Here is a 230,686-nt window from a genome sequence, read left to right as displayed (position 1 = left end):
AATTATTATTTTCTTTTTCAATTTCTCAACACCCTTCTTTTTAAAACTTTTAATATAATAAAAGGTAATTTAGTAATATTATAATAATTATTGAAATTAAAGTGAAGTTAATTTACAACTATAATCTATAAGTTTCAGTAACCTTCTTTGAGTATAAAAATAATATAAAATATATAACCCTTTTAAGGAGCTTTAAATGTGATATATTTTTGTTATAATCCTAGTGAGTGGCTTGGATATAAAAATGACGAAAATCTAAAATATAGAAATTATTTATCCGACTCAGATTTTCGTCAAATATCTGCAAATGAAACAATAATTGATATATGGAATAGTGTACCAACTCCATCAGTTCCAAAACTCCAATCAGTTACTGTTAATCCTAAAACAACTGCCTTACTTATACTAGATATGGAAAATTCAATTTGCAAAAGCCCTAGATGTATTGCAACACTCCCTAATATTAATAACTTACTTACCACTGCTCGTAAAAATAATATGTTAATTATCTATAGTCTTACACATATAGGCACTGAGAGCGATATATTTAATACTCTTGCTCCAACAAAAAATGAGCCTATAGTTAAATCTTACGTAGATAAATTTTATAGAACCGACTTGCAAGCATTATTAAGTTCCTATGGAATTAAAACAGTTATTATCACTGGTTATGCCGCAAATGGCGCCGTTCTTCATACAGCTACAGGAGCAGCTTTTCGTGGTTATTCCGTTATACTCCCTGTAGATTGCATTTCCGCTCAAGATCCTTATGCAGAACAATATACCGTATGGCATTTGCTTTATAGCCCTGGTGCTAAAAGTCATGTTACATTAACAAAAACAAATTTAATCAGCTTTTAAACTTATGAATTGTTGATATTCGTTACTGTAAATTGCTACTCCTTCTATATCACTTATGTTGCTAGCTATAATATTTTTATAAAGATTTATAAGATCTTCTTGAGTATCAATTTGCTTAAAATTATCAAACCCTATTGACTCTAATGTTTTTTGAGTTGGTTTTACTGCTAATGCGAGAAAATATTTACTTTTATTATATTGATTTTCAACCCACATTACGTTGCCCTTACCTAATTCAGCTATCTTAACAGGAATAAATAAAGGAAATTTTATCATGATGATTCCTCCGATTCTCAATATATAATTTAATCTTCAAAGCTTTTCCCTAAGAAGAACATTAAAATATATTTTAGATTCCTATTATTTATTCCATAGTTAAAATATAAAGAGTAGAAAATTCTGTTTTCTACTCTTTAGTAATGATGTATATACTCTTTAGACAACTGCTCCATTATCACATTTATTTCCCCAAGCATCTACTAGATGATCATTTTTATAAATACATATAATTTCACAATTATTTGCACACTTTGCACACTCTACACCTCTTGTTTCAAAATGCATTTCTGCTATATCAAAATCAAAATTTTGTTCTTTTCCGGAATTTTTAGCTAGCATAGCTACTCCTAAAGCACCCATTAAATGTGCGTATTTATCAACATAAATCTTTTCTCCTGTCTCATCCTCAAATGCTTTTATAACCCCAATATTTTTACTAACCCCGCCTTGAAATACTATAGGCGATTTTATTTTCTTTCCTTTACCAACATTGTTAAGATAATTAGTAACAACAGCTTTACATAATCCGGCAATAATATCTTCTTTCTTATGACCTATTTGTGCTTTATGAACTAAGTCTGACTCTGCAAATACAGTGCATCTTGCTGCTATTTTTGTTGGATTTTTTGATTGCAAAGCAAACTCTCCAAATTGTTCTACCTGTAATCCAAGTCTTTTTGCTTGAGATGATAAAAATGATCCAGTTCCAGCCGCACATAGTGTATTCATTGCATAATCTACTACTATCCCATCTTCAATTAATATTATTTTTGAATCTTGACCCCCAATTTCAAAAATTGTTCTTACATCTGGATAAATTGAAAGGGTTCCTATTGCATGTGCTGTAATTTCATTCTTAATAACTTGAGCATTTAAAATAGTCCCTATTAGTTTTCTTGCAGAGCCAGTTGTCCCAACTGCCCTAACTTTAATATTCTTATCTTTCACTTGTTCTTTTAACGAATTAACAACATTCTTAACTGCATTTATAGGATCTCCTTCAGTCCAAAGATACTTTTCTGCAATTATTTTGTTATTTTCATCAATTACTACTCCTTTGGTTGATATTGACCCAATATCAACTCCTAAATAACCTTTTTGCATTTCTCTTTCTCCCTCTTCATTAAAATCATATCGTTAAAGGCTTCAAGTCTAGTCTTTATTCCTGTTTCAGATGTTTGCGAATCAAAACTAAAGTACAATACTGGTATTTTATAATCATTGCTTATATTTTGTAGCATTGGCATTGCATTAACCTCTGGAGTACATCCAAATGGTTTTACATGAATAATTCCATCATATCCTGCTTCTGCAAGTTCTTTTGTCCTCGCTACGCTATCTGTGCCATCAGCTCCAATTGCATACTTCAAATACTTTCCAGCCATTTTTATTAAATCTTTAGTTTTTGGGTGACTTCTAAAAAGATAAGTAACTGTAATGAATCTAGTTACTTCCATTCCTTTTTTCGCTAATTCTTTTTCAATAAAGTAGTTGCTAAATGGTTCCATGATAGTATATAATTCACCAACAATACCTACTCTAATTGGATTTTCAGGTTTGTTGGTCTTAATTTCATTAAATAATATGTTGTACTTTTTATAAACTGCATTTAGCTCCCTAAAATTTTTAATCTTTTTTAAATCCTTTAAGAATTCTTTTTGCAGCTTTTCGAAGCTCCCCTCTTTAACTTCAAATCCTATATTTTCTCTGATATATTTTTCTATTTTATCTATCACTCCAACCATTTTTAAGGTTAGTTCGAAAAAATATACAAATTTTCTAAAACTAATGCTTGGATTTACACTTTTGAATACACCAAATACTGATAATGGATTTAAGTCATCTGTATTTAAAATACTTATAAAATCAAATTTATATCCTAAATCTCTTAAAATCTGTTCTTGTATTTCTCCATAATAACCAAATCTGCATCCTCCTCCAGCTTGAACTAAAAAATTAGCGCCCTTTTCTAAGGCTTCAATATAATTTCCTAAATTATATTTGAATGGAACACAAACAAAATCTGGAGAATATTTCGAACCTAATTCTAAGGTTTTTTTAGTTATTGGAGGCGGCGTTAATGACTTCATATTTAAGGTATTTCTTATTAAAAATTCTATAGCAACATAATAATTTCCGATATGAGGAAAACTAATGATTTTTTCACTATTATTCATTGGTAATTTCCCTCCTATTTCTTTTTTCTCTTATAATATCAATGAAACTTTCTATTCTAGTATGCATGCCAGCTTCCCCCTCTAACTCATCCAATATTATATTAGTCATTGGTATGCCTTTAATCTTTCTTATACATAACTCATTTACAAGTGAATCTGGTCCGCAGGGGAATGTTGAAATAAAAATAATTCCATCAATTTTATCCTTATAATATTCAATTGCACCTATTAGTTCCTTATTATATGTCCAATATAATGTATTAGAAATTTCCTTTGATTTTTTAGTAGTCTCTTCCTTGTTAGCAATATCTGCATAAATAGGAACAACATCAAATCCTTCAAGATACTTAATAATTGGATATCCTATTAACTTGTCATAAATATTGTATGGATGTGAAACTATAAGCATCTTAAGTTTATTAGTATCAAGAAGTAATTGTTCCTGCTTTATGGCTTCTTTGTGTTCAAAATATTCCTGCGACTTTTTAGCTTTTAAATAAGCTTTTAAGACTGATATAGAACTTTGCCCAATTACTCTTCCCATCTTTAGAAATGCTTTTAATTCTCCTTGATTTTCTTTTACATCAATGTTATATTCCAATAATTTTATATTTTTAAAAGTATTATTTACAATATCATACATAGCATTAAATTTTGTACATACAACTTCTTTTTGCCCAAAACTAACTATTCTAGGTACCAATATATAATCAACCTTGTTAATTAGATGATAAACATGCCCCATATAAATTTTTGAAGATAAACAACTTTCATCTATAGAATTATTAATTCCGTCTTTTAAAATTTGTTTATTAGTATCCGGACTTACTAAAATATCACAATTTAATTCTTTGAAAAATGTCTCCCACAAATTCTTATATTTAAAATATAAAAATGCTCTTGGTATTCCAATTCTTATTTTATTCTCCACGTAATTCATCCTTTCAGTAAATATAACACAATAGTAATCTTCACCAAAATGAATGTATTTTATTCAAGAATTCCTAATATTACTAAATTACATAAGCAAAAAAAGACACTATGTTTTACTTTAAACATAATGTCTTAATATATTAGGAGACCCTATTGATGTTTCTCTCAATAGCATTATTTATTCTATAATCTTCCTTAATTGATGGTTCTACATCTAATTTGTCTAAGAATTTATTCCAATTGCTTAAGTGTACTTGTATTGCCCCTTCTGCGAACCTACTTCTTTCAGCTGAACCAGCCATAGAAGGTCTTTGTGCTAGTAATGCATCATTAAGCTGATTTAATGCCATTAAGTAGTTATGGCAAAAAGTTTCTCTTGAAACGCCTGATAATGTAGCAAATGATGAATAATAATTCATAACCTCCTTCTGGAGTTGTATTGACGGAATATTAAATAAGGAACCATACTTTTTAGAGAAATTCATTATTTTATTTGATATATTTTCAAAAATTGCATCACTTAGCTTTGATTTTACTTCACTTGACAGACTATAATGGGTTAACATTATGTCTCCTTTTAATTTAAATTGTCCTAGATATGCTCCTAAATCCTTAGCTGAATGTGTATAAATTCCGTTTCCTATATTACTAATTATTCTTCCAATTCCTTTAATATCATTATAGGTCATTTTTTCTAATTTATTTGAATTCTTAGATTTCAGCGAAGTAATTACATCCAATTTATAGGTGAAATCATTAATATTTTTCCCATAAGTATGAATTATCTCCTGCCAATTGTCTTTATTATTATTTTTTATGTTATGAAAAATTTTTCTTTCCTTATTTATAATTTTAATAATGTAATCTTTAAATTCATTTAAATCGAAATCTAATTCATAATAATCTTTTGTCTGTGCTTTATATGAAGGGTCTTCATGTACCCAGCCCAAATCTCCGTTAAAAAAATTTCCGATTCCTTTTGAATACGACTCTACTAGCTTATCTAATACTTTTCTTGATATGTTATTTAATCTATTAAGTTTTTCATCTAATTCATACCCAGTATAAGTGACTTTTATTGTATCTCTATAGTAATCTTCTACTACTACAAAATTATTTATGAACTGAGGATCTGTTAGATTTTCTTCTACTTCCAAATTATATGTACAGGAGGTTCTTAATTTATCATCTCCATTTACTATTTTTGCTCCAGTAGCAGATTCAAATAACCCTTTTTCCATAGCTGAATCTGAGAGAATATTTTTCTTTATCTCATCATTAATTTCGTCTGTTTTGGAAATTAGGAACTTAGAGTTAATTGGTGACCTGTCCACATTTTTAAGAGCTTTTAACATGTTGTCAATACTACTCATATACTCATCAGCATCAAACTCATATGATGGCATCATAGCAATACACATTTTATCACCTCTTCATAAAGTAATATAAATATAATATCTTAAAATATATATTTTTATTTAATTATATATTAGAAAGTTTTTAAACTTATAAATATGTAATGAAAAGTGTTTTTTTTGTAATAACCGTATTATTAAACATATATTACAATTATAAAATTCTTAAAAATCAATAAAAAATATGTAAAATACTAAAACTAAATTATTGAAAATAAAATGTAATCTATAATTCTACGGAGGTAATGAGAATGAGTGATAACACTTCTAATACATTAGATTTAAAACAAACAGTTGGATTCTTTTTATTTGATTGTTTTAAAAAAGAAGGTATTACAGAAATCTTTGGAGTTCCAGGAGATTACAACCTTTCTCTTTTAAATATCTTAGAAAAATATCAAGATATAGATTTTATAAACTGTCGAAATGAATTAAACGCTGGCTATGCTACAGATTCATATGCAAGAATAGGGAATGGGCGCATTAATAACAACTTTTGGGGTTGGAGAACTAAGCGCTTGCAACGCTATTGCGGGTTCGTATTGTGAAAGTGTACCAGTTATTCATATAGTTGGGGCTCCAAAAACCATGGTACAACAAGAACATAAACAAATGCATCACACTTTACTAAATGGAGACTTTGATGTTTTTAGAAAGTTATCTGAAAACATTACGGAATATAATGCTGTAATAACACCTGAAAATGCTACGCTAGAGATACCCTTAGCTATTCAAAAAGCAAAGGAAAATAAAAAGCCTGTTTATTTATTATTCGCAACAGATATTGTAAGTAAGAATGTAGTTAAAAGACCTATAAATTTAGAAAATAAGCAAACTAATCAAAAAAATTTACAAGCTGCTATAAAGCATATAGATCAAATGCTTAGTGTTGCAAAAAATCCTCTGCTTATTTCAGGAACTTTTGTATCAAGATATAATCTTCAATCTCAAGTTGAACAAATTGTTCAAAAAATGAATTTACCTGTAACAACTATGATTATGGGAAAAGGTTCTTATGATGAAAGTAATAAGAATTACATAGGACTTTATGCAGGTGGTCTTGGAAGTAAGGATGTTAAAAATATTGTTGAAACCTCTGATTGTATTTTGTCAGTTGGTACAAAATGGTCTGACTATAATACAGGTGCTTTCACTGCAATGCTTAATCCTTTAAATATTATTGATATTCAACCCTATTATGTTACGGTTGGTGTGACAGTATATGAAAATATCCTAATTAAAGATTTGTTAGATGGTCTATTATCAAAAGTTGACATTAAGGTATCTTCAGTACCAACTGCAACTTTCCCATATACAGAAAATCATGCTTCTCTAGGTGATGATATTTCTTCAAAATATTATTACCCAAGATTTCAATCTATGTTTAAGGAAAATGATGTTATTGTTGCAGACGCAGGTACCTTCCAATTTGGAATTGCAGAATTAAGACTTCCCAAAGGTGCCACCTATATAACGCAAGGTGGATGGGGAAGTATAGGTTATGGAACACCTGCTGCCTTTGGTGCTTGTATTGCTGATAAAAATAGAAGAGTCATTTTATTTGTTGGCGATGGTTCAAATCAAATGACTGTTCAAGAATTTAGTTCAATTTTATATCATAATTGCAAACCAATAGTCTTTCTAGTAAACAACAAGGAATATACCATTGAAAAATATCTTAATATCAATGAAAAACAAACTCATTATAACGATATACCTATATGGGATTATTCAAAACTCATAGAGGCTTTTGGCGGGAATGCTTATACAGCTAAGGTATATACAAATAAAGAGTTAGATGAAGCTATAAAACAAGTAGAGTTACAATGTCAAGATCGATTCTGCTTTATTGAAATATACGCTCCTCAAATGGATGCCCCAGAGATAGTGCATAAAATGACTAATGTTCTTGAGCAAATGAAGTCTTAGTTATATATATTATATTTAAAAAGAACTCTAATATATTTTAGAGTTCTCTTTTTTGATTTTGAATTAAATATATTAAAATTTCTCAAATTCCTCTTTTATTTCACTTAATATTTGAGTGTAGCTGCGAATCCCTTCTACGTCATCTGGACTTATAGCTTCAGAAACTACAGGAAATTCATCAATGAAATTAAGAATCTTTTTCTCTTTTAACCCAGCTTTTCTCAATGCCTTAACTAAGGAGTCTTTATCAGTAGTCCAAACTTGTACATATTTAAAGGTTGTTATATATATCTCATTTAAAGTATTATCATCATAATAAGCTATTCCAAATTCACTAAAGCCATCATTAGATAATTCAAATTCATATTTGCTAAATAATTCGATTATATTCTTTTTATCTGAAATCTTACTTAATGTAGGTTTTTCCCCTTTAAATCCAATTAATCCATAAGCCTTATCTCCTATAATGCTATCAGATAAACTTATAAATAGACTCCATAATTTATCAATATCAATATTTATCTCTGTGAAATGCGTAAATTTTTTATCACTTACTTCCACTAACTTGTAACCTTGAACTATATTAGCTGAATCTCTTTTTTTATTTACTTCTTCAACAACATATCCCTTTGGATATTCATCGTCTCTTGGTATTCTTATTCCCAGTGGCAGTTTGTATATGCCCATATCTTAACCTCCATAATTTATACTTTTGCCTTACCCTTATGCTTTATCTTATACCATATTATGGATAATAGTTAAAATATTTTACTACCTAAGTGATAAATTATAAAAAGAACTCTGAAAAGCTCAGAGTTCTCATTAAATTGCTATTAAGTTTATTTTGGACAATTAATTTGCCACATAACTCCAAATTTATCTATTAGCCCACAATGACATGGACTGAAAAATGTTGCAATTGGCTCCATTATAATTTTTGAACCATCTTTCATTTTATTAAATGTTTCTTTAACTTCTTCTGGATTTGATAACTCTACTGTGAAAGATATCTGATTTCCATTTGTAACTTGTGCTGGATTATGGTCAGCAATATGAATCTTTGTACCTTTTATGTCAACTTGAGCATTCATTATTAAATCCTTTTGCTCAGGACTTCCTGCTCCTACGCTGCCATAAGTAATTAAATAATCAGTCGTAGCTCCAAAAGCTTCACTATAGAACTCAATTGCTTCTTTACTATTTCCCTTCATTACAATACGTGGTGTTATTTTCATAATCAACATCCCCTTTCAATAAATATTTCTATTCCTTATTTCCTGTTTCAACAAAACTTTTTAATGCATTAAGCTTCTTATCCCAGAATCTTTCATAGTATGAAAGCCAATATTTAAGTTCTTTTAATGGTTCTGGTTGAAGAGTATATCTAACTTCTCGCCCTACTTTTTTTGTAGATACAAGTCCTGCTTCTGCTAAAATATTTAAATGTTTAGAAACTGCTGTACGACTTATTGGAAATTGGTTACTTATTGCTGTTACTGGCAATTCCTTGTCAGCTAACAAACTAATTAATTCTCTTCTAGTGGGATCTGCAATTGCTTGAAATACATCATGCTTATGATAAGTATTTACCATTATTATCACCCATTTTTCGTTTTAAACCTTCTGATAAATAACCCCATCCATCATACATAATCTCACGAAGCTGCATATTTTCTTCAGACCAACCAGAGTGAACAAGAGTAAATTCAGTTTTATCATCAATCTCTTTTAGTTCAAATGAAACATATTGATCTAAATTATTACCACTCCATGTAAATCCAAGCTTATATGGAGGATTTAATTCCTTAACTATACAATGGCATATTCCATCCCAGTCCCCTTTAGGTTGTGACTTAAATGTAAACTCATATCCTAATATAGGCTTAAAATTATTGGGCATAAGCCATGCTTCAAGCCCCTCTTTTGTTGCTATCGCATCCCAAACTTTATTTATATCTGCTTCGATTACTACACTACGAACTATATCAGGTAATTTTTTACTTGATTTTTTCACCAAAAATAATACCTCCTTTTTGAAAATTGTACAACCATTTGGTTTCATAATTATAATATAACACCTTTTGGTTGCATGTCAATATTATTATTTTATTTTCACGTTAATAAAGCAAAAATGGAACAGACTATTAAGTTAAATTAGTATATATTATAATTACCACGTGGAATAAAGAGGTGAATTGTATGAAGTATAAAGATGTAATCTTTAATAGTTTTAAATATATCGAAAAAAATATTAAAGAAGTTTTAACAGTTGATATCATAGCAGGTGCCATGGGTTATTCTCCCTATCACTTTTCACGCATTTTTAAAGCTGAAGTGGGTGTCTCGCTAATGGAATATGTTAAGGAAAGACGTCTTATTAACGCTTCGAAAGACATATTTTCAGGAAGAAGGATTCTTGATGTATCAACAGAATATGGTTATGAAACACATAGTGGCTTTTCTAAATCATTTAAGAAAAAATTTGGATTTTCTCCTTCTATAATTCACGCTATTTATCTGTCAATTGAATTTTCAGAAACAGGAGGTAATAATTATATGGAAAATAGTGTCGAGTTTGAAAATAGAACTCTAGAGAAAGCTAATATATTTATAAAAACAACTGAAGATTTTATTGAACCAAATGTTTTATATGATAAATTAATAAATACTGTAATAAAAAACAAACTTTTTAAAGATATAAGTATGCTTGACAAAGCATATAATGTTGCTCTAAATGCACATGAAGGACAATTCAGAAAATCTGGTGAGCCCTATATTGTCCACCCTTTATCAGTTGCTATTATACTTTCAGAAATGGGAGCAGAAGAAACTACAATAATTGCTGGATTATTGCATGATATAATTGAAGCAGATTCTTCAATTACGTTAGAAGATATTGAGAAAAGTTTTTCCAAAGAAATAGCAGATATAATCATTGAAGTATCCAAGTTTATGAATCTTAATTTTGAAGAGTTTCTTAAAAATTCTAATAATAAAGATGAGGTTATATTAATAAAATTAGCTGATCGCCTCCACAATATGCGTACAATAAAATACATGGAACCTGAAAGATGGACTGAAAAGGCTAAGGAGACCTTAGAGATTTTTTCTCCTCTAGCTGCTAAACTTGGTATTTCAAAAATAAAAACTGAACTGGATGATTTATCATTAAAGTATATGTAACATAGAATAAAGGAGGGTTCTAATCTCCTTTATCTTACAAATTCATATAAATAATTATTATATTCCTCTGTGGCATTTATTATTTTAAAGTTGCATTTATTTAGTACCTTATTTGAACCTATATTAGTCTTTAATACCTTACATGCAGTAATTCCTGTGGTTTCTGAATAACTTGAAGCCCAATCTACTAGCATATTAAGTGCTTCTGTCATATATCCAAGCCTTCTATAATTTGATGAAATGTTATATCCTACTTCTGATAGTCCTTTTTCATCTGGTATTCCTTTGAACCCAATAAATCCAATTCCATTATTGTTTGCTTTATTTATAATTAACCAATAAGTATACCATTCATGAAGATTAACATTAATATTTTTCATTTTATCTATTTTTTTAGCTATTGCAATTCTTGTTTTATCTAAAAGTGCGTCTTCTTCTATATTAAATTGAAGCTTAGAATATTCTTTCGTTTCTATATACACTAATTCTTTAATTGTTAAAGATATTAATTTTAATCTTACTGACTCCACTCCTAATTTATTCAATGTTATCCTCCTAATATTTAATTAATAGCTAACTTATACCACTATGTTAAAATCACTCAATAACTAGGAAAGGGACTATAGCATTAACAGTAAAAAAATACTGGTGCCACAGCCCTATTTTCTTTAAAGCTTCATGTATGTGTTTTTTAGTAACAATGCATCCTTTTCTACCAAAGGACCTTCTAAAATTACGCAACCTTTCGCATTAAAATCTTTTAATGCTTTTAAACACTCAATGTAATTAAAATCGCTCTCTAATACTGGAAGATGATTTCTCTCTCCTTTAATATTATAATTAATTCCGCCCATGTGTATATGAATATCTTCAATCGCATCTTTTCCTAATTCACTTAATACATATTGGAGTATATTAGCGAAATCCCCATAAGTCTTTAAACTACCATTTTCTCGTGCATGTATATGAGCAAAGTCTATACATAATTTACAGTGTTCTATCTCTTTGCATAAAGAAACTAATTCCTCAAGACTTCCAAATTGACTAGGCTTTCCAGTTGTCTCTAACCGATAATCCACGCCTTTATAAGGGAGTTTTAATAGATTTTCTTTTATAGTTTTATATGCTTCTTCTCTTGATCTTTTTAAATAAAATCCTGGATGAAAAATCAAGCTTCTACCTTTGACTTTTAATAGGCCTTCCATTGCTTTAATTATCCTATCAATTGATTGTTCTTGCTTTTCTATTTCATCTGCATTTAAATTAATGTAATGTGATCCATGGGCAGATAGATAAATATCATCTTCCAACTTAGTTTTTAATATCTCATCTCTATTTTTATCTGTGACATTTACGTTTCTTACAAAAAGAAGTTCCATTGCATCTAGTCCAATTGACTTAATATACTTCATACCAGAAGAATAATTAAATTTCTTTTTCCCATCGCCAATTGGAAGTCCAGATATTCCAAATAAAAGCTTATCCATACTCTTCTTCCTTCGTTAATAAAAATTGTTCCTGTATTATTTTAGTTTTTCAATTCTCCACCATATTAATTCATCATCTTCTTTAGATATAAATGCGCCAAGATTTCTTAAAACTCTATGTGATGCAATATTACCTTTATCTGTATCTGCAATAACTGCATTAACTTTAGGATTTTCAAACATCCAATTTACGAGTCCATTTACTGCTTCAGTTGCGTATCTATTTCTTCTATACTCCTCTTCATCAATGCCGTAACCTATAATTACTTCTCCTATTTCATTAGGAACTCCTTTAACTATTACAAAACCGATAATCTTATTATCTTCTTTATGAATAATACCCCAACAGGTTAGCCACAAATAATTTTTGGGATCCTCTAATATCCTTTTAAGTCTAATCTCCATTGCATATTTAAGAATTTTAATTAACTCTTGCCTTGCAACATTTAACCCTAAATCAAGCTGCATTCTTTTATAATCCTTTATTGCAAGTTCTAAATACTTTGCCTGTAAAGGAAATAAATATAACCTTTCAGTCTCTAAACTGTTCTCATTAAGTTCTTTTAATTCATAATTCATTTATATAGCCTCCAATAATTAATTTTGGGTATAATAAAAATACCCTGAAATAGTTTCTTAACTACTCCAAGGCTATACATTACTTCACTTTAATTACCTATATGAATGTATAATTAATAGAACCTATTTGGAGTAGTTTTTATTAATGATTTAATTTCTAATACATTTGTTATTTTTAACATGGCAACCACTCCTTTCATTGTTTACAAAAAATAGTATATCATAAATTTATTAAAATACATAGCTAATATTTACATTTTTTCATTTAAAAGAACCATATGAATATGATCTTCCCACTTACCATTAATTCTTAAATATTTGTAAGCTAATCCCTCACTATAAAATCCTAATTTTTCAACTACTCTTAGGGAGCGTAAATTCTTAGGCATTATATTAGCTTCAATTCTATGTAGTCCACCTTCATTAAACGTAATACCGATTCCTTTTCTAATTGCTTCAGTCATATACCCTTGATTTATTTCATCTTTATCTAATTTATAGCCTAGGAAGCATGAAAGAAAACCACCTCTTACAATGTTATTAAATCCTATTGATCCAATTATTCTGTTTTCTTCACCTTTTTTAAAGATCCACAATCTAAAAGAGTTTCCATTTTTGATTTCCTCTAATTCCTTATCTATAGCTATCTCTTGATACTCTTTTTCATAAAACTCATTACTCTTAATTGGTTCCCATTCCTCTAGAAAATCTTTATTTCTCAGGTAATAATCTATTACATTTCCTGCATAGCTTTTATCAATTACTTTCAAAATAAGTCTTTCTGTTTCATAATGTCCTTTCATTTATATCCCCTTACTAATCTAATTAATTTTCTTTATCTATCCAAGACATATTTGCAAATTCTTTTAGAAATCTTATTAAGAATTCTAGTTCTTCTACTTCATAGCCTTTAAGAAATTTATTAATCTCTAATTCCATCTTTTTATGTAGCTCTTCATGTAATTCATATAGTTCTTTCCCTAATGGAGTTATATTAAAAATATATTCTTTCTTATTATTTGGTATTGGCTCCTTTTCAATAAGTCCAAACTCTAAAAGTTTTCTTGTAATCTTAGAAATTGTTCCTTTTGGAACATTCATATTTCTTGAAATATTAACAGTATTAATAGAACCATATCTTCCTATAGCAGCTAAAACATGTATCATTAGTACTGTAAAATCTTTAAAATATCTAAGTAAAATTGGATTTTTACAATTTTCAATTAACCATTTCTTCTCTTCATCATCCTCAGACGCATGTTTTTTTTGCACTTCGGAAAATACCACTTTTATTTCATCTATTTTAAATTCCTTTATCTTATCAACATCTTTTTTGTATTCCACTTTCAATGCAGTTCCTCCTTTTAAATGGATTAAAGTCTTATTTAAAAGTATATCATAAAAAGAAATCTCTTTAAAGTTTCCTAGAAACTATATTGACTTCTAAAAACTTCTTTGCTATTATCGTTTCCAGGAAACTATTTAAAAAATAATATTGGAGGTTAATTATGAATACAACTGTTTATTACTTTACTGGAACAGGTAACTCCTTAAAGGTTGCTAAGGATCTAGCTAATGAACTAGGTGATACTAAGTTAATTAAAATCTGCAACGAAAATATAAATTCTCCCATTAGTAATGTATCTGAGCGTATAGGATTCGTATTTCCAGTCTACTTTCATGCTATTCCAATAATGGTTAAAGAATTTATTACAAATCTTAATATTAATAAATTCTCTTACGTTTTTGCAATCTCAACTTATGCAGGCTCTCCTGGTGCTCCTATGCATATTCTTAATAAAATATTACATAAAAAAGGAATCAAGCTTTCAGCTTCCTATAATATTCTAATGCCTGGTAATCATCAAACTTCACATGATGTTCAACCAATAAGTGAACAAAATGCTAGGTTTAAAGCTCAAGAAGAAAAGATTATAAAAATAGCAGCTAGTATAAAAAATAATGATATTATTGAGCTAAAGGAAAGTGGTAAGATTCTTACTTCATTAATTACAAACTTTATTTTCAAACCTCAAAAAGTTTACAATTTAGATAGAGATTTCAGTACTGATAGCAATTGTATTAGTTGTGGTACATGCTCTAAGGTTTGTCCTGCTAACAATATAGTGATGAAGGATGGAAAACCTGAATGGCAGCATAAATGCGAAGCATGCTTAGCTTGCATGCAATGGTGCCCAAAGCAAAGTATTCAATATAAAGAAGTTACAGAAACTAGAGGCAGGTACCATCATCCAGAAATCTCTTTAAAAGAGTTACTATAAATAAAAAAGACTTTATGTTTGCATATGTTGCAAACATAAAGTCCCTATTTATATAATTTATTGAGATATGAAATCAAATGCTTCCCAACCACTAGCTGAATCTCTATTTGCTATTAATGGATTATTTCCATAATTATCTGCACAAACATATTTATTATTAATTACTGCTTTTAATGCTTTCTTGCCATCTGGTAAAGTTTCTACATGAAAAGTTTCCCATGTACCTATTGCATCTTTATTGGCAATTAATGGACTATTTCCGTAGTTATCTGCACATACATATTTATTATTAGCTAATGATCTTAATGCTATATTTCCATTTCCAAGATCTATTTGCTCAAATTGTTCCCATAAACTTGGTGCTGTTCTATTAGCGATAAGAGCGCTATCTCCTCCATTGTCTGCAGTTACATATTTACCATTTGCTGCTGCCTTTAATGAAACAATATTATATCCATTAGCCCTTTGATATACATGAACATAATCTATTAAATATTTTTGTGGAAATACAGTTGAAGCATCTGGATACCCTGGCCATCCTCCTCCTACAGCTAAATTCATTAAGATGAAGAATGGTTGATTAAATACCCATTCGTTGTTACCAACATCTTTTGGAGTTCTAGTTTCATATAGATTGCCATCTACATACCACTTAATTACACTTGGTTCAAATTCAACTGCATAAGTATGATAGTCATTACTAAACGCTGTAGAATTTGTATATGCTGCGCCAATTCCTTTGTCAGCTGAATATCCTGGTCCATGAATTGTACCATGTACTACATTAGGTTCTTTACCTATATTCTCCATGATATCAATTTCTCCGCAATTAGGCCAACCTTTATTGGGCTGATCTATATTGCTTCCTAGCATCCAAAACGCAGGCCAAATACCTTGTCCATATGGAATTTTTGCTCTCATTTCAACTCTACCATATTTAAAATTAAAGGTGTTCTTTGTCAACATTCTTGCTGATGTATATTGAGCTCCATTATAGTTTTCTTTATTAGCTTGTATTACTAAGTTTCCTCCTTGTATATATGCATTTTGAGGTCTATCAGTATAGTATTCTAACTCATTATTTCCCCAACCTCCTGCGCCAATATCAAAGCCCCATTTAGTTCTATCTATAGGGGTTCCATCAGGAACATTAAAATCATCTCCCCATACTTGAACCCATTTGTCAGTTATAGAAGCTTTTGCTGGAATTGTATTTACTGATGCTCCAATAACTAAAGCCGAAAGTACAGTAGCAATTATTAATTTCTTCTTAATCATAATACCCCTCCTTAATTCTACTTAACTGTAATTATGTCAAATTCTTCCCAGCCACTTACAGTTGTTCTATTTACCATTAATGGATCATTTCCATAGTTTTCAGCACACACATATTGATTATTTGCCATAGATTTTATTGCTATTTTTCCATCTGGCTGAGTTATAAGCTGGAATGCTTCCCAAGCCCCTCCCACTGATGCTCTATTAGCAATTAGTGTACTTCCTCCTCCGTTTTGTGCAGAAACATATTGATTATTTGCAAGGGATTTAAATGCAACTGTACCATTTCCTAAATCAACTTGTTCGAATTCTTCCCAAGCATCATAGCTATCTCTATTTGCTATTAGTGGATTATTTCCATAATTATCGGCACATACATATTTACTGTTTACAGATGCCTTTATCGCTACAATTTTTGAAGGAGTTGGATTTGGATTTGAACTTCCTAAGTCATTCCAAATCTGCGCTATTAGTTGTCCATTATCTTGGCTATACTCCCAGAACATAGCTCCACCTAAGCCTTTACTCTTAATAAAGGAATCTTTTACAGCAATAGATTGTGGATCTTCATAGGTTACTGCAAACTTTCCATTTTGAGTTAAATATGGAGCTTGCGCTGCTGAATCCCATTGTCTAACATATCCATTTTTATTTATATAATTATTTACTAGCTCTGTATAGGTTGGCCATCCACCTGATGTAGTTCTACCATAGAAAGGCATACCAAGATTTAACTTAGCTGCTGGAACTCCAGCATTTAAATAATTATTTACAACAGCTTCGCAGCTATACCCTGATGTTGCTAAACTTGAATTATAAGTATTGGAATTCAATGTGTTTCCATTTGTGAAGTCATAGGTCATTAAATTTATATAGTCTACTATATTTTTTACATTTCCTATTTCAATCCATGAATTTACATAATCATAAGAGGCACCCGCTGCAATAGATAAGATTTTGCCAGTACCAATAGAATTTCTAATTGCTTGAAGTAATAGAGTGAAATTCTGCTTATCTGAAGGACTTCTAGCTATTATTCCTCCACCACCATCTACTGGGTATTCCCAATCTATATCTATACCATCTAAGCCATATTGATTTACATAATTAAGACAGCTTTGGGCAAAAGCACTTCTGCCAGCAGCAGTAGATGCTGCTTGAGAAAATCCATCCATTCCCCATCCGCCTACTGATAATATAACTTTTAAATTTGGATTCTTTGATTTTAAACTTGTTAGAGTTCTTAAATCTGAAGTATTATCAACCTTTATTGTATGATCAGAATTAATTGAAGCAAAAGCATAGTTAATGTGCGTTAGTTTTGAAACATCCATACTACTACTTGGAGATCCATAAATATATCCAATGACTTTATAGTTAGTAGCAGCAGATGCCTTTACATTAGGATTAACTCCTAAGGCTAGTAAAAGTGTAAAAATACTTGCTATAAAACTTGAAGCTATTTTCTTTTTCATTTTCCCATCTCCTTTTTAATAATATTTAGCTTGTCCAAAAAAATTAGTATGAGAATTTAATCACCTCCCATAGATTTATTTCAATTGATATTTAATTGAATAGCAATTAATATGCCAAAACTAAATTATGTCTTGTACGTAGTTGTTTTTTTCCTCATCGTTAAAATTTCATCTATTACTAACTAGTGTTTTATTTATATAGTTGTGTTTCGTCTTTTAGGCAATAGTGTTTTGTTATTAATAATGAAAAAACCTCAAATATTAAACACAAAATTTAAAGTGTTTAATATTTGAGGTTTCTTATATTTTAAATATACAAATTAAGATCATAACAATAGATTAAAAATATTGAAAGAATCGAAATATCTTCTTCTGAAATTATCACTCCATATATGTCTTCAATTACTTTAACGTTTTCTGTTACTATCGTAAACTCCTCTTCGTGTTTTAAAATTATATCATTTATATAACTACTTATGAAACCCTCCTTAATATTGTTCTTGTTAATTATATTATCAAAATAAATGACGATAGCTCTATAGAAATCTTCATCTAAAGCCCTATTAAAGTTTTTCTCGCAAAGTTCTACAAATTTATAAGCCGCTTTAATACATATTGGATTACAAATATTCATAATATCCATTTCATTAAATTTCATTTCTATGCTTTCTATAAAACTCCTTATATAGCCATTTAGATTATACTCAACCAAAAACTTTATTTCATAAAAATCCTTTCCTTTGCTTATTAGTTCATTTATTTTTAATTCAATTAGTTTATTAAAATCAGGTTTTACAAATGTAGTTTTGGGTAATAAGTCATCATCTTTAGGATTAAACACACAATATCTTCCAAGAGTAATTTGTATACATTCCAATATAATTTCGTATTCTATATTTTTGTATAACCCATCTCTAATATTGTCTTGGAGATCAGTGCTGTTAATTTTAATTGCTTCTCTACTTTCTGATATAAACTGTAAGTATGCTTTTGCGCATATTAGTTTAATATCATTTCTTAGTTGTCCAATATTATGATTACACCTATATGCTAATAGTGCTCTTAAAGCATTGATTGATACTATTATTTCACTATTAAATTTAACTGCTTCTTCTCTAAAAAATTTGCTGATTAATCCAAACCGTTCCTCATATGTTCTATGTGCAAGATCTGGCAATGTCAGTATCATTGGAAATCTTCTTATAAATGTTCTCAGAAGAGTTGAATCTGGGTTTTCTGTTGTTGCAGCAACAATTATTACCTTTGCTTCTCTCTCTTCATCTGTTTCTCCAAGCCTTCTAAATAATCCTTTATCCATAAAAGCAAAAAACATCTCTTGCCCTTCTGGTGGGAGTCTATGTACTTCATCAAGAAATAAAATTCCTCCATTTGCTTTTTCAATAAGTCCAACTTTATCTAAATCAGCTCCTGTGAAAGACCCCCTACTTACACCAAATAATTGACTTATTAATAATTGAGGATTATTTGCATAATCAGCACAATTAAAGGTTATAATATTCGAATCCTTGTCCATCTTTCCCATTTCAATGGCATAGCCATGAAGTAAATCTGCAAACATTGATTTACCTACCCCTGTCTCTCCGAAAATAAGCATATGCATTCCGTTGGGAGGATATAATATGGCTGCTTTAGCTTGTTGTACTGCTGAATATAAACTTGGATTTTTTCTTGCAAATTGATCAAATACTGTAACGTGTTTTATATTATTCTTCTTATGAATTGGGCTATATAACACTGGCCTTCCTTTTGTTTTACTCACTCTTCCAAATTCAAATAGTCTATTAAGGTCATTGCTTACATTTGCACGACTTAGGTTTAAACCCTCTGCAATTTCAAAAGCACTTACTCCATTACCACTATAAAGTTCTTGTAATTTTTCATAGACTGCCTCCAGCCTTCTCATAAAATTCACCCCTGTAGCATTAATAATAGTTATTAAAATTTATATACTCAGATAAAGTGTAAAAACTCGAATACTTATGAAATTTATTATATTTTATACAATTTTATAATAATTTGTATATATTTACAATATATTTTTAATTTTTACAATTAGTGATTTAACTAAACTTTTTCTTTAATTAAAAAGTCACTTACTACTAATAATAAGTGACTTTTACAAAAATTTTTCTAAGAAATATATTTTTTATTTATTTCCACTACATGCTTTAAAAACTGAACCTATTCTATCATTTAAATTAAAATATCCTGAATCCATCATAATTATAGGGTCCACTTTTAATGCATTTGGCTTTCCATTATCTAAACATTCTTCCTTTGCATATACAGATACTATTTCCCCTATAAACATAATAAAATCAAACATTGGAATGGTCTGTATTACTTTGCATAAATAATTTACAGGACATTCTTCTATCATAGGTGCTTTTCCATTTTCATCATAAAAGGATTTAAATATATTAGATTTATCAGTTTTATTTCCAGTAATCGTGCCACATAAATCTGTCTTTTCTATTAAATCAGATGATGGTATATTTACACTAAAGTAACCACTTTCTACTACACCTTTGGTTGTGTAATGCGAATTCTTCAACGATATATATAGAACTGGCTTTTGACTTACTACTCCATAAGCTCCAATAGTTGCATAGTTAGGTTTCCCGTCAACTTCTGCTCCTGCCAAAACTGTGATATATGGTCCAAAAGGGATATTGGAAATCTTCTTTTTATTCATATCTTCTCTCCTAACATATAATTTATTTGTTGCAACATGAAAAATTATACGATAGAAAAATAATAATTTATAGACTTTTTCTTTTAAATTTATTATCATATAGATAGGGTACGCCCCTAAGTAAACTTAGTAAATCTACTCATATATATCTGAAAATTCAATTCTTACTTTTTTCATATAATTTCTTTCAAGTTGATTTAGACACTTATTTTTAGCATCATCATTAATTGAAATGTCTAGCAGAGAAACAGTGAATTCACTGCCTTCACCTAATACACTCTTTACTGAAATACTTCCACCTTGCATCTCAACTAAAGATTTCGCTATAGCTAGTCCTATTCCACTACCTTCACATGTTTTTGAAATAGATTTATCCACTTGAATAAACTTATCAAATATCAACTCTTGCATGCAGTCTGGAATTCCAATCCCTGTGTCCTTTACAGAAATGCATACTTTATTGTCTTCTAAATATAGTTTAACAAAAATACTTCCACCTTTTTCAGTAAACTTGACGGAATTAGATAACAAGTTTAATATTATTCTTTCAATTAAATTAGGATCACAAGCTATAATTTTCTCTTCAATTTCTGTATCAAAAATAATAGCTATTCCTCTATCTTTAATAAAGTCAGCTACAGACATAGTTATGTCTTCAATTATCCTTATAATATCATAATTTTCAAAACTCACATCAAAATTCAAAGCATCAATCTTAGTAATATCAATTAAATTTTCAATTATCCTTATTAATCTATAAGAATTTTGTTTAATCATATCCAAATACTTATTTAATGTATTATCGTAAAAATTACTCTTCTCTACATTTTCTTCCATAATCTGCTCAGCACAATATATTACATTTAATGGAGTTCTAAGTTCATGAGATATATTAGCAAAGAAATCCGTTCTTAGTTTCTCATACTCTTTTAGCTTCCTATTTGTTTCCTCAAGTTTTATCTTACTTTCTAAATTATTTTTGTTATTTATAAAATCTTGCGAAAAGTGCTTAAAATTGATATTAGATGCTATATAAGCAAAAAGTGCAACTATTACTACATTAACCATATTACTAAATAAAGATCTTATATCATGAACTATATAAAAAATTCCTAATGAAAAAATTAGCATTGAAATGAAATAAGTAACAAATGCTTCTAACGGTGAAATATATAAAAGTGCTGATATACATAGAATGCATATAAGATATGCAGAAATTTGTCCACCTATACTTAGATTGTTTAATGCCATAAACATACACCAATATAGTGATATATTTATAAGCAGTATATAATAAACCCTTAAACTTAGTACTTTTTTATATTTTTTATGCATCTTCAAGAGAATGAACCATAATAAAATCAAAATTATCACTGTAATATGTGAATAGAATAAATATATATATGATGAAGTCGCAGCTCTCATAGGCTTATAAACAATTAAATCCATAATTAACAAAATCGTGTTTAATATCAAAAGTATTGTACCAACTTTTTCGCATCTACTTATATTCGTATATATTCTATGATTTTCAAATTCATACTTATATTTCTTTATATTTGACTTAATATTTCTAATTTCACTATATTTGATCAAAATTGAATGCATGCTAACTCCTCTAGTATTAATTACCTTTTATGTATAATTATTCATTAAGGTATATATTTTACCACATTAATAAATTATTCTACAATTATACAAATAACCCTTTTTATAACGAGTTTTTTTCGCACGACAAAAAAATCCATATATTGACTTATAATTCTAGAACGTTATGGTTTAATCAAAACATGATGTGCTTTCATTCTTCTAAAAATAATATTTTCAACCTTCATTAATTCCAACCAGTGGTTGCATTTTAAAATCTTGTAAGATATACTCATTCTATATTTTAGAATTACTTTATTGTTTTATAAAGATAATGTTTTTCTCATTATCTTAAGGAGGTAAATTATGACTCAAGAAAAAATGTTGTCAATTATAATTCCAGTATATAACGCTGAAAAATTTCTAATTGATTGTTTAAATTCATTAGTAAATCAATCCTATAAAAATCTAGAAATAATATTGGTAGAGGATGGATCTAGTGATAATAGTAGAAAAATCATTCAAACTTTTATGGAAAAAGATTCAAGAATAGTAGGTTATTTTAGAGAAAATTCTGGAGTTAGTTCAGCTAGAAACTTTGGAATACAGCATTCTAAAGGCGACTATATAACTTTTGTTGATTCTGATGATTGGTTAGATCTAAACGCTTATGAAGAAACCATTAATCAATTTAATAAAACTGATTGTGATGTTGTTCTTTTTAGCTATATTAAGGAATTTAGTTCTACAAACAGAATACCCGAGATACTTCCTTTTAAATCAGAAGAGGTCTTAGATAAAAATAGAATTTATAATGACTTGATATTAAATTTAATATCTTTTGATGATGAAACAAAAGAGTCTATCATGGGAGCAATTTGGAGATGTGTATTCAAAGCTGATTCGCTAAAACTTAATGAAATACTTTTTGATACTGAGATGCATTATGCTGAAGACTTGATTTTTTGTTTAGATGCATTTAGTAAAAGTAATTCTATAAGAATAATAAACAAGCCTTTCTATCATTATAGATTTAATACTTCTTCAATAACTGCTCAATATAAAAGCGACCACTTTGAGAGGCAATTATTTATATATGACAAAATTAAGGGATTATTTAAAAACAATAATGATAATGTTTTTAATGATAGAATGAATATTATGATGCTTCGATATATAATAAATGGAATTGCACATATTTGCAATACTTCCATGACCTTTAATGAAAAATATAGTAGTGTAAAAAAAATACTTAATAATAAAAGAAGTGAAAGTCTAAGAAAAAACTATACTATTAAATCTGCTAAATATAAAATATTTAAATATAATCTTCCCTTAATTACTTTTCTATTAATTAGTTATATAAACAAGAAAAGCAAAAAGAAAATGAGTAATTAATATCTCATTCTACCATAAATTACTTGTATATCTGCTCCTTTTCTATACGAAATATTTACTATACGTGTAAAAAGGAGTGGTTAATCTGAAGTACTTAAGAAAATTTTCATCAATTCTAACTTTAGTAATGTTCTTTGCTTTTAATAGTCAATTTATTTCAGTTGCAGCACTTTCTGTTCCTAAGGCACCTACTTCACTAGCTTACTCTGGAATAACATCTGAGAGTGTTAAGTTAAATTGGCCATCAGTTTATGGTGTTAAAGGCTATAAAATCTATCGTTCAAGTAATAATTCAAGCTATTCATTAATAGCCTCAACTGTACTTACAAGTTTTAAAGATTCATCACTTACGCCTGGAGCATTATATAAATATTATGTAAGAACTTATACTTCTGCTGGTATATCTTCTTCTTCATCTACTCCGGTGATTAGTCTTAATACTAAAAAGAGTCAAGTATCAATACCTACAGCTCCTGCTTCATTAAGTTATTCTGATGTAACTTCAAGTAACGTTAATCTAAGTTGGGGTTCAGTTTCTAATGCTAAGGGTTATAAAATATATCGTTCTAATGTAAACAGCTCTACTTATTCGCTAATAGCATCTACTGCGCTTACAAGTTTCAAGGATTCGTCGCTATTACCTGATACAAAATATAGTTACTATATCACAGCTTATAATTCAGCAGGTTCATCATCAGGCTCAAAGGTAGTAACTTTTTATACAAATAAAATAAGTCTGGATCCTCCTAAAGAATTTACATACTCTATAGTCTCATCAAGTAGTATTAAATTAAGCTGGACCCCTGTTACAGGTGCTACAGGTTATCAAGTATATCGTTCAAGTTATAATAGCCTAAGTTATTCATTAATTGCTACAACCACTTCTACTAGCTATTTAGATTCAACATTATCTTCTAACACAAAATATTGGTATTATGTAAAGGCTTTTAGCTCTAATGGTATTTCTCCACTTTCTCCAATAGTATATATTAGCACTACTAAAAAGATTGTACTAGGGTATGCTACATATTATTATTCTGGTGATAGTTCTTCTTATAACTCAATGGTTTCCAATAATTCAACTATTGATGAGATTGCCACTGATACCTTCGCCACTGATGGCACTGGTAAAATTACTGGGCTAATTCCAACTAATCAAATTACTTATGCTAATAATAATGGAATAAATACATTTCTAATGATAACTAATAACTTTGATAAGGATATAGCAAAGAAATTGTTAGAAAGTTCAACAAATAGAAAAACACTAATAAATAATATTTTAGGTGCATTAAATACTTATGGATATAAAGGTGTAAATATTGATTTAGAAAATATCTACTATTATGATAGAACTTATCTATCAACATTTATGAGTGAGCTTTATAGTTCACTTAAACCTTTAGGTTATCACGTAACCATTGCAGTCCCTGCAAAAACTACTGGTAGTACCACTGATGATTGGGGAGGAGCCTTTGATTATTCTACAATTTCTAAATATTCAGATCAGATATTAATAATGACATATGATGAACATTATTTTGGAGGAACTCCAGGTCCAATAGCATCCATTGGTTGGGTTGAAAATGTAATTAAATATGCCCTAACTGTTATACCTAAGGAAAAAATATTATTAGGAACTGCTGCTTATGGGTATGACTGGTCTTCAAAAGGATCAAATTCATATGGATCATCAGAAATTTACGACATAGCGCTAAAATATAATACTACAATAAAATGGGATTCCGTATCACAATCTCCTTACTTTACTTATAAGGATTCTTCTGGAGTTATTCATACAGTATGGTTTGAAAATTCCTATAGTGTAAGCTTTAAACTAGATCTTGTAAATAAGTATGACTTAGCTGGAATAGGTATATGGAGACTTGGGCTTGAAGATCCTGCTTATTGGACAAGTATTAAAACAAAATTAATTAGATAAACTTATAATTTTCAGATTTAAAAACAGAGCAGAACCAGTGAGTATCATTGTTCTGCTCTGTTAATTTTTAAATAGTATTTATTTCTAGATTATATTGTTCCATATATTGGTGAGTTTCTTACCATCATCTTTATAATAAATATAAGCAGGCTGCCAGTAGGCTCCAATATACTCACGTTGTCTAGTATTAACTGATACATATATTTCACAAGGATTTTCAGTAGTCTCAATTCTTACAACATTATATCTTTCTGGAACTCCAGGCCATAAGGAACCTTGAGTCGCACTTAAAGCTCCTGCTCCAATCATAATCATATTTGGATTAATATTTTGAGGATTTAAATAATCTAGACTTATTGTTCTGTGCACATGTCCATGCATATAAATCTTAAAATTCTCATTTTGCATTGCATTTGCAAATGGAATATCCTTCCCATACCCATTAGTTAGTTCTACTGGGTGATGCCCAACAGCTATTTTTATCATATTCTCTTTTGGAAGCATTCTTGATGCTTTTATTAATCCATCTACATCAAAATAAGTTACTTGACGATTAAATTGATCAATGTTTGCTGCTGTATTAAGCATAAAAAATGCTATTTTCTTATTATCTATAAAATCCCCATATATTACTTTAAGCTGCTCCTTTGGGTTATCTGGAAAAGGTTTTCCATATAATTTTTCGTAAAGATATTTGCTATAATTAGTAAACTTCTTATTCCATTCTTCTTCATTTCTCTTTAAATAGAATATATCTGTCCCCACATTAGTTACTACTTTATCGTTTGGCCCTGGAATTCCCTGAGTCAAATGGTAACTACTCATAGTTACATCCCAGCTTAAATCATGATTTCCTGGTACAATAATTATTTTATTGTAAGGAAGCATTAATTTTTTACTTAGTATATCAATAAAATGAAATGCTTTTTCAAAGGAAATTTTTGAGTTTCCGAAATTTACAAAATCACCACTCACTACAACATAATCAATATCTTGTAATCTTAGTGTATTCTCAACATTATCAAAGTACACTTTCTTTAAATCTTTTATGAGAAGATAAGCTTCATTTTCTTCATTGATATTTTCATCAAAATGCAAGTCACTTATATCTACAATATAACCTTTTCTTTTATAAGATTTTTCATTTGTGGTAACCAACTCATCGCTTGTCCAACCTTTTGCTTCTCCTATCACTTAATCATACTCCCCTTTCTAAGATTTCTTTTTCACTAATATAATATTCTGGAAAGTAATTATAGTTTATTAAATTTAATAACACCTCGCTATGTTGTTTTAATTTAAAATAATAAAACAATCATACCAAGCTTAATATAGTAACATGTATTATCTATTAATAATATTATATTAGTAAGATATTTAGGTTTATTAATATATCTCTTCCTATATAAGGAGATTGATAATAAATGAGACTATACACTATACAAGGTGCAACTGATGCATTGCTATTTGTAGTAGAAGAAGGTAATCCTTTGGGGAAACCCATAGTTTTTGTACATGGTGTTTCCCAAAACAAACTTTGCTGGACTAGACAATTAGATTCAGACTTATTAAGAGATTATAGACTTATAGTTTTGGATTTACGTGGTCATGGGTTATCTGATAAGCCCTTAATTGGATATGATGATGAAAAGATTTGGGCTTATGATATTCATTCAATAATCACCTATTTAAAACTTGATAAACCTTTTCTTGTAGGTTGGGAATATGGAGGGAAAGTAATACTTGATTATATAACTATTTATGGTGAAGAAAATATTTCAGGAATAAATCTTATTGATGTTGGAACCTCTTCTGGTATTTATGGTGGACGTTACTACACTTCGACATCACAAGAAATACTATCTGGGCTAATGTCATCGGATGCTTTAATATGTAACAATTCACTACAGGAATTTGTTCGTATGCTTTTTTATCACTCCCCTTCTGAAAAAAATTTCTACTTCTTCTTAGGCTTTATCTCCATTGTTCCACCATATGTACGTGAAGCAATAATTAAAAGAAAGGTTTCCTATGATGATCTCCTAACTAAAATTAATGTACCAGTACTTCTTACCCATGGTATCGAAGATGAAATACTCTATCCTTCTCAATCAATAGATAACTCAAAAATTATTAAGAATTCTAAACTATGCCTTTATGAAAACACTGGTCATTCACCCTTTTGGGAAAAACCTATAAAATTTAATAAAGAATTAGTTTCATTTATTAACGAATGTTATAACAATAAATATCATTCTTAAATCATAAAAAATATAGACCACCATACTAATTACTGTATGGTGGTTTATTAAATAATTGTCACTAATTAAGGATAATTTTAGAATCATAGCAGAAAATATATATAATTTATAAATATAGAAATAGGAGTAACTCTCATGAATAAAAATTATATTTCAAAATTTACTATTATTATTACAAAATTGCTATTATCTTTATCTATATTACTATCACTTAATATTACTTATATAGCACTAAATAAAAGCTACAAAATTAAAGCTTCAGAACCTCAACTTTATATAAGGCCAGAAAAAGTTAGCATAAGTGAAGCTAAAAAGCTATTGGTAGAAGGTAACAAAAGATATGTAAATAATAAAACTTTTGCCAATGATATTAGTGATACTATGCGTAAAAAATTATCAAGTAATGGACAAAAGCCATTTGCTGTAATTTTAAGTTGTTCTGATTCTCGAGTTCCTCCTGAACTAGTTTTCAATCAAGGACTTGGGGATCTATTTGTGATTAGAAATGCTGGAAATGTTGTAGATCCAATTGTTTTAGGAAGTATCGAATACGGGGCTGAACACTTAGATGCACCTTTAATTGTGGTACTTGGACATGAAAAATGTGGTGCAGTTGAAGCAGCTATAAAAGGAGGAGAGACATCCGAAAACATAACATCTATTCTTAATAAAATTAAGCCATCCTATAATAAAGTTAAAAATCAAAATCAAAATATTGATGAAGTTATTAATTTAACTGTTAATGAAAATATAAATAATTCAGTAGCAACTATTAGCCAAAGCCCTGTAATAAAAAAACTTTTAGATGAAAAAAAAATTAGTATTATTGGTGCTAAATATAAAATGGATACTGGAGAAGTTATCTATGACTTTAGTAAATAACAACTTAACTACATACCCTTTTTAGATAATGGAGAGCACTAAATTAAGAAAAATGGAGGTTTTAATCTTTATTTCTTAAAAAATCAGTTAATACTCTATTAAAGTCTCTACATCTATCTCCATTTGCACAATGGCTAGCTTCATTAAAGTTAATTCTATAGTAATTTGCTTTATCTATACACCACTTGTTAGTTAAATTACCAATACTTTTCATAGAATCTTTTTTTCCATAAACTATTAAAGTCTTTTTATTTATCTTATATCCTTTTTCAAAATGAAAAGCTTCAGCAGTTTTTAAAAATATTTTAACAAAATCTTTCTTCCCAACCTCTTTTACTGTGCATTTTATATAATTTCTTACATCTTTTCTTAATGCACTTAATCTTATACCTATTGCTAGTAGTATGCTCCACGGACACATTGGCATCAAAATATGAGCTATTTTAATATATACTTTTTCCAAAACTGATAATTTCATTGTATTACATGGACAATCAATTAACACTAATTTATCTATTCTATCTGGATAGTAAAATGCCATTTCCTGAGCTAATATTCCTCCCATGGACTGCCCAACTAATACTGCTTTACCTATTCTTTCTTCATCCATAATATTTATTAAGTCTTCGACTAATAACTTAATACTGAATTGTTTACCTATGGGTCTTGATAATCCGTGCCCTCTTGCATCCCATGCTAATATTTTATTACTATATTTAATTGCCTCAACTTGTTCTTTGAACATATTATGATCTAGACCAGCACCGTGTAAAAACAATACCCAGGGTCCCGCTACATCTTTAGACATCCAATAATGAATGTTACATCCATCTTTCCTTATTGTTTTCGCTAGTAAGTTCCCCTTCATGTTACCACCACACCACTTTACTTAATATTGCTCTTCTTATTAGTTTCATTATTAATAATATTTACTATTCTATATTAATAAATTCAAAAAAAAAATCCCTCACTAAACTGTCCTTTCTATTTGACAATGAGCAGTTAACACCAGAGATTCTTCTTATTTATTATTAATAATTTTCTATAAACTGTTCTTTTTCATTATATAAGGTTTTATATCCTAAATTCAAAGATAAAAATACAGTCATACATACTGATGTACAGATTGCTATCATTATAGCTATTTGATACATAATGGCTGTAGTTGGAAGTGTTCCTGATAATATTTGTCCAGTCATCATACCTGGCAAAAAAATTATTCCCATTCCTAACATAGAATTCAGAGTTGGAATTAAAGCTATTTCTAAAGAATTATTTGCAAAAGGCCTTAATATCTCTTTAGGCTCTATACCTAAATTAATTAGTGCATTAATTTTTCTTCTTTCTTTATAGACTGAATCCATAAAGGTTTTAGCTCCAATATTAATTCCAGTCATTGCATTACCTATTATCATTCCTGCTAAAGGAATTGTATATTGAGGATTAAATATAGATTTGCCAATAACAACTGTGACAAAAAAAATTAAGACAAAGAGACCTGAAAAAGTCAAAGAAATTCCTATTGCAACTTTAAACTTTTTATTAAGATCATTTCTACCTTTAATTACTCTATTAATAGAAAAAACTATCATAAGTACTATAAATATTAAAGTATAAATAGGCTTGGGATTACTAAAGATATATTGCAAGATATATCCTACTAGTATTAATTGAACTGACATCCTCAAACTTGCAACTAACAAAAGTTTTGTTTGCTTAATCTTAGATTTTTTCATAAGGATTAATACTATAATTAGTAGTAAATATATAAGTGAAAATTGAATAATACTTAATGCAACTGCTCCCTTCACCTTACTCTCTCCTTTATGATTTCAATTTTATTTTCACAAAACTCATTAGTAATGTTTTTGTCATGACTTACAATTACTATTTCTATATTTTTTTCTTTACAGAAATTAATAATATTCTTAATCATTTTTGAACTATTTTTTTCATCTAAAGCCGAAGTGGGTTCATCTAATAGCACTACTTTAGGGCATAATGACAGAAATATTGAAATATAAACCCTTTGTCGCTCCCCTCCTGATAAAGTTGCTGCATTTTGCTCCAAAGGAACATTTACTAGACAAAGTTCAGTAATATATTTCACATAATCTTCATTTGGAATTGGAAGTCCTCTTAAAGAATAGATTTTTTTAAAGTTATCTAATATACTATCTTCAAATAAAAATGGTTCTTGAGAAACCAAACTTACATCTCGTCTCAGTAAAATTGGATTATATTCATTTATATCCTTCCCATCATACAATAATTTCCCAGCTTCAGCACTAATTGAATTATTTAATAGCTTTAAGAAAGTGCTTTTACCACTACCACTTTCGCCTACGATAAAATTAACCTTTCCTTTTTCAATAATAACGTCTTTATATATTAACTTATTTTTATAAGTTACATTCTTAGCTCTAAATAAAGGTTCAATCATTATATTCACTTCCTTAACTGAAGAATATATACTTGATAAATCAATCTGTATATAAAAATATGCTATTGATATTCTAATTTTAGGGTATCACAGAAGGAATTGTCGTACAAGCGAAATAAAAACGTATTAGAGCTTAGTGCTCCAATACGTTTTTACTTAATATGTACATTGTTCATTATATGTTTTGTGCAATTTTGTTTAATTCTTCTGACATAGCAGTTATCTCTTCTACACTTGCTGTTATCTCTTCTGTAGCTGCTGCTTGTTCTTGACTTGAAGATAAAGACCCTTGGCTTTTTATACTTGCTTCTTCAACTTTTGATTTTATTCTGTCAGTTAATTCTTTAATCTTTGGCACTGTGCTTTTGGATTGCTCTGATAATTTTCTTATTTCTTCTGCAACAACTCCAAATCCTCTTCCTGCTTCACCCGCTCTTGCTGCCTCTATTGCTGCATTTAGTCCAAGCATCTTAGTTTCATCTGCTATTTCTTTAATAAATGAAGATACCTCATTTATTTCTTCTGATAAACTAGTTATCTCTTGAATTTCTCTATTAAGTTCTTGTTCATTTGTATGTATACTTGTTGCAGATGCTGCTAATTCTTCTATTGCTGATGCTATGCCTTCAAGACCACCTTCAAGATTTTGTGACATGTTACGTAGATTAGCTGCAACCTCTTTAGGAGTAATTATCGCAAAGCTTCCAACTGCTTCTTCTGGATTCTCCTCATCAAAAAGTGGATAACAAGCTTCAAAGGTTGGTATTCCATATACTGATTCATCAAGTTCTACTATGGTCGGTTGCTTTGAGTTCATAGTTTTTCTTGCTATTGAATCACTTGTAAGTGTATCATTAAGTTTTAACTCTGGCACATCAAACTTTTTAGATGCTTGTTTACCTAATATCTTAGTAGTGTTAGTTGTAAATAAAGTAGATCCTTCAGGAAACATCTCTGATAACATTGGGGCAAAGTCTGGAAATGCCTTTACTACAGGATGTAATCTTGGTATTAATATAGAAAATGCTCCAACCACTTCATCCTCATCATTAATCAAAGGAATTGCAACTGTTCTTAATCTTGTCCCGTAAAGTGTACTTGGAATATTTTCAGTTAATGTTCTTCTTTCATTCATAGCTTTTTGGGCCATGCTATTACTTTTAATTACTTCTCCTACACTAAACAAATCCAATTTAAACGCTTCAGATTGCTTTCTCCAGGTAATTGTATTTCCTTCAATAACTAAAAATAAAATTCCTCCTGGTATTATGTTAACCTGAAGTTCTGCCATAGCCTTTAAATATTCTAATCCATTAATTGATATCATGATACTAACTCCTTTTCTAAGTCATACTTAAAAATTTCTTTTTTTAGGTTTGATGCATTGAGTATTATTATTATTCTTTGTTCTATAATATTGATGCCCTCAATACTATTTTTACTTATGCCCATAATTTCTGAATCTAGAACCTGAATATCTCCTCCATTAATTCTTATGACTTCAGAGACATCATCAACAATTATCCCTGCCTTCATACCCTCAATATCAAGTATTAATAATCTACTATCGGATGTTCTTTCTTTTACTTCGATTCCAAATCTTTTTTTCAAATCAAAAACTGGAATTGCTTGTCCTCTTAGATTGATAATACCTTCAATAAATGAAGGGACATTAGGCATTCTTGTAAATTTAGGTATGCGAATTATTTCTTGTGCGTACGAAATATTTATTGCATATTCCTCTTCTCCTAAATTAAATACTACTAACTGATAGGAATTCAAGTATAACAGCTCCTTCCACAAAAGTGCTTTAATTTTAAATTTAGTTACTTTTGTCTGTATTTGTAATTTTTGCATAAACAAATTTATTTTAATTATAACTTCCATTAACTTTAATTTATAACAAAATTTTATTGTATAAAATACAACAAAAAACTGTAGAAGGGGAAGCTATAAGTTTCTCCTTAAAAGCTTCCCCTTTATAATATTTATTTTTATTTCTAATATTTAAGATTGAACAATTTATTTTATAAAGTATTCTTATTTCCCTGTACTAGCTTATTTCATTATCCTTAAAATATCCTAATGTGTAATTAATAAATTTCTTCGTAATTATATTAATCTTTTTAAATTTATTTGTAATAAAACCTACCTCTATTTTGAAGGGTTTATCTTTAAACGAAATAACTGAAATTTTATCATTATTTTTAGCAGCGTTAATTGAATTTAATTCAGGAAGTATTGCTATACCCTTATTGTGTGCAACCAATCCAATAATTCTATCTAACTGTGAGGTTGTAAAAATAATATTGGGATTAAATCCTTCTCGAATACAACTTTCAATAATAAGATGTCTAGATTTATAATCAGTGGTCAGCATTATAAATTGTTCATCAGCAATTTCTTTAAGCTCTACTTCTTTCCTACTAGCTAAGTAATGATTTTTATTAACTAAAAGCATTACATCACTTGTCGCAACAGGTATAAAGCCAAGTTTACTAGCATTTATAGGTTTTACAGCAAAAGAAATATCAAGTAAATCCTTCTCCATATATCTTTCACATGCATATGAACCTAACTCCACAATTTCTAAATTTACATCAGGGTGCCTCTCATTAAACTCGCATATAATTAATGAAAAAAGGTCTGAGTATAATATATTAGGCAAGCCCAAGCTAATAGTCCTCTTTTGAAAATTAGCCTTATCATTTAAGAAGTCTAACATTAAATCAAATTCCTCAATAATCTTTTCTGATTTTTCTAATAATAGACTTCCAAACTCTGTTAGGATTACGCCTTTAGGGGTACGTTCAAATAATTCGACTTCAAATTCATCCTCTAAATTTTTAATTATCTTGCTCAATCCCTGCTGAGAAATATGAAGATTTTCAGCAGCTTTGGAAACACTTTTGTCCTTACATACCTGAATAAAATATTTTATTTGCTTTATCTCCATCTCGTACTCCTATAAGTTAAAGGACTAAATAGTTTTTACTTTAACCATCTCATATATTTTCTTTTTTTGTCGTAATAGTTTTATGTATAATACTTTAATTTAAAAAAACTAGTAAAATTTTAATATACTTAAATATTAAATTTACTAGACTCTTTTTGAAATCATCTCGCCAACTATGGAGTATTATTCTTTTATTATATAATCAATTATTTGCTTTTATCAAACAGTTTAATTTCATTTTTAGTTTTATTTTTACTTAGTAACCATCATCATATGATTTACATATTTTATATAAAAGGTGATATATTTTCGTAAAACTCAAAATATTTTTTATATTTGAAAGGAGTTATTAATTATGTCTGAAAACATTCTTCATGGTTATAATACTATCAATAACTCTAATGTGAAATTAGCACCATGCACTGGAATCCCTGCTGAATCAAGTAAAAGAACTCCTACCATAGGGTCCTGCATAGGTGTTTTATATGAGTGTGGGAATAAGAACCCAAATCCTAATTTTTGTAAAGATTGTGGTTCAACTGTTTATTGCGTCCATAATGGTAGACTTATTGCTGATACTAAAAACTATATCTTAGTTAATCACTATAAGCTTGATAGCACTGGTTCTCCTAAAGAGGAAACTAGAATCTTTTATAAATATCAAAGATATCCACACGTTGTAGATTATAAGGTTACTCCTGACTTACCCAAAACTGACCCTCGTTATTGTAAAGATTTCAGGTCCAAATCCATCCCTGGCATTATACCATCAAATGCTGTTGGAATTGAATTTTATAAAGATCCAGTAAAAAAGATAAAAGATATTAAAAATGGTAGATATGTCTTTTGGATAGAGTCAGATGAAACTAGACATTGTGTAATAAATAACTCGAATATGAGTAAAGTTTTTAGAGTATATTATTATCATTATAAAAAACCTTCCTGCAATCCTTTAGGAGGCATTCCAAGACTGGAAGCTGAGTTAACTTGCAAAGATAATGTTATTTGGGTATTTAAACTCACCAAAAAAGATCATAAATTCATTGAAAAGTGCTAATAAAAAAAAACTTGTAAAAAGAATTTAGAATGCATAACAATAAATGCATAGAAACTTTTTACAAGTTTTTATAATAGAATTTTTAAAATCTAATTATGCGTTGGCCCTGCAATAGCATTTATAGTTGATGATTGAATTACGGCATTTGTAATGTTAAAATAATTAGTATTTACTCTCATGGAATAGGTGTTACAACTTCCACATAATAATTCATCACAGTACTCAATACTAAATGATTCATTCTTTTCTAATGTTATAAAAATATATTGATCCTCTTCTGCCCCACCAGTAATTTGATCCATTAATATCTTATACGGCCAAGAAGCTAACTCTTTAATTTCCCCTTTAGTATTAGTTCTAACTAGTGTAAAAATAAGATCTAACTCTTCCAATACGGTTACTGAATAACTTAGTATACAACTAAAATCAATCTTTATAATTGCTCTAGTTAATAAAGTTGTATCAATGCTTATACTAGCAAGAGTTGATCCATTTGTTGGCATATTAGATAAATCAACATATCCACCTTGTCCACATGCCAAAATAACTCCTGTTGGACATGGCGGCTTAATTGAGCATGCTCTCTCTTCACTACAATTATATTCCCTCATTAGTTAACACTCCCAATACTTAAATTTATAAATCAACCCAACATCTTCAATGCAAAAGATTTTACATTTATAAATTATTGTTCTACTTAGTACATAATACACAATTTTTAAATAATAGTTACTCTATTCATAATTTCTTAGAGTTCTTTTTAAAAATTCCCTTGTACGTTCTTTCTTAGGATTTTTGAATATTTCCTCTGGATTTCCTTCTTCTGCAATTACACCTTTATCCATAAAGACGACTCTATCTGAAACCTCTTCTGCAAATCCCATTTCATGAGTTACAATTAGCATAGTAAGGCCTGATTCTGCAAGTTTTTTCATGACTTTTAATACTTCTCCCACCATCTCTGGATCTAGTGCTGAAGTAGGTTCATCAAAAAGCATAACATCTGGTTCCATAGAAAGAGCTCTAGCTATTGCTACCCTTTGTTTTTGCCCACCAGATAATTGCTTAGGTTTAGCGTTAATAAATTGCTCCATTCCTACAACTTTCAAATACTTCGCAGCAACTTTTTCTGCTTCCTCTCTTGTACGTTTTAATACTTTCATTTGACCAACCGTACAATTACGTAAAACATTATGATTGTTAAATAAATTAAATTGCTGAAACACCATTCCTAATTTGGTTCGATATCTATTTATGTTGTGCTTATCATCTAAAATATCCTCACCTTTATATATAATTTTTCCTCCACTAGGTCTTTCTAATAAATTTATACAACGTAAAAGAGTTGATTTTCCTGAACCTGAAGAACCTATAATACATATTACTTCCCCCTTTTTCACTGAAAAGTCTATATCTCTCAGCACTTCATGTGTTCCAAAGGATTTGCTTAGATGTCTGATATCTATTACTTTTTCCATCACTTTCACCTCCACGTCAAAATATATTATCGTAATTATTAGAACGCTTTACTATATCCTCTGGTGTTTCTACTTGCATCTGATTAGCATACATAATATAGTTTTCTGGTCCATCTAATTTTCTTTCTATAAAACGTAATATCCTTGTTACTGTAAAAGTCATAACAAAATAGATAACACAGGCAACAAAGAACGATTCAAAATATCTAAAATTATTTCCTGCAATTGATTTAGTTTGAAAGTATAGTTCCGTTACTGAGATAACATTAAGTACTGAGGTGTCCTTTATATTAATTACAAACTCATTTCCTGTAGCTGGTAAAATATTTCTAATTACTTGTGGCAGAATAACGTTTAACATTGTTTGTATATGATTCATTCCAATTGCATTAGCAGCCTCAAATTGCCCCTTATCTATTGAAACAATTCCACCTCGAACAATTTCAGACATATATGCACCTGTATTAATTGAAACTATAAAAATTGCTGCATAAAATCTGTTCATATCTATTCCAAAAGCTAGTGCAGAACCATAATATATAACCATTGCTTGCACAATCATTGGTGTCCCTCGAAAGAATTCAATATAAATTGAAAAGACGATATTAATCAATTTTAACAAATATCTTTCTATGCCTCTTTGAGGCATTGGAATCGTACGTACAACTCCTATAAATAACCCTATGATTGAACCTAATATAGTTCCAATTACGGATATTAATAGCGTAATGCCTGCACCACGAATAAACATTGGCCCATTTTGAGATATAATTCTTATTATCCACTCCGAACTCATATTTTCGCCTCTTTCTATTTTAATACTTTAAAATATTACAAAACCGACTACATTAACTGCACTCGGTTTATAATAATTATTACTTTGCTGCAGGCTGATTTTTTATTGCAGTATCCATAATTTTTGTCTGTTCATCTTCTGAAATACCTGATAAGATTTCATTTATCTTTGGAGTTAATTCACTTCCCTTAGCTACTCCTACTGCTATCGCTGTATCATCATCCGATGTTTTAAATCCAGTTTTAAACTCAACCATCTTAAAATTGTTATTTGCAGTTTCAGCACTAACGCCTTCAGGCTTTTCTGATACGTAACCATCAATCATGCCTGATTCAAGCGCAACTCTCATAGCTGGAAAATTATCCATGGCTGGTTGTTTACTAACTCCTTGAATTTGATCAATTACTGTGTAATGAAATGTATTTAATTGTGCTGTAATTTTAGCATCCTTAAAGTCTTGAATTGATGTTGCACCATCATACTTTCCGCCTTTCTTTACAACCATAACCAAATTTGATTTATAATAGTTATTTGAAAAATCAATTGTTTTCTTACGTTCTGCTGTAGGAGACATACCTGCAATAATTGCATCAATCTTACCTGAGGTTAATGCAGGTACAAGTCCATCCCATTCTGTCTTTACTATAACTAATTTTTTACCTAGCCCTTGCGCAATCTTTTTTGCTATCTCTATATCATAACCTCCTGCATATTCTGCACTACCATCGATTTTAACTCCACCATTTGAATCATCCATTTGAGTCCAGTTAAATGGTGCATAGCCAGCTTCAAGACCAACCTTAAAAGTTTCTTCTTTGGTACTTGCTTCATTTGTTTTGCTTGTCCCACAACTTGTCATACCTAATGCAGATATACACAGTACAGCTGCCAATAACACAGATAATTTTCTTCTCATATTTCCCTTCCCCTTTCACAACTTTTAATTTATCTTTATCTTTTAAATGGCTTCACTGCCACCTTTGTTTTCAATTTGAGTATAAAAAAAGATCTGAGGTGAACTCAGATCGCAACTAGCATATTTGCCCTTAATTCCTCTCCCTTCCCAAATGAGATAGCACAACTCAATAAACTGGGAAGTTTATTGAGACAGTCCTGTAGCTCTTAACTACAGACCCAGCAAATAATACTGAGAATATTATAAGCTTCGGCGACATTTCCTTCCTATTAGTATCATTGCTTCTCAAACTCCACTAAAAACTGTTAAATATCGCGCCTCTACCCCACCTACATAAGTGAGGTTATATTAAATTATAAAATAAGTTTACCTTACATATCTTCCTAAGTCAACCCATATTTGTATATTTTTTACAATATTGAATTCTCCTCAAATTTAAAAGGTGGAGTTATACTCCACCAATAATTTTATGATACAAATATAAACTACATTCTTTTTGAATAGTAATTTGAAAAGCCTATAAATAGTATCCCTTCTATTAGAAGCAATGACGAAACAAGAATTAAAACTAACCTATCTGCATTCATAAATCCTAAGGCTAAAACCAGTATACAAATTATAAAGTTCATTATTTTACTCACCATATAACCTGATTTTTCTTTTATTCTAATATTACGTTCATCATTTACTTCAATATCCTTTAGTTTTTTAATCTTTTCATCTTCTAATCTTGTGGTAAAGAAATTACCAACTAGGTTTCCTATACCTAAAACAAAAAATGCAGAACCAAATCCAAGACAAATACCTGAAATATTTTTTATATTCTCATCTGCCATTATGAATTTTCCCAAAAGTAACATAGCAACACCTAAAATTAATAAAACTAAATACATAAGAGTTTTTTTATTATTCATTTCTCTTCCTCCTCATATATAAAAATATCTTCGATGTTCATATTAAAATACCTTGCTATTTTAAAAGCTAATATTATAGAAGGATTATATCTGCCATTTTCTAATGATCCTATAGTTTGCCTAGAAACCTCTAATGCTTCAGCAAGTTCTTCTTGTTTAATTCCTCGTTCTTTTCTTATTTCTTCTAATCGATTTTTCAAAGATATACCTCCTCTCATGGAAAGTGTACTTTCCATATATATAATAGCATTATTTTCCCATAATGTAAAGCTTACTTTCCATTAGTTATCAAAAAAATAAGTAGATTATCTATAATCTACTTCTATACTCACTTGGAGTCATTCCTATTTGTTTTTTAAAAAATCCATAAAAATTTGAAGTGCTTTCAAATCCACATAAAAGTGCAATATTGATTACGGTATCATCTGTGTTCTCAAGTAAATCTAGTGCCTTCTCAATTCTAAGTGCATTAATATATTTTACTGGTGTAATACCAAATTTATCAGAAAAGACTTTTATCATATGGTTCTGACTTACTCCTAAAGCTTTTAATTTCTCTTCCATTTCTATATTACTTGAATAATATGAATCAAATAATTTTTTAATCCTAAATGCAAGTTCATCAGTTGGATTAAAATTCAAAAGATCTGGTCGACATCTTTTACATGGACGAAAGCCTTTATCAACTGCCTCTTCAAAATCATCAAAAAATATTACATTATCTCTTAATGGCTCTTTCGATTTACAAGAAGGCTTACAAACTATCCCTGTAGTTTTTACTCCGTAATAAAATATCCTATCATAATTTTCATCATTATTAATTACTGCATTCCATTTTTCCTCTTCTTTTAATATCATTTACTACTCCTTTTATTTTCTTTTCATGCTTCCTATAATAGCTTTTGCTTCCTTACTGACTTTTAAGGACTCAATTATTTTTTGTAATGCCTTATTATAGGTAAAATCATCAAGGGAATTATTATTTAAATATTTCATTGTTTTTTCTGGAAACTTAACATAACACATTGAAACGGCCCAAGCTACCCCCATTTTTGCATAATAGCCTTCATGTTTTATGCTGTTTAATAATATAATCACTTTATCAATATATTCTTCACTAATATAGTAGTCAATTAACATAACAATTCCAAATCTAACTTCAAACTCTTCTTTAGATTTTATGTAAGGTTCTATAAATGTTAAAACACGCTCAAGGTTTAACTTAGTAAATTTTAATCCTACACAAAAGCTATCACAAACCGACCAATTATCAATTTTATGTATAAAGTTTGCTATATAGTTTAATCGTTCATCAACATCTGCTTTTACATATCCTAAAACCATACCTTGTAGCATAACTTCCTCAAAATAGTCATCCTTAGCTGAATTAATATACGCCTTCCATTCACCCTTTGCTAACTGTTTTGCCATTTTTCTTAAATATGGCAGTCTAACTCCAATTATATTATTAACGTTTGTACACAAAGAACTCTGAAAATTTTTATATTCTTCATCTGCTAAACTAAGAAATGTTTCTCTAATTTCCTTGTACATATTAATCACCTATATGCAATATTATTTTAATCATTGCTATTGTTTTCTATTTCCAATAATTTTTCTTTTATCCCTATGCCACCAGCATAACCTACTAATTTTCCGTTAGTTCCTATAACACGATGACAAGGAATAATTATAGGAATAGGATTCTTATTATTTGCCATACCAACTGCACGAGATGCTTTTATATTTCCTATCTTCTCTGCAATATTTTTATAGCTACATGTCTCTCCATAAGGTATTTCTTTAAGTGCATTCCAAACTTTTTGTTGAAATTCTGTACCTTTGGGCTCAAGAGGAACATTAAAAATCTTTCTTTCTCCTTCAAAATATTCCTGCAACTCTTTTGCAGCTTGTTTAAGTAGTGGTGTTTCAATTAGGTTAATCTCTTTAGGAGTTATTCCTTGAAAATTAATATGAGTAATAGCGCTTCCATTTTCTATAATTAATATCTTACCGATTTTAGTTTCATAATAATAGGCGTTCATTTAAATACCTCCTTTATATACATGTATTAATATATTAAGTTTACTATATCTATAGCCTTCTGTCTTTCGAAATATCACTTTGTAATTTAATTAGTAAAAATACCGCAAAAGTAAAACTTTTGCGGTAAGAAAGTTTCTATGCAATTTTTTTCATTTTACCTCTCCAACTGCTAGCTGCTAATATTAATGTAATTATAAAAAATATTGAAAAGAATTTAAAGCTTAAGCCTATAGAGTGAATAAGATTACCAGCTTCTTGTGCTCTATTGAAATTATCTATTCCTACGAGTACTCTAGAAACCAATTCAGAAGGTATACTTAATTCTATAGTTAATATAACCAAAGTTTGACTTAATGCACGTCCTAAATTATAAATAGTATAAAACATCCCCCAAGTTTCTCCTTCTGAAAGAACGAGCATTATAAGAGTTAAACAAATGCCAAAACTTATAATTCCCCTAAGATCAACTTTAAATTTCCCATTAACATTAGTACCTTCAAGAACTATAAAAGCTCCGATTACTCCTATAATAGCAAAGGGAACTGTAATAAAGAAAATTGTTCTCCATCCATATTCACTTATTAATGCTCCTCCTATAACTGGACCTACAAGTGCTCCTATGACCCATGATGTAGAATTAATTCCTAACGCTAATCCAAGCTGCTTATCTGGAAATGTTTTAATAATTATTGGAGTTGCAGTTGCTAACGCTAATGCTGATCCCACTCCTTGAATAATTCTATAAAAAATTAAGCTTATTCCAGAATTAGCGATACCGCATAATACTGTGCCTATAGTAAATATTATAAATCCCCATATAAATATTTTTTTATTTCCAACGATATCTGCCAATTTTCCAGCTGGTAATAAAAGCACTGTACTTGCAATAATATATGAAGTTATTGTTAGCAAACCCATTGCTACATTCATATCAAGACCTTGCATTATTTTTGGTAGACCAATTATTGTAATTGTAGAATCAACATTAGTAATAAATGAAACTAATGTGACTACTAATAAAACACTCCATTTGTATCCTTTTTTATTTTTCATAATTTTTTCCCCTTTTAGTTTTAGAATTATATTTTAAGATAAAATCGTAAAGCCTAGTTCACCTCTTTTCTTTGTATTTTTCAATATAAAACTAGTTTACATGAAAGCATATATCAAGTAAAATGAATGTTAATGATAATACAATTCACTTTTTATGATGTACGAAAGGTGTGAAACTTATGGAAAGTAATGAACTTAGAATATTTAAAACAGTTGCGCTTGAAGGGAGTATTACAAAAGCTGCTCAGATTTTAGGATATGTACAATCAAATGTAACTGCAAGAATTCAACAATTAGAATCTGAACTCAAAACTCCTCTATTTTATAGACAACGTGGCATGGTTTTAACTCCAGCTGGTGAAAAACTCTTAGTTTATGCCGAACAAATCCTTCATTTACTTGAGGATGCTGAAAAGGCATTAGATGATTCCATTAATCCATCTGGCTCTTTAGCTATTGGTGCTAATCATACGTTGTCCTCACTACATCTTCCCGCAATTTTATCAGAATATCATAAATCTTACCCTAAGGTTGATTTATCTCTTATAACTGGTAATACTAATGAACTTATTTATAAGGTTCAACACTTTCAAATAGACGGGGCTTTTGTTAAGTCATCCGCAATATCTGATGAAAATATCATTAAAGAACTTGAATATGAAGAAAACTTAGTTCTTATCTCTAGCTCAAAATATAATGATATACAAGAGGTATGTTATAAGCCATTTATAATGAACACTGTTGGATGCCCAAATAGATTCCAACTAGAAGAATGGCTAAAAAGCATAGGAATTTTTAACATTCGGTATATGGAATTTAATAATCTAGATTCAATTATTGAAAGTGTAGTGGAAGATCTAGGTGCATCTTTTGTACCAGCGTCCTCCATTGAAGAATATGAGAAGCTTGGATTAATTAAATCATTTAAGATACCGCAAGAATATAGTCTAGCAAAAACATTTTTTATTAGACATAAGGATTCTCTTAAAACAAATGCACTTAAAAAATTTATAGAAATAATTGAATCCAAAACATCCTTTCATTCAATTATTAATTCAGACTATAATTCTTTAAAAACTTTAACATAGTAACTTTAATATAAATACACTATTTATATATTGAAATTTATTGAGGAAGTAATGCTATGCGTAACTTAAATACTAAAAAACTTTCAGTTGATTTTAGATTAGGAACTACACCAATTGGGCCTATTATCCCTAGACGTTATACTCTAACTCATTCTGATATAACTGCAGAACTTTTTTTAACTATAAGTAGAGATTATGCTTATGATAAGTTTACTAAAATGAGAGACGAAGTTTTGGGTGAATGGCTTAATGCTGATGAAATATATCTATTTCATATCTCATTAATGATAGATGGAGAATTTGGAACGAATACAAGAAATACTGTATTTAGGCGAGAATTACCCCTTGCGCTAGAAGCAATTAGATATGGTGACAGAAAATTATTTGCTCTAAATCCCATTTTAGACATTTGTCCAATTATAGTGAGTTTTAATTCAGTAGATCCTAATTATAATTCTGTAGAACATTGGGGGACTTTTTCAGATTATGATATCACAAAATCTTAATAAACTGAAAATGCCAGTATGTCTATTATAGACATACTGGCATTTTTTCAAAGTTCTCTATGCAATTTTCTTCTTACTCCTGATAATGTATAGTCTTTTATTAACTTTCCATCCTTAAACACGACTTCTAAAAGGTTATCTTGTAACTTTTCCTGCTCATCAATTGTTAATTTATCCCTGTATAAAATGTCTTCGCCTTGTTTATTAAGACTTCTTCAACTGCCTTAATTGGTATCGGCAAATACCCTAAATCGTGTAATGCTTCAATATGCTTTGTATCTGCAGCTTTATCGCCCATTGTTTTATAAAAATCTGTTAATAAAAGTGGATTAATCTCAGCTACGCACCCTATTATTAACCTTAACTTGTAATGATTCAATTACATCTAATGCTTTATCATGTAGTTCATCATCAAAGCTAGCACATAGACTTGCATCAACTGAAATATTGGCATTAGTATACTGTGATTGAAATATTACTACATTACTTATTACACACATATTTGTAACTACTCCAACCATCTCTATTTCATCTATATTCTCTCCAAGTTCTTTAGCAATTTTAAGCATAACTTTTGGTGATATTCCAAAACTTCCTTTATTATAATGAAGAGTGTTTTTTACCTTCACAAATTCCTTAAGCTTTCCAAAAAGTTCATGTCCTTTTGTACCTTCAATGCAATGAATTACAGGGAGATTTTTTCCTTCCCTAGTTTCTAAATAATTATCATGATGAGTGTCATAAGTAAATAAAACCTTATGCCTTTCATGTAAATATTTATTTACCTTATTATAGATTCCATCTTCTAAAGTTTCAGCTTTTTTAAATCCTAAGGCTCCATCCACAAAGTCTTTTTGATAATCAATTACTACTAATAATTTTTTCATAATACCCCTCCTAAATCTCAAAAATAGTATTTTCACAGTGAGTAACTGAAAGATAAATTTCTTTTGCTCCCGTCTCTTTAAGTTTCTCTGCTGTTAGCATAAATGTACCACCCTTTGAATATAAGACTAGCTGTTAATATTTTTTCATATGTTATTTGCTTACCATATCTCTTTGCTACACCTGCATCTGGGAAAACCAAATATACTTCTTTACTATTATTATTTTATTCATTTATTGTGAAAATTACTATATCATTGGAAACACTTGGTCTTTTGTAAATTTCAACATTTTACTTATTTAAATATTCATTATTAGGAAAATGCTTATAATCAATGAATTCTCAAAATATATTAAAACTGGAGGTGGGTATATTGAAAATCAAAATATTCAGTGGAGATAACTTTCGTAAACTTGAAGATGAGGTGAATGATTTTATAAAAGACAAATATGTTCTTAATATTCAGCACTCCTCTGTAGTGACAAAAAGAACTTTTTTAATAGTTACTATTTTATATGATGATACTTTTAACTGTAGCTATGTTAAACTGCCACTTTAATATAAATGATAAAATACGTATCAAATCATCTTATTTCGACATATATTGTACTATATGCTATTTGATTATTACTATGTTAATTTGTTTAATCTTAGTTAATAAATTTAGATTAAGTTGGAGGAATAAAGATGAAGGTTGTTATTCTATGTGGGGGCAAGAGCACCCGAATGCATGAATTGACAAGAGATATTCCTAAGCCACTTGTGGAAATAGGAGGAAAGCCTATACTTTGGCACATAATGAAATTATATAAACATTATGGCTTTGATGATTTCGTCCTATTATTAGGATATAAAGGAGAAAAAATAAAAGAATATTTTTTAAACTATAGATGGAAAAATCATAATTTTATACTTGATTCTGATCCAAATAATATTCAGATTCTTGAAGAGGCTGAAAAATGGAAGATAACTTTTGTAGATACAGGCCTTGATACAATGACTGGTGGCAGGATTAAACTTGCTCAAAGATATATTGGAAATGAAACTTTTATGTTGACTTATGGAGATGGTCTTTCAGATATAAATTTAAATAAGCTTTTAGAATTTCATAAAAATACAGGTGCCATTGCTACAGTTACTGGAATCTATAAAAAAAGCCAGTATGGAACATTAACAGTAAATGGAGGTATTGCAAAATCTTTTTACGAAAAAAATCAAACTGGTGACTTAATTAATGGTGGTTTTTTCGTGATGAATCCTGAAGTGTTTGATTATTTAAGCAATAGTCCAAGTTGTATATTAGAGCAAGAGCCATTAAGAAATTTAGTAAATGATCAAGAACTTGCTGTTTATATTCATCAAGGATTTTGGACTGCAATGGATACTGCTAAAGATATTTCAACAGTAAATGAAATGTGGAGCCAAGGAAACCACTTATGGAAGGTATGGTGAGAAACATGAAATCATTTTGGAAAGGAAGAAATGTTTTTATCACTGGTTGTACTGGTCTATTAGGAAGTTATATATCAAAAAACTTAGTTAATTTAGGCGCAAATGTAACTGGACTAGTAAGAGATATAGTTCCTAAATCAAATCTCTACAGTGGTAATTATATTCAGAAAATTAATATAGTTAATGGTTCTCTTGAAGACTATGCGCTAATAGAGAGAACATTAGGTGAATATGAAATAGATACAGTATTTCACTTAGCTGCTCAAGCTATTGTTGGTGTTGCTAATAAGAATCCCTTATCAACCTTTAATTCAAACATTTTAGGAACTTGCAATATATTAGAAAGTTCAAGACGAAGTCCTCTAGTAAAAAGGATTATAATTGCCTCCAGTGACAAAGCCTATGGAGATCAGTTAACTCTTCCCTATGATGAAAATATGCCACTTCAAGGTACTCATCCTTACGATGTTTCTAAAAGTTGTGCTGACTTAATAGCTCAGTCTTACTTTCACACTTATAATCTTCCAGTAGCTATTACAAGATGTGGTAACTTATATGGCGGAGGGGATTTAAACTTCAATAGAATCATTCCTCAAACTATTCAAAGTATACTAAACAATGAAGCTCCAGTAATACGTAGTGATGGAACTTTTATTAGAGACTATTTTTATGTAGAAGATGCAGCTGAAGCTTATTTGCTTTTAGCTGAAAATTTAGAGGAATTAAATTTAGCTGGTGAAGCTTTTAATTTTAGCAACGAAATACAACTTACGGTTTTAGAATTGGTAAATAAAATTCTAAAAACTATGAATAGCAATTTAAAACCAATTATTTTAAATGAAGGCACTAACGAAATAAAACACCAATATCTATCATCAAAAAAAGCTAGAGAAGTTTTAAACTGGCAACCACATTATAGCATTGATGATGGGTTAAATAAAACTATAGATTGGTATAAGGATTTTTTTAAAAATCAATAATATGCATATTTAACATTAGGATGGAGTTGATATAGTTGAACAACTCATTTTGTACTATTTTATCTAAAGAGCGATTATACCAATCTATCGCTCTATTTTTCTCGCTTTATGAAGTTATGGATGATTTTTGTGTATTTGTATTATGTGTTGATGACGAAACCTACAAGCTTTTAACTAAAATCAACTTAAAGAAGATTAAATTAATTCAAATTGCAGACTTAAATGATAAATCCTTATATTCATTAAGAAATGAGCGTAAGCTAAATGAATTCTGCTGGACATTAAAACCTATATTTATAGAAAGTTTACTATGTAAATTCTCATCTATAAAACGAATAACATTTATAGATTCAGATTTATTTTTCTTCAGTAGCCCTATAGAAATATTTAGAAATCAACCTAAACCTTCTATTTTACTCTCTAAATCTGAAGTTTACGTACCATCATTTTCACCTGAGTTCAATAATCAAATACAGAAATTAATAGGTAACTACAATTCTGGTTTTATAAGTTTTAAAAATAATAACATCTCCTTGCTCTGCTTGAAATGGTGGAAAATGAAATGTCTCGAAAAATGTAGTGATACTATTGAAAACAATAGTTTTGGGGATCAAAAATATTTAGATTTAATCCCTACTTACTTTCAGAGCGTTTCTGATATAAAAACTCCTGGAGTAAACATCGGACATTGGAATTATGCTAAATACAACTTTCAAATAATTGATGAGAAATGTTTTATTGACAATTCAAAACTGATCTGCTATCACTTTAGCGGCTTTAGGATTATGAGTAAGAATGATATTATCCAATTATATGAACTTAGAAGTATTAATTCTCCATTTATATATTCAATTTATAAAAATACTATAAAAAAAATTATTGCAGACATTCAAGAGATAGCCCCTTATTTTAATGGGTTCTCTAATGAAGAAGATATGACTACTAGTATCCTTAAAATAAACCCCTAGAGAGGAAGTGAATACCTGTGAAAGCTAGTATAATTATTACTTCATTTAATTCAAGTGAAAGATTGTACTATAACTTATTGGCACTTAACAATCAAATTTATCCCCACGATGACTTTGAGGTAATTGTAGTAAACAATGGTTCATATGATGATACAGAAAATATGCTCTCAAACTTCGTTTCTAATTTTCCTCTCAAAAAAATACGACTTGATGTAAATAGAGGTATTGCACGAGGTAGAAATAAAGGAATTGAACAGGCTTCAGGAGATATATTGATTTTTCACGACAGTGATATGATAGCTTCAAAAGACTTCGTAAAAAAACACGTAGAAGCACATGATAGAGAAAATGTTGTAGTTTGTGGTGTACCTTGGTTAAGAATTTATAGCTATTATTATAGAGATTTTCTACCTTATCAGCTTAAGGACTTTTTTAAGAGAGCTGATAAATATAATTTACCTATAGATTATTGGCAAAACGAAAAATACCAACTAATTACACAAGACCAAATCATTGATGAAACTTTTCTAAATTATGCTTTCGACTTAGAAATGGATTTTATAACTGATTTAAAAGAAACAATTACAATCTATGGTCAAGAGCTTAATGGATATAATATACCTTGGAGATTTTTTATAACAAATAATGCTTCAGTTGATAGAAAACAAGTTATTACTTTAGGATTGTTTGATGAGAATATTATTAAATATGGATTTGAAGATTATGATCTTGGTATTAGGCTTTATAAAGCAGGCAATAAATTTAAACTTGCTTATGATATTATAAGTGTGCATCAAGAACATTTAAAAAATGCTTCTAACGATTCTGCTATAGTAAATATTAGTTATTTATGTTCAAAATATAACAATATTTATTTTCTTGATATGATACTAATATGCTTAAGTTTAGTAATTCCCATGGATAATCATGAAATTAACAATGTTATCTCGGAAATTAATCAGCTGAATATTTTGGGAAAATACAAGGATTTATTAAATACTTTTCTAAAAATACTTCAAGTCGCTGTTGATATTTGTGTTAGGAACAATACAAGTACTAAACTTCTTATGTTCCCTGAATTGGAAAAGAATTTTGAAAAAACTAAAGCTCAATTAATAAAACTACAAAAATTACACGGAATGTCACATTTCCCATATATGTTTTTTGGACTAACTAAAAGCATTTTCAATTTAACAATATAACTAAACCTAGCAATAAGGAGTGATATTATGCCTAAGTTTCATTTTACTTCAGTAGTTTCTAAATATCATTTATTCAAATTAATAGCACTTTATAGCTCTTTAAAGACTCGATGTTCTGATTTTGAACTTTTTATATTATGCATGGATCATGAAACTTTCGAGGTGCTATCAAAAATAGGTTTTGAAAAAGTGACCTTATTTAAAATAGAACAATTGGAAGATGATAAATTGTTAAAAGCCAAAAGCAATCGAAGTTTTCATGAATATTGTTGGACTGGCAAACCTTTAATACTTCATCATGTGTTAACTAATTATACAGATGCTGATTATTATGCCCACTTGGATGCTGACCTATATTTTTATGAAGATCCTATGCTAATTTTTAACGAAAACCCTTCAGCATCAATATTTTTAACAGATCATAGAAATTCAAAAGACTTTGCGTTTACCTATCCACTTACTGGAAGGTTTAATACTGGCTTTGTTGGTTGTAGAAATGACCCTATTGGAGTAAGCGCTATAAAGTTTTGGAAAGAGCAATGTATTGAGAATTGTTCGTCTACTATAGACTTAGTTAACAAAACTTTCGGAGATCAAAGATATACTGAGTCATGGCCACAAATATTTCCCAATATTCACATTGTAAATTCTTATGGCGTTAATGCTGCCATTTGGAATATTCAAGATTATACAGTAACTTCACAAAACGGTCAGGCGTATTTAAATAATGATAAATTGGTATTCTTCCACTTTTCTGGATTAACTATAATTAGTCCAAAGGAAGTTAATTTATGCTGGTATTACCACATTTATAATCCTATTATATTAAACTTGATATATTTACCCTATGTTTATGTTTTAGACGAAGCTATAAAACAAGTAACTCAGAATTTTCCATGGTTTAACTTTGGCTTTATTGGTGAAGAAGGCGTTCCTGCTACACATCGTTTTATATTAAATTGAACATGAACTTTTTAATAATAATTGTATACACTTATAATATTTACGAATAAATTAGTATTGGGAATGTATTTTTTTACAAGCCGCCAAAATAAATAGCCATAAGTCTATATTATCTAGACTTATGGCTTAAATATTACACTAAATTAATGGACTATTAATTTGTGTTGTAAATAGATAATCATGAGTATGACCATCATTACAAGTTGTTCTCCCATAGATAACATGAATATGCTTATTAGTATTTGGGATAGGGATATCTGGACCTGTAGTTCCTCCTATCTCATGATGGTGATCAAAAAAATCTGTGTTAGTAGCGTATGGATGAACATGTCTTCCTCCTCCAATGGGTATAACTTCACCTGTAACACCTGCAACCCGATGATTGTGTCTCTCACTTCCTTGTTCAGCTAATTTAGTACTTTCTTCAAATTCGTGTACATGAGTTTGGACTGTGTCTGGACATTCATTTTGACATTCATGCCTCTCATTATCATATCCCATTATATTTCTCCTTTGTAAAAATATATTAGAAACGCTTAAACAAGTCTCTAATACATTATATTTATGTAAATACAAATAGTTCTCATTATTCTTTCAAAAATTTTATAATTCACTTTATTAATATAAAATCATATTAATATAATAAATTAATTTACTTGATGTGATTAAATGAAGAAAAGTAATGATCCCTATAATCCTAACCCATACTCAAATGGAACAATCCCTCCCTGTAGTGCTTTTTTAGGAAATGCAGAACCTATAATAAAAAATGGTCATGTTATTTTTCGTAACTTTAATAGATTATTTTGTTTCATAAGCACTTCAACTGATATTACCTCGGATAATATTAATGATATAGCAACAAATATTCAAATAAGTATCCCAACATATATTATTGGGTTATATATAAATAAAGTGCAATTAGGTATAATAGAATATGACAAAAATGCTAAAATTCATTCAGATGAGAAAACTGATAAATTTATACATAAGATGATAGAAAAATCTCCAGAAGTTAAAGTTGACTATAAGCCTTACTTAACAGCTACTGTTTCAAATCAAAATGCCATTTTACCACTCTTCACCAATGTAATTAATATACAGCCATTAAATTATTATATTCTATTTATCCTAAATAGAATGGAAGCTAATCCTGGCTTATATTTTGCAAATAATGATTTTGTTACAGATGATTCAATAAATTTCATGCTTGCGTCTCTTTATTTTGAAACTTTATAGAATTTATTTTAAAAAAACGCTCCTCAAAGATTTTTTCTTTGAGGAGCTTAACTTATACATTATATTCTATATGACCAATTTAATAGATTAAATGTTCGCTTTTTCTAACGCCTTCTATAAACTACGTTTGACAAATCACTATATACAATTGTTGTTCCTACTTTTCTATATGCTCTTAATTTGTAATAATAGGTTTTTCCTAGAGTTAATCCTGAATCAGTATAATTTAAGTATGCTGTGCTTGCTATTAATGAATAAGTAGGATGATCCGGAGTTGCCCTATATATCATATATCCATTTGCTCCACTTACTCCACTCCATGCTATTTTAAAACTTCTATAATTTATTGAAGTTAATGATAAATTTAATGGTGTTGAAAGAATGGGCTTTGCACTTACCACTGCTGAAAAATCACTGTAGACTTTTGCTGTTCCTACAAGTTTATAGGCTCTAACTTTATAGTAATATGTACTATTTGTTAAGAGACCAGTATTATTATAACTTAAAGCAGTTGTTGAGGTTAAATAAGAATATGTTCCTACACTTGATGAAGATCTATATATCTCATATCCACTTGCACCATTTACTGCTCCCCAGCTGATATTTATGGTGTCATAAGAAATGGACTTTGTACTTAACGATAATGGTACATTTAATATTGTTACAGTTATTGTACACGTTCCTTTATAATTACCATCAGCAGTTGTAGCTGTAATAATTGCCGTTCCATTGCCCACAGGATATACTTTTCCAAAAGAATCAACTTTAGCCACTAATGAATTACTGGAAGTCCATGATACATTTTTATTTGTGGCATCTATTGGGCTTATTATTGGTGTCAGCGTAAGTGTCTCCCCTGCTTTTAAACTTCCACTAGTTTTATCCAACGTTATTCCAGTAACCGGTCTTGATACTATTAAGGAATATTTTTGCGATGTGCTATATCCTGAATATGAGTATACATGGATATAATAAGTTCCTGTATTCGTTGCATTATAATTTATTACTTCATTTGCAGTTCCTGATCCAGTTGAATATCCTACTAATGATCCATTGGCATCATATAATTCTAAATCATAATCTTGTGGCAAGTTAGCCATACTTATGCGAATATTTCCAACTGTATCAACATTGAATTTATAATAATCTTCATCACTACTTGTTGAAATATATGAATTATATGTAGTTCCCATATTTATTGGATAAGCTGTAGCTATTGAGTCGTTTGGTTCATAAGGATCGTCTACAGTTACAGTTCCTATTCCTATTGCACTAAAAGCACTATTAATTGCACTTATCTCGCTGCTATTTCCTCCATACAAATCTGTTGCTGCTTGTATTAAAGAATTTTTCTCCTGGGCAAAATCTGTGTCTGCATTCATATAATTTGTTATAGCCCTATAATAAATCCTTGCAGTTTTCTCCATTCCTATACTTTGAGCTATAAGATATGCTGCCTTATTAGGGATACCTGAATTCGTATGAACTCCACCCCAATCTCCTGCTTCTGTATCTGAATAACTTTTATAATTGCTCATATTATCAGGTTGTCCATATTTAGTTGGATTTGATAAACTTCTTAACGCATCTCCTGGAATATTAGGCGTATAAATATCATCCCCAACAACCCAATCAGCTGAATTAAATGTCCATGTTCCACCTGCAGCAACATTATATTTATCATAGGTTGAGATTAATACTCCAAATGTATCGGCTAATGATTCATTTAGTGCTCCTGATTGATTATGATAAGATAAATTTGCAGTATTACTTATGACTCCATGAGTCATTTCATGTCCAACTACATCCAAATCTCCACTTAGGTATGTGAAGGTTGTTCCATCACCGTCTCCATACACCATTTCATAACCATCCCAGAAGGCATTGTTATATTGAGTTCCATAGTGAGTATACGACTCAATTGCCATTCCTTTATTATCTAAACTATTTCTGTTAAATAAATTTTTGTAAAAATCAATAACTTTACTTGCATTATATTCTGCACTCACTGATGCCTTGTAAGTTTCTGTCCCAAAATAATTAGTTGTATTGGAAACTAAAGTTCCAGTAGTTGTACCATTATTTAATGAATAAGTACTTATCTCACTAGTTGATGATTTTGTTATATCTTTCATTTGATATGAAGTACCTGATTGATATAAATTTAAACTTTTATTCTTTCCTTGAACATCAATTCCTGAGCCAGTTACAGGGCCATCATACCTAATATTATTATCTGATTGTATAACTTGTCCTGAATTTGCTTCTATATATACATCATAATTTCCTATAGTTGGTTCCTTATAAGAAATATTCACTCTATAAACTTCATAATTTTTATCATCCTTAGTAATTATTAATTTTTCAGCACTAGGCGTATTTCTCAAGCTCTTAAATTTATATTGCTTTTTAGCTACTTCTATAGCATCCCCTTCTGAAACTTTCTTACTTCCAAGAGTAGTTATTGTTTTGTTTTTTTGCAACTTTCCATTAATACTTGAAATGACACCATCTTTATCAAAGTGAACATTAATTATACTGTTATTCACTTTAACCCCATTAATTATTTGAGCAAATTTTACATATGTATCTCCATTTTTATCTTTGTTAATATCAGCAATTTTTAAGTCGTTTGAAGTACTATCAATTCCAAGTAAAGCCTTATTGTCCTCCAAAAACTTTAATGCCGATTTTTCTCCCGGAACTTGTTTATCAGAAAGCTTTCCAGAAAGAAATACTTGTCCATTCTTTCTATTCAACCTAATACTTCCTTCTTTTCCATTAGCTAATTTGAAACTTGTTTGTACTTCTCCTAAATTGGTTGTTGTAGTTACTTCCTTAGCTGATATAGAAATTGGAACTGAACAAATTACCGTTATACTTAATAAAAAAGAGAGTATTTTCTTTTTCATAATAAGCACCTCATCTTTTGTAAATTATATAATTCTATATAATTTATCGTATAAAATTTTTTCCTTCTTCATAAGATTTCAGAATTATTTACTCAGATTCTTCATGGAAATTCCTTCTATCCACCCTATATTTAAGGGGTAATTATTCTATTTGGTTCTTTAATTACATGTTGATAAACCCAATAAATATCCTGCCTCAAATTGCTTTTCAATTTTTGTAATTTTACACTTATATGATATATACTTTAATAAGTGGATTATCTTATTCTTTAAAATCCCTATTAGGAGGTACTTAGAATGAATGTAGAAAACATTGCTCCATGGGAGTTATTACAAAAGAAAATGACCTGGGAACAGTTAAAATACATACATAATAAAAAAATATTGGATTTTGGAAGTGGAAATGGCATGACTGCTAGCCACTTTGCAATAGACAATGAAGTTATCGCAATTGAACCAGATAAAGAGATACTAAAGAGTCGATTTAGGGAAAATGATTATACTCAAATAAACGGAGACATGAAGGAACTTAAACATTTTGAAGATGAATCATTTGATGTAATATTATGCCACAATGTTTTTGAATATTTAGTTGAAAGAAAAGAAATTATAAGAGAATTTTCGAGAATACTAAAGAAGAATGGCTATCTTTCTATCTTAAAACATAATAGAGCTGGAAGGATTATGCAGATGGTAGTGTTGTTGAATAATTTTGAACATGCTAATGAATTACTAGCTGGTGAAAATGGACATGCACAACAATTTGGTGAAATTAACTACTATAATTATTCAGAAATATTTAAATGGTCTGATAAATTCGAACTTGAAAAAATCTTTGGAATAAGAACCTTCTGGGACTTGCAACAAAACCAAGAAAATCACAAAGATAAGTCATGGCAGAAGCAGATGTTGAAAATAGAATTGAAGGTATGTGAGTTAAAAGAATATAGATCTATATCATCATTTCATCATGTTATATTACGGAAAAAATAATGAAGGTTATTATTAGTGTTTAGTACTCTCTCTTCATAAAATATTGATTATAGTAACTCAAAAAATCCTCTAAGATGATTACCAACTTAGGGGATTTTTTTAAAATTACTTTAATAGTCCTTCTTTTTTAAGATACTCCTTTGCAACTTCTTCTGCAGATATCCCTTTTACATTAACTTCATAATTCATTTCACGCATCTCTTCATCTGATATTTTTCCAGCTAATTTATTTAAAGGTTCTTTTAGTTCTGGATATTTTTCAAGTGTTTTATCTAGCATAAGGGGAGCTCCTTGATATGGTGGAAAAAATTGTTTATCATCCTCAAGTACCTTTAAATTATATTCTGCAAGTTCACTATCTGTAGAATAAGCATCTAACAAATTTATATCTCCTGACTTTATAGCAGTATATCTTAATTTTGGTTCCATAGTTTTTATGCTTTGAATACTTAAGTTATATAACTTTTTAATTCCTTTATATCCATCATCTCTATCTGTAAATTCTAGTGTGAAACCTGCATTAAGTTTATTTTCTATTCCATTTAAATCCGACACTTTATTTAGATTATATTGCTTCGCTAATTCTGGAGATACTGCAATCGCATAGGTATTGTTATACTTCATGGGTTTTAATAGTGACATCTTAAATTTATCTTCCATACCTATACGAGCCTGTTCATATACATCATCAGGATTATGACTTTTTGCATTTTCCTTTAAAAAAGTTTCAAGCGCAGTCCCTGTAAACTCTGGATAAATATCAATGTCACCTGATTCAAGAGCATTAAATAAAAAACTAGTTTTGCCCATTCCAGGTTTTAAATTTACATGTATACTAGTTTCATCTTCAATCATTAGCTTATACATATTGATTAATATCTCTGGTTCTGAGCCAAGCTTTCCTGCAATAGTAATTTCTTTATCTTTAGTACCTATGTGCGGGAACACAACCATTGAAACAGTAACTATAAAACCTAGAGATAACACAAATATTGACTTCTTTAGTGAAGATTTCTCTAAAAATCTAAGTAATACATCAAATATAATAGCAAGTAATGCTGCTGGAATTGCTCCAATTAATATTAAACTATTATTATTTCTATCAATCCCTAGAAGAATTAAGTCTCCAAGCCCCCCTGCCCCAATTAATGCAGCAAGAGTTGCTGTCCCGATAATAAGTACCATGGAAGTTCTAATTCCCGCCATTATTACTGGCATTGCAAGAGGAAGCTCCACCTTATATAATCGCTTTACTCTATTCATTCCCATTGCTTCAGATGCTTCAATCAGTATCGAATCAATTTCTTTAATTCCTGTATAGGTGTTTCTTAATATTGGTAGTATTGCATAAATTACTAACGCAATAACTGCGGGAACTTGTCCGATTCCTACCAGTGGGATTAATATTCCTAGTAGTGCGAGGGATGGAATTGTTTGAAAAACAGCTGTAATTTGTATAATAGGCTCTGCTATTCTTCTATGACTTGTTAATATTATACCTAATGGTACTGCAATTATAACCGCTATAAATATTGAGATAAGTGAAATCTGCATATGCTGTAGTAATGCATTTAATAATTCTTCATGTCTTTCACTTAAGGTAGCTATTAGTGTATTCATTAAACTTCACCACCTTTATCAAGCTTTGAAGATATAAATTCAATTAAGTGATCTCTTGTTACCATTCCTATATTTTCACCTAAGTGCTCTACCAAAACAGATTTTTCTTCACCAAATAACTTTAATAACTCTTCTATTGATATTGCAGAATCAACTCTAAACATATGGTCTTTTGGTATACTTGGGCTAAACAACTGTGCTTCAAATAGATCCTTTACTTTATAATTTGAATTTAATACAGATGTTTTATATACGTTCCCTGATTCAAAGAAGTTTCTCACAAAATCATTCTTTGGATGTTCAATTATCTCATTAGGTGTATCACATTGAATGATTTCTCCATTATTCATTACACAAATTCTATCACCTAAAGCTAAAGCCTCTTGCATATCATGTGTTACAAATACAATAGTCTTCTTGATTTTCTTTTGAAGTTTTGCTATATCTTGTTGTAACTTTTGACGACTTATAGGATCTAAGGCACTAAATGGTTCATCCATTAAAATTATACTTGGATCAGCTGCTAGTGCACGAACTACCCCTACTCTTTGCTGTTCTCCACCTGAAAGCTCAGAAGGTTTACGATATCGATATTTTTCTGGTTCTAGGGAAACACTCTCTAAAAGTTCAGTAACTCTATCATGTATCTTTTTCTTATCCCATTTTTTTAATTCTGGAACTGTTGCAATATTTTCTTCAATTGTCATATGAGGAAATAATCCAATCTGTTGAAGTACATAACCTATATTCCATCTAAGTTCATGAATATTGTATTCACTAATCTTTTTATTATTTATATAGATTGTCCCATCGCTTAATTCAACTAATCTATTAATCATCTTAAGTGTTGTTGTCTTTCCACATCCACTTGGTCCTATTAGCACAAAAAATTCACCTTCATTAATGGTTAAATTCAAGGAATTAACGGCTTTATTTCCATTTGGATAACGCTTTGAAACATTATCAAATCTAATCATGTAATTTTCTCCTTACATTTTAATATCCAATCCTAATTAATTAATATTAATATATAATAATTCTTATTAGTTAATATTTAATCATACTATTAATATTATTGCAAATCTTTTACATATTATATCTTGAGAAACTTGACTACTGTATGTCATATTTTATATAGATATTCTTCCCTAATAAAAAATAGTATCTTGTGCCACAAATCTTATGGACAAAATACTATTTAAAATAATCTAGTGTTTATTAATCTTAAAGTTCTATTTCTTCCCCAGGTTTTACAATTAATGCACCAGATGGTTTAAATTTTTCAGCGATATTGATATCGAATAACTCACCTGGTTTCATATGAATTGGTATGTTATGCTTTGATCCTATTATCTCAGCACACTTTTGAGCTTCATTAACATCCATGTTGTAATAACCATCCATAGGAAGTAATGTATAATCAATTGCTTCCTTCGATAAGTTTGTTGACATATATTCAGTTTCGGAGGTATCTCCTGCAGCATAAATTTTTAATTCATCGACCTTTATTACATAGCCAACACATTCATTTATATTATGATTTTTGTTATAAGCTGGTACTGCCTGAATATTTACATTATCAATCTGCTCACTTTTATATTGTCCATTTACTAACATATTTTCAGCTCTTCTTATTTCACAAGAATTTTTAAGGGTAACTAAATCAATCTTATTATGATCTCCATGTTCATGTGTAACTAATATGATATCTGCAGGAACGTCGTATCCTTCCCCTGCAAATGGATCTACATAAATAATCTTGCCATCATTACTTTCAATACGAAAACTCCCATGACCTTGATATAACAATTTTGTCATTACCATCACCATCCAATTAATTAAGTATAGTTACCTATCGATTTCTACTACTATTTTATACCAAGAAATCATTACTACATATATATTTTTTGTTAAATATATTTTTCTAAGCTTCCTTGCTCATAAAAATCACTGTAGTAATTGCTATAACTCCTATAGCTATTAGTATTAATAATGGGTTGATTATACTTAAAATATGCAATACAAAACTATCTTTTAAAATCATTTTAATAGCTGTATATATTAGTAATGCAGCACAAATATAAATAATTATTGGATATTTGCTCATTAATTTTGAAACTATTTCACTCCCTAAAAAAATAATCGGAACGCATATAAGTATGGCGAGTACTACTAATATCATCTGCTGACCAGTTATCTCTCCCACATCATTTATGATAACTGATGTTATAGCTAATACATTATCAAGACTCATACTTATATCAGATATTATTATTGATATAAGCGCTTTTGAAAACCCATCAGAACTTTCCTTTGTTATAACAGTCTTTTCGTCATTTGTTTTCATCATATTGACTGTAATATAAATTAGTATAATTCCACCTATCAGATGTACATGTAGCCATTTAAATTTAAAAATATATCCAATTACACTTATAAAAAATATTCTTAGTAATAGAGCCATGCATACGCCTATCATATTTGCTAACTTTGCTTTCTTTGGAGGAAGATTTTTTACTGATAGTGAAATCACTGCTACATTATCACCTGAGAGTACTAAATTGATCAAAACTATTTCTACTATTTGAGAAATAAGCTGTGATGATATGCTCATATTAACCTCTTTAATAAATTAATTACTTTACTAGTATATTTCAAATATTTGAACTTAATATAAATTACGTTCAAATCAAGTAAAATTTTTTCTTAAGAAAAAAAAAGAAAAGGCTTAACACCTTTTCTTTCTATTTTTATTATCTAACCTATATCATTTTTAATAGTCTGTTACTGTTTGTCTTGTACTTCCAGCTTTTGCTGCTGCCCCTGTATTATTTACTACATGAGTAATTTCTCCATTACCTGTTAAATATACAGAACAAGCATGATGCACTTTTACTCCAGAAGTAGTTGGAACTTCAATACCAGTATTTGCTGAAACTACTGCATCCCTAAAGTATGAGTATATTCCAGAGCCATAAAGCTGGTGTGTTGTAACATTATCAGCTACTTTGTATGAGGCATATCCATTTACTGTTCCATTATGACTCATCCAGGAAGCTTGGTTTGGAACATCATAAGGCATTTCACTTTGATAGAAGTATACTCTTCCACCATTACCATTCCATAAAGTTTGATATTCATGGAAATGCTCTACGAATAATCCATATATGGTAACATCATTACCATTAACTACAACACCATTTTTAGTTGTGTTTATTGTCCAACCTACTCCGTCTACACCATGGTCAGCACGCCATACCCAGAAATTATCTCCAATAACGTTATTGCTGTTTATTTTTAAGCTTACATCAGCTTTACCAACTGCTGCTCCACCAACTCTAAAGAATAAATCACTAAGAGATGTTGGATTAGTCGAATGGTTTTGTGTGCTTCCTGTAGGTCCAACTTCTAATAATGTTGCTGAATTATTCTTACCTGCATCAAAAAGTAAACCAGATATATTTACTCCATCAACATCTGCCACAGTCATAGCTGCTGTTCCATTGTCTGGAACTAAAGTTGCAAGACCTAATCCAAGTATTACTGTATTAGGATTATTAACTTTAATGGAATCACTTAAATGATATACCCCTGGTGTAAATATTAGGTTTTTCCCTTGATTAAGTGCTGCATTAATACTTGCAGCTGTATCTCTATCTGATCTTGCAATATAGAACTGATCTATTGACATAGATGTTCCTTGACCCATTCCATTAGCCCAGCTAATTCCCTGAGAATTACTCTTTAAAGCTGGTACAAATACTGAATACTTGCCATTGCTATCTATTGTTAAGAAAGGTTTTTCTCTAACAACAGGAGTTTGGTTAACAACTGTATTTGGTACTGATGGGAAAGAACTATCATTAGTTGGTGCACCATTGTTACCTACAAATACCATGTTCCAGTTTCCACCATTCCAAGAACCCATTTGGCTATTTCTAGTTAAGAATTGTTGTTGTGAGCCAGATGAGATTGTACCATCTACCTTTGAATCAGATATAAATCCACCACTTGACCAAGCACCATCATAGTTAGTTCCATATGGATCCCATAAAGATAAGCCACCTTTTATATGAACACGTCTCATTGGTGCTGCTTGTGATACTGCCCAAGTTAATGTTCCTGCTGTGGTTAAGTTATTTGATACATACGTTGGGCTAACTGATAGATTCTCAACTGATCTCCAGAAGTTACAAGTTGCATTACCATTCATCCAATCCGCTTCACAACGTACTGCCCCTGTAATGCTAACATCATCTGGCATTTGCCCTAGTCCGTAAACTGAGGTATAGAAGCCTACATTAACATTTGCATTATATGAACCTGGTTTAAATAATAGAGCGTATCTCTCTGAACCAAATTGGTTACTTTGCATTTGGTTAAATATTGTATCAACTGTACTTTGAATACTCGCACTTGACATAGATGGATCAAATATTTTTACATTAGGTCCAAAGTCTACATTACTACTGCTTCCAATTGTAATATAAGAAGTTGCTATATCAGAATCTGTCATACCAGATTTATATGCGATAGCTTTAACTGTTGTTGTTTGTGATACAGTAAAAGCACCTGAATAAATAGTACCATTAGTAGCTGATGGATTAGTTCCATCTGTAGTATATCTAATGGTTGAACCAGAAGTACTATCAGAAATTGTTACACTCTGTGCTGAAGTGTAGCTACCATTTGAAGGTGTTATTGCTGGAGTACTTACTTTATTTGCTACTGAAGCAGTTCCATATACTTCAAATCCCCATAAAGAATATCCATATTGGGTTGTTCTAGCTGTTCCATACATTCTCACATATCTTCCAGTTACAGAAGCTGAGAAAGTTAGTGTCTCTGTCCCCCCAGTTCCACCTGTTTTTGTATAAGCATCTACCCAATTAGAGTTGTCATTGGACACTTGAATTTTGTAATCCTTTGCTGCTGCTGTTTCCCAAATTAACTTGGCTCCAGTAATATTATAAGTTGAGCCTAAATCTACAGAAATCCATTGTGGATCACTAAAGGCAGACTCCCAACGAGTTCCAGCATTATTACTATCAAATGCTAATGATGCAGTATTACCTCCTATAATTGAAGATGCTGTAGCTATTTTATTTAATGCAATATTTGAACTTTGTGTAACTGCTGTCCCATAAACTTCAAAATCCCACAAAGAATATCCATATTGGGTTGTTCTAGCTGTTACATACATTCTCACATATCTTCCAGTTACAGAAGTTGAGAATGTTAGTGTCTCTGTCCCCCCAGTTCCACCTGTTTTTGTATAAGCATCTACCCAACTAGAATTGTCATTTGATACTTGTATTTTATAGTCTTTTGCCGCTGCAGTTTCCCAGTTAAGCTTAACTCCAGTAACATTATAGCTTGTCCCCAAATCCACAGAAATCCATTGAGGATCGCTCCAGTCAGATTCCCATCTAGTATTGGAGTTACCATCGAAAGCCAAAGAAGCTGTGCTTCCTGCAATATTTGAAGATGAGGTTGCAGTTTTATTTAACGCAATATTAACTGGTTCTGCTTTTGTAATTAATGTAGCACCCATAAATAAACTAGTAAAAACTGATAGAGATAGAATTGTTGATAAAAGTTTTTTACCCTTCTTGAACATTTTACTTACCTCCTAAAATCATTTTACCTTTAGAAATATTCCATATTACCCTACATATTTAGTCAATCCTCCCTTCACTAGAAAATCTTTATTTAGCAGAGTACTATAACTATGTATTGGTACTATTAAATTAAGCTATGACTATTAAAGGTAGAACAGCCTCTGTAAACGTTTAACAAAGACATGCATTAAATAACCTACACAAATAAAATTATATAATTTTTCTCTCAATCTGAAATAAAATAAGAATTGTAACACTGACTATAAAGTATAACTTTTGCAATTACTAAAATCATACCCATATTCAAAAGAAATGTTTAATAAGAAAATCTTAGAATTTATAGTTGTGGGGATTTAAGTAAAATCGACTTTAATACAAACATTATTAATTTCAATAATACGTATATATAAATCTATTTTACATATTTAGTATATGTTTATATTTTATGTCAATGAATTTACGATTTCAATAGAAATTTAATGATTATTCAAATATTTATTTTTTAAATCCACACTATTTATTAAGAATAATTTATTTATATTGTTAATCTTTATAATATAATTCATAAAAATGCGCCATACTATAATCGAGAAATTTATGTTATAAGGGAGGAACTTATATAATGAAAACTAAACTATTTTTATCATCACTACTTGTAGTATGTACTCTTTTTACTGCATGTGCTAAGAAAAACGATCAAACAACACAACCAGCTGATCCAGCAAAGCAAAACACAGGAAATACAGATGCTGGAACCTCTGCTTCAGTTGTAGATAATGCTGATGCTTTTGAAAAAGCAATAAGTTCAAAAGGTACATGGATTGTTGCTATAACAAAAGATCTTACTGTTAACAAAGATCTTGTAGTTGAAGGTGAATTTAAAAATGGTAAGAAGGATGATAAAGGAAATGATCAAATTCAACGTAAAATAGCACTTTATTCTCAAGATGAAAATCGTAATATAACTGCAAGATTTACATTAACTGCACCAAAAATGACTTTTAGAAGTCCACAAGGTAGTCTTCAACATGGAACCTTCAAAGGAGATTTATATGTTGATGTAAAGGGCTTCCAATTAATAGATGCTAAAGTTGATGGAAATGTATACTTTACTTCTGAGGAAAATAAATCAACATTTAAAATGGATGATAAGAGTTCTATAACTGGTAAACAAGAAGTTAAGAAATAAAGAAAAAAACTAACTAACAGAAGCCTTGCCTTCTGTTAGTTGGTTTTTTATGCTTATCCTAAGTAAATCTTCCATGCTCTGGCTTTGCTAGCTCTTCAAAGTTATCCTTAAGATACTTCAAATGGGATCTTAATTCTTCCCCTTCTAATGGATTTCCATGACTAAATACTGCTAGATTAGGTTTTAAATTTGTTATGGCTTCAATAGCATGTTTTGCATCTTCCCAGTTGGTTGTAAGGTATGCTGGTGGCCCGCTAATTTGTTCTCTTTGAGTTAAAACAGATAAAAGTGATTCTTGCTTTGTAGTACATAATGCATCTCCTACAATAATTGTTCCATCACTTTCTCTGTATAGTGAAATATGTCCTGGAGTATGACCTTTAGTTAAAATCCACTTCCATCCAGGCATATAGGGAATTGTTCCATCCTCAGGAAGCTTATGTATAAACCCGCCTAAATCTAATGCTTCATTTGGAAAGTATTTAGACATCTTCGCTACCATTCCATCATCAACTGTAGAATCTCCTCTTGGGTAATCCTTTTTACCTGTTAAATAAGGTATTTCAAGTGGATGAACGTAAACTGGAATATTATAAGTCTTAATAAGCTGAATAACTGAACCTACATGATCAAAATGTCCGTGAGTCAATATAATTGCTTTAGGATAACTTTTCTCTCCATAAAGCTTTTCTATTGTATCTATTATAAAATCTCCTGAAGTCTTAAGACCTGCATCCACTAATACAAATTCATTAGGTTTTTCACTTAAATTTGCAACAATACAGGAGTTCACTACTGTAAATCTTAAAAGTATAATGTCATCAGTCAGTTGCTCATAAGTCTGCATTATATCCGATATTTTTTCTAGCATTTGCTCAATCATAAAGTTTCCTCCAATTCATTTTATCTTATATATATTTTGCATAAATTTTCACTACATTATTCTCTATCAAAATAAGGCAAAACCCTGCTAAAATGTGCATTTTATGATATAATAATGCTATAGAATAAAGATAGGAGATTGAGATATATGAAGGCAAAATTAGGTGAACAAATTAGATTTAATAAACCACATACAATCCCCCTTGCTAAAGGTGGAACTGCAAAAATTGTACCTGGAGATATTGCAAGAGTTATGAAAAAAGTTGACGAAAATACTGCTGAAATTATGTATCTAACTGGTGAAGCAAAAGGATTAAGTCAAAAAATTCTCCTTCAGGTAGATACAAATATAGACGCAGATTCTATTGTTAAGAAAATAATGAGTGATTTAAATAAATAGAAGTTATCTTGGAGGTTTCAATGAATAATTATGATATTTATACAGTTGAAGATGTTTTCAATATGTTAGACGCAAAACTTCAAGACCAAAGAGAAAGATGGGAAAGTTTTTATTCTCAAAGGAATTTTAAAGCTCCATTTATTAATCATCCTGATTTACCAGACGAAAATCTTAAAGATTTCTTTTCAAAATTTGAAATGGTTCCAAATACAGTTCTTGAACTGGGCTGTGGTGAAGGCAGAAATGCTATCTTTATGGCAAAGCAAGGCTCCAATGTTACTGGTGTTGATTTATCAGAATCTGCTATAAAAAATGCTCAAATTCAAGCAACTAAAAATAATGTTACGGTTAATTTTCAGTGTAAATCAATCTTTGAATTTAAAAATATGAATTTTGATTTTATTTATGATAGTGGATGTTTCCACCATCTTCCACCTCATAGAAGAATTACATACTTAGAACTTTTAAGAAGTTCTCTAAAACCAGGAAGTTATTTTGGATTAGCTTGTTTTTCTACTGAGGTAGACTCTGAAGAATACACTGACTGGGACTATTATGAACGTCATATTACTGGAACTGGATTTTCAAAAGAAATGCTAGAAAAAATATTTAGCGATGACTTTGAAATAATTGATATTAGGAAATATAGGGATGGTGTTCCAGATACCTTACAAGGTCTAAGCTTCTTATGGACTGCCTTATTTAAGAGAAAGTAAGAAACGACTTAAAAGCCTTTAAAAAGCTGCTTTTAAGTCGTTTCTATTTATTTTATTCCTTTTGCTTTCACTTCATCCATTATTCTCATTATCTCAATTGAATCCCGCCAACTCATTATTTCACTTTGAAGCTTGCCCTTATTTATACAGTCTACAACTTCATTTATTTGATATTCAAAGCCATTTATATCAAAAGGCATATATATCTTTTCTTCTTTACCATTAACAGATAGAATTGCAGTATCTGAACTAGAAAATCTCTCAACACATATTCTTCCCTCTGCCCCTATAATATTAGCTTCTCTTTTTGAATTAACATTTATTGCACCATAAAGTTGTGCTTGCTTTCCTTCTTCATATGTTAAATTAATTGAGACACATTCATCTACTCCAGTGGATCCAATATAAAGATTACTTCCTATACTTATTGGTTTATTTCCGAAAATAAAGGAACTGTAGGATATAGTATAAATTCCTACATCGAGAAGTGCTCCTCCGCCAAGTTCCTTATTATATAATCTTCCTAATGGATCGAAGTCAGCTTTAAAACCAAAATCAGCTTGAAGTAAACGAACCTCTCCTATTCTGCCATCATCAATCCATTCTTTTACTTTTTTATTTATAGGTAAAAACCTTGTTTTCATGGCTTCCATAAAGAATACTTTATTTTCTTCTGCTGTTTTTATTACTTCCCTTACCTCATCTTCATTAATAGTCACAGGTTTTTCACAAAGTACAGCTTTTTTATTTTTTAAACACATTATTGATATGTCTTTATGAAATGGATGTGGAACTGCCACATATATTACATCTACATCATCATCCTTAACTATATCCTCGTAACTTCCGTAGCATCTATTAATAGCCACATTATATTTGTCACCAAAAGCAATAGATTTTTCCTTTGATCTTGAAGCAACAGAAACAAGTTCAACATTATCCATCTTAGTTACAGCTTGTGCAAATTTATTTGCGATTTCACCAAGGCCTATTATTCCCCATGTTATTTTCTTCATTGAGTTTCCTCCTAATTAAAAGGTTTTCGAATTTACAATAATTATATCACAGCTTATAAAAAATACATTACCACAATAAGTAAAATTATAATTGTTCCATAGAATATTCCTATTGTTAATGATACACAAGCTTTAGCCCATTCTATAATATTCCACTTTATTTTTTGGGACTTCATAGAAAAATCTATATCATCTTCATTTTTATTTCTTACCTCTTCATAATATTTTCTAAAATAAGTTTCTTGGCTTAAAAAATATGAATCTAATATCCAAAACATCAAGACTGGGAAATAAGTTAAAATAATGTATTTATTATTTGAATCCTTTGCAGCTAGAGCAAACATTGCCGCAACCAAAGTAATAGCCCACCCCTTTAAAAGGAATGAGTTATTTGCCATTCTTGATATTATCCCTTGAATTAACTCTAAATGTTTTATTTTATTCTCCATAAACCCACCTATAAATTAATCCTTTTTAAGTAATGATTTCATTTCATATAATGTATCTAATGAATTACCGCTAACATATTTTCCCTTCCATATATATAAATCATCTTCACTTAGTTCAATTAATTCATCCATTTCTAAATAATATTTAATGGGCAAATTAGAATTAAATACATATATATCAGGAGGTTTATTTCGATGAAAATTAGGATTTCTTTTTCTTATTAATTTAGTCATTGCTATTTCATAATATATCCAAGGTGACCCTGTACTACTGATTACTTCAGAAACATTTAATGAATTAGGAGTATTAAGAAAAATTAAGCATTCAGTATTATCTATCATCTTTGATAAAGCTATTGAAAGCATCATATGAACATGACTTGTAGATTTATTTCTTTTAAAATAGTTATAATGTTCTTTATCTTCTTCCAAACAGAAACCATCATCAATTATTTTTAAAAGTTCTTCTGAGTATCCCCATACACAGGAATCAACAAAGACCTTTAGTTTAAAATTTTCATTAAGCCACCCTGCTAGTGCTACAGCTTTTTTTTCGTCTTTATAAGCATAAGAAATAAACACATCGGCCTCAATTAAAGGAAACCAGTTAGATTGAATTTTTGTACCATTTATAAATCCATCCTTTATCATAAAACTTTCTAATCCTTTTCTAATTAAAGCTTTATTTTTATCTAACAATTTTGTACCTAAATCATAATAATAATCAAGTTTATTACTTAGTATCAAATTAAATGCTGCATACATATTTATCACCCATCAATTTGTTATATAACTTAAATATATTATGATTTTTCAGATAAATTACCTTTTAATATTTATAGACTTTAGATAAAAACATAGCAAAAAACCCCTTTAAATAGTTGCCTATTTAAAGGGGTAAAATTTACATCAATTAGATAGCTGTAATATTTTCTGCTTGAGGACCTTTTTGTCCTTCTACTACGTCATAAGAAACTTTTTGTCCTTCTTGAAGTGACTTATAACCTTCTGCAACTATTTGAGAAAAATGAGCAAATACATCTTTACCATCTTCTCCTGTAATAAAACCAAATCCTTTTTCTCCGTTAAACCATTTAACTGTTCCTGTCATTTTTGTTCCCTCCGAAATTTTATTATTTCTTAAATTCTTTGTAATAACTCACCAACAAAATTTCGATATTATCATACCCATTTGAAGTACTAATTGAAATATATCTGTGTTACATTATTTACTATTAATTTAAGCTTCTATATTATAATATAACAGTTTGTTTTATAAAGCAAGTTATTTCACTTTTCAAATATATCTTTTCCAATGTACTAGTAATTATACATAGATTTATTGATTAATTAATTTTTAAAGATTTCAACTACATTAAATCCGCTATTTTTAATTTCTTCTTCTAAAACATGACCATCAAGATGCATACAATAAACTTTATTTCTAAATTCCTTAGGTATTATTTCAATTAACTTATTAATATATAAATGTCCATTACCTTCATAGTTAAGTCCACTAGTATCTTGATATACTTTTTGAATTTCTCCTCTCTTGAGTTTATCAATAATTTTATTTTCGATATCATTTGAATCGCCACTGTAATAAAACGTTTCTCCATTTATACTCATAATAAATCCAAAAGAAGGAAGTTTGCTAGAATGTGTTGTTTTTATAAATTCAATTTCTACCTTACCAAACTCCTTAACATCTATTATGATTTTCTTAGAGTCATTTATATAATACATCTTTTCTTCAACACCTAAACCAGCTAAAATTCCACTAAGAAAAGCTTTATCTGGGAAATAAACTATTGGCTTATGTTTCAAAATGTAGTTTGAATAAAATATTGTATCCCCTAAGCTTCCAACATGATCTGGATGAGTATGAGTAATAATAAAATACAAGTTTTCAATTCCTTGAAGTAGGTTTAATTCTTGTAATCTATGAAATACTGTTCCTCCGCAATCTATAAGAATTAAGCTATTATCTTTTTTTATAAAAGCGCTATTATTACCTAACCTAGTATTAAAAGCACTTCCTACTCCTATAAAATTAAGCATTTTCCCCTCCTTTATCCATACATTCTATAATTTTAAAATCTACAATCCAATTATTTAAATTCTCATTTTCGATAATTTCTCTGTTCAAATTTATCCAACTTTTACATTTATCTAAAATAATTGCATCGCTAGTTATTACGTTAGGTAAAACTTCTAAGGTTTTATCAACATCATTTATATTTTGAACATTAACTTTAAAATTATAAACTTTTAATAACTCTAGTATTCTTTCCTTTAACCTACCAGAATTTGATACTGGAGCATCTAAATAAAAATTTGCTTCAGCTATTTTATTCTTACTTATAATATTTCCAACTAGATTAATAGCAACATCTGTTTTATCTATTAACCTATATGTTCCCCTAAGTCCAGCTAAATCTCTAATAGTGCCATCTAAACATCTTAGTACTAAAGATTCAGATAATAACACTTCCAGAGTAATAATTGTATTAAAACCATCAATATGTACTGTTGAACCTTCTAAGCTTCCTAATACTTCTTTGTCTTTTCTAATCTTAACTGATTTTTCAGATGATATTGCTCTTACTAAAGCCAATCTCTGTCTTTCAGATAGTAAATAGTGATTACCAATAAATGTAGATGCTCCCTTAATGTTATAACCATGATTTAAGAGATAATATAAATCCTTAGCTGCTTTATGTAGTTTTTCTATAGATTCATATCCAAATTCCTCGTTATCTTTAGGTGAAAAACCCCGTCTAACAATATTATTCATATTATACCTCTTATTAAATACTTCTAGTTATTTTTATCTTTTCTAAGAAATTATATCACTAAATATATTTTTCCAATTACAATATGAATATTACTTCTTATCGAATAAAATATAATAAAAAAGATCCAAACTATTAGGATTAATATATTTTAAAAACTAACTTCCTAACACTTAAGATCTATATAACTACTTTCTTAACTATTTATATATTCAGCTAATAATTTTTTCCCGTATTCATCATCCGGTATTATTTCAAGTTCTTCATATGACCATCTAATTTCACGTTCTAAAAGTCCAATTTCATTATTTATTTCATAACCAAATTTAACTTTGAATTTACCGTCACTGCTTAAGTTGTAGTTTAATGTACTCCAAGTGGTTTCGCCAGCATTTTTAAATTCATTCCATAGATTTCTATTAATCTCTCTAAGCTCTCTTAAAAGAAGTTTAAAGGTATCTTTGTTAATACCAAATTTATCAGGTATAGTTCCAGAATAATTAATTTTATTACAATCATCTGTATAAAAATAAAAACTGGCGGAACTAACAGTTTCTAACACTTCAGCATACATAACTACCTTATCCCATTCTACAGGTATAATTTCACCAAGCTTTTCAGCTATTTCACTGTAATATTTGTTTAAGTTATTTTCGTTAATCATAGTTTCTCCTTCGGAAAATTCAGCAAATTTATTATTTAGATTATACCATATTTCTATCTGATTATTTCTCACTTACTATATGATTTATGAATTCCTCTGGTAATTCCATATCATATTTATCTACATAGTAAATTACATCTGAACGCCATTCATAGTCACCATCAGTCATTAAGCTAAGCTCTAATGTTTTATTATTAGGATTTATTAAATCCATTCCTACTGCGGGTGCTTGTGCTATAACTTTAGATTTTCTCATATATTCTAGAATTTTTTCTTTATCCTTAATTGGTCTATTGATTAACTCTTTTATTGATGGATATTTATCATCCCCATAAACTTCTCTTATTTGCCCTATCATAATCATTTTAGATTACCTCCCAATTTACTTATATATATAATTCTAACTCATTCTTATCTATTATTTTTAACTTTATTTTAATTCATAAAAAATATTTTTTCAACACTATTGACCGAATCGGTTTATGGCGTTATAATCAAGTAAACCGATTCGGTTTATAAGAATTTGTGAGGTGGTGTTTTTGGATAAATTTAAAAATTTACCTAAGGAAAAACAAGATGTAATTATAAATGCAGCACTTAAAACTTTCGGAACTAATGGATATAAAAAAACCTCTGTTAGTGATATTGCTTCTGCTGCTGGAATTTCTAAGGCCATGGTATTTCACTACTTTGGAACAAAAAAAGCATTATATCTATACTTATTGGAACTATGTGGAACAATTATTACTAATGAAGTTATCAATAGATTTGATACTACAGTTACTGATTTTTTCGAGAGAATCAAAATGGCAACTGAAATTGAACTTTCTGCTATGAAACAATACCCTCCTATTTCTACATTCCTAACAAGTATGTATTTTGAAGAGGATGATGAAGTAAAAGATGTCATTAAAGCTGGTATTGCTCAAGGTGAAGGCTTTAGAGAAAAAATAGCCTTTGATGGAATGGATGTTTCAAAGTTTAAGGACACTATTGATCTTAAAATTGTTATGAAAATGCTCTATTGGATGACTGATGGATTTATGAATCAGTTTTCAGGTAAAACAGATGTAGATTTTGAAGTCATATGTAACGAGTTCTATGATTGTATGGAAATGCTTAAAAAGAACTTTTATAAAGAAGAATACCTGTAAAAGCTATCTATTAACTACATATTAGAAATTTATATAAAAAAGGATTTATACGATTAAATTTTAGGAGGTTTCAATTATGAATGTTATTGAAATTAAGAATCTTACAAAACAATATGGTAAGTCCAGAGGTATTATTGATGTTAATTTAAACGTAGAGGAAGGAGAAATTTTTGGTTTTATTGGTCCAAATGGAGCTGGAAAATCTACTACTATTAGAACGCTTTTAGGACTTATATATCCAACTAGCGGTAGCGCAACAATATTCGGAAAGAATTGTATTGAAAACCCTGAAGTAAGACAATCACTAGGTTATCTTCCATCAGAAGTATTCTATTACGATAATATGAGAGTTTTAGATTTATTAAAATATTCTGCAAGCTTTTATAAAAAGGATTGTACAAAAAGAATACAAGAGCTTGCAGAAATTATGGATTTAGATTTAAAAAAGAAAATAGATGATCTTTCCTTTGGTAACAAAAAGAAAGTTGGTATAGTACAAGGTCTTCTACATGAACCAAAGCTAATCATATTAGATGAACCTACTAGTGGACTTGACCCACTAATGCAACAAAGATTTTTTGAACTTATTAAAGAAGAAAATAAGAAAGGTGCAACTGTATTCTTCTCTTCTCATATTCTAGGTGAAGTTCAGAAGATGTGTAGCCGTGTTGCTTTCATAAAAGAAGGTAAAATCATTAAGCTTGAAAAGATTAGCACTCTTCAAGAAAATAACTATAAGAAAATCAGCATTGAAGGTAAATCTAATATCAAAAAAGAAGATTTTAATATTAAAGGTGTAAATAACCTTAAGATTGAAAAAGACTCTGCTAGTTTCATCTTTAGAGGAAATATCAACTCTATCACTAAAAAATTAGCTGAAATAGATCTTAACAATATATCTATTGAAGAGCCGGATTTAGAAGAAATATTTATGCACTATTATTCAAAGGAGGATTAGTAAGATGAATATGTTTCTACATGAACTAAAGACTCTGAGAAAAACAACAACTATATGGATTATTGTTTTAGTTGCTCTACTTGCTCTATATCTTTCAATATATCCTGGAATGGCAAATGATGCTGAAGATTTTAAAAAATTATTAGGAGGTTACCCAGCATCCGTTAGAGCTATGCTTGGAATTAATTTAGATACAATAACTTCCATCCTAGGATTTTACTCAATGATATTTTCCTTTATTGTAGTTTTTGGTGCTATTCAAGCTATGAATCTTGGACTTTCAATACTTTCTAGAGAATCTAGAGAGAGAACAGCTGATTTCTTATTAGTAAAGCCAGTATCTCGTACATCTATTGTAACTGCAAAACTTTCAGCTGCTTTTACCATTATTATTATTACTAATATTATCTTCTTAACTGTATCTTTCATCATGGCAAATACGGTTAAGACAGCAGATTTTGATGTAAAGACATTTTTCTTGATTAACCTTACCTTATTTTTTATTCAAGCTATATTCCTTGCAATAGGTATGGTTTCTTCAGTATTCTTTAATAAGCTTAAAAATATATTACCTCTTTCACTCGGTGTAGTTTTTGGCTTATACATGCTAGGAACACTTATTGCTACTGGAAAGGATGTTGATACTGCACGTTACTTCTCTCCTTTTAAGTATTTTGATATACCTTATATTATTAAAAATATAAGCTATGAATCTTCATATATGATTACTGGAGTTGCAATCGTAATTATTTCTATTATTGTAAGTTATATCGTTTATAACAAAAAAGATATCCATGCAGTATAAGCTTAATACCCTTGGATTTAATTAAAAGGAGGTCTAATTATGAATATTTTTATAAGAGAATTAAAGGCTAATAGAAAAGCCCTTATAATATGGAGCATTTGTATGATTTTATTAGTTGTAAGTGGTATGGCAAAGTATACAGCTTATTCTGAAGGTGGTTCTGCTAATGAAGTTTTTAATAAAATGCCCTTCACCTTGAAAGCATTACTTGGAATTGGTTCCTTTGATGTTACTAGTATTGGTGGTTTCTTTGCATTCTTATTTCTCTATATTGAGCTAACAGTTGCAATTCACGCAGTACTTTTAGGTAACGGTATTATAGCAAAGGAAGAAAGAGATAAAACCACAGAATTTTTAATTGTAAAACCTGTATCTAGATCTACTATAATTACTTCAAAGCTTCTAGCTGCATTAGTAAATCTAGTAATAGTAAATTTAATTACCTTAGTTTCTTCAATAGTAATGGTAGGTCAATACAATAAAGGCGACTCAATTAATGGTGAAATATTAACATTCTTCATTGCAATGTTTATTGTTCAATTGCTTTTCCTTTCACTTGGTGCCTTATTATCTGCATTTATGAAGAAGGCTAAGGTATCAGGGTCAATTGCAACTGGAATACTACTATTATCCTTTGTAATATCAAAGATTACTGATGTAACAGATCGCATGAATTTTTTAAACGTACTTTCCCCTTTTAAGTATTTTAGTTATGTAGATATAGTAAATGGTAACGGACTAAATTTCATAGTAGTTGCTGTAACACTATTAATGATTATTGTATTTTCTGTATTTACTTATTTCTTCTACAATAAAAGAGACTTGGCTATTTAATGAAAAGAGTCCTACATTCAAAAATGTAGGACTCTTTTTATACTATCTCAAAAATTAAATTATTTATTTTTCATCATATCCAAAACAATATCCTTAAAAATAGGAGCACCTGTATTTCCTCCTACTAAATTCTCTCCTTCTTCATTTTTACCATTAATATCAGGAACAAAGATTACCATAGTATAATACTTCTTTCCTATATTAAAATAACCACTAAACCATCCATGAGTCGTTCCTTGAGCACCTGTTGCTGAACCTGTTTTACCTCCTATATCTATATTCGGTATAAAGGCATTAGTCCCAGTACCTTTTTTAACTACCTCTCTCATATTTTCTTTTATTTCATCTGCTGAAGTTTTTGAAATAATTCTTGTTTTAGTACTCATATAGTTTTTCACAGGCTTATCATTAATATCTAATATAGACTTAACTATGCTAGGCTTAACATAAACTCCTCCATTTACAATAGTATTTATTGCACCTGCCATTTGTACTGGAGTAACTGTCATAGCCTGCCCTATACCTATGTTACTAAGTCCTGCTTCTTCTTTTGGCTTAGTTCCTGAAATTTCTTTTGTTAATCCCAAATTCTTACTATACAAACCTTCAGACTCAGCTAATTTCATTAAATTGTCATAGCCTACTTTTTGAGCCACCTGAAAGAAGGTGTCATTACAGGATACTAACAAAGCATCTCTAACAGATAAAGTTCCATGAGAATATGGCTTACCATTTTTTTGGCATATTTCACCTTTACACACGAACTTATCACTTAATGAAACATCCTTATCCTCTAATGCTGCCTGTTCCACAAGTAGTTTAAAAGTTGAAGCTGGTTCAAAACCTACTCCTTCTGCCCCAATTAATAGATTGGGCTGTGATTCATCTTTTTGGACTAGAGCTTTAATATCTCCGCTTTCACTGTCCATTAAAACTACACCAACATTCTTTAAGTTAGAATACTCACTTCTATTTAAGATATCTTTTATTCTACTATTTAAATCTAAATCTAAAGTTAACTGAATATTTTTATTATCCTTATTAACTTCATATCCTTCCTCTTTGTAGACTCCTGACTTATCTAAAGAAAATTTGACTTGTGGTGATTTATTATTTTTAATATAACTTTGCAATGTAGCTTCTAGTGAATCTTCTTCATACTTATCCTTAGTATTTACCTTACTTAATAAGTCTGTAATAGACCAGGAATTCTTGCTATCAGACTCATCATAAGTATAAGCATATATACCCTTTATATTAGTCATATTTTTTACTTTGTTATAAGTATCTTCATTAACTACAAAATAGCTCTTTCCAGCCTTTTTTAATATCTCATCATAGCTAAAATTATCTACTTGGGTTTTCATAATAAAGTTAAACGCTAATAGATTTTGCATATTATCATCACAGTTATTTAAACTAAATGGTTTAGAATCAATAACAACTACATACTTCTTTGTATAGGTCATTAAATCCTTTCCCTTAGAATCTAGCATCATATAGTTATTTTGAGAAATGTTCTCCACTTGATAATTAACCATAGAAACACTTGCTCTATCTGGATTATATTTATTTACTACAATATATGTTCTCACTGATAAAAGAATAAAAAGTATACAAAACCCTATCCCCATATACTTACTTCTTTTTGCATGTATGGAATTTACCATAAAAAAACACCTCCCCGGTTAAATTCTTGACTCTAGGGAGATGTTTTATACACTATTTTAATATTTGTTTTATTTTAGATACCATAATATCTATAGCTACTTTATTTTGTCCACCTTCTGGTATTATAATATCAGCATGTCTCTTTGTTGGTTCTGTAAATTGTAGATGCATTGGTCTAACTACAGATAAATATTGCTCTATAACGGATTCTAAGGTTCTTCCTCTTTCGTTAATATCTCTAACTATTCTTCTTATTATTCTAACATCAGCATCAGTATCCACATATATCTTTATGTCAAGAAGATCTCTTATTCTTTCATCTTCAAGAACTAATATACCTTCAACTATTATGATTTCCTTTGGTTCTAATACAATTGTTTCTTTTTTTCTATTATGTATTGAGAAATCATATATTGGCATCTCTATTCTATTGCCAGCTAATAAAGCCTTTAAATGTTCAACTAACAAATCATTATCAAAAGCCATTGGATGATCGTAATTAGTTTTAACTCTTTCTTCCATAGCTAAATGACTTTGATCCTTATAATATGAATCCTCTTGAATCATTCCTATACAGTCTTCATTAAAATTCTCATATATTGCTTTCGCAATTGAACTTTTTCCGGATCCTGTGCCCCCAGTTATTCCAATAAGAATTGGTTTCTTCATGTTTTTCCTCCTTATTTTCCCTTTATAAGCATATCTTTTTCTTTTAATGGAGCATCTACTGTAACTGTAAATACCATTCCAGCCTTATTAGCTACATCAATTTTTGCTCCTTTTTCATCTTTCATATCCATTAGCTCAATTGTGTAGTTTTCTCTATCAGGAGTTAAAACTTCAACCTTATCGCCTTCAAATACTCTATTCTTCTGTTCTATTACAGCTATCTTTGTAGCTTCATCATAGCTTTTAACTACTCCAACTATATCAAAATCTCTAATGTAAGAAGAATCGTCATATACTTGTTTATTGGGTTCATTAAAATAAAAACCTGTATGGTAGCTTCTATGAGAAACTTTTAATAAATTATCTACCCAAACTTGTTTTAATTGATAATTTTCTGGATCAGCCATATAAGCATCAATTGCAGCTCTATAGGATTTTACTATTGCAGCAACATAATATGCACTTTTCATTCTTCCTTCTATCTTAAATGAGTATATTCCACTCTCCATAAGTTCTGGAATATGTTCTATCATGCATAAATCTTTTGAATTCATTATATAAGTTCCCTTTTCGTCTTCAACTATAGGGAAGTATTCTCCAGGTCTTTTTTCCTCTACAAGATAATATTTATATCTGCAAGGTTGCGCACACGCTCCCCTGTTGGAATCTCTACCAGTCATATAGTTAGATAATAGGCATCTTCCTGAGTAACTCATACACATAGAACCATGAACAAATGCTTCAAGTTCACAATCTTCTGGAAGCTTTTCTCTTATATCTTTAATTTCAACCATAGAAAGTTCTCTTGCTAGAACAATTCTTTTTACTCCTTGTTCGTGCCAGAACTTAGCTGATCTCCAGTTAACGTTATTAGCTTGAGTACTTAAATGTATTTCTAAATTAGGAACTACATCTCTTGCTGTCACAATAATTGATGGATCTGATACAATGACTGCATCTACTCCTAATGAATAAATATCCTTTAAATAGTCTTCAAGTCCAACTAAATCTCCATTATGAGGGAAAACATTTAGTGTTACATATAACTTTCTTCCTCTAGAATGAGCATATTCTACTCCTTCTTTAATTTGTTCATTTGTAAAATTGTCCGCAAAAGCTCTTAAATTAAGCTTGCTTCCACCTATATATACAGCATCTGCGCCATAGTCTATAGCTATTTTAAGCTTTTCTAAACTACCTGCTGGTGCTAATAGTTCTGGTTTTTTCATTACTTTTTACCTCCTCTTTGTTAACGCAATTCCATCGCCCATTGGTATTACAGAGGTTATTAAGTCCTTATCTTTTGAAACTAATTCTAAGTAAGTTTTCATTCTCTTAACAATAGTGATTTTTCTTCTTTTAACTAGTTCATCTGAAGCAACCATTCCTCTAAATAATACATTATCTGCTATGATTATACCATCTGTTTTAAGCAATCTCAAACAGTGTGGTAAGAAATGATTATAGTGGCCTTTTCCTGCATCCATGAAAATCATATCATAAGGTTCTGTTAATTTTTCAAGAATTTCTAAACAATCCCCCTGTAATATTTCTATTGATGATTCTAAGGAAAACTTTTCTATATTCTTCTTAGCCATAGCTATCATTTCGTCACTTCTCTCAATAGTCGTAATATAAGCCTCCTTATTTGAAGCTTCATACATAAGTATTGATGAATATCCTATAGCTGTACCTAATTCTAATATTCTCTTTGGTTTTTGAAAACTCACCATAAATTCTAAAAACTTTGCAGTTTCTTTTTGAACAATCGGAACATGGTTTTCATGTGCAAAATCCTCAAGTTCTTTTAAGTATCCTTCCTTTTCCGGAATAAGATCTCTTATATATTTTTCCATATAATCATAAGTGACTCCACTCATTATACTTCCTCCAAATTATAAGGGAACTCATGGTTCAGAATTTCCTATTAGAAACCCTAAATATAGGGCTTCATAATAGAAGCCCTATTATCCATGAGTTATTTTTTACTTCTTGAAATTTGTTTCTTTCTTTCACCACTGTCTAGAACTCTTTTTCTCATTCTAATGCTTACAGGGGTAACTTCTACTAACTCATCACCATTAATAAATTCTAATGATTGTTCAAGTGACATAGCTCTTGGTGTAGAAAGTTTTAATGCATCATCAGAACCAGATGATCTTGTATTTGATAAATGTTTCTTCTTACATACATTTACGTCTAAATCGTCTGCTCTTGAAGATTCTCCAACTATCATACCTTCATATACTTCTGTACCAGCACCTATAAATAAAGTACCTCTTTCTTGTGCATTATATAATCCATAAGTTAAAGCATCTCCTGATTCAAATGCAACTATTGAACCTCTGCTTCTTCCTGGTATTTCACCCTTGTATGGTTCGTATCCATGGAATACGTGGTTCATTATTCCGTTACCCTTTGTATCAGTTAGGAATTCATTTCTAAATCCTATAAGTCCTCTTGCTGGAATATTAAATTCAAGTCTAGTATATCCATTTTGTGCAGAAGTCATATTAACCATTTCTGCTTTTCTAGGTCCTAACTTTTCCATTACAGGTCCCATAAATTCTTCTGGAACATCTATAGTTAAGTATTCTATTGGTTCAAGCTTCTTACCATGTTCTTCTTTAAATATAACATTTGGTTTAGAAACTTGTAATTCATAACCTTCTCTTCTCATAGTTTCTATTAATATAGCTAAGTGAAGTTCTCCTCTACCTGATACTTCAAAACAATCTGGAGAAATCTCAACTACTTTTAAACTTACGTTTGTTTCAAGTTCTTTATATAATCTATCTCTTAAGTGTCTTGAAGTTATAAACTCTCCTTCTCTTCCTGCAAATGGTGAATCATTAACCATGAAGTTCATGTTTAATGTAGGTTCGTCTATATCAACAAATGGTAGTGCTTCTGGATTAGCTGAATCTGCAATTGTTTCACCGATATTAGCATCACCAATACCTGAAACTGCTATAATATCACCAATTGAAGCAGTTTCTGCATCAACTCTTTTTAACCCTTCATATGTATATATGTTAGAAGCTTTAAAGTTTGTGATTTTTCCATCTTGTTTAACAATTGATAAGTTTTGATTCTTCTTGATAGTTCCACGTACAATCTTACCAATAGCTATTTTACCTACATATTCACTTGTATCTAATGTAGTTATAAGCATTTGTAATGGCTCGTCTGCATGTCCCTTAGGTGGCTCAACTCTCTCAACTATTGTTTTAAATAAAGGTTCCATATTATCTGATTCATCTTCAACTTCTAGCTTAGCTATTCCGTCTCTTGCAGATGCATAAACAATTGGGAAGTCTAATTGCTCGTCCTCAGCTCCAAGTTCTAAGAATAGATCAAATACTTCATCAATAACTTCTTCAGGTCTTGCATTAGGCTTGTCAATTTTGTTTATTACAACAATTGGTTTTAATCCTAATTCAAGAGCTTTTCTTAAAACGAACTTAGTTTGTGGCATTGGACCTTCATAAGAATCTACAACAAGTAGAACAGAGTCAACCATTTTAAGTACACGTTCAACTTCTCCACCAAAATCAGCATGTCCTGGGGTATCGATAATGTTTATTTTAATTCCATTATGTATAACAGCAGTATTTTTAGAAAGGATTGTTATTCCTCTTTCTTTTTCTAAGTCGTTAGAGTCCATTACTCTTTCTTCGACTTTTTCATTAGATCTAAATATATTGCTTTGCTTAAGTAGTGCGTCTACCAATGTTGTCTTACCGTGGTCAACATGGGCAATAATAGCAATATTTCTTATATCTTCTCTTACAGTTAAATTCATTTTTATTCCTCCAAGCAAAATTTGCAAAATAAAATTGGATACTTACGTATCCAATCTTCAGTCTATATTACATTCTAATATTAGAGAGTAAAAAAGTCAAATCTTATTCTTGAGATGGTGCAATAATATTTACTCCTATTGCGTCATTTAAGATTTTTAAAATATCATCCCACATCTGAGCGAATGAGGCTTCAGCAGAAATATAACTTGAAACTTGTGGGTTTAACATTATAGAAGTCCCAAGATTTTGCATTTTTTCCTCTGTTTCTTTTGATATTTTTCCTGTTTGGACTTGTTCACTATAAGCTTCAAATTGAATTCTTCTAAAATCTTCAACCATTTTCTTTGCTTCTGGATTTTCATTTATTTTATTTGTTGCTTCTCTATAAGCTACAACTTGAGGATCTTTTCTTAACTCATCAGCTAAAGCGTGAACTTTATCATAAATATTTTGCATTGTCTTTCCCCCTAATTAAATTTCCATAATTATTGGTAGTATCATAGGCTTTCTCTTAGTTCTTTCATAAAGGAAACTTCTTAATTGATCCTTCATGTTTGACTTTAAGGTTGCCCAATCTGTAATTTTTCTTTCCTCACAATCTTTTAACACATTTTTAACAATATCTCTTGCTTCATCCATCAATCCTTCAGATTCTCTTACATATACAAAACCTCTAGAAATAATGTCTGGACCAGCAATAACTGTACCTGATTCTTTCTCTATTGTTACAACAACGGTTAAAATACCATCTTGTGATAAATGCTTTCTATCTCTTAATACTATGTTTCCTACATCTCCAACTCCAAGTCCATCAACAAAGACTTGACCTGAAACAACAGTACCATTTTTTCTTATTCCATCTCTAGTTACTTCTATTACTTCCCCATTTTCAGGAATATAAGCATTTTTATCAGGTAATCCTAGCTTAATAGCTAAATCACAATGCTGTTTTAAATGTCTATATTCACCGTGCACTGGCATAAAGTATTTTGGTTTAACTAATGTATGCATTAATTTAAGTTCTTCCTGGAACGCATGACCAGATACATGGACATCAGCTAAAGCCTCATAAATTACATTTGCACCTTTTTTAAATAAAGAGTTTATAACTTTAGACACTAACTTTTCATTTCCTGGAATAGGTGATGCTGAAATAATTACAGTATCCCCTTCTAATATATTTATTTTCTTATGGTCAGAACTAGCCATTCTTGCTAAAGCTGACATTGGTTCCCCTTGGCTACCAGTTGTGATTATTACAATCTTATCTTGTGGATATTTATTAATAGAATCTACTCCTATTAATGTATCCTTTCCAGCATCTATATAGCCTAATTCCATTGCAACTTGAAGAACGTTCTCCATACTTCTTCCTGAAACAGCAACTTTTCTTCCATAAATCTGTGCCGCAGTAATTATCTGTTGCATTCTGTGAACATTAGATGCAAAGGTTGCAACTATAATTCTTCCTTTTGCTTTACCAAATAGATTTATAAAACTTTCCCCTACAGTTCTCTCTGACATAGAATATCCAGGTCTTTCAACATTTGTTGATTCTGCTAGCATAAGCAGAACACCTTTTCTTCCTAGTTCAGCTAGTCTTGTAAAGTCAGTTTGCTCTCCATCAATTGGAGTATAATCAATCTTAAAATCTCCTGTATGAAGCACCGCACCTATAGGCGTATGGATTGCAATTGCTGAAGCATCTGCAATAGAGTGAGTTTGCTTAATAAATTCTACTGAAACTGAGTTAAGCTTTATTACATCTCTAGATTTAACTCTTATAAGTTCAGTAGTACTAAGTAACCCATGCTCCTTTAATTTTGTTTCAACCAATCCAATTGTTAGTTTTGTGCCATATACAGGCACGTTTAATTGCTTTAGGACATATGGTAATGCCCCTATATGGTCCTCATGACCATGTGTTAAAAATATACCTCTAACTTTATCTTTGTTCTTTATAAGATATGACACATCAGGTATAACTATATCAATTCCGAACATATCTTCATCTGGAAATTTCAATCCACAATCTATTACAACAATATCATCTTTAAACTCTATTGCAGTAATATTCTTACCGATTTCATTAATTCCTCCCAGAGGAATTACTTTAACTTTTGCTTTTTCTCTTTTCATATTTCCCCTCCTTTTATATTTGAAATACTAAAGATGTCTTCTCCTTTGTTAAGAGGATACCTTTACTATTATTTTTTACAATCATTGCAAATTCCATAGAATTTTACTGAATGATCTAATATTTTAAAGTTGTATGTTTCTTCAATTTTATTTTCAATGACTTCTAAAAGGTCATCTTCTACTTCTAAGACCTTTCCACACACGTTACATACTAGATGATGATGTCTATGAGTTTCTCCCTCATGAGCAAGTTCATATCTAGCGCATCCATCATCTAAATCTAGTTTATATATTATGCCAAGTTCTTCCAAAAGTAAAATAGTTCTATACACCGTAGCTAAACCAATCTCAGGACATCCTCTTTTTACCTCATCATATATCTCTTCGGTAGTCAGATGTTTACCTTCATTTTCAATTATGGTATTTACAATAGCTCTTCTTTGTGGTGTTAGCTTATACCCTTTTTTCTTTAAATCTTCTTTTAACTCATTAATCTCTTTTTCACTTAAATATGGCATAAATTTACCCTCTCTTTTTACTTATTCCTGGAATACAGCTTCGTATGCCTCTGCAACCATTTGGAATTCTTCTTCATCTTCAATTGTTGCAAGAACATCATTTCCTTCTTCATCTTTAATAATTTTTAATGCTATAGCTTCTTCTTCACTATCCGCTGAATCTGAAGGTACAACTATAACATACTCATTATCTTCAATATCAAGCTTTGTTAACACATCAAATTCTGTCTCCACTCCCTCTTCGTCTAATAATGTAATTTTGTCAACATTGTTCTCCATAAATACACTCCTTCTCTTAATTTATTCACATATATAAAATTGGAAGCCACTATTTAGAATTTCTATCTAAATATCCTTGCAAAATTAAGGCTGCCGCTATTTTATCCACTATTTCTTTTCTTCTTCCTCTTGACAAATCTGCTTCTAACATAGCTCTATGAGCTGCCATAGTTGTCAGTCTCTCGTCCCAGTATTCAATCTTAGGATTAAAAGAGGCTTCAAGCTTCTCACAGAACTTATAAGTTCTTTCAGCTGCTTCTCCAAGCGTACCATTCATATTTTTAGGTAAACCAACTACTATAATTTCAGCAGAATACTCATCATATATCTTTTTAATTTCTGCTATATCATAATTATAGTTTTTTCTTTTAATAGTTGTTATACCTTGAGCAGTAAACCCTAATGGATCACTTACTGCTACACCTACAGTTTTCGTTCCAACATCTAAACCTAGTATGCGCATTTTTTCTCCTTATAATTAAAGAATAATTACGGTAATTTTGTTTTAAATGAATATTAATCTTAAAATTAATATTCATTTAAAATACCCAATATTAAGAATAAAGAGTACCCCACAGGCACTCTTTACTCTACTCCTAAATAGGATTTTATTACTTCCTCTAGAATTTCATCTCTTTCTAGTTTCCTAACAAGAGCTCTAGCTCCGTTGTAGTTAGTAATATATGTTGGATCACCAGAAATTAAATACCCTACTAATTGATTTACTGGATTATATCCTTTTTCAATAAGTGCATCATAGATTTCTGTTAAAATTGCCTTAGTTAAATCTTTTCTATCTTTACTTCTATCAAACATCATTGTATTTTGTAAATTGTCCTTCATATTTCGCTGCTACTTAAGCAACTTCACCATCCCTTCGCACAATATTACACTAACACATATATAAATATTCCCATCATTTAATTAAATTATAACTGAATTAATGATAAATGTATACTATTTTACTAAATTTTCAACTACTTGGTATACTTTATCAATTGCTTCTGTTAATTTAGCTGGGTCTTTTCCACCTGCTTGAGCCATGTCTGGTCTTCCACCACCACCGCCTCCAGCAACTGTTGCAACTTCCTTAATTATCTTTCCACAGTGAATTCCTTTTTCTATAGAATTCTTTGTAGCCATTGCTACAAAATTAACCTTATCACCATGAGTACTTCCTAGTACAACTACTCCTAAGGAAATCTTATTTCTTATTTTATCAGCTAAATCTCTTAAAGCATTACCATCTACTTCGGATAAACCATAAGCTATTACACTTACTCCATTTATATCTTTAACTGCCTTTAATATATCTTCTTCTGCTCCTGATGCTAACTTAGCTTTAAGTTCTTGAACTTCTTTTTCTTTTTCTTTAAGTTCGTGGGATAATGTGTTTATCTTAGTTGTAATATCTTTTTCATTACACTTTAATATACTTGCTGTTTCTCTTAATAAATTATTTTTATCTTCAACAAATTTTAATGCATTAAAACCAGTTAAAGCTTCTATTCTTCTAACACCTGCAGCAACTCCTGCTTCTGATAAAATCTTAAATAGACCTATCTCTCCAGAATTTCTCACGTGAGTTCCACCACATAATTCTTTTGAGAATTCACCTATTGATACAACTCTAACCTCATTCCCATATTTATCATCGAATAGAGCCATTGCTCCAGATTCTTTAGCTTCTTTTATAGTCATTAGGTTTGTATTAACTTCAAATACTTCCATTATCTTTTCGTTTACTATAGCTTCAACTTTTTCAATTTCTTCTTTAGTTAATCCTTGGAAGTGTGTAAAGTCAAATCTTAATCTTTCACTATCAACATAAGATCCTGATTGAGAAACATGTTCTCCTAAAGTTTCTCTTAGAGCTTCATGAAGCATATGAGTAGCTGTATGGTTCTTACAAATGTCATTTCTTCTTCTAGCATCTACTTTAAGAGTTAGCTTATCATTTAATGATAATTCCCCTTCATTTACTTTAATATAATGAATAGTTTTTCCACCAACATTCTTTTTAGTGTCATATACTATCCCAGTAAATTTATCATTAAAGATTGCTCCTTTATCTCCTACTTGACCACCCATCTCTGCATAGAAAGGAGTAATTTCAGTTACTAAATATCCTTTTTCTCCTGCTAATATAGAGTTTCTAAATTCACTATCGTCTGCTAAAACAACTGCCTTAGCTTCTAATTCAAGCGTACTATATCCATTAAATTCGGTTTCTATTGAAGCATCTATCTTGTTTATAGGCTTTTCATCTGACCCCATATAAGTGCTTTCTCCTCTTGCTTCCCTAGCAGAAACCCTTTGATGCTCCATAGCTTTATTAAAGCCTTCTAAATCAACTAAAAGATTTTTTTCTTCTAATATTTCTAAAGTCAATTCTAGTGGGAACCCAAAAGTGTCATATAATTTGAAAGCTTTCTCCCCTAATAAAGTCTTTTCATTTTTTGCTTCCATCTCATCTATATATGTTTTTAATATTTCCATTCCAGAGTCAATTGTTTCATTAAATCTTTCTTCTTCTAATAAAATTATTTTCTTAATATAATCCTTTTTCTCAACTAGTTGAGGATATGCTGGACCATAATTTTCAATTACAGTATCAACGATATCTATTAAGAATATATCCTTTGCTCCTAGAAGCCTTCCATGTCTAGCTGCTCTTCTAAGAAGTCTTCTAAGAACGTATCCTCTTCCTTCATTTGAAGGCAAAACTCCATCAGAAATTAGCATTGTAACGCTTTTAACGTGGTCTGTGATTATTCTTATTGAAGTATCTTTATTTTTATCTTCATCATACTTTGAATTAGTTACTTCACATACCTTGTTTAAAATGCTTCTTACAGTATCTATTTCAAATATATTATTTACACCTTGCATAATAGTTGCTATTCTTTCTAGACCCATTCCTGTATCTATATTAGGATTAGCAAGTTTATTATAGTTTCCTTCTTCATCCTTATCGAATTGAGTAAATACTAGATTCCAAAACTCAACTATCCTATCTTCATCTGCTGCAGCTAGGAATTCTTCCACTGTATTTACCTTTTCTCCATTTCCTCTATCAAAATGAATTTCAGTACAAGGACCGCATGGGCCTACCCCTATTTCCCAGAAGTTATCATCTTTTCCCAATCTAAAGATTCTTGATGGATCTACATCTGTTTTTGATGTCCAAATATCAAAAGCTTCATCATCTTCTAAATATATAGTAACGTATAATTTATCTTTAGGTATTTCTAATGTTTTAGTAATAAATTCCCATGCCCAAGGAATGATTTCTTCTTTAAAATAATCTCCAAAAGAGAAATTTCCAAGCATCTCAAAGAAAGTACCATGTCTTGATGTTTTTCCTACGTTCTCAATGTCACCAGTTCTTATACATTTCTGACATGTTGTTACTCTTTTTCTTGGTGGTTCTTGAAGTCCAGTAAAATATGGCTTTAATGGTGCCATACCAGCATTTATTAATAATAAACTTTTGTCATTCTTAGGAACTAGTGGAAAACTTTCTAATCTTAAATGATCTTTACTTTCAAAAAAGCTTAAATATGCTTCTCTTAACTCATTTGCACCCATTTTTTTCATATCTCTTACCTCCGTAAATACATTGTTCAATTTAAAAAAATAAAAAAAGGCTTCATCCCTAAAGAAAGGGACGAAAGCCTATACTTCCGCGGTACCACCCTAATTATGCTATTAATAAGCATCACTTAACAAAATAAGCTCCAAGACAGCTTCAAATTGATTTGTAAGAAGTTCACACCTACTCCACTTCCTCTCTGAATACAAGCTTCAACTCTACTAATTCTCTTCATCACTCAATATAAATTTCTACTAGAATTATAGGTTAAGAAGAATATTTTGTCAATATATAAGCAATTAAAATATATAGTAGTTAATATCCTCATATATCACTTTAATAATTACTCCTATTGGAATAGCTAAAACCATTCCAACTATTCCGCCTATTTTCTCACCAATTAGTAATAATATTATTATTCCTAAAGGATGCATATTAACTGAATCCCCAGTAATTTTGGGCGAAATTATATCCCCCTCAATCTGTTGTATAAACATATATAAAAAAGCTGTTTCTATAGCTTTTGTAGGAGATGAAATTAAAGCTATGAATAAAGCTGGTATCCATCCAAGTAAGGGCCCAAAGTATGGAATTATATTTGCTATTCCATTTATCAGAGAAAGCCATAATGGGAATTTAACTTTTAAAATCATCAAGCCAATGAAGGTAAATACAATTACAATCAATGATAATATTATCTGAGAAAAAATATATCTACCTAAAACATTATCTATATCTTTACTTATTATTTTTATAACAGTTCTTTTTTCTGTAGGTAATATAAGCAGTGACTTATTTAGCAACTTCTCACCGTCAGCTAAAAAATAGTAGCTTACAACAGGTATTACCGCCATTGAGATTGCATTTTCCCATAACCTTACTATCATGTCAAAAAAACTTGATGAAAGATTAATTAACCAAATATTTATTTTTTCTTGCATATGTATAATGATTATATCAAGTGTTTCATTGTTGATGCTTTTTATTTTTTTCATTATCGACAGAATAAAGCCTGATATACTACTAATGATACCTTCTACATCTATACTTTCCTTCATTAAGGATGGAATAAGAAGCGCAAAACTTCCTACTATTAGACCAATTGTAAATAGAATTAATAGTGCTGATAAAAATCTTGGATTTATATTTACTCTTTCAATGATTTTATTTTTTAATGGTTTTAATGAATATGCTATTATAAATGATATTAAAATTACGCTTAAGGTCTCTCGTATAATCTCAACCTTTCTATAAATAACTACAAATAAAGCTATTGCTATAAAGGTTATAAGCCATTTAAACCACTTACTTTTGATTAATTTATTCATGGCTATCTACCATCTTATGTGGTAATGATTTAAAATATATATTTTCTTTTTCTAAAGAAAGTACCTGTTTATCTCCTAATATTGCTCTATCCATTAACAGCACTCTCTTTCCTCTTAAGATTTTATCAAATATTCCTGAACTTATAATAACCCCTTTAATTGCAAAATCAAGTTCATCGACAACAATATCCTCAACAACCCCAATCATTAATCCTTCTTTATCTATTACATCCATATCCTTAAGTTCAGAAAATGGAATTCCTTTTTCTTCAGAGATTTTTGAGATTATTACTTTGTCTTTGACTGTTATAATATCTTTTATATCTACAAATGTCTTTTTTGAGAAAAAATTAGTTGAGTTCATTCTAAAGCCCGTAATTTTACTATTATAAAAATCGATTAATATATCAACAACTATTCCTATCTTTTTGCTATTTGCTTTGAAAACACTAAGTCCAATAAAATCTTTATTTCTTTTCAACAAATAATCCTCCTGTTTTTTTTATAGTGTTTCCTAATTTCTAATTAATATTAATTCTTAATATAGCAAAAAGAGATGGTTGAATAACCATCTCTAAATAAATCTATCTTTATATTATACTAACCCTTCTATTACTCCGCCACCTACTACAATGTCTCCACTATAGAATACTACAGACTGACCTTTAGTAATCGCTCTTTGCTTTTCCTCAAAGCTTACCTTAACTTTATCTTCTCCATATGGAGAAATGATAGCTTTAGCAGGTTTACCTGAGTATCTTACCTTTGCTTCTACTTCTAAAGGTCCATTTAGCTTATCAATAGATATAAAATTAACTTCTTTTGCAATTAAATCAGTCTTAAATATATCTTCTTCTGGTCCTAAAACTACTTCATTCGTCATTGGATTTATATCAGTAACAAATACAGGTCTTCCTAATGCTATCCCTAAGCCTTTCCTTTGACCTATTGTATAGTATACAATCCCCTTATGTCTTCCTAATATATTCCCTTCCTTATCAATGAAGTTTCCTTCTTTAACTTGCCCTGGCTTTGCAATTGTTATATATCTTCCATGATTATTATCTGGAATAAAGCAAATTTCTTCACTATCCTTTTTATTATGAACTGCAAGCCCTATTTCTTTAGCAATTTCTCTTATTCTATCTTTTGTATATTCACCACAGGGCATAAGTGTATGTGAAAGTTGTTCTTGAGTCAAATTATATAAAGCATAGGTTTGATCTTTTCTACTATCATCACTTCTTATAAGCTGGAATCTTCCATCTCTTTCTTCGATTTTAGCATAATGACCAGTTGCAACATAATCTGCTCCAATACCTTGAGCTTTTCTTAATAACTCATCAAACTTTAAATGCTTATTGCATGCTATACAAGGATTAGGAGTCTTCCCTTCAAGATACTCATCTACAAAGTAGTCTATAACTTTCTCCTTAAAAGAATCTCTAAAATTAAGCACATAAAAAGGAATGCCTATTTTATCAGCTACTCTTCTAGCATCATCAACTGCTGAAAGGGAACAGCATCCCCCTTCTCTTTCTTCATATTCCTTATCTTCCTGCCATATTTGCATAGTTACTCCTACAACGTCGTAACCAGCCTCTTTTAGAAGATATGCAGCGACAGAAGAATCTACTCCGCCACTCATACCAATAACAACTTTTTTATTCATTAAATTTCACCCGTTATATATTATTCCCCGTGAACTTGATCATGAATATCATCATGTTCTTCATAATCCCAAGGTTCTAAACCTGCATTTATTCTGTAGTCATTTATAGCCTTATGTATAGCTTCTTCAGCTAATACAGAACAGTGCATTTTTACTGGTGGAAGTCCATCTAAAGCTTCAGCAACTGCTTTATTTGTAAGTTCCCATGCTTCTTCTAAGTTTTTTCCAACAATTAATTCAGTTGCCATGGAAGAAGATGCAATTGCAGATCCGCATCCAAAAGTCTTAAACTTAGCATCCTTTATAACATTATCCTCTATCTTAAGATATATTTTCATTATATCTCCACATTTTGCATTTCCAACTTCACCAACTCCATTGGCGTCTTCAATTTCACCTACATTTCTTGGGTTTCTAAAATGGTCCATAACTTTATCACTATATATCATATTATTTTTCTCCCTTCTTTAAAAAGTCTTCCCATAATGGAGACATATTTCTTAATCTTTCTATTATTGGAGGTAAAACCTCTAAAACATAATCAACTTCTTCTTCTGTATTATTATCTCCAAGAGATAATCTTAATGATCCGTGTGCCTTTTCATGAGGAAGTCCAATTGATAAAAGTACATGTGATGGGTCTAATGATCCTGAAGTACATGCACTACCTGAAGAAGCACATACTCCTTCAAAGTCTAGTGAAAGTAATATTGATTCACCTTCAATAAATTCAAAGCCAACATTTACATTACCAGGAAGTCTCTTATCCCCTCTTGGTCCATTAAGCTTTGTATAAGGAATTTTTAATAATCCATCTATTAATTTATCTCTTAAAGCTACAAGCTTTTTATTGTGCTCTTCTAGGTTTTCATAAGCTAATTCTATTGCTTTTCCAAGACCAACTGCACCAGCAATATTTTCTGTACCAGCTCTTCTACCTCTTTCTTGACCACCACCGTGAATTAAGTTCTCGATTTTAACACCTTTTCTTATATAAAGTGCTCCAACACCCTTAGGACCGTAGAATTTATGACCTGCAAGAGATAATAAATCTATCTTCATGTCTTTTACATCAATTACTTGATTTCCTATTGCTTGAACTGCATCAGTGTGGAATAATACCTTTTTCTCACGGCATATTTCACCGATTTCTTTTATTGGTTGAATTGTTCCAATTTCATTATTTGCAAACATAACAGAAACTAATATTGTAGTATCTTTAATGGCATCCTTTAGTTCATCTATGTTTATGAATCCTTCTTCATTAACATCTAAATAAGTAATTTCATAACCTAACTTTTCAAGCCATTCGCATGTATGTAGTACAGCGTGATGCTCTATCTTTGTAGTTATAATATGATTTCCTTTGTTTCTATGAGCAAAAGCAACTCCTTTTATTGCCCAGTTATCTGCTTCAGATCCGCCTCCAGTAAAATAAACCTCTGCTGAATCAGCATTTAAAACTTTTGCAATTCTGTCTCTTGCTTTGTCTACTGCTCTTTTTGTGTCTCTTGAAATTGCATAGAATGATGATGGGTTACCGAAACTTTCAGTAAAAAATGGCATCATTTCTTCTAAAACTTCTGGTTTAACATAAGTTGTTGCGGAATAATCCATATAAACTGTTTTATTCATTGCTCTCTCTCCTATTCTTTTATCTTTATTTGAGAATTTTTAGTATTCATACTTTTATAATCATTTACTATATCTTGTAGTGTTACTGATTCCATTACTTCATCTAGTGATTCTTTTATTTTCTTCCATAACAATCTAGTGGCACAACAATCTAAATTGTCACAAGTTGCACCTTCGATACATTCAGCTATTTCTACAGGTCCTTCTAAGACATCCATAATATCTAATACCTTAATGTCTTTCGGATCTCTATTTAGTACATACCCACCTTGAGCCCCTCTAATACTTTTAATTAGTTTAGCCTTTCTTAGCGGTGAAAATAACTGTTCTAAATAATATTCTGAAATATTTTGTCTTTGAGATATAGCCTTAATTGACACTGGCTGAGAGCCATAATTAATTGCTAAATCCACCATTGCCTTAACTCCATATCTACCTTTAGTAGATAATTTCAAATTGATCACTCCTTAAAGCCGACTAAATCGATAAACTTTACTTTATTTATAATAGCAAAGCAGACCTTTATTGTCAACAATAAATAAGTGAGTTAAAATAATCCTCTAAAACCAAGAGGCGAGAGATATTTTCACAAACATCTTTCGCCTCTTTTAACCTAACTATTCAATTTTTCTTTAATTTTTTCTAGTAATAAATCTATTTCAATTGAATCTAAATCCTCTATTGAATCTAATAAATTTATTATTTTATATTTAACTAAACTTTCTTCCTTCTCTTGTCCAGGTTTAAATGTCTCTCCATGCTTCATAATAAATGAATTAAATCCTTTATCTCTTAATAATTTATTAAAGCTTTCTTGAGATTCTTTTTCTCCATGAACTAAAAGTATTGCTTTTGGTTTCTCCTTAAAGCTTTCTAACCAGTTCATAAGTCCATTTCTATCAGCATGTCCTGAAAGCCCTTCTAAGTTATAAATTTTAGCATTTACAGCTATCTCTTCCCCAAAAATTTTAACCTTTTCTGCACCATCTACTATGGCTCTTCCTAATGTCCCTTCTGCTTGATATCCCACAAATACCACTGAGGATTCATTTCTCCATAGGTTATGCTTCAAATGATGTTTAATTCTACCAGCTTCACACATACCACTAGCAGATATTATAACAGCACCTTTTTTAATTTTATTAACTTCTAAGGATTCTTCAGTTGACTTTGAAAAAATCAATCCCTCAAATTCAAAAGGATTATCTCCTTTTTCTAATAACACCTGTGTATCATCATCAAAATCTTTTGAATGATAATCAAATATTTCTGTAGCTTCAATGGCAAGCGGACTATCTACATATACTTTTACATTTCTAAGTTCTTTATTTTCTACATAACTATTTAATGCATATAATACTTCTTGCGTTCTTCCAACAGCAAAGGAAGGTATTATTACATTTCCTCCTCTTTTGAAGGTCTCATCAATAATATTTACTAATTGTTTTAAGTCATTCTTAAATACTCCATGAAGCTTATTCCCATATGTACTTTCAATAATCACATAATCAGCATTTTCAATAATAGTTGGATCCTTAAGAATTGGCATATCTTTATTTCCTAAATCCCCGGAATATACTAATTTAGTCTCTTTCCCATCTTCATCAATTAACATTTCTATAATTGCAGAACCCAATAAATGTCCAGCATCTCTAAATCTGAATTTAAACCCATCAAACAACTCAATCCATTTGTCATAAGGATATCCTTCAAATAAATACATAGAAAGCTTGGCCATTTTAGCTGTATATAAAGGTTCTAAGGATGCTTGTCCTTTTCTCATTCTTTTTCTATTTACCCATTCAGTCTCCATTTCCTGAATATGTCCACTGTCCTCAAGCATAACTTCACATAAATCTCTTGTAGCTTCAGTTGCTATTATTCTTCCTTTAAAGCCTTGCTTATATAATAGCGGTATCCTTCCGCTATGGTCTATATGAGCGTGAGATAGAATTAAATAATCTATATCTTTTGGAATGAAGTTAAAAGTATTATTATCCTTTTCCTTCTCATCCTTGCCTTGATACATTCCACAATCAAGTAAAATTCTTTTATCTTTAACCTTAAGTAAATGAGATGAACCTGTAACACAACCTGCTGCGCCATAAAAATCTAATTTCATAATGATTCCTCCCTTATGCAAGAATTTTGATATTGTATATAATTATTATATCAGAATTTTCTGATAAATTCCACTTAAGTCCTTACGCTACCATATGTTCTGCTTCATAGATTAAGAATCTAAAATAATGAAGTTTGAACATATTCATCTGGTTTATACACTTTCAAATCCCTCATATGCGAAACCATATCATATTCACCACATAATCTTTTAGTTAAGTTCCATAATTCCTTTGCACTTTTACTCATACACACATAATTCTCTCCATACGCTTTAATATATCTCTGTTTCAAATCTTTAAAATTACCATCTAATTTATTATAGAAATATACTCTTTGAGCATCTCTTAAGGTTACACCAAACATAGGTATAATAAACTTTGCTCCAGCTCTATTTGAGGCCTCTATTATATCTCTTACATTATCCTCTGAATCATTAATATATGGTAAAATAGGCATCATTAATACACCTGTATAAATTCCTTCCATGGATAATTTCTTTAAAGCATCTAACCGTTCTAATGGTGATGGTGCCTTAGGTTCAATAATTCTTGCAAGCTTTTCATCTACAGTTGTAATTGTAATTCCTACTGTAGCTTGAGTATTTTTATTTATTCCTTTCAAGGCATCTATATCCTTTAATATCAAAGGGCTCTTTGTAATAACTGTCACAGGAAATTTATAATATTCAATTATCTTTAAAGCTTCTCCAGTTAAGTTATATTTCTTTTCAAGAGGGATATAAGGATCACTCATTGCTCCAGTTCCTATAGTTCCAACTAACTTCTTTGATGAGAGTTCTTTCTTTAATAATTCTAGAACGTTAGATTTTATAATAACCTCATCATCAAAATTTTCAACATGATAACATTGACTTCTAGAATCACAATAGATACATCCATGTTGACACCCTCTATAAATATTCATATTATAAACATTCCCGAACCAATTTTCAGGACTTCCTACTTTAGTTAATAAACTTTTAGCCCTTATTTCTTTTATTTTCATAAATTCACCTTTTTATAATATTTTCTTGGAATATATATATTTTACTTATATAATAAATTGTAATTATAATTTTATATATTTATTAAAGGAGACACAATAATGAAAAATGAAATTTCATACAAAAGATCCATAATAACTTGCCTAATAGGAACTTTGATTTTTATAGGTTTTATGAAGTTTACCTTAAAAGCTACTTACTCTAATCTAGAGATAGCTTTAACAGGTATATTATTTTTTGTAGTAATGTTAGCTAGTCAAATAGTAACACTAAAATTACAAGCTAAAAAGAAAGCAAATGCTAATAAACAAGTAATAAAGCCAAAAGCTAAAAAAAGAAAATAATAGATTATATAGATAATCCCCTTATGACTACAATAAATCATAAGGGGATATACTTTATACTATTCTACTTCAATTTTCTCTTTTAACTCTACTATTTCATTGTTATTTCCATTTTCCTTGCTAGAACAGCAATCTTTCTTTTTATTTCCACCCATCATCATGAACATCATTGATATCATCATTATTGGACATATAAATGGAACTATCCTTGAAATTAGCAAAGAAGCATCCGGACTAATCCTTGATATTATTGGTAATAATCCTATAATGATTATAGGTAGTCCACAACATAGAACCATATGGAGCATGTGTTTTAATGGACTATGGTTATGATTATGTTTCATATTTTTATCCCTCCCAATTTATTCTCTACATTAAGCAATTACATTTTAACTTTTTTATATAAAGAACTTATGAAGAATTTATAAGTTACATTTTTTCTCCACATTTCCTTCATATTTAATTTTTATAATAAATTATAATAAAAATTTGAGGTGATACTTTTGGTTGATAATTTTAAAATATTAGTTGTAGATGATGAACAGAATATTCTAGACGTAGTAAAAGCTTATTTGCAAAAAGAAAATTTTGAAGTATTTACTGCAATTGATGGTGAAGAAGCTCTTAATTTATTTAATAGTGAAATCTTTCATCTTATTATTTTAGACTTAATGCTTCCCAAAATCACTGGTGAAGAAGTATGTAATAAAATAAGAGCAACTTCTAATGTTCCCATAATCATGCTTACTGCAAAGGTAGATGAGGACGAGAAAATTGAAGGAATATCTATTGGTGCAGACGATTATATTACCAAACCCTTTAGTGTACGTGAGTTAGTTGTTAGGGTAAGAGCTCTACTTAGAAGATCCTATAGAGACGACCTACCTATGGCTGATGTTTTAAACTTTGCCAATGGGGATTTAGAAGTTGATATAAAAAAATTGTTAGTTAGAAAGCAAGGGTTGCCTATAACATTAACTACTAATGAATTTAAAGTTTTACTAACTTTACTCTCCCATCCTAATCAAATATTTTCAAGAGAACAATTAGTTCAAAAAGCTTTTGGTGTAGATTATGAAGGGTATGATAGAACAATAGATACTTATATCAAAAACATTCGTCAAAAAATAGAATTAAATCAAAAAGATCCAAGATACATAATTACTGTTTACGGAATGGGATATAAATTCTCCCCAAATTCTAGTGAGGTGAAATAATGAAAATATCCTTAATGAAAAAGCTTTCTATTGCTATAGTAATAGCAATTTTAGGTTCAATTGTATTAACAAGCTTTATATCTAATTATTTTGTTAGTAGAAAATTTCAAGAGTATCTAATTGATGAGCATAAAACTAAAGAAAATGAAGCGATAAAAATGATAGAAGGCTTATATACAGATCAAAATACTATTAAAAACAAAGGTGAACTTCAACGATATGCTGAGCTTCAAACGATGTTTATTGAAGTAAAAGACTTGAATGATAATATTTTATACTCTTCAGGAAGTAACTACTTAAAAGGCAATGGCAGAATGAAGAATATGATGGGCTCTATGATGAATAATTTCTCTGGGATGAATTTAAATGATTATACAGAAAATAAATATCCCTTAACTGTAAATAGCAAAAATGTTGGAAGTATAACAATAGGTTACTTCGGAACTTCATTTATTACTTCTGGTTCTGTGGACTTTATAAGTGCTTTAAATCATTCATTTTTATTATCTGGCTTTATTGCATTAATCTTTGCCCTAATAATAAGTGTGATAATTTCTAAAGGAATTTCTAAACCTATAAAAAATATAACTGATATTGCTAATAACATGAGAGAAGGTAATTTGGATATACGTTCTCAAAACAACACTAATACTAAAGAAATAAATGACCTTTCCAATTCAATAAATTATTTAGCTGAAACCTTAAGTCATCAAGAGATGCTCAGAAAAAGACTTACATCTGATATTTCACACGAACTTAGAACTCCCCTTACCACTCTAAAGACTCATATTGAAGCATTTATTGATGGAATATGGGAACCAACTCCAGAAAGATTTAATGCTTTCTATAATGAAATAGAACGACTAACTAAATTAGTTGATAACCTCCGTAACTTATCAAAATATGAGCAAGAAAATCTTAAATTAAATATAAACAGAGTTAATTTATCAAAAGAACTTGAAAAAATAATTGATTCTTTTACTCCAATGTATAATAAAGAAAACTACGCATTAGTTAGTACCATGTCACCAGATATTTTTGCATATGTAGATAGTGATAAGTTTACACAAATCATGACCAACTTGCTTTCAAACTCCTTTAGATACCTAAAAAAGGACGGCCTAGTTAGGGTTACTCTTGATAAAGTTAATGATAATATTATTATTCAAATTATAGATAATGGTATAGGAATATCCGAAAAAGATCTGCCCCATATATTTGAACGGTTTTATAGAAGTGATATTTCAAGAGCTAAAAATACTGGTGGTTCTGGAATAGGACTTACAATCACAAAAGCATTAGTTGAAGCTCATGGAGGGAAAGTTTCTGTAGAAAGTAAGGCAGGAAACAGAACTACTTTTACGCTTGTTTTTCCTAGCGAGTAAATTTTAAATAATTGTGAACACGCACTTTCTTCACATATTCTTTATATCTTTTGAGTATTATAAATCTGTAAGACAATTAATCATTCCCCTTTAATGATTAGTTATTTTAGTTTTACCCTTATGAATATTTACGTTTAAAAAATAAGCTTGGGACTTCCACCCAAGCTTATTTTCTATTTATACAATTTATACTTTTAATTTTTTATTTCCTTTTGCCATGCCCATTTATTACATTTTGGGCATTTTAATAATCTATGAGGGCTTATTAAATCTTTAAATGTAGAAATGGAAAATTTATATCCACAGTGTTTGCAAATATACGAATGTGTATGAGCATGCCATATAACAAGTGGCAACACGATTATACACCCGCCTATAATATAACCAATAAACATTAATATATGAAATATTGATTGCATAACAAAAACTCCTTTAAAGAGATTTGATTTTTATAATTTCATAGTGTGAAATATTTTATCATCGTCTACTTAATCTATTATATAACATATGTCCATGCAACTTCAAATATTTGTAAAATGATATATAATCTTATTTTCTATTCATATTTTCTACACATTCCTATTGTATACTTAAAGGTACAGCTATTCTGATATTTATGGAGGTATTTAAAACTTGAATAACATTACTTTTATCTTAGCCTTTTCAGCTGGATTATTATCTTTTTTATCTCCTTGTGTTCTCCCACTTGTTCCAGCGTATATAAGCTACTTAACAAGCTCCACTATTAAAGAATCCAATTATATAAGCTCTAAAGTATCTTCGTTTTATAATGCTTTAGGATTCGTTTTAGGTTTTTCGCTTATATTTATTATTATGGGTGCTTCTGCCACTTCAATTGGCAATATTTTAATTCAAAATAGTAATATCTTTAGGAAAATAGGTGGTCTAATAATAATAACTTTTGGGCTTCATACTATAGGAATAATTAAAATTAAAATTCTTTATTCCGAAAAACGCTATTTAAATATAGACAATATAAGTAAAAAGTTTGGTTCTATTATTATGGGAATGTCCTTTGCTTTTGGATGGACACCATGTATTGGCCCAATTTTATCATCTATACTAATATATTCTGGCAGTGAAAGCACACTCTCTAAGGGTATTTTACTTTTAATATCTTATTCAAGTGGATTAGCTATTCCATTCTTACTTACATCTATGGCGTTAGATAAATTTATTAAATACAAAAATAAAATATTAAAATTAATGCCCATTATTACGTTTATAAGTGGCGTACTACTCATAGTAATTGGGGTTTTGATGTTTACAAATAAGTTTAATATACTTAACAAATATTCAAGCTTTATTAATCTCTAAATACTATATTTATTATAGGGTTTTTATAGGAAATTTAATTTATTCTTTATATATAAGTTATTAGTTAAACTTAAAACCCTGTAACTTGGTAATAATTTAATATATATTTTCAAATTAAGTCGTCCAAAGGAGTATGTCATGAAAAAAGTTTTTTTCTATTTAGCTATTATCTTAATTTTTAGTATTAGCATATATACTGTTACGAATTACAATAAAAATAAAAACACTAATATAGAGTCTCCTAATAACTCATCTTCTGTACAAAATAGTAATACTTCTAAAATACTTTCTAAAGATAAAGCCTTGGATTTTAAATTAAAAGATATGAGTGGCAAAGAAGTATCCTTAAGTGATTTTAAAGGAAAGAATGTACTTATTAACTTTTGGGCAACTTGGTGCCCTCCTTGTAAAGCTGAAATGCCTGATATTGAAAGACTTTATGAAGAAAATAAAAATTCAGATTTAGTTATTTTAGCTGTAAATTTAGGTGAAGATAAAGAAACTGTAAAATCTTTTATGGATAAAAATAATTATAAATTTCAAGTATTACTAGATTCTAATCAAGATGTAGCTGTTAAATATGACATTTCCTCCATTCCAACCTCCTTTTTTGTAAATAAAGATGGGGTTATAGTTCAAAAAAGGGTTGGAGAAATGAACCTTGAGGAAATGAGAAATTATGTAGCTTCAATTAAAGAATAATTATCTTCCTCTATAATCTAAAAATTTCACTTCATTCTTCACATCACAATGAGGAATTTTAAAGATTTCTCTATAATCTTAAAATTTCAAGCCATTCTTCTGGATAAAGCTTCCCAGGGTCAAACCTCTTAAGTAGTAAAGTTTTATCCTTCACAACGGGGAAATTTTAAGATTATAGATAGATATCTTCATATTTACTACACAACTTTTTTATATACTTATTACAGTATTATATAAGTTTTATAAAGATAGTTCTGTAGAGCTTAGTAATTAGGAGGATTTTATGAGTATTAGACGTGAGAAAATTGAGGTATATGAAATGACCTGTTCATCTTGTGAGAATAGAGTTGAGAAAGCTGTTATGAAATTAGATGGGGTTACCTATGTAAAAGCAAATTATAGTAAACAGTTTGCTGAGATTAACTATGATGATGAACTGTGCAATCTGAGTAAAATAAAAGCTGCAATTAAAAAGGCAGGGTATAGTACAGAAAGTTCAAATGATTATAAATTTATAGGGATACTTATTATAGTAGCAGCCATAATATTACTTGGCTTTAGAACTAGTGGTTTTGATATGGAAGCTAAGCTTGCTAATGCTTCATATGCAGTACTTTTCGTGGTTGGTATTCTTACTTCTATTCACTGCGTTGGTATGTGCGGAGGTATAATGCTATCACAAAGCTTACTCAAGGAAAATAAAAGTAAGCTTCAAGCCACTATTCCCGCACTTTTATATAATGGAGGAAGAGTTGTTTCCTATACTATCCTAGGAGGAATAATAGGAGCTCTTGGCTCAGTTTTTTCTCTTTCCATTACTACTAAAGCAATAATGCAAATAGTAGCTGGTGTCTTTATGATAATGATGGGTTTTAATATGGCTGGCTTCAGTATTTTTAGAAGATTTAATATCAAATTACCTAGTGTAGCTTGTAAAGTTAAAAATAAATCTGGTTCTCCATTTATAGTTGGACTTTTAAACGGACTTATGCCTTGTGGTCCACTTCAAACCATGCAGCTATTTGCACTAGGTACTGGAAGTGCCTTTAAAGGTGCCCTATCAATGTTTGTTTTTTCTTTAGGAACTGTACCTCTTATGCTCACTTTTGGAGCTTTGTCAGGACTTTTAAGCAAGGGATATACTAAAAAGATACTTAAGCTTAGTGGAGTCTTAATTATAGTACTTGGTCTTATTATGGGAAATAGAGGTTTCACTTTAGCAGGTATTAATCTTAATCCACTAACTGCACTTAACAAAGACTCAAATACTCTTTTAGCTAGTTCTGGTAGTACTAATTCAAACGTAGCTAAAGCTACTTTACAGGATGGAGTTCAAGTTATAAAAATGACTGCTGACAATAATGGTTATACTCCAAATGCCTTTTATGTTCAAAAAGATATCCCTGTTAAATGGGTCATTGATGGAAAGCAAATCAACTCATGTAATAACCAAGTTGTAGCTCAGGCTCTAAATGTTGAGAAGAAATTAAAAAGTGGAGAAAATGTAATAGAGTTTACCCCTGGAGATAAAGATATAAACTTTAGCTGTTGGATGGGGATGATACGAGGTGTTATAAAAGTTGTTGATAAATTAGATACAGTTGATACTTCAAAATCAGATCCTTCTATTCCTCCTGCAAGTACTGGTCCTAGCTGTTGCGCAGGTCCTGTAGCTGATGGTTCATCTGGCCCTAGAAAACAATTTGACTTTAATGGTACTGAAATTACAAATGTTCCAACTGAAAACATAGTAAAAAAAGCCACTGTAGTTGGAGATTATCAAACTGCTACATTTACTGGTAAAGAAAAGAGTCTTGAACCACTAATTATTGTGACAGGTAATACCTCAAAAACAAAAATCTCCTTTGACTTAAGTGCTTTTAATAATGCTGATGGTGAATATGAAATTTTAAATGCACAAACTGGAGATAAAGTTAGCTCCTTTACTGGCAAAAAAGGAAAAAATGAAATTGAGTTTATTTCTAAAGAAGTTGGACCTTTTGCAATTGTAAAAGATAATATTATCTTAGGTGTAATTGAAGTTACTGATGATTTAAAGGCAGCGGATACTGATCAAATAAGAAATAAATATTTCTAAAAATTAAGCAAGCAGAAACTAGTCTAGTTTCTGCTTGCTTTTATGTTCTATTTACACTCCATATACCTAAACATACTAAAAAAAGTGCAATTACATTCTTAACCTCAAATATATTTTCGCCTAAAAATATTGATGAAAATAATGCTCCAAAAACTGGAGTTAAAAAATTGTAGATAGATACCTTACCCACCTTGTTATATTTTAATAATAAGTTCCATAAAGAAAATGCTATTGAGGATAATAAAGCTAGATAAAGTAATAATGATGAAGATGGTAATGTAAAGTGATAAACTCTTCCTCCAAAAGTAGCTCCTAATAATATTAGCATAAGTCCTCCAATAAAAAGACTATAGCCAGTTACTATTATCACATCCATCTCTTTAGTGAGCTTTTTAGCATAAATAGCTGCTACCGAAGATACAAATGCTGATATAACAATAAATCCTTCTCCCATAAATTTAAAAGAAAAATCTATTAAATTCGAACTAAAGTTAACAATCATCACTCCTATAAAGCCCACTAGGCAACCTATTACCTTTCCTTTGCTTAATTTATCATCTTTATAAATATAGTGAGCTAATATGACACTAAAAAACGTACCAGTTGCATTAAGTATTGCACTTTTAACTCCAGTAGTATTTGCAACTCCCACATAGAAAAATATGTACTGTAACATAGTTTGAAGTATTGAAAGTATAATCAAACCCTTAATATGCTCTTTTGAGAGCTTGAACACTTTTTTCCCAAACATTCCTGAGAATATAAGTAAAATCACACCCGAAATGGTAAACCTATATCCTGCAAAAACATATTTTGAGGCAATGTCATTTGTAGCTATATTAAAAAGTATGTATCCATTTTTTACTCCTGGATAAGCACTTCCCCACAATATACAACATATAGCTGCTACGCATCCTACAAATTTCCAATCTGTATAATTTCTTTTATTTTTCAAATCTATTCAAGTCCTTTCATTATATAAGTCAATATACAAACTATATCATAAAATCAAGAATTATGGTGACACAATACTGTCACATTTTTCACTTAAAATTATATTGCTATATAAAATACTTTTGTAGTTTTTATTACGCAAATAATTAACAAAGGAGGTAACCAATGCAAGTAAATCAAGTGTCACAATTAAACCAATTACAAGGACTTATGGATTTAGGCAATTCTGATTCAAGCGTCAGTAATTCCAATTCATCATTTCAAAATTTACTTGAGGAAATGCTATTAGAGAATACATACAACAACCAAGCAAAACAAAATAATACTACTGGTACTTCGCTAGAAAACACTAGCACTAGTCAAGCAAACAGCTCAACTAGTGGTGTTAATAATTTAGCAATTGATCCTCAGAAACTTATGTTAATGATGTTATCAATGCAGAATTCTAACTCTAGTGATGATAGCTATGGGGATAGCAGTGATGATTCAGGAATGTCTGGCTCTAATGATAGTTCTATGCAATTGATGGAAAGCTTACTTCAAACTGCATTGCAAAATCAACAAACCAGTTCAAGTAGTGAAACAAATGATTCTCTAGCACTTAACGAATCAAAAGTTCTTTAGGAAAATCTATAATTTTTTTAGGAAATTTATAATGTTATCCTCAACCTTAATATATTATAAATTCCTAAAGAGTAAAAAAGGTGTTGTAAAAAGCATATTTTATTAGCTCTTTACAACACTTTTTTATAAATCTTTGTTAAATGATATGATAAATTTAGTTCCTTTACCCTCTTCACTTTGAGCTTCTATAGTCGCCATATGAAGATCAAGTATATTTTTTACAATGGTAAGTCCTAAGCCACTTCCCTCAATTTCGTGCCTACTTTTATCGCCTCTATATAATCTTTCAAATATAAATGGTAAATCCTCATTCTTAATTCCAACGCCATTATCCTGAATTTCTACTACAATATTTTTGCTATCTGAATACATATCAATAGCTATATGTCCATCTTCCTTAGTAAACTTAATTGCATTTGATATTATATTTATAAATACCTGTTTAAGTTTGTCCTTATCACCTGTTAATATATATTTTTGATCTCTATTTATGTAATAATTAAATGTAATATTTTTATTTACTGCAGCCATATAAAAATCTTCATAAACACTTTTTACTATGTCATCTAAATCTATCTTTTCAAAATTACACTTAATACTTTCTGACTCAAATTCCTTTAAAATATTTAAATTATTTAGTAGTCTTCCAAATCTCACTACTTCATCATTTAAATAATTAAGTCTTTCGGTAGATACAGGAAAGACCCCATCAATCATCGCTTCTAAATTATTTTGCAATACATTAAGGGGAGTTCTTATTTCATGTGATATATCCGATACTAATCTCCTTCTAAGCATGTCTTGATTCTTTAACTTTTCAGCTAGAATATTAACACTTTCTCTAAGATTCTCTAATTCCTCAATATTGCTCTTTACACCTGAAACTTTATCAAATTTACCCTTTGATAATCTAACAGACATATTTGCAACTTGTTTTATTGGGTTAGAAAATTGTTTTGAAAAATAAAGACTAATTACTATAATAATTACTAATGTTAGAATTCCACTAGAAATCATACTTTTGTTTATGGAATCTTTAAAATTTAAATCCTCTTCTGATAATAATATGGATGAGTATTGTCCTATATCTACATAACCAACAACTTTATTCTGAACTTTAATTTCAAATCTATTTGTTGTGTATACTCCGCTATTTTGCGTTGGCATTGAACTTAAATGTATATTGTTTTTTATATCATTTGCATTCATACCCCATATGGTCTTTTTATTATTATCAAGTAAGGTTAAGCAATAATTACCCATATAGGCTTCATGCATTAATTCAATCCCAGAGTTTTCATCCCACTTACCATCTCTTTTATATATCTCTTCAAAATAGGATACAATTCTCTCGTACCTCTTATTTTGAGTATCTACCATATAGTCATTAAATTTTTTATTTATAGTAATATTTACAAAAGTTATAATAAGTAAAATTGCTATTATTGAACAAATAACAAATAAAATACTTAATCTTTTTCTTATACTCTGCACTAATTTTCACCACCAAATTTATAACCTACTTTCATCACCGTGACGATATACCTAGGTTTTTTAGTATCTTCTTCTATCTTCTTACGTATATTTTTTATGTGAACGTCAATGGTTCTATCATAACCATCAAAATCTTCTCCACCTATTTTATCAATTAATTGTTCTCTTGTTAAAACTTTTCCTTTGTTTATTGCTAATGAATATAATATATCGAACTCATTAGGAGTGAAAGATACCTCTTCTCCTTTTATCTTTACAGATCTTTTTTCATAATCAATGCTTAAATTGCCATCATCAAAACATAAACTTGTGGATTCTTCGTTTGCTGAAGAAAGCCTTCTAAAAAGTGCATTTACTCTTGCTGTTAGTTCTCTAGGGCTAAAAGGCTTAACTAAATATTCATCTGCCCCTATATTTAACCCCTCAATTTTTTGATTCAATTCTCCCTTAGCTGTAAGCATAAATATATATACTTGAGATTCTTCTCTTATTTTCTTACATATTTCTTCTCCACTTATATCAGGAAGCATTAAATCTAATATTATAAGTTTAAAGTCTATGGTTTTAAATAACTCAAGTCCCTTAATCCCACTAGTCACGCAATAAACCCTATAGCCATCCTTCTCCAAATATGCTTTTAACACTTCTGATACTTTTTCTTCATCCTCTATAATTAAAATATTATTCATTTAATTTCCACCTCAAAATTTCTAGGAATAATATTTATTATACCAATAACATTTAAAGATATTGTGAAGATTTCAAATAATATTACATCTTATACTAAAATAAGTCACTAGGGTATTTATGTATACCTTAGTGACTTAAACTAATTATTCTTTCTTTATACCATCCCAATATCTTTTAATACTTCCTTCAAATTTGTTTTCACCAGCTTCATAATACTTTGCATCTTTCAAACTGTCAGGTAAGTATTGCTGCTCTATATAATGATTAGGGTAGCTATGAGGATACTTATACTCTATTCCTCTTCCTAAGGATGACGCTCCTGCATAATGAGCATCTTTTAAATGAATAGGTACATCCCCTACTTCTACATTATCTAAATCCTCTAGTGCTCTTCCAATGGCCATAACCGCTGAATTAGATTTTGGTGCAGTTGCAAGTAAAATTGTAGCTTCTGCTAAAGGAATTCTTGCTTCTGGAAAACCAAGCATTTGAGCACTATCTACACAAGCCTTAACTATAGAGATACCTTGTGGATAAGCTAACCCAATATCTTCTGCTGCAATAACCATTAATCTTCTACATATAGAGATTAAATCCCCAGCCTTAACTAATCTAGCTAGATAATGAATTGCTGCATCAGGATCACTTCCACGAATAGATTTTTGAAATGCACTTAAAATATCATAGTGAGAATCTCCATTAATATCATAATTTAATATTTTCTTTTGAACAGAGTCAGCTGCTACTTCCCTATCAATTAGTATTCTTCCTTCACTATCTGGATTGGTTGAATAAAGAGCTACTTCCAATCCATTAATAGCTTTTCTTACATCTCCATTTGAAGAATCTCCTAAAAATTCATAAGCTTCATCTGTAATTTCTATTTTAACTCCATGGTAATCTTCTTCGGCAAGTACTCTAGCTCTTTTTAATGCTTCAATAATATAACCTTTATCTAGAGGCTTGAATTCAAAAATTGTACTTCTGCTTAATATCGCCTTGAAGATATAATGAAATGGATTCTCTGTAGTAGATGCAATTAATGTTATTCTTCCATCCTCTATAAACTCTAATAAAGACTGTTGTTGTTTCTTATTAAAGTTTTGAATCTCATCTAGATATAATACTACCCCAGACGTACCCATTAAAGTATCTAAGTCTGCTACTATTTCTTGAATATCCTTTAATGAGGCATTTGTAGCATTTAACTTATAAAATCTTTTATTGGAAGTTTCAGCTATGATATTTGCTACAGTAGTTTTCCCTACTCCAGGTGGTCCATAAAATATCATATTAGAAATTCTATTACTTTTAATTATCCTACTTAAAACCTTACCTTCACCAAGTATGTGCTTTTGTCCAAAGACTTCATCAATTTTTCTAGGTCTAACCTTGTCAGCTAAAGGTTTATACATCAAAACTCCTCATTTCTTTATCTAGTTAAGTAAATTATAAAACAAATCTTTTATTTTCGGCAACTAAAGAAATGCTAAATAATAGTTCCACTATAATCATAATTGCTGCTAATATATATGGTGGAAAATTATTACCTATAATTAATGCAAGAATAGGGATTATTATAGAAAAAATCATATAACTTTTTGATTTATATAACCAGCTATAAGGAAGCAAATGTGCGCCAAATATCATTGCGATTACCATTAGCATTTTCTCAGGAACTGTTGGGTAAACCCACATTGCAATAAGTAAATATAATATTTGATTCAATGAAAATAAAACACCTAAATTGGTTAGTGGATTATCTTTATTTTGAAAGTCTACTTTAATAATCTTTGAAATAAAAAATGCTAAGGGTAAAAGTGGTGCTGTACAACAAAAGGTTAATAAATTTTTCGTTAAAATTGGTAAGCTAGATAAATGGACAAACAATACAGCACCCCAAATAACAACAGATGCAATGATAAAATGTAATCCCTTTTTCTGCTTAGTGCTACAATCTTTTCTTAACTCTTCTAAATTCATTATGTATCCCCCTTATATTATTTAAACCATTCTTTCTTTAACAATCTATATTCTACTCTATCTAAAAGCTGAGAATTTAATAAAACATGCTGTTTAGATTCTCCTTCCTTAATCATCCCTAATTTTTTCATCACTTTTTCAGAACCTACATTTTCTGTTACGCATCCAGTTTCAATTTTAATTATATCTTCTTGACTAAAGGCATAATTTATAACTTCTCTAGCTGCTTCTGTTACAAAACCTTTTCCCCAAAACTTTGGCAATATAAAATACCCTAAGTTTACTACCTTCCCCTCTGCAGAATCTATAATTACTGTATATCCTATCTCTCCAATATACTCATTAGTAGCTTTAATTATTATCCCAAAGAAAAACTTAGTTCTTTTTTCCATTTTTGATTCCTTAATTGCTTCATACAGATTTTCTTTGGATTTATCTAATGTGTTAGTTCTAATTTCAGGTAAATAATACATTGCTTCATCATTAGAAATTAGGCTATGAAGTGAATTAATATCCTCTTCTATATGGTCTCTTATTATTAACCTCTCTGTTTCTAGCTTTATCATAATATTTTTATTCCTTTACTCTTTAACATGATATCTCGCAAAAAATGGAGTTAAGTAAGTTATTAGAACTATCCATAAAATATATACAATTAGATATACTTGAAATGGAACTTTTAAAAAATTATTGTTTTTAAAAATAAAAGGAATACTAAATATTGGAGCTGATATACAAACGCTAAGTAATAATCTTGTTGCAATATTAACATAGTGAACGCTTTTGCAACCCTCACATACTATAGGTTTATAACCACTCCAGGACCAAACTGATTTTACAATATCTTTTCGTGGAAATTCCTTGGAACATTTTTCACATTTTTGTACTACCAAATAGACCTCTCCTTTATTATTAAATAGTTTTTGTTTAAATCTATTTTCTTGCTATAAAAAAGAACCTAGGAAATCTAAAAATGACATTTCCATTCCTTTGACTTGGATATTCCTCAACTACTCTATCATAAATATCCTTCTCAAAAGCTTCTTTCTTATCTCCTGAGAGTTCGTCTAAGTATGGTCTTAATCCAGTTGCCCTATACCACTTTATTATCTCCTTATGAGATTTCAAGTTGTGAAAGTATATAGTTTCCCAAAGTGAAAATTCAGAAGAGATTTCTGATAATAAATCAAAATATTCTCCTTGCATTAAATTGTAGAAAATTCTATGATTTTCAAATTCGTCTTTCCACTTTTTATTTGCTGATACCTCTTCAATTATGTTATGAATTGGCTCTTTATAATTCATTGGTGTTTGTACTGCTAATACACCGCCTTTTTTAAGCAACCCAAAAAGACTTCTTAAAAGTTCATTATGATTAGGAATCCATTGTATGCATGCATTAGAAAACACAATATCAAAATCATCGCCAAGGTTTGATAAACCTTTACTTGCATCACATATTTTAAAATCTATTTCTGGATAATCTTTTTTTGCTGCCTCTATCATATTTGTGGAACTATCAATTCCTAAAATATATGAATCAGGAAATCTTTCTTTTAAAACTTTAGTACTATTTCCTGGACCACAGCCTATATCAATAATTTTCTTTGGATTATCAATTATAATTCTATTAGCTAAATCAATTGCTGGTTGTGTTCTTTCATTTTTAAACATTAAATACTGATTTGAATTCCAATCCCCCATAATGTCGCCCCCAATTTTATCCTTCTTATTTACTACTTTCTTTTACCGTGCTCATTTCTTTATATCTACTTTCAGCTGCATTAATTGCTTCTATTCCTGCTTTGCATAAGACATTTATTCCCTTTACCATAGTAACAATCATAAATGCATCTACCAATTCTTCCATTGTTAATCCTGCCTCAATTGCTGCAACAGCATGAGCTTTAGCACCCGTTACTTCATCATCTAAACTATCTAATATTGTAAAAATTAATTCTCTAGTCTTTTTAGGTAGATGTCCCTCTTCCACTGATTCACGCATAATTAAATATCCTTCTAATCCCTTAGGAGAATATTTAGATAATACATCAGCAAATGGTGGGTTCCACTTTAATTCCTCTTTATAATAATTAAGCATGTTATCATGACTCTTCATATCATTTTTTTCAATAAATTCTATTACCATTTTATGTAGAAATGGTTGGATTAAAGGATACGTTAATTCTTCTGGTATATCACTAAATAATTTAATTTCCTCTATCTCAAATTCAGGGAGTTTATCAATTTCGTCAATTTTAGCATAAAATAATTCCCCAAAGGATTCAGTATAATCACTTGCTTCATCTCGCTCTACTGAATATATGCATACAGGTGTTATCTCAAACTTTTTCGCACCAGTTTCTTCATATAATTCTCTTGAAGCAGTATTAATAATATCTTCATTTTCTTCTCTATGTCCTCCTGGTATCTCCAAAGTGCATCTATCTTTATGTTTTACATAAATCCAATTTCCTTTAAATCTTGCCATTATTACAGCAAATTTCAACTTACTATCTTCAATGCTATTTAAATCATAAAAATTAACTTTTATCATTTTTTACCCCAATTCATTCCTAAAAATTTTCTTAGATTATTTTACTAATATCTAATTTCTTGGCATTATTAATAATCACTAACTTATCTTTATAGTTATTAAGCATATTTTCAAATTCATATCTTTTATCTTCAAAGTCTCTTGTCCACATATACATTTTACGTAACATATTCAAATCAGACTTGTAGTGACATTTTTCTATTTTTAATTGTTGCTTTATAAAACGTAATAAAATACGATATTTCCTTATCCAAAGTGGAGGATCTAAAAATATTATAGAATCTGCCATATCAAGTAGACAGTGACAGCTACTTCTATAAGTTCCCTCTATAATCCACTCTCCAGCTTTATCAATTTCTTTAATAAGTTCTACCTGTTTATCAGGTGTTCTTTTATACCTTTCTGTATCTGTTTCATGCCATACTATACAATCAACTTCATAATGAGGAATTTTCAATTCTCTTGATAGTTTTTTAGATAATGTTGTTTTGCCACTGGCTACAATTCCAATAACATAAATTTTACTCATACCCTCTCATCTTCCATTCTGAATTTGATATTGTCTTCACTTAATATTTCTATCATACGGTGCTGTCCCATCAAATGTATTCTTATATGTGCACATCCATGTCGGTGTAAATCCACTCCTATATGCAACGGATTGTGAAGCAATATTTGATGAAGCTGCTCCATAATAAGGTACTACCCCTCGTTCCATAATCATTATTGCAAGATTGCTTACTAAACTTGTTGCAAGTCCTTTATTTCTAAACCTTGGTAACACATCAATGCCTATTTGCCACATTAAGTTACTATCTGCTGATGCGCCAGCCATTGCTACAATTTCACTCCCACACATTGCATATAATGCAATTACATCTGGACGTGGATGATTTATGTCATATTGAAGTGCATTTTCGAAACCTAAAATGTTATATAATTCATGTATTTCCTTCCCTTCTTTTAAGCAAAACTCAAAACAATTAGGCAGCGGTAATTTTTTTAGCCTTTTGCAATCTGGAATATAATAAAGTGAATGCCCAAATATAAATGGAGCTACGAAGATATCCTCTCTTGTTTTATTTTCCAATAACGGTTTTATTTTTACTAATATATCTCTGTCTGCCGTGACAACAGTACTTTTACCCATTGTTGCAATTTCAAGAAAAGGAGATTGTCTATCAAACATTCTTCTCCCTTTATTTAATTTTGCTTCACTAAATACTATTCCACCTTTATCGAAATCTTCTGTATTGCAATTCATATCTATTGATAATTGTTTTCTTACTATTTCCAGTATCTTAGATTTATCTATACCTTCTTGCATCTAATTTTTCTCCCCACTCTTTCTTTGTTATTCCCATATCGTATGAATTCCAATATCCATTAGATGCTTTCCTAGACTTTTCTACTAGCTTTCCTTTTTTTAATCCTACTTTTTCATAACATTTTATTGCACCAATGTTAAAGTCAAATACACCCAGTGTTATTTTTTCATAACCGATTTCTTCAAAGCCAATTCTCAAAACTTCATTTAATACTTTTGCTCCAAATCCTTTTCCCCTAGCTTTTTCTTCTCCAATTAAAAACCTACATACTCTTCCTATCTTATTTACTTTATCTTTTTCTCTAAGCTCAACGGTTCCAATTACTACATCTTCGTCCCCAATTATTTTATATATAAATGTATTTGAGTGTTCCTTTTGCACTTCGTTAAAATAATGGTCTTCTATCTGTGCAATAGTTATTGGATAAACATAGGATGGACCTGCCCATTGTAGTAAAAAGTCAGCTGATTTATCTTTATTCCATTCCACTATTTTATAAAAATCTTCCTTATTCATTAATTCAAGCTTCATAATATTTCATCCCCGTCCCCAAATAATTCTAAAGCTTTTGAGGCTATTCTATTTCCAAATATCTTTGTTTTTTTAATCAAATCAGCATCTAAATCCTTTAAAGCCACAATCCCCATATGTATATAAGGTTGTCCTAAAGCCGAACCTCCTGAATATACTAGCATACCTTTAACCATCATATGATTAATTAGTGTAAGCAAGGCCGCATCTGACCCGCCTCCAAGGTAGTCTCCAGTTGCAAACACTGCTCCTATTTTCCCTTCTAAATTACAATTCCAAGATTCATCAAACCATTTTTTCATTTGCCAAGAAATATTAGCATAATAAGTAGGTGTTCCGAAAACAACTCCCTTACTTTCCTTAAGAAAGTCATAATCAATTTCATCTAAGTTCATTAACTTTACTTGAAAATCTTTATTTTCCTTTATTCCTTCACTTATTATTTCAGCTATTCTTTTTGTTCTTCCTGTTTTACTATGATAAACAATTGATATTTTCATATATAACCTCCTATTCACCTAATTTCTTTTTTAAATCGGATACATATATGCCCTGAATCTTATTTAAATTCATAAATATATATGACAATAATGCTATTATTGGATTTTTTATAAATATATTTTCCTTAAAAATTATCTTCGTTCCACCATTTTCAACTTCAAAGAAATAGCCTGTCCAAAAACCTGTAAACATTTTGTTTTCCATATTAAATTCATACTCTTTAAATTCCCTCTTCTTTGTTATTTTAAATTTAGTTGAGGTTCCTTTTTTATTGTATTCAATGAACTCCTTACCTTCATTAAATATTTCTATTCCTTCAATATCACTTCTCCACTTAAAATCTCTATTGTTAGTAACTACATCCCAAACTGATTTAACATCTGATTTCAAATATGCAATAATTTCACATTTACGTTCTCTCATAAATACGCCCCCATTATAAATAAATGTTATAATATTTCTAAATATTTTTTAGCACCTAAACAAAAGTTTTTATATCTCTGATTCCTTAAATCTTCTGGTTCCTCTCTCCATATATCTTTAATGTTTTCTCTTATTAAATATAATATTTCACAAAAATCATGAGTTAAATATTCACTTTCTTCTTGCAAGCCTGCATATTCAATAATCCTTTTGTCTAATATTTTATTCCATTCATCCTTTGAATTTATAACTTCAATATGGTTTATTTTATCTGTACATAATCCTTTTTCATTTATGCACTTGCAAGTTCTACAAATATCATCTTCGTTTACTGTTATTTGAACTATGGCCTGATGATTCTTAATTATTTCATTAGCTACAGAGTAAAAACTATGTTTATATATCTCATCCGGAACAAATTTTTCAATTCCTTTACCATACAACTTGATAATATCTAAGAAGTGATGTGGTTTTATTTTGATCATAATATACATCCCCTTATTTATAAAACACTTATTTAAATTATATATAAATTACTGCTTTAATTCAAATTTTTAACATAAACAACTAAATATTCCTTGTTAAATATTGAAATATGGTTTTCAATATTATATAATAAGTTAAATTATATGAATTGGGGTGTTCAATATGAAATTTATCAATTCTAAGCAATTATTAAAGTGTGCTTTAGCTGGTATAGTATGGTTTATTATTACCATTGGTATTGGCTTATTAATTATGAAATTTACAAAGTATAACTTTAAAGATATTCTTTTTATGGAGGGAATTCTATTAATTATAATAGGTGTATTATCCTCAATAGGTGGAAATTCAATGGGCTTATCTCTTCAATCTCTAGGACAAGTTAATTCTCAATATGCAAGTAATGTAAATCTTGAAGTAACAAGGAAAGAAAAAAACAATTATAATATTAAAACAACAATTAGCTTTGGAGTAAGCATGATCGCTTTGATTATTGGTGGAGCACTTTCAATTATCTTAAACTTCATTATTTAAATTTTAATTATAAAACAAACCCCAAAAGGCATTAACCTTTTGGGGTTTTATAATTAAATTAAACTAAATTAGATATAGAAATAGTAATACTATAGTAACTATTGCAAAGCCTGTTGTCTTCCAATACTTATAATATAATGCCTCCAAAACACCATATATTACAAAGACAATTAATGCAATAAATATTGGTGTATATAAAAAACTATGCAGTATATATGAACCTAAGGAAACTATGAAAAACATAATACCCACTAAAAGCATGCAGATAACTTTAACTCTCATTTTATCATTTGAAGTATTATTAGGTATTTCTCCGTGTTGTCTTCTTGATAATTCTATTCCATTTTTTTTAATTAAATATCCAGAATTTAAAATAATTTGCGCTGTTCCAAATGTTAAAAGTAATGCTCTAAATATTTCTTGCTTTAGACTCATAATTACCTTCCCCTTCGTATAAATTGCTAATTATATTATTTAGTCCCTCATATAGAGCTTTAATCTGGTTATCATCCATGCCTTTTAATGCCTTTTTAATTACTTCGTCAGCAATTAATTCAACTTCGTCTACTATCTTTACAGCCTTATCAGTTAAACATATCACATAGGTTCTTCTGTCTTTTTCTCCAATCACCTTATCTACATATTTCTTTTCATTTAAATTTAAAATTACATTGCCAGCTGTCGCTCTATCAGACTTTAATTCTTCTGCAATCTGTGCTTGTGTAAGTTCTTTTTTATTATAAAGAAGCTTGATTACAGCCCATTGTGATGTTGTAAGGTTGTACTTCTTTATATTTTCATCCATTTCTCTTTTAATAAATCTAGCACTTGCATTAAGTAAATAACCTAACATATTTTGTATCTCCATATAACCCTCCGTAAAATAGTAAGTATACTTATTATATTCACACTTACTATTTTACCTCTATTATCCATACTTGTAAATAAATTTTAATTATAAAGCAAACCCCAAAAGGCATTAACCTTTTGGGGTTTTATAATTGCAATTTAATTAACTAAATAAAGTTCTATCACTAAGGCCATCCTTAAGATGAACTTTTTCAAATAAACCAATTAACTTATCTGTATCTAAGGATGCTTTTTCTTCCCCTTCAACATCTATAACCACATTACCTTCGTGCATCATGATAAGTCTATTACCTGAAGAAATAGCATGACTTAAATTATGAGTAACCATTAATGTAGTAATTCCTTTTTCTTTAACTATATCTCTTGTTATCTCCATAATTTTTTCAGAGGTTTTAGGGTCTAATGCTGCAGTATGCTCATCTAATAATAATAGCTTTGGATTTGACATAACAGCCATTAATAGTGTTAACGCTTGTCTTTGGCCTCCTGACAAAAGCCCTACCTTGGTATGAAGTTTATCCTCAAGTCCTAAGTTTACTTTCTTAAGAAGTTCTTTGAAATATGCTTCTCTTTTTTTATCAATAGCAAAAGTTAATCCAAACTTTCTACCCTTATTATCTGCCATGGATAAATTTTCAAGAATTGTCATGTTAGGTGATACACCCATTGAAGGACTTTGATAAACCCTTCCAATAAGCTTTGACCTTTTATATTCAGGGAAATTAATCATTTCCTTATTATCAATTATAATAGAACCCGAATCTCCATCTAAACTTCCACCAACTAGGTTCAAAAGAGTACTCTTACCAGCGCCATTAGATCCTATTATAGCTACAAAATCTCCCTCATTTACTTCAAAGTTAAAGTTTTCGAATACACTGTGTTCATTTACTGTATTCTTATTAAAAATCTTACATAGATTCTTGACTGCTAACATTCAGAACGGCACCACCCTTCATTGATTTCTTCCTTTTAAAAATCAAGCCTTTATTGTTAATAGTTAATGCAATAATAACAATTAAAGCTGTAACTAACTTTAAATCATTTGGTGATAATCCTACCTGTAGTGCTATAGCAACCACAGATTTATAAACGATAGCTCCAAAGATAGCTAAGGTAGTTATCTTAATAAAACTCACCTTTTTAAGAACTGATACACCAATAATTACAGATGCTAACCCCATAACTACTGTACCCGTACCCATACCAACATCTGAGAACCCTTGATATTGAGCCGTTAATGCTCCTGCTAATGCTACCAAGGCATTAGAAATCATAAGGGCCAATATTTTTACATTGTCTGAATTTATTCCTAATGAAGTAACGACTTGCTCATTATCTCCAGTTGCAATTAATAAAAACCCTCTTTTAGTTTTTAAAAAAAGGTCAATTGCTAGTTTTGCTACAATTACAAAAATCAAGATGATTATAATTGGGGCAAAATTTAAATCTCCAATCATAAGCTCTTTTTCCTTAAAAATATTCTTGAAAGTAAAAAGTGGAATATTTGATTTTCCCATAATTCTTAAATTCATAGAATAGAGACTTATCATTATAAGTATACCTGAAAGTAAACTGTCTATTTTCAATTTAACGTGTAATATACCCGTGAAAAATCCTGCTACTGCTCCTGCTGCTAAGGCTATAAATACAGATAATATTGGATCCATTCCCCTTGATAAAAGTGCTGCACAAACTGCAGCACCTAAAGGGAATGACCCATCAACGGACATATCAGGGAAATCCAATATTTTGTATGTTATATAAACACCAATTGATACAAGGGAAAATAAAAATCCTTGTTCTAATACATTAAGTGCTAAAGACATTAATTAACGCCTCCAGTTACCTTTTCAGCATCCTTTAAAATATCATCTGGTATTGTTATTCCTAATTTCTTAGCAGCATCAGTATTTATTGTAACTTTTAAATCAGTCAAGTATCCAACCTCTATATCTTGTGGTTTTTTACCACCTAAAATATCCGCGGCTTTATAACCAGCTTGTTTACCTAATTCATAATAATCAATTCCAGCTGTAACTAGTCCACCTTTTTCTACTACTGCTGATTCTGCTCCAAATATAGGAACCTTCTTTTCTAGACATCTTTTTCCTACTAAATCATAAGATGAAGCAATAGTATTATCTGTTGGTGTATAAAGTACATCTATAGAACCTAAAATTGAGTTCAAACTTTGATCAATATCATTTACACTTGTTACCCCTGCTTCTTTAACAGTTAGTCCAACTTTTGCAGCTTCTTCCTTCAAGGTTTTTACTTGAACCATTGAATTAGCTTCTGAAGTGTTATATATAACTCCTACTGTTTTTGCATTTGGGAGTATCTTCTTTAAATATTTAATCTGGTCACCAATTGAAACATAATCTGATGTTCCTGTAACGTTTGTACCAGGTTTTTTAACATCTTTAACTAAACCAGCATCTACAGGGTCTGTAACTGCTGTAAAAACAACTGGAATATCCTTAGTCGAATTATACGCTGCTTGCGCTGTTGGTGTTGCAATAGCTAAGATTAAATCTTTTTTATCGCTTACAAATCCTTGTGCAATGGTATTGGCAGTTGAGATATCTCCTTGGGCATTCTGATAATCAACGGTTATATTTTTACCGTCTTCATACCCTTTTTCTTTAAGAGCATCTAAAAAACCCTTTCTAGCCGAATCCAATGCTGGATGTGCAACTATTTGTGTGATTCCAATTTTCTTTTTTGCTTGTTCTTTTTTGCCACAGGCAACTAGTGATGTAACTGCCAATAATGAGCATAAAATTAGAGCAATTTTCTTCTTTCCTACCATACTTCCATCTCCTTTTTAATTTTACAAATAAAATAAAGTTATAATTAATATTTATCAATAATTTACTACAATTTCTACTAAACAACACAACATAACTACCGATTTATTGATAATATATCATTTAAAATATATTATCATACTTCACACTTTTTGTAAATAAAATAATGCCCATAATTTCTTACATTATGGGCATTATTTCTTCCAAAACTTACATTCTATTATTCTTAATAAAATTTATATTACCTTGGTATTGCTCTATGTCCAAGTCCAATTACAACTTCATTTAAATGAAGCAATCCTATGCTCAAAAATATACAGACACTTAAATGTTCACCTGCAGTTGCTATACCAATTTTCCCACCAATATTTTGACTGCTAGCCTTTGCAGATACCTCCATTATAGCATCTCTACACGCTCCTATTACTGCCCCTTCATGCAAATGTTCATCTCGTATTAGTCCACATCTTTTTGAGGCAACTAAAGCTCTTTCTAATATTTTTTGTATTGAGCTGTTAATATTTCCTCCAATATCAACTGCGCAAACTTTTGCTCCTAACTTTTCAAATTCTTCTCTTAACTTACCTTCTTCATCTCTAGCTGAAATAGCCATTCTTGTAGCAAACTTTGCTACTTGTACACTATCCATATTAACCCTCTTTTCTTCTGATGTACTAATGTTAGTATAACAGAAATTATGATTTTAGATTAGTACTTTTGACTCTTTTTCTTTATTCTAATTCACAATTATTAAGTACACCTTTAGCAAATTGGATAATAATAAAAGAAACCAATATATTCCAAATTAAGAATGAACAATATATAGCATAGTGACCTAAAAAATTAAGAGTGCTTGATATTACTACTGCAGCAATTATTCCTGGTAAAATATATACAAAGATACTTACCATCATTAAAATTCCCTTTAGAGAGTTAGACGCTAAACTTCCAAATAATCTATAGTTCAATACACCTCCATAAATAAATACAAATCCAAATGATACGTAAACTGCTATACATAATACTATTTCAATAGGATTTGTAAGTAACAACACTCCTGCAAGTAGGAAACTCAATGTTCCATCAACTAGAAATTTAAAAGAAGATGCTAGTGTTGCCCAAAACACCTTGCTTTCTTGAGTATCCGGAATTAAAAATATATATGGTTTTGACATTTCAGTATGAATCTTTGTTCCAAAGGAGCTTATAGCTGAAAGATAAGCATAAAAATATAGTAATGGAGTTATTTCACCAACATGCATAAACTTCCCGAAAATAAACGCACATATAACCATAAACCCTGTATATAAATTTACAACCCCGAAACCAGTTTTTCTATATTCTAAAAGATGTCTATAGAAAATAGCCTTTCCATAGGAAGCGGTATATTCTGAACTTATTTTTCTTATCTTTCTTTTACCTTTTCTACCATATTGGAATTCCTTCGCATTTATTTGCTTAGTCTTTAACTTTAACGCATCTTCTTTAAGCTGAGCATCATCTAATACATCCTCATAATAATCAAGTTTTATATAATAAAGTATAGTTAATACAACTCCGATTAATAAGATATTTAGTGTCAGATATACGAAGAATATACTGTTAATACCTACTATGGATTCATATATCATACCTTTATACCATCCAACTAAAGGTATATAATTAATAATATCATTATTATATATTCCAACTACTATTTCTAATGCTTTAGATTTATCCGGTAGTATTTTTATTCCTGTGAATAAAACTATGGCAACTGCAATTCCCTTAAATAAATATGACAATATGTTTTTAAGGCTTGGATAAATAGAACAAAGACTATATAAGAAAATAGATATTACTGTTACTGTAATAAAAAATAATCCTATTGTAACTAATAGTCCTACTATTCCTGCACCAGTTATACCTAAATTAACTCTTAAATTAGGTATTTGATATAATAAGAACACCATGAAAAACAACGTAGAAGATATGCTTTTTACAAATTCATAAATCAACATATTTTGTGGTCTTATTGGAGCTGTAAATGCAAAATTTACATCACTCATGTAAAAATGTGATGACCTTTTATTTAGCCCGTTAATTAATGCTAGGAGTAAAATTCCAATTAGGCCTATTGTACCAAAAGCTACTATATATTTAGCTGATATATTACTTGGGATATTCCTACTCCCTCCTTTAGCTGAAACTACAAAAGTAAATATTAGAAATCCCACAATTATAATCATAGGTATTAGTTTTGAAGGTTTCTTCCTTAAATCTAAAATGAAGTTAATTAGAGATTTTCTTAATAAATATATTAATGCCTTCATTTAGTTTCCCTCCGTAAACTCAAAGAATATGTCTTCTAAACTTTCCTTCTCCAATTGGAATTCATTTTTAGATTTTGATAAAACAATCTCTCCATTCTTCATTAATATTATTCTATCCCATAACTCTTCAACACTATCTAGTAAGTGAGTGCTGACTATGATAGTCACACCTTGATTTTTTAATTCAAGCAAGTGTTTTTTTAGTTCTTTAATAGCTTTTGGATCTAATCCTATTAATGGCTCATCAAATAAAATTACTTTAGGATTTGTTAATAATGCACACATTATACTTACTTTTTGTTGCATCCCTTTAGATAACTCTTGTCCTAACTTTTTCCTCTTATCTGTCATATCAAATTTTTCTAATAACATCTCAGCATGTTCTTTATAATTTGATATACCATAAGCTTTAGCAATAAAATGCAAATGTTCATCTACAGTTAGTAATGGATACATTGAAGGAATTTCAGGTACGTAATTAAACAGTCTTTTTCCCTCTATAGTTTTATTATTTTTTCCGCATATGGTTATTTTTCCTTCGTATCTCAAAAGTCCTGCAATTGATTTAATTATTGTTGACTTTCCCGCTCCATTTGGTCCAACTAGAACTGCAATCTCACCTTCATCAACTTTAAAATCAATATTTTTAATTGCTATAAACTTACCGTATTTCTTTGTTATGTTGTTAATCTCAATCATCTTATACCTCCAAAAATACTATAACTTGTTATTAAAATACTCCTACTTATTTCCTATAATTTACATAGTGTCATTATATCACACTTGCTACTTTTTTAGTAAATATTTATAGTTTTTGCCATATTTAAATAGGGTATTTACAAATCCAAAGACAACTTGTATACTGATGTATATACACTTGAATTGTAGGAGGATTACTATGCAATCTAGAATAAAAAATATGATTTATGCAGCACTACTTATAGCAATATCTATTATAATTCCTTTATACTTTGGATTTTTAAAGGTTATAATTGGTCCATTCACGGCTACTATTGCTTCTCATGTTCCATTATTTATTGCAATGTTAATTAGTCCACCAGTTGCAATAGCAGTTGGATTCGGTTCTGCTATTGGTTTCTTTATAACTTCACCATTAGTCATAGCTGCAAGAGCCTTAATGCACACAGTTGTAGGTGGTGTCGGTGCATACTTAGTTAAGAAAAAGGTTCCATTCAAATATGTTATTTTAATTACCGCACCAATCCACGGCGCACTAGAAGCTATTGCTGTAATTCCATTTGGATTTACAGTATTTAAAGTACTAGTTGTTGTTGGTGTTGGTTCTGTTATTCATCACTGTGTTGATGGTGTAATTTCAATGGCTTTAGCTAAAGCACTTTCTAAAGGTTCAGTATTGAATTTAGATGGTAAAAAAGAAAATGTTGCATAATGTAAATTAATAAATTTACTAATACATATCAAAACAGAAGTATTAAAACTTCTGTTTTTTTATTTATTTATTCTCTTATGTTAATCCCGTATTTTTAGACATTTTGTTACTATTTTATTTTGTCCTATTGGTTAATTTACTTTATTTATGTTATAATCAACCTGTTATTACTTAGAAAAGGGGAACTAATGATGTTAGTATACGTAATTCTTGTAGCACTTCTATTATTTGATGCTTACAATGTTTATAAAGGAAAGAAAAGTAAAGACGATTTTTTAAAGCTTTCTTTAGCACCATTGCTTGAATTGTTAGCATTAATGGCGCTGTATGATCTAGGTTACATAAATCAAATTACTGCTGGTGTTTTAATTATTCCTATAGGAGCATATTATTTCTATCAATCAAGTAAAAAGAGAAGAGAAAAAAAATAAAATATTAAAGGTGCATGTTAATGATTTAAATATCATTAACATGCACCTACTTTTATATCTAATAAAAATTCCCCATTGCTCTAAACTTATTATAACGAGCTTCTAATAGTTCTTCTGTATTCATTGCTCTTAATATTTCAAGCTCAGGTAGTATTTTTCTTTTTAATCTCCAAGCCATTTTATCAGGATTAATATGTGCTCCTCCAATTGGCTCTCTTATAACTTTATCTATAATTCCAGAATCTAATAATTCTTGTGCTGTTATTCCCATTACTTCTGCAGCCTCTTTAGAACGGCTTGCATCTTTCCATAGAATTGATGCAAATCCTTCTGGTGTAAGTATAGAATAAATAGCATTTTCAAGCATGAATACTCTATCTCCAACACCTAATGCTAATGCTCCACCACTTCCACCTTCTCCTATAATTATAGAAATTATAGGTACTTTTATATCAAACATTTCTTGTAGATTTTGAGCAATCGCATATCCTTGGCCTCTTTCTTCTGCACCTATACCTGGATAAGCTCCAGGAGTATCTATTAAGCAGATGATAGGTCTCTTAAACTTTTCTGCCTGCTTCATTAATCTAAGAGCTTTTTTGTACCCCTCTGGATTAGGCATACCAAAGTTTCTTTCAATGTTTTCCTTGGCATTATTTCCTTTTACTATTCCAATAATGGTTACATTTATGCCTTCAATTTCACCGATTCCTCCAACTACTGATTTATCATCTGCAAAGGCTCTGTCTCCATGAAATTCTATAAAACTATCACATATGTTGTTTATATAATATAAGGCATTGGGTCTATCTTGCTTTCTTGCAATCTCAACTCTTTCCCAAGCCGTTAGTTTTTTAATAGACTTTCTCTCCATTTACTTCACCTCATGCAGTTTCAGTATTTTTGAAAGGATTTCTTTAAGTTCTTTTCTATTGATAATACTATCAATAAATCCCTTTTCTAATAGAAACTCTGCTCTTTGAAAATTCTTAGGAAGTTCTTGATTAATTGTATTTTCAATTACCCTTCTTCCTGCAAAACCTATAAGTGTACCTGGTTCACTAAGGATAATATCTCCCTCCATAGCGAAGGAAGCAGTAACCCCTCCAGTTGTAGGATCAGTTAAAAATGCTATATAAAGTAAGCCTTTTAATGAATGTCTTTTAAGTGCTCCACTGATTTTTGCCATTTGCATAAGTGAGAATATTCCCTCTTGCATTCTTGCACCACCTGAAGTTGTAAAAATGATTAAGGGTAGAGCTTCATCTGTAGCTAATTCTATTAATCTAGTTATTTTTTCCCCAACTACAGTTCCCATACTTCCCATCATAAAATTAGAGTCCATAACCCCAATTGCAACCTTCTTACCATCTATTTTACAAGTTCCAGTTATAACGGCTTCTTTAATAGACGCTTTTTCTTCGGCTTTTACCAACTTTTCCTTGTACCCCTCAAAGTTTAGTGGATCTACACTAGTAATATCCCCAAAAAACTCTTCAAAGGTTCCTTCATCTGCCACTAAGTTAAGTCTATACTTTCCGTCTATTCTAAAGTGATAGTTGCATTTATTACATACTCCAAGATTTTTTTCAACATCTTCATTATAAAGTATTGCCCCACAATCTGGACACTTACACCACATACCATCAGGTATAGTTGGTCTTACTTCACTTGCTTTAATCTTTCCTTTTTCCTCTTTTTTAATTGGTACTGATGATACAGTGATATAGGTTCTCTTTTTAAGTAGCCCCTCTAGCATTATTCAATCACCAACTTTTCTTTTAAGAATGAAGTATCAAAATTTCCTTTAACAAAATCTTCATTTTCTAATATATCGAATTGAAAATCAATATTGTTATTTACTCCACCTATAGCAAATTCACCAAGAGCTCTTTTCATTCTCATGATAGCTTCTTCTCTTGTTTTACCATGAACGATTAGTTTTCCTATCATTGAATCATAACAATGAGGAATCTTATATCCTCCATATATAGCAGAATCTACTCTTACACCAAATCCACCTGGGAATATAATTTGTTCAATAGTACCAGGACATGGTCTAAACCCTTGGCTTGGGTCCTCAGCATTTATTCTACATTCAATAGCATGGCCTTTTATTACAATATCTTCTTGACTAAAATCTAATGGTATACCATAAGCTATTTTAATTTGTTCTTTTACTAAATCTATCCCAGTAACCATTTCTGTAATTGGATGCTCAACTTGAATCCTAGTGTTCATCTCCATAAAATAGAAATTCTTATCCTTATCTACTAAAAACTCAATCGTCCCTGCATTTTTATAATTTACAGCTTCAGCTGCCTTTACTGAAATTTCTCCCATTTTAGCTCTTAATTCTTCATCTAAAATTAATGATGGAGCTTCCTCAATAACTTTTTGGTTTTTTCTTTGAATTGAACAGTCTCTTTCTCCAAGATGAACTACTTTTCCGTGCTCATCAGCAAGAATTTGAAATTCTATATGTTTAGGTCCTTGTATATATTTTTCAATATATAGTCTGTCATCACCAAAACAAGTTAAAGCTTCAGCCTTTGCAGTATTATATCCATTTAAGAATTCGTCTTTATTAAAGGCTATTCTTATTCCTCTTCCACCACCACCGGCAGCAGCTTTTATCATAACTGGATATCCTATTTCTTCTGCAATTTCTAAAGCATGATTTTCATTTTCTATTATTCCTTCAAATCCTGGTGTTATAGGAACTCCTGCTTTTCTCATAGTTTCCCTTGCAACCGCTTTGTTTCCCATAAGCTCAATTGCTTCATAGTCTGGTCCTATAAACTTTATATTACATTCAGCACACATTTTCGCAAACTTTGCATTCTCTGAAAGAAATCCAAATCCAGGATGAATTGCTTCTGCACCTGTTAAAACGCAAGCGCTTAGAATATTTTGTATATTTAAATAACTATCTTTCGCAGCTGCTTTACCTATACAAACAGCTTCATCAGCTAATTGAGTGTGTAGTGCATCCTTATCTATTTCAGAATATACTGCTACAGATTTAATTCCCAACTCTCTACAAGCTCTAATGATTCTTACTGCTATTTCTCCTCTATTTGCTATTAGTATTTTCTTAAACATACTCTCACCTATCCTATTGCAAAGAGAATTTCTCCTTGACATGCTATTTTCCCATCTACTTTAGCAGTTCCTTTTCCTATTCCAATTGGGCCTTTAACTTTTATTATTTCAATTTCTAATTCTAATTTATCTCCAGGAACAACTTTTCTCTTATATCTTACCTTATCTATACCTGCTAAGAAAGCAGTTTTTCCTTTAAATTCTTCTTTGCTTAATATTGAAACTGCTCCCATTTGTGCTAAAGCTTCTATCATTAATACTCCAGGCATAACAGGTTCTTCTGGAAAATGTCCTTGGAAAAATTCTTCATTAGCTGTTAAATTTTTATAACCTTTAGCTCTAATTCCTGGTTCTAATTCCTCAACCCTATCTATTAATAGAAATGGATATCTATGTGGTATAATTTCTCTTATTTCTTTTACACCTAGCATCTTAATCCCTCCTAATTCTAAATAACGGTTGACCAAACTCAACCATACTTTCATTTTCAACTAATATCTCAAGAACTTCTCCACTTACTTCACTTTCAATTTCATTCATAAGTTTCATAGCTTCTATTATGCATAAAGTATCACCTTGTTTAACTCTCTTACCAACTTCAACATAAGATGCCTTATCAGGTGATGGAGACATATAAAATGTACCTACTATTGGAGATTTTACAATGTATCCCTCTAGTACTGGTGCACTTATTGTAGTTTCTTCTTTATTAACTATTGTAGTTTCTGAACTAGTAATATTAGCTACTGGAACTGGACTTGCAGCTGTTACTACTTCCTTTATTTCACTACTTCTTGTGGTTGATTTATCCATTTTTAAATAACAGTCATCTGTTTTAAATTCAAATAAAGCTAAATCAGATTCATTTATTAAATTAATAAGTTCTTTAACTTCTTCAATTTTCATATTGAGTTACTCCTAATCCCATTTTTTAATTAACAAGGTTGCATTATGTCCACCAAATCCTAGAGAATTGGTCAATGCATATTTTACATCTGCAGTTTTTCCTTTATTAGGTACATAGTCAAGGTCACATTCCTCGTCCTTAACCTTATATCCAATAGTTGGAGGAACAAAATTTTCTTCCATTGCTTTTATACAAACTATTGCTTCTACTGCTCCTGCTGCTCCAAGCAAATGTCCTGTCATAGACTTAGTTGAAGAAACAGGTATTTCGTAAGCTTTTTCACCAAATAATTTTCTTATAGCTAAAGTTTCAAATTTATCATTATATGGTGTAGATGTTCCATGAGCATTAATATATCCTACTTCTTCTGGCTTTATCCCAGCTTCATCTATAGCTAATTTCATTGCCTTCATTGCACCTTCTCCGTCAGGTGATGGTGAAGTAATATGATATGCATCACAATTTGATCCATAACCAACTATTTCTCCATAGATTTTAGCTCCTCTTTTTTGTGCATGTTCAAGGCTTTCAAGTATTAAAATACCTGCTCCTTCTCCCATAACAAATCCGCTTCTCTCTTTATCGAAAGGTATAGAAGCTCTATCCTTGTCATTTGTAGTGTTTAATGCCTTCATGTTAGTAAAACCGGAAACCCCTGATTTTGTTATAGGTGCTTCTGTTCCACCTGCTATCATTATATCAGTATAACCATGCTTTATATTTCTATAAGCTTCTCCGATAGAATTAGTACCTGATGCACAAGCTGTTACAACTGATGTACATATTGCTTTTGCACCAAATTTTATAGCAACATTTCCTGCAGCTATATTACCAATAGCCATTGGGATATATAGTGGTGAAACTCTTTTGTTTCCTTTTTCAAAAAGCTTGAAGAATTCTGTTTCCATGGTATTGTAACCGCCAATACCTGACCCTATTATAACACCTAATCTATCTCTGTCAACTTTATCTAAATCAAGTTTAGCATCTTTAATAGCTTCATCAGCAGCTACAATTGCAAACTGAGAAAATCTGTCCATTCTTCTGCTTTCTTTCTTTTCCATTACTCCATCAGTAGTAAAATCATCTTTTACTTCTGCAGCAATCTTCACTTCAAAATCGCTTGTATCAAACGCCTTAATAAAATCTATTCCGTTAACTCCATTTTTACAATTGTTCCAAAAGTCTTGAGCATTATTTCCTATAGGAGTTACAGCACCCATCCCAGTTACAACTACTCTATTACTCATTATTTCCTCCTTACATCACCATTCCGCCATCTACATTTAACACTTGGCCTGTTATATATGAACTTTCATCTGATAATAAAAATGCTACAGCATTAGCTACATCTTCTGCCTGACCAAGTTTTTTTAATGGAAGTGTTTTAATCATTTCTTCCTTTATATTATCTTTTAAATCTTTTGTCATATCTGTTTCTATAAATCCTGGTGCTACAGCATTAACTGTTATTCCTCTTGCACCTATTTCTTTTGCTAAAGATTTTGTCATTCCAATTATTCCTGCTTTTGAAGCAGCATAATTTACTTGACCTGCATTTCCTGCAATACCTACAACTGAAGAAATATTAACTATTCTTCCAGCTCTTGCTTTTAATAGCACTGGTGTAATTGCTTTTGAACAGTTAAATGCTCCTTTTAGATTTGTTTCAATTACTGCATCAAAATCTTCTTCTTTCATTCTAAGAATCAATGTATCTCTTGTGATTCCAGCATTATTTACAAGTCCGTATACTTCTCCAAAAATATTCTTTGCTTCATTAATTAAAAATTCTGCATCAGCATATTTGGATACATCAGCCTTTACTTTTTCTGCTTTTCCACCAGCATTAACTATTTCTGAAACCACTTCTGCTGCTTCAACTTCATTACCTCTGTAGTTAACAATAACATTTGCTCCTAAAGCTCCAAGCTTTATAGCTATAGCCTTACCTATCCCTCTATTAGCACCGGTAACTATAATAGTTTTATCTTTAAGCATTTTAAATCTCCTTTAATCCCTCTAAAGTTTTTGATAAACTCTCTAAATTTTCTACGTTAAATGTAGTAACTTCTCTATTAATCTTTTTAACGAAACTAGTTAAGGCTTTTCCTGGACCTATTTCAACAAAAACATTAAATCCATCTTTCACCATATTATTTATCGTTTCTTCCCATCTTACAGAACTCATTAATTGTTTTCTTAGTACATCCCTAACATCTTCATTTTTTTCATAGGTAGTACCAGTTAAGTTCTTATAAACAGCTAAATCTGGTGTGTTTACTTCTATATTACTTAATTCACTTAACAGCTTATCTCCAGCACCTTTAAGCATAGAACTATGAAAAGGAGCTGACACTGGTAAAGGTAATGCTCTACCACCTTTTCCTTTTATTATTTCAGTAGCTAATTCTAATGCTTGCTTTTCACCTGATATAACTATTTGTCCGGGACAATTAAAGTTCGCTATCTCTACTACCCCAGCTTTTGATGCTTCTTTAACTACTTCATTTACAGTAGCCTCATCTAATTTTAGAACTGCAACCATTCCACCTACACCTACTGGGACTTCTTCTTGCATAAATCTTCCTCTTTTTTTAACCAAAGGAATAGCATCTTCTAACTTTATTGCGTTTCCATAAACTAAAGCAGAATATTCTCCAAGACTTAATCCTGCTGCACCTTCCGCTTTAATTCCCTCTTCTTCAATAGCTTTTAAAATAGCTAATGTTGTTGTTAAAATGGCTGGTTGAGTATTTTCAGTTTTGTTTAAATCCTCAATACTCCCATTAAAACAAAGTTCCTTAATATCAAATTCTACTAAATCATTTGCTTTGTTATAAACTTCCATTGCTGAAGGATATTTTTCTGCAATATCCTTACCCATTCCACTATACTGAGCTCCTTGCCCTGCGAATATAAATCCTATTTTTTTCATACTTATCCTCCTATTTAATAAGTCAGATATTAAATATTTTAAGTTCAACTATCGATTTATATATGCCAGAAAATCGCAATTTCCTGCGATCTTCTAACAAATACAAACTAAGTTTCAAAATTAAAATCTTATATCTGACTTTAAATAAGTTTTATTTTATTATTAAGCTATTTTCGCTGTTACATAATCTACAGCATCTTTAACACTTTTAATGTTTTCTGCATTTTCAAGTTGAATTCCAAACTCTTCTTCTAATTCTATTATTACTTGGAATAAGTCTAATGAATCAGCTCCTAAATCTTCAAATGTAGTTTCTAATTGAACCTTATCCTCTTCGATTGCTAGTTGCTCACTTATTATCGCTCTTATTTTTTCAAATACCATTTAAATATCCTCCTAATTTATGATCTTACCAATTTAATATTAAGGCTCCAGAGGTTAACCCAGCGCCGAAACCTACTAAAATAATTTTATCACCCTTCTGCAATAATCCCTTTTCATCCATTTCATTAAGTACTAATGGAATCGTTGCTGAAGATGTATTACCATATCTTTCTAAGTTCATATAGAACTTTTCTATTGGTTCATTTATTTTTCTTGCAACATAATCTATAATTCTCACATTTGCTTGATGAGGAACTATGTATTTAACCTCATCTAACGAAATATTAGTTTTTTCAAGTAATTTATTTATATTATCAACCATTGCTCCAGTTGCAAATTTAAATACTTCTCTTCCATTCATTATTAATTTCTTATGTTTTATATTATCTTCTTCAGTAAATGGAGACTTAACATCTAATGCACCACATGAAAGTGAACCTCCCTTACTTCCATTTGAGCTTGTTGCTCCAGCAATTATGCCTTCAGTCTCTGATTTTGTTATTATAGCTGCACCAGCACCATCACCAAATAGCACTGCTGTTGATCTATCCTCCCAATCTAGAAGTTTAGATAATACTTCTGACCCTATAACTAATGCATTCTTATACTCACCAGTTTTAATCATTGAACTTGCAACAATACATCCATAAACGAAACCAGAACAAGCTGCATTAAGATCAAAGCATGTAGCGTTTTCAGCTCCTAATTTGTCTTGAACTATACAACTTACTGATGGGAAAAACATATCTGGTGAAACAGTAGCTACTATTATTAAATCAATGTCTTCTGCCTTCAAACCACTTTTTTCCAATGCATTTTTTCCTGCTTTATATGCTAAATCTGAACAGTCCTCATTTTTTGAAATTCTTCTTTCTTTAATTCCTGTTCTTGTACTTATCCACTCATCTGATGTATCCATAATTTTGCTTAAATCTTCATTTGTTACGATATTTTCAGGTGCATAAGCTCCAACAGAAAGAAACTTACTATATATCATTTATTTCTCCTTTTTATAAGTCATTTTTTTCCTTGAAAAATTTTGATAACTTGCTTAAAGATGTTACTAGTATTTCCTCTTCTGAGGGTTCTAATCCCTCTACTATATCTTTAATCATATCTCCATGAAACTTTTCATGAAGTCTGTAGGCAAGCTTCCCTTTTTTAGTTAATTGAACCTGAACTACTCTTCTATCTGTTTCAATTCTATTTCTTTCTACATACCCTTTTTTAATAAGCTTATTAATCGCTGTAGTAAGAGTTCCCAATGTAATCTTTAAATCTGCTGCTACTTCTGACATATTTCTTGCTGTATACATACCAATTGCTTCAATCGTATGTATTTCAGTTACAGATAAGTCATTAAGCACGCCACTTTTTAAAGTTTTTTGTTCAATCACAAGAATATCATTAAATATTTTAACTAAGAGCTCATTTATTACCTGCTCTATACGATTCATCTAGTCTCTCTCCTTTACTAAGCTCAAGTAAGTTTATTAATTCTGGAGTTAAATACTTTGATTGTCAAATCATTTTATTTGATAATCAAAATATACTACAGAAATTTTCCATTGTCAATGTACTTTTTGTTAATTAAGAATAAAACTAACATATTATGTAATAGGATAGAACTTATTGCTTTCTTATCCTATTACACTCTTATTTATCTTAATAAGCTTTTACGATTTCACCAAAGTATAGCATATGATAATCATCATCTCCATAGAAGTTTTTAACTAAATCTTCTGTTAATGATTCTTTATCTAATAATTGCTTAAATAATATTTTGCATTCAAAATATTTCCCACAGCCTTCTACAACTGGTGCTGTAACCTCACTGCTTTCTTTATATTTAATCCAGCCTTCTGCCTCTTTATCGAATTCTCTACCAGACTTAGATCCACATAACCCTAAAGCTTCTTTTAAATTTCCATCATAAGGAATGCTTATTGTAAAGTTATCACTTTTTTCTAACAAACTATAAGTATATCTTGAAAGTCGAACTAGAGTCATAAATACTGGTCTTCTATGCATGTATCCAATTGAACCCCAGCTAATAGTCATAGTATTTGCTTTCCCATCTGCTTTTGCAGTTAAAAAAGCGCCCTTTTTATAAAGATTGTCTAAAGCCTTTTCTAGATCTTCTGTAAATTCATTTTGCATAACATTACCTCCTAAAAATTATAAAGACTATCTATATGATATCATAGTTAATAAATATTAAAAACGAGGAACCCCCTCGTTTTTAATATATCATTTATTTGTTAACCGTCCCCATAATTTTTCACAAATATGTTAACTGTCCCCGATATCTTTTCTAAAATACATATCTTTAAAGGAAACATTATCAATATTCTTATATGCCGCAGCTTTTGCCTCTTCTATTGTTTTTCCTAATCCAACTACAGAGAGTACTCTTCCTCCAGCTGTTACAAGCTTTCCATCTTTAATTTGTCCCCCAGCTATAAAGACGTTATTTTTAACTTTATCATCTATAGTTATTTCATAGCCTTTTTCAAAATTTCCTGGATATCCTTTTGAAGCTAATACCACATTGCAGCAGGCACCTTCATGCCATTTAATATTATAACTATCTAGTTTTTCATCTAGGGAAGCCTCTATTAATTCTAAGAAATCACTTTCCATTAAAGAAAGTAAACTTTGAGTTTCTGGGTCACCCAGTCTCACATTATACTCAAGAAGATATGCTCCTTTTTTAGTCATCATTACACCGAAGAATATAATACCCTTGTAATCATAGCCTTCTTCTTTTATTCCTTTTAATGTAGGTTTTAGTATATTTTCATTAAAATCCACTAAAACTTCGTCACTTACAAATGGATTAGGTGCTATAACACCCATTCCCCCAGTATTTGGTCCTTTTCCTCCATCAAGAATCTGTTTATGATCCTTTGCTGAAATAAACGGAATTATAACCTTTGAATCAGTTATGCTTATAATTGAAGCTTCTACTCCTTCAAGGAATTCTTCAATTATAATTTTCTTTCCTGCCCCTTTAAATACATCATCTACCATAAAACTATATATGGTATCTTCTGCTTCCTTTTTGCTAAAGCATATATTAACCCCTTTGCCCGCTGCTAATCCATCTGCTTTTATCACAAGTGGATATTCGCAATCTTTTAAGTATTCAATGGCTTTTATATGATCATAGAATTCCTCATACTTAGCAGTTCTGACCCCGTACTTTTCCATAAATACTTTTGAATAACTTTTGCTTCCCTCCAGCATAGCAGCTCTTTGCTCTGGCCCAAATACTTTAAGTCCTTCCTTTTTAAATTCATCAACAACACCTTTAATTAATGGATCTTCTGGCCCAACTACTGTTAAATTAATTTTTTCATTTTTTGCGAAATTAACTAATTCATTAATATCAGATATATTTATGTTTTCACATTTGTTTTCTAGTGCAGTTCCTCCGTTACCTGGAGCTACAAAAATCTTTTCAACTTTAGGATTCTGAGCTAATTTCCATGCCATTGCATGCTCTCTTCCACCTGAGCCAATTAATAATAACTTCATAACCGTCCCCCTAATGTTTAAAGTGTCTTACGCCTGTAAACACCATGCTTATGCCATTTTCGTTACATTTTTCTATAGATTCATTGTCTCTTATGGATCCACCTGGTTGTATTATGGCTTTTATTCCATGTTTAGCTGCTTCTTCCACCACGTCCCCAAATGGGAAGAAGGCATCTGATGCTAATATTGTAGCGCCTTTTCCTCTATCTAAAGCCTCAGTAGTTGCCCAAATTCTATTTACTTGTCCTCCGCCTATTCCTGTGGCTCTAAAATTATTTACAACAACTATTGCATTTGACTTAACATACTTTACAACTTTCATACCAAATGTTAGTTGATCTAATTCTTCCTTAGATGGTGCTTTTTCAGTAACCACTTTTAATTCATCAAGTAATTTCTTATCTTCTTCTTGAATTAACATACCACCATCTACTGTAACCATATATTTTTTATCTTTAGGAGAATTTTTTATTTTAAGTACTCTTAAGTTCTTCTTTGTTTTCAATACTTCTAAAGCATCTTCATCAAATTCTGGTGCCGCTACTATTTCTAAAAATATTTTAGCCATTTCTTCTGCAGTTTTCTTATCTACTTTTTTATTAACAGCTACTATTCCACCAAAAATTGATATTGGATCACAATCATATGCCTTTATATATGCATCATATACATCTGAGCCTATAGCTACTCCACATGGAGTATTATGTTTAAGCGCACAACAAGCTGTTTCTTCAAATTCACATGCAACTTTCCATGCTATATCCAAATCTTTTATATTATTGTAGGATAATTCTTTTCCATTTAATATTTCAAAGCCATTCATTGAACCATCAACCATGGTTGATCCATAATAAGCAGCACTCTGATGTGGATTTTCTCCATATCTTAAATCTTGAAGCTTTTTATATGAAACTGAAAGATATTCTGGATATTCTTCATCTAATAAGAAGTTTGAAATAGCAGCATCGTAAGCACTCATTAAGTTAAATACTTTTCCTGCAAGTAATTTTTTAGTTTTGTAACTTACTTCTAAGTTTTCATTTATTTCATTTTTAACCTTCTCATAATCTTTTACATCACTTATTACAACAACATCATTAAAGTTCTTAGCTGCAGCTCTAAGCATAGTTGGACCACCAATATCAATGAATTCAACTTTTTCTTCAAATTCCAAATCCTCTTTTACCTTTTCAAAGAAAGGATATAGATTAACCACAACTAAATCTATTGGATTTATTTCATGTTCTTTTATTGTTTCCATGTGTTCCTTGTTATCTCTTATAGCAAGAATTCCACCATGAATTTTAGGATGTAAGGTTTTAACTCTTCCGTCTAACATCTCTGGAAATTCTGTAACTTCATTTATTTCAACAACATTTATTCCATTTTCCTTTAGATATTTATAAGTTCCTCCTGTTGAGATAATTTCAACATTCTTCTCTTGTAAAAACTTAGCAAAGTCTAATATTCCATCCTTATTAAAAACACTTATTAATGCTCTTTTAATCATTTATTATCCTCCTAAACTATTTAGAGATATAGCATTTACCATTTTCTATTTTTACTTTTTTATCAGAAATAAGTTTAATAGCTTTTGGTAAAAGTTTATGTTCCTCTACAAGAATTCTCTTTTGAAGAGTTTCTGCTGTGTCTTCTGCAAATACAGGAACCACTTCTTGCAATAAAATTTCTCCACCATCAACTTCTTCATTAACAAAATGTACAGTACACCCTGAATACTTTACACCTTTTTTTACTGCAGCTTCATGAACTTTAATTCCATACATTCCAGCTCCGCTAAATGATGGTATTAAAGAAGGATGAATGTTAATAATTTTATTTCTAAATACCCTTAAAATTTCCCCATTTAAAATTGAAAGATAACCCGCTAATACAATTAAATCAACTTGCCCATCAATTATATTTAATATTTCATCTGAGATTTTACCTTTATATACTTTTCTATCTAAAGCTATTGCCTCAATGCCATGATTCTTAGCTCTTTCTAAACCATAAGCCTTTTCAGAGTCTGAAATAACATATTTAATTTCACAGTTTAGACTACCTTTTTCAACTTCATCTATAATTGTTTGAAGGTTACTTCCACTCCCTGAAACTAAAACTGCTATTCTAAGCAAACTCCTTCACCCCCAGCTCTTACATACCCAATCTCATAAGCTTCTTCTCCAAGTTTTATAAGTTCATTAATTACCTTTTGTGCATCATCTTTATTAACACAAAGCACATACCCAATTCCCATGTTGAAAGTGTTATACATATGATCCTTATTTACGCCTTTTTCAATAATTAAATTGAATATTTCAGGCATAGGATATGAATCTTTTTTAATTACTGCAGTTTGATTTTCTTTAGTAAACATTCTTGGAACATTCTCTATAAATCCACCGCCAGTTATATGTGCCATGCCTTTTATTTCATATTTATCTAAAAGTGCTAATATTGGTTTAACATATATCTTAGTTGGTGTAAGTAAGATTTTCCATATTTCTTCCCCATTAAATTTCTCATTAATGTCAGGAAAAAGCTTTCTAACTAATGAAAATCCATTTGAATGTAACCCTGATGAAGGAATACCAATTAGAACATCTCCTTCATTAATGTTACTTCCATTTATTATCTTATCTTTATCTACAATTCCTACAGCAAAACCAGCTATATCATATTCGCCCTCTTTATAGAAACCTGGCATTTCTGCTGTCTCTCCACCTATTAATGAAGCTTCTGACTGTAAGCAGCCATCACACACACCTTTAACTAAATCACTTGATACCTCTGCTTCTAACTTTCCACAAGCAATATAATCTAGGAAAAATAATGGCTTTGCTCCATGACATAAAATATCATTTACGCACATAGCAACACAGTCAATTCCAACTGTATCATATTTTTTGGTTTTAAAAGCTATTTCTAGTTTAGTTCCAACCCCATCAGTACCTGAAACTAAAACTGGCTTTTTATATCCCTCTGGTAACTCAACCATTCCAGCAAAACTTCCAAGACCATTTAAAACATAGCTGCTTAAAGTTTCTTTTGCATATCTTTTTATTAAATCAACACTTCTATAACCTTCTTCAATATTTACTCCAGCTTCTTTATAAGTTAGCATTATTAATCCTACCTTTCTAAATAGTCTTTTGATGTTTCAATAGGTGTACTTACTGGATATTTTCCATTAAGACATCCAATACAAAAACCATTAATACTATTTTTACCTAAAGAACTTATTAACCCATCTATGCTTAAGTATGCTAATGTATCGCATCCCACAATATCACTTATTTCTTCTACAGTTTTATTTGCCCCAATTAATTCTTTTCTATAAGGAGTGTCTATCCCAAAATAGCATGGGAATTTAACTGCAGGTGACGCAACTCTAAAATGCACTTCCGTTGCTCCTGCTTTTCTTAGTGCTTCTATTAAATGTCTAGATGTAGTTCCTCTTACTATTGAGTCATCTATTAAAACAACTCTTTTCCCCTCAACATTGCACTTAAGAGGATTTAATTTTACAGATACTGCTCTCTCCCTAAGTTCTTGGTTTGGAGTTATAAAGGTTCTCCCTACATATCTATTTTTAACAAATCCCATATCAAAAGGTATTCCTGATGCCTTAGAATATCCAACTGCTGCAGGTATTCCTGAATCAGGCACCCCAATTACTACATCAGCCTCAATTGGTGATTCTTTATATAATTGTTCTCCTGCTCTTACCCTTGATTGGTGAACATTAATTCCATCTATAACTGAATCTGGTCTTGCAAAATAAATATACTCAAAAGCACATGTATGTCCCCCAGTTTTTTCTGAGTATCTTATGCTTTTTACCCCATTTTCATCTATAATAACTATTTCCCCTGGTTCGATATCTCTTATGAATTCAGCTCCTGTTGAATCAAAAGCGCAGCTTTCAGATGTTAGTACATATCCTTCATCAATTTTTCCTAAAGCCAAAGGTCTTATACCATATGGATCTCTTACCCCAATAAGCTTATCCTTAGTTGAGATAACCATAGCAAAGGAACCTTTTATAGCACCTATAGCATTATAAACAGCACTTTCTATGCCTTTACTTGCTCCTCTTGCAATAAGGCTTATTACAACCTCTGTGTCTATTGTAGTATCAAATACATATCCTACATCTTCTAATAGACCTCTTAGCACATCAACATTTACTAAGTTTCCGTTATGAGCTACTGCAATTGAACCAAGCTTATACTTAGAAAGTAAGGGCTGAGCATTTTCAACATTTGTTGCTCCAGTTGTTGAATATCTAACATGTCCTATTGCCACATTTCCTTTAAGTTTGTTTAAGTCTTCTTCACTGAAAGCTTCAGTTAATAGACCTAAGTCCTTGTGCAACGATATTTTTTCTCCATCTCCTACTGCGATTCCAGCACTTTCTTGTCCCCTATGTTGAAGAGCATATAATCCGTAATATGTTAGCCTTGCTACATCTACTCCGCCTTTTGTATATACTCCAAATACACCACATTCTTCTTTGAACTTATCAACATTTGGATCTATTAACATTAATCAAACCTCACTTTTATTTCTCATTCTTTATTCTGTTTAATATTTCAACATAAGCATCTTTTACATTCCCTAAATCTCTTCTAAATCTATCTTTATCTAGCTTTTCGTTTGTTGTAGCATCCCAGAATCTGCATGTATCAGGTGATACTTCGTCAGCTAAAAGAATTTCTCCATTATATCTTCCAAATTCTAATTTAAAGTCAATTAGCTTAATGTTTAACTTTAAGAAGAATTCTTTTAATAATTCATTTACTTTTCTTGTTATCTCATAAATTTTATCTAATTCTTCAAAAGTCGTTGCTCCTATACCTACCGCATGAAAATCATTTATTAATGGATCTCCAAGTGAGTCATCCTTGTAGCTTAATTCATAAACTGTAGTTTTAAGTTCAAAGCCTTCATCTAGACCTAATCTTTTTGCCATGCTTCCAGCTGCAACGTTTCTAACTATTACTTCAAGTGGTACTATTTTAACCTTCTTGCATAATTGTTCTCTTTCATTTAATTGCTTTATAAAGTGAGTTTTTACTCCCTTTTCATTTAATAATTCAAATATAATAGAAGTAATTGCATTATTTAATGCTCCCTTATCTTCTATGCTACCTTTCTTTTCTCCATTGAATGCTGTTGCATCATCCTTGTAATAAACTATTACCTCATCTGCCTTATCTGTAGCGTAAATCTTTTTTGCTTTTCCTTCATACATCATTTCTAATTTTTCCATTATAGTTCCACTCCTTCTCCATTTTCTTCTATAAATTTTCTTTTCATTTCAGTTCTAAAATTATTTAATGCTTCTTTTATTTCTGGATACTTAATAGAAAGTATTTGCACTGCAAGCATTCCAGCATTATAGCTATTATTTATTCCAACAGTTGCAACTGGAATAGATTTTGGCATTTGCACTATTGAAAATAGTGCGTCCAGTCCCTCTACTGCTCCTTTTATAGGCACTCCTATTACTGGTAAAGTAGTTTGTGATGCTATTACACCTGGAAGATGTGCCGCAAGACCTGCCCCAGCAATTATTACTTCACATCCCTTTTCTTGAACCTCATTTAATACCTCTGTTAATTTTTCTGGTACTCTATGAGCTGAAAGTACATATGCTTTATATTCAATATTGAATTCCTTTAAAGCATTTGCTGCCCCTTTCATTACATCTACGTCTGATTTGCTTCCAAAAAAGATTGCTACCTTCATTGTTAACCCCCTAATTTAATTGCATTTGATTATTTAAAGTAATTTATTCCACCCTGGAATATTTTTTGATCAAAATCTCCAGGTACATTTTTATATACATTAGTTGATATTCTCTCTGAATGAGCCATTTTCCCTAAAATCCTTCCATCAGGAGAAGTAATTCCTTCTATTCCAAGAACAGAACCATTTGGATTGTATGGCATATTTAAGGATACCTGTCCATCTAAATCAACATATTGAGTTGCAATTTGTCCATTTTTAATCATTTCTTGAAGTACTTCCTCTGATGCTACAAATCTTCCTTCTCCATGTGATATTGGAACCGTATGAATGTCCCCAAGATTTACTTCTGAGAACCATGGTGAAAGTTTGGAAGAAATCTTTGTTCTAACAAGTGAATTCATATGTCTTCCTATATTATTGTAGGTTAAGGTTGGCATTTCAGAATTCATTTCTCTAATTTCTCCATAAGGAACTAAGCCAAGTTTAACTAATGCTTGGAATCCATTGCATATACCAATAATTAACCCATCTCTATTATTTAATAGATCCATTACTGCATCTTTTATTCTTTCATTTCTAAATACTGTTGCTATAAATTTTCCTGATCCATCTGGTTCGTCAGCTGCTGAGAAACCCCCGGGTATCATAATTATCTGTGATTTTCTAATTTCTTTTTCTAAAGTTTCTATAGATTCAACTAGCATTTCCTTTGTTAGGTTCTTAAATAGGAATTGGGATGCATCTCCACCTGCTTTATTAAAGGCTCTTTCACAATCATCTTCACAGTTATTCCCCGGAAATACTGGGATTATTACCTTTGGTTTTGCAACTTTTATTACAGGTGCACTAATTGAACTTTTTACCTCTGGAAGTTTAACATCTTCTTCAGAAACTTTAGTAGTTTCGCTTTTAAATACACCCTCTAACTTATTTCTCCATACTGATTGCAAATCATCTAAATTTAATACTTCATTTTCTATAACTATTTGATTTTCTCTTGTTGTTTCTCCAATAATCTTATAGTTACATCCTTTTAATATATCCTCATTAAAATCTTCTGCCTTAATTTCTACTAATACTGCGGCTGGATTTAATCCAAACAATTCCTGATTGTTTAAATTAGATAATTTTGCTCCAATCTTATTTCCAAAAGCCATCTTCGAAATAGCTTCTGAAACACCACCAAATTTCAAAGTGAATGCTGAAATAACTTTCTTTGACTTAATTAAATCTACTAGCTTGTTCATGTTTGAAATATATTGCTCTAAGTTTAAGGTCTCGTCTTCAAGTCTGTCTGTTTTTATAAGTACAAGTTTTGAGCTAACCTCCTTAAACTCTGGTGAAATTACATTTTCAGCTTTTTCTATTGCTACTGCAAAAGATGTTAAGGTTGGTGGTACATCTAAGTCACCAAAACTACCTGACATAGAATCTTTTCCACCAATTGCTGCGAGCGATAAGTCTTTTTGCACCTTAAATGCTCCAAGTAAAGCTGCAAAAGGTTTACCCCATCTTTCTTTTGCCACGCCTAATCTTTCAAAATATTCTTGGAAGGTTAAGTGAGATTTTCTATAATCTCCTCCCATTGAAACTAATTTAGTAAGAGATTCAATAACTGCATAATATCCCATGTGGAATGGGCTCCATAGTCCTATTTCAGGGTTAAAACCATAAGCCATTAAAGTCGCATCCTTTGATTCTCCGCCTTGAACTGGAATTTTTGCCGCCATACCTTCTGCTGGAGTAATTTGATTCACCCCTCCAAATGGCATTAAAACTGTTAATGATCCTATAGTTGAATCAAATCTATCAACTAAACCTTTTTGAGAAGCTACATTTAGACTGCCTAAAGTCTTAATCCAATTTTCCTTAATGCTGCCTTTTATTTCTTTATTAAACACATTATGTGCTTCCTTTGGTAAATCAACCTTGACTTCGGTGTATGATTTTGCCCCATTTGTATCTAAGAATTCTCTCTTAAGATCAACAATTAATTTATCTCTCCAGTACATTCTTAGTCTTTTTTCATCTGTAACTTCCGCAACAACTGTTGCCTCTATGTTTTCTTGATTTGAAAAATTAATAAACTTTTCAACATCATTTTTATCTACAACCACAGCCATTCTCTCTTGTGATTCTGAAATTGCAAGTTCTGTTCCATCAAGCCCATCATATTTCTTTGGAACTTTATCTAAATCTATATCTAACCCTTCACTTAATTCTCCAATTGCAACTGAAACTCCACCGGCTCCAAAATCATTACATCTTTTTATTAATGTAGATACTTCTATATTTCTAAACAACCTTTGGATTTTTCTTTCTGTAGGAGCATTACCCTTTTGAACTTCAGCACCACATATATTTATTGATTCTTCAGTGTGCTCTTTAGATGACCCAGTTGCTCCGCCTAAACCATCTCTACCAGTTCTTCCACCTAGAAGTATTATTATATCTCCCTTAACTGGTCTTTCTCTTTTTACATTCTCCATCGGTGCTGCCCCAATAACTGCACCAATCTCTAATCTCTTTGCTTTATAATTATTATGATAAAGTTCTGCTACCTGACCTGTAGCTAGTCCTATTTGATTTCCATATGAGCTATAACCATGTGCCGCTCCTAATGTAATAGTTCTTTGAGGAAGTTTACCTTTTAAAGTATCCTCAATATACTCTGTTGGATCTCCAGCTCCAGTTACTCTCATTGCTTGATATACGTAACTTCTTCCTGACAGAGGATCTCTTATAGCTCCTCCTAAACAAGTAGCTGCACCTCCAAATGGCTCTATTTCAGTTGGATGGTTATGAGTTTCATTTTTAAACATTATTAAATAATCAACAACACCTTTATCTGTTTCAACTTTTGCTTTTATTGAGCATGCGTTGATTTCCTCTGATTCATCTAAATCAGTTAATAATCCTTTTTTTCTTAACTCTTTAGCTGCAAGAACTGCGATATCCATTAAGTTAATGTCTCTAGGATTTTCTCCATATACAAAATTTCTAGATTTCTTATATTCTTCAAAGCTATTTATCAATGCTTGATTATATGTTCCCTCTTCTATTTCAACCTTTGTGATATTGGTTAAGAATGTTGTATGTCTGCAATGATCAGACCAATAGGTATCAATTACCTTTATTTCAGTTATAGTTGGATTTCTTTTTTCTTGTATAAAATATGATTGAACTAGTTTAAGATCCGCTAGGCTCATTGCCAGGGAAAGTTCCTTGTGAAGTGCTTTAATTTCATTTTCAGTAAGGTTTATAAAGTTATATAACACCTTAACATCCTCTGGAACTAAATATTCTGAAAAGATTTCTTTAGAATTTATTTCTACTTCTCTTGAATCTACTGGATTAATGTAATATCCTTTTATTTTATCTTTTTGCTCTTTAGATAAATTGCCATATATTATTACTACCTTAGCTGATTTAACTTTTATTTTTTCTCCTGCCGTTAGTATTTCATAACATTCCTCAGATGAAGCTGCTCTTTGATCATATTGTCCTGGAAGATACTCCACACAAAATGCCCATTCTTTTTCACCTAAGTTTAATTCTCCTACAAATACCTCATCTACCATTGGTTCAGAAAAAATTGAGCTAATAGCTTTAGCTTCATATTCATCAGAAAGATTACCTATGGTATATTTGTTCAAAACTCTAACTTTTTCTATAGTTTTTATTGATAAGTTAGTTTTAAAATCTTCAAATAAACCTATTGCCTCTACGTCAAACCCCTTCTTCTTTTCAACAAAAACAGTTTTTACATTAGACATTGTGGCTAACCTCCAAATTAAATTTATAACTTCTTTCTAAAAGTAAAAAAAAACACTTGGGAAAATCCCAAGTGACTATTTCTAAGTCAAAGGGATACATCTTTGCTCGAACGATTTTTATAAACTTTTAAAAATCATTCGCCCTTTACATCCTTAGATTACCATCTGTTTTTGCAATTGTCAACTATATTAAGTTTTTTTAACTTTTCTTTCGCCATATGCCGAACCATATAATTATATTTAGGATTTATTATTCGTACTTGTAAATTTTAGGTATACTACTTTCGGCCAATATTGGGGATATTTCTATTCTAAGTTTCTCATTTATATCGAGATTAGTTGCATCTACTAAAGTTATATTCATATTAGGCTTACTAACTATTCTAATCCCACCATTCTTAGAAAATATAATTGGTCTATATTTTACATGATTATATATTACTTTTACTAAATCATAAAAAATATTATGTTTAACATCTCTACTAAATCCTATGTGCTCAATATTCCCAATACCTAATACCCCGACCTTCATATTTCTTTTTGCTTTATATACGCAACTATATCCAACATGCTCTCCCGCTTTAACTTCACAAACATTAATAATCTCTGCATAATAATTATATGTCTTCTTAAAGCCCTTATCTAAGCCCTCATACCCATAAAGTATGTTTCCAGCTCTAACTGCATTAGTGAAATCACATGCATTTCTTATTTCATCATTTATAGTTCCAGATGAATTAAGAGCATGAATCATAGGAATCTTTCCAATATATTTTTCACACGCTTTCTTAAACACACTAATTTGCTTAAGTGTATACTTAACATTTTTAGTATTATGTAAATGCGTATAAATACCGTGAACTAAAACTTGGGGACGGTTAACATTTATTTTATTGATTACCTTGTCCAAATTTTCTGGTTTAATACCCATTCTATTCATGCCTGTATCAACATATATGTGAACTTTAAGTTCCTTATCTTCTGGGATTTTATCAATTATTTTTTCATTATCTATTGTGAAAATAATGTTGTCTTGATCAATTAGAAAATCCTCTTCTTTTATAAGGGGACTCAATATCAATACTTCCACATCTTGAGATATTCTTTTGGCTTCATCAAGCTCTGCCACCGCTAAATAATCTACCTTGTCCTTTAAAAAATCTGAGATTCCTTCAAGGCCAAGACCATAAGCGTTTGCCTTAATTACACCTATCACTTTTTTTTCATCATTTAATTTTTTTACAAGATTTAAATTATGTTCAACATTATTTAAAGATATTTCACATGTAAGACCTTTCATCATTCTGCTCCTTCAAAAACAATTTATTAGATTGATTATATCAAATTTCATTAATCTTATACATATTTATTACTTGAATACCTAATTAAGTGGGGAATTTTCATAAAAAAAACACCATTGGATATATTCCAATGGCAGGACCTACGTAGCCCTTAAGTAGTAATATTATATCCATTTGCATTCAAATTATTCCTTATATTATTTTTTTACAACCGTTATCTTATTTTAGGGTCTTGTACAATTTCCCCTTAACTTTCTATTAAGTTTAAGTTTAACTTTTTTAAATTAAGCTATTACTGGCTCATTTATTTTTATAAATTCTTCGATTAATCCTTCATATACTTTATTATTTGTTAATAGTTCAATTCCTAACATTCCTAAAGATGATGTTCTTGAATCAGTAATATCGCCAATTAATTTCGAAATTTGATTAATTTGTAGATTACATAAACATCTCACCATAGCAACTAAAATAGCTTTAAAGTGTTTATACTCTCTAATAAATTTTGCTATTATAAGTTTCTTACTAATCTTATATTTACTTTCTATGAAGTTTAATATGGTGCTAAAATCATACTTTCTTACAATTGGATTTCTTCCGCTCACATATAAATTTACATCTTTATTCAAATCCATGATTTCACCTAAAGTATCATTATTTGAAAATAACATTCTTCTATATCTATTTTTAGCATCAACTAGATTATTAGTTAACATAGATAATAAATATGCTTCATCTAATATATTGAACTCATCGTTTTTGATGCCCAAGAATACTGACAAACTAGAAAACCTGTACTTTTCTGGACTATGCATATATTTCTTCATATCTAATGGATTCTTATGTATGTATAAGGATAAATTCAAAATGTATCTATCATTTGTAATAAGCTTACTTTTAAATCTATCTTGAAATAAATGCCCATGTCTTTTATATTTTTTATTATAATATCTGGCATATTTTGAGTTTATAGAATGCATTATTTTAGATATATCTGCCCCATAAGAGTCTAAAATGAAATGGCCGTGAGTATTCATGAGGCAATAGCTATAAATTTTAAATTTAAATGTATTCTGAAGTTCTTTAACTATTTTTAAGTAAACTACCTTATCTTCATCTTTTCTAAATAGCTTTACTTCGCTAATACTTCTTATCATGACATGATATAATCCATTTGGTAACTTTATTCTTGCAGATCTAGGCATTTTATCAACTCCTTTATACGGAGTATTGACAAAATTGCTTGATTTTAATCAAATAAAAAGGGACGGTTAACATTTAATTTTATATAAAAAAATGTTAACCGTCCCCAATTCTATTTCTTCAAAGTTTCAGCTATCGCTGCTATACTTCCTAATGATGACAAAGTTTCATTTGGTAGAATAAGCTTATTAGCTGGGTTTTTAGCCATTTCTTGAAGTGCTTCAACTTGTTTTAAAGCAATAACTTGTTCATTAGTACCTGATTCAATTATAGCTCTATTAACTAGAGAAACTGCCTCTGCCTGAGCTCTGGCTACAACTTCAATTGCTTTAGCTTTACCTTCAGCCTCTAATAATTGAGATTCTTTTAACCCTTCAGCTCTTCTAATATTAGCTTGTTTCTCAGCTTCTGCTTGTAAAATCTTGGATTGCTTTTCACCTTCTGCTCTTTCAATAGAAGATTGTCTAGCACCTTCTGCTTCCAATATAACTGCTCTCTTATCTCTTTCAGCCTTCATTTGCTTTTCCATTGCTTGTTGAATTTCAGCAGGTGGAATAATATTCTTAATTTCAACTGAAAGTATCTTTATACCATATGCATCAGTTATGTCATCAACAACCTTAAGTAGCTCTTGGTTAATAATATCTCTTCCAGATAATACTTCATCTAATGTCATATTACCTACGATATTTCTCATATTTGTGATAGTTGAATAAATTATACCTGATTTAAAATCTTCTATGTTATAAACTGCATCTTTTGCGCTTAAAACTCTGTAGAAGATAACATTGTCTATTGATATTTTAACATTATCCTTAGTGATAACAGCTTGTGGCTGAATGTCTAGTATTTGTTGCTTTGTTGAAACTTTCTTTCTAACAAAATCTGCAAAAGGTATTGTAAAATGCCAACCTGGCTCTAAAACTCTATGAAATTGTCCAAACCTCTCTAAAACGAATAGGTAACCTGTATTTACTATTTTAATAGATGATACAACTATTAATAGTAAAATAAATGCCAATACTCCAACAATAATTAGTGCTAACATTATAAATCCTCCTCCACTTTTTCAATCATAATTTTATTTCCTTTAAACTGTAAAATCTTATATTTGTCCCCTTTTTTTATTTCATCCCCAGTATTTATAGCTTTCCACAAAACTCCGTCAAGCTTTATTTCTCCTTCGTTTATTATATCTTTTTCTGCTTTACCTATTGTTCCTATTTGCTCTTCGTCTCTTGTTTTAGTTTTCTTAACATTTACCTTAAATCTCTTTCTTGCCCATGGATACCCTAAAGATGTTGATACTAAACTTGCAACCAAAAATAGTATTATTTGAATTTCAAGTGGTATTCCAAATATTGCACCTATCATAGCAATTAATGCACCAAGTCCAAACCATACAAAAAGAAAAGCTGAAGTAAAAATATCAATGGCAAAAAATCCAATAGCGACTAGTAACCAAACAATCACATAAGTACTTTCCATGTTTCTCCTCTCCTTTACAACTATATATATAATATACTTTATTTAAAATCATTTTACAAATTATTTTCTAACCTATTAAGAGGTATTTGATATCTCTTTTACTTATTATATAAATCTTTTCTCTTTTTTTCATTGATTTTCTTCAGTTTTCTAATTATTATAAATTTATGAAATGATTTAAATTTTAATTAATTGTCTGATGATAAAATTTAAAATTTTAAAATTAACTTATATAAAAATTAAATGGAGATGATTCAATGGACTTTATAAAAGTTGCAGCAGCTTGCCCTAAAACAAGAGTAGCAGATGTTCAATATAACTTAGAAAATATAATTAAACAAGTGAATGAAGCAGAAGCAAACAATGCTAAGATTATAGTTTTTCCCGAGTTAGCCACAACATCATATACTTGTGGCGATTTATTCACTCAATGGAATCTTATAGAAAATTCATACTTATCAATAAAAAACATTTGCGAACATTCACTAAACAAAGACTTATTAATAATAGTTGGTTCACCGTTATTAGTTAATTATACATTATATAACTGTGCTTTTGTTATATTTGAAGGTAAAATTCTTGGAATTATTCCAAAATCTTATATCCCAAATTATACAGAATTCTATGAAAAGCGTTGGTTTACTGAGGGATTATCGGTTACTAGCAAAAAAGTGGACTTATCTTTTCAAAAAGAAATACCTTTTGGAACAAATATTATTTTTGGATGTGATGATGTTAAAGTTGGGGTTGAAATATGTGAAGACCTATGGGTAACAATACCACCTTCTTCATATCTTTCTTTAGCTGGCGCAAATATTATTTGCAATCCATCAGCTTCAAACGAATTAGTATCTAAAAGCACCTATAGAAAATCTTTAGTTGAGAATCAAAGCGCTCGTTGTATGAGTGGTTATATATACTCTTCATCAGGTGTATACGAATCTTCAACAGATTTACTTTTTTCAGGTCATTTATTAATAAGTGAATATGGTTCAACCTTAATTGAAAATGAACGTTTCCAAAGGGAAAATGAGATTATTTATAGTTTTATAGATTTATTTAAATTAAATTCACAAAGAACTAAAAATATTAGTTTTAGAGATTCCTATAAATCACTACCTTTTGAACCAGAATTAATAAGCTTCCAATATAAAAGCACTAAAATTTCTAATTTTAATCGTTATATTGCTAAACATCCATTTGTTCCCTCCTCAGATAGAGAGAGAGAAATTAGATGTAAAGAAATATTTAATATTCAAGCCTCTGCATTAGCTAAAAGACTAGAACATACATATTCAAAAAAAGCTGTTATTGGTATTTCAGGAGGATTGGATTCTACCCTAGCACTTTTGGTTATTGTAAAAACCTTTAAATTATTAGGTTTAGATTCAAAAAATATTATTACAATAACAATGCCTGGATTTGGAACCACAGACAGAACATACAATAATGCACTTACTTTATGTAAAGAGCTTAATTGTGACCTAAGAGAAATTAACATAGTAAATGCTTGCTTAAAACATTTCGAAGATATTGGGCATGATAAAAATAAACATGATGTAACTTATGAAAATGTTCAAGCAAGAGAAAGAACTCAAATACTTATGGATATCGCAAATAAAGAAGGCGGTATACTAATTGGAACTGGAGATTTGTCTGAATTGGCCTTAGGCTGGTGCACATATAATGGTGATCATATGAGCATGTATGCTGTTAACACATCAATACCGAAGACTTTAGTAAGATACTTGGTTAAATATGTAGCTGATTATGAATCAACTAAAGAAGTTAAGGATACTCTTTTAGACATATTAGATACACCTGTTTCTCCTGAGTTATTACCTAAAGATCACAAAGGTGAAATTGCTCAAAAAACTGAAGACATAGTTGGCCCTTATGAGCTACATGATTTTTTCCTATATCATTTCATAAGACATGGCTCCACTCCGGAGAGAATTTTATTCTTGGCTAAGGAAGCCTTTAGAGACGATTATGATGAAGAAACCATAAAGAAATGGCTTTTAAAATTTATAAATAGATTTTTCTCACAACAATTTAAAAGAAGCGCCTTACCAGATGGTCCAAAAGTTGGTACAATATCTTTATCCCCAAGGGGAGACTGGAGAATGCCATCAGATGCATCTTCAAGTGATTGGGTAAATAAATTGCAATAAGCAAAAGGTGAATGGTGTTGCACTTAATAAATGCCTACACTATTCACCCTTTAAATATGTAAAAACTTATCTATATATATCAACAATCAACCCTTGTATTTCATCCACCGTTGATGCTATGTTTATATTTTCTTTCTCATCGCTTAACAACATTTGAGTCAGTTCTTCTAATCTTGAGTCAATTATATCAACTGTAATAAAATACTGTGTCTGCCAAAAACTAATATCTTGCTTAATACTATACATATATTCTAAAACTGATTGTAAATATTCTTTAATCATCCTTTTATAGCTTGCAACATCTGCATAGGTTTTTGTAAGTACAAGACGATTCCCTTTCTTCTTGATATCTTCAATCATTTTCTTCAGTTCTTCACCACTTCTGCGATCTCTAGCTTGACTGAAGCTTTGGGAAAAATCCTTCCTTGAACTTTGTATTTTTCTTTCGCTTGTAACTCTAGTGTTTTTTCCTAAACCCTTAATCTCCAAATGAATTCCCCCTCAAATTTATTATACATTATTAATGTAAAACTTCAATTCCTTTGTAAGTGTATTTTTTAGTCTAGTTATAACATTTGTTTCAACCTTTTTACTTTCAAAGACCAAAGGGTTTAATGCTTTAATAATCTGCTATAATGACATTTGTAAATTCTTTTGCTGACTGTTTATAATTTCAATATCTCCACATCTATCTGTTCTTAATATAACGGTATCCAATCTTTTAAGTCTATCTATTACTTGAATTTCAGGACTTTCATTCCCGTCACAAGTTATTATAGTATATTTCGGATTGATTATTCTTAATAATTCCTCTGATGAAGATGTATCAAATCCATGATGACCTAACTTTAATACATCAATATTTTCTATATCTCTACTAAGTAAATCCTTCTCCTCGTCAAATTCGCAATCAGCCATAAATAAATAATTTTTCCCATTTAATATTCCTTTTATAACTAATGAATTATTATTTTCTAAGGAATCGTGCCCATTTGAAGGTGCCAAAACCTTTAAATCTACTAATCCATCTTTATACTTCCATTCTTTTTCTATGACTTTATATGAAATTTTATTTTTTAGCAAAGATGATAAGGCTTTATTTTTTTCCTCTTCAACTACACAATATCTAGGTACGTACACCATATTAGTTTTTATTTTGCTTGTTATATCAAAAAGCCCACCATAATGATCCTGATGATAATGCGTCAAGATTATAAAATCAAGTTTATTAATTCCATGTTTATTTAAATAGCTTAGAATTTTAGCACTATTTTTTTCTTCCCCACTATCTATTAAATATGATTTTTCTCCATTTTCTATAAGAATACAATCACTTTGTCCAGTATCAATAAAATGCACTTTAACATCTAAATCTGAAGCAAGCACATATTTATGGCTACATGTTATCGCTAAAAATACAGATAATAAAAATATATAGATTTTTCTCATACTCTCACTCCTTTAATTGATATTATTTGTTAACCGTCCCCAAAATATAACAAAAATAAGACAGGTAAAAAAATCCTCTACTAAAGCCTTTTAAACTTTAATAAGATTCTTACCTGCCTCATATTTATCAAGTTAAATTATTGTTTTAAGTGAGTGCCCGTTTCATCTTGGTATACTTTACCTTGCTTCATCAATGCTCCTAATGTCATTTTGAAGTAATTTTTGCTTGTGTTAAACTCTCTTCTAATATCTTCTGGATTTGATTTGTCGTTAAATGGAATTGATCCCCCATTTTCTGTTAAAGCCTTTAATATCTTCTCTATTAAAACTTCTCTTTCATCTAATTTTCTTTTTCTTGTAGTTAATCCTAAAGTTCCATCTTCATAGATCCTTCTAATTCTTAGCTTTAGTTCTTCTCCCATTGGAATATAGTCGTAATATTCATTTTTAAGCATTAATGCCTTATATTTATTATCCACAGCCAATTTCAATGTGTTATTTTCATTTATCTCATAAACCACAGCTGTAACTTCATCATCTATCTTATAATCTGGGGCAACTTCTAAATAATCTTCAACATCAGTAGTTGCAGCTATTCTTCCTGTCTTATCAATATATAAATATAAAAGATATTTTTGTCCAGTATGTAATTTATATAGTTGTTCTTTAAGCGGTATTAGTACGTCCCTTCCTATACCAATGTCAGCAAATGCTCCAATGCTAGTTATGTCAACTACCTTTAGATAGGATATTTCGAAGCATGTTCCTAATGGCTTTTTTAATGTTCCTATAATTCTATCTTCAGAATCCCTATATATAAATACCCTTATAGTTTCGTCTATACTAGGTTTTTCACCTGCAAGACTTCCCTTTGGAATCAAAATTTCTTGTTCCCCATCAGTAACAAAAATACCAAAGTCGCGTTCCTTTGAGACCTTTAATTCATTATATTCTCCTAATTTTATCATTCTATTTCTCCTCACTCCTGTATTTATTTGAAAGATCAAAATACATTCTTGCAGATGATTTTATGCTATTAATTTCATCTTCAGTTAGCTTTCTTACAACCTTAGCAGGTGATCCAAGGCATAAAACACCCTCTGGAATATCAGCATTCTGAGTTACTAGTGATCCTGCACCTACTATTGTATTTTTACCTATTCTAGCATTATTTAATATTATACTTCCCATACCAATCAAGCATTCATCTTCTATTACACAGCCATGTAAAATAGCACCATGACCTACAGTAACATTATTCCCAATCTTTACACTATAATCATCTACATGCACAACTGCATTATCTTGGATGTTAGAATTCTTTCCTACTTTGATTGAATTCTCATCACCTCTTAAAACTGCACCAAACCAAATAGATGCACCTTCTTCAATCTCAACGTTGCCAATGATAGTTGAGTTTTCTGCTAAATAAACTTCCTTATGAATTTTAGGTTTATACGGTGAAAATTCTTTTATCATATTTACCTCCTAAGGACATAAAATTCATTTATATCATATTATTATATAATATATAGAAATATTTTGAAAGAAGGACCTACTATGACTAGGAAAGAATCTACTTTTAAATATAAATCTGAAAAAATTGATGACAAAGATATAAACTTCTATTATGGAATTCCTCATTGTCACACATTCCTTTCTAATGGACGAGGTTCTCCTATTGAAGCACTGGAATATGGTTATAAAAATTCACTAGATTTTATGTTTATAACTGATCACAATTCATATCTAAAAGAAGATATAGATTATAAATCTTCTAAAGTATCCAAATGGACCTATTTGAAATCTTGCTTAAAAAAATATAATAAAAAACATAACCGTCCCCTTACTTTATTGGGATTTGAAAGCAGAAGCAATCCTTGGGGTGATTTGAATTTTATAAATATTTCTACCTATTTCACAGGAGTGGTTAAGGACTTAAGAGTGTTACTACTATGGATGCTAAATAACCAGGAAGGTCTTATATTTATAAACCATCCTCATAGCCCTATAGAAAGACTGCCATACAATGCTTATCTTAATTACTTTATAACATCTGTGGAAGTTGGTAATGGTTCCCCTCCTCATAAATACATTCGTCATCATAAGCATTATTTCAAGTTACTTGACAACGGTTGGAAGTTAGGTGCCATTAATGGGCAGGATAATCATAGGCTTAATTTTGGCGATACAGATAATCTTACTTGTGTAATCTGCAACGAGCTTAATCATTCATCCTTAGTAGATAGTATTAGATGCAGAAGAACATACTCAACTGAATCAAGAACATTAAAAGCTTACTTTAGTATGAATGGGTACTTTATGGGTGAGGTAATAAGTCAACCTAATCTTGATGAATTAAAATTCTATATTTTCCTGCAAGATCCAAAGTACAAAATAAAAAAAGTAGAAATAATATCAAATAACGGAACTGTAGTTAAAACCTTAAATGATTTAAACCTAAATACAGTTAAGTATTTCATAAACTTACCAGTAAACCCCGGTAACACTTGGTACTTACTTGAGGTTTATCAAGAAGAGGACAAAATAGCTATTACTTCTCCAATATTTTTTGAATATTAATCTACTATTCTACAATTGACATAAATAAAACTCGGCATTGCCGAGTTTTATTTATATTAAAAAGATAATTACTTATCCTTTTTGTCTTTATTTAAATTTTTAACTCTGTTTGGTTTTGCTTTTGGTCTTATCTCAATTTGTTTTTGTTTTTGCTTTTTCGAAGTTGCTGGTCCACCACCTTGATTTAAGTCTAAGAACCACATGAAAAATAATAAAGTTAATGCTGTTACAGCTACTCCTTGAATTCCATTTTGTATTTTAAATACAAACTGACCTGCAAGTAATAAAATTGCAATTCCTAACGGAATCCATTTTGATATTTTAAGCTTACCGAAAACGAATTTCCTTAATACATAAAATGCCGCAAGTACTACTGCAAATATAATAACTGTTTGTAATATAAGTAAAAACAGTCCCATTTACTACCCCTCCTAATATTTAATGCTACATATTATATTAATGTAAAATCTAAACATTTTCAATACTTTCTTCAAATAATAATTTGTCTGGTTTTACTTTTTTATTGAAACATAGTATAATTTAATAAAATAATAAATAACCAAAAAATTTTTTTATATTTTTATATTTTTTTATAGAAATTTTTAAACTTATTTGATAAAATAAAAATGATAATAGAACAGAGAGGTGATAAAATGTCTATGAATCAATTATCACATTTAGATGATTTAGATTTACAAATATTAGACATATTAATAAAAGATTGTAGAACTCCTTACCTTGAAATAGCAAGAATTTGTCATGTTTCAGGAGGAACAATCCACGTAAGAATGAAGAAAATGGAAGACATGGGAATAATAAAAGGCACTAGAATAGTTCTAAACTTACCTAAACTTGGGTATGATGTTTGTTGCTTTGTAGGAATTTATGTTGACAAAACTTCATCCTTTAACTATGTATTTGAAGAATTAGCAAAAATTAAAGAAGTAGTAGAATTACATTTAACTACAGGTGATTATTCTGTTTTCTCAAAAGTAATTTGTAAGAACATAACAGATCTTCAAGATTTACTTATGAATAAGATTAACACTATAACTGGAATTCAAAGAACAGATACTTTCATTTCACTTACTCAACCTGTAGACAGAAATATTCAACTTTAATCGTGATAGTAGCTAAAACATTTTAATTTACATAAGTGTTTTAAAAACTTGGATATTGTCCAAGTTTTTTTGTTTATAAAAGACACTCATTTTTAAGTATACTTTATTTATTTATGGTTATACTATTGGTTGTAAACAAACAAAAAGGAGTGTGTTTTTTATGAGAACACTAGATACTATTGCACTTATTCTAGTAATCATTGGGGCTTTAAACTGGGGATTAATTGGATTTTTCTCATTTGATCTAGTTGCAAGCCTTTTTGGTCAAATGTCCATAGTTTCAAGAGTTATTTATTCTCTTGTAGGTATATGTGGATTATATGCAATATCTTTTTTCGCAAAAGACAGATATTCTTCAATAGACTAATATAAAAATAACTCTCTATTCCTAGAGAGTTATTTTTATATTTAATATTTTTCCAAATTATTACTATTTATTTTAACTAAACAGCCAAATAATGTATAATATAAATTATTACTAATTTGAAAGGGGATGATTACTATTTACCATTCAATATTAGGTGTTAATCTATACGAAATAGTACTTTTATTTTTTATTTATTCATTTTTAGGTTGGGTAACAGAAGTTATCTACCAATTCTACAATAAAAGATATTTTGTAAATAGAGGTTTCTTGTATGGTCCATTATGTCCAATCTACGGAACTGGAATTGTTTCAGTTGTGTTACTTTTTAATAATTTTAAAAGTAATATACTTCTTTTATATGTGCTTTCTACTGTTATAATTTCTTTTATTGAATATATAACTGGCTTCATATTAGAAAAGTTTTTCAAATCAAAATGGTGGGACTATACCAATGAACCCTTTAATCTTCATGGTAGAATATGTCTATCATTCTCTCTTGTATGGGGAATTGCAGCGTTAATCATTATAAAATTTATCAATCCTTTAATATCAAATATTGTTTCATCTTTTCCAAGAGAATTTAATATTATGACATCATATATATTTTTACTTATTTTCACCTTTGATGTAGCATTCACACTTTCATCTCTAGTGAGATTTAGTAAAATGCTTACAAGGTTACAATTAATATCCTCAGAATTAAAAGAGCGTTATGAATATATAATTGTCACAACAAAAGATGCAGCCTTTGATGCAGTTCAAAATATTGAGAACAACATAAAAGAGCTTAGACATAAATATGATATTTCTTTTGACTCTTTAGATTTTAATCACAAGAGACTTTTGCGTGCCTTTCCTAACTTAAAGCCAAGCAAATTTGATAATATTTTAAAAGAAATAAAAGAAAAACTAAATTCCTTAAAAGAAATATAAAAAGCGATGGGTTATCCATCGCTTTCTTATTCTATAGGTTATTTATTATATTAAAAAGCTCAAGTGCTGCTTTTCTTGGCCCATTTTTCTCGCTTCCTTGTATTGCTAGAGAAGTTTTAATCTCTCCAACCTTAACACCAGATGCAAATAGCGCATCAAAGTATTTATCTAATAATACATCACATTCTTGTTGCTTTTGGGCTGGTCCAAAAGGATTTGCAAAATAAGATTTTACTAATCCCCTCTCTGTTGTTGTTCCCTTTGCAACTCTTGCTCCTGCTTTAAATACTTTAATTGCATCCTCTGAAGTTTCAAAATACTCTATTGCTTTTCCACCTTCAGGTACTTCATCGTAATTATTTGCATATAAGAAAAGATCTACTTTGTATCCTTTCATTATTTCTTTATAAGAAGCAACTGGCATTACAAGTCTTGCATTAATTTTATCTGGATTCATGAAAATACTTCTATCCATTTCTTTAAATGCATATCCTTGGTCTAAGTCATCCAATCTTACGAATGCTCCAATTTCCGTTCCATAGCCATAAATGCTACCATCTTTTTCTTTAATAGTTCCCATATCATCAAAAACAATAGTCATATCAGAAATATAATCTTCACTTAAGCCTCTAAAAGCTTCTAGACTTTCAGATTTTCCTGCTCCAGAATCTCCCATAATAATAACATTTGCTTCTTTTCCATTCTTAAGAACTATATTAACCATAGCTCCATGTATAGGAAGATACCCTCTCTTGATTTGAATTAAGTTATGAAGGGTCAAGCTCATTTTTTTCATATAGCCAAAATAATCTATTTCTTCTGAATGATTTATATATCCAAACATAATATCATTATCTTTATCATCATAGAAAACAGTCTTTAACTCATCACCCTTTTCTCTAGCTCCGTAAACGTAGATTATATCAGGTTTTTTACCCTTAAATTCTTTTTCCTTTGCTAATTCGAAAAGATTACAAAGTGTAATTCCATGCTCCATGAAGTCTCTATGGAAATATAAAAACGCCAATAAATCGCCTATCTTTGCAGGATAACAAAACCAATGATCTTTATCAATTATTGCCTTTTTCAACGGGTTATCCTTTACTTCTTTAAACATTCCATCTCTTGTATTCTTCTTAGGATAAGTAATAAATGGTGTTTGCAATAGAATCGAATCAATAAAAGGAATGTCTTCTAATACTCTGTATTCATCTGGTGCTGCCCACACTACATTTGATAACATCAAACTAGCGTTTCCCCCAACTGGTAACTGCCTAAATACATTAGGGTTAAATCCTAAAATATTTTTTTCAATTCTTCTATAAAGTCTACGTATTAATCTGCTAAATTGAGAATTTACTTCCGTAAAACTTACAGCTGCAAGACCTGTCTTTACTCTATTAGAATATATAATTGTATATCTTTCTAACTTTCTCCAAAATAAATATAGATCCTCAATAAATGCAATAAATTCATCTTTATTTAGAAGAAGACCGCTATAATTAGGATTTACATGAGATATTTCTTCAACACTTAATACTGTAAGTACTTTAAATAAATTTGATATCTCAATCTCTAAGTTAAGAATTTGATCCTTTCCAAAGCTTTTCTCTAAAAACCTATAGCTATGTGTGTTTTTCTTTTTAGCTTGCTTTAAAAATGCTTCTAAAACTCTTCTAAATCCATCACTTTCTAGTAACGTCTCATAATTATCACAATACTTAGCTGTAAAATTAATAGTTGCCTTGTCATTACTTAATGAAAATTCTTTACGCATATTCTAGCCCCCTTAGTATGCATATAAATTTTTATAAAATTTCATTTTAATAGATTTTTTATCAATCTTATACAATTATAACATAAAAAATGAAATTCAGAAATTATTTTTATTTCATTTTTCAATCAAAATATAAATTTCTGAAAATATTAATATTATGTATTCGTCTTAATCTTCCTGTAAGTACTTAACGCAAAACAAGGCGCATCCATTTTAAATGAACACGCCTTTTTAAATAAATTTATTAACCTTTAAGATTTCCTTTTACAACGTTCTGAACTCTTATATGCAAATCTTTCTCTTCTTCTTTTGTTAAATTATTGGTATATATTGGTTCCCCAAAGGTTATTTTTACTTCAGCACTTTGGAATTTGTTATTAAGTTCATAAGCTTTATAGCTACCATCTATCGTAACAGGAACAATAGGCGCTTTTGCTTTTGTTGCTAATTTCATACTACCCTTTTTAAAATCTTTCATTACTCCTTCTCTAGCTCTTGTTCCCTCTGGGAATATCGCCATATCATTACCATTTAACAAATTATCAGAACCTATGTTAATTACTTTTATAGCTTCTCTTACATTCTCCCTATCAATTGGGACACAGTGAATTAAACGCATCCAATATCCAATTACAGGAACCTTTAAAAGCTCTTTTTTAGCTATAAAGCCAACACTTCTTTGCGTTCCATATAATAAAATAGGTATATCTAATAAACTTTGATGATTTCCAATAAACACACAAGCTTCACTCGGAATATTTTCTCTTCCTACTACTTGTATTTTAAGATCTAGAGTTTTCACAGTAAATGCTGCCCAATTTTGAATGACCTTGTCCCTGTATTTAATAAGTTCTTCTTCTGTTGCTCTTGATTTTAGTAATTTATACTTAAATCCTCTAATTCTAAATGCAATCATATATAAACCATAAGAAACTAACATTTTAATTTTTTTCATACTTTACACCATCCTAATTTCATCTATTTCATTATACTATGTCTTGATTAAAGTGCAAGTATTTCAAATCTTCTCATAAGAATAATATAATGATAAACTATATTTATTGGCAATTATTAAGGAGGCAGTTATGAAAAAACTTAAATTTCTATCATTATTATTAGTATTAACATCTTTACTTTTTATATCATGCAGTAAAGGTAATACCATTAGCAGCGAAACTCAAACAACAAGTGGAGTTAAAATACATTATATTGATGTTGGACAAGGTGACGCTATATTAATCCAATATAAAGATAAGAACTTACTTATAGATTCATCTACAAGTAAAGAAGATAAAAAATTTAAAAACTATATAAACTCATTAAAAATAAAAAAGTTTGATGCAATTGTTGCTACTCATCCCGATGAAGATCATATTGGAAACATGGATTGGGTAATTAAAAACTTTGATGTAGGCAAGTTCTATGCACCAAAGAAGAAGACTACAACAGCTGCATTTAAAGATATGGTAGCAGAACTAAACAATAAAGATCTTAAAATCAATGTTTTAAAAGGAGGCTCTACTATTGATTTTTCTCCTGATTTAAAGCTTGATGTATTTGCTCCAAATAGCGATAACTATGGTGATGACAACAACAATTACTCTGCTATTATTAAATTAACCTATGGTAATAATACAGCACTATTTACCGGTGATGCAGAAAAAGAATCTGAGGCAGAAACTCTTCAAAAAGGTTATAATCTAAAGTCCGATATTTTAAAAGTAGGTCATCATGGAAGTTCTACTTCCACATCTAAAAACTTTTTACAGGCTGTAAATCCTAAATATGCTATTATTTCATGCGGAAAAGACAATAAATACGGGCATCCACATAAGGAAACTATAGATAAATTGAAAGCAGCCAAAGTAAAATATTATAGAACTGATTTAGATGGAACTATTATTGCAACCTTGGACGGTAAAACTATCACCTTTAATAAATAAAATTAGGAACTAAATCTTGGGGACGGTTAACATTTTTTTGAAACATTTCAGTCTAAAATTACAATAATAATATGTTAACCGTCCCCTAATAAAAAATAAAAGAGAGTTGTACTAAACTGTACAGCTCTCTTTTATTTCCTCTGAAGATTCTTGTTCTAATGTTATATGTTTTTTCCAATCCTTATATATGTGAAAAAGGTTAACGACATCCGCTTCATTATAAATAAGTATTTTTTCTATCTTTTCTTTTGGCATTCTAAAAATATAATCACTATCTTTCAAAACCTTATGGAAAGTTTTAGCTAAATTAGCTCCCGATATAAGATCACATTCTTCCCGTTCTATGAAAAATTGTTTTTCTAAATTTTTTAAACCTATACTCTTTTTATTTACTTTTTCATATTCTTTTTGCAAATCAATTGACGTAAAGTGCTCCTGAAATGAAAAGTCTACTTGAAATTTATTAAATAAGTAATTAATAACTGTAAAGTCATTGTTTCCCGAAAAAGTGACTATAGATTTTTTAAATTTATTTTTATAGATATCTTCCAGATAATTCTTTGCTAAAATAAGGATATCTTTTACTTCTTCCTTATTCTCAATCATATATTGAGTGACATGAATTTCTGAATCTTCAGCAGAGAAATAACAAGCGCCGAAAACGCCAACACATTTTGGTTTTTTATAGACATAATGTTCTAGGTCAAAATAGACAGCATCCTCAAAGGATAAATCTCCATCTCCAAATTTAAGCATATTTTCCTTTGAGAGATCCGTCACTTTAATAGTGTTTTGTCTTACTATCACTAACTCTCACTCTTTCTTTTAAACATATTGAATGTCGTCTATATTTAAATTATAAGTTACATCTTTTCTTTCAACAACTACTTTTATTTTTTTTCTTATCTCCTCATCATCTCTCACCTTGTCAAGAAGTTCTTTTGTTGGATTAATGCAGTATGGATAGCTAACAGATTTAAGCATTGTAAAATCTCCTGAGGTGTCACCATAAGCATAACTTTGAGACAAATCAATATCATATTTCTGCGTCATCTCATCAATCGCATTTTTCTTGCTTACTGAATCCCACATAGGCGATACCTCACCTGTATATTTGCCCTCTTTGTCCAAAAGATAAATTGCTCCTTTATAATCATCAAAACCATATTTCATAGCCATTTCTCTTACTAGTTCAATTGGAGAACCAGAGATTATTATCAGAACATGATTATTTTCTTTATGCCATTTAATTCTTTCCCTGGAAAATGTATAAACTCTATCTCCCTTTTGTTCTATAACTCGATTAGCTATAAATTCAATATGATGCTTATCTATTCCTTTAATAGCTTCCATATATATATCAATCATTTTTAATAAATATAAATCGTAGTCCCCTTCTCTTCTATCCCATTTAAGAAAACTTGGACGTACTTCCTTATACCATTTATCCGGCTCAATTATTTCATACTTAATCATTTTTTTAAAAACTTCAGTAATTAAGCCTTCTCTGTACAAAGTACCATCAATATCGAAAAATGCTGCAATTCTTGTCATAATTATCACTCCATTACTTTAATTTTTAATTTTTAATTTTTATTTTATCACCATTATTAGAAATAATACAACCTATTTGTAAAATATTTTGTAACTTTACATTGTTATTTTCTTGACTATATGTGAATATACTGATATTATAAGTATGTGATAATGATTTTCAATGTGAGGTGTTAATAATGTGCATTTGCGATTTAAAACCTGGTCAGGTTGGATTAATAAATGAAATTGCAGGAAATGAAAAACTAGCTAAAAGACTTCTAGCACTTGGTTGCGTTGAAGGAACTGAAGTAACATTAAAAAGAGTAGCTCCCTTAGGTGATCCTATAGTTGTAAATCTAAGAGGAACAGATTTCGCACTTAGAAAGAAGGACGCTGAAAATATTTTTATAAAATAAGGGGGAATATTAATGACAACTATCGCTCTACTGGGAAACCCTAATGTAGGTAAAACAACATTATTCAATGAATTAACTGGTTCAAATCAATACGTTGGAAACTGGGCTGGAGTAACTGTAGAAAAAAAGGAAGGTTTCTATAAGGATATCAAAATTGTAGATTTACCAGGAATTTATGCTATGGATACGTTCTCTAATGAAGAAAAAGTTTCCAAAGCTTTCTTAGAGGAAGGAAATGTAGATGCAATATTAAACATTGTTGATGCATCTAATTTACAAAGAAACCTATATCTTACTACACAGTTAAAGGATTTTAACATTCCAATTATATTAATATTAAATATGATGGATATTGTTTTAAAAAAAGGATTCTTAATCGACATAGACCTATTAGAAAAAGAAATGGGAGTAACGGTTGTACCTATCAGTGCTACTAAAGGTACAGGTCTTGAACATATTAAAGATTTAATTGAGAAGAAGGATTTCGTATGTCCATCAACTGATAATGATTTTCATATGCAAAACGAAGCGGAAGTTTACGGATTTTTGGACAAAATTCTTTCTAAAATATTAGTGAATAAAAATTCTTATGAAGCTAAAAAAATAAATGAAAAGAATCATGAATTTATAAAAAAACTAAATGTAAAAGAAGCTAAAATTTCTGATATATCTGAAAAACTAGATAAGGTATTTCTGAACCCATTCTTAGCATATCCCTTGTTTCTGGTTGCTGTAGTCTTTATATTTAAATTTACATTCAGTTGGGTTGGAATTCCTTTATCTGACTGGTTAGATGAAACTGTATTACAAGGATTAATCATTCCTGGTGCAGAAAACTTATTATCTACATCTTCAGATTGGTTTAAAAGTTTAATAATCGATGGAATCATTACTGGAGTTGGTAGCATAGTGGTCTTACTACCTGTTATATTGGCCCTATTCCTTTGTATTTCTATTTTAGAGGATTCAGGGTATATGGCAAGAGTCGCATTTATAATGGACAAACTAATGAGAAGGATGGGCTTATCAGGAAAGGCTTTCATTCCAATGATGGTTGGGTTTGGCTGCTCAGTACCTGCTATAATGTCTGCTAGAACACTAGAAAGCGAAAAAGATAGAAAATTAACAGCTTTATTAGTGCCATTTATGAGTTGTAATGCTAGATTACCAGTTTATTTAGTTTTTTCCAGCGTATTCTTTAGAGGTAAAGAAGCTTTAGTTGTAGGTTCGCTTTATTTGGCGGGTGTTGTAGTAGCATTCATACTTGGTATACTCTTCAAAAACACAATATTTAAAAAGGATGAGGAGCCATTTATAATCGAACTTCCAGAATATAAAGTTCCTGAGGTTAAAAATGTTATTAAGCACACTTGGGATAAAGGTAGCGGCTTCTTAAAGAAAGCTGGTACAATTATTTTCTCAATGAGTGTTGTTATATGGTTCTTATCAAACTTTAATTTTTCAGGCTTAGTAGATGAAATTAATACTAGTTTCCTTGCATCAATAGGAAATGTTATTGCTCCGTTCTTCGCACCTCTGGGCTTCGGAAATTGGCAAGCTTCTGTATCATTACTTACTGGATTGCTTGCAAAAGAAACTGTTGTATCCACTATGGGAGTTATTTATGCTGGGGATCTATCAACATTATTACCTAGTTTCTTTAACTTTTTAACTGCACTTTCATTTATGGTGTTTGTACTTTTATATACACCATGCGTGTCTGCAATAGGTACTATGAAAAAAGAATTTGGTTCAAAATTCACCTTATTTTCTGTAGTATTTCAATTAGCTATAGCTTGGGTAGCTGCATTTGCAGTTTATAATATTGGCGGATTATTATTTTAAGGAAGTGATTATATGAAAGAAATATTAATAGCAGGGGTTATCTTAGCGGTAGCTGGATATTTTATCTTTAAGAGTTTGAGAAAGTCTTCTAAGGGTGAGTGCAACTGTGGAAGTTGTTCAAGCAGTTGCCCAAAGTATGAAGAAGAACATGGACTTAAAATAAAAAAATAAGTAATACCTCACATTTATGTTTATATACTTACAAACAAGAGGCTGTTGCAATATGCAACAGCCTCTTATATTAATTACATCTTTTCTACAACCTGTATTCCTATCAAATCTAAAGAATTCTTTATAACTTGGCAAGTAGCTTCGATTAATCTTACTCTTGCTATTTTAAGTCCTTCATCTTCTAAATTGCTAACTGAATGAGAATTATAGAACTTATTAAAGGCTTTAGCAACATCAATTGAATACCTAGTTACTATTGAAGGTTCAAGTTTATCTAAAGCACTTAGAATGTTTTTATTAAAGTTTTCTAGTGTTTTTATAAGTTCAAACTCCTCTTTAGAACTTAATTTGCTATAATCTACTTCACCTTGAATTTCTCCTATTTTCCTTAATATACTTTTCGCTCTTGCATAAGCATATTGAACATAAGGGCCAGTTTCTCCATCAAAAGATAACATTTCTTTCCAATCAAAAACTATATCCTTCTCTCTTGAATTTTTAAGATAAGTAAATATTACTGCCCCTATACCAACTTTTTCAGCAACATCTTCCTTATTCTCTAATGAAGGATTCTTTTCATTTATTGTCTCAAGAACCTTTTCTCTTGCTTCTCTTAGTAAATCTTCTAATAGGATAACTTCTCCTTTTCTTGTAGATAGTTTTCTATCAGCAAACTTAATTAGTCCAAAGCCCACATGCACACAATCTTTAGCCCATTCATGACCAGCTAATTCTAACACCTTAAATACTTGTTTAAAATGAAGAGCTTGAGGTGAGCCAACAACATATATACTCTTCTTAAAATTATAATTATTCTTTCTATACATAGCTGCTGCCAAATCTCTTGTGGCATATATAGTAGCTCCATCTGATTTTAATATTATGCATGGAGGCATATTATAATCTTCTAGCATTACTACTTGTGCTCCATTACTTTCAGTTAAAAGTTTCTTTTCTTGTAGTTCTTTTATAACTACATCCATTTTATCGTTATAGAAGCCCTCACCAGCATATGAATCAAATTTTACACCTAATTCATCATATACCTTATTAAATTCTTTTAAAGATAGTTCAGTGAATCTCTTCCATAAAGCTGTGGCCTCTTGATCTCCATCTTCCAATTTCTTAAACCACATTCTTCCTTCATCTTCTAGTTCTGGATTCTTTTCTGCCTCATCATGGAATTTTACATATATTCTTAATAATTCATTTATTGGTTCTCTTTCAAGAGCTTCCTCATCTACCCATCTTTTATAGGCAGAAATTAACTTTCCGAATTGAGTTCCCCAATCACCTAAGTGATTAATTCCAACTGATTTGTATCCTTGGAAATTAAACATCTTGTAAAGAGCATTTCCTATTACTGTAGAGAATAAATGTCCTACATGGAAAGGCTTTGCTATATTAGGTGATGAATATTCAACACATACAGTTTCACCATTTCCAATATTAGATGATCCATAGTTATTACCTAAATCTATAATTTTTTCAATTGTATTTTTTGAAAAGGATCCTTTATCAACAAAAAAGTTAAGGTACGGTCCTAGGTTTTCAACTTTTTCAAACCCTTCAACATTTATCTTATCTTTAAGCTCAGCTGCAATCATATTTGGAGCTTTTCTTAAAACTTTAGATAATTGAAAGCATGGGAAGGCATAATCTCCCATTTCACCATTTGGGGGTATTTCTATTAATGCTTCAATCTTATCTTTCTCTAATTCAATAACTGAACCAATTCTTTCAGCCACAAGCTTTTTATAATCCATATTTCTTCCTCCTAGATAGTATAATTTTACAAATAAAAACGCCTCTTTATTTATAAAAATAAAGAGACGGAATTCCCGCGGTACCACTCTAATTCAAAATAGTGCTAAACCTAAAACACTATAATGCCACTTAATCATTTAACGCTTAAATCGCGACTACCCAATAAAAAACACCAGGCAGTTTCTCCAAGGTTCTCTTCATCTTAATTTATCCTACAGAGCTTACACCATCCTCTGCTCGCTTAAAGATAACTAACTTCAATTATTGTTTTATACTTGCCTAAATCACCAAGTATAAGTCAAGTTTACATAGTTGCTATCTATAAGGCATCAATTAAACTACTTTCCTCTTCCTAGAATTTATATATTACATTATTCATATTATACATTTTGTATTTTGAAAATGTCAATAAAAATAGTAGCATTAGTTATTTTAAGTACGTGCATCTAACAAAATCATTTGTTATAATAGACATTATAATCTATAAATACAGTAATTTAGGAGAATCATATGAAACGAATTGGTGTTATTGATATAGGCTCAAATTCAGTACGTGTTATGTTAGCAGAAATAGAGGACAGTGGTTATTTTAGAATAATAGACGAATTAAAAGAACCTGTGAGAATATCACAAGATCTGCTAGAAGCTGATGAGATATCTGAGGATACTTTTAATATTCTTCTATCTACCTTACGATCGTTCAAATCTCTTTGCACAGGTTCTGGGGCTTCAAAAATATTTACTGTTGCCACTGACGCCTTAAGGACTTGTAAAAACGGCAAGAGTATAATCACTAAAATATCTGAAATGTTAGATATTAATATAGAGATTTTATCCAATGAAGATGAAATTTATTATAATTATTTAAGTGTAAAAAACACCACTTACACAGAAAACTCTTTACTAGTTGAAGTTTCTGGAGTTAACACTTATTTTGCGTGGATAAAAAATGGAAATATGATTAAATCTACTACAATCCCTTTAGGTAGTTTAAATTTATCATATAACTTTAATTTAAATGATAGAATTATTCATGAAGATTATGAAAATGCTTTAGAAGAAGTAACTAATACATTATCATCTATTGAATGGCTAAAAACTGAGAACTTTGATAATATAATTGGAATTGGGACTGCGTTTAGAACCCTAGGAAAAATTGATCAAAGAAGAAAGAGATATCCTTTATTTTTGACTCATAATTACACTTTCAATGATTTTGACTTATCCGAAATTCATAATGGGTTAAAAAGTAAAGACTTTAAACAAAGATTAAGAGTGGAAGGCATTTCCCCAGATGTTGGTGATATAATAGTTGGTGCAACTTTAATAATTAAAGTTCTATGTAAAAATCTAAATATTGCTGATCTAGAAATATGCGGAAGAGGAATAAGAGAAGGAATAATCTTTGATTATATAACAAAAAACTTTGCTCCAATTGACGATATTTTGGATTATTCTATTCAGGGTATTATGGAAACTTTGCATGTTAATATTAAACATGCTAAACATGTTCATGATATTACTAAGAGATTATTTGAACAAATGGAACCATTACATCATTTAAATAGCTCTTATAATAAAATTGTTAAAACAGCTTCTTTGCTTCATGATTGCGGGATTAGTATAAAATATTATAATCATCATAAGCATTCTTTTTATGTAATTCTTAATTCCTATATGAATGGGTTAACTCATAAGGAATTATTAATGAGTGCATTAACCGCAGCTTATCATAGAAATAACAGCTACACTATACCACTTCCTCAGTTTTGTTCTATTTTAAACAAATTAGATGCAACTTCTGTGGAGAAAATCGGAATACTCCTTAGAATTTCTGAAGGTTTAGACAGGAGTTTAGAGGGTGCTGTAAAAGATGTTAATGTTGATATTGCTGATGAAGAAATAAAACTAACTGTATTCTCCTCAATACCATTAGAACTAGAAATACGGCAAGCACTCCGTTCTAAAGATAAATTCTATGAAATTTATCACAAAACACTTACAATTGAAAATATAATTAAATAATATAAATAGAGGTTATCTTAAACTTAATAAGATAACCTCTATTTATTACTTTAACCTTGCAGTCAAAAACATTATTTTCATACCCATTCCAGTCCACTTTGTTTCATATTCAGTCATAATATTTTCTTTAAAATCTGACTTATGTAAATCATAAGTTAGAAATTCAATATCAAAGCCTGATTCTTTAAAATATTCTTGTGATTCATCAAAAAGTTCTTTATCATCTGTTTTAAACCAAATTTGTCCACCATTTTTCAAAAAACCCTTATAGATTTCAAGAAATCTGCTATGAGTCAATCTTCTTTTCTTGTGTCTGTCCTTTGGCCAAGGATTACAAAAATTTATATATATTTTAGATATTTCATCCTTATCAAAAACGTCTTCTATAAATGTAATGTTAAGAGGTATCAATCTGATATTCTCAACTTCTTCCTCATTAACTCTTCTTAACGCATTAACTAATACTTCATCTTTTAAATCAATTGCTATATAGTTCATATTAGGATTGTTCTTACAATTAATAGCTGCAAATTGTCCTCTTCCACAACCTAATTCTAAATATATTGGATTATTATTTCCAAAGACCTCACTCCATTTTCCTTTGTACTCCTTTGGATTTACAATAACCTTTGGATCTGCTTCTAATTCTGGTCTTGCCCACCATTTTTTCCTTAGTCTCATGGTTCCTCCTTAAAATAAGTTTGCTACAAAATACATTAGTTTTAATAATTGATCTATTACTAATGCTGATGGCCCTGATATTACTTTCCAAGCAAAAAATACTACAATAAAGAATATTATCATTTGATACTTGTAAATTTGATCTCCAATTCTTCTAAAAGCACTTGGAAATAAATCTTCTAATATATTAAATCCATCAAATCCAGGTACGGGTAATAGGTTGAAGAAAAATAAATTAACATTAATCGTAACAATCATCAAAAGCATTTTTGCTGTTAAATATGCAAGATCTCCACTACTTCCCATAGCAAGACGAAAAAATATCCCCGTAATTACAGCAAATATAATAGCTACAATTAAATTTGCTAATGGCCCTGCTATAGATACCTTTAAATCATCCTTATAATAATTTTTAAACGCCCTTGGATTAACTGGCGTAGGTTTAGCCCACCCAAATCCAAAGATTAATATCATAATAAATCCCATAGGGTCAACATGTGCTAAAGGATTTAATGTTAATCTTCCTTGGAATCTTGCGGTTTTATCACCCAATCGATCAGCCATCCATGCATGTGCGTATTCATGAAATGTAAAAGCAACCAAAATAGCAGGTATAGATAATACTGCAGTTAACATAAAATTCATTTCCAATCCTCCTTTTATAAATGATATTATAGCATAAGAAACTTAAATAATGAATTATCTGTTAAAGAAATTTTCATTACTTATAACTATGTCCACTTTTACTATTTATAGTCAAAATACTAAGTATATATAATGCAAAAATCATATTACATCTCATGGTAAAACTCTTAGTTGAAACTTCTAAGAGTTGAAGTGAAATGTAAATTTTTAAAGCATTATATATAATATAAAAAGGATGGAGCGTATCCATCCTTGTATAAGTTACTCTTTATTAAAAGGTGTTTTGATAAGTTTCCCTTGTGATGTTGAAGCAATTCCTAAATCATACACACCCAAATAGGTTCCTTCATATTTATATTCCTTTGACATTGTTACATCTTTTACTATACCTTGTAACTTATCATTGACCATTACGTCACCTTTTTGAGAAACAAAAATATTTTCCTTATCAACAGGTTTATCAAGCAGAACTGTTTTCCAACTTCCTGTATCTGTATCTAAGCCTCCATACATAACTTTAGATATCTTTCCACCTTCAACAATACCAACATATACTATGTCATTGCTATCTATATATAATAATTTAGTTTTATTATTAAATGATAGCCTTATATTTGGATTAGTAGCATATATGTTTCCATTTAAATCATCTTCATAGATGAGTCTATCCACATGAGGAATTACTTTTATGCTACCAATTATCGAGCTATTTAAATTCATTTTTGTAATTTTATGATTAATATCAATTCTATAAACTACACCTTTAACTCCTTTTTCATTAACCTTTATATAAGTTACATTATGAAGCGTTGAGGCATCAATACTATCTATTACTGCTCCTTGGTCTAATGAATCTAACTTCTCAACTATCCCTACTTCATTCTTACCTGCATCATAATAATTTAAAAAGAAATTACTTTTCTTTCCTTCACTACTTTCTTTATCCACAAATAATATTCTATTTCTATCTGAAAGCCAAATATAATTTAAGATTTTTGATTCATTTTCAGTTTTGACACTTTTTGATTCTCCTGTTTTTGTATCTATTATGTTTAATATCCCATCTTTTAAATAAGATAGATACTTTCCATCAAAACTATTCTTATATTCCACGTTCTGTGGTATGTTAATTACTTTATCAGTTGCCTTTTTCTTGTCTTCAACCTTTACAGCTTTAAAATTATTGCTACTTACAAATATTTTTTTATCTAAATAAAGAAGCCCTAAAGATTGAATTGTTAAAGAAATTATAATCCATATGATTATTCTCTTAAATACCTTCATTAAATTCTCTCCTTTTTACTTTACTATAAATGCAGTAGGAATACTTCTTTCACCTAAGCTATCTGAAGGAGTATTTATTACATCACCTTCATAATACATAGTCGTAGATTTCCCTCCATCAAGGTTAGCAGCATTAACAGCACCGTATTTTATCATAACATCTTGAGCTTCCTTTAGTGTTGCTCCAACACTCTTAAATACTTGTCTTCCGTCTATAACAAGTAACATTATAGCTGCATCACTTCTCTGACCTATTACAGTTCTAGGAGCAATTCCCCATCCACCATCGCCAGATTTGATTGTTCCCTTTCCATTAATAACTAACGCCGGTCCAAAGGTTACTGCTTCTTGAGCACCTAGACCATTAAGTTCTTTTAATGAGTATTTACCAACTAGCAATCTTCCTTCTTTATTTATTGCTATCATATCAGTCTTACTATTTTCATCAGCATCATAGGAGATTACCTTTCCTCCTGACATTATTAACCCTATTACTTGTCCTCCGTTTCCAGCCCATGTTGAATTTGCTGATTTATCAGTAAATCCGCCTGCATTTATAGCTGCTATTGCATTATTATCCTTTGCAATTTGAGAAACGGTTTGCCCCTCCTTACCAAGCTTTGATGTATATCCAACATGAACTCTAGTTGGGTCTTTAACAACAAGTAAATATCCTTTAAATTTATCACTTTCTATATCGAATCTTTCTATAGTGTCGTCATGACTTTTAGGAATACTAATTTCTTTATCAGATGCGTCTGTATTTCCTTCTTCAATATTATTATTTTCAGCTAATATCTTATCAATTTCACTTTGACTTAAAAACCACTTTGCTAAGAATTGACTTTTATAAGAGGTCATTGCTGCTCCTACAAAGCCTTTTTTTACATTTTTGAAAGGTCCGTAGTATAAGAAGAATGGCCCTGTTATTGCAGTAAATACAAATTCAAAAACAATAAAAGCAATAAAGATTTTAAATGAAAATCTTCTTTTTTTCTTACCTTCAACTTCTTTTTTAATTTTGCTCATTATTCATTCCCTTTCCACAAAAAATTAAGCAGACAAATATATTACCTGCTTAATTATATATTTTTATACACTTTTAATCAACAATGTATGATTACATTTTACAATATTTTATTTTTTTATTCTATTGAGTGGCAGGTGGTTTTTGATTATCACTAGTACCATTTGTAGGAGGTTTACTGTCTACAGGTGTTGTTCCTCCGTTTGATGTTGTTCCACCAGGTGTTGCTGCTCCACCTGTTGTTCCTCCATTAGCAGGAGTACCCCCAGGTGTTGTTTCTCCTCCTGTCGCTGGATTTCCTCCATTAGTTGGAGTAGTTCCTCCATTTCCCTCAGTTTTTGTTGGAGTTTTAGTACCTGGATCTATTACATCTCCGTTCTCATCAAGCGCAGGCTTATCTGCTGGATTAAATGCTGCAGCCTTTGCCATATATTGATTTATTATATTCCTAAAACTTGTTAAATTATAATCTTTTGATTCCCACTTCTTGTCATTAAAAATAAAGTCTTGAAGCACTTTTCCATTCTGTTTGGCATCAATTAAAAATACCCATCCTTTATCCATATATTCTCCACCTTGACTTAATTCAGTGGCAGGAATTTGTAATTGTTCAAATACAGGATTATCGAATTTATAAAATGTATATGCATAATTAAATATTGTCATTGGATCAATATTAGTTTTTACACACTTTAACAATGCGTTTGCAACTGAAGGGTACTTTAATGGAGATATTTCTTTTCCCTTTTGTGCTAACAGCGTGACTACAGATTTTTGTCTAGCAACTCTCTCATAGTCACCATTCCCTACCTTTCTAATTCTTGCATAGGATAGAGCTTGCTGTCCATCAAGATGCTGCAATCCAGCTTTAGTTAATGGCGGAGATTTTACTGTGTCAACCTCACCAATATATTTATTTATTTCATTAATTTCATAATCTTTTACATCTATATCTAAACCACCCATAGCATCGACTATGTCTTGAAAGCCCCAAAAATTAACAACTACATATTTATCTAGTGTTACCCCAAAATTTTCTTTTATTGTTTTAATTAGCAAATCTGGACCACCAATAGAATAAGCTGCATTAATTTTTTGTTCCCCATACCCAGGAATTTTTATTAATGTATCTCTCATAATTGAACTTAATTTTACTTTTTTACTATTGGTATCTATTGTTGCAATTATAATCGAATCACTTCTGGATTTTTCGTCGAGTGTTCTCCCATCAATACCTACTAACAAAATATTTATTATACCATTTTGTTCTTGGTACTTTATTTCTTCTTTATCCTCTTTTGGAACTTCTACAACCTTTTCAGGCTCAACATAAATTTTGCTTTTTATATAATAATAAGTTCCTACAGAAGCAGTAGCAATTATAAGAAGTAGCGTACTAATTACTATTATTAGCTTTTTCCTTTTACCCATTTTTTTCATTCTCATACCCCATCTTTAACATAATGTTTAAATATAATAAAATAATTATACTATATAAATTTTCACATTGGTTGCGAAAAAATGACATTTTAATGTTATAATTTTCTTAAAAACAACAGGAGGTCATTTTTTGAAATTATTAATTTTAGATATACTACAAAGTAATAAATATAATTATGTTTCTGGTGAGGATATAAGTAAAACATTAGGGGTTACAAGAGCTGCTATTTGGAAGTACATAAAATCCTTACAAGAAGAAGGATACGTAATTGAATCTTCTCCTAGAAAAGGATATAAACTTACTTTTGCTCCTAGTAAACTATCAATTGATAAATTAACTAGTAATTTATCTAAAAATACATTAGTAAAAAAAATACTTTATTTTGATACCATTGAATCAACTAATGATTATTGCAAAAAGAATTCAGAAAATATACAGAATGGAACTATCGTATTAACTGATCATCAACTTAAGGGAAGAGGAAGATTTGATAGAAACTGGTTTTCACCAAAAGGCAAAGGAATATATTGCTCTATATACTTAAAACCCGAATTATCTCCATATGAAATATCTAAAATCACCTCTATTACCTGTGCTGCAATAATAGAAGTTCTTCATTCATATAATATTGATGCTAAAGTTAAATGGCCTAATGATATTTATATTAACAATAAAAAAATTGGCGGAATCCTAACAGAAATGAAAGGAGATATGGACAGAATAAATTATTTAATAATTGGTTTTGGTTTAAACGTAAATCAGGAATCTTTTGAATTCCCTGAAGAAATTAGTTCAATTGCTACCTCATTAAAAACAGTATATAACAAGGACTTTAATAGAGAACTTATATTAACTGATATCCTCAATAAGTTAGAAAACTTTTATAACAATTTTAGTGAGAATTTCAACTTCGAATATCCACTGAGAGTACTTAGAAATAATTCTTACGTTATTAATAAATCTGTAACATTAATTAAAGGTAAAGAACTTATCCAAGGAAAAGTAATAAACCTAGGTGAAAATGGAGAACTTATTATTGAAAGAGACGGAAAGACTGAAAGTGTTTTTTCAGGTGAAATTTCTTTGAAAATAAATAGTTAGTACATAACAAAAAGAAACCCACTAATGAACTGCTCTCTGTCTACTTGACGAGGAGCAGTTCAGTTCATAATGAGTTTCTTTTTTATTACATGATAATTAAATAAATTAATCTATATTCCAGCCTCTTTTAGATGTTTTTTAATAATCTCAGCAGAAGCTTTAAGCTTATCACTTTCCTTCTCTTCTAAGGACACTTCTAATATTTGTTTAGCTCCTTCTCTATTAACTATTGTTGGAATAGCTAAATATACATCATCAAGCCCATATTCACCATTAAGTAATGAGCTTACAGTTAATATAGAATCTTCATCTCTTATAATGGCTTCAACAATTCTACTAATTGCAAGACCAACTGCATAATTAGTATACCCTTTTTTATTTATTATTTCATAAGCTGCATCTTTAACTTTATCAGGTATTGTCTCTTTAAAGCTACCATTACATTTCTTACACATTCTACTGCAATATTCATCTGCAGAAACTCCTGCAATATTTGTTAAACTCCATGCTGCAATTTCAGAGTCTCCATGTTCCCCAATTATATAAGTATGAATATTTCTAGCATCAATTTCAAAATGCTCGCTTAACATATATTTAAATCTTGATGTATCTAAAACAGTTCCTGAACCAATTACTCTATTTGCAGGTAATCCTGAGATCTTATAAGCTATATAAGTTAATATATCTACTGGATTTGAAACAACTAATAATATCCCATTTGGACTGTATTTTACTACTTCAGGTACAATGCTTTTGAAAATAGGAATATTCTTATTAATAATATCCAATCTTGATTCCCCTGGCTTTTGCCCAATTCCTGCAGTGATAATTATTATATCTGAATCTTTTGTATCTTCATATCCTCCAGCCTTTACATCTACAGCCTTAACAAATGCTGCTCCATGAGATAGATCCATAGCTTCTGCTTCAGCTTTTTCTTTATTAATATCAACAATTACAATTTCTGATGCCAATCCATTTAACATTAATGCATATGCAGTTGTTGAGCCAACAAAACCAGCACCAATAATTGAAACTTTAGTCCCTTTTTCTTTAATCATATTAATTACCTCCCTTTAATAATAATTACTTATTGATAATTATTATCTATGATTTTATTATATTCTTTTCCAACGTTGTTTTCAATATGTTTGTTAAATTTTTCATTAATTTAACCACTTCCCATATATCTATTCACAAAAAATTTAAGTTTTTATCTAAAATATTAAAAAAATACTCTTATATTTTGTCTTAATATGATATATAATTTGTTAGTACTAATGATTAGGAGGTAGATCGATGATAATAAATGTACTTGGTGTTCCTATATTTTATGGATGCGATAGAGAAGGTGTTAACTTAGGGCCAGATACCCTGAGAGAGCATGGACTTTTAGATATATTGAAAGAAAATAATAAAATTTTTGATTTAGGAAACATTTATGTACCAAAGGTTTCTGATGAAAATAAATTTGCAGAGCATAAGAATATGAAATACTTAGCTGCTATTGTTGAGACAAACAAGAACTTAGCACATGCAGTATATGCATCGTTAGCTTCAAATTCTTTTCCTTTCGTTGTTGGTGGTGACCATTCATTAGGATTAGGTAGCTTAAGTGGTGCAGCAAAATATTTTAATGATGATTTAGGAGTTGTTTGGGTTGATGCCCACGGAGACATAAACACTCATTTAACAACCCCTTCTGGTAATGTTCATGGTATGCCTTTATCTGCTGCTATGGGTATTGGTCATAATTTATTAACCGATTTATATTTTAGTGGTAGAAAAATAGATCCAAGTAAAGTATTTATAGTTGGAGCTAGAGATTTAGATAAGGGTGAAATGGAATTAATAAGAAAATTAAAAATAAATGTTTGGACTACTAATGATATTAAATCTATTGGTATTAAAGCATTCTTAGAAGATTTTAGAAATAGAATTGCTCAACTAAACATAAATAACTTGCATCTAAGTTTTGATATAGATTCTTTGGACTCTTCCTTTGTACCTGGAACAGGAACTCCTGTAAGCAAAGGTATAAACATGAAAGAGAGTAAAGAAATTCTATCAGGATTATTTACTACTAATATAATTCGTTCTATGGATTTTGTGGAATTCAATCCTCTTTTAGATGAAGACCACGAAACTTTAAGAAATTGTAAAGAGTTATTAGCTCATATTGCTAAACTTATAAAATAAAAAGTGCTGCCTTCGCAGTGCTTTTTTTATTATTCTCAAATACTTTAATAACATATACATAAATTTCTTAAATTTTTCTTTAAACTTCAAACTATTTATATTATTATAAAAATAGTTATCTAAGGAGGACTAGAAGATGAAATTACTTTTTTTTGATACAGAAACTACAAGTATACGTCCAGGAAGAATATGCCAACTAAGTTACATTGTAGTAGATTCAGGTGTTAAACCTCAGCAAACTTTTGGGAAAAACTACTTTTTTACAGTAGATGAAATGGATCCATCAGCCGAAGCAGTGCATGGATTCTCTTTAGAAAAATTATATGACTTAAGTAACGGGAATTACTTTGAAGATTCTTATGAAGAGTTTCTAGAGGATTTTATCCAAGCTGATTTTATAATAGGACATAATGTATCTTTCGATATAAAATTCTTGTCTCATGAACTTCTATACATACTAGGAGAAGAATTTAGTGCTAAACGAACCTTTTGCACAATGAATTACTATAAGGATATTATTAAACTACTTAAAAACAATGGTGAATATAAAAATCCTAAATTACAAGAGGTAGTTGATTATTTAGAGATATCAAAATCAAAAATCGAAGAAACAGCAGATAAGTTATTTGAAGGTAGTGGAAACTATCACGATGCTAGATTTGACACAGCTGCCACATATTTAATAGTTGTAGAAGGAATTAAGAAAAAACTGATACCTGCTGGATACTTTTCTTCTAAAGTTTAAAAAGGCTTCTTATGAAGCCTTTTTTTTATTTATCATAACTATTCGCTAAATCTATTCTCTCTTTTGCAGTTGGATGATCAAACCTTAGTATCTTATACCATTTATCAACATCATATGGTGAAAGATTAGTTTCCATGAACTTAAGTTCTAATATTCCATTCGTTAAATTATCCTTTGTAATTTGAATTGCAAATTTATCAGCATCTAATTCTATTTTTCTCGAATAATATAGTGAAATAGGGTTTAAGATTATTCCAATTAATGTTGAAAACAATAAAATATATGCAAGTCCATATGGTCCCTTAATCTCTCTCTTATTTCTTTTTGCTATAACAAACGTTAAAAAATAAGCTGGAAAATAAGTTAATGCACCTAGTAGGAATTCCAGTGCGATTCCCTTTGGTATATGATTAAGCTTATAATGCCCTATTTCATGTGCCACTACTGATAATATTTGTGATTCATCTAGATTATTTAAAGTAGTATCCCATACAACTATTCTTTTTGATGAAAAAATTCCTGTCATATATGCATTTAATGCAGATGTCTGGTCACTCATTTTCACTTGATAAACACTAATATTATCAATTCCTTCTCTATGTGCTAAATCTTTTATTTTATATTCCAATTCTTTATTTTGCATTGGAGTTATTTCATTTAGTAGTGGATCTACAACAAAAGGAAAAATAAATGTTCCTAATATAACCGAAAAGCCAGTAAATATTACAACTAAAAGTGGCCACAATTTAAATTTTCTAAAAATATAATATAGAATTGCTGCAGACAATGTAGTTAAAGCAAAATTTAAAGCTTCATTTTTAAATAAGTCCAAAAGCCACGAAAAAAAGTCATAATTTAATAATCCTACAAGTTTCAATCTATAAAATGAAGAAAAGAACGTCAGCGGAAAAAATATAATAAAACTAGTTAAGTAATATATTACACCGATTACTATCCCTTCTCTTATATAATTATTTCGTTTTAAAAATTTATTTTCTACAATTTCAATTATTCCGCATTTAATTATAAATATAGGGAAAATTATACTTAGTCCCATACTTAATAAAAAATACCCTTTTGAAAAAGCATAATTTGCTTTTACCAAAGAAGTTTCTACAGGTGGAATAATTTTATCCTTTTCAATCTTAATTTCGACCTTTTTATCTGAGTGAAACTGTCCTTTATATTTACTTTCCAAAAATAATGTAAAGGACATGGTTATAAAAAATGTAATTGAGAGAAATACTATTAAACGTAATAAAAACTTTTTCACCTTGTCTTCTCCTTTTTTCTTTATTTAAATAAACCTTTATATATATTATATTCTTTATTATGTTTGACATTTAAATAACTTTATAAAATATAAGTATAAAAGTTTTAACTTATTCATTTTATAGCATTATTCTAAATACTTAACAATGCATATTTTTTATATTATATTAAATAATATATTGAAATATATCTAAATTATGTTATAATTATATTGTAATTAATAATAGTTATTAAATAATAATGGAGGTAGATTTTATGAAAAGTTATATTTGTGATGTTTGTGGTTATGTTTATGATCCTGCAGTAGGTGATGAAGACAACGGTGTTGCTCCAGGAACTGCTTTTGAAGATATTCCAGAAGATTGGGTTTGCCCATTATGCGGTGTAGGTAAAGATGAATTTTCACCAGTAGATTAATTTAATATTTGATAAATGAAAAAGAGGCAATGCCTCTTTTTATTTTTTGCTTACTTCTATTAGCAACTTTTCTAATTCTTTTGCTCTATTTTTATTCATAGCAGGCATTAATTCAAGCTTATATTTCATACCAAGTGCTTCATACTTATTAACTCCAAGCAAATGATATGGCAAAATTTCAATTCTCTCAACATTGTTAAGGCTTCTTATAATTTCTCCAAGTTTATTAATTGATTCTTCGTTGTCCGTTACTCCTGGCATCATAACATGCCTAATCCACATCTTTTTATTCATCTTATTTGCTAGATGTAAAAACTTTAAACTTTCATCTATATTTCTTCCAGTAATCTTTTCATATTCTGTTGCATCATAATGTTTAATATCAAAAAGAACCAAATCTACTAATTCAAGTATTTCTTCATATTTCCCTAACCCAACTCCTGCAGTATCTATTGTTGTATGAATTCCTCTTGATTTACATAATTTCAGTACTTCAATTAGGAAATCAGGTTGCAGAAGTGGCTCCCCTCCTGAAAAAGTGACGCCTCCACCAGAGTTTTTAAAATATGTTTTATATCTTTCTATTTTTCTAACTAACTCTTCGGGTGTATATTCAGTACCCCCTTTAGTATTCCATGTATCTGGATTATGACAAAAAGAACATCTAAGTGCACATCCTTGAAAAAAGACCACAACTCTTATTCCTGGACCATCCACTAATCCCATTGTTTCTATTGAATGAATATTTCCTTTTATCATGTTATCACCTCTTTTAAAAATAGGAGGCTGTAGGGATTTATGTAAACCCCTATTCTAGCCTCCCTTAATCTTTTACTTAATTATAAACTTTCGTGGAAAGTTCTGCTTATAACTTCTTGTTGTTGTTTTCTAGTTAATCTATTAAAGTTAACAGCATAACCTGAAACTCTTATTGTTAATGAAGGATATTTTTCAGGATGGTCCATTGCATCCATTAATGTTTCCCTATTAAAAACATTAACATTTAAGTGATGAGCTCCTTGAGTAAAGTATCCATCTAAAACTCCAACTAGATTTTCTTCTCTTTCATCCTCTGCCTTACCTAAAGCATCTGGAACTATTGAGAAAGTATTTGATACTCCATCCTCACACACTTCATTATATGGTATTTTAGCAACTGAATTTAATGAAGCTAATGCACCATTATTATCTCTTCCATGCATTGGATTTGCACCTGGAGCAAATGGTTCTCCTGCTTTTCTTCCATCAGGAGTTGCGCCTGTTTTCTTACCATAAACTACGTTTGATGTGATAGTTAATACTGATAATGTATGTTTTGCATCTCTATAAAGTGGGTGTTTTTTAAGCTCACTTGAGAACTTATTTACTAATTCAACAGCTATATCATCAACTCTATCATCATCATTTCCATACTTAGGGAAATCTCCATCAATTTCAAAATCAACTGTTATTCCATTTTCTCTGATTGGTCTAACTCTTGCATATTTTATAGCACTTAATGAATCAGTAGCTACAGAAAGACCTGCAATTCCAAATGCCATTAATCTACCAACTTCAGTATCATGTAGAGCCATTTGGCCTGCTTCATAAGCATATTTATCATGCATAAAGTGAATTATATTCATAGTATCAACATATAGCTTAGCAACATATTCTAATACTTTAAAATAACTTGCTTTTACTTTTTCATAATCAAGTATTTCGTCTTCTATCTTCTCAACTCCTGGTACAACAACTGTACCCTTCTTCTCATCTACTCCACCATTGATAGAGTATAATAAGGATTTTGCTAAGTTACATCTAGCTCCAAAGAATTGCATTTGTTTTCCAACCTTCATGGCAGATACACAGCAAGCTATTGCATAATCATCTCCATATATAGGTCTCATAACTTCATCATTTTCATATTGAATAGAATCTGTTAGTATAGACATCTTTGCACAGTACTTTTTAAATCCTCCTGGTAAAGAATCAGACCATAAAACTGTCATATTTGGTTCTGGTGCAGATCCTAAATTTGATAAAGTATGTAAATATCTAAAGGAGTTTTTAGTTACTAATGTCTTACCGTTTACTCCCATTCCTCCAATTGATTCAGTAACCCAAGTTGGATCTCCTGCAAATAAATCATTATATTCTGGAGTTCTTAAATGTCTAACTAATCTTAGTTTAATTATGAATTGATCTATTATTTCTTGTGCTTCTTTTTCAGTTAATAGACCTCTCTTTAAATCTCTCTCTATGTATATATCTAAGAAAGTTGAAGTTCTTCCTAAAGACATTGCAGCACCATTATTTTCTTTAACTGCTGAAAGATATCCAAGATATACAGCTTGTACTGCTTCTTTTGCATTTTCTGCTGGCTTAGATAGATCTACGCCATATTTTAATGCCATATTCTTTATTGCTCCAAGGGCTCTTATTTGCTCAGAAACTTCTTCTCTTTTTCTAATAAGTTCATCTAGCATATCACCCTTTAGATTTTTTAAATCCTTTTTCTTTTCTTCTATTAAAAAGTCAATTCCATAAAGAGCAATTCTTCTATAATCACCTATTATTCTTCCTCTTCCATATGCATCAGGAAGACCAGTTAATAATCCTGCACTTCTTGCCCATCTAATTTCATCAGTATAGGCATCAAATACGCCTTGATTGTGTGTCTTTCTATACTTAGGAAAATTCTCAGCTATTTCTTCATCTATAGAATATCCATAAGCTTCTAATGATTGCTCAACCATTCTCCAACCACCAAATGGATTTACTATTCTTTTTAGTGGAGCATCAGTTTGCAAACCTACTATAACTTCATTTTCCTTATCTATGTAACCAGCTTCGTAGCTATCTATGCCTGAAACTCTGTCTGTTGCCACATCTATGATGCCTTTTTTGATTTCTTCAAGTATTAATTCACTTGATTTATCCCAAACCTTTTTAGTTTTATCAGTAATACCTTGTAAAAACTTATCATCACCTTCATATGGTGTGTAATTTTTTTGAATAAAGTTCCTAACGTCTATTTTTTCTTGCCAGGTACCTTCCTTGAATTCATCCCATTGTTTAAACATTGCACATTCCTCCTACCTGAAGTTTACAACTTCATTATATCTTATAAGTATGTAAAAGTTAATAGATTTATGTAAATGATAAAAAGTTTCATTTATTGTTAATAATTATTATCCATAAATGACAAATTATAAAAAAGATATAGTTGAAAATGACAATCATTTAACAAACTATACCCATATTTTTACACAAACTTATTTAGTTCCATATACTTTATAATAATCTTCTATTCTTTTTTTCATAGAATCATCAATTAAAACTTGCCCATTAACTTCTTTATTATATAAATACTCCACGACTTCTTCCATAGTAACTATGGCACATGTTTTAAAGCCAAAATTATCGCGTATCTCTTTTAGTGCCGACTCTTCTCCCTTACCTTTTTCTATTCTATCTACTGAAATAATTAGTCCTTTAACTTCTACTTTTCCCTGAGCTTCTAGAATTGGTATTGTTTCATAAATAGAGGTTCCTGCTGTAGTTACATCTTCTACAATTAATATCTTATCACCATCTTTTATTTTACTTCCTAATAAGATTCCTGTATCTCCGTGGTCCTTTACTTCTTTTCTGTTTGAACAATAGTTTACATCCACATCATATAGCTTACTTAATGATATAGTTGTAGCCACACTTAAAGGTATTCCTTTGTATGCTGGTCCAAATACTATATTAAAATCTTCATGAAAATTTTCCTTTATGGCTTTTGCATAAAAATCTCCTAATCTACTTAGTTGACTTCCTTTTTTATAGTTACCAGTATTTATAAAGAAAGGTGTCTTCCTACCACTCTTAGTAACAAAATCTCCAAAGGTTAATACTCCACATTCAATCATAAAATCAATAAATTCTTTTTTATATGCTTCCATTTTACCCCTCCTATTTTTAAATCTTAGCTATTCCTACAAGTTCATTTATATTCTTTATTCCTTCAGCTATTAGAAAATCTTCCATTTCTTTTATTATTCTCTTGCCTGCTAAAGGGTCATAAAAATTTACTGTGCCTATCTGTATTGCGTTAGCCCCTGCCATTATAAATTCAATAGCGTCTTTTCCACTCTCTATTCCCCCAAGTCCAATTACGGGGACAGAGACTGCTGAACTCACCTCATAAACCATTCTAAGTGCTATTGGTTTTACTGCTGGACCTGATAATCCTGCTGTTACATTATTAAAAACTGGTTTTCTCCTATGTATATCTATAGCCATTGCTTTTAGTGTATTAATTAATGATAGGGAATCTGCCCCTGCATTCACACAAGAATATGCCATATCAACTATATCTTCTGCATTAGGTGAAAGTTTAACCATTAGTGGCTTATTAGTTATTTTCTTTATTTTAGAAACAACTTCTGCTGCAACATTTGATTTAATACCAAAAGCCATTCCCCCTGACTTAACATTAGGGCATGATATGTTTAATTCAATCATATCTATGTCTGTTTCATTTAGCATTTCACAGGCTTTTTCATAATCTTCTATAGTTGCTCCACCAACATTGGCTATAATATTTGTGCCTAATTTTTTCATTTTAGGAAGCTCTACTTCAATAAACCCTTTGACTCCTGGATTTTGTAATCCTACAGAGTTCATCATTCCCATTGGGGTTTCCCAAACTCGTATTCCATCATTGCCTTCTTTTGGATTTAAAGTTAATCCCTTTGAAGAAATTCCTCCTAATATACTTACAGGATAAAAATTATTATACTCTGCTCCGAATCCAAATGTACCAGAGGCTGCAATTACTGGATTCTTGAATTCTACACCATTTATATTTACTTTCATCATAATATTTACCCTCCTTACATCTCTATATAGTTTCCATCAAAAACCGGACCATCTTTGCAGGTTCTCTTATTTCCGTCCTTAGTCTTGCAGGTACATACAAGGCATGCCCCTACTCCGCATGCCATATGTTTTTCTAAGGACACGTATATTCTCTTTTTCTTTTCTTTTGCCATTTCAACTACCTTTTTCATCATCACTTCAGGCCCACAGCATAAAATTGTATCATACTTGTCCATTTCTATTAAATCAGTTACAAACCCCTTTATTCCATGCTTTCCTGTATTCGTTGAGATATTAACTCCATTACAGTATTCATTCAGCTCATCCCTTAGGTATATCTCATTTCTAAAACCCGCATATAAATCTATTTTCATGTTTGGGAAGTTACTTCTAAGTTCTCTTGCCACTTGTAAAAATGGTGCTGTTCCTATCCCTCCAGAAACAATAGCAACCCTTCCTAGATCCTCATTAGTTATAAATCCATTACCCAATGCACCAGTAACATAAATCTTATCTCCAGACCTAAGTTTTGCATATTCTTCTGTACCTCTGCCAACTACAGCATATACAAATGATACTGCTTCACCATCCCAATTACATACTGAGATTGGTCTAGGTAGGAGTGTTTTTCCATTTAGTTTCAACATATAGAATTGACCTGCCTTAACCTCATTTTTTTCAGCAATATTCATTCTATAAATATTGGGACTTATTTCAACATTACTTATAATCTCTGCTAATCTATATTCCATAAAACCACTCCTAACCAAGTTTATTAACTGCATCTAAGATTTCGTCTCTCATTCTAACAACTTCTTTTCTGGCATAATAACCTATAGATTCTCTACCGTCTCCTTCTTTATAAGCTAATAGTATTTTTCTTGAGGAATTGACTACTCCACCATTTCCCTTGTTTAGGTATAGTGCTACATCTTCAGCCTTTCCTCCCTGTGCTCCATAGCCTGGGATTAAAAAGAACATTTTTGAGAATCTACTTCTTAGTTCCTTAGCTTCTTCTCTATGAGTACATCCAAGTACTCCTCCTATTTGAGAATAACCACATTCCCCTAAATATCCTTCTCCCATTTTAGTTAATCTATCTCCAACCTCATGGTATACCTTATGTTCTAAAGTCGTATCTAAAAATTCAATGTCATTTGCCCCTGGGTTTGATGTTCTAACAAGCGGGAATAATCCTTTTTTACCTTTTACGAGATATGGCAAATATGGTTCTATTGAATCCATTCCCATATAAGGACTTAATGTAATAAAGTCCGCCTCAAAATCCCCCTCAAAATGTGCCTTAGCATACATCTTAGCAGTTGCTGCAATATCTCCTCTTTTTATATCGGCAATTATTATTGCTTCTTTTTCCCTCAAGTAATCTAATGTTTTTTTATAAACTTCTAGTCCCCTTATTCCCAGTGCTTCATAATAAGCTATTTGAACCTTAAAAACTGCAGCTACATCATATGTTCCGTCAATGATTTCTTTGTTGAATCTAAATATAGCCTCTGCATCATCAGCACTATTTTTTATAATATCTTCTGGAACATACTCTATACTTGTATCTAATCCTACACATACTACACCTTTTTCTTCTACCCTTTTAAATAATCTATCAATTATATTCAATATTCCCCCTACTTTCTATATGCTATTTTTCCAGCTTTTATTGTCATAACAACCTCTCCGAAGTATTCCAAGCCGTCAAATGGTGTGTTATTGCTTTTTGATGCAAAATTATTTGAATTAATCTTATTTTTAGAATTTAAATCCACTAATACTAGGTCACCATCATATCCAGGAGATATTCTCCCCTTATTAATTCCAAGAAGCTCACCAGGATTTGCTGACATTAACTTACTTAGTGTTTTTAAACTTATTTCATTATCTTTAACTAGTGTTGTATAACAAATTGAGAAAGCAGTTTCAAGCCCTACCATTCCTGGTGCACCATTTTCTTTATCCTCTTTGCCATGAGGAGCGTGATCTGTGCCAATTACATCCACGTAACCATCCTTAATGGCTTTAATTAAGTATTTTCTATCTTCCTCTTCTCTTATAGGTGGATTAACTCTATAGTTAGAAATGTCTTTATTCAATGCAATGTGATGAGGGGTAACTTCCGCTGTTACATTTGCCCCTTCTTTTTTCCCATCAATAACACATTTCATCGCCTCTTTAGTTGATATATGTGCCATATGGAGTTTAGCTTTTGAATATTTAGCAAGTTCAACATCTCTTAGAGTCATCAGATTTTCTGCGAGTCTCATGTCTATGTTTGAAAATTCATGATTCTCAGCATGCGATATAACTACCCAATTATTATTTTTAGCTATCCCCATTGCATCTAGCATAACTTTAGAATCCATAACCCCTTTTCCATCATCAGATATTGCTTTTACAACTAAATTTCCTTGGAAATTATTAAGATGTGTAATGCTCTTCCCATCAAAATCTTTGGTGATAGATAGGCATTGATGTAAGTCTATTAACCCTACTTCTTCATTTCTCTTATATACATAATCAAGAACTTCCTTACTAGAACAAATTGGGTTAGTATTAGCCATTAAATTCACAAAAGTAAATCCACCTTTTAATGCTGCCCTAGATCCAGTTTCTATATCCTCTTTATAAGTAAACCCTGGCTCCCTAAAATGTACATGTGTATCTATAAAGCTAGGCATTAAAGTTAAACCTTCTCCATTAATCTCTTGTACATTTTTATCAATTGAAGTACCAATTTCTTTTATTAATCCATTTTCGATATATAAGTCTCCTACAAAATCATGACTTTCATCAACTATTCGTACAGCCTTTATTAACAAATCCATGCCTAACCCCCTATAATTTTGAGAATTCACTTGTCTCATCACAATACTCACATCTATAAATACCTTCTTCTTTATTGGTAAGTTTAAAAGCTTGTGGAATATGTGCTTCTACTGATGTTATACATCTTGGATTTTTACAATAAAATATATTCTCAACTCTAGATGGTAATTCAGGCTTTATCTTTTCTACTATCTCTTCATTCTTAACTACGTTAATTGTAATACTTGGAGATATAAGCTTAAGGAAGGTATAGTCTTTGATACTTATATCCTCAATCTTTATAATATCTTTTTTACCTAATTTATTACTGGTAACATTCATGATAAGTGCTACTGGATAATCCACTTTATTTAATTCTAAGTAATTAAATATTTTAATTCCTAGTCCAGCCCTTATATGATCTATTACTACACCGCTTTTTATAGTAGTTATTTTTAGCATTATCTCACCTCCAAAAGTTTAAGAATTAAAGCCATTCTTACATACATTCCATATTCAGCTTGCTTGAAATAGCATGCTCTTGGATCTTTGTCCACTTCTTGAGCTATCTCATTGACTCTTGGTAAAGGGTGAAGAACTATCATGTCCTTTTTAGCTTTAGACATTTTACTTTGGTCTAAAATATAACTATCCTTTAGTCTTATATAATCCTCTTCATTAAAAAATCTTTCTTTTTGAACTCTTGTCATATATAGAATATCTAATTTATCAATTACATCTTCTAATCTTTCTACTTCTATAAATGGTATATTTTCTTTTATTAAAATTTCATCCCTTATATAATGTGGGATAGTCAATTCCTCTGGGGATATTAAGATTATTTTATTATTTTTATATCTAGATATGGCTTTTATAAGTGAGTGAACTGTTCTTCCAAACTTTAAGTCTCCACAAATTCCTATTACATGACCTTCTAGATTCTCTTTAAGACTTTTTATTGTTAATAGATCTGTTAATGTTTGAGTTGGGTGCTGATGTCCACCATCTCCAGCATTAATTATTGGTACTGATGAATAAATAGTTGCTACTTTTGCTGAACCTTCTTTTGGATGTCTCATGGCAATAATATCTGCGTAAGTTGAAACTATTTTTATTGTATCTGAAAGACTTTCTCCTTTAGAAACAGAAGATGAGTTAGGTTCTGAAAATCCTAGTATATTTCCTCCAAGCTTCATCATAGCAGCTTCAAAGGAAAATCTTGTTCTTGTACTTGGTTCATAAAATAATGTGGCAAGTATCTTACCACTTAAAAGATGTGAGTATTCCTTTGGATTTTTCATAATATCATTAGCTAAGCTGAAAATATCCTCAAGTTCCGAAATAGATAGATCCATTGGATCTATTAGATGTTTTAAATTATTCATAATTTCCTCCTTTTTAACCTCTCTGTGTTAATTTAAAGGTTTTGTATTTATAAAAAAAATGCCTTCCATAAAGGAAGGCATAATAATCTTATCAATGCTTCATTAAAATAACTTCCTTAACGACCTCTCTGGATCACTTTAAAGGTTTTAATTTATATAGAGAATATCAAAGATCACATAAAATGTCAATGTTTTTTAGGTATAATTAAAAATATAAATGATAGTTTTAGGTAAGAGAGTCTGAATTAGAATCTTTTTCAACTCTTCTTCTTTTATTTACTGCAATGGTTGGTCTGTTATACACTACTAAAACTTTTAGCTTAGCAAGTGTCTCATTGAAGCCCTTAACTGTGTTTACATTTATTGTTTTATTAGTTGCTGTAGAATCAATAACTTCCGCAAGTTCAACTAACTGATCATCATATGGATAGCATTCTTTTGCTCTCTTATAATCCTTTTTTGCTTCCTCCTGATCCTTATATGTACCACACAGTACTCCTTCAATTAATAAAAACCATCTTTTCAAATCGGGTTCCCTCCTATTATCGCAATACACAGGATAATATATATTTACTATATAGCATATTGAAAAGCTTTGCAATATTAAGGCTCATTATATATCGGTTTTTTTAGTGAAATACAAGCTTTCTCTATTAGAAGTATTTCATTTTCTTTCACCTCATTAGGCAAAAGTAAAAACTTAAGTTTGTAATTTGATTTTATATATTCTATTACTTTACATATATATTCTACATTTTTATTTTCTTCACCTATCTCATTTTCAACCCAGCTAGTAGTTTTAAATACATCCTCCATAACCTTATTTCTGAAGGTTTCACTAACATACTCTGGTTCAATACTTTCTAATAACTTATTTTTTAAATTCCCGCTTTCTGATGTACTGCCTATATACACTAATTCTTCAGTATCTTTTTTGTAAATGAAATATACTCCTTTTATCTCTGGAAGTATTTCAAGGCTATATTCTATAAATTCACTAAGATTCTCTTCTATTAATGTTTCAGTAAGCATGTTTACATTTAAAAAATACGACTTTATATTCAAGATCTCATCTCTCCTTATTCTTATTTGTAAAGAAAGAGTCTATTTAGACTCTTTTCTTACTGGATTATATTTTGATCTATTTTTTTCTTCAGGATCGATATATTCATAATCACCGGATTCATTTTTCCTTAAGCCTAAGCGTGCCATTTGCTTTTTAGTTACTCTAAGTTTATTAGTCATATTAACACCTCTTAAGTATTATTGACCTTAGGATATTTTTTATACTCTTGAATAATTGGTGGCGACTAATTCCATTATTTAGTACTTATGTTATTATAATTTCTTCTTAATAATATTTAAATAATTTGGTGGTAGTGGATGATCTTCAATATGTTTAAATTTTAATATCTTTACCTCACCTATTCCTCCTACAGAAATCGTAACATTGTCAGTACCTACAGAATTATGAGGTCCAATATACGGCATAACCTGCGTTTCTATTATAAAATAAAAAGTTCTATATCCATTAGGTCTATCAACTCTTAAAATTTTAATACTCATAGGATCAACTATTGGTGTAACTGTTAAAAGTTCTCTATAATAGTCATCTACTGCCTTTTGTATATAGGGAGTTAACATTGAAAATAAAATATCTTGATATAATTCTTCTTGTGAATACTTTGATTCTTTATAAGGATTGTTAATCATAGTCTTCATATTATTAGCCATTGAAACAGCCGCTGCTTTTGCTGTGTTATTAAAAGTAATTAATAATACTAAAAATGAGGAAACTAAAATCTTCTTCAAATTAATCACCTCTATAAATAATTCTTAATAGTAGCATTAACAGAATTCCAATAAATAATCGTCAATAGCTTCCCTCAACTTAAAATTCTCCTTACTTTAAACTAATCTTCCAATGATCTTAATGCATATTACAGTTATAATGTTACATTATATTTCAATAGGATTTTTTCAAGTTCTTTGTTTTTTATTGAAAATAAATTCCCATTATGAGATATTTGAAAAATATCTCCGCCACAATATTCAAAAGAGTCATGAGAACCATCATTTTGAATTAAGAGAATTGCCATACCTCCATCTATCTGTCCTGTCCGATTGCTACGGTAAAATTCTGAGTTCAATAAATACTCTATAAAATTATCCCTTTCAGAACCAGTAAGTTCAACATTTTTAGCATTGATTCCCCCAGTATAAAATGTAATCTTTGAAATTTCTGTATTTTCTAATTGGTTTTTCTTCTGCGTCCATTCATACCTACTAAGAATATTGCTCCCTACGGTTGTTTTCAAACCTATTTCTACGCAACAAACGAATAGTAAAATAATAATTAATAAGTAGATAACATATTTTTTAGTCTTCATATACTTTACTCCTTAGCATAACTGCTCAACCCACTAAAACTTTCCACTATTTTAATTATATATTATATTTATTATCATTAATAACTCATAGTATAATTCCTAAAAAAATAACTCCTAGAACCTAGGAGTTATCTATCTTTCATGGCTTAATGCCAATTATTCATTACATTATCCCACATCATCTTGCCACACTTAGCAAGAGTTATGGTTCCGTATACACTGTTAGGTATTTCCATTGATAATACAGTAAACACAAAGTTACCTTTTGATAATTGAATTAACTGAGTATCATTTTCTACACCCTTCTTATCACCAGTTTTAGATGATATATCATATTTCAAATCATCTGAAATATATAAAGCAAGTTTATTCTTAATTTGTTGTCTTCTTAATATATCTACAATCATAGTGCTATTTTCTTTATTTAAATAAGTAGCATTATAAAGGTGCTTCCATATCATTGAAAGATCATAAGCTGAAGTTATATTTTCTAAATCGCTTTTTTCTGTTCTTTCATCAGCAGTTTTTCTATTTAGAACTGTGTTTCTAAGTCCCATTTCCTTGATATTTTCATTTATTCTATCCATTCCAACTAAATCTATTATTTTATTCGCAGCAGTGTTATCACTTTGAATTAACATTGCAACTAATAATTCAAAAATTGTATATTCTCTTTCTCCGAATTCATGAATTATACCAGTTCCATAAACTTTATCTTTTCCTTCTATTTTAATTTTATCTAAGAAAGTATATCTTCCATCTTCAACAGCTTTCACAAGAGATACAGCTATAGGTAACTTCATACAGCCTGCCGCAACCATTTGAACGTTTTCATTATAACTATACATATATCCAGAATGTAAATCTTCAAAATAAAAACTGTAATTACCTATTCTAGACTCTAAATATTTTTTTATCTCTTTCATAATACCCTCCAGCTTTCATTACATTATGTTTTTGTAAGATTATTATACCACGTTTTCAGAAAATTTTGAAGTATTTTAATAATTTGTATATTGAGTAAATATTTTGAGCACTAATCCCAATGGAATTAGTGCTCTCATTAAGGGTTTAAACAAAAAACTTAAATTATACTTGTTAGTAAATTCTAATCTTGCAATTACTACAAAGTATTAATCAATAAGTTAACTTAACCCATATTAATCTCCAAAAGAAATACCTATCTTTCTAGCAACAGTTACAAGTTCACCATCAGGATTTACATTTTTATTTGCTCCAATTACATTTTCAAGAGTTTCACATGATATTACATCACCTTTTAAGCATACCATATTACCGAATTTTCCTTCTTTAATTAGGTCTGCAGCTGCAACACCATATCTTGTTGAAAGAATTCTATCAAAAGTTGATGTTGTTCCTCCTCTTTGAAGATGTCCTAATACTGTACATCTAACTTCATTTTCCTTAATGATTTTCTCTATATCTCCTGCTAACTTGTTACCTATTCCTCCAAGTCTTATTGGATCTGGAGAATCCTCAACTATTTTAGCTACAACCACTTCTCCATCTTTTGATTTAGCTCCTTCAGCTACAACTATAATAGAGAATGGTTTTCCATGTTTCTTTCTATCTTCAATCTTTTCTACTATCTTATTAATATCATATGGAATTTCAGGTAATAAGATTACATCCGCTGATCCAGCTATTCCAGATTCTAAAGCAATCCACCCTGCATTTCTTCCCATAACTTCAAGTAACATTACTCTATGATGAGATTCTGCTGTAGTATGAAGTCTATCTAAAGCTTCAGTTGCTATACTAATGGCAGTATTAAAACCAAAGGTTACATCAGTTGCTGCTAAATCATTATCTATTGTTTTAGGTACACCTATTACATTTACACCTTTTCTTGAGAAATCTCTAGCAGATGTAAGTGTTCCATCTCCTCCAATAACAACTAAAACATCAACGCCTTCTTTTTTCATGTTTTCTACTGCTACATCTGAAACATCTTTTTTAACCATCTTACCGTCTTCATTAACTAAATAATCAAAAAGATTATCTTTATTAGAGCTGTATAGTATTGTTCCACCTTTATGTTCAATTCCTGAAACACTTTCTAATGTTAGTGGAACAAAATCGTTGTTATATAAACCACGATACCCAAATTTGTAACCAATAACCTCATAACCATACTGCAAAATTGCTGTTCTTGTTACCGCTCTAATTACAGCGTTTAATCCTGGGCAATCTCCGCCTCCTGTTAGTAATGCTATTTTTTTAATTTCTTGTGACATTATAATCCTCCTCTACCCTTGCGGATCGTTCTAAAATTAATACTCTCACGGAAAGTGCTTTGATTTAACGACTTTCTTGTGCTATATTAATGCAAACGACAAAAAATGCTAAACGTTTGCAAAATATTCAGATAATTACCACAATTAAATGATATCATAATATTCAGAAAGTTAAAAGCTTTTTTTATGTTAATAAAATACAATTTTGCATTTTATATAAATATATACTTTTTGAAAATAAAATTAGGATGAGTAACTTTATTTTCTCATAAATTACTCATCCCATAAATTATTTATACTTGCTTAAAAATACACTCATATTCAATGTAATTTAATAAATATTTTTACCTAGATTATTACTCTACTTGAGTTAATAATCTTTTCATTATATCTTTTAGTTTCTTTTCTCCTACCTCTTCATGAGTTACTGCAATAACTAATTTAATGTCATTATCAGATTCATCCCACTTATACGCCCTAATATCTAAAATTGATTCTTCTGGAATATATTCTTCTAAATCTGTTGCGATTTCTTCTGCTAATGTAAGATATTCTTCAAATAATTCTTCTTCACTATACTCATTTATGTTGATTTCATCATCTTCCATCATTTCTTTTAGTATATCTATTGATATGCTTAAGTTTAGAGCTAAAATATCATCCCTTTTTGAACCTTTGCTCATGTCTTTAACAACTTTAAATTCAGAATTATTTTCAATTTTATATATAGTATCTTTACTATCAATAATTTGATTACCAAATGCTATGTACATATCTTCAACTCCCAATTTTTTTATGTTTTTAAACTAAATTTATCTATTTTATTAATTATTATAACTTAAATAAATTAATATATTAATTTATTAACTCAAGCTATAACATTTAACATTATATAGGAAAATAAAAGAACTGCCAACATTTAGTCAGCAGTCCAGTTTAAATATTCATTTTTTATTTAATAATTCCTGCAAAAGCTAAACCTACTAAAACAAGTCCAACAATTATTCTATATACTGCAAATACTCTCATAGGTTTCTTCTTTAAGAAGTTAATAAACATTTCTATTACTACTAGAGCTACTAAAAATGCAACTATAAAGCCTATAACTAATGCTATCCAATAAGTTTTATTCATTATTGAAAAATCAAATTTAATTAATTTTAATAATGATGCTCCAATCATAGCTGGAATAGCTAAGAAAAATGAAAACTCAGTTGCCACAGAAGTTGAAAGTCCTGAGATCCATCCTCCCATTATTGTTGAGGCACTTCTTGACATTCCTGGCCACATAGCTAAGCATTGAAAAACACCTACTTTTATTGCTTGGGTAAAACTTATTTTATCAATGTCCTTAGTAATTCTTTTACTCTTCCTCAAGTCTTTTCTATAGTAGTTCTCAACTAAAACAAGTAATATACCACCAACAACAAATGCGAATGATACAGTTTTAGCTGAAAAAAGTTTTTCTTCTATAAAATCATTAAATTTAAGTCCTAATATAACAGCAGGTATAGTACCTATTAATACCGCTAGCCAAAAATTAAAGCCTCTTTTTGCTTCTTGTTTTCTTGTTGCAGCAAATACAAAAAATTCAATTACAGTTGTGTAAATCTTTTTCCAATATAAAACTATAACGGCTAAAATTGCTCCTAGTTGAATAACTACCTCAAACATATCCGAAAATGCTTTTGTTTGCGATGTATTAAAGCCAATTAGTTCTCCAATTAAAATCATATGTCCTGTAGATGATATTGGTATAAATTCAGTAATACCTTCTACAATAGCTATAACAATAGCTTTAAGTATAAAAATAAAATCAATTCCCATGCGTCTACTCCTTTATGTTTACTCAAATTTCATTATAAAACCTAATTACATCAATGTCTAATTAAAATTTCCTTAAAATTTTATTGCTATTAATTAACATATTAATTTATACTCATAAATCCTTTGATTAATTCACATAAAAAAAACAGTTAAAAAGTCAAAAAAATTTTAACTTTTTAACTGCAATAATATTATCTTCTTATATTATTAAGTATTTCTTCTTCAACTTTAGCTTCATTTGGCACATATGATTTTAACAAGGTTGATTTCCCTATTATTTTATATTCGCCTAGCGTTGCTGGTATAAATACCGAATCACCCTTAGAATACTTAACAGTTCCATCTTTATATTTGATTTCTCCACTTCCCTCAGTACATGTAAATATATAAAATCTTTCCTTGTCACTGCTCTCAGTTACTTCAGTCTGTAATACATATTTTTCTATAGAGAAATATGGACAAAGTGATAAGTATTCCTTTAAATATCCGTCTTCTTGTATTTTTATTCCTTTTGCATTTTTACCTGATAGGGAAAAATCAATTACATCTAATGCTTTTTGAACGTGAATTTCTCTTCCTCTATTATAATCATATACCCTATAAGTGGTATCGCTATTTTGTTGTATTTCAGCAATTGTTACACCTTCTTCTATTGCATGAACTAATCCACTTTTAACAAAATAGAAATCTCCTGGTTTAACATACACTCTATTTAAATATTTTTCTAAATCACCAGAATTTAGTGCCTTTTCAAACTCTTCCTTAGTACAATTTTTAGTCCCTACTACTAGGCTAGCACCTTCCTTTGCATCTATAACATACCAAGCTTCTGTCTTTCCTAGATCTCCTTCGTTTTTAAGAGCATATTCATCACCTGGGTGAACTTGAACTGATAATTTATCATTTGCAGTTATTATTTTAATAAGTAATGGAAATCTATCTCCTTTTATCTCACTACCTAAAACTTCAGCCCCTCTTTGTTTAATTAACTCTTCAAAGGTAAGTCCTTTAAATTCTCCATTTTTAACAACACCCATTCCATTTGGATGACAAGCTATATCCCAGCTTTCACCTATATTTCCTTCAGGTAAGTTATCTCTAAAGGCTTCTAGTTCTCTACCGCCCCAGATTCTATCATAATATAAATTCTCAAATATAATTGGATACATTATTAATCCTCCTTCTTAACTGTATATATAGAGTTTTTATAGAAAATTTAATTTATTCATGTTTAAGTTCCGTCATGAAAAAGTTGTTAGCTCAACTCAAGACCCTATATTATTTAAAATTAATTATGTATAAGTTATTATAACATTATATCATAGAGTTATATAAAAAAAGAATATTACTATATAAAAATATATTATATAGTAATATTCTAGATAACTTATTAATAGAACAATGTGAAATCTGGAATCTTTATAGAATCCCCATTACCTTTATTATAATCATCATATACTGTTTTTGCTTTAGTATAATTTTCTTCTATGGCTTTCTTTGTATCTGCATCAGTAATTGAATCTCTTGATTCATATGCCGCTTTTAAATTAGCCATACCTCTTTCTAAGTCAACATTAATCGAAATATAAAAACAACCTGCATTATTTAAAGTTAGTGGATCATTCTTATCTGCAGCATATGCATATCTAACTTCTTTAATAGCATCTGAATACTTTTCTTGATTCATATATATAGTACCCAATGTTCTATGATATTTAGGATTTGCATCATCTAATGAAATTGCTTTCTTAAGCAATGTAATAGCATCATCAGTAGAATTGCTATTTAGCTTTATTAGTGCCCTGTTATAATATAATTCTGTATCAGTTGGCTTTACTTGAGATGCAAGACTAAAATATTCATAAGCCTTATTACTATCTTTAGCAGTTGTCCAATAATAATTTGCAATCTTTGTCATAATGTCATAATTAAAAGGTTCTTTTAATAAAGCTGCTCTAAAATACGGTTCTGCCTCTTTATCTTTTCCTTGCTTTAACATAATATCAGGAATTAAGAAACCATAGTTATCAGGATAATCCTTGTTAGCTAGAATACTCTTTTGAGCGAATTCAAATGCCTTATCATATTCTCCTTTGTCATAATAGTACCAACCTGCAGTATGATACCCTATATATGACTCACTATTTTGACTGATAATTTCATTTAGTAATTTTTCACCTTTTTCATTATCACCAGAATACTGATATATTTTCGCTTGAATTATTTTAACATTAATATTTCCAATATCCTTACCATCTAATTCTGTTAGAGTTTTTTGAGCCATATCAGCTGAATCTTGAGACATTGAATATACTTTAGCTATCCATAGCTTGTAGCAAATTTCATTTGGCTCTTTTGAAGATCTATCTATTAATTTTTGAAGAATTAAATCCTTATTAAAGGTAGCTGCTTGAGATATTATGTCAAACACCTTAATCTCATCCTTATCCTTATACCAAGCTTCTTTTAATAAATCAAATCCTTTATCATAATCATCTAAAAGCATCTGCATCTTTGCTAAAATGGATAAATCATATGCTGAATCACTATCCACTGGATACTCTTTAACCATTTCGCTAGCTTTATCTTTCTCTCCATTTACCATATATACCGTATACATAGTTCTCATTAATGGTTTATCTTTTCCATAATTATTTAGTTCACTTTCACCTATTTCCAAAGCTTCCTTGTAATTCTTATTCATAAAATATGTGAAAACAATATAGTTTACTAACTCTCTATCTTTAGCTTCATACTTTTCTCTATTATTCCCAACTATTTTATTTCTTTTATTCATAGCATCTTTTAAAAGATCATTGGACTTGTCCATTTCACCTTGAACAGAATAGATTTCAGCTTCCTTTACTTCCCATATAGGCCACTTATCATCTTCTTGCAACTTTTCGTACTCACTTACTGATTTATCAAAATCTCCTTGATAGAAAAGCATTTCAGCTTTGTTATTAGCAATTAATGTTTGATTTTTCTTTAAAGCAGTTTTTACTGAAAAAATTATAATCAAGGCCATCATAAAGCAAAAAATCATTACAACTGTAGGATGGAGTATACTCCATTTCTCACTTAAAGCTTTATATTTCTTAATAAATGGATCTATTTTAACCTTTAACTTTTCATAAATAGTTAAACTTTTTTCTTTCATTTTTATCGCATTTTTTATTAGCTTACTTTTTATGGGTTCTCCATTTTTCTTAAGCTTGTTCAATAATTCTTTAATTTTTCCCATTTTTCCTCCTAATTATCCCCTTGAGGTTATAAATAAATTCTATCAAAACCTAAATTAAAAATCTATAATATGCTATACTTAAATTGTATTTAATATAGTTAAATTTTCAAAAGCATTATATATATTAACATAAAAGGAGCCAAATATGAACCTAAAAATTAAACCTTCATTACTAATTATAATTTTTTCAGTAGGGATAATTGCAGGTATTATTACTATATCCAGTGGAAACTTCGAGAAAATATATAATAATTCTCCAAGTTACACCAATTCTCCCACCAATAATGATGCTGTTAAAGATTCTATAGTTGAAGTGCCACTTAACATAATTCCACTACAAGATGCATTTTTACAAAATAAAGATTTTAAAGATAAAACTGAAAAAAGTGGAGTAAACTTGTCAATAATAAATAAGGAAAGTAAAAATTCTTCATCATTGCTTAACTCCAATAAAAATAGATTTGAATTTATTCCAGATTTAAATAATGCTGTTTCTAATACAATTCTTAATGTTCAAAGTAAAAAAATATATATATCTTATATATTTTCAAGTGAAAAACCACTTACATATACTATATCAAATATTCCTTACTTATCAAAAGGAACTTTTAATGTAGCTATAATAAATTCAAAGGAATATAATGTTTCTATTGAAAAAACATTGATTGATAAACATTTTAACATTATTATTGTTGAATCCGATACAGAGGCTTCGAGTAAAGTAATAGATAAAACTTTAATAATAAACAATCCCGAAAGTGAAAAGTTTATTTATGGCTTTAGTTTGGTTTATTCTAAGGATACTCCTATTGCTTATGGAGTTAAGTTAATTTTCAATAAAATGTCCTATAGTGAAAGAAAAACAGTAATAAGCGCTTTTAATTCAAAAGCTCAAAACTTACCTTTTTATGCTAAAGAAAACTTTAATTATATAGATTTAGATTGATAAAATATCATATTTAGTGTATAAAAAGGAGGGGAATTTTTTTCTTTTTAAAATAAAAAGTATTGTTTGGAATTTCCTTTCTTAATATATTTAGTTGTAAGTTACATAATTTTAAGGTGGTGGACAAAATTAGTATTAAATCTTTTTTAAGTATAATCGCAGGAAAAATAACTATATTTTTATCAAGACATTTATTTAAAGGTGGTAGTAACTTTCCTGGAAAAGTTGCCTTAAAACTTGATAAAAAGATTTTAAAAAAAGTTTCAGAAAACTATAAAGTAATTTTAGTAACAGGTACAAATGGTAAAACTACAACTACCTCAATGATAGCAAATAGTTTGAAGAATAATGGATTAGATATAATTACTAATGCAACAGGAGCAAATCTTCATACAGGTATCGTAGCTTGTTTCGTTGAAAATTATAAATTCTTCTCTAAACTTCAAAGATATGCTGTTATCGAAGTGGACGAGGCTAACTTAAAGTTTATTACGGAAGATATTGTTCCAGAAATTATCACAATTACTAATTTGTTTAGAGATCAATTAGATAGATATGGTGAAGTTTATACAACTTTAGAAAAGATATTAGAAGGTATTAAAAAAGTACCTGAGACAAAGCTTATTTTAAATGGTGACGAATCACTGCTTGGTGGATTAAAGCTTAAAAACCCTATGTATTATTACGGATTTAACACTTCAATTAATGATAATAAAGAAATTGAAATTAATGCCGATGCTAAGTTCTGCAAGTTTTGTAAAACGCCTTACTCCTATAACTTTATAACATATAATCACTTAGGTGATTATTATTGCGAAGGATGTGGGTTTAAGCGAGATGAATTAAAATACTATGTTGATAATATAATTGACTTAACTCCAGAAAGTTCAAGTGTAACTATTAATGGAAGAGCATTAAATATTAACCAAGCTGGTGTTTATAATATTTATAATGCACTTTGCTCATATGCAATATCAAAAGAATTAGACCTTGAGGAAGACAAAATTATCGAATCCTTAGAGAAGCAATCTTCTAGTTTTGGAAGACAAGAAATACTTTCTATTGAAGATAAAAAGGTTAAAATAATTCTTGTTAAAAATCCTGCAGGGTTTAATCAAGCAATTGATACACTCTGCTTAAATAAGGAATCTTTTTCAACAGCCTTTTTACTAAATGATAATTATGCTGATGGAAGAGACGTATCTTGGATTTGGGACGTAGATTTTGAAAAGCTTAAGGATTTGCCTATACACGATGTATTTATATCCGGAATAAGAATGTATGATATGGCTATTAGACTTAAAATTGCTGGGTTAAACGAGAATTCTTTTATAATTAAGCAAGAGTATAAGGATTTAACTGATTCAATTATTAATAGCGAGAATAATAATGTATATGTACTAGCAACTTATACTGCAATGATTAACTATAGAAAATATCTTCACTCAAAAGGATATATAAAGGAACTATGGTAGGAGGAATTTTAAATGGAAATAAATATATGTCATTTATATCCTGATTTATTAAATGTTTATGGAGATTTAGGAAATATACTTGTGCTTAAATATAGATCTGAACAAAGGGGAATAAAAGTCAATATTACTAACTTGTCACTTGGTGATAAATTTAATAGAAACGACTTTGACATTGTATTTTTTGGTGGTGGACAGGACTATGAACAGTCTATTGTATCTGATGATTTAAAATTAAATAAAGGATATGAACTACAAGAATATATTGAACGAGGTAAAGTATTTCTTGCAATTTGCGGAGGTTATCAACTTTTGGGCAAGTATTACACTTCTCCAAAAGGAGAAAAACTTGAGGGATTAAATATATTAGATTTATATACTACAGGAGGAAGCACTAGATTTATAGGAAATACCATGATAAAAAATGAAGATTTTAACGAAACCTATGTTGGTTTTGAAAATCATTCGGGAAGAACTTACTTAGGAGATGATTTGAAACCTCTAGGAAAATGTATAGTTGGTTATGGTAATAATGGTGAAGATGGAAATGAAGGATGTATATATAAAAATACTTACGGAACCTATTTCCATGGACCATTTCTTTCAAAAAATCCTGAATTTGCAGATAGATTAATTCAAACTGCTTTAACAAACAAAGGATATGATTATACACTTGCTCCTATTGATGATACCTTAGAACTTAAAGCTAAGGAATCTGTAATTAATACCTTAAGCAAATAACAACTTGAAGGGATATAACTATGAAAATTAATACTAAAGTATACAGTGTGTCTTTATTACTAGTTGCAGCTTTTTGGGGATTTGGATTTGTAGCTTCTAAAGAAGCTTTAAACTCCTTTCCCCCTTTTGTTTTAACTTCTATAAGATTTACTGTTTCTGGATTCATTCTACTTATAATCTTTATAAAACGCATTAAAAACTTAACACTAAAATCCCTAGGTTCAGGAATATTACTTGGATTTTTTCTTTTTTTAGGTTTCTCAACTCAAACTGTTGGTTTGGTTTATACAACTGCCTCTAAAAATGCATTTATAACAGGATTAAATGTTATAATTGTACCTTTTTTGGCTTGGATAATATTTAAGGACAAGCTAGAAAAGTTTTCAGTATTTTCTGCAGTGCTTGCTTTTCTAGGTATTTTCCTATTAACTTGGGACGGTTCTTCACTTTTATTTAACTTTGGAGATACACTCACCTTGTTTTGTGCATTATTTTTTGCTATGCATATCACTTTTGTTGGTGTATTTTCAAAAAAATATGACCCTATTTTGCTAACAATAATTCAATTTTTAGTAACCGGGATTTTAGCTTTAATTTGTTCTATTAAATTTGAAAATTTATCTGATATAAATATAAATAACTCTTTAGTTTCATTAGGCTATTTAACTTTTGTTTCGACTTTATTAGCATTCCTAATGCAAAATATTGCTCAAAAGCACACCAAACCATCACAAGCTGCATTAATACTATGTACTGAATCTTTATTTGGTCCATTATTTTCTTCTTTAGTCTTGAAAGAAACATTAACTATTCAAATGATATTTGGCGGAGCAATATTATTTCTATCAATAATAATTTGTGAAACTAAGCTTTCATTTTTACATCTACTTTTTAGAAAAGAAAATTCTAATAGTCGCATTTAAGATATGCTCACTTAAAAGGGGATTATTTATCCCCTTTTATTATTTTAATAAATTCATAAATAATCCTAGCAGTATGTCCCCATACTACTACATCCCCATATTTATAAAAATGTGTAGCATATTTAATTTTTGAAAAATTATATTCCTTCCCTCCTCTTATTAAATGGAATGGGAATTCTTCTCCTCTTTCTACCTTAAGTTCATCTTCATGAATCAAGGGTGTGTTATTAATAAAAAACTCGAGTGGAATTTTTATCATTGAATCCACCTCATCTCTATTAAAATCTTCAGTTAAGCTCTTGAGTCTTCCTACATAGGGGTACATTATAAGAGAAAATGGTGTAACTAAGTAATCCATTTGACCAATAATTTCAATATCTGATTCTTTTACGCAAAGCTCCTCCATGAGTTCTCTTACTGCAGCCTCCTTTGGATTTTCTCCTGGCTCAATCTTTCCTCCAGGTAAACAAATATCCCCTGGCTGATGTTTTAGTTTTAAAGAACGCCTTTCAAAAATTATATATGTTATTCCTTCTTCCTCATATAATGGTATAACAACGGAACTTCTCTTATATTTTCCGATTTTTCTTGGTTTTCTATCTTTAAATTTGTCTTCAATTTGTTTACAATTCATTATCAAATCTCCTTATAACAGGTTTTATAGTTGTTATTATACTACAATGATGGTATACTTATTAAGGCTAAAAAGGATTACAACTAAATTATTTTAGTTATAAAAAATTATATGAGAAGATTTGGAGAGATGTATTTTGAAACGTAGAACTTTATTATCAACACTTGCAATTACTTTATCCTTAACATTTATATCTCCTTTCGCACTAAAGACTCAAGCAGCTGAAAAATCCTCAGCACCTTCTGTCGCTGCGAAAGCTGCTATTACTATAGATTATGAAACTGGTGAAATTATTTACGCAAAAGATGTAGATGCAAAAAAGTATCCAGCTAGTACTACAAAACTTATGACCTCTTTACTTTTTGCTGAGAATAAAACTAAAAATGACACTATAGACTATACAGAAGAAGCAAAAAAGCAGCCTGCATATTCATTAAATACTAATATGCAACCTATCCCTGTAGGTGGAACTATGACTGCTGATGATGTTATGAAGGCACTTCTACTTTACTCTGCTAACGATTCAGCCTATATGATTGCAGACGCTGTAGGTGGTGATTCTCAGAGCTTTGCAGATATGATGAATAAAAAAGCTCAAGAACTTAATATGAAAGATACCCATTTTGTTACACCTAATGGATTACATGATGAAGATCATTACACTACTGCATATGACCTTTCAACCTTAGGAAAAGCTGCTTACCATAATGATTGGGTAAGAGAAATAATGGGAACAGACAAAGCAACTATAACCATCAATAAAACTGCTACTTTCAATGTAGAAAACAGAAATGAAAATTTAGGAAAAGATGGTTGTATAGGTGGTAAAACAGGCTATACTCAACAAGCTGGTAGATGCTTAGTTGCTCTCTACGAAAGAAATGGAAGAAAAATAATTGGTGTTGTGCTTGACTCAACGAAGGACGAGCATAGTACACAAGTTTTTAAAGATATGAAATCTATAATTGATTATAGTTATGATGCTACTCAAAAGACGCTACTTAAAGCAGGCTCTGAAGTTGGTAAGGTTTCTCTAGATTATAAAGCTTTCAAGTTCTTTGGTCCAAAAAAGACTCTAGAAGTTCCTGTAACTTTAGATAAAGATGTCACAGCGTATTCAAATTATGTAAATGATAAAGAAGGTAAAGTTACTATAAACACCGAAGGGAAAGATGCTTGGTCTCTTGCATCAAATAAAGCTACTAAACTAAGCTTTTCAGTTAGGGAGTATAAAGCAGATTACACTGGAAGTGTAAATGTAAAACTAACTCAGTTATTAAAAGCTAACATAGTATTATACGTAATTACTTTAGTAGGAATAGTTGTAATTTTAACTCTAGTTTATCTAATTGCAACTGCAAGAAAAAGATCTAGACGTAGAAGAAGAAGATATTAAAAACTTTTAATATATAAACCGCAAATACAAATGTATTTGCGGTTTGTTTTTATGCTATATTTTCTTTTAACTCTTTCAAAATTTCAATTACATCCATTGGCTTTTCTATAAAATAGTCTGGTGAGGCTTGTCTAAGTTCTTCTAATGGAATCGCTGTATATTTTACACCAATCGTCTTACATCCAGCCCCTTTACCACATAAAATATCGTATGTAGCATCTCCTACCATGATAGCCTCACTTGGCTTAATATTTAAAATTTCACAAGCCTTTAAAGCAGGCTCTGCATCTGGCTTATGTTTTTCAGTTGATTCAGGTGTTATTATTACATCCATTAAATTTAAAATTCCTGATATCTCCATACCTCTTTTTGCAAGAGAAGCCCTTTTAGATGTTACTATTCCAGTTTTTATACCCATATCCTTCAGCTGAAGTAACATCTCCTTCACGCCTTCAAAAGCATTACACATATTATCATGATTACTTTCGTTATAATCTCTATAAGTTTTAACTAAATCATCAACTCTTTCCTCTGAATATTGTCCTAAGGTCTGAACTAATGGTCTTCCAAATAACATTGCTATTTCCTCCTCAGGAGGTTCAATATCTAATATTTCTTTAAATGCTTTTTTAAAGGAATCCATAATAAGTTTATTTGTATCAATAAGTGTACCGTCTAAATCGAATAATACTGCTCTAATCATAACTTCACTCCTAACTTTAATTCTAAGTCTATGATAATATGTTTCATTAAAATAGGCAAGTATAGGGTTTTTTATAGGAAACTTAACTTATACTTGTTTGAAAATGTCGGCTTCTGGACATTTTCAGGCATGAATAAGTTAATAGTTGAACTTAAAACCCTATAATAAAGTTTTTTGTGAAGGAGATGGTACAAATACCACCTCCCCCATTTTCACTTCTTTTTAATCGTCGTCAGTTTGTCGTATGATAGCCTCATAATCATTTAGTTTGCTATCTAGCAGCTGACTTACTTCAACCAACTCTGGATCAAAGATCTCTTCTTTTTCGTCAAGAAGATTATTCATTCGACTTCTTAAATCTTCTATTGCTACTAGAACTTCTTCCAGATTTGACATAATACCCCACCTCCTTCAATAAAACATTATACTATTTGGAGTATTTTGTCAGTTTATGGTATCTGAAATATTTTTTATAAATTCGTATAAAATATATTAAAATTATAAAAACTTATTGTGATAAACTAAATATTTATATAACGAGGTATACAAATGATGAGAAAAATATTTAAATCCAGCACTTTAATATTGATGATTTTAATTCTTGTAATAGCTAGCCCTATTAATGCTTTAGCTAGTGCAAATACCGATGTTCAAGCTCAAGATGATGAAGTTCATCTTGTCTTAGATGCTCTTAATTCTTCAAATCTTCCTAAACACTTTCGTAAAACCACAGATAGAATTGATATCAAGGATAGTAAAATTCTTAATTTAAATGGATTAGATGCTTTAAATATTTCTGGAAGCTCACAATTTACAGAATACTCATTAAAGGCACTAAAAGAAGCCTTAGATACTAAAAAGAAAATAGTAGTTATCGATCTAAGGGAAGAATCTCACGTCTTTATTGATGGAAATGCTATCAGCTTTAAAAACAAATATAATAATGCAAATCATGGATTAACAAGGAAAGAAGTTATTGCTAAAGAGAAGAAAGACTTAAGAAGTATTCCAAAAAATGAATTTGTAACATTCTATAATAAACCTCAAACCACATTAACCCCCAACAAGATATATAACGAAGAAAAGTTAGTTAACAGTCTTGGTATGAAGTATAAGAGAATTCCAGTTACCGATGGTAGTATTCCTACAAATGAGACAGTAGATTATTTTGTTAAAGAAATAAATTCACTTTCTAAGGATAAGTGGATTCATTTCCATTGCAAAGAAGGCATTGGTAGAACTACAACATTCATGATAATGTTCGACTCCATGAAAAACCATAAAGATGTTAAACTTGAAGATATCATAAAAAGGCAAATAATTCTCTCTGGAATTTCAACAGAAAGTATTCAAAGTTTCTATACAGAAAGACGCATAAATTTTCTAACTACCTTTTATGAGTATTGCTCAGAAAATGGTGATAAATATAAAGTAAAATTTTCAGATTGGGCAAAGGAAAAAGGGTATTGATGTTATGAAAAGTAAAAGAACGTTAATAATATTAGTTATCTTAATTTTAATGAATTCAAGCTCAGTTCTAGCTTATTCAAATAATCCAAAGTATTATTTGAAAAATCCTAAAAAACCGAAATATCTTTATGTATTATCTCAGAATGATATGACAGAAGTTGAGCAAGTTATGATTTCAACTTTGCAGGGATTAATTTCTACTCGTTCTTCAAAACAAATATATACAATTAACTCTAACCAACCAGATTATAAAATATGGCTAGATGACTTGAAAGATAATTACAATGTAAATTACGAAATGGTAGCTAATCCATGGAGTATGATAGATGTTTTTAAGGATTATATTAAAGGATATGTTTTATATTCTAAAGCAACTCCTTCTGACCCTTCGATTAATAACGCTTGCACTTTAGCCGCTTTAAAATCCTCTCTAGCTATAGATGAATCTATAGAGGATAAAATTAAAGACTTGGGAATAACAACAGTTGCTGGTGATTGTAGAAATACTGATAAGTTTTGGGCATATGATAACTTATGGAATAAGTTAAAAAACCACTCCTTGGTTATAGAATTATCCCCTGCACATTCTAGTGCTCTAAGAGATTATGCAATTATGACAAAATCTTTAGTTTTCTACGAAGATGATGTTAATGATTTTAAACTCAGAGAAAAAGTTTTTGGTTCCATGTATTCTAATTCTATTTGCCTTGGATGGGGGCCAGATGAATATAAAAATGTAAATATTGCTTCAAAGTATGGTGTTGGAATGATAGCCGCAGATTGGTCCTATAATTTATCTGTACTTAGCTCATTTCCATCTAATCCATTAAATCAGGAAAACCAAGCAGTTCCTACAGAAGCAAATGTTCATTATGTGACTTTTATAATGTCAGATGGAGATAATCAGCAATGGAATCTAGGGAGTAACTATACTTCACCAAAGTGGTATGGATCAAAGTTTAGAGGAAATTTTAGTATGGGCTGGAGCATGACTCCTTCTTTATATTACCTAGCCCCTACAGTTCTTAATAAATATTATAGTTCCGCAACAAGTTTAGACAATTTCATCGTCTCTCCTTCTGGAAATTCATATATTTATCCAAGCAAATTTCCTTCTAATGCACTAGATAAATATTTAGAGGATTTAAATTCCTATATGGGAAAAGTTGATGAAAAGTATATAGCTGTTATCGATGATTGGGCTTTCAACAAAACAAGTTTATGGGATAAATTCACTATGAAACCTAATATTGAAGGGATTTTTTATTTAAATTATTCTAAGCATGACGATTATAAGGGCAAGATTTTATGGTCACATGAAAAGCCTATTGTCTCCTGTAGAAACTTACTTTGGAGTGGCCTTGAAGATGAAACGGAGTTAATTAACTCCATTGAAAACTCCGTAAAAAATGGTGAAATAGATATAAATAATGAAAGTGCCTATACATTTGTATATGTTCATGCTTGGAGTAAAGATATGAGCAATATAAGCAACGTAGTTGAAAGACTTAATAAGTTACCTAACGTTCGAATTGTTACCCCAGACTCATTTATGAAATTAATTAAACAAAATGTATTGCAAAGTAAAAAGAACAGTAATAACTGTTCTTTTTACTTTATACTTCCTGCTGTTATAGATTTTATTATATGTTTTTGAGCTAGGAAATAGAAAATTATTACTGGTATAATGACTAAAATAAGCCCAGCTAAAGCTAAATTCCACTGTTTTGTATATTCTCCAAAGAAAAAGAATGTTTTAAGTGGTATTGTAAGAGTGTTTGGCTTATTAATAACTAGTGAAGGAAGTAAGTAATCATTCCATATCCATACAGTATTTAAAATTGCAACAGTTATTGTCATAGGTTTTAATAATGGAAAAATTATATACCAAAAAGTCTTGAATTTATTACAGCCATCAATTGTAGCAGCCTCATCTAATTCTTTAGGAATACTTTTTAAGAATCCATGATACAAGAATATTGATAATGATGAGCCAAAGCCAACATACATAAATATAATTCCAGCAACATTAAGAAAGTGTATCTTTCCCATAACCCTTATTAATGGAAGCATAACAGCTTGGAAAGGAATTATCATAGATGCAATAAATAATGTAAAAATAAATCCGCTTAACTTACTTTTTGTCCTCTCAAGCATCCATGCAGCCATAGATGAAAATACTACAATTAAAACAACACTTACAATTGTTATAAACAATGAGTGAGCTAAAGATGAAATAAAATCTAATCTTTGGAATGCTTCTTTAAAATTATCAAACGTTACTGAATGTGGTATGGATAATGTATTCTCAAACAATTGCTTTTTGGATTTAAAAGCATTGATAATTATAATATAAAAAGGTGATAAAAATAATACTCCTATTAAGCAACTAAATATTGTTATAAGTATATAGGAAATACGTAGTTTTTTCTTTGTTTTCATTACATCTCCACCTCGCTTTTCTTCGAAAAGTATAGTTGAATTAAGGATACTCCTCCAACTATTACAAAGAATATTACCGCTTTTGCCTGGGCAACTCCCATTAAATTAAATTGAAAAGCAGTATTAAATATGTTCATTGCCAACATTTCAGTGGCTTTTGCAGGGCCACCAGCTGTTAAAGATAGGTTTTGATCATATAGCTTAAAGGAATTGGCTAATGTTAGAAAAACACTTACTGTAAAAGCTGGTCTTACTAATGGGAAAATTATATTCTTTACTTTTTGAAATAAGTTAGCTCCATCAATCTCAGCCGCTTCTAACAATTCAGTAGGTATATTTTGAAGTGATGCTACATAAATAACCATTAAGTATCCGGCCATTTGCCATGCCATTAAAATAACTAGGCCATATAAACCTGTCTTTCCATCAGATAACCATCCTAGGAGCCATTGCTGCCCAAAAGCTTTTCCAATACCAGAAAAGACTTGGGTAAAAATAAATTGCCAGATAAATCCTAAGATTAATCCACCAATTAAATTTGGCATAAAAAATACAGTTCTAAGTATGTTACATATTTTAGATTCTCTTGTCACTAACAATGCAAGTCCAAATCCAAGCGCATTCAATACTATTATAGATAAAACAGTAAATTTAAAAGTAAACCAAAATGATTGCTTAAATGTTGGATCTTTAAATACATTTACATAATTTTGTATCCCAATTAGCTTTACATCTGAATTTATACCATTCCAATCTGTAAAGGAATAATATATTCCGATAACTAACGGAATTAATTGAACTAATATATACGCCAAAAGAATTGGTCCTACAAAACCCCAAAATGAAAAATTCCGTTTTCTCATCTCATCACCCCTATTTAGAACTATTTATTTAAATAATCCTGGATATCCTTAAAGGAAGTCCAGGATTATTAATTTTTAATGTATTATTCTATTTCCTAGCATTTTGCCATTCAGTTTTAGCATTGTTTACCAATGTATCCCAGTTGATTTCTCCTGAAATATATTTTTGAATGTCAGCTCCTAATTTATTTTGTCCCCATCCTGTAGGGTATCCCATAAATACCCAAGGCATAGTCTTTCCATCTTTTGAATAGCTTGTTATATCCTTTGCTAATGGATCAGCTGGTTGTAAGTTATCTGAATCATATCCCTTAAATGCAGGTATAAATTTAAAATCATGTACTATCATGTCTTTACCCTTATCAGAAGTATATAGCCAATTTAAAAAATCTTTAGCTGCTTTTTTAGTTGCATCATCTTTACTACTATTTATGGACCAATACATTGGTACTCCTACTGGAATAGAACCTTCCTTAACACCATCTATAGGCATAGGTAGTATTCCTACATTTTGTGCTAAATCTTTATCAACACCTTCAATGCTTCCATAAACCCAATTTCCTTGTTGAATAATAGCAACTTTTCCTAAGGAGAATTTTTGCTCAACTTGTGTTGAATAATCTACACTATTAATAGATTTATCAGTTCCATCTGGTTTATATGCATATTTAATCTGTAAATCTAATAATTTCTTCATTCCATCATTGTATTTAAAATCTAAAGTCTTAGAATTAAATGCTGCTACTCCATCCTTAAATTCATTTGAGAATGCAACATTAGATAAATGTAACCCTGTTACCCATGTTTCTTTTCCTGGAAGTGCAAATACAGATTCTAAGCCTAAGTCTCCTTTCTTAGAATCTAATGTTTGAACTGCCTTATTTAAATCCCCATAAGTTTTTATTGAAGAAGGGTCTATTCCAGCCTTCTTAAATACATTTTTGTTATATATAAATCCATAACCTTCTAGATCAAAAGGCATTCCTAATATTTTACCATCCATTGTGACAGCGCCTAAAGTTCCATCATACGCTTGTGAAATCCAAGGTTCTTTAGATAAATCCTCTAGCTTGTCCTTCCAATCAAGAGCATCCTGAGGACCACCAATATTATAAATAGCTGGCTCTTCACCAGATGCGAATTTTGATCTTAATGCTGCACCATAATCTTGTCCACCACCAACAGTTTGAATGTTAATGGTAACGTTTTTATTTTCATCCATATAAGTTTTGGCTGCTTTTTCAAGAGCATCTTTTGCTTCAACTTTAAATTGAAATATGTCCAAAGTGACCTTTTTATCATTAGTAGTTTGAGAACTACCGCAACCAACAAGTATTCCCATAGAAACAGTAAGAGTACACGCCATAGCTAAAAGCTTTTTTATTTTTTTCATGATATCCCCCATTTACTAATTATTAAGTTGATGCAAACGCTTGCACAACTTTAATTTAATTATATATCCCTTGCCAATGTTTGTCAATTAAGATTATGGTTATTTTTAGAATTTTTCTATGCATGCTAATTAAAATCCTCATATAATTATTATATTGATATGTTTTTATTATATTCTTTCTTTGTGTTTTCATTCTTAATAAGTAAAATTTACGCAAGCGATTGCATTTGTATAAATCTATTTCTTTAACAAAATATAAAACGCTATATATTAGCATCTTTAACTAATATATAGCGTCATCATTTTACTATTATTTATTATACACTTTATTCACTATTTCTACTCTTGATTCACCTAGAACATTTGAAATTTGCAATGCCATTATTCCATTTTTATATATTCTTTCTTCATTTGCATTAATGACTTTGGTTAACTTTTGTTCTAATTGATCATAAGTCACTAAATCCTCCAAATATGCATCTACAGAATCCTTTATAACTGTGGCTAATTCTTTTGGGTTCTTATAAACTGCTCTCATTATGTACTCCTTCTAACTATATCTTTTTATTATATTTTTAACATATTTATAATATTATAATATGCTTTTCGTTATCTTTCTATATTCATTTACAAATTTCTTTAAAATATTCATATATTAAGGCTACTTTTTTGTTTATTAACTTTTTTTTCTATTTGTGTTAATATTATTATATTGAATATTATGGAGGTAGCGTTATGAAAGTATTAAAAAAATGTTTCATTTATTGTTTCTTAGCAATAATACCAATTTTTATTTTGGGTTGCTCAAAAACAGAAACACCTACTGATGCATTTAATAAATTTAATGATAATCTAAATAGCAAAGATTATAAAGCATTATATGCCATGTTAGATGATTCTTCAAAAGAATATATAAATGAAAAAGATTTTATAGACAAATATACCAGCATTTATGGTAGTTTAGATGCTTCAGATATAAAATTAAGTGCTAAAAATTTATCTGAGTCTGATAAGAGTAAATCATCTGAGCTTGACATTCCTTTTTCTCTAACAATGAATAGTGGGTTTGGTAAAATTGATATTTCAGATTATACTCTTAACCTAATAAAAACTAAGGATAAAGAAAATCCGTGGAAAATTAAATGGAGTGAAAAGTTACTATTCCCTCAGATGGAGAAAGGCGAAAAAATTAAAATTCAAAGGATTCCTGCTAACAGAGGTGAATTAACTGATAGAAATAATGTAAAACTTGCTTATAATGGTAATGTAGCTGCATTAGGAATACATCCTAGAAAATTTATTCCAACTAAGGATTCCAGTGTACAAGCCTTAGCTTCAATATTAGATTTAACTCCTGATTTTATTGCAGGCAAAATTAAAGATGCTGATAATAAATTAGATGAATTTATTCCATTAGTAAACGTATCTCTGAATGATAAAGATAAGCTACAAAAGGCTATTGAAATTCCTGGGGTTAAATATATGGAGGTTCCCTCAAGAGTATACACTGGCGGTGAAGCAATCGGCTCTTTAATTGGATATGTTGCTCCTATTACTGCTGAAGAATTAGATAAAAATAAAGGAAAAGGATATGGTAATTCTAGTGTCATAGGCAAATCAGGCTTAGAGCAAGTTTTTGAGTCAAGACTTAAAGGGCAAGATGGACTTAAGCTATATATTACTAGAAAAGTTGATAATAAAGATTCTGAAGTCATAATCACAAAAAAGGACGCAACCCCTGGGGAAAATATAAAACTCTCCATAGACTTAGCTTTACAACAAAAAGTTTATAGTGAACTTAGTGGTCAAAAAGGTGCATGTTCATCTATAAATCCTAAAACTGGGGAAGTTCTCTCATTAGTAAGTTCACCTTCCTATGATCCAAATATATTTACAACTTATAAAACTGAAACAATAAAAAAGCAATTTGATACATCCTGGAGTGATATGTCAAATAATAGATTTAATAATACTTATGCACCTGGCTCTATTTTTAAATTAGTTACTGCTGCAATAGGATTAGATGATGGAGTTATAAATCCTGATGAGACTTTAGATATAAAAGGTACTGAATGGCAAAAAGACAGCTCCTGGGGTGGTAAGAAGATAACCACTACTGTTGGTTCTGATAAGCCAATTAACCTTAAAGATGCTCTTATAAGTTCTAATAATATATATTTTGCACAGCAGGCCTTAAAAATAAAAGCTGACAAATTTATTGAAGGTGCTAAGGCCTTTGGAATAGGTGAAGAAATTCCTTTTTCATACCCTATTTCAAAAAACCAAATTTCAAATGATAATACAATAAAAAGTGAAGAACTTTTAGCTGATACTGGTTATGGGCAAGGAGAACTTTTAATCTCTCCACTTCAAGCTTCACTTATTTATAGTTCCTTAGCAAATGATGGCAACATTATGACTCCAATTCTAGAATTAAGTGATAAAACTCCTCAAAAGGTTTGGAAAGAAAATGTTATAAAAAAAGAAAATATAAATATTCTAAAAGAAGATTTAATCTCAGTAGTAAATAGCCCTACTGCTACAGCTAACCTAGCGAAAATTGACGGAGTAAATATAGGTGGAAAGACAGGAACTGCGGAAATTAAAAAGTCTCAAGATGATACAAATGGTACCGAAAATTCTTGGTTTGTAGGAATGAATATGGACAATCCTAAACTTGTAGTTGCCATGATGATGGAGGATACAAAATCCATAGGAGGTACTAAATATCTTGTGCCTAAAGTAAAAAATATTCTTAGTTACTCTATAGCGTCAAATTAGTAATCTTACACTTTTTAATAGAAATCACCCTAAAAAATTTTAGGGTGATTTTTTTCAACTCTAGCGCCTATTTCTTTATTACTTTCTCTATAACATCTTTTTATAAGCTCTTCCCTCTTAGGTTCTGTTCCTAATAAAGTTTCGATTGTAACTTGATTTCTTGTGCTAAAATACTTTTCTAACATCTTTTCCTCTAGTTCTTCTTGTGTTGCTAGAGAATAGTCATGTAATATGTGCTTAAGGTTAAAGCCGTTATTAATTAACGCTCTTCCAAGCAAAATTGCTCTATGGCAATTAATTGGGTCTTGCATAGCTCCCATAAGCACTATTCTATATCCCTTTATACAGCCAAGTCTTAACCTTTCAATTCCATCTAAAAAATCTTTATCTTCTACTACCTTCTCAAAATCTGCATATCCTTCCTTCGTATATAACTCTCTATTTTCCCGTTGAGCTGCAAATTCTTTTCCCATATATATATACATAAATCCTTTATTTAATAAAGTATTTCTAATAGTTTCTTTATTAAATTGAACATTATATTTTGAGTAAGGGGTGCCCCTTATATCAACTACGCAATTTATCTTATAATAATTTAACATATCAATTAGTCTCTCAACAGAATAATTTGAATGACCTATTGTATATATATCCATCATTCTCTACCTCATTTTATCTGCTATCTATAAACTTTTTTTTGCAATTAAAATTCTTGCAACTGCATCATTTATTCTACTTTCTTGAATTTCCCCAGCTTGAACCTTCTCTTTAATAAACCTAACTATTTCTTCATATTCCGTATCGTTTTCACCTGGGATCAATGCTACTGGCATTAAAATAATATCTGCACCTGCATTTATAGATTTCATTACAGCTGATTTAATATCATAGTTTTGTGTTATTGCCTTCATATCAAATGCATCTGTAATAACTACTCCTTTAAAACCCATCTTTTCCTTTAACAATGAAGTCATCATCTTTTTAGATAAGCTTGCAGGCGTTTTATCATCATCTAGTGCTGGTACAACTATATGTCCCACCATAATCATATCAACATTATTTTCCACTGCCTTTCTGAATGGATAAAGTTCAACATTTTCAATTCTCTGTAATGGTTGATTTACCTTCACTAGTTCCTTATGAGAATCCCCTGTAGTATCTCCATGCCCAGGAAAATGTTTTGCAGTTGCTAATATTCCCTGAGAATGTAACCCCTCAATGAATTTAACACCAAATTCTCCCACAATCTTGGGATCATTACTAAAAGCTCTGTCTCCTATCACTGGATTATTAGGGTTAGTGTCAACATCCATTACTGGTGCAAAATCTAAATTCAATCCTAAAGTTTTTAAATCACTACCAATGATACTTGCGGCTTTATATGCATTGTTTGGGTCTTTAGTATTTCCAATTTCTCTTGCTGATTTTGTTTTGTTTTCAGTTGGTATTTTATCTATTCTTCCACCCTCTTGATCTGTTGCTATAAAAAATTTATTTTCTTTACTTAAGTTTTGTATATCTTTAGTTAATTTTTTAGTCTGTGGCTTATCTATCATATTAAACTTAAATAATATAAGTCCAGCTAACTGATGTTTACTCAAAAAATTTTTGGTTGCTTCATTCATCTCTGTAAACTTAATTTTATTTCCATCTTTAACAACTTCGTCAATCGAAAGCATAATCATTTGATCTATTTTTTCTTCTAGTGACATTTTATCAAGCTTCGTTTTAATATCATCTGAATATGAACTAACCTCTTCATTTTTAGTTAAGCTACATGCAACTAAAAAAGCTACAAGTATACATGACATCAATATAGAAATATATTTTTTCATATATTCACTCCCTATTTTACTTATTTAAATTAGGTTATGTAGATTTATAACATATATACAAAAGCTTATATAAAATAAAGAGGCTCATTAAGCCTCTTATTCAAAAATTCAAAAAAGTCTTTTTAAAAACACAGTATCTATCACTATTTTAATGGTAGCCAATAACAGCTATTCATAGCAGCATACCCAATGTCTGGATGAGCTAATATATTACCTCCAGTTAACCAAAATTTATAACTTTCAGCATCTCCATGACCACTAAATTGTAGTGGGTCATATATAACCCATGGATTATAAGTTCTTGCAGTTCTCCAAGCAACGTTATTAAATATGCTGAAAATTGGATTATCGGCATATTTAGTCCAATGTATTCCATCATTTGAACTTGCACAACCAATTCCTTCATGTGAAGAATCTACTCCTCCACTATACCACATCTTAAAGCAGTTAGGTTCCGTACGTATTACAACTGCCCCTTCGCATGCATAATTTTCATCCCATTGCCCGTGGCATCCACGTGGAAGTACTGGCTGATTACCAATCCTAGCCCAATATAACCCATCAGTAGAAACAGCTAATGCAATTTCTTCAATTGAACCATTTGTTACATCATAGTACATAACATAGCGGTTATTAAAAGGATTAGTTTTATCTAGAACTAAGGAACTATTTTCAGGATAGTATAGTACATCAGCTGGACCATAACTACCTGTATAAATAGAAAATGGTATGAGTTTATCTGATTGATCTTGAGTAATTGTTTGATCTTGTGTCCAATTAATTCCATCCACAGACACTGCTGTTCGAATCATCTGTGGTTCATTGCCAATAATATATGGATCTAGTGTATCCCAATACCAAATCCTATAAGGCGTATTATTTCCAAAACCATCTCGACTAAATAAAACTCTTGAATGGCGTGCCTTGACTGAAAGACCAGTTAAATTTTGAGGATAAGTAGTCCAATTTATCCCATCTGGAGAAGTAGCCATTGCAATGCCTCCATTTGAATCATAATCATACCACATTTTATAAAAAGCTGCAGGACCATAGGGTGCAAACTCAAATTGATCATACCTTACAGTTTGATAATATGCAGGTGTAAGTGTGTCATACACGGGATTATTAACATATTCTATCCATGTACAACTAGGCCTATTACTAGCATCTAGCTTTAAGTACATTTGTCCGGTACATGTATTAATATAAATATCTCCTATCTGTCCAATGTCACAGGTTGGTGCACCTATTCCTGTTATATATGATATACCAGGAGACCCTGTAGGCCCTGGAAATCCTCTAGGACCTTGAGGACCAAGCTGCAAAAATACCCATTGCTTTCCTGTATCTCTATAAATAATTCCTTGATCAGTTGCTAGATATAATCGCCCTTCAATCATAGGTGGAGGCATTTTGGCATAAATTCCTTCTTGTATGCTTGGTGTTCCACCAGCATTAATTACATAGATATTTTTATTTCCCTGATTTTGAAAATTATTATTCACTTCATTTATCTTCATATTTACCTTTATTCTAATTAATTCATATAAATATATGATTTAATAATAACTTCTATGATTTTAATAATCATAATCAAAAATCATGGGTAAATTTATCGGAATATAGTTTAATATTATAGATTATATATTTCTAGTTTGTTCTTTTAACCATTCTCTTTCTTCTATAGTTAATTTAGGAGATAGCTTTAAATAAACATCCTTATGATAATTATTTATCCATTTAACTTCATTCTCTGTAAGCATATCTTTATCTATCCCATCTAAATCTATAGGACAGTATGTAATTGCTTCAAACTTCATAAATTGGCCAAATTCAGTTTTAGTGTCTTCACATACAACCATCATATTCTCTGTTCTAATACCATGCTTTCCTTCTTTATATATTCCTGGTTCATTTGTGATTATCATACCCTTTTCTAACTTAATTTCATTAGGTACTTGGCTTATTCTATGCGGTCCCTCATGAACATTTAGAAAGAAGCCAACTCCATGTCCTGTTCCACACTTATAATCTAACCCCTGTTCCCAGATAGGTTGTCTTGCTAAAATATCTAAGTTAGATCCAGTAGCTCCATATAGAAACTTTGCAGAGCTTAGTCCAATATGACCCTTTAAAACTAGGGTAAAATCTCTTTTTTCCTCTTCAGTAAGTTCACCCAATACTATAGTTCTAGTGGTATCAGTAGTACCATTAAAATATTGTCCACCAGAATCTACTAAAAAGAGTCCTTTATTTTTCAAGATATATTGCATTTCATCAATTGCTTTATAATGCATCATTGCTGCATGATCCTTGTATCCAGCTATAGTGTCAAAGCTAGGACCTACAAACAATTCTTGCTCACTTCTAAATTCTTGTAACTTTTTATCTGCACTCATCTCTGTAATTAGTTCTTTACCTACATTTTCTTTTAGCCATTTTATAAACCTTACCATGGCAACTCCATCATTTATTTCACATTGTCTTAGGTTCTCTATTTCCGTTTCATTTTTGATAGATTTAAGATTAGTAGTAATATTGATATCCTCAATTTTCTTAGCTTGCTTGTTTATAGAATAATATAAGCTTGCATTTACTTTATCTCCATCGAAAATTATGCTATCTTCTGATTTTAATTTCTTTAAAGCGCTTTCTATTTCGTAGTAATCACGTAGCTCTATTCCTTCAGATTCAAGTTCTAACTTAACTTCATTAGGTAGCTTTTGTAAATTTATAAATAAATAGCATTCTTCCTTTGACATTAAAATGTTTGAAAGAACAACTGGATTATTGGGTACGTCATTTCCTCTGATATTTAAAAGCCATGCTATATCATCTAATGAACTTAATAGGTGATAATTTGAACCCTTAGTTTTCATCACATTTCTTACTTCTGTTAATTTTTCACTTCTGGATTTACCTGCATATTTTACTTCATGGATAAATATCTTTTCCTTTGGGATTTCCGGTCTATCTATCCATAATTCATCTATTAAGTCTAAATCAATTTTTAGGGATATTTTCTTATCATTTAATTCTTTTTCCATAGCTTTAACCATATTTATTGAAAAGACTCTACCATCCAAGCCTATCATATCATTTTCTTTTAATGTCTCCTTGAGCCATTCTGTGTATGAAGGTACACCAGGATCTACCATCCTAAACAATCTTATACCTGTGTCTTTTAATTCATTTTCAGCCTGAATATAATACCTTCCATCTGTCCATAGACCAGCGTCCTCTAATGTAACCACTATTGTACCTGCAGAACCAGTAAATCCAGATACCCACTGTCTACACTTAAAATACTCAGCTACATATTCACTTTGGTGAGCATCATAACTTGGAACTATGTATGCTTGTACATTGTTCTTTATCATTAATTCTCTCAGTTGTTTTATTTTGTCCCTTACATTCATAATTAATTGACCTACTTTCTTTTGCATTTTCTATAACCATTATATACCTAAAATCTTTTGATAATAAATATATTAATAAAATCCTATGATATAATTAATTATATACAGATTTTATAAATAAAGGAGATTTTTATGAGTGATGAATTTTCAAATGATCCCCTCTCGACCTCTTGTCCCTTCTGTGGTAGCAGAAATGTAAAAATAGTAATTGAAAAAGAAACTAATAATTATGATGCACCAAGCGGTTGTTTAGGATATATTTGCTTAGGTCCTATAGGACTATTATGTGGACTTTGTGCTGCTGAAGGAACTAAAACAACCACTACCTGTATTTGTAATAATTGCGGAAAGAGATTTAATAAATGATTACAAAAGATAAAGTTTGGATAGCATTAATGAAATTCTTTGCTCCAACTTGCCATCAAAGATCTGATAGAAGCTTTTTTCTAGGGAATTATCAATTTCCTTTATGTGCTAGATGCACAGGAATGGTTTTAGGATATATTATATCAATATTAACACTTATTAAAATTCGTAGTATTCCTATTAGTATTAGCATAGTTTTTTTAGCAATAATGTTTTTAGATTGGCTAATTCAATTTTTAGGACTATTAAACTCAACAAATACTAGAAGACTAATAACTGGCATCCTAGGCGGATATGCTGTAGTAGGTATTTTATTTAATATACTTAGTTATTTCATAAAACTTTTATTTAAATAAAAAAGATGTTTCAAATTAAAGTTGAAACATCCTTTTACTTTATGTATTAATTATTTTTACAATACTCTTCAATTGTTTCTGCTACTATTTTAGCCTGTACAACAGCTTCCACTACAGTTTTAGCTCCCGTAACTACATCCCCTGAAGCAAAAGTTCCTTTCTTAGTTGTATTTCCCCTATCATCTGTAATAAGAAGCCCATGTCTATTGGTATCTAATTGTTTTGTAGTAGACACTATATTAGTTCTTGGACTTTGGCTTACTGCTATAATTGTTGAGTCACATTCAAAGAATTCTTCTTTTCCTTCAATAATCTTAGTTTTTACTTTTCCTGTTTCTTCATCAATTACATTTTCAGTAGGTGCTAACTTAACACCATGCTCTGTTATTTCAATTGGAGCTTTAAATAGATTAAACTCTATTCCATCTTCCTTGGCTTCATTTATCTCTTGATTTGTAGCTGGCATATCATCAAAGCCTTTTCTATAAAGTATAGTTACATTTTTAGCTCCATTTCTTTTTGCACTTCTTGCTGCGTCCATAGCAACATTTCCTGCTCCTATTACTGCAACTCTGTCTCCTAATCTATACACACTACTAGATTTTAAATAATCAATAGCGTAATGTACGTTACCTAAGGTTTCTCCTTTAATATTTAAAGTTTTAGGATTCCATACTCCTGTTCCGATAAATACAGCTTTATAGCCATCTTCATGTAGTCTATCAACATTTATTACTGGTCCAATTGTTGTATTTGGTCTTATTCTCACACCAAGCTCTATAAGCTTTTCCTCATATAAATCAATTATTCTTTTTGGCAATCTATATTCTGGAATACCATATCTTAATACTCCTCCAATTTTATCATGAGCATCAAAAATTGTGATATTATAGCCTTTTTGTGCTAATATAAAGGCTATGGTTATTCCTGCTGGACCACCACCAACTATAGCAATTCTATCTTTATCCTTTGGAATATTTTCAAATTTAATCTCCTCAAGATACTTAGTTGAAATTTCGTCTTCTATGTCGTGAAATCTAATTGGCTCCCCTTTAATTCCTCTTATACAATTTCCTTTACATTGATCTTCATGAATACAAACTAAGGAACATACAACTGAAAGAGGGTTATTATTAAACAATATTTCTCCTGCTTCCTTTAGTTTTCCTTCTCTATAAAGTGATATAATTTGAGGAATTGGTGTACTTATTGGACAATTCTCTTTACACTTTGGATTTTTACACATTATACATCTATTAGCTTCATCTAATAATAATCTTTCAATCTTATCATTCGCCATTTTATATCTCCTAATTTCTCTTTAGACTTTTTAATCTATTATTACTTACTTTCATTTTGTTGAACTATTTTTCCCCAATCAAAAAGTGCAACTATTATTGGTTTTATTGACATACCAAATTCAGTTAATTCATATTCAACCTTTGGTGGAACTTCAGCATAAACAGTTCTCTTAACTATATTATCATGTTCAAGCTCTCTTAACTGAAGAGTTAACATTCTATGAGTTATCCTTGGCATTTCTCGTCTTAATTCATTAAATCTTCTTTTACCATTAAGTAACCTGTAAATTATTATCCCTTTCCACTTCCCACCAATGATATTAAGGCTTGTCTCTACAGGGCATTGTATTTCTATACAATTATTATTTTCCTTATATTCAATATTGCTATTCAAATTATCACCTCAGTATAAAAAGTATACTTAAGTACCTTTTTGTATATTATATATAAGAAATGTGCATTCTTCAAGATATTTAATTTTAATATTATAATTTATTTAAACATTAACTATAATATTAAATTTAAGGGGTGACAACATATATGTCAATTGAAAAATCAAAAATATTAGAAGTATATAACTTTAGGCATGCATGCAAAGAGTTTGATGAAAATAAAAAAATATCAGATGAAGACTTTAACTTTATCCTTGAAACTGCAAGGTTATCTCCTAGCTCTTTTGGATTTGAACCATGGAAGCTTTTAATCGTTCAAAATAAAGATTTAAGAGATACACTTAAATCTATTACTTGGGGTGCTCAAAGGCAACTCCCTACCGCAAGTCACTTTGTTATAATTCTTGCAAGAAAAGAGAGTGAAATGATATATAACTCTCAATATATACATGATTTCATGGAAAATGTTCAAAAACTTCCTGATGAAGTACTAGCTGGGAAAACAGCTACCTTTGAAAATTTCCAAAAAAATGATTTTAAGCTTCTTGAGAATGATAGAAGCATTTTTGATTGGGCTTCAAAGCAAACCTATATTTTACTTGGGAATATTTTAACTTCAGCCGCTTTGATAGGTATAGATTCTTGCCCGATTGAAGGTTATGATATTAATAAGGTTGAAGATTTACTTGAAAAAGAAGGAATACTAGATAAAACAAAATTTGGTGTTTCTGTTATGGCTGCCTTTGGTTATAGAAAAAATAATCCAAGGGAAAAGACAAGACAATCAATTGATAAAATAACTGAATGGATTGAATAAACATAACAAAAAGGGCTGTTGAATTTTACAACAGCCCTTAATTTTATTTCCACAATATATTTGCTTCTTTCCTAGGTACAGTTCTCGAATACTTGATATCTGGATAGCCTATTACCATGCAGGTTACTATTTGTTTGCCTTCTGGCACTTCAAGAAAATCTACTATTTTTCTATTTGCTTGTGATGCCCTTACAAAGAAACCACTAAAAAATGTTCCAAGGCCTAAAGCATTTGTCATTAATTCCATATTTGATGAAGCAAGCGCACCATTTACAGGTGAATCAGCCACTACAACTATTACTGCTGGTGCATTAAAGAATAATTTTTCTTTCCCATTAGGGTTATCTTTAAATTCTTTATACATATCTACCCACATCTCAGCGTATCTCTTGTACACCATAGTTTCAGGAGTTAAATTTGAAAGCATTGCTTCTCCAACGTTTTTTAAACTTTCTAAAGTTAATTCTTTTAATTCCTGTATTTTTTCTCTTACAACAATATAAGATACTCCTTGAGTGTTGCTTCCTGTCTGAGTAAATCTTCCAGCTTCAATAATTTTTGAAAGCTTGTCTTCTTCTACTGCTTTATCCTTAAATTGTCTTACAGTTCTTCTAAATTTAATAAAGTTCATTAGTGTTTCAGGCTCTATTGTAAACTCTTCTTTATTATAGTTCTTAACCTCTTCCATATTATATTCATCTGTTGATACTGCTTCCTTTGGGCAAACAGCAATACAATGTCCACATTTAAAACATGCTATATTTTTTATTTTTGCTTTACCCTCTACAAGCTCAATATCCCTTGCAAAACAATCTTTAACGCATAAGCCACAACCTATACATTTTTCAGCATTTACATTCATCATAATAAGTTACTCCTCTTCAATCTTAAAATATATAGGGTTTTAAGTTTTCTATAAAAACCCTATATTATATACCTTAAGATTATAATACTTTACTTTAATTTAATCCAGTTACTAAATATTGAATCTACTTTAAAGCCTCTTTTCTTGTACATGTTATAGGCTACTGAGTTCCTTTCTATTACCAAAAGCCCTAGCTTATTTACCTCTTTTTTATTCAAAAACTCAATAGCTGTTTCTAAAAGCATCCTTCCGAATCCTTTGCCTCTATAGGCTTTGCATAATCCTATGTCAAAAGACCCTTCTCCATTTTTTATAGTACAATCCATAAATCCTATATTGATGCTATTATAGGACACAAAAAAATAATAATTTTCTTCATTGGCCTTTTTTAGGCACTCCTGAACTCCATCAATATCTACATAGGAACCATGAGGCATATCACTAAAGGAATCATTATATACTCTTTGATATTCATGCTTATTTTCTTGAGTTAATGGTATCAAATCTAAACATTCTACTTTCTTTTCTCTATCTTCTAAATACATTCTAATAGCTCTATAATCTCTATGAAATCCTAATTTTTCTAACAATTTAAGCCTATCTTCGTTTCTTTCTCCTAAATAAATTTCTTTTGCATTATATAGATTAGCTATAGCAATTGCTTCTTTAATTAAATTTTTTATAATCATTTCTTTTTCATTTGAAGAATCTTCTATATCTAAGAAATGTATATATGTTGTTCCTAACTGCTCAGCTACTTCTAAAACTATATTAATTCTCCCTAATACTTTTCCATTGCTAAAATAGAATAAAGCCCCATTTCCGTAGTCATATACCTTATTATTGAACATTTCATCAACTTCATTTAATGTCTTTTTCTCTTCAATATTTCTATTTACAAAATCATATACTAAACTTTTTTCTACTTTGTCTAGTTTAATATAACTCTTAATCATTTTGCTCCCCCATTTTTATTCTTTTACCCAATATGAGCTGCAATCATTTGATCTTTCTATAAATCCGTACTCTACTAACGCTCTTCTTAGGGTAGCATAATCCTCATTTATTCTTTTTATTATTCTGTTTATTTCTTTTTCAGAATACTTCTTGCCTTTTGTAAAGTTTTTAGTTATTTCTTTTAATACTATTATTTTCTTTTTCTCTCTAGCTGGGAAATTCTTTAATGCTCCGTTTTCATCAAAATAGTTTTTAATGGTTTCTTTCTCTTCTTTATCAGTAATATTATATCTATCATCTATTGTTGTTGCTGTTTTATGTGCATCCCAGATAATATCATCTTCCAATTTATTAATCTTTTTACTTGTTGTCTTTGAAAGCAAATCCATCATTGCTAAAAATAATTTTGCTTGCTTTTCCTTTTCCCTTAACTTAAAACGATGATTTCTTATAGTCGATTGTGCAACCCCAAGCTTAGTTGCAATTTCTTTATCTGTTAATCCTTGTGAAATCAAAGTAATAAGTTCTCTTTGAACTTCTGATACACCTGTAAATGATGAATTCATCCCTATTAAGTACTCAAGCATAGATTCATGCCTTTCTTTAATATGAAGTTCAGTTGTCATTTTTGCATCATAGAACTCTGAATTTTTTTCATATATACGCCCTTTTTTAAATGTCTCTTCGCAAATTATACATATATATTCATCTTCTGTTTCAATATAACCTTTTTTTACTTCCTCTATGTTTGCACTCCAAAATAATTCATTTGATTTAGTATCCATAATTTCCCCTCCCAAATTCTAAATATTTCTTTATTATATTATACACCAAATCAAATATTTGTCTATATATAAATAAACATTTATCAATTTAGTTTACTTTTTCAAAGGGACGGTTCTGAACTTTTCAAAAAGTTTAGAACCGTCCCCAAAAATCACTTCACTTTGCATATATAACCTTATGGAGAGGTGATTAAAATGAATTACGATAAGATTGAAAATTTAGTTTTACTTGCAAAGCTTGGAGAAGAAAAGGCAAAAGAAGAATTAGCCCAGGAATTTAAGCCCTATATACTAAATCTTTCAAAGAAAACCTTTATAAATGGCTTTGAATTTGAGGATATTAAAAGTGAATGTTATAAAGTCCTGTTTAATTGTATAAGACTCTATAATCCTGAAAAGCATAGATTTGTTGCTTATGCTACAAATGGAATACGAAATTCCATTAACTTTTTAATTAGAAGTTCAATCAGAAAAGATAAATCAGATGGACCAGAAACCTTGATACTTGACGATAACCTTGAAAACATTCTTTCTCATGACCTAGGTTTTGTTGAAGATGAATTATTTAGTGTCATTTTTAGAGCAAAATTAAAAGATGCTTTAAATAAGCTTGAATATGATGAATTAGAATTAGTAAATTTTATATTTTATAAGAAGAAAAGCTTAATGGATTATTCTAGATATAAAAACATCACATACAGAAAAGCTGTAACTAAAAGAAATAAAATATTAAATAAGCTTAGAAGTCTTATAAGTAAAGAGGAGTATTATATGTATTTAAATTAATTATAAATATAAAAATCTTAGTAGAAGAAGGTTTTTCTCCTACTAAGATTTTATTACTACAGTATTTATTATCTTTATATCGGTATCCAACTCAAATTTAACCTTCTGATATCCCTCTTTTACGAATTCTTATTCACGAATTTATCTTTACCAAGTGAGGAATTTATATTCAAAAGAAAAAACTGCATTAAAATGCAGTTTTAAATATGCTTATAATATTTTATTATTAATAACCTAATCTTTCACCTACAATTATTACCTTTATTCTTCCTTTATTAAACTGACCCCTTATAATCACAAAATCATTGCAGATTCTATTTGGACTTTTACAGTCAACACAATATCCAAGTTTAGTGCATGGTGTATCTTTATTTAAACGTTTGGCATCTATTGGTGCTGAATATTGTCTTACTCTTTTTTCAGCTGCTTCTATATCTTTAACAATTTTATTAATCCCGACTACAATAATTACTTGATTGGGCCCATAAAGCATTGGAGCAACCCTGCTTCCATTGCCATCTATATTATATAATTCTCCATTTTCAGTAATTGCATTTGTGCTAGAAACAAAAATATCTGCTCCAAAATTCTTAATATAAATTTCCCTTTTATCTGCTTTTGTTAGTCCTGCTTTATATTTATCAAGGAAATTATAATCCCCATTTCTTAATAAATCTAATACTCCTGTTTCACTTAGAGTCAGTGAATCTCCTACGCCTACGTTAGAACCAATGGATATGAATTCCTTTACTTTATTAATTAATTCATATCTATCTTTTACGAAATATCCTTCCATATTACGATTATTCAAATTATTTATTGTTCTCTCTACTTGCTTTTCAATATACCAAGAAATATTATTATCCATGTATCCTCCGTCTAAGATTATAGAAAAAACCACTTTATTAAAGTGGTTTTTGATTCACGTATTCTTTGTCTTTGTCTAGAATATGTTCTTTTATCCATTGTACCATAAAATCCAGTATCTCAGTAATGTATTTATCCTGATTACTATCTATTTTACTTAAGTCAACGCTACTTATTTTATCAATAAAATAATCATGTTCCATCTTATGTGTAAATAATTTTTTATATCCAATACTTTTTAAATATTCCTCTTCAGCAGAGAAGTGAAATTGTGCATAATCTTTTAATTCATGAATTATATCCATAATCCTATCGTATTTATCTAAGTATAAATCATTTTTTAAAAGATCATAGCCTTTATTAGCTATATCAAAAAGTTTTTTATGTTCCTCATCTATTCTTTCTATCCCTACCTCATACTCTTTTTTCCACTCAAACATATGTGAAAACCTCCCAAAACAAATACTTCTAATTACTATATAATATCAAAATATATTTTTTTATACTGTGATAAACATCACAAATTGCAGCTTTACCACTACTTCTTAACACCTCAGTTACAGTATAAATAATTTATGGAATGAGAATATTAGTATTGTAAAAAAATATATTTACTACAAGGAGACTTTATATATGCAGATAGAGAAAATAGCTAATAAAATAGAATATAGTGATGACTCTTTTACAAAAAGAGTAATTTTCAAAGAAGATAAAATATTAAACTTTGTTTTAAATTTTAGACCCGGACAAGGAGTTCCTCCTCACAATCATGAGCAAAGTGATTTACTAGTTCATGTTCTAAATGGTGATGGAGAGCTAACTGTTGATGGGGTTACGAATAATATAACTCAAGGGGATGTAATTCATTGTACTGGTAAAGAAGTTTTTAGTATATCGAATACAGGTAAGGAAGATATGTCTCTCTTTATTATATTGGCACCAAATCCTCATGCATTATATTCAAAAGAAGTATAAAAAAAGAATCTTGCAATATTGCCCCCTGTCTACTTGACAGGGAGCATATCAATATCAAGATTCTTTTTTATCTTTCTTTTTCTCCTTTTCGTTCCAGTAAGTTAAAACAACTGCAATAGCACTCCCCATTGCAACCCATGGAAACGCAGCCCTTGCAAACTCAGCCATCCTACTTATCTCCTTTCAAATAATTTTATACCTTGTTTACTCATATAATTCTCTTTGCTTTTTCATATTTTTCAAATTCTTATATTGCTTTAATGTTAAAGGACTTACTAAAATAGCTATAATAAAGTTAATCAAGCTACAAATTAAATTAACAATAAATCCTCTATCAATGTACATTACATATCCTATAATAAGGTTATATAGAAAAGATGAGAAATTAAGTCCCCATAACACTAGAGTAAATCTAAATATCTTACTATAATGTTGAACCTTTGATTCATAATCCGAATATAGATTAACAAGTTGTTCTTTATTCTTACTTCTAAAATAGGCCCATCTAAAATAGGTGTTTACACACTCAATCTCGTTCTCTTCCATAAAGCTTATATAATCCCTACTTTCAGAACTTTGAGGTGTAGATTTTAACAGCTCAATTCTATAGGTATATTCTCCTGGTTCCCCTTCTTCAAATACATACTTTCCTGGAAATGAAAAGCTTAAAAAGTTATATCCTTTAGCAGCCATATCATTTATCCAATTCTCTTCCCGCTCATAATCCCAAAAAAGTTTTCTAATAACTTTCTTCATCATTATCCCTCCATTATCCTTCTACCATTTAATATAAGCTCTTCTAATCTTTCAATTTCATTTCTCACAACTTCCTTACCAAGGTCTGTAATAATATATTCTTTTTTTCTACTATCCACATTGTTTTCTAGTATTTTAATCCACGATTTGGAAAGCATAGTATTAATAGCTCCATATAGTGTTCCTGGTCCTAAATTCACTCTATTGTTACTCATTTCCTTTACTAATTGCATTATCCCATAACCATGAAGCGGCCTATTTACTGAAAGAAGTATATAGTATACAGCTTCAGTTAACGCTCCTCTTTCTGAACTTTCTGGCATTACTAATTCCTCCAATACTACTTTTACCGATATATCTGTTACCAATATATCGGCTACCGATATTCTATATTAATATTATATCGGCAGCCGATAGTTTTTGCAACAACTTTTTGTAATTTATTTCTAAAATATTTTTTAGTTTGTTATTTAAATATATAATATAAATAAGAGTTTATTATTTTTAATACAATACGATTATGTTGAATTAGGAGGAATACTATGATAGAAATTAGAAACCTATATTTTTCTTATAACAATTTAGCTCCATACATATTAAGTGATATTAACTTAACTATAAATAATGGAGAATACATTTCAATCTTAGGTGAAAATGGATCAGGAAAAAGTACATTAATAAAACTAATTTTAAAGCTGCTATCACCAAGTAAGGGTTCTATTACTATTTCAAGTAATAGAATAGGATATGTACCTCAAAAATCAGATTTTATCAATTCTGAGTTTCCTATAACAGTATACGAGCTTCTTAATTCTTATAAAAAATTATTAAAACTAAAAGACATGGACATTGTCCAAACCAGCTTAGAAATGGTAAATATGCTTAATCATCAAAACTCACTTATAGGTAATCTTTCCGGAGGTCAGTGTCAAAAAATATTTATTGCAAGAGCCTTGATGGGAAATCCTGATTTGATTATATTAGATGAGCCCTCAACTGGTATTGATGTAACTAGCCAAGAAGAAATTTATTCAATAATTAAAAACTTAAATGAAGAAAAAAAGATAACTGTTATTTCAATTGAGCATAATCTTACAGCTGCCATGAAAAATTCATCACTTATATATCACATATCTGCTGGAAAAGGACATTTATGTACTCCAGAAACTTATGTTAATGAGTATTTAGGATCGAATGATAATAAGGTTCCTATATTATAAATTTTTATAAACTTATTTGATATAGGTCCAAATTAGTTAAATTAGCATAGTATATAAATGTAAAAAGCCTCTTCTATTTATATCATAGAGAGAATTCCTTCAGCTTTTTACACTCCTTTGGCATTTTAGGAATTTATCATAAATAGCTATCTAGCATATCCTATTTATAATTTCCTAAAAACAAAAAAGAAGCAGAGAAATCTGCTTCTTTTTTATCTAAATACTCTTCTAACTTTAAATCTATCATTTACATTTACTATCTTTATTCCTAATACATTTAAAAGCTTTTCTAAGCTTTTTACTCTGTTAACATATTTTATATTATTTTTATCTATTAACTTTTCTACCATTTCTATAGTATCTTTTATTTGATTGTGACTAAGTTTATTTCCTTTAATGCAGCCTGAATTTATATAAGTTAATGTAGTCCAAATCTGCTCCTCAGTTATCTTATTTATATCCATGAGTGCCCAGGTAAAATCTTTTTTTCTCTCATGTGGTGGATATGCTTCTTTAAAGAATTCAATAAAATAATTAACTGGTTTTGGATCTATATTTTTAACATACTTGCCTAATTGCGCTTTTAATTGATTTTTTAAAAACATATTAGTATTTACTTTTATAGCATCACCCATTTTATCGATGCTATCATAGATAAAATTGTATGTTTCTTGTATCTGTTTACTATCTACATTATCTTTTTTTAATACCTTAGTAAGTTCTATGTATTCCAATATACTTTTCTTTGAATTTAATTCTTTATTGTATAGCGCTTCCCATACTTCTTTCGCACTTAGTCCTTCTAATTTAATGTTTTCATCTATCATTTGTATACCTGCCTTTTTTAGTCCATTATACCATTTAATCCTCTATTATATTATAATTTTTATAAAATGTGATTTTTTTAGGTCAGAAAATTATTCCTTTTAACGTATTTGTTTATGAGAAGCTTCTTAAAGGAGGAAAAATGTGACTATAAATGATACAAACTTTATTAAACAAATTAAATTAAAAAATACCAAGGCATTAGATTTTATGGTTGATAACTATAGTAATCTAGTTTTTAAGGTTGCACATAGTGTACTTAATTCAAGTTTTTATTCCAACTATGTAGAAGAATGTGTAAATGATATATTCTTCTCTATTTGGAATAACATTGAGAGCTTTGATGAAGCGAAAGGTGACTTTAAATATTGGATTACAGCAATCTCAAAATATAAAGCTATTGATTATAAGCGAAAATTATATAAATTAAATACTTCTGAATCTTTAGATGAATATATTTTACCTGACGAAGTGAATGTAGAAAATTTACTTATATCTAAAGAGAATAGGGCGGAAATTATAGAGAGTTTAAACATTCTAAATCCTCAGGACAAGGAAATATTTATTCGCAGATATTTTCTCTACGAAGAAGTTTGTGATATAGCAAAAGCATTTGGCGTAGATAGAAATATAATTGATAAAAAACTTTCAAGAGGTCGTAAACAGTTAAAAACAAAACTCATTCCGTTGAAAGGAGAAGTTATATAATGAATAATATTGATTCTAAAATACAAGAAAAAGATATTTTTAAGTTATTTAATGAAGTAAAAATAGATGAAAAGGAATTTGAGGACTTTGAAACAGATGTTCAAATTCTTCAAAAAGAGAGAATAAAGAAAAGTCTTAAAAAGAAAATAAAAGAAAATAAATTTCATAATCCTCTTAAATATGTATCTGCAGCTGCAGCTATAGCCATAATCTCACTAATAGGTATTGAAACAGCAACTCCTGCCTTTGCAGAAAAAATTCCTGCTATAAATTATATTGTTCAGTCCATTAATGATAGATTTGACAATCACGGAGAATATATTAAATATACTCAAATGATCAATAAAACTGTTTCAAATAATGGAATAGATTTTACTATCAATGAAGTACTAGCTGATAATTCTAAATTTGCTATAACATACACAATAAAAAGTGATAAAAAAATAAAAGATTTAGAAACCTTTGGTCTTAGTAAATTTTTAAAGGTTAACGGTTCCCAAAATGGTTCCACTGGTAGCATAATGGGTTATTACGTTGATGATTACACTTATGTTGCAAATGAAGATATTCATACAGCTTTACCCCAAGATTCTAAGATGTTTGATGTAGACTTAAATATAGATGATATCATGGGTAATAAGGGAAGTTGGAACTTTGCATTCGGAGTATCAAAGGATGAGATAACAAAAAACAGCCAAATATTTAATCCTACAAACAAAATTTCTTTTCCAGATGGAACTAATGTTAATGTAGATAAAGTAGTATTCTCACCAATAGATACATCAATCTTTGTAAACGGAACTTTTAAAAATTATGAAAGACGTAATACCTTTAGTGAATGGAATTATGGCAGCTGGATAGTATACGATGATAAAGGAAATGAACTTAGCTGGACTGGTGGTGGTTCTCAATCAAACTTAAATTCTAAAACTTTCACTGGAGAATTTAACTTTAAGAGTATGAAAGAAATTCCTAAATACTTAACCGTTGTTCCTTGTAATATTCTATCTACTGGAGGTGGAGAAACTCACATAGATAATGGAAAAGAAGTAACTACTCCTATTGATGGTTATAAGACAAAAGAAATATCTAAAGTTATAGATGGCATTTTCCCAATAGAACTTGTTCAAGGAAACGTGGGTAAGATAGTTATTAGTGAGGTGAAAACAGAGAATAACATTACAACTATAAGATTTACTGCTACCGGTAAGGCCCCATTTACTCAAGCTAATGAAGTACATGTAAAAGATGAAACTGGCAACATTGTATCCCCTAAACTCCCTGCACTTCATAGGGATGAAAATAATCCTAATGTATTTACTATTGAATATAAAGCATTTGATAAAAATAAAAACTATACCATCTATACATCTGATCTTAGTAATTATGAATTTAGAGATGACTTAAAATTCAATATCGAGCTTAATAAATAATAAACTTAAAGCCATCTAAAATGTACCCGTTGTAAAGGACAGTTTAAAAAAAGACTATATAGCAGACTTAAGAAGATGATTTCTGTATT

The 230,686-nt window shown here is 29.9% G+C and carries 248 protein-coding genes, 1 pseudogene, 1 riboswitch and 1 other annotated feature (1 of these 251 cut by a window edge); of the genes and pseudogenes, 67 read left to right on the top strand and 182 right to left on the bottom strand.

The genetic code is table 11. The features are described from left to right. On the bottom strand, window positions 1-21 hold the 5' portion of the coding sequence (locus L1S47_RS01245; RefSeq protein ID WP_238881670.1) for a DUF3048 domain-containing protein. It extends 978 nt beyond the left edge of the window; 21 of the gene's 999 nt are visible here — the first part of the coding sequence; the start codon lies at window positions 19-21; the stop codon falls past the left edge of the window. A 177-nt stretch (window positions 22-198) separates the two neighbouring features. On the opposite strand from L1S47_RS01245, the gene L1S47_RS01240 reads away from it, so the two are divergent. Further along, window positions 199-861, top strand: a complete 663-nt coding sequence (locus L1S47_RS01240; protein ID WP_238881669.1) for a cysteine hydrolase — start codon at window positions 199-201, stop codon at window positions 859-861. Here the strand turns inward: L1S47_RS01240 and L1S47_RS01235 are convergent. From L1S47_RS01235 to L1S47_RS01215, 5 genes are all read right to left on the bottom strand, one after another. Next, window positions 847-1,137: a hypothetical protein gene (locus L1S47_RS01235; protein ID WP_238881668.1), complete on the bottom strand. Its 291-nt coding sequence runs from the start codon at window positions 1,135-1,137 to the stop codon at window positions 847-849. The genes L1S47_RS01240 and L1S47_RS01235 overlap by 15 nt on opposite strands. Window positions 1,138-1,296: 159 nt before the next feature. Then, window positions 1,297-2,244, bottom strand: a complete 948-nt coding sequence (locus L1S47_RS01230) for an acyl-CoA dehydratase activase (protein ID WP_238881667.1) — start codon at window positions 2,242-2,244, stop codon at window positions 1,297-1,299. After that, window positions 2,226-3,317 carry a 2-hydroxyacyl-CoA dehydratase gene (locus tag L1S47_RS01225; protein ID WP_238881666.1) on the bottom strand — a complete coding sequence of 364 codons (1,092 nt, stop codon included), beginning with the start codon at window positions 3,315-3,317 and terminating at the stop codon, window positions 2,226-2,228. Before L1S47_RS01225 ends, L1S47_RS01230 begins: the two co-directional genes overlap by 19 nt. Further along, on the bottom strand, window positions 3,310-4,248 hold the full coding sequence (locus tag L1S47_RS01220; protein ID WP_238881665.1) for an acyl-CoA dehydratase activase-related protein: 939 nt from the start codon (window positions 4,246-4,248) through the stop codon (window positions 3,310-3,312). Before L1S47_RS01220 ends, L1S47_RS01225 begins: the two co-directional genes overlap by 8 nt. Before the next feature lie 142 nt (window positions 4,249-4,390). Then, complete coding sequence (locus tag L1S47_RS01215) at window positions 4,391-5,671, bottom strand: hypothetical protein (protein WP_238881664.1); 1,281 nt, start codon at window positions 5,669-5,671, stop codon at window positions 4,391-4,393. A gap of 245 nt (window positions 5,672-5,916) precedes the next feature. Between L1S47_RS01215 and L1S47_RS20715 the strand changes: the two genes are divergently transcribed. Next, on the top strand, window positions 5,917-6,213 hold the full coding sequence (locus L1S47_RS20715; protein ID WP_373689005.1) for a thiamine pyrophosphate-binding protein: 297 nt from the start codon (window positions 5,917-5,919) through the stop codon (window positions 6,211-6,213). Beyond that, window positions 6,140-7,594 (top strand): alpha-keto acid decarboxylase family protein, encoded by a 1,455-nt coding sequence (locus L1S47_RS01205; protein ID WP_373689004.1) that lies wholly within the window; start codon window positions 6,140-6,142, stop codon window positions 7,592-7,594. The genes L1S47_RS20715 and L1S47_RS01205 overlap by 74 nt, the downstream gene beginning before the upstream one ends. Window positions 7,595-7,666: 72 nt before the next feature. Here L1S47_RS01205 and L1S47_RS01200 read toward each other — a convergent pair whose 3' ends face one another. The 4 genes from L1S47_RS01200 to L1S47_RS01185 form a co-directional block, all read right to left on the bottom strand. Continuing rightward, window positions 7,667-8,281, bottom strand: a complete 615-nt coding sequence (locus L1S47_RS01200; RefSeq protein WP_238881663.1) for a hypothetical protein — start codon at window positions 8,279-8,281, stop codon at window positions 7,667-7,669. Window positions 8,282-8,433: 152 nt separating this feature from the next. Beyond that, window positions 8,434-8,829 carry a VOC family protein gene (locus L1S47_RS01195; protein ID WP_238881662.1) on the bottom strand — a complete coding sequence of 132 codons (396 nt, stop codon included), beginning with the start codon at window positions 8,827-8,829 and terminating at the stop codon, window positions 8,434-8,436. Between the two features lie 28 nt (window positions 8,830-8,857). Further along, a complete protein-coding gene (locus L1S47_RS01190; protein ID WP_238881661.1) occupies window positions 8,858-9,187 on the bottom strand; it encodes a helix-turn-helix transcriptional regulator in 330 nt (109 codons plus the stop codon). After that, window positions 9,168-9,608, bottom strand: a complete 441-nt coding sequence (locus tag L1S47_RS01185) for an SRPBCC domain-containing protein (RefSeq protein ID WP_238881965.1) — start codon at window positions 9,606-9,608, stop codon at window positions 9,168-9,170. Before L1S47_RS01185 ends, L1S47_RS01190 begins: the two co-directional genes overlap by 20 nt. Window positions 9,609-9,793: 185 nt before the next feature. Between L1S47_RS01185 and L1S47_RS01180 the strand changes: the two genes are divergently transcribed. Further along, entirely contained in the window at window positions 9,794-10,777 is a 984-nt protein-coding gene (locus tag L1S47_RS01180; RefSeq protein ID WP_238881660.1) for an HD domain-containing protein, read from the top strand. A gap of 29 nt (window positions 10,778-10,806) precedes the next feature. Here L1S47_RS01180 and L1S47_RS01175 read toward each other — a convergent pair whose 3' ends face one another. The 5 genes from L1S47_RS01175 to L1S47_RS01155 form a co-directional block, all read right to left on the bottom strand. Further along, window positions 10,807-11,322 carry a GNAT family N-acetyltransferase gene (locus tag L1S47_RS01175; RefSeq protein ID WP_238881659.1) on the bottom strand — a complete coding sequence of 172 codons (516 nt, stop codon included), beginning with the start codon at window positions 11,320-11,322 and terminating at the stop codon, window positions 10,807-10,809. A 123-nt stretch (window positions 11,323-11,445) separates the two neighbouring features. Beyond that, a complete protein-coding gene (locus L1S47_RS01170) occupies window positions 11,446-12,264 on the bottom strand; it encodes a TIM barrel protein (RefSeq protein WP_238881658.1) in 819 nt (272 codons plus the stop codon). A 36-nt stretch (window positions 12,265-12,300) separates the two neighbouring features. Further along, entirely contained in the window at window positions 12,301-12,843 is a 543-nt protein-coding gene (locus tag L1S47_RS01165; protein ID WP_238881657.1) for a GNAT family N-acetyltransferase, read from the bottom strand. Window positions 12,844-13,094: 251 nt separating this feature from the next. Then, window positions 13,095-13,646, bottom strand: coding sequence for a GNAT family N-acetyltransferase (locus tag L1S47_RS01160; protein WP_238881656.1), 552 nt, complete (start codon window positions 13,644-13,646; stop codon window positions 13,095-13,097). Between the two features lie 22 nt (window positions 13,647-13,668). Then, window positions 13,669-14,187 (bottom strand): MarR family transcriptional regulator, encoded by a 519-nt coding sequence (locus L1S47_RS01155; protein ID WP_238881964.1) that lies wholly within the window; start codon window positions 14,185-14,187, stop codon window positions 13,669-13,671. Between the two features lie 164 nt (window positions 14,188-14,351). Here L1S47_RS01155 and L1S47_RS01150 point away from each other — a divergent pair, with 164 nt between their 5' ends. Further along, window positions 14,352-15,125: an EFR1 family ferrodoxin gene (locus tag L1S47_RS01150; protein ID WP_238881655.1), complete on the top strand. Its 774-nt coding sequence runs from the start codon at window positions 14,352-14,354 to the stop codon at window positions 15,123-15,125. Window positions 15,126-15,182: 57 nt separating this feature from the next. Here L1S47_RS01150 and L1S47_RS01145 read toward each other — a convergent pair whose 3' ends face one another. The 5 genes from L1S47_RS01145 to L1S47_RS01125 all read right to left on the bottom strand — a co-directional run bounded on the left by L1S47_RS01145 (window position 15,183) and on the right by L1S47_RS01125 (window position 22,202). Continuing rightward, window positions 15,183-16,403: a family 16 glycosylhydrolase gene (locus tag L1S47_RS01145; RefSeq protein ID WP_238881654.1), complete on the bottom strand. Its 1,221-nt coding sequence runs from the start codon at window positions 16,401-16,403 to the stop codon at window positions 15,183-15,185. Between the two features lie 17 nt (window positions 16,404-16,420). Beyond that, window positions 16,421-17,878 (bottom strand): glycosyl hydrolase family 18 protein, encoded by a 1,458-nt coding sequence (locus L1S47_RS01140; RefSeq protein ID WP_238881653.1) that lies wholly within the window; start codon window positions 17,876-17,878, stop codon window positions 16,421-16,423. Between the two features lie 307 nt (window positions 17,879-18,185). After that, on the bottom strand, window positions 18,186-19,802 hold the full coding sequence (locus tag L1S47_RS01135) for a sigma 54-interacting transcriptional regulator (protein WP_238881652.1): 1,617 nt from the start codon (window positions 19,800-19,802) through the stop codon (window positions 18,186-18,188). Between the two features lie 243 nt (window positions 19,803-20,045). Further along, window positions 20,046-20,594: a flavin reductase family protein gene (locus L1S47_RS01130; protein ID WP_238881651.1), complete on the bottom strand. Its 549-nt coding sequence runs from the start codon at window positions 20,592-20,594 to the stop codon at window positions 20,046-20,048. A 135-nt stretch (window positions 20,595-20,729) separates the two neighbouring features. Continuing rightward, window positions 20,730-22,202, bottom strand: a complete 1,473-nt coding sequence (locus L1S47_RS01125; RefSeq protein ID WP_238881650.1) for a sensor histidine kinase KdpD — start codon at window positions 22,200-22,202, stop codon at window positions 20,730-20,732. A 345-nt stretch (window positions 22,203-22,547) separates the two neighbouring features. On the opposite strand from L1S47_RS01125, the gene L1S47_RS01120 reads away from it, so the two are divergent. Both L1S47_RS01120 and L1S47_RS01115 read left to right on the top strand, forming a co-directional pair. Beyond that, the gene (locus L1S47_RS01120; protein WP_238881649.1) at window positions 22,548-23,579 is read left to right on the top strand and encodes a glycosyltransferase family 2 protein; all 1,032 of its coding nucleotides are present in this window, start codon (window positions 22,548-22,550) and stop codon (window positions 23,577-23,579) included. 127 nt (window positions 23,580-23,706) lie between these two features. Continuing rightward, a complete protein-coding gene (locus L1S47_RS01115; RefSeq protein WP_238881648.1) occupies window positions 23,707-25,521 on the top strand; it encodes a glycosyl hydrolase family 18 protein in 1,815 nt (604 codons plus the stop codon). An 84-nt stretch (window positions 25,522-25,605) separates the two neighbouring features. Here the strand turns inward: L1S47_RS01115 and L1S47_RS01110 are convergent, their stop codons facing one another. Then, window positions 25,606-26,715, bottom strand: coding sequence for a metallophosphoesterase (locus L1S47_RS01110; protein WP_238881647.1), 1,110 nt, complete (start codon window positions 26,713-26,715; stop codon window positions 25,606-25,608). Between the two features lie 230 nt (window positions 26,716-26,945). On the opposite strand from L1S47_RS01110, the gene L1S47_RS01105 reads away from it, so the two are divergent. Further along, window positions 26,946-27,782 carry an alpha/beta fold hydrolase gene (locus L1S47_RS01105; protein ID WP_238881646.1) on the top strand — a complete coding sequence of 279 codons (837 nt, stop codon included), beginning with the start codon at window positions 26,946-26,948 and terminating at the stop codon, window positions 27,780-27,782. A 135-nt stretch (window positions 27,783-27,917) separates the two neighbouring features. After that, on the top strand, window positions 27,918-28,664 hold the full coding sequence (locus L1S47_RS01100) for a carbonic anhydrase (protein WP_238881645.1): 747 nt from the start codon (window positions 27,918-27,920) through the stop codon (window positions 28,662-28,664). 61 nt (window positions 28,665-28,725) lie between these two features. Here L1S47_RS01100 and L1S47_RS01095 read toward each other — a convergent pair whose 3' ends face one another. The 6 genes from L1S47_RS01095 to L1S47_RS01070 form a co-directional block, all read right to left on the bottom strand. Continuing rightward, a complete protein-coding gene (locus L1S47_RS01095; RefSeq protein ID WP_238881644.1) occupies window positions 28,726-29,532 on the bottom strand; it encodes an alpha/beta fold hydrolase in 807 nt (268 codons plus the stop codon). Window positions 29,533-29,695: 163 nt separating this feature from the next. Further along, window positions 29,696-30,475, bottom strand: coding sequence for an iron export ABC transporter permease subunit FetB (gene fetB / locus L1S47_RS01090; RefSeq protein ID WP_238881643.1), 780 nt, complete (start codon window positions 30,473-30,475; stop codon window positions 29,696-29,698). Then, window positions 30,472-31,107, bottom strand: coding sequence for an ATP-binding cassette domain-containing protein (locus L1S47_RS01085; protein ID WP_238881642.1), 636 nt, complete (start codon window positions 31,105-31,107; stop codon window positions 30,472-30,474). Before L1S47_RS01085 ends, fetB begins: the two co-directional genes overlap by 4 nt. A gap of 175 nt (window positions 31,108-31,282) precedes the next feature. Continuing rightward, window positions 31,283-32,434 carry a methyl-accepting chemotaxis protein gene (locus tag L1S47_RS01080; protein WP_238881641.1) on the bottom strand — a complete coding sequence of 384 codons (1,152 nt, stop codon included), beginning with the start codon at window positions 32,432-32,434 and terminating at the stop codon, window positions 31,283-31,285. Further along, entirely contained in the window at window positions 32,431-32,964 is a 534-nt protein-coding gene (locus L1S47_RS01075) for a chemotaxis protein CheW (protein ID WP_238881640.1), read from the bottom strand. The genes L1S47_RS01080 and L1S47_RS01075 overlap by 4 nt, the downstream gene beginning before the upstream one ends. A 196-nt stretch (window positions 32,965-33,160) precedes the next feature. Beyond that, window positions 33,161-34,063: a LysR family transcriptional regulator gene (locus tag L1S47_RS01070; protein ID WP_238881639.1), complete on the bottom strand. Its 903-nt coding sequence runs from the start codon at window positions 34,061-34,063 to the stop codon at window positions 33,161-33,163. Window positions 34,064-34,418: 355 nt separating this feature from the next. Here L1S47_RS01070 and L1S47_RS01065 point away from each other — a divergent pair, with 355 nt between their 5' ends. Further along, the gene (locus tag L1S47_RS01065; protein ID WP_238881638.1) at window positions 34,419-35,120 is read left to right on the top strand and encodes a hypothetical protein; all 702 of its coding nucleotides are present in this window, start codon (window positions 34,419-34,421) and stop codon (window positions 35,118-35,120) included. Window positions 35,121-35,209: 89 nt separating this feature from the next. Here the strand turns inward: L1S47_RS01065 and L1S47_RS01060 are convergent, their stop codons facing one another. From L1S47_RS01060 to L1S47_RS01015, 10 genes are all read right to left on the bottom strand, one after another. After that, entirely contained in the window at window positions 35,210-35,731 is a 522-nt protein-coding gene (locus tag L1S47_RS01060; protein WP_238881637.1) for a DUF4489 domain-containing protein, read from the bottom strand. A gap of 123 nt (window positions 35,732-35,854) precedes the next feature. Then, window positions 35,855-36,598: an amino acid ABC transporter ATP-binding protein gene (locus L1S47_RS01055; protein ID WP_238881636.1), complete on the bottom strand. Its 744-nt coding sequence runs from the start codon at window positions 36,596-36,598 to the stop codon at window positions 35,855-35,857. A gap of 16 nt (window positions 36,599-36,614) precedes the next feature. Beyond that, the gene (locus L1S47_RS01050; RefSeq protein WP_202767325.1) at window positions 36,615-37,394 is read right to left on the bottom strand and encodes an amino acid ABC transporter permease; all 780 of its coding nucleotides are present in this window, start codon (window positions 37,392-37,394) and stop codon (window positions 36,615-36,617) included. Window positions 37,395-37,473: 79 nt separating this feature from the next. Beyond that, window positions 37,474-38,253: a transporter substrate-binding domain-containing protein gene (locus tag L1S47_RS01045; protein WP_373689016.1), complete on the bottom strand. Its 780-nt coding sequence runs from the start codon at window positions 38,251-38,253 to the stop codon at window positions 37,474-37,476. Between the two features lie 206 nt (window positions 38,254-38,459). Then, a riboswitch (Lysine riboswitch) is annotated at window positions 38,460-38,641 on the bottom strand. 154 nt (window positions 38,642-38,795) lie between these two features. Further along, a complete protein-coding gene (locus L1S47_RS01040; RefSeq protein ID WP_238881634.1) occupies window positions 38,796-39,224 on the bottom strand; it encodes a hypothetical protein in 429 nt (142 codons plus the stop codon). Next, on the bottom strand, window positions 39,221-39,424 hold the full coding sequence (locus L1S47_RS01035) for a helix-turn-helix transcriptional regulator (protein WP_238881633.1): 204 nt from the start codon (window positions 39,422-39,424) through the stop codon (window positions 39,221-39,223). The genes L1S47_RS01040 and L1S47_RS01035 overlap by 4 nt, the downstream gene beginning before the upstream one ends. Window positions 39,425-39,533: 109 nt before the next feature. Continuing rightward, window positions 39,534-40,082: a bifunctional transcriptional activator/DNA repair enzyme AdaA gene (locus tag L1S47_RS01030; protein WP_238881632.1), complete on the bottom strand. Its 549-nt coding sequence runs from the start codon at window positions 40,080-40,082 to the stop codon at window positions 39,534-39,536. 12 nt (window positions 40,083-40,094) lie between these two features. Continuing rightward, window positions 40,095-40,778, bottom strand: coding sequence for a DNA alkylation repair protein (locus tag L1S47_RS01025; RefSeq protein WP_238881631.1), 684 nt, complete (start codon window positions 40,776-40,778; stop codon window positions 40,095-40,097). A gap of 26 nt (window positions 40,779-40,804) precedes the next feature. Beyond that, a complete protein-coding gene (locus L1S47_RS01020) occupies window positions 40,805-41,269 on the bottom strand; it encodes a methylated-DNA--[protein]-cysteine S-methyltransferase (protein WP_238881630.1) in 465 nt (154 codons plus the stop codon). A 136-nt stretch (window positions 41,270-41,405) separates the two neighbouring features. After that, the gene (locus L1S47_RS01015; protein WP_238881629.1) at window positions 41,406-42,323 is read right to left on the bottom strand and encodes an MFS transporter; all 918 of its coding nucleotides are present in this window, start codon (window positions 42,321-42,323) and stop codon (window positions 41,406-41,408) included. Window positions 42,324-42,502: 179 nt separating this feature from the next. Between L1S47_RS01015 and L1S47_RS01010 the strand changes: the two genes are divergently transcribed. Both L1S47_RS01010 and L1S47_RS01005 read left to right on the top strand, forming a co-directional pair. Beyond that, complete coding sequence (locus L1S47_RS01010) at window positions 42,503-43,411, top strand: LysR family transcriptional regulator (RefSeq protein WP_238881628.1); 909 nt, start codon at window positions 42,503-42,505, stop codon at window positions 43,409-43,411. A gap of 56 nt (window positions 43,412-43,467) precedes the next feature. Continuing rightward, entirely contained in the window at window positions 43,468-43,917 is a 450-nt protein-coding gene (locus L1S47_RS01005) for a staygreen family protein (protein ID WP_238881627.1), read from the top strand. Window positions 43,918-44,083: 166 nt separating this feature from the next. On the opposite strand, the gene L1S47_RS20520 is transcribed toward L1S47_RS01005, so the two are convergent. The 3 genes and pseudogenes from L1S47_RS20520 to L1S47_RS00995 all read right to left on the bottom strand — a co-directional run. Continuing rightward, entirely contained in the window at window positions 44,084-44,215 is a 132-nt protein-coding gene (locus L1S47_RS20520; protein ID WP_275297753.1) for a hypothetical protein, read from the bottom strand. A 37-nt stretch (window positions 44,216-44,252) separates the two neighbouring features. Next, on the bottom strand, window positions 44,253-44,804 hold the full coding sequence (locus tag L1S47_RS01000) for a cysteine hydrolase family protein (protein ID WP_238881626.1): 552 nt from the start codon (window positions 44,802-44,804) through the stop codon (window positions 44,253-44,255). A 16-nt stretch (window positions 44,805-44,820) separates the two neighbouring features. Next, window positions 44,821-45,025, bottom strand: a pseudogene (locus L1S47_RS00995) (ribose-phosphate pyrophosphokinase); the annotation flags it as partial. 151 nt (window positions 45,026-45,176) lie between these two features. On the opposite strand from L1S47_RS00995, the gene L1S47_RS00990 reads away from it, so the two are divergent. From L1S47_RS00990 to L1S47_RS00965, 6 genes are all read left to right on the top strand, one after another. Beyond that, window positions 45,177-45,362: a hypothetical protein gene (locus L1S47_RS00990; RefSeq protein ID WP_238881625.1), complete on the top strand. Its 186-nt coding sequence runs from the start codon at window positions 45,177-45,179 to the stop codon at window positions 45,360-45,362. Between the two features lie 128 nt (window positions 45,363-45,490). Continuing rightward, a complete protein-coding gene (locus L1S47_RS00985; RefSeq protein WP_238881624.1) occupies window positions 45,491-46,255 on the top strand; it encodes a glucose-1-phosphate cytidylyltransferase in 765 nt (254 codons plus the stop codon). Window positions 46,256-46,260: 5 nt separating this feature from the next. Beyond that, window positions 46,261-47,235: a GDP-mannose 4,6-dehydratase gene (locus L1S47_RS00980; protein WP_238881623.1), complete on the top strand. Its 975-nt coding sequence runs from the start codon at window positions 46,261-46,263 to the stop codon at window positions 47,233-47,235. A gap of 35 nt (window positions 47,236-47,270) precedes the next feature. After that, window positions 47,271-48,203: a putative nucleotide-diphospho-sugar transferase gene (locus L1S47_RS00975; RefSeq protein WP_238881622.1), complete on the top strand. Its 933-nt coding sequence runs from the start codon at window positions 47,271-47,273 to the stop codon at window positions 48,201-48,203. A gap of 17 nt (window positions 48,204-48,220) precedes the next feature. Then, window positions 48,221-49,405 carry a glycosyltransferase family 2 protein gene (locus tag L1S47_RS00970; protein WP_238881621.1) on the top strand — a complete coding sequence of 395 codons (1,185 nt, stop codon included), beginning with the start codon at window positions 48,221-48,223 and terminating at the stop codon, window positions 49,403-49,405. A 27-nt stretch (window positions 49,406-49,432) separates the two neighbouring features. After that, the gene (locus L1S47_RS00965) at window positions 49,433-50,368 is read left to right on the top strand and encodes a putative nucleotide-diphospho-sugar transferase (protein WP_238881620.1); all 936 of its coding nucleotides are present in this window, start codon (window positions 49,433-49,435) and stop codon (window positions 50,366-50,368) included. Window positions 50,369-50,506: 138 nt separating this feature from the next. Here L1S47_RS00965 and L1S47_RS00960 read toward each other — a convergent pair whose 3' ends face one another. Continuing rightward, window positions 50,507-50,869: a YmaF family protein gene (locus L1S47_RS00960; protein WP_238881619.1), complete on the bottom strand. Its 363-nt coding sequence runs from the start codon at window positions 50,867-50,869 to the stop codon at window positions 50,507-50,509. Window positions 50,870-51,037: 168 nt separating this feature from the next. On the opposite strand from L1S47_RS00960, the gene L1S47_RS00955 reads away from it, so the two are divergent. Then, the gene (locus tag L1S47_RS00955; protein WP_238881618.1) at window positions 51,038-51,607 is read left to right on the top strand and encodes a hypothetical protein; all 570 of its coding nucleotides are present in this window, start codon (window positions 51,038-51,040) and stop codon (window positions 51,605-51,607) included. 104 nt (window positions 51,608-51,711) lie between these two features. Here the strand turns inward: L1S47_RS00955 and L1S47_RS00950 are convergent, their stop codons facing one another. Then, a complete protein-coding gene (locus tag L1S47_RS00950; protein ID WP_238881617.1) occupies window positions 51,712-54,519 on the bottom strand; it encodes a M4 family metallopeptidase in 2,808 nt (935 codons plus the stop codon). A 297-nt stretch (window positions 54,520-54,816) separates the two neighbouring features. Here L1S47_RS00950 and L1S47_RS00945 point away from each other — a divergent pair, with 297 nt between their 5' ends. Continuing rightward, on the top strand, window positions 54,817-55,512 hold the full coding sequence (locus L1S47_RS00945; RefSeq protein ID WP_238881616.1) for a methyltransferase domain-containing protein: 696 nt from the start codon (window positions 54,817-54,819) through the stop codon (window positions 55,510-55,512). 105 nt (window positions 55,513-55,617) lie between these two features. Here L1S47_RS00945 and L1S47_RS00940 read toward each other — a convergent pair whose 3' ends face one another. The 5 genes from L1S47_RS00940 to L1S47_RS00920 all read right to left on the bottom strand — a co-directional run bounded on the left by L1S47_RS00940 (window position 55,618) and on the right by L1S47_RS00920 (window position 62,752). Next, window positions 55,618-57,132 (bottom strand): ABC transporter permease/substrate-binding protein, encoded by a 1,515-nt coding sequence (locus L1S47_RS00940; RefSeq protein ID WP_238881615.1) that lies wholly within the window; start codon window positions 57,130-57,132, stop codon window positions 55,618-55,620. Next, on the bottom strand, window positions 57,132-58,109 hold the full coding sequence (locus L1S47_RS00935; protein WP_306796782.1) for an ABC transporter ATP-binding protein: 978 nt from the start codon (window positions 58,107-58,109) through the stop codon (window positions 57,132-57,134). Before L1S47_RS00935 ends, L1S47_RS00940 begins: the two co-directional genes overlap by 1 nt. Before the next feature lie 247 nt (window positions 58,110-58,356). Beyond that, window positions 58,357-58,950, bottom strand: coding sequence for an MBL fold metallo-hydrolase (locus L1S47_RS00930; RefSeq protein WP_238881614.1), 594 nt, complete (start codon window positions 58,948-58,950; stop codon window positions 58,357-58,359). A gap of 106 nt (window positions 58,951-59,056) precedes the next feature. Beyond that, window positions 59,057-59,746 carry a YjbE family putative metal transport protein gene (locus L1S47_RS00925; RefSeq protein ID WP_238881613.1) on the bottom strand — a complete coding sequence of 230 codons (690 nt, stop codon included), beginning with the start codon at window positions 59,744-59,746 and terminating at the stop codon, window positions 59,057-59,059. A gap of 159 nt (window positions 59,747-59,905) precedes the next feature. Continuing rightward, window positions 59,906-62,752 carry a discoidin domain-containing protein gene (locus L1S47_RS00920; RefSeq protein ID WP_238881612.1) on the bottom strand — a complete coding sequence of 949 codons (2,847 nt, stop codon included), beginning with the start codon at window positions 62,750-62,752 and terminating at the stop codon, window positions 59,906-59,908. Window positions 62,753-63,375: 623 nt separating this feature from the next. Here L1S47_RS00920 and L1S47_RS00915 point away from each other — a divergent pair. Next, window positions 63,376-63,942, top strand: a complete 567-nt coding sequence (locus tag L1S47_RS00915) for a hypothetical protein (protein WP_238881611.1) — start codon at window positions 63,376-63,378, stop codon at window positions 63,940-63,942. A 58-nt stretch (window positions 63,943-64,000) separates the two neighbouring features. Here the strand turns inward: L1S47_RS00915 and L1S47_RS00910 are convergent, their stop codons facing one another. Further along, complete coding sequence (locus tag L1S47_RS00910) at window positions 64,001-64,825, bottom strand: MBL fold metallo-hydrolase (RefSeq protein ID WP_238881610.1); 825 nt, start codon at window positions 64,823-64,825, stop codon at window positions 64,001-64,003. A 147-nt stretch (window positions 64,826-64,972) separates the two neighbouring features. Between L1S47_RS00910 and L1S47_RS00905 the strand changes: the two genes are divergently transcribed. Together L1S47_RS00905 and L1S47_RS00900 are read left to right on the top strand one after the other, a co-directional pair. Beyond that, entirely contained in the window at window positions 64,973-65,224 is a 252-nt protein-coding gene (locus L1S47_RS00905; RefSeq protein WP_202767351.1) for a hypothetical protein, read from the top strand. A 20-nt stretch (window positions 65,225-65,244) separates the two neighbouring features. Next, a complete protein-coding gene (locus tag L1S47_RS00900) occupies window positions 65,245-65,940 on the top strand; it encodes a class I SAM-dependent methyltransferase (protein WP_238881609.1) in 696 nt (231 codons plus the stop codon). A gap of 47 nt (window positions 65,941-65,987) precedes the next feature. Here the strand turns inward: L1S47_RS00900 and L1S47_RS00895 are convergent, their stop codons facing one another. The 8 genes from L1S47_RS00895 to L1S47_RS00860 all read right to left on the bottom strand — a co-directional run bounded on the left by L1S47_RS00895 (window position 65,988) and on the right by L1S47_RS00860 (window position 71,228). Continuing rightward, window positions 65,988-66,956: a Gfo/Idh/MocA family protein gene (locus L1S47_RS00895; RefSeq protein ID WP_238881608.1), complete on the bottom strand. Its 969-nt coding sequence runs from the start codon at window positions 66,954-66,956 to the stop codon at window positions 65,988-65,990. 53 nt (window positions 66,957-67,009) lie between these two features. Further along, window positions 67,010-67,405, bottom strand: a complete 396-nt coding sequence (locus tag L1S47_RS00890; protein WP_238881607.1) for a hypothetical protein — start codon at window positions 67,403-67,405, stop codon at window positions 67,010-67,012. 15 nt (window positions 67,406-67,420) lie between these two features. Beyond that, window positions 67,421-68,170 (bottom strand): hypothetical protein, encoded by a 750-nt coding sequence (locus L1S47_RS00885; RefSeq protein WP_238881606.1) that lies wholly within the window; start codon window positions 68,168-68,170, stop codon window positions 67,421-67,423. A 148-nt stretch (window positions 68,171-68,318) separates the two neighbouring features. Further along, window positions 68,319-68,516, bottom strand: a complete 198-nt coding sequence (locus L1S47_RS00880; RefSeq protein WP_202767356.1) for a cold-shock protein — start codon at window positions 68,514-68,516, stop codon at window positions 68,319-68,321. 239 nt (window positions 68,517-68,755) lie between these two features. Then, window positions 68,756-69,466, bottom strand: a complete 711-nt coding sequence (locus tag L1S47_RS00875) for an MBL fold metallo-hydrolase (protein WP_238881605.1) — start codon at window positions 69,464-69,466, stop codon at window positions 68,756-68,758. Further along, the gene (locus L1S47_RS00870; RefSeq protein ID WP_238881604.1) at window positions 69,459-70,202 is read right to left on the bottom strand and encodes a DUF434 domain-containing protein; all 744 of its coding nucleotides are present in this window, start codon (window positions 70,200-70,202) and stop codon (window positions 69,459-69,461) included. Before L1S47_RS00870 ends, L1S47_RS00875 begins: the two co-directional genes overlap by 8 nt. 194 nt (window positions 70,203-70,396) lie before the next feature. Beyond that, window positions 70,397-70,864: an immunity protein YezG family protein gene (locus L1S47_RS00865; RefSeq protein ID WP_238881603.1), complete on the bottom strand. Its 468-nt coding sequence runs from the start codon at window positions 70,862-70,864 to the stop codon at window positions 70,397-70,399. A gap of 61 nt (window positions 70,865-70,925) precedes the next feature. Continuing rightward, window positions 70,926-71,228: a hypothetical protein gene (locus L1S47_RS00860; protein WP_238881602.1), complete on the bottom strand. Its 303-nt coding sequence runs from the start codon at window positions 71,226-71,228 to the stop codon at window positions 70,926-70,928. A gap of 175 nt (window positions 71,229-71,403) precedes the next feature. Here L1S47_RS00860 and L1S47_RS00855 point away from each other — a divergent pair, with 175 nt between their 5' ends. The 4 genes from L1S47_RS00855 (at window position 71,404) to L1S47_RS00840 (ending at window position 74,615) form a co-directional block, all read left to right on the top strand. After that, window positions 71,404-72,018, top strand: a complete 615-nt coding sequence (locus L1S47_RS00855) for a TetR/AcrR family transcriptional regulator (protein ID WP_238881601.1) — start codon at window positions 71,404-71,406, stop codon at window positions 72,016-72,018. A 76-nt stretch (window positions 72,019-72,094) separates the two neighbouring features. Beyond that, entirely contained in the window at window positions 72,095-72,976 is an 882-nt protein-coding gene (locus tag L1S47_RS00850; protein WP_238881600.1) for an ABC transporter ATP-binding protein, read from the top strand. A 4-nt stretch (window positions 72,977-72,980) separates the two neighbouring features. Continuing rightward, window positions 72,981-73,781 carry an ABC transporter permease subunit gene (locus tag L1S47_RS00845; protein WP_238881599.1) on the top strand — a complete coding sequence of 267 codons (801 nt, stop codon included), beginning with the start codon at window positions 72,981-72,983 and terminating at the stop codon, window positions 73,779-73,781. A gap of 39 nt (window positions 73,782-73,820) precedes the next feature. Next, window positions 73,821-74,615 (top strand): ABC transporter permease subunit, encoded by a 795-nt coding sequence (locus tag L1S47_RS00840; protein WP_238881597.1) that lies wholly within the window; start codon window positions 73,821-73,823, stop codon window positions 74,613-74,615. A 59-nt stretch (window positions 74,616-74,674) separates the two neighbouring features. Here the strand turns inward: L1S47_RS00840 and L1S47_RS00835 are convergent, their stop codons facing one another. The 20 genes from L1S47_RS00835 to L1S47_RS00740 form a co-directional block, all read right to left on the bottom strand. Then, window positions 74,675-76,285 (bottom strand): penicillin-binding transpeptidase domain-containing protein, encoded by a 1,611-nt coding sequence (locus tag L1S47_RS00835; protein WP_238881595.1) that lies wholly within the window; start codon window positions 76,283-76,285, stop codon window positions 74,675-74,677. 52 nt (window positions 76,286-76,337) lie between these two features. Further along, window positions 76,338-76,955 (bottom strand): uridine kinase, encoded by a 618-nt coding sequence (gene udk / locus L1S47_RS00830; protein WP_238881584.1) that lies wholly within the window; start codon window positions 76,953-76,955, stop codon window positions 76,338-76,340. A gap of 11 nt (window positions 76,956-76,966) precedes the next feature. After that, on the bottom strand, window positions 76,967-78,184 hold the full coding sequence (locus L1S47_RS00825; protein WP_238881581.1) for a U32 family peptidase: 1,218 nt from the start codon (window positions 78,182-78,184) through the stop codon (window positions 76,967-76,969). A gap of 6 nt (window positions 78,185-78,190) precedes the next feature. After that, entirely contained in the window at window positions 78,191-78,835 is a 645-nt protein-coding gene (locus L1S47_RS00820; protein ID WP_202767368.1) for an O-methyltransferase, read from the bottom strand. A gap of 98 nt (window positions 78,836-78,933) precedes the next feature. After that, window positions 78,934-80,760 carry a translational GTPase TypA gene (gene typA, locus L1S47_RS00815; RefSeq protein ID WP_238881579.1) on the bottom strand — a complete coding sequence of 609 codons (1,827 nt, stop codon included), beginning with the start codon at window positions 80,758-80,760 and terminating at the stop codon, window positions 78,934-78,936. Between the two features lie 103 nt (window positions 80,761-80,863). Beyond that, window positions 80,864-81,217: a YlbF family regulator gene (locus tag L1S47_RS00810; protein ID WP_238881576.1), complete on the bottom strand. Its 354-nt coding sequence runs from the start codon at window positions 81,215-81,217 to the stop codon at window positions 80,864-80,866. Between the two features lie 15 nt (window positions 81,218-81,232). Further along, window positions 81,233-82,900: a ribonuclease J gene (locus tag L1S47_RS00805; RefSeq protein ID WP_238881574.1), complete on the bottom strand. Its 1,668-nt coding sequence runs from the start codon at window positions 82,898-82,900 to the stop codon at window positions 81,233-81,235. A gap of 68 nt (window positions 82,901-82,968) precedes the next feature. After that, window positions 82,969-83,418 carry a Fur family transcriptional regulator gene (locus L1S47_RS00800; RefSeq protein WP_202767372.1) on the bottom strand — a complete coding sequence of 150 codons (450 nt, stop codon included), beginning with the start codon at window positions 83,416-83,418 and terminating at the stop codon, window positions 82,969-82,971. A gap of 21 nt (window positions 83,419-83,439) precedes the next feature. After that, complete coding sequence (locus tag L1S47_RS00795; RefSeq protein WP_238881566.1) at window positions 83,440-83,697, bottom strand: DUF1292 domain-containing protein; 258 nt, start codon at window positions 83,695-83,697, stop codon at window positions 83,440-83,442. Window positions 83,698-83,746: 49 nt separating this feature from the next. Next, window positions 83,747-84,160 (bottom strand): Holliday junction resolvase RuvX, encoded by a 414-nt coding sequence (gene ruvX, locus L1S47_RS00790; RefSeq protein WP_202767374.1) that lies wholly within the window; start codon window positions 84,158-84,160, stop codon window positions 83,747-83,749. A 122-nt stretch (window positions 84,161-84,282) separates the two neighbouring features. Continuing rightward, window positions 84,283-84,540, bottom strand: a complete 258-nt coding sequence (locus L1S47_RS00785) for an IreB family regulatory phosphoprotein (RefSeq protein WP_202767375.1) — start codon at window positions 84,538-84,540, stop codon at window positions 84,283-84,285. A gap of 114 nt (window positions 84,541-84,654) precedes the next feature. After that, window positions 84,655-87,297: an alanine--tRNA ligase gene (gene alaS / locus L1S47_RS00780; RefSeq protein ID WP_238881563.1), complete on the bottom strand. Its 2,643-nt coding sequence runs from the start codon at window positions 87,295-87,297 to the stop codon at window positions 84,655-84,657. A 63-nt stretch (window positions 87,298-87,360) separates the two neighbouring features. Further along, window positions 87,361-87,536 (bottom strand) — a binding site (T-box leader). 55 nt (window positions 87,537-87,591) lie between these two features. Continuing rightward, the gene (locus L1S47_RS00775) at window positions 87,592-88,620 is read right to left on the bottom strand and encodes an AI-2E family transporter (protein ID WP_238881560.1); all 1,029 of its coding nucleotides are present in this window, start codon (window positions 88,618-88,620) and stop codon (window positions 87,592-87,594) included. After that, window positions 88,613-89,101 (bottom strand): PRC-barrel domain-containing protein, encoded by a 489-nt coding sequence (locus L1S47_RS00770; RefSeq protein ID WP_238881557.1) that lies wholly within the window; start codon window positions 89,099-89,101, stop codon window positions 88,613-88,615. The genes L1S47_RS00775 and L1S47_RS00770 overlap by 8 nt, the downstream gene beginning before the upstream one ends. A 114-nt stretch (window positions 89,102-89,215) precedes the next feature. After that, window positions 89,216-90,292 carry a tRNA 2-thiouridine(34) synthase MnmA gene (mnmA, locus tag L1S47_RS00765; RefSeq protein ID WP_238881555.1) on the bottom strand — a complete coding sequence of 359 codons (1,077 nt, stop codon included), beginning with the start codon at window positions 90,290-90,292 and terminating at the stop codon, window positions 89,216-89,218. 20 nt (window positions 90,293-90,312) lie between these two features. Next, on the bottom strand, window positions 90,313-90,741 hold the full coding sequence (gene nifU, locus L1S47_RS00760) for a Fe-S cluster assembly scaffold protein NifU (RefSeq protein WP_238881550.1): 429 nt from the start codon (window positions 90,739-90,741) through the stop codon (window positions 90,313-90,315). 1 nt (window position 90,742) lies between these two features. Next, complete coding sequence (gene nifS / locus L1S47_RS00755; protein ID WP_238881547.1) at window positions 90,743-91,927, bottom strand: cysteine desulfurase NifS; 1,185 nt, start codon at window positions 91,925-91,927, stop codon at window positions 90,743-90,745. An 11-nt stretch (window positions 91,928-91,938) separates the two neighbouring features. Continuing rightward, window positions 91,939-92,382, bottom strand: coding sequence for an Rrf2 family transcriptional regulator (locus L1S47_RS00750; RefSeq protein ID WP_202767382.1), 444 nt, complete (start codon window positions 92,380-92,382; stop codon window positions 91,939-91,941). Between the two features lie 158 nt (window positions 92,383-92,540). Then, the gene (locus L1S47_RS00745) at window positions 92,541-94,049 is read right to left on the bottom strand and encodes an MBL fold metallo-hydrolase RNA specificity domain-containing protein (protein ID WP_238881544.1); all 1,509 of its coding nucleotides are present in this window, start codon (window positions 94,047-94,049) and stop codon (window positions 92,541-92,543) included. Between the two features lie 119 nt (window positions 94,050-94,168). Next, complete coding sequence (locus L1S47_RS00740; protein WP_275297752.1) at window positions 94,169-95,056, bottom strand: radical SAM protein; 888 nt, start codon at window positions 95,054-95,056, stop codon at window positions 94,169-94,171. Window positions 95,057-95,155: 99 nt separating this feature from the next. Here L1S47_RS00740 and L1S47_RS00735 point away from each other — a divergent pair, with 99 nt between their 5' ends. Beyond that, the gene (locus L1S47_RS00735; RefSeq protein ID WP_238881541.1) at window positions 95,156-95,398 is read left to right on the top strand and encodes a hypothetical protein; all 243 of its coding nucleotides are present in this window, start codon (window positions 95,156-95,158) and stop codon (window positions 95,396-95,398) included. A 59-nt stretch (window positions 95,399-95,457) separates the two neighbouring features. Here the strand turns inward: L1S47_RS00735 and L1S47_RS00730 are convergent, their stop codons facing one another. After that, window positions 95,458-95,742 (bottom strand): hypothetical protein, encoded by a 285-nt coding sequence (locus L1S47_RS00730; RefSeq protein WP_238881539.1) that lies wholly within the window; start codon window positions 95,740-95,742, stop codon window positions 95,458-95,460. Window positions 95,743-95,901: 159 nt separating this feature from the next. On the opposite strand from L1S47_RS00730, the gene L1S47_RS00725 reads away from it, so the two are divergent. The 5 genes from L1S47_RS00725 (at window position 95,902) to L1S47_RS00705 (ending at window position 102,138) form a co-directional block, all read left to right on the top strand. After that, complete coding sequence (locus tag L1S47_RS00725) at window positions 95,902-96,615, top strand: response regulator transcription factor (protein ID WP_238881536.1); 714 nt, start codon at window positions 95,902-95,904, stop codon at window positions 96,613-96,615. Further along, window positions 96,615-98,000 (top strand): ATP-binding protein, encoded by a 1,386-nt coding sequence (locus L1S47_RS00720; protein ID WP_238881535.1) that lies wholly within the window; start codon window positions 96,615-96,617, stop codon window positions 97,998-98,000. Before L1S47_RS00725 ends, L1S47_RS00720 begins: the two co-directional genes overlap by 1 nt. 633 nt (window positions 98,001-98,633) lie before the next feature. Continuing rightward, the gene (locus L1S47_RS00715; protein WP_238881532.1) at window positions 98,634-99,338 is read left to right on the top strand and encodes a cytochrome c biogenesis CcdA family protein; all 705 of its coding nucleotides are present in this window, start codon (window positions 98,634-98,636) and stop codon (window positions 99,336-99,338) included. A gap of 138 nt (window positions 99,339-99,476) precedes the next feature. Next, on the top strand, window positions 99,477-100,040 hold the full coding sequence (locus L1S47_RS00710) for a TlpA disulfide reductase family protein (protein WP_238881521.1): 564 nt from the start codon (window positions 99,477-99,479) through the stop codon (window positions 100,038-100,040). A 283-nt stretch (window positions 100,041-100,323) separates the two neighbouring features. Continuing rightward, a complete protein-coding gene (locus L1S47_RS00705; protein WP_238881519.1) occupies window positions 100,324-102,138 on the top strand; it encodes a sulfite exporter TauE/SafE family protein in 1,815 nt (604 codons plus the stop codon). 40 nt (window positions 102,139-102,178) lie between these two features. Here the strand turns inward: L1S47_RS00705 and L1S47_RS00700 are convergent, their stop codons facing one another. After that, complete coding sequence (locus L1S47_RS00700) at window positions 102,179-103,093, bottom strand: DMT family transporter (RefSeq protein WP_238881512.1); 915 nt, start codon at window positions 103,091-103,093, stop codon at window positions 102,179-102,181. A 164-nt stretch (window positions 103,094-103,257) separates the two neighbouring features. Here L1S47_RS00700 and L1S47_RS00695 point away from each other — a divergent pair, with 164 nt between their 5' ends. Further along, on the top strand, window positions 103,258-103,716 hold the full coding sequence (locus L1S47_RS00695) for a hypothetical protein (protein WP_238881511.1): 459 nt from the start codon (window positions 103,258-103,260) through the stop codon (window positions 103,714-103,716). 123 nt (window positions 103,717-103,839) lie between these two features. On the opposite strand, the gene L1S47_RS00690 is transcribed toward L1S47_RS00695, so the two are convergent. The 14 genes from L1S47_RS00690 to L1S47_RS00620 form a co-directional block, all read right to left on the bottom strand. Next, window positions 103,840-105,210 (bottom strand): ATP-binding protein, encoded by a 1,371-nt coding sequence (locus L1S47_RS00690; RefSeq protein ID WP_238881508.1) that lies wholly within the window; start codon window positions 105,208-105,210, stop codon window positions 103,840-103,842. Next, complete coding sequence (locus L1S47_RS00685) at window positions 105,210-105,899, bottom strand: response regulator transcription factor (RefSeq protein WP_238881506.1); 690 nt, start codon at window positions 105,897-105,899, stop codon at window positions 105,210-105,212. The genes L1S47_RS00690 and L1S47_RS00685 overlap by 1 nt, the downstream gene beginning before the upstream one ends. A gap of 144 nt (window positions 105,900-106,043) precedes the next feature. Next, complete coding sequence (locus tag L1S47_RS00680; protein WP_238881505.1) at window positions 106,044-107,315, bottom strand: replication-associated recombination protein A; 1,272 nt, start codon at window positions 107,313-107,315, stop codon at window positions 106,044-106,046. A gap of 34 nt (window positions 107,316-107,349) precedes the next feature. After that, complete coding sequence (locus L1S47_RS00675) at window positions 107,350-107,883, bottom strand: hypothetical protein (protein ID WP_238881502.1); 534 nt, start codon at window positions 107,881-107,883, stop codon at window positions 107,350-107,352. Window positions 107,884-107,900: 17 nt separating this feature from the next. After that, window positions 107,901-108,449, bottom strand: a complete 549-nt coding sequence (locus tag L1S47_RS00670) for a GNAT family N-acetyltransferase (protein ID WP_238881500.1) — start codon at window positions 108,447-108,449, stop codon at window positions 107,901-107,903. 15 nt (window positions 108,450-108,464) lie between these two features. Then, complete coding sequence (locus L1S47_RS00665; protein ID WP_238881497.1) at window positions 108,465-108,776, bottom strand: TIGR04104 family putative zinc finger protein; 312 nt, start codon at window positions 108,774-108,776, stop codon at window positions 108,465-108,467. Between the two features lie 40 nt (window positions 108,777-108,816). Further along, a complete protein-coding gene (locus L1S47_RS00660; RefSeq protein ID WP_238881494.1) occupies window positions 108,817-109,587 on the bottom strand; it encodes a methyltransferase domain-containing protein in 771 nt (256 codons plus the stop codon). A 25-nt stretch (window positions 109,588-109,612) separates the two neighbouring features. Further along, window positions 109,613-110,440, bottom strand: a complete 828-nt coding sequence (locus L1S47_RS20690; protein ID WP_306796781.1) for an NUDIX domain-containing protein — start codon at window positions 110,438-110,440, stop codon at window positions 109,613-109,615. 31 nt (window positions 110,441-110,471) lie between these two features. Next, complete coding sequence (locus tag L1S47_RS00645) at window positions 110,472-110,969, bottom strand: hypothetical protein (RefSeq protein WP_238881491.1); 498 nt, start codon at window positions 110,967-110,969, stop codon at window positions 110,472-110,474. Window positions 110,970-111,005: 36 nt separating this feature from the next. Further along, complete coding sequence (locus tag L1S47_RS00640; RefSeq protein WP_238881488.1) at window positions 111,006-111,767, bottom strand: GNAT family N-acetyltransferase; 762 nt, start codon at window positions 111,765-111,767, stop codon at window positions 111,006-111,008. Continuing rightward, the gene (locus L1S47_RS00635; RefSeq protein ID WP_238881485.1) at window positions 111,748-112,299 is read right to left on the bottom strand and encodes a GNAT family N-acetyltransferase; all 552 of its coding nucleotides are present in this window, start codon (window positions 112,297-112,299) and stop codon (window positions 111,748-111,750) included. The genes L1S47_RS00640 and L1S47_RS00635 overlap by 20 nt, the downstream gene beginning before the upstream one ends. Beyond that, window positions 112,296-112,799: a flavodoxin family protein gene (locus L1S47_RS00630; protein WP_238881482.1), complete on the bottom strand. Its 504-nt coding sequence runs from the start codon at window positions 112,797-112,799 to the stop codon at window positions 112,296-112,298. The genes L1S47_RS00635 and L1S47_RS00630 overlap by 4 nt, the downstream gene beginning before the upstream one ends. Window positions 112,800-112,809: 10 nt before the next feature. Next, on the bottom strand, window positions 112,810-113,223 hold the full coding sequence (locus L1S47_RS00625) for a hypothetical protein (protein ID WP_202767404.1): 414 nt from the start codon (window positions 113,221-113,223) through the stop codon (window positions 112,810-112,812). Window positions 113,224-113,249: 26 nt separating this feature from the next. Then, window positions 113,250-113,708 carry a hypothetical protein gene (locus L1S47_RS00620; RefSeq protein ID WP_238881480.1) on the bottom strand — a complete coding sequence of 153 codons (459 nt, stop codon included), beginning with the start codon at window positions 113,706-113,708 and terminating at the stop codon, window positions 113,250-113,252. Between the two features lie 163 nt (window positions 113,709-113,871). Here L1S47_RS00620 and L1S47_RS00615 point away from each other — a divergent pair, with 163 nt between their 5' ends. Then, on the top strand, window positions 113,872-114,240 hold the full coding sequence (locus L1S47_RS00615) for a hypothetical protein (RefSeq protein ID WP_238881470.1): 369 nt from the start codon (window positions 113,872-113,874) through the stop codon (window positions 114,238-114,240). Between the two features lie 63 nt (window positions 114,241-114,303). On the opposite strand, the gene L1S47_RS00610 is transcribed toward L1S47_RS00615, so the two are convergent. The 8 genes from L1S47_RS00610 to L1S47_RS00575 all read right to left on the bottom strand — a co-directional run bounded on the left by L1S47_RS00610 (window position 114,304) and on the right by L1S47_RS00575 (window position 120,934). Continuing rightward, window positions 114,304-114,675 (bottom strand): hypothetical protein, encoded by a 372-nt coding sequence (locus L1S47_RS00610; RefSeq protein ID WP_238881467.1) that lies wholly within the window; start codon window positions 114,673-114,675, stop codon window positions 114,304-114,306. Beyond that, entirely contained in the window at window positions 114,650-115,108 is a 459-nt protein-coding gene (locus tag L1S47_RS00605) for a MarR family transcriptional regulator (RefSeq protein ID WP_238881464.1), read from the bottom strand. The genes L1S47_RS00610 and L1S47_RS00605 overlap by 26 nt, the downstream gene beginning before the upstream one ends. 144 nt (window positions 115,109-115,252) lie before the next feature. Then, complete coding sequence (locus L1S47_RS00600; protein WP_238881462.1) at window positions 115,253-116,047, bottom strand: ABC transporter ATP-binding protein; 795 nt, start codon at window positions 116,045-116,047, stop codon at window positions 115,253-115,255. Next, window positions 116,022-116,939, bottom strand: a complete 918-nt coding sequence (locus L1S47_RS00595; protein WP_238881439.1) for an ABC transporter permease — start codon at window positions 116,937-116,939, stop codon at window positions 116,022-116,024. Before L1S47_RS00595 ends, L1S47_RS00600 begins: the two co-directional genes overlap by 26 nt. Next, a complete protein-coding gene (locus L1S47_RS00590; RefSeq protein WP_238881437.1) occupies window positions 116,939-117,925 on the bottom strand; it encodes an ABC transporter substrate-binding protein in 987 nt (328 codons plus the stop codon). Before L1S47_RS00590 ends, L1S47_RS00595 begins: the two co-directional genes overlap by 1 nt. A gap of 239 nt (window positions 117,926-118,164) precedes the next feature. Next, window positions 118,165-118,572, bottom strand: coding sequence for a HutP family protein (locus L1S47_RS00585; RefSeq protein ID WP_202767410.1), 408 nt, complete (start codon window positions 118,570-118,572; stop codon window positions 118,165-118,167). Window positions 118,573-118,654: 82 nt separating this feature from the next. Next, complete coding sequence (locus L1S47_RS00580; RefSeq protein WP_238881436.1) at window positions 118,655-120,235, bottom strand: putative ABC exporter domain-containing protein; 1,581 nt, start codon at window positions 120,233-120,235, stop codon at window positions 118,655-118,657. Continuing rightward, window positions 120,236-120,934 carry an ABC transporter ATP-binding protein gene (locus L1S47_RS00575; protein WP_238881433.1) on the bottom strand — a complete coding sequence of 233 codons (699 nt, stop codon included), beginning with the start codon at window positions 120,932-120,934 and terminating at the stop codon, window positions 120,236-120,238. 199 nt (window positions 120,935-121,133) lie between these two features. Here L1S47_RS00575 and L1S47_RS00570 point away from each other — a divergent pair, with 199 nt between their 5' ends. Together L1S47_RS00570 and L1S47_RS00565 are read left to right on the top strand one after the other, a co-directional pair. Next, window positions 121,134-121,646, top strand: coding sequence for an ECF transporter S component (locus L1S47_RS00570; RefSeq protein ID WP_202767413.1), 513 nt, complete (start codon window positions 121,134-121,136; stop codon window positions 121,644-121,646). A 191-nt stretch (window positions 121,647-121,837) separates the two neighbouring features. Next, window positions 121,838-122,077, top strand: coding sequence for a hypothetical protein (locus tag L1S47_RS00565; RefSeq protein ID WP_202767414.1), 240 nt, complete (start codon window positions 121,838-121,840; stop codon window positions 122,075-122,077). Window positions 122,078-122,135: 58 nt separating this feature from the next. On the opposite strand, the gene L1S47_RS00560 is transcribed toward L1S47_RS00565, so the two are convergent. The 24 genes from L1S47_RS00560 to L1S47_RS00445 all read right to left on the bottom strand — a co-directional run bounded on the left by L1S47_RS00560 (window position 122,136) and on the right by L1S47_RS00445 (window position 146,479). After that, complete coding sequence (locus L1S47_RS00560; protein WP_202767415.1) at window positions 122,136-122,951, bottom strand: acetyl-CoA carboxylase carboxyltransferase subunit alpha; 816 nt, start codon at window positions 122,949-122,951, stop codon at window positions 122,136-122,138. Then, window positions 122,952-123,836, bottom strand: coding sequence for an acetyl-CoA carboxylase, carboxyltransferase subunit beta (gene accD / locus L1S47_RS00555; protein ID WP_238881431.1), 885 nt, complete (start codon window positions 123,834-123,836; stop codon window positions 122,952-122,954). Continuing rightward, window positions 123,836-125,182 (bottom strand): acetyl-CoA carboxylase biotin carboxylase subunit, encoded by a 1,347-nt coding sequence (locus tag L1S47_RS00550; RefSeq protein WP_202767417.1) that lies wholly within the window; start codon window positions 125,180-125,182, stop codon window positions 123,836-123,838. Before L1S47_RS00550 ends, accD begins: the two co-directional genes overlap by 1 nt. Before the next feature lie 8 nt (window positions 125,183-125,190). Beyond that, window positions 125,191-125,613: a 3-hydroxyacyl-ACP dehydratase FabZ gene (gene fabZ / locus L1S47_RS00545; protein ID WP_202767418.1), complete on the bottom strand. Its 423-nt coding sequence runs from the start codon at window positions 125,611-125,613 to the stop codon at window positions 125,191-125,193. Between the two features lies 1 nt (window position 125,614). Further along, complete coding sequence (gene accB, locus L1S47_RS00540) at window positions 125,615-126,088, bottom strand: acetyl-CoA carboxylase biotin carboxyl carrier protein (RefSeq protein ID WP_238881429.1); 474 nt, start codon at window positions 126,086-126,088, stop codon at window positions 125,615-125,617. A 12-nt stretch (window positions 126,089-126,100) separates the two neighbouring features. After that, window positions 126,101-127,339 (bottom strand): beta-ketoacyl-ACP synthase II, encoded by a 1,239-nt coding sequence (gene fabF, locus L1S47_RS00535; RefSeq protein WP_238881427.1) that lies wholly within the window; start codon window positions 127,337-127,339, stop codon window positions 126,101-126,103. Window positions 127,340-127,349: 10 nt separating this feature from the next. After that, window positions 127,350-128,090: a 3-oxoacyl-[acyl-carrier-protein] reductase gene (gene fabG, locus L1S47_RS00530; RefSeq protein WP_238881424.1), complete on the bottom strand. Its 741-nt coding sequence runs from the start codon at window positions 128,088-128,090 to the stop codon at window positions 127,350-127,352. Window position 128,091: 1 nt separating this feature from the next. Continuing rightward, window positions 128,092-129,027, bottom strand: coding sequence for an ACP S-malonyltransferase (fabD, locus tag L1S47_RS00525; RefSeq protein WP_238881421.1), 936 nt, complete (start codon window positions 129,025-129,027; stop codon window positions 128,092-128,094). Between the two features lie 162 nt (window positions 129,028-129,189). Then, complete coding sequence (gene acpP, locus L1S47_RS00520) at window positions 129,190-129,411, bottom strand: acyl carrier protein (protein WP_202767423.1); 222 nt, start codon at window positions 129,409-129,411, stop codon at window positions 129,190-129,192. Between the two features lie 25 nt (window positions 129,412-129,436). Next, window positions 129,437-130,408: a beta-ketoacyl-ACP synthase III gene (locus L1S47_RS00515; RefSeq protein ID WP_238881418.1), complete on the bottom strand. Its 972-nt coding sequence runs from the start codon at window positions 130,406-130,408 to the stop codon at window positions 129,437-129,439. Between the two features lie 13 nt (window positions 130,409-130,421). Further along, window positions 130,422-130,868 carry a MarR family winged helix-turn-helix transcriptional regulator gene (locus L1S47_RS00510; protein WP_202767425.1) on the bottom strand — a complete coding sequence of 149 codons (447 nt, stop codon included), beginning with the start codon at window positions 130,866-130,868 and terminating at the stop codon, window positions 130,422-130,424. Between the two features lie 208 nt (window positions 130,869-131,076). After that, window positions 131,077-131,571: a flavin reductase family protein gene (locus L1S47_RS00505; RefSeq protein ID WP_238881416.1), complete on the bottom strand. Its 495-nt coding sequence runs from the start codon at window positions 131,569-131,571 to the stop codon at window positions 131,077-131,079. 132 nt (window positions 131,572-131,703) lie between these two features. Beyond that, the gene (gene purD, locus L1S47_RS00500; RefSeq protein WP_238881414.1) at window positions 131,704-132,951 is read right to left on the bottom strand and encodes a phosphoribosylamine--glycine ligase; all 1,248 of its coding nucleotides are present in this window, start codon (window positions 132,949-132,951) and stop codon (window positions 131,704-131,706) included. 10 nt (window positions 132,952-132,961) lie between these two features. Next, window positions 132,962-134,461 carry a bifunctional phosphoribosylaminoimidazolecarboxamide formyltransferase/IMP cyclohydrolase gene (gene purH, locus L1S47_RS00495; RefSeq protein WP_238881405.1) on the bottom strand — a complete coding sequence of 500 codons (1,500 nt, stop codon included), beginning with the start codon at window positions 134,459-134,461 and terminating at the stop codon, window positions 132,962-132,964. A 16-nt stretch (window positions 134,462-134,477) separates the two neighbouring features. Then, a complete protein-coding gene (gene purN / locus L1S47_RS00490) occupies window positions 134,478-135,089 on the bottom strand; it encodes a phosphoribosylglycinamide formyltransferase (protein ID WP_238881403.1) in 612 nt (203 codons plus the stop codon). Beyond that, window positions 135,077-136,078 carry a phosphoribosylformylglycinamidine cyclo-ligase gene (gene purM / locus L1S47_RS00485; protein ID WP_238881401.1) on the bottom strand — a complete coding sequence of 334 codons (1,002 nt, stop codon included), beginning with the start codon at window positions 136,076-136,078 and terminating at the stop codon, window positions 135,077-135,079. Before purM ends, purN begins: the two co-directional genes overlap by 13 nt. A gap of 8 nt (window positions 136,079-136,086) precedes the next feature. Then, the gene (purF, locus tag L1S47_RS00480; RefSeq protein WP_238881399.1) at window positions 136,087-137,502 is read right to left on the bottom strand and encodes an amidophosphoribosyltransferase; all 1,416 of its coding nucleotides are present in this window, start codon (window positions 137,500-137,502) and stop codon (window positions 136,087-136,089) included. Between the two features lie 16 nt (window positions 137,503-137,518). Continuing rightward, the gene (purC, locus tag L1S47_RS00475; RefSeq protein WP_238881397.1) at window positions 137,519-138,229 is read right to left on the bottom strand and encodes a phosphoribosylaminoimidazolesuccinocarboxamide synthase; all 711 of its coding nucleotides are present in this window, start codon (window positions 138,227-138,229) and stop codon (window positions 137,519-137,521) included. Beyond that, on the bottom strand, window positions 138,229-138,708 hold the full coding sequence (gene purE, locus L1S47_RS00470) for a 5-(carboxyamino)imidazole ribonucleotide mutase (protein ID WP_202767433.1): 480 nt from the start codon (window positions 138,706-138,708) through the stop codon (window positions 138,229-138,231). Before purE ends, purC begins: the two co-directional genes overlap by 1 nt. 29 nt (window positions 138,709-138,737) lie before the next feature. Beyond that, entirely contained in the window at window positions 138,738-142,487 is a 3,750-nt protein-coding gene (locus L1S47_RS00465; protein ID WP_238881389.1) for a phosphoribosylformylglycinamidine synthase, read from the bottom strand. Window positions 142,488-142,737: 250 nt separating this feature from the next. Further along, on the bottom strand, window positions 142,738-143,787 hold the full coding sequence (alr, locus tag L1S47_RS00460; RefSeq protein WP_238881388.1) for an alanine racemase: 1,050 nt from the start codon (window positions 143,785-143,787) through the stop codon (window positions 142,738-142,740). A 285-nt stretch (window positions 143,788-144,072) separates the two neighbouring features. Then, a complete protein-coding gene (locus L1S47_RS00455; protein WP_238881377.1) occupies window positions 144,073-144,993 on the bottom strand; it encodes a transposase in 921 nt (306 codons plus the stop codon). A 110-nt stretch (window positions 144,994-145,103) separates the two neighbouring features. Further along, a complete protein-coding gene (locus tag L1S47_RS00450; RefSeq protein WP_238881374.1) occupies window positions 145,104-146,039 on the bottom strand; it encodes an SPFH domain-containing protein in 936 nt (311 codons plus the stop codon). Then, window positions 146,039-146,479, bottom strand: a complete 441-nt coding sequence (locus L1S47_RS00445) for an NfeD family protein (RefSeq protein ID WP_202767438.1) — start codon at window positions 146,477-146,479, stop codon at window positions 146,039-146,041. Before L1S47_RS00445 ends, L1S47_RS00450 begins: the two co-directional genes overlap by 1 nt. Window positions 146,480-146,736: 257 nt before the next feature. Between L1S47_RS00445 and L1S47_RS00440 the strand changes: the two genes are divergently transcribed. Further along, window positions 146,737-148,653, top strand: coding sequence for an NAD(+) synthase (locus tag L1S47_RS00440; protein WP_238881373.1), 1,917 nt, complete (start codon window positions 146,737-146,739; stop codon window positions 148,651-148,653). Between the two features lie 66 nt (window positions 148,654-148,719). Here the strand turns inward: L1S47_RS00440 and L1S47_RS00435 are convergent, their stop codons facing one another. From L1S47_RS00435 to L1S47_RS00420, 4 genes are all read right to left on the bottom strand, one after another. Next, window positions 148,720-149,142: a YaaR family protein gene (locus L1S47_RS00435; protein WP_202767440.1), complete on the bottom strand. Its 423-nt coding sequence runs from the start codon at window positions 149,140-149,142 to the stop codon at window positions 148,720-148,722. Window positions 149,143-149,283: 141 nt separating this feature from the next. After that, window positions 149,284-150,102, bottom strand: coding sequence for a ComEC/Rec2 family competence protein (locus L1S47_RS00430; RefSeq protein WP_238881370.1), 819 nt, complete (start codon window positions 150,100-150,102; stop codon window positions 149,284-149,286). 137 nt (window positions 150,103-150,239) lie between these two features. Beyond that, complete coding sequence (locus L1S47_RS00425) at window positions 150,240-151,070, bottom strand: S1 RNA-binding domain-containing protein (protein ID WP_238881369.1); 831 nt, start codon at window positions 151,068-151,070, stop codon at window positions 150,240-150,242. A 1-nt stretch (window position 151,071) separates the two neighbouring features. Beyond that, on the bottom strand, window positions 151,072-151,581 hold the full coding sequence (locus L1S47_RS00420) for a gamma carbonic anhydrase family protein (RefSeq protein WP_238881366.1): 510 nt from the start codon (window positions 151,579-151,581) through the stop codon (window positions 151,072-151,074). A gap of 81 nt (window positions 151,582-151,662) precedes the next feature. Between L1S47_RS00420 and L1S47_RS00415 the strand changes: the two genes are divergently transcribed. Next, window positions 151,663-152,685: a CehA/McbA family metallohydrolase gene (locus L1S47_RS00415; RefSeq protein WP_238881363.1), complete on the top strand. Its 1,023-nt coding sequence runs from the start codon at window positions 151,663-151,665 to the stop codon at window positions 152,683-152,685. Window positions 152,686-152,753: 68 nt separating this feature from the next. Here the strand turns inward: L1S47_RS00415 and L1S47_RS00410 are convergent, their stop codons facing one another. Beyond that, entirely contained in the window at window positions 152,754-153,104 is a 351-nt protein-coding gene (locus tag L1S47_RS00410) for a hypothetical protein (RefSeq protein WP_238881347.1), read from the bottom strand. Between the two features lie 207 nt (window positions 153,105-153,311). Between L1S47_RS00410 and L1S47_RS00405 the strand changes: the two genes are divergently transcribed. The 3 genes from L1S47_RS00405 to L1S47_RS00395 all read left to right on the top strand — a co-directional run bounded on the left by L1S47_RS00405 (window position 153,312) and on the right by L1S47_RS00395 (window position 155,106). Beyond that, window positions 153,312-153,806 (top strand): Lrp/AsnC ligand binding domain-containing protein, encoded by a 495-nt coding sequence (locus L1S47_RS00405; RefSeq protein ID WP_373688996.1) that lies wholly within the window; start codon window positions 153,312-153,314, stop codon window positions 153,804-153,806. A 160-nt stretch (window positions 153,807-153,966) separates the two neighbouring features. After that, a complete protein-coding gene (locus tag L1S47_RS00400; RefSeq protein WP_202767447.1) occupies window positions 153,967-154,173 on the top strand; it encodes a DUF378 domain-containing protein in 207 nt (68 codons plus the stop codon). A 126-nt stretch (window positions 154,174-154,299) separates the two neighbouring features. Beyond that, entirely contained in the window at window positions 154,300-155,106 is an 807-nt protein-coding gene (locus L1S47_RS00395; protein ID WP_238881344.1) for a putative ABC transporter permease, read from the top strand. 31 nt (window positions 155,107-155,137) lie between these two features. Here L1S47_RS00395 and L1S47_RS00390 read toward each other — a convergent pair whose 3' ends face one another. Further along, window positions 155,138-156,883, bottom strand: coding sequence for a phosphoenolpyruvate carboxykinase (locus tag L1S47_RS00390; RefSeq protein ID WP_238881342.1), 1,746 nt, complete (start codon window positions 156,881-156,883; stop codon window positions 155,138-155,140). A 244-nt stretch (window positions 156,884-157,127) separates the two neighbouring features. Then, window positions 157,128-157,838 (bottom strand): 1-acyl-sn-glycerol-3-phosphate acyltransferase, encoded by a 711-nt coding sequence (locus L1S47_RS00385; RefSeq protein WP_238881340.1) that lies wholly within the window; start codon window positions 157,836-157,838, stop codon window positions 157,128-157,130. Between the two features lie 130 nt (window positions 157,839-157,968). On the opposite strand from L1S47_RS00385, the gene L1S47_RS00380 reads away from it, so the two are divergent. Next, complete coding sequence (locus L1S47_RS00380; protein ID WP_238881339.1) at window positions 157,969-158,826, top strand: ComEC/Rec2 family competence protein; 858 nt, start codon at window positions 157,969-157,971, stop codon at window positions 158,824-158,826. Window positions 158,827-158,937: 111 nt separating this feature from the next. Here the strand turns inward: L1S47_RS00380 and L1S47_RS00375 are convergent, their stop codons facing one another. After that, window positions 158,938-159,612 (bottom strand): ribonuclease H-like domain-containing protein, encoded by a 675-nt coding sequence (locus tag L1S47_RS00375; RefSeq protein ID WP_238881961.1) that lies wholly within the window; start codon window positions 159,610-159,612, stop codon window positions 158,938-158,940. A gap of 39 nt (window positions 159,613-159,651) precedes the next feature. Then, a complete protein-coding gene (locus L1S47_RS00370; protein WP_238881336.1) occupies window positions 159,652-160,380 on the bottom strand; it encodes an HAD-IB family hydrolase in 729 nt (242 codons plus the stop codon). Window positions 160,381-160,559: 179 nt separating this feature from the next. Here L1S47_RS00370 and L1S47_RS00365 point away from each other — a divergent pair, with 179 nt between their 5' ends. Genes L1S47_RS00365 through L1S47_RS00355 form a run of 3 tightly spaced genes read left to right on the top strand, consistent with a single transcriptional unit; the run spans window position 160,560 to window position 162,794 of the window. Further along, window positions 160,560-160,778, top strand: coding sequence for a ferrous iron transport protein A (locus tag L1S47_RS00365; protein ID WP_238881334.1), 219 nt, complete (start codon window positions 160,560-160,562; stop codon window positions 160,776-160,778). A gap of 12 nt (window positions 160,779-160,790) precedes the next feature. Then, window positions 160,791-162,623, top strand: coding sequence for a ferrous iron transport protein B (feoB, locus tag L1S47_RS00360; protein WP_238881326.1), 1,833 nt, complete (start codon window positions 160,791-160,793; stop codon window positions 162,621-162,623). Between the two features lie 12 nt (window positions 162,624-162,635). Beyond that, window positions 162,636-162,794: a FeoB-associated Cys-rich membrane protein gene (locus tag L1S47_RS00355; protein ID WP_238881322.1), complete on the top strand. Its 159-nt coding sequence runs from the start codon at window positions 162,636-162,638 to the stop codon at window positions 162,792-162,794. 74 nt (window positions 162,795-162,868) lie between these two features. Here the strand turns inward: L1S47_RS00355 and argS are convergent, their stop codons facing one another. Next, window positions 162,869-164,560: an arginine--tRNA ligase gene (argS, locus tag L1S47_RS00350; protein WP_238881319.1), complete on the bottom strand. Its 1,692-nt coding sequence runs from the start codon at window positions 164,558-164,560 to the stop codon at window positions 162,869-162,871. A 511-nt stretch (window positions 164,561-165,071) separates the two neighbouring features. Between argS and L1S47_RS00345 the strand changes: the two genes are divergently transcribed. Beyond that, on the top strand, window positions 165,072-166,586 hold the full coding sequence (locus L1S47_RS00345) for a Ppx/GppA phosphatase family protein (RefSeq protein ID WP_238881317.1): 1,515 nt from the start codon (window positions 165,072-165,074) through the stop codon (window positions 166,584-166,586). Between the two features lie 45 nt (window positions 166,587-166,631). Here L1S47_RS00345 and trmB read toward each other — a convergent pair whose 3' ends face one another. The 5 genes from trmB to L1S47_RS00320 form a co-directional block, all read right to left on the bottom strand. After that, window positions 166,632-167,267: a tRNA (guanosine(46)-N7)-methyltransferase TrmB gene (gene trmB / locus L1S47_RS00340; RefSeq protein WP_238881316.1), complete on the bottom strand. Its 636-nt coding sequence runs from the start codon at window positions 167,265-167,267 to the stop codon at window positions 166,632-166,634. A 9-nt stretch (window positions 167,268-167,276) separates the two neighbouring features. Next, the gene (locus tag L1S47_RS00335; protein ID WP_202767460.1) at window positions 167,277-167,912 is read right to left on the bottom strand and encodes a site-2 protease family protein; all 636 of its coding nucleotides are present in this window, start codon (window positions 167,910-167,912) and stop codon (window positions 167,277-167,279) included. Window positions 167,913-168,173: 261 nt separating this feature from the next. Beyond that, on the bottom strand, window positions 168,174-169,196 hold the full coding sequence (locus L1S47_RS00330) for a hypothetical protein (protein WP_238881314.1): 1,023 nt from the start codon (window positions 169,194-169,196) through the stop codon (window positions 168,174-168,176). A gap of 15 nt (window positions 169,197-169,211) precedes the next feature. Continuing rightward, a complete protein-coding gene (locus L1S47_RS00325) occupies window positions 169,212-170,216 on the bottom strand; it encodes a phosphodiester glycosidase family protein (RefSeq protein WP_238881959.1) in 1,005 nt (334 codons plus the stop codon). 130 nt (window positions 170,217-170,346) lie between these two features. Then, complete coding sequence (locus L1S47_RS00320; protein WP_238881313.1) at window positions 170,347-171,663, bottom strand: LCP family protein; 1,317 nt, start codon at window positions 171,661-171,663, stop codon at window positions 170,347-170,349. A 130-nt stretch (window positions 171,664-171,793) separates the two neighbouring features. Here L1S47_RS00320 and L1S47_RS00315 point away from each other — a divergent pair, with 130 nt between their 5' ends. Further along, on the top strand, window positions 171,794-172,765 hold the full coding sequence (locus L1S47_RS00315; protein ID WP_238881311.1) for a biotin--[acetyl-CoA-carboxylase] ligase: 972 nt from the start codon (window positions 171,794-171,796) through the stop codon (window positions 172,763-172,765). 110 nt (window positions 172,766-172,875) lie between these two features. Here L1S47_RS00315 and L1S47_RS00310 read toward each other — a convergent pair whose 3' ends face one another. Continuing rightward, the gene (locus L1S47_RS00310) at window positions 172,876-173,826 is read right to left on the bottom strand and encodes an L-lactate dehydrogenase (RefSeq protein WP_202767465.1); all 951 of its coding nucleotides are present in this window, start codon (window positions 173,824-173,826) and stop codon (window positions 172,876-172,878) included. A gap of 238 nt (window positions 173,827-174,064) precedes the next feature. Between L1S47_RS00310 and rocF the strand changes: the two genes are divergently transcribed. Continuing rightward, window positions 174,065-174,964, top strand: a complete 900-nt coding sequence (rocF, locus tag L1S47_RS00305) for an arginase (protein ID WP_202767466.1) — start codon at window positions 174,065-174,067, stop codon at window positions 174,962-174,964. A gap of 136 nt (window positions 174,965-175,100) precedes the next feature. After that, window positions 175,101-175,709, top strand: coding sequence for a 3'-5' exonuclease (locus tag L1S47_RS00300; RefSeq protein WP_238881309.1), 609 nt, complete (start codon window positions 175,101-175,103; stop codon window positions 175,707-175,709). 25 nt (window positions 175,710-175,734) lie between these two features. Here L1S47_RS00300 and L1S47_RS00295 read toward each other — a convergent pair whose 3' ends face one another. Beyond that, complete coding sequence (locus tag L1S47_RS00295) at window positions 175,735-176,982, bottom strand: M48 family metallopeptidase (protein ID WP_238881307.1); 1,248 nt, start codon at window positions 176,980-176,982, stop codon at window positions 175,735-175,737. A 254-nt stretch (window positions 176,983-177,236) separates the two neighbouring features. Here L1S47_RS00295 and rd point away from each other — a divergent pair, with 254 nt between their 5' ends. Then, a complete protein-coding gene (rd, locus tag L1S47_RS00290) occupies window positions 177,237-177,398 on the top strand; it encodes a rubredoxin (RefSeq protein ID WP_202767469.1) in 162 nt (53 codons plus the stop codon). 39 nt (window positions 177,399-177,437) lie between these two features. Here the strand turns inward: rd and pflA are convergent, their stop codons facing one another. The 20 genes from pflA to L1S47_RS00190 form a co-directional block, all read right to left on the bottom strand. Then, window positions 177,438-178,157, bottom strand: coding sequence for a pyruvate formate-lyase-activating protein (gene pflA / locus L1S47_RS00285; protein ID WP_238881304.1), 720 nt, complete (start codon window positions 178,155-178,157; stop codon window positions 177,438-177,440). 80 nt (window positions 178,158-178,237) lie between these two features. Further along, window positions 178,238-180,463 carry a formate C-acetyltransferase gene (pflB, locus tag L1S47_RS00280; RefSeq protein WP_238881299.1) on the bottom strand — a complete coding sequence of 742 codons (2,226 nt, stop codon included), beginning with the start codon at window positions 180,461-180,463 and terminating at the stop codon, window positions 178,238-178,240. Window positions 180,464-180,655: 192 nt separating this feature from the next. Further along, window positions 180,656-181,330, bottom strand: a complete 675-nt coding sequence (gene pyrE / locus L1S47_RS00275) for an orotate phosphoribosyltransferase (RefSeq protein ID WP_238881297.1) — start codon at window positions 181,328-181,330, stop codon at window positions 180,656-180,658. A gap of 16 nt (window positions 181,331-181,346) precedes the next feature. Further along, window positions 181,347-182,249 (bottom strand): dihydroorotate dehydrogenase, encoded by a 903-nt coding sequence (locus tag L1S47_RS00270; protein ID WP_238881295.1) that lies wholly within the window; start codon window positions 182,247-182,249, stop codon window positions 181,347-181,349. Between the two features lie 14 nt (window positions 182,250-182,263). Continuing rightward, complete coding sequence (locus L1S47_RS00265; RefSeq protein ID WP_238881292.1) at window positions 182,264-183,001, bottom strand: dihydroorotate dehydrogenase electron transfer subunit; 738 nt, start codon at window positions 182,999-183,001, stop codon at window positions 182,264-182,266. Window positions 183,002-183,011: 10 nt separating this feature from the next. After that, complete coding sequence (pyrF, locus tag L1S47_RS00260; protein WP_238881958.1) at window positions 183,012-183,887, bottom strand: orotidine-5'-phosphate decarboxylase; 876 nt, start codon at window positions 183,885-183,887, stop codon at window positions 183,012-183,014. A 5-nt stretch (window positions 183,888-183,892) separates the two neighbouring features. Next, on the bottom strand, window positions 183,893-185,086 hold the full coding sequence (locus L1S47_RS00255) for a dihydroorotase (protein WP_238881290.1): 1,194 nt from the start codon (window positions 185,084-185,086) through the stop codon (window positions 183,893-183,895). A gap of 10 nt (window positions 185,087-185,096) precedes the next feature. After that, window positions 185,097-185,528, bottom strand: a complete 432-nt coding sequence (locus L1S47_RS00250; RefSeq protein ID WP_202767476.1) for an aspartate carbamoyltransferase regulatory subunit — start codon at window positions 185,526-185,528, stop codon at window positions 185,097-185,099. Continuing rightward, window positions 185,528-186,451, bottom strand: coding sequence for an aspartate carbamoyltransferase (gene pyrB / locus L1S47_RS00245; protein ID WP_238881288.1), 924 nt, complete (start codon window positions 186,449-186,451; stop codon window positions 185,528-185,530). The genes L1S47_RS00250 and pyrB overlap by 1 nt, the downstream gene beginning before the upstream one ends. A gap of 226 nt (window positions 186,452-186,677) precedes the next feature. Continuing rightward, on the bottom strand, window positions 186,678-186,977 hold the full coding sequence (locus L1S47_RS00240; protein WP_238881286.1) for a hypothetical protein: 300 nt from the start codon (window positions 186,975-186,977) through the stop codon (window positions 186,678-186,680). 77 nt (window positions 186,978-187,054) lie between these two features. Further along, entirely contained in the window at window positions 187,055-187,516 is a 462-nt protein-coding gene (locus L1S47_RS00235; RefSeq protein WP_238881284.1) for a hypothetical protein, read from the bottom strand. 39 nt (window positions 187,517-187,555) lie between these two features. Further along, window positions 187,556-187,696: a hypothetical protein gene (locus tag L1S47_RS00230; protein WP_238881283.1), complete on the bottom strand. Its 141-nt coding sequence runs from the start codon at window positions 187,694-187,696 to the stop codon at window positions 187,556-187,558. 93 nt (window positions 187,697-187,789) lie between these two features. Continuing rightward, window positions 187,790-188,263: a DUF3888 domain-containing protein gene (locus tag L1S47_RS00225; RefSeq protein ID WP_238881281.1), complete on the bottom strand. Its 474-nt coding sequence runs from the start codon at window positions 188,261-188,263 to the stop codon at window positions 187,790-187,792. A gap of 134 nt (window positions 188,264-188,397) precedes the next feature. Beyond that, window positions 188,398-188,841 carry a hypothetical protein gene (locus L1S47_RS00220; RefSeq protein WP_238881279.1) on the bottom strand — a complete coding sequence of 148 codons (444 nt, stop codon included), beginning with the start codon at window positions 188,839-188,841 and terminating at the stop codon, window positions 188,398-188,400. A gap of 146 nt (window positions 188,842-188,987) precedes the next feature. Then, window positions 188,988-189,767, bottom strand: coding sequence for a serine hydrolase (locus L1S47_RS00215; protein ID WP_202767483.1), 780 nt, complete (start codon window positions 189,765-189,767; stop codon window positions 188,988-188,990). 234 nt (window positions 189,768-190,001) lie between these two features. Continuing rightward, window positions 190,002-191,099, bottom strand: a complete 1,098-nt coding sequence (locus tag L1S47_RS00210; protein WP_202767484.1) for a 6-phosphofructokinase — start codon at window positions 191,097-191,099, stop codon at window positions 190,002-190,004. Between the two features lie 356 nt (window positions 191,100-191,455). Then, window positions 191,456-191,872 (bottom strand): hypothetical protein, encoded by a 417-nt coding sequence (locus tag L1S47_RS00205; protein ID WP_238881277.1) that lies wholly within the window; start codon window positions 191,870-191,872, stop codon window positions 191,456-191,458. A gap of 178 nt (window positions 191,873-192,050) precedes the next feature. After that, the gene (locus L1S47_RS00200; protein ID WP_238881276.1) at window positions 192,051-192,926 is read right to left on the bottom strand and encodes an undecaprenyl-diphosphate phosphatase; all 876 of its coding nucleotides are present in this window, start codon (window positions 192,924-192,926) and stop codon (window positions 192,051-192,053) included. 191 nt (window positions 192,927-193,117) lie between these two features. Further along, window positions 193,118-194,095 (bottom strand): mannose-6-phosphate isomerase, class I, encoded by a 978-nt coding sequence (gene manA / locus L1S47_RS00195; protein ID WP_238881274.1) that lies wholly within the window; start codon window positions 194,093-194,095, stop codon window positions 193,118-193,120. A gap of 221 nt (window positions 194,096-194,316) precedes the next feature. Next, a complete protein-coding gene (locus L1S47_RS00190) occupies window positions 194,317-196,170 on the bottom strand; it encodes a tetratricopeptide repeat protein (protein WP_238881272.1) in 1,854 nt (617 codons plus the stop codon). Between the two features lie 145 nt (window positions 196,171-196,315). On the opposite strand from L1S47_RS00190, the gene L1S47_RS00185 reads away from it, so the two are divergent. The 4 genes from L1S47_RS00185 to L1S47_RS00170 all read left to right on the top strand — a co-directional run bounded on the left by L1S47_RS00185 (window position 196,316) and on the right by L1S47_RS00170 (window position 200,252). Further along, on the top strand, window positions 196,316-197,116 hold the full coding sequence (locus tag L1S47_RS00185; RefSeq protein WP_238881270.1) for a hypothetical protein: 801 nt from the start codon (window positions 196,316-196,318) through the stop codon (window positions 197,114-197,116). 119 nt (window positions 197,117-197,235) lie between these two features. Next, entirely contained in the window at window positions 197,236-198,591 is a 1,356-nt protein-coding gene (locus L1S47_RS00180) for a Mur ligase family protein (RefSeq protein WP_238881957.1), read from the top strand. 12 nt (window positions 198,592-198,603) lie between these two features. After that, window positions 198,604-199,329, top strand: a complete 726-nt coding sequence (locus tag L1S47_RS00175) for a type 1 glutamine amidotransferase (RefSeq protein WP_238881269.1) — start codon at window positions 198,604-198,606, stop codon at window positions 199,327-199,329. 20 nt (window positions 199,330-199,349) lie between these two features. After that, window positions 199,350-200,252 carry a DMT family transporter gene (locus L1S47_RS00170; protein ID WP_238881268.1) on the top strand — a complete coding sequence of 301 codons (903 nt, stop codon included), beginning with the start codon at window positions 199,350-199,352 and terminating at the stop codon, window positions 200,250-200,252. A 22-nt stretch (window positions 200,253-200,274) separates the two neighbouring features. On the opposite strand, the gene L1S47_RS00165 is transcribed toward L1S47_RS00170, so the two are convergent. Next, the gene (locus tag L1S47_RS00165) at window positions 200,275-200,886 is read right to left on the bottom strand and encodes a CoA pyrophosphatase (protein ID WP_238881267.1); all 612 of its coding nucleotides are present in this window, start codon (window positions 200,884-200,886) and stop codon (window positions 200,275-200,277) included. Between the two features lie 136 nt (window positions 200,887-201,022). On the opposite strand from L1S47_RS00165, the gene L1S47_RS00160 reads away from it, so the two are divergent. Further along, entirely contained in the window at window positions 201,023-202,282 is a 1,260-nt protein-coding gene (locus L1S47_RS00160; protein WP_238881266.1) for a D-alanyl-D-alanine carboxypeptidase family protein, read from the top strand. 49 nt (window positions 202,283-202,331) lie between these two features. Here L1S47_RS00160 and ppaX read toward each other — a convergent pair whose 3' ends face one another. Together ppaX and L1S47_RS00150 are read right to left on the bottom strand one after the other, a co-directional pair. Beyond that, window positions 202,332-202,985: a pyrophosphatase PpaX gene (gene ppaX / locus L1S47_RS00155; protein ID WP_238881265.1), complete on the bottom strand. Its 654-nt coding sequence runs from the start codon at window positions 202,983-202,985 to the stop codon at window positions 202,332-202,334. A gap of 222 nt (window positions 202,986-203,207) precedes the next feature. Next, a complete protein-coding gene (locus L1S47_RS00150; RefSeq protein WP_238881264.1) occupies window positions 203,208-203,381 on the bottom strand; it encodes an aspartyl-phosphate phosphatase Spo0E family protein in 174 nt (57 codons plus the stop codon). Window positions 203,382-203,534: 153 nt separating this feature from the next. Between L1S47_RS00150 and L1S47_RS00145 the strand changes: the two genes are divergently transcribed. Continuing rightward, window positions 203,535-204,455, top strand: coding sequence for a phytase (locus tag L1S47_RS00145; RefSeq protein WP_238881263.1), 921 nt, complete (start codon window positions 203,535-203,537; stop codon window positions 204,453-204,455). A gap of 4 nt (window positions 204,456-204,459) precedes the next feature. Further along, a complete protein-coding gene (locus L1S47_RS00140) occupies window positions 204,460-206,112 on the top strand; it encodes a GxGYxYP domain-containing protein (protein WP_238881262.1) in 1,653 nt (550 codons plus the stop codon). Here the strand turns inward: L1S47_RS00140 and L1S47_RS00135 are convergent. The 4 genes from L1S47_RS00135 to L1S47_RS00120 form a co-directional block, all read right to left on the bottom strand. Continuing rightward, window positions 206,067-206,897 (bottom strand): carbohydrate ABC transporter permease, encoded by an 831-nt coding sequence (locus L1S47_RS00135; protein WP_238881261.1) that lies wholly within the window; start codon window positions 206,895-206,897, stop codon window positions 206,067-206,069. The two genes, L1S47_RS00140 and L1S47_RS00135, sit on opposite strands and share 46 nt — an antisense overlap. Then, complete coding sequence (locus L1S47_RS00130) at window positions 206,897-207,760, bottom strand: carbohydrate ABC transporter permease (RefSeq protein WP_238881260.1); 864 nt, start codon at window positions 207,758-207,760, stop codon at window positions 206,897-206,899. Before L1S47_RS00130 ends, L1S47_RS00135 begins: the two co-directional genes overlap by 1 nt. Before the next feature lie 88 nt (window positions 207,761-207,848). Continuing rightward, entirely contained in the window at window positions 207,849-209,153 is a 1,305-nt protein-coding gene (locus tag L1S47_RS00125) for an ABC transporter substrate-binding protein (protein WP_238881259.1), read from the bottom strand. Window positions 209,154-209,463: 310 nt separating this feature from the next. Next, window positions 209,464-209,691: a TIGR04540 family protein gene (locus L1S47_RS00120; RefSeq protein WP_238881258.1), complete on the bottom strand. Its 228-nt coding sequence runs from the start codon at window positions 209,689-209,691 to the stop codon at window positions 209,464-209,466. A 197-nt stretch (window positions 209,692-209,888) separates the two neighbouring features. Here L1S47_RS00120 and L1S47_RS00115 point away from each other — a divergent pair, with 197 nt between their 5' ends. Next, window positions 209,889-211,934, top strand: a complete 2,046-nt coding sequence (locus tag L1S47_RS00115; protein ID WP_238881257.1) for a penicillin-binding transpeptidase domain-containing protein — start codon at window positions 209,889-209,891, stop codon at window positions 211,932-211,934. A 29-nt stretch (window positions 211,935-211,963) separates the two neighbouring features. Here the strand turns inward: L1S47_RS00115 and L1S47_RS00110 are convergent, their stop codons facing one another. The 4 genes from L1S47_RS00110 to L1S47_RS00095 form a co-directional block, all read right to left on the bottom strand. Next, on the bottom strand, window positions 211,964-212,590 hold the full coding sequence (locus L1S47_RS00110) for a DUF488 family protein (protein WP_238881956.1): 627 nt from the start codon (window positions 212,588-212,590) through the stop codon (window positions 211,964-211,966). A gap of 27 nt (window positions 212,591-212,617) precedes the next feature. Continuing rightward, window positions 212,618-213,769: a beta-N-acetylhexosaminidase gene (gene nagZ, locus L1S47_RS00105; RefSeq protein ID WP_238881256.1), complete on the bottom strand. Its 1,152-nt coding sequence runs from the start codon at window positions 213,767-213,769 to the stop codon at window positions 212,618-212,620. 143 nt (window positions 213,770-213,912) lie between these two features. Continuing rightward, entirely contained in the window at window positions 213,913-215,289 is a 1,377-nt protein-coding gene (locus L1S47_RS00100) for a hypothetical protein (protein WP_238881255.1), read from the bottom strand. Between the two features lie 120 nt (window positions 215,290-215,409). Continuing rightward, window positions 215,410-217,188, bottom strand: a complete 1,779-nt coding sequence (locus tag L1S47_RS00095; protein ID WP_238881955.1) for an aminopeptidase P family protein — start codon at window positions 217,186-217,188, stop codon at window positions 215,410-215,412. 132 nt (window positions 217,189-217,320) lie between these two features. Between L1S47_RS00095 and L1S47_RS00090 the strand changes: the two genes are divergently transcribed. Continuing rightward, on the top strand, window positions 217,321-217,554 hold the full coding sequence (locus L1S47_RS00090) for a hypothetical protein (RefSeq protein WP_238881254.1): 234 nt from the start codon (window positions 217,321-217,323) through the stop codon (window positions 217,552-217,554). Further along, window positions 217,551-217,910, top strand: a complete 360-nt coding sequence (locus L1S47_RS00085; RefSeq protein ID WP_238881253.1) for a DUF2085 domain-containing protein — start codon at window positions 217,551-217,553, stop codon at window positions 217,908-217,910. The genes L1S47_RS00090 and L1S47_RS00085 overlap by 4 nt, the downstream gene beginning before the upstream one ends. Before the next feature lie 46 nt (window positions 217,911-217,956). Here the strand turns inward: L1S47_RS00085 and L1S47_RS00080 are convergent, their stop codons facing one another. Together L1S47_RS00080 and L1S47_RS00075 are read right to left on the bottom strand one after the other, a co-directional pair. Beyond that, window positions 217,957-219,210 carry an NAD(P)-dependent oxidoreductase gene (locus tag L1S47_RS00080; protein ID WP_238881252.1) on the bottom strand — a complete coding sequence of 418 codons (1,254 nt, stop codon included), beginning with the start codon at window positions 219,208-219,210 and terminating at the stop codon, window positions 217,957-217,959. 41 nt (window positions 219,211-219,251) lie between these two features. After that, entirely contained in the window at window positions 219,252-219,605 is a 354-nt protein-coding gene (locus tag L1S47_RS00075; RefSeq protein ID WP_275297749.1) for a helix-turn-helix domain-containing protein, read from the bottom strand. A 146-nt stretch (window positions 219,606-219,751) separates the two neighbouring features. Between L1S47_RS00075 and L1S47_RS00070 the strand changes: the two genes are divergently transcribed. Beyond that, a complete protein-coding gene (locus L1S47_RS00070) occupies window positions 219,752-220,420 on the top strand; it encodes an NAD(P)H-dependent oxidoreductase (protein ID WP_238881251.1) in 669 nt (222 codons plus the stop codon). A gap of 43 nt (window positions 220,421-220,463) precedes the next feature. Here L1S47_RS00070 and L1S47_RS00065 read toward each other — a convergent pair whose 3' ends face one another. The 3 genes from L1S47_RS00065 to L1S47_RS00055 form a co-directional block, all read right to left on the bottom strand. After that, window positions 220,464-221,285: a nitroreductase family protein gene (locus L1S47_RS00065; protein ID WP_238881250.1), complete on the bottom strand. Its 822-nt coding sequence runs from the start codon at window positions 221,283-221,285 to the stop codon at window positions 220,464-220,466. An 89-nt stretch (window positions 221,286-221,374) separates the two neighbouring features. After that, window positions 221,375-222,241, bottom strand: coding sequence for an N-acetyltransferase (locus tag L1S47_RS00060; protein ID WP_238881249.1), 867 nt, complete (start codon window positions 222,239-222,241; stop codon window positions 221,375-221,377). A 15-nt stretch (window positions 222,242-222,256) separates the two neighbouring features. After that, the gene (locus tag L1S47_RS00055; RefSeq protein ID WP_238881248.1) at window positions 222,257-223,027 is read right to left on the bottom strand and encodes a DUF2087 domain-containing protein; all 771 of its coding nucleotides are present in this window, start codon (window positions 223,025-223,027) and stop codon (window positions 222,257-222,259) included. A 195-nt stretch (window positions 223,028-223,222) separates the two neighbouring features. Here L1S47_RS00055 and L1S47_RS00050 point away from each other — a divergent pair, with 195 nt between their 5' ends. Next, window positions 223,223-223,813 carry a sigma-70 family RNA polymerase sigma factor gene (locus tag L1S47_RS00050; protein WP_238881247.1) on the top strand — a complete coding sequence of 197 codons (591 nt, stop codon included), beginning with the start codon at window positions 223,223-223,225 and terminating at the stop codon, window positions 223,811-223,813. A gap of 226 nt (window positions 223,814-224,039) precedes the next feature. On the opposite strand, the gene L1S47_RS00045 is transcribed toward L1S47_RS00050, so the two are convergent. Together L1S47_RS00045 and L1S47_RS00040 are read right to left on the bottom strand one after the other, a co-directional pair. Further along, on the bottom strand, window positions 224,040-224,681 hold the full coding sequence (locus L1S47_RS00045) for a lactate utilization protein (protein ID WP_238881246.1): 642 nt from the start codon (window positions 224,679-224,681) through the stop codon (window positions 224,040-224,042). 37 nt (window positions 224,682-224,718) lie between these two features. Beyond that, window positions 224,719-225,120: a bacteriohemerythrin gene (locus L1S47_RS00040; RefSeq protein ID WP_238881245.1), complete on the bottom strand. Its 402-nt coding sequence runs from the start codon at window positions 225,118-225,120 to the stop codon at window positions 224,719-224,721. A 193-nt stretch (window positions 225,121-225,313) separates the two neighbouring features. Here L1S47_RS00040 and L1S47_RS00035 point away from each other — a divergent pair, with 193 nt between their 5' ends. After that, entirely contained in the window at window positions 225,314-225,655 is a 342-nt protein-coding gene (locus L1S47_RS00035) for a cupin domain-containing protein (protein ID WP_238881244.1), read from the top strand. Between the two features lie 204 nt (window positions 225,656-225,859). On the opposite strand, the gene L1S47_RS00030 is transcribed toward L1S47_RS00035, so the two are convergent. Then, complete coding sequence (locus L1S47_RS00030) at window positions 225,860-226,411, bottom strand: DUF2812 domain-containing protein (RefSeq protein WP_238881243.1); 552 nt, start codon at window positions 226,409-226,411, stop codon at window positions 225,860-225,862. A 2-nt stretch (window positions 226,412-226,413) separates the two neighbouring features. Then, window positions 226,414-226,734 (bottom strand): PadR family transcriptional regulator, encoded by a 321-nt coding sequence (locus L1S47_RS00025; protein WP_238881242.1) that lies wholly within the window; start codon window positions 226,732-226,734, stop codon window positions 226,414-226,416. 219 nt (window positions 226,735-226,953) lie between these two features. Between L1S47_RS00025 and L1S47_RS00020 the strand changes: the two genes are divergently transcribed. Beyond that, window positions 226,954-227,631, top strand: coding sequence for a metal ABC transporter ATP-binding protein (locus tag L1S47_RS00020; RefSeq protein ID WP_238881241.1), 678 nt, complete (start codon window positions 226,954-226,956; stop codon window positions 227,629-227,631). A gap of 212 nt (window positions 227,632-227,843) precedes the next feature. Here L1S47_RS00020 and L1S47_RS00015 read toward each other — a convergent pair whose 3' ends face one another. After that, window positions 227,844-228,455, bottom strand: a complete 612-nt coding sequence (locus L1S47_RS00015; RefSeq protein ID WP_238881952.1) for a hypothetical protein — start codon at window positions 228,453-228,455, stop codon at window positions 227,844-227,846. Between the two features lie 145 nt (window positions 228,456-228,600). Here L1S47_RS00015 and L1S47_RS00010 point away from each other — a divergent pair, with 145 nt between their 5' ends. After that, on the top strand, window positions 228,601-229,164 hold the full coding sequence (locus L1S47_RS00010; protein WP_238881240.1) for a sigma-70 family RNA polymerase sigma factor: 564 nt from the start codon (window positions 228,601-228,603) through the stop codon (window positions 229,162-229,164). Further along, the gene (locus L1S47_RS00005) at window positions 229,164-230,597 is read left to right on the top strand and encodes a DUF4179 domain-containing protein (protein WP_238881239.1); all 1,434 of its coding nucleotides are present in this window, start codon (window positions 229,164-229,166) and stop codon (window positions 230,595-230,597) included. The genes L1S47_RS00010 and L1S47_RS00005 overlap by 1 nt, the downstream gene beginning before the upstream one ends. Window positions 230,598-230,686 lie beyond the last annotated feature (89 nt).

Origin of the sequence: Clostridium sp. YIM B02551 (assembly GCF_022324735.1) — a bacterium.
GTDB lineage: Bacteria > Bacillota > Clostridia > Clostridiales > Clostridiaceae > Clostridium_T > Clostridium_T paridis.
This window is presented reverse-complemented; position numbering and strand designations above follow the sequence as displayed.

Excerpts from the sequence above, each read along its gene's own strand:
- L1S47_RS01235 (WP_238881668.1), bottom strand. The coding sequence starts at position 1,137 with ATGATAAAATTTCCTTTATTTATTCCTGTTAAGATAGCTGAATTAGGT.
- L1S47_RS01230 (WP_238881667.1), bottom strand. The coding sequence starts at position 2,244 with ATGCAAAAAGGTTATTTAGGAGTTGATATTGGGTCAATATCAACCAAA.
- L1S47_RS01225 (WP_238881666.1), bottom strand. The coding sequence starts at position 3,317 with ATGAATAATAGTGAAAAAATCATTAGTTTTCCTCATATCGGAAATTAT.
- L1S47_RS01215 (WP_238881664.1), bottom strand. The coding sequence starts at position 5,671 with ATGTGTATTGCTATGATGCCATCATATGAGTTTGATGCTGATGAGTAT.
- L1S47_RS20715 (WP_373689005.1), top strand. The coding sequence starts at position 5,917 with ATGAGTGATAACACTTCTAATACATTAGATTTAAAACAAACAGTTGGA.
- L1S47_RS01205 (WP_373689004.1), top strand. The coding sequence starts at position 6,140 with ATGGGCGCATTAATAACAACTTTTGGGGTTGGAGAACTAAGCGCTTGC.
- L1S47_RS01200 (WP_238881663.1), bottom strand. The coding sequence starts at position 8,281 with ATGGGCATATACAAACTGCCACTGGGAATAAGAATACCAAGAGACGAT.
- L1S47_RS01195 (WP_238881662.1), bottom strand. The coding sequence starts at position 8,829 with ATGAAAATAACACCACGTATTGTAATGAAGGGAAATAGTAAAGAAGCA.
- L1S47_RS01190 (WP_238881661.1), bottom strand. The coding sequence starts at position 9,187 with ATGGTAAATACTTATCATAAGCATGATGTATTTCAAGCAATTGCAGAT.
- L1S47_RS01180 (WP_238881660.1), top strand. The coding sequence starts at position 9,794 with ATGAAGTATAAAGATGTAATCTTTAATAGTTTTAAATATATCGAAAAA.
- L1S47_RS01170 (WP_238881658.1), bottom strand. The coding sequence starts at position 12,264 with ATGGATAAGCTTTTATTTGGAATATCTGGACTTCCAATTGGCGATGGG.
- L1S47_RS01165 (WP_238881657.1), bottom strand. The coding sequence starts at position 12,843 with ATGAATTATGAATTAAAAGAACTTAATGAGAACAGTTTAGAGACTGAA.
- L1S47_RS01160 (WP_238881656.1), bottom strand. The coding sequence starts at position 13,646 with ATGAAAGGACATTATGAAACAGAAAGACTTATTTTGAAAGTAATTGAT.
- L1S47_RS01150 (WP_238881655.1), top strand. The coding sequence starts at position 14,352 with ATGAATACAACTGTTTATTACTTTACTGGAACAGGTAACTCCTTAAAG.
- L1S47_RS01145 (WP_238881654.1), bottom strand. The coding sequence starts at position 16,403 with ATGATTAAGAAGAAATTAATAATTGCTACTGTACTTTCGGCTTTAGTT.
- L1S47_RS01140 (WP_238881653.1), bottom strand. The coding sequence starts at position 17,878 with ATGAAAAAGAAAATAGCTTCAAGTTTTATAGCAAGTATTTTTACACTT.
- L1S47_RS01135 (WP_238881652.1), bottom strand. The coding sequence starts at position 19,802 with ATGAGAAGGCTGGAGGCAGTCTATGAAAAATTACAAGAACTTTATAGT.
- L1S47_RS01130 (WP_238881651.1), bottom strand. The coding sequence starts at position 20,594 with ATGAATAAAAAGAAGATTTCCAATATCCCTTTTGGACCATATATCACA.
- L1S47_RS01125 (WP_238881650.1), bottom strand. The coding sequence starts at position 22,202 with ATGCATTCAATTTTGATCAAATATAGTGAAATTAGAAATATTAAGTCA.
- L1S47_RS01120 (WP_238881649.1), top strand. The coding sequence starts at position 22,548 with ATGACTCAAGAAAAAATGTTGTCAATTATAATTCCAGTATATAACGCT.
- L1S47_RS01115 (WP_238881648.1), top strand. The coding sequence starts at position 23,707 with ATGTTCTTTGCTTTTAATAGTCAATTTATTTCAGTTGCAGCACTTTCT.
- L1S47_RS01105 (WP_238881646.1), top strand. The coding sequence starts at position 26,946 with ATGAGACTATACACTATACAAGGTGCAACTGATGCATTGCTATTTGTA.
- L1S47_RS01100 (WP_238881645.1), top strand. The coding sequence starts at position 27,918 with ATGAATAAAAATTATATTTCAAAATTTACTATTATTATTACAAAATTG.
- L1S47_RS01095 (WP_238881644.1), bottom strand. The coding sequence starts at position 29,532 with ATGAAGGGGAACTTACTAGCGAAAACAATAAGGAAAGATGGATGTAAC.
- L1S47_RS01085 (WP_238881642.1), bottom strand. The coding sequence starts at position 31,107 with ATGATTGAACCTTTATTTAGAGCTAAGAATGTAACTTATAAAAATAAG.
- L1S47_RS01080 (WP_238881641.1), bottom strand. The coding sequence starts at position 32,434 with ATGATATCAATTAATGGATTAGAATATTTAAAGGCTATGGCAGAACTT.
- L1S47_RS01075 (WP_238881640.1), bottom strand. The coding sequence starts at position 32,964 with ATGCAAAAATTACAAATACAGACAAAAGTAACTAAATTTAAAATTAAA.
- L1S47_RS01070 (WP_238881639.1), bottom strand. The coding sequence starts at position 34,063 with ATGGAGATAAAGCAAATAAAATATTTTATTCAGGTATGTAAGGACAAA.
- L1S47_RS01065 (WP_238881638.1), top strand. The coding sequence starts at position 34,419 with ATGTCTGAAAACATTCTTCATGGTTATAATACTATCAATAACTCTAAT.
- L1S47_RS01060 (WP_238881637.1), bottom strand. The coding sequence starts at position 35,731 with ATGAGGGAATATAATTGTAGTGAAGAGAGAGCATGCTCAATTAAGCCG.
- L1S47_RS01055 (WP_238881636.1), bottom strand. The coding sequence starts at position 36,598 with ATGGAAAAAGTAATAGATATCAGACATCTAAGCAAATCCTTTGGAACA.
- L1S47_RS01050 (WP_202767325.1), bottom strand. The coding sequence starts at position 37,394 with ATGAGTTCGGAGTGGATAATAAGAATTATATCTCAAAATGGGCCAATG.
- L1S47_RS01045 (WP_373689016.1), bottom strand. The coding sequence starts at position 38,253 with ATGACAAGTTGTGGGACAAGCAAAACAAATGAAGCAAGTACCAAAGAA.
- L1S47_RS01040 (WP_238881634.1), bottom strand. The coding sequence starts at position 39,224 with ATGAATAATAAAAAAACTCTTATGTATTTAGTTTTATTAATTTTAGGT.
- L1S47_RS01030 (WP_238881632.1), bottom strand. The coding sequence starts at position 40,082 with ATGATATTAAAAGAAGAGGAAAAATGGAATGCAGTAATTAATAATGAT.
- L1S47_RS01025 (WP_238881631.1), bottom strand. The coding sequence starts at position 40,778 with ATGTACAAGGAAATTAGAGAAACATTTCTTAGTTTAGCAGATGAAGAA.
- L1S47_RS01020 (WP_238881630.1), bottom strand. The coding sequence starts at position 41,269 with ATGAACGCCTATTATTATGAAACTAAAATCGGTAAGATATTAATTATA.
- L1S47_RS01015 (WP_238881629.1), bottom strand. The coding sequence starts at position 42,323 with ATGAAAAATAAAAAAGGATACAAATGGAGTGTTTTATTAGTAGTCACA.
- L1S47_RS01010 (WP_238881628.1), top strand. The coding sequence starts at position 42,503 with ATGGAAAGTAATGAACTTAGAATATTTAAAACAGTTGCGCTTGAAGGG.
- L1S47_RS01005 (WP_238881627.1), top strand. The coding sequence starts at position 43,468 with ATGCGTAACTTAAATACTAAAAAACTTTCAGTTGATTTTAGATTAGGA.
- L1S47_RS20520 (WP_275297753.1), bottom strand. The coding sequence starts at position 44,215 with ATGGGCGATAAAGCTGCAGATACAAAGCATATTGAAGCATTACACGAT.
- L1S47_RS01000 (WP_238881626.1), bottom strand. The coding sequence starts at position 44,804 with ATGAAAAAATTATTAGTAGTAATTGATTATCAAAAAGACTTTGTGGAT.
- L1S47_RS00985 (WP_238881624.1), top strand. The coding sequence starts at position 45,491 with ATGAAGGTTGTTATTCTATGTGGGGGCAAGAGCACCCGAATGCATGAA.
- L1S47_RS00980 (WP_238881623.1), top strand. The coding sequence starts at position 46,261 with ATGAAATCATTTTGGAAAGGAAGAAATGTTTTTATCACTGGTTGTACT.
- L1S47_RS00965 (WP_238881620.1), top strand. The coding sequence starts at position 49,433 with ATGCCTAAGTTTCATTTTACTTCAGTAGTTTCTAAATATCATTTATTC.
- L1S47_RS00960 (WP_238881619.1), bottom strand. The coding sequence starts at position 50,869 with ATGGGATATGATAATGAGAGGCATGAATGTCAAAATGAATGTCCAGAC.
- L1S47_RS00955 (WP_238881618.1), top strand. The coding sequence starts at position 51,038 with ATGAAGAAAAGTAATGATCCCTATAATCCTAACCCATACTCAAATGGA.
- L1S47_RS00950 (WP_238881617.1), bottom strand. The coding sequence starts at position 54,519 with ATGAAAAAGAAAATACTCTCTTTTTTATTAAGTATAACGGTAATTTGT.
- L1S47_RS00945 (WP_238881616.1), top strand. The coding sequence starts at position 54,817 with ATGAATGTAGAAAACATTGCTCCATGGGAGTTATTACAAAAGAAAATG.
- L1S47_RS00940 (WP_238881615.1), bottom strand. The coding sequence starts at position 57,132 with ATGAATACACTAATAGCTACCTTAAGTGAAAGACATGAAGAATTATTA.
- L1S47_RS00935 (WP_306796782.1), bottom strand. The coding sequence starts at position 58,109 with ATGATTAGATTTGATAATGTTTCAAAGCGTTATCCAAATGGAAATAAA.
- L1S47_RS00930 (WP_238881614.1), bottom strand. The coding sequence starts at position 58,950 with ATGACAAAATTGTTATATCAAGGTCATGGGAGTTTTCGTATTGAAAGT.
- L1S47_RS00925 (WP_238881613.1), bottom strand. The coding sequence starts at position 59,746 with ATGAGCATATCATCACAGCTTATTTCTCAAATAGTAGAAATAGTTTTG.
- L1S47_RS00920 (WP_238881612.1), bottom strand. The coding sequence starts at position 62,752 with ATGTTCAAGAAGGGTAAAAAACTTTTATCAACAATTCTATCTCTATCA.
- L1S47_RS00915 (WP_238881611.1), top strand. The coding sequence starts at position 63,376 with ATGAAAACTAAACTATTTTTATCATCACTACTTGTAGTATGTACTCTT.
- L1S47_RS00910 (WP_238881610.1), bottom strand. The coding sequence starts at position 64,825 with ATGATTGAGCAAATGCTAGAAAAAATATCGGATATAATGCAGACTTAT.
- L1S47_RS00905 (WP_202767351.1), top strand. The coding sequence starts at position 64,973 with ATGAAGGCAAAATTAGGTGAACAAATTAGATTTAATAAACCACATACA.
- L1S47_RS00900 (WP_238881609.1), top strand. The coding sequence starts at position 65,245 with ATGAATAATTATGATATTTATACAGTTGAAGATGTTTTCAATATGTTA.
- L1S47_RS00895 (WP_238881608.1), bottom strand. The coding sequence starts at position 66,956 with ATGAAGAAAATAACATGGGGAATAATAGGCCTTGGTGAAATCGCAAAT.
- L1S47_RS00890 (WP_238881607.1), bottom strand. The coding sequence starts at position 67,405 with ATGGAGAATAAAATAAAACATTTAGAGTTAATTCAAGGGATAATATCA.
- L1S47_RS00885 (WP_238881606.1), bottom strand. The coding sequence starts at position 68,170 with ATGTATGCAGCATTTAATTTGATACTAAGTAATAAACTTGATTATTAT.
- L1S47_RS00880 (WP_202767356.1), bottom strand. The coding sequence starts at position 68,516 with ATGACAGGAACAGTTAAATGGTTTAACGGAGAAAAAGGATTTGGTTTT.
- L1S47_RS00875 (WP_238881605.1), bottom strand. The coding sequence starts at position 69,466 with ATGCTTAATTTTATAGGAGTAGGAAGTGCTTTTAATACTAGGTTAGGT.
- L1S47_RS00870 (WP_238881604.1), bottom strand. The coding sequence starts at position 70,202 with ATGAATAATATTGTTAGACGGGGTTTTTCACCTAAAGATAACGAGGAA.
- L1S47_RS00865 (WP_238881603.1), bottom strand. The coding sequence starts at position 70,864 with ATGATTAACGAAAATAACTTAAACAAATATTACAGTGAAATAGCTGAA.
- L1S47_RS00860 (WP_238881602.1), bottom strand. The coding sequence starts at position 71,228 with ATGATTATGATAGGGCAAATAAGAGAAGTTTATGGGGATGATAAATAT.
- L1S47_RS00850 (WP_238881600.1), top strand. The coding sequence starts at position 72,095 with ATGAATGTTATTGAAATTAAGAATCTTACAAAACAATATGGTAAGTCC.
- L1S47_RS00845 (WP_238881599.1), top strand. The coding sequence starts at position 72,981 with ATGAATATGTTTCTACATGAACTAAAGACTCTGAGAAAAACAACAACT.
- L1S47_RS00840 (WP_238881597.1), top strand. The coding sequence starts at position 73,821 with ATGAATATTTTTATAAGAGAATTAAAGGCTAATAGAAAAGCCCTTATA.
- L1S47_RS00835 (WP_238881595.1), bottom strand. The coding sequence starts at position 76,285 with ATGGTAAATTCCATACATGCAAAAAGAAGTAAGTATATGGGGATAGGG.
- udk (WP_238881584.1), bottom strand. The coding sequence starts at position 76,955 with ATGAAGAAACCAATTCTTATTGGAATAACTGGGGGCACAGGATCCGGA.
- L1S47_RS00825 (WP_238881581.1), bottom strand. The coding sequence starts at position 78,184 with ATGAAAAAACCAGAACTATTAGCACCAGCAGGTAGTTTAGAAAAGCTT.
- L1S47_RS00820 (WP_202767368.1), bottom strand. The coding sequence starts at position 78,835 with ATGAGTGGAGTCACTTATGATTATATGGAAAAATATATAAGAGATCTT.
- typA (WP_238881579.1), bottom strand. The coding sequence starts at position 80,760 with ATGAATTTAACTGTAAGAGAAGATATAAGAAATATTGCTATTATTGCC.
- L1S47_RS00810 (WP_238881576.1), bottom strand. The coding sequence starts at position 81,217 with ATGCAAAATATTTATGATAAAGTTCACGCTTTAGCTGATGAGTTAAGA.
- L1S47_RS00805 (WP_238881574.1), bottom strand. The coding sequence starts at position 82,900 with ATGAAAAGAGAAAAAGCAAAAGTTAAAGTAATTCCTCTGGGAGGAATT.
- L1S47_RS00800 (WP_202767372.1), bottom strand. The coding sequence starts at position 83,418 with ATGCCATATTTAAGTGAAAAAGAGATTAATGAGTTAAAAGAAGATTTA.
- L1S47_RS00795 (WP_238881566.1), bottom strand. The coding sequence starts at position 83,697 with ATGGAGAACAATGTTGACAAAATTACATTATTAGACGAAGAGGGAGTG.
- ruvX (WP_202767374.1), bottom strand. The coding sequence starts at position 84,160 with ATGCGCATACTAGGTTTAGATGTTGGAACGAAAACTGTAGGTGTAGCA.
- L1S47_RS00785 (WP_202767375.1), bottom strand. The coding sequence starts at position 84,540 with ATGAAGGACAATTTACAAAATACAATGATGTTTGATAGAAGTAAAGAT.
- alaS (WP_238881563.1), bottom strand. The coding sequence starts at position 87,297 with ATGAAAAAAATGGGTGCAAATGAGTTAAGAGAAGCATATTTAAGCTTT.
- L1S47_RS00775 (WP_238881560.1), bottom strand. The coding sequence starts at position 88,620 with ATGAATAAATTAATCAAAAGTAAGTGGTTTAAATGGCTTATAACCTTT.
- mnmA (WP_238881555.1), bottom strand. The coding sequence starts at position 90,292 with ATGAATAAAAAAGTTGTTATTGGTATGAGTGGCGGAGTAGATTCTTCT.
- nifU (WP_238881550.1), bottom strand. The coding sequence starts at position 90,741 with ATGATATATAGTGATAAAGTTATGGACCATTTTAGAAACCCAAGAAAT.
- nifS (WP_238881547.1), bottom strand. The coding sequence starts at position 91,927 with ATGAATAAAACAGTTTATATGGATTATTCCGCAACAACTTATGTTAAA.
- L1S47_RS00745 (WP_238881544.1), bottom strand. The coding sequence starts at position 94,049 with ATGAAATTAGATTTTTATGGCGCAGCAGGTTGTGTTACAGGTTCATCT.
- L1S47_RS00740 (WP_275297752.1), bottom strand. The coding sequence starts at position 95,056 with ATGAAAATAAAAGAAATAAGGGCTAAAAGTTTATTAACTAAAGTAGGA.
- L1S47_RS00735 (WP_238881541.1), top strand. The coding sequence starts at position 95,156 with ATGAAAAATGAAATTTCATACAAAAGATCCATAATAACTTGCCTAATA.
- L1S47_RS00730 (WP_238881539.1), bottom strand. The coding sequence starts at position 95,742 with ATGAAACATAATCATAACCATAGTCCATTAAAACACATGCTCCATATG.
- L1S47_RS00720 (WP_238881535.1), top strand. The coding sequence starts at position 96,615 with ATGAAAATATCCTTAATGAAAAAGCTTTCTATTGCTATAGTAATAGCA.
- L1S47_RS00710 (WP_238881521.1), top strand. The coding sequence starts at position 99,477 with ATGAAAAAAGTTTTTTTCTATTTAGCTATTATCTTAATTTTTAGTATT.
- L1S47_RS00705 (WP_238881519.1), top strand. The coding sequence starts at position 100,324 with ATGAGTATTAGACGTGAGAAAATTGAGGTATATGAAATGACCTGTTCA.
- L1S47_RS00695 (WP_238881511.1), top strand. The coding sequence starts at position 103,258 with ATGCAAGTAAATCAAGTGTCACAATTAAACCAATTACAAGGACTTATG.
- L1S47_RS00685 (WP_238881506.1), bottom strand. The coding sequence starts at position 105,899 with ATGAATAATATTTTAATTATAGAGGATGAAGAAAAAGTATCAGAAGTG.
- L1S47_RS00680 (WP_238881505.1), bottom strand. The coding sequence starts at position 107,315 with ATGTATAAACCTTTAGCTGACAAGGTTAGACCTAGAAAAATTGATGAA.
- L1S47_RS00675 (WP_238881502.1), bottom strand. The coding sequence starts at position 107,883 with ATGAATTTAGAAGAGTTAAGAAAAGATTGTAGCACTAAGCAGAAAAAG.
- L1S47_RS00670 (WP_238881500.1), bottom strand. The coding sequence starts at position 108,449 with ATGATAAAGCTAGAAACAGAGAGGTTAATAATAAGAGACCATATAGAA.
- L1S47_RS00660 (WP_238881494.1), bottom strand. The coding sequence starts at position 109,587 with ATGGGGGATTGGAATTCAAATCAGTATTTAATGTTTAAAAATGAAAGA.
- L1S47_RS20690 (WP_306796781.1), bottom strand. The coding sequence starts at position 110,440 with ATGATAAAAGTTAATTTTTATGATTTAAATAGCATTGAAGATAGTAAG.
- L1S47_RS00645 (WP_238881491.1), bottom strand. The coding sequence starts at position 110,969 with ATGAGTAAAATTTATGTTATTGGAATTGTAGCCAGTGGCAAAACAACA.
- L1S47_RS00640 (WP_238881488.1), bottom strand. The coding sequence starts at position 111,767 with ATGCAAGAAGGTATAGATAAATCTAAGATACTGGAAATAGTAAGAAAA.
- L1S47_RS00635 (WP_238881485.1), bottom strand. The coding sequence starts at position 112,299 with ATGAAGCTTGAATTAATGAATAAGGAAGATTTTTATAAAATAGTGGAA.
- L1S47_RS00630 (WP_238881482.1), bottom strand. The coding sequence starts at position 112,799 with ATGAAAATATCAATTGTTTATCATAGTAAAACAGGAAGAACAAAAAGA.
- L1S47_RS00625 (WP_202767404.1), bottom strand. The coding sequence starts at position 113,223 with ATGAGAGAACGTAAATGTGAAATTATTGCATATTTGAAATCAGATGTT.
- L1S47_RS00620 (WP_238881480.1), bottom strand. The coding sequence starts at position 113,708 with ATGATCAAAATAAAACCACATCACTTCTTAGATATTATCAAGTTGTAT.
- L1S47_RS00615 (WP_238881470.1), top strand. The coding sequence starts at position 113,872 with ATGAAATTTATCAATTCTAAGCAATTATTAAAGTGTGCTTTAGCTGGT.
- L1S47_RS00610 (WP_238881467.1), bottom strand. The coding sequence starts at position 114,675 with ATGAGTCTAAAGCAAGAAATATTTAGAGCATTACTTTTAACATTTGGA.
- L1S47_RS00605 (WP_238881464.1), bottom strand. The coding sequence starts at position 115,108 with ATGGAGATACAAAATATGTTAGGTTATTTACTTAATGCAAGTGCTAGA.
- L1S47_RS00600 (WP_238881462.1), bottom strand. The coding sequence starts at position 116,047 with ATGTTAGCAGTCAAGAATCTATGTAAGATTTTTAATAAGAATACAGTA.
- L1S47_RS00595 (WP_238881439.1), bottom strand. The coding sequence starts at position 116,939 with ATGTCTTTAGCACTTAATGTATTAGAACAAGGATTTTTATTTTCCCTT.
- L1S47_RS00590 (WP_238881437.1), bottom strand. The coding sequence starts at position 117,925 with ATGGTAGGAAAGAAGAAAATTGCTCTAATTTTATGCTCATTATTGGCA.
- L1S47_RS00585 (WP_202767410.1), bottom strand. The coding sequence starts at position 118,572 with ATGGATAGTGTACAAGTAGCAAAGTTTGCTACAAGAATGGCTATTTCA.
- L1S47_RS00580 (WP_238881436.1), bottom strand. The coding sequence starts at position 120,235 with ATGAAGGCATTAATATATTTATTAAGAAAATCTCTAATTAACTTCATT.
- L1S47_RS00575 (WP_238881433.1), bottom strand. The coding sequence starts at position 120,934 with ATGATTGAGATTAACAACATAACAAAGAAATACGGTAAGTTTATAGCA.
- L1S47_RS00570 (WP_202767413.1), top strand. The coding sequence starts at position 121,134 with ATGCAATCTAGAATAAAAAATATGATTTATGCAGCACTACTTATAGCA.
- L1S47_RS00565 (WP_202767414.1), top strand. The coding sequence starts at position 121,838 with ATGTTAGTATACGTAATTCTTGTAGCACTTCTATTATTTGATGCTTAC.
- L1S47_RS00560 (WP_202767415.1), bottom strand. The coding sequence starts at position 122,951 with ATGGAGAGAAAGTCTATTAAAAAACTAACGGCTTGGGAAAGAGTTGAG.
- accD (WP_238881431.1), bottom strand. The coding sequence starts at position 123,836 with ATGCTAGAGGGGCTACTTAAAAAGAGAACCTATATCACTGTATCATCA.
- L1S47_RS00550 (WP_202767417.1), bottom strand. The coding sequence starts at position 125,182 with ATGTTTAAGAAAATACTAATAGCAAATAGAGGAGAAATAGCAGTAAGA.
- fabZ (WP_202767418.1), bottom strand. The coding sequence starts at position 125,613 with ATGCTAGGTGTAAAAGAAATAAGAGAAATTATACCACATAGATATCCA.
- accB (WP_238881429.1), bottom strand. The coding sequence starts at position 126,088 with ATGAAAATTGAAGAAGTTAAAGAACTTATTAATTTAATAAATGAATCT.
- fabF (WP_238881427.1), bottom strand. The coding sequence starts at position 127,339 with ATGAGTAATAGAGTAGTTGTAACTGGGATGGGTGCTGTAACTCCTATA.
- fabG (WP_238881424.1), bottom strand. The coding sequence starts at position 128,090 with ATGCTTAAAGATAAAACTATTATAGTTACCGGTGCTAATAGAGGGATA.
- fabD (WP_238881421.1), bottom strand. The coding sequence starts at position 129,027 with ATGAAAAAAATAGGATTTATATTCGCAGGGCAAGGAGCTCAGTATAGT.
- acpP (WP_202767423.1), bottom strand. The coding sequence starts at position 129,411 with ATGGTATTTGAAAAAATAAGAGCGATAATAAGTGAGCAACTAGCAATC.
- L1S47_RS00515 (WP_238881418.1), bottom strand. The coding sequence starts at position 130,408 with ATGATATATAGTAAGTTTCTTTCTGTTGGAGCTTATGCACCTGAAAAT.
- L1S47_RS00510 (WP_202767425.1), bottom strand. The coding sequence starts at position 130,868 with ATGAATCGTATAGAGCAGGTAATAAATGAGCTCTTAGTTAAAATATTT.
- L1S47_RS00505 (WP_238881416.1), bottom strand. The coding sequence starts at position 131,571 with ATGCAAAATGAATTTACAGAAGATCTAGAAAAGGCTTTAGACAATCTT.
- purD (WP_238881414.1), bottom strand. The coding sequence starts at position 132,951 with ATGAAGTTATTATTAATTGGCTCAGGTGGAAGAGAGCATGCAATGGCA.
- purH (WP_238881405.1), bottom strand. The coding sequence starts at position 134,461 with ATGATTAAAAGAGCATTAATAAGTGTTTTTAATAAGGATGGAATATTA.
- purM (WP_238881401.1), bottom strand. The coding sequence starts at position 136,078 with ATGCTAACTTATAAAGAAGCTGGAGTAAATATTGAAGAAGGTTATAGA.
- purF (WP_238881399.1), bottom strand. The coding sequence starts at position 137,502 with ATGTTAATAGATCCAAATGTTGATAAGTTCAAAGAAGAATGTGGTGTA.
- purC (WP_238881397.1), bottom strand. The coding sequence starts at position 138,229 with ATGGAAAAATTAGAAATGATGTATGAAGGAAAAGCAAAAAAGATTTAC.
- purE (WP_202767433.1), bottom strand. The coding sequence starts at position 138,708 with ATGAAGGTAGCAATCTTTTTTGGAAGCAAATCAGACGTAGATGTAATG.
- L1S47_RS00465 (WP_238881389.1), bottom strand. The coding sequence starts at position 142,487 with ATGTCTAATGTAAAAACTGTTTTTGTTGAAAAGAAGAAGGGGTTTGAC.
- alr (WP_238881388.1), bottom strand. The coding sequence starts at position 143,787 with ATGAAAGGTCTTACATGTGAAATATCTTTAAATAATGTTGAACATAAT.
- L1S47_RS00455 (WP_238881377.1), bottom strand. The coding sequence starts at position 144,993 with ATGCCTAGATCTGCAAGAATAAAGTTACCAAATGGATTATATCATGTC.
- L1S47_RS00450 (WP_238881374.1), bottom strand. The coding sequence starts at position 146,039 with ATGTTAGCACTAATTATTGTTGGAGTATTGGCATTTATTTTACTATTA.
- L1S47_RS00445 (WP_202767438.1), bottom strand. The coding sequence starts at position 146,479 with ATGGAAAGTACTTATGTGATTGTTTGGTTACTAGTCGCTATTGGATTT.
- L1S47_RS00440 (WP_238881373.1), top strand. The coding sequence starts at position 146,737 with ATGGACTTTATAAAAGTTGCAGCAGCTTGCCCTAAAACAAGAGTAGCA.
- L1S47_RS00430 (WP_238881370.1), bottom strand. The coding sequence starts at position 150,102 with ATGAGAAAAATCTATATATTTTTATTATCTGTATTTTTAGCGATAACA.
- L1S47_RS00425 (WP_238881369.1), bottom strand. The coding sequence starts at position 151,070 with ATGATAAAATTAGGAGAATATAATGAATTAAAGGTCTCAAAGGAACGC.
- L1S47_RS00420 (WP_238881366.1), bottom strand. The coding sequence starts at position 151,581 with ATGATAAAAGAATTTTCACCGTATAAACCTAAAATTCATAAGGAAGTT.
- L1S47_RS00415 (WP_238881363.1), top strand. The coding sequence starts at position 151,663 with ATGACTAGGAAAGAATCTACTTTTAAATATAAATCTGAAAAAATTGAT.
- L1S47_RS00410 (WP_238881347.1), bottom strand. The coding sequence starts at position 153,104 with ATGGGACTGTTTTTACTTATATTACAAACAGTTATTATATTTGCAGTA.
- L1S47_RS00405 (WP_373688996.1), top strand. The coding sequence starts at position 153,312 with ATGATAATAGAACAGAGAGGTGATAAAATGTCTATGAATCAATTATCA.
- L1S47_RS00400 (WP_202767447.1), top strand. The coding sequence starts at position 153,967 with ATGAGAACACTAGATACTATTGCACTTATTCTAGTAATCATTGGGGCT.
- L1S47_RS00395 (WP_238881344.1), top strand. The coding sequence starts at position 154,300 with ATGATTACTATTTACCATTCAATATTAGGTGTTAATCTATACGAAATA.
- L1S47_RS00390 (WP_238881342.1), bottom strand. The coding sequence starts at position 156,883 with ATGCGTAAAGAATTTTCATTAAGTAATGACAAGGCAACTATTAATTTT.
- L1S47_RS00385 (WP_238881340.1), bottom strand. The coding sequence starts at position 157,838 with ATGAAAAAAATTAAAATGTTAGTTTCTTATGGTTTATATATGATTGCA.
- L1S47_RS00380 (WP_238881339.1), top strand. The coding sequence starts at position 157,969 with ATGAAAAAACTTAAATTTCTATCATTATTATTAGTATTAACATCTTTA.
- L1S47_RS00370 (WP_238881336.1), bottom strand. The coding sequence starts at position 160,380 with ATGACAAGAATTGCAGCATTTTTCGATATTGATGGTACTTTGTACAGA.
- L1S47_RS00365 (WP_238881334.1), top strand. The coding sequence starts at position 160,560 with ATGTGCATTTGCGATTTAAAACCTGGTCAGGTTGGATTAATAAATGAA.
- feoB (WP_238881326.1), top strand. The coding sequence starts at position 160,791 with ATGACAACTATCGCTCTACTGGGAAACCCTAATGTAGGTAAAACAACA.
- L1S47_RS00355 (WP_238881322.1), top strand. The coding sequence starts at position 162,636 with ATGAAAGAAATATTAATAGCAGGGGTTATCTTAGCGGTAGCTGGATAT.
- argS (WP_238881319.1), bottom strand. The coding sequence starts at position 164,560 with ATGGATTATAAAAAGCTTGTGGCTGAAAGAATTGGTTCAGTTATTGAA.
- L1S47_RS00345 (WP_238881317.1), top strand. The coding sequence starts at position 165,072 with ATGAAACGAATTGGTGTTATTGATATAGGCTCAAATTCAGTACGTGTT.
- trmB (WP_238881316.1), bottom strand. The coding sequence starts at position 167,267 with ATGAGACTAAGGAAAAAATGGTGGGCAAGACCAGAATTAGAAGCAGAT.
- L1S47_RS00335 (WP_202767460.1), bottom strand. The coding sequence starts at position 167,912 with ATGAATTTTATGTTAACTGCAGTATTATCTATACCTGCTATTTTGGTT.
- L1S47_RS00330 (WP_238881314.1), bottom strand. The coding sequence starts at position 169,196 with ATGAAGGTATTTAAGAGAATAATCATATGGATTATAATTTCTTTAACA.
- L1S47_RS00320 (WP_238881313.1), bottom strand. The coding sequence starts at position 171,663 with ATGAAAAAAATGGGTAAAAGGAAAAAGCTAATAATAGTAATTAGTACG.
- L1S47_RS00310 (WP_202767465.1), bottom strand. The coding sequence starts at position 173,826 with ATGATTAAAGAAAAAGGGACTAAAGTTTCAATTATTGGTGCTGGTTTT.
- rocF (WP_202767466.1), top strand. The coding sequence starts at position 174,065 with ATGATAATAAATGTACTTGGTGTTCCTATATTTTATGGATGCGATAGA.
- L1S47_RS00300 (WP_238881309.1), top strand. The coding sequence starts at position 175,101 with ATGAAATTACTTTTTTTTGATACAGAAACTACAAGTATACGTCCAGGA.
- rd (WP_202767469.1), top strand. The coding sequence starts at position 177,237 with ATGAAAAGTTATATTTGTGATGTTTGTGGTTATGTTTATGATCCTGCA.
- pflA (WP_238881304.1), bottom strand. The coding sequence starts at position 178,157 with ATGATAAAAGGAAATATTCATTCAATAGAAACAATGGGATTAGTGGAT.
- pflB (WP_238881299.1), bottom strand. The coding sequence starts at position 180,463 with ATGTTTAAACAATGGGATGAATTCAAGGAAGGTACCTGGCAAGAAAAA.
- pyrE (WP_238881297.1), bottom strand. The coding sequence starts at position 181,330 with ATGGAAGCATATAAAAAAGAATTTATTGATTTTATGATTGAATGTGGA.
- L1S47_RS00270 (WP_238881295.1), bottom strand. The coding sequence starts at position 182,249 with ATGATGAAAGTAAATATAAATGGTGTAGAATTCAAGAATCCAGTAATT.
- L1S47_RS00265 (WP_238881292.1), bottom strand. The coding sequence starts at position 183,001 with ATGGAATATAGATTAGCAGAGATTATAAGTAATGTTGAAATAAGTCCC.
- L1S47_RS00255 (WP_238881290.1), bottom strand. The coding sequence starts at position 185,086 with ATGGATTTGTTAATAAAGGCTGTACGAATAGTTGATGAAAGTCATGAT.
- L1S47_RS00250 (WP_202767476.1), bottom strand. The coding sequence starts at position 185,528 with ATGCTAAAAATAACTACTATAAAAAGCGGTGTAGTAATAGATCATATA.
- pyrB (WP_238881288.1), bottom strand. The coding sequence starts at position 186,451 with ATGAATAATTTAAAACATCTAATAGATCCAATGGATCTATCTATTTCG.
- L1S47_RS00230 (WP_238881283.1), bottom strand. The coding sequence starts at position 187,696 with ATGACTAATAAACTTAGAGTAACTAAAAAGCAAATGGCACGCTTAGGC.
- L1S47_RS00220 (WP_238881279.1), bottom strand. The coding sequence starts at position 188,841 with ATGAAGACTAAAAAATATGTTATCTACTTATTAATTATTATTTTACTA.
- L1S47_RS00215 (WP_202767483.1), bottom strand. The coding sequence starts at position 189,767 with ATGAAAGAGATAAAAAAATATTTAGAGTCTAGAATAGGTAATTACAGT.
- L1S47_RS00210 (WP_202767484.1), bottom strand. The coding sequence starts at position 191,099 with ATGTCACAAGAAATTAAAAAAATAGCATTACTAACAGGAGGCGGAGAT.
- L1S47_RS00205 (WP_238881277.1), bottom strand. The coding sequence starts at position 191,872 with ATGTACATAGCATTTGGTAATCAAATTATTGATAGTAAAGATACTATA.
- L1S47_RS00200 (WP_238881276.1), bottom strand. The coding sequence starts at position 192,926 with ATGGGAATTGATTTTATTTTTATACTTAAAGCTATTGTTATAGCTATT.
- manA (WP_238881274.1), bottom strand. The coding sequence starts at position 194,095 with ATGTATCCAATTATATTTGAGAATTTATATTATGATAGAATCTGGGGC.
- L1S47_RS00190 (WP_238881272.1), bottom strand. The coding sequence starts at position 196,170 with ATGGGAAAAATTAAAGAATTATTGAACAAGCTTAAGAAAAATGGAGAA.
- L1S47_RS00185 (WP_238881270.1), top strand. The coding sequence starts at position 196,316 with ATGAACCTAAAAATTAAACCTTCATTACTAATTATAATTTTTTCAGTA.
- L1S47_RS00175 (WP_238881269.1), top strand. The coding sequence starts at position 198,604 with ATGGAAATAAATATATGTCATTTATATCCTGATTTATTAAATGTTTAT.
- L1S47_RS00170 (WP_238881268.1), top strand. The coding sequence starts at position 199,350 with ATGAAAATTAATACTAAAGTATACAGTGTGTCTTTATTACTAGTTGCA.
- L1S47_RS00165 (WP_238881267.1), bottom strand. The coding sequence starts at position 200,886 with ATGAATTGTAAACAAATTGAAGACAAATTTAAAGATAGAAAACCAAGA.
- ppaX (WP_238881265.1), bottom strand. The coding sequence starts at position 202,985 with ATGATTAGAGCAGTATTATTCGATTTAGACGGTACACTTATTGATACA.
- L1S47_RS00150 (WP_238881264.1), bottom strand. The coding sequence starts at position 203,381 with ATGTCAAATCTGGAAGAAGTTCTAGTAGCAATAGAAGATTTAAGAAGT.
- L1S47_RS00145 (WP_238881263.1), top strand. The coding sequence starts at position 203,535 with ATGATGAGAAAAATATTTAAATCCAGCACTTTAATATTGATGATTTTA.
- L1S47_RS00140 (WP_238881262.1), top strand. The coding sequence starts at position 204,460 with ATGAAAAGTAAAAGAACGTTAATAATATTAGTTATCTTAATTTTAATG.
- L1S47_RS00135 (WP_238881261.1), bottom strand. The coding sequence starts at position 206,897 with ATGAAAACAAAGAAAAAACTACGTATTTCCTATATACTTATAACAATA.
- L1S47_RS00130 (WP_238881260.1), bottom strand. The coding sequence starts at position 207,760 with ATGAGAAAACGGAATTTTTCATTTTGGGGTTTTGTAGGACCAATTCTT.
- L1S47_RS00125 (WP_238881259.1), bottom strand. The coding sequence starts at position 209,153 with ATGAAAAAAATAAAAAAGCTTTTAGCTATGGCGTGTACTCTTACTGTT.
- L1S47_RS00120 (WP_238881258.1), bottom strand. The coding sequence starts at position 209,691 with ATGAGAGCAGTTTATAAGAACCCAAAAGAATTAGCCACAGTTATAAAG.
- L1S47_RS00115 (WP_238881257.1), top strand. The coding sequence starts at position 209,889 with ATGAAAGTATTAAAAAAATGTTTCATTTATTGTTTCTTAGCAATAATA.
- L1S47_RS00110 (WP_238881956.1), bottom strand. The coding sequence starts at position 212,590 with ATGGATATATATACAATAGGTCATTCAAATTATTCTGTTGAGAGACTA.
- nagZ (WP_238881256.1), bottom strand. The coding sequence starts at position 213,769 with ATGAAAAAATATATTTCTATATTGATGTCATGTATACTTGTAGCTTTT.
- L1S47_RS00100 (WP_238881255.1), bottom strand. The coding sequence starts at position 215,289 with ATGAAGATAAATGAAGTGAATAATAATTTTCAAAATCAGGGAAATAAA.
- L1S47_RS00095 (WP_238881955.1), bottom strand. The coding sequence starts at position 217,188 with ATGAATGTAAGGGACAAAATAAAACAACTGAGAGAATTAATGATAAAG.
- L1S47_RS00090 (WP_238881254.1), top strand. The coding sequence starts at position 217,321 with ATGAGTGATGAATTTTCAAATGATCCCCTCTCGACCTCTTGTCCCTTC.
- L1S47_RS00085 (WP_238881253.1), top strand. The coding sequence starts at position 217,551 with ATGATTACAAAAGATAAAGTTTGGATAGCATTAATGAAATTCTTTGCT.
- L1S47_RS00080 (WP_238881252.1), bottom strand. The coding sequence starts at position 219,210 with ATGGCGAATGATAAGATTGAAAGATTATTATTAGATGAAGCTAATAGA.
- L1S47_RS00070 (WP_238881251.1), top strand. The coding sequence starts at position 219,752 with ATGTCAATTGAAAAATCAAAAATATTAGAAGTATATAACTTTAGGCAT.
- L1S47_RS00065 (WP_238881250.1), bottom strand. The coding sequence starts at position 221,285 with ATGATGAATGTAAATGCTGAAAAATGTATAGGTTGTGGCTTATGCGTT.
- L1S47_RS00060 (WP_238881249.1), bottom strand. The coding sequence starts at position 222,241 with ATGATTAAGAGTTATATTAAACTAGACAAAGTAGAAAAAAGTTTAGTA.
- L1S47_RS00055 (WP_238881248.1), bottom strand. The coding sequence starts at position 223,027 with ATGGATACTAAATCAAATGAATTATTTTGGAGTGCAAACATAGAGGAA.
- L1S47_RS00050 (WP_238881247.1), top strand. The coding sequence starts at position 223,223 with ATGAATTACGATAAGATTGAAAATTTAGTTTTACTTGCAAAGCTTGGA.
- L1S47_RS00045 (WP_238881246.1), bottom strand. The coding sequence starts at position 224,681 with ATGGATAATAATATTTCTTGGTATATTGAAAAGCAAGTAGAGAGAACA.
- L1S47_RS00040 (WP_238881245.1), bottom strand. The coding sequence starts at position 225,120 with ATGTTTGAGTGGAAAAAAGAGTATGAGGTAGGGATAGAAAGAATAGAT.
- L1S47_RS00035 (WP_238881244.1), top strand. The coding sequence starts at position 225,314 with ATGCAGATAGAGAAAATAGCTAATAAAATAGAATATAGTGATGACTCT.
- L1S47_RS00030 (WP_238881243.1), bottom strand. The coding sequence starts at position 226,411 with ATGAAGAAAGTTATTAGAAAACTTTTTTGGGATTATGAGCGGGAAGAG.
- L1S47_RS00025 (WP_238881242.1), bottom strand. The coding sequence starts at position 226,734 with ATGCCAGAAAGTTCAGAAAGAGGAGCGTTAACTGAAGCTGTATACTAT.
- L1S47_RS00020 (WP_238881241.1), top strand. The coding sequence starts at position 226,954 with ATGATAGAAATTAGAAACCTATATTTTTCTTATAACAATTTAGCTCCA.
- L1S47_RS00005 (WP_238881239.1), top strand. The coding sequence starts at position 229,164 with ATGAATAATATTGATTCTAAAATACAAGAAAAAGATATTTTTAAGTTA.